Source organism: Burkholderia pseudomultivorans, from assembly GCF_001718415.1.
Lineage (GTDB): Bacteria > Pseudomonadota > Gammaproteobacteria > Burkholderiales > Burkholderiaceae > Burkholderia > Burkholderia pseudomultivorans_A.
The window spans coordinates 3,201,225-3,431,910 of record NZ_CP013378.1 but is presented as its reverse complement, the minus strand read 5'-3'; the positions used below and the strand labels follow the sequence as shown (position 1 = coordinate 3,431,910).

210 protein-coding genes, 2 tRNA genes, 1 other RNA gene and 1 pseudogene (2 of these 214 only partly in view) are annotated in these 230,686 nt (G+C 67.9%); 140 read left to right on the top strand and 74 right to left on the bottom strand.

The features are described 5' to 3' along the window. The 8 genes from WS57_RS28120 to WS57_RS37320 all read left to right on the top strand — a co-directional run. A protein-coding gene (locus WS57_RS28120; RefSeq protein ID WP_167361745.1) for an aspartyl/asparaginyl beta-hydroxylase domain-containing protein crosses the window boundary here: on the top strand, positions 1-503 show its 3' portion. It extends 16 nt beyond the left edge of the window; only the last 503 of its 519 coding nucleotides appear in the window; its start codon lies beyond the left edge, outside the window; the stop codon is at positions 501-503. Further along, entirely contained in the window at positions 500-787 is a 288-nt protein-coding gene (locus WS57_RS28115) for a hypothetical protein (RefSeq protein ID WP_069245141.1), read from the top strand. Before WS57_RS28120 ends, WS57_RS28115 begins: the two co-directional genes overlap by 4 nt. Before the next feature lie 4 nt (positions 788-791). Next, positions 792-1,823: a hypothetical protein gene (locus WS57_RS28110; protein ID WP_155774354.1), complete on the top strand. Its 1,032-nt coding sequence runs from the start codon at positions 792-794 to the stop codon at positions 1,821-1,823. An 8-nt stretch (positions 1,824-1,831) separates the two neighbouring features. Continuing rightward, positions 1,832-3,307, top strand: coding sequence for a hypothetical protein (locus WS57_RS37330; protein WP_155774353.1), 1,476 nt, complete (start codon positions 1,832-1,834; stop codon positions 3,305-3,307). Further along, positions 3,307-4,878 carry a hypothetical protein gene (locus WS57_RS28100; protein ID WP_155774352.1) on the top strand — a complete coding sequence of 524 codons (1,572 nt, stop codon included), beginning with the start codon at positions 3,307-3,309 and terminating at the stop codon, positions 4,876-4,878. Before WS57_RS37330 ends, WS57_RS28100 begins: the two co-directional genes overlap by 1 nt. Then, positions 4,875-6,218, top strand: coding sequence for a hypothetical protein (locus WS57_RS28095; protein WP_069245137.1), 1,344 nt, complete (start codon positions 4,875-4,877; stop codon positions 6,216-6,218). Before WS57_RS28100 ends, WS57_RS28095 begins: the two co-directional genes overlap by 4 nt. A gap of 126 nt (positions 6,219-6,344) precedes the next feature. After that, a complete protein-coding gene (locus tag WS57_RS37325) occupies positions 6,345-6,503 on the top strand; it encodes a hypothetical protein (RefSeq protein WP_155774351.1) in 159 nt (52 codons plus the stop codon). Positions 6,504-6,511: 8 nt separating this feature from the next. Next, positions 6,512-7,033, top strand: a complete 522-nt coding sequence (locus WS57_RS37320) for a hypothetical protein (protein ID WP_155774350.1) — start codon at positions 6,512-6,514, stop codon at positions 7,031-7,033. Here the strand turns inward: WS57_RS37320 and WS57_RS36320 are convergent. The 7 genes from WS57_RS36320 to WS57_RS28065 all read right to left on the bottom strand — a co-directional run bounded on the left by WS57_RS36320 (position 6,969) and on the right by WS57_RS28065 (position 12,435). Beyond that, on the bottom strand, positions 6,969-7,781 hold the full coding sequence (locus WS57_RS36320; protein WP_081337701.1) for a hypothetical protein: 813 nt from the start codon (positions 7,779-7,781) through the stop codon (positions 6,969-6,971). The two genes, WS57_RS37320 and WS57_RS36320, sit on opposite strands and share 65 nt — an antisense overlap. Further along, positions 7,781-8,071 (bottom strand): hypothetical protein, encoded by a 291-nt coding sequence (locus WS57_RS37315; RefSeq protein WP_155774349.1) that lies wholly within the window; start codon positions 8,069-8,071, stop codon positions 7,781-7,783. The genes WS57_RS36320 and WS57_RS37315 overlap by 1 nt, the downstream gene beginning before the upstream one ends. A 439-nt stretch (positions 8,072-8,510) precedes the next feature. After that, complete coding sequence (locus tag WS57_RS28085) at positions 8,511-8,747, bottom strand: hypothetical protein (RefSeq protein ID WP_009689837.1); 237 nt, start codon at positions 8,745-8,747, stop codon at positions 8,511-8,513. Between the two features lie 105 nt (positions 8,748-8,852). Next, entirely contained in the window at positions 8,853-9,962 is a 1,110-nt protein-coding gene (locus WS57_RS28080) for a class II histone deacetylase (protein WP_059512779.1), read from the bottom strand. 16 nt (positions 9,963-9,978) lie between these two features. Next, positions 9,979-11,187, bottom strand: a complete 1,209-nt coding sequence (locus tag WS57_RS28075; RefSeq protein WP_059512777.1) for an MFS transporter — start codon at positions 11,185-11,187, stop codon at positions 9,979-9,981. 22 nt (positions 11,188-11,209) lie between these two features. Further along, positions 11,210-12,253: a porin gene (locus tag WS57_RS28070; protein ID WP_059512775.1), complete on the bottom strand. Its 1,044-nt coding sequence runs from the start codon at positions 12,251-12,253 to the stop codon at positions 11,210-11,212. Next, entirely contained in the window at positions 12,250-12,435 is a 186-nt protein-coding gene (locus WS57_RS28065; RefSeq protein WP_009690775.1) for a hypothetical protein, read from the bottom strand. The genes WS57_RS28070 and WS57_RS28065 overlap by 4 nt, the downstream gene beginning before the upstream one ends. Positions 12,436-12,556: 121 nt before the next feature. Here WS57_RS28065 and WS57_RS28060 point away from each other — a divergent pair, with 121 nt between their 5' ends. Further along, complete coding sequence (locus WS57_RS28060; protein WP_040127584.1) at positions 12,557-13,702, top strand: helix-turn-helix transcriptional regulator; 1,146 nt, start codon at positions 12,557-12,559, stop codon at positions 13,700-13,702. A 102-nt stretch (positions 13,703-13,804) separates the two neighbouring features. Beyond that, positions 13,805-14,803, top strand: a complete 999-nt coding sequence (locus WS57_RS28055) for a 2-dehydropantoate 2-reductase (protein WP_059601992.1) — start codon at positions 13,805-13,807, stop codon at positions 14,801-14,803. 231 nt (positions 14,804-15,034) lie between these two features. Here WS57_RS28055 and WS57_RS28050 read toward each other — a convergent pair whose 3' ends face one another. Together WS57_RS28050 and WS57_RS28045 are read right to left on the bottom strand one after the other, a co-directional pair. Beyond that, positions 15,035-15,484 (bottom strand): MarR family winged helix-turn-helix transcriptional regulator, encoded by a 450-nt coding sequence (locus WS57_RS28050; RefSeq protein ID WP_009687486.1) that lies wholly within the window; start codon positions 15,482-15,484, stop codon positions 15,035-15,037. A 62-nt stretch (positions 15,485-15,546) separates the two neighbouring features. Further along, on the bottom strand, positions 15,547-16,692 hold the full coding sequence (locus WS57_RS28045; RefSeq protein WP_059481156.1) for a glycerate kinase: 1,146 nt from the start codon (positions 16,690-16,692) through the stop codon (positions 15,547-15,549). A 420-nt stretch (positions 16,693-17,112) separates the two neighbouring features. Here WS57_RS28045 and tig point away from each other — a divergent pair, with 420 nt between their 5' ends. The 9 genes from tig (at position 17,113) to WS57_RS28000 (ending at position 29,215) form a co-directional block, all read left to right on the top strand. Next, positions 17,113-18,459 (top strand): trigger factor, encoded by a 1,347-nt coding sequence (gene tig, locus WS57_RS28040; RefSeq protein ID WP_009695113.1) that lies wholly within the window; start codon positions 17,113-17,115, stop codon positions 18,457-18,459. A gap of 139 nt (positions 18,460-18,598) precedes the next feature. Beyond that, on the top strand, positions 18,599-19,252 hold the full coding sequence (gene clpP / locus WS57_RS28035; RefSeq protein ID WP_006408392.1) for an ATP-dependent Clp endopeptidase proteolytic subunit ClpP: 654 nt from the start codon (positions 18,599-18,601) through the stop codon (positions 19,250-19,252). 166 nt (positions 19,253-19,418) lie between these two features. Then, positions 19,419-20,690 carry an ATP-dependent Clp protease ATP-binding subunit ClpX gene (clpX, locus tag WS57_RS28030; protein ID WP_006489345.1) on the top strand — a complete coding sequence of 424 codons (1,272 nt, stop codon included), beginning with the start codon at positions 19,419-19,421 and terminating at the stop codon, positions 20,688-20,690. 197 nt (positions 20,691-20,887) lie between these two features. Continuing rightward, positions 20,888-23,311 (top strand): endopeptidase La, encoded by a 2,424-nt coding sequence (gene lon, locus WS57_RS28025; RefSeq protein ID WP_009695114.1) that lies wholly within the window; start codon positions 20,888-20,890, stop codon positions 23,309-23,311. Positions 23,312-23,514: 203 nt separating this feature from the next. Continuing rightward, positions 23,515-23,590 (top strand) — tRNA-Val (locus WS57_RS28020). Between the two features lie 23 nt (positions 23,591-23,613). After that, positions 23,614-23,690: transfer RNA gene (locus WS57_RS28015), tRNA-Asp, on the top strand. Positions 23,691-24,351: 661 nt separating this feature from the next. Next, entirely contained in the window at positions 24,352-25,485 is a 1,134-nt protein-coding gene (locus WS57_RS28010) for a porin (RefSeq protein ID WP_009695116.1), read from the top strand. Between the two features lie 196 nt (positions 25,486-25,681). Continuing rightward, positions 25,682-27,028, top strand: a complete 1,347-nt coding sequence (locus WS57_RS28005; RefSeq protein ID WP_069245135.1) for an MFS transporter — start codon at positions 25,682-25,684, stop codon at positions 27,026-27,028. Between the two features lie 252 nt (positions 27,029-27,280). Continuing rightward, positions 27,281-29,215 (top strand): SurA N-terminal domain-containing protein, encoded by a 1,935-nt coding sequence (locus WS57_RS28000; protein WP_069245134.1) that lies wholly within the window; start codon positions 27,281-27,283, stop codon positions 29,213-29,215. Positions 29,216-29,294: 79 nt separating this feature from the next. Here the strand turns inward: WS57_RS28000 and WS57_RS27995 are convergent, their stop codons facing one another. Next, positions 29,295-29,969 carry an arylesterase gene (locus tag WS57_RS27995; RefSeq protein WP_059477806.1) on the bottom strand — a complete coding sequence of 225 codons (675 nt, stop codon included), beginning with the start codon at positions 29,967-29,969 and terminating at the stop codon, positions 29,295-29,297. On the opposite strand from WS57_RS27995, the gene WS57_RS27990 reads away from it, so the two are divergent. Then, positions 29,968-30,669 carry an ABC transporter ATP-binding protein gene (locus WS57_RS27990; protein WP_069245133.1) on the top strand — a complete coding sequence of 234 codons (702 nt, stop codon included), beginning with the start codon at positions 29,968-29,970 and terminating at the stop codon, positions 30,667-30,669. The genes WS57_RS27995 and WS57_RS27990 overlap by 2 nt on opposite strands. Positions 30,670-30,753: 84 nt before the next feature. Here WS57_RS27990 and pgi read toward each other — a convergent pair whose 3' ends face one another. The 3 genes from pgi to WS57_RS27975 form a co-directional block, all read right to left on the bottom strand. Further along, the gene (gene pgi / locus WS57_RS27985) at positions 30,754-32,376 is read right to left on the bottom strand and encodes a glucose-6-phosphate isomerase (RefSeq protein WP_059512767.1); all 1,623 of its coding nucleotides are present in this window, start codon (positions 32,374-32,376) and stop codon (positions 30,754-30,756) included. A 111-nt stretch (positions 32,377-32,487) separates the two neighbouring features. Further along, a complete protein-coding gene (locus WS57_RS27980; RefSeq protein WP_069245132.1) occupies positions 32,488-34,032 on the bottom strand; it encodes an NAD(P)H-hydrate dehydratase in 1,545 nt (514 codons plus the stop codon). A 45-nt stretch (positions 34,033-34,077) separates the two neighbouring features. Further along, the gene (locus tag WS57_RS27975; protein WP_069245131.1) at positions 34,078-35,382 is read right to left on the bottom strand and encodes an FAD-dependent oxidoreductase; all 1,305 of its coding nucleotides are present in this window, start codon (positions 35,380-35,382) and stop codon (positions 34,078-34,080) included. A gap of 330 nt (positions 35,383-35,712) precedes the next feature. On the opposite strand from WS57_RS27975, the gene purL reads away from it, so the two are divergent. From purL to WS57_RS27960, 3 genes are all read left to right on the top strand, one after another. Then, a complete protein-coding gene (gene purL, locus WS57_RS27970) occupies positions 35,713-39,780 on the top strand; it encodes a phosphoribosylformylglycinamidine synthase (RefSeq protein ID WP_069245130.1) in 4,068 nt (1,355 codons plus the stop codon). Positions 39,781-39,785: 5 nt separating this feature from the next. Beyond that, the gene (locus tag WS57_RS27965) at positions 39,786-40,331 is read left to right on the top strand and encodes a GNAT family N-acetyltransferase (RefSeq protein ID WP_059512870.1); all 546 of its coding nucleotides are present in this window, start codon (positions 39,786-39,788) and stop codon (positions 40,329-40,331) included. 168 nt (positions 40,332-40,499) lie between these two features. Continuing rightward, positions 40,500-41,663, top strand: coding sequence for an acyltransferase family protein (locus tag WS57_RS27960; protein WP_069245129.1), 1,164 nt, complete (start codon positions 40,500-40,502; stop codon positions 41,661-41,663). A gap of 72 nt (positions 41,664-41,735) precedes the next feature. Here WS57_RS27960 and WS57_RS27955 read toward each other — a convergent pair whose 3' ends face one another. From WS57_RS27955 to WS57_RS27935, 5 genes are all read right to left on the bottom strand, one after another. Continuing rightward, positions 41,736-42,518: a peptidylprolyl isomerase gene (locus WS57_RS27955; protein ID WP_059477800.1), complete on the bottom strand. Its 783-nt coding sequence runs from the start codon at positions 42,516-42,518 to the stop codon at positions 41,736-41,738. Positions 42,519-42,527: 9 nt separating this feature from the next. Next, positions 42,528-42,845 (bottom strand): BolA family protein, encoded by a 318-nt coding sequence (locus WS57_RS27950; RefSeq protein WP_040127570.1) that lies wholly within the window; start codon positions 42,843-42,845, stop codon positions 42,528-42,530. Position 42,846: 1 nt separating this feature from the next. After that, positions 42,847-43,377 carry a septation protein A gene (locus WS57_RS27945; protein ID WP_006402253.1) on the bottom strand — a complete coding sequence of 177 codons (531 nt, stop codon included), beginning with the start codon at positions 43,375-43,377 and terminating at the stop codon, positions 42,847-42,849. A gap of 145 nt (positions 43,378-43,522) precedes the next feature. After that, on the bottom strand, positions 43,523-43,954 hold the full coding sequence (gene msrB, locus WS57_RS27940) for a peptide-methionine (R)-S-oxide reductase MsrB (protein WP_009691197.1): 432 nt from the start codon (positions 43,952-43,954) through the stop codon (positions 43,523-43,525). 37 nt (positions 43,955-43,991) lie between these two features. After that, positions 43,992-45,560: a protein adenylyltransferase SelO gene (locus WS57_RS27935; RefSeq protein WP_059477799.1), complete on the bottom strand. Its 1,569-nt coding sequence runs from the start codon at positions 45,558-45,560 to the stop codon at positions 43,992-43,994. A gap of 154 nt (positions 45,561-45,714) precedes the next feature. On the opposite strand from WS57_RS27935, the gene WS57_RS27930 reads away from it, so the two are divergent. From WS57_RS27930 to WS57_RS27905, 6 genes are all read left to right on the top strand, one after another. Continuing rightward, positions 45,715-47,358, top strand: a complete 1,644-nt coding sequence (locus WS57_RS27930; protein ID WP_069245128.1) for a 3-(methylthio)propionyl-CoA ligase — start codon at positions 45,715-45,717, stop codon at positions 47,356-47,358. A 175-nt stretch (positions 47,359-47,533) separates the two neighbouring features. Continuing rightward, positions 47,534-49,618 carry a 3-hydroxyacyl-CoA dehydrogenase NAD-binding domain-containing protein gene (locus WS57_RS27925; protein WP_069245497.1) on the top strand — a complete coding sequence of 695 codons (2,085 nt, stop codon included), beginning with the start codon at positions 47,534-47,536 and terminating at the stop codon, positions 49,616-49,618. A 45-nt stretch (positions 49,619-49,663) separates the two neighbouring features. Then, positions 49,664-50,296 carry a bifunctional nicotinamidase/pyrazinamidase gene (pncA, locus tag WS57_RS27920; protein ID WP_040127566.1) on the top strand — a complete coding sequence of 211 codons (633 nt, stop codon included), beginning with the start codon at positions 49,664-49,666 and terminating at the stop codon, positions 50,294-50,296. Between the two features lie 49 nt (positions 50,297-50,345). Next, entirely contained in the window at positions 50,346-51,524 is a 1,179-nt protein-coding gene (locus WS57_RS27915; RefSeq protein ID WP_040127565.1) for an acetyl-CoA C-acyltransferase, read from the top strand. 303 nt (positions 51,525-51,827) lie between these two features. After that, the gene (locus WS57_RS27910) at positions 51,828-53,228 is read left to right on the top strand and encodes a GGDEF domain-containing protein (protein WP_059512760.1); all 1,401 of its coding nucleotides are present in this window, start codon (positions 51,828-51,830) and stop codon (positions 53,226-53,228) included. A gap of 44 nt (positions 53,229-53,272) precedes the next feature. Further along, positions 53,273-54,532 (top strand): DUF3592 domain-containing protein, encoded by a 1,260-nt coding sequence (locus tag WS57_RS27905; protein ID WP_081061670.1) that lies wholly within the window; start codon positions 53,273-53,275, stop codon positions 54,530-54,532. 53 nt (positions 54,533-54,585) lie between these two features. Here the strand turns inward: WS57_RS27905 and WS57_RS27900 are convergent, their stop codons facing one another. Next, complete coding sequence (locus tag WS57_RS27900) at positions 54,586-55,503, bottom strand: LysR family transcriptional regulator (RefSeq protein WP_009695807.1); 918 nt, start codon at positions 55,501-55,503, stop codon at positions 54,586-54,588. A gap of 90 nt (positions 55,504-55,593) precedes the next feature. On the opposite strand from WS57_RS27900, the gene WS57_RS27895 reads away from it, so the two are divergent. After that, positions 55,594-56,607 (top strand): zinc-dependent alcohol dehydrogenase family protein, encoded by a 1,014-nt coding sequence (locus tag WS57_RS27895; RefSeq protein ID WP_208610307.1) that lies wholly within the window; start codon positions 55,594-55,596, stop codon positions 56,605-56,607. Between the two features lie 30 nt (positions 56,608-56,637). Here WS57_RS27895 and WS57_RS27890 read toward each other — a convergent pair whose 3' ends face one another. After that, positions 56,638-58,779, bottom strand: coding sequence for a hypothetical protein (locus WS57_RS27890; protein WP_069245126.1), 2,142 nt, complete (start codon positions 58,777-58,779; stop codon positions 56,638-56,640). A gap of 665 nt (positions 58,780-59,444) precedes the next feature. Between WS57_RS27890 and WS57_RS27885 the strand changes: the two genes are divergently transcribed. The 5 genes from WS57_RS27885 (at position 59,445) to WS57_RS27865 (ending at position 62,584) form a co-directional block, all read left to right on the top strand. Further along, positions 59,445-59,975: an isochorismatase family protein gene (locus WS57_RS27885; RefSeq protein WP_069245125.1), complete on the top strand. Its 531-nt coding sequence runs from the start codon at positions 59,445-59,447 to the stop codon at positions 59,973-59,975. Between the two features lie 275 nt (positions 59,976-60,250). Further along, positions 60,251-60,565, top strand: coding sequence for a Dabb family protein (locus WS57_RS27880; RefSeq protein ID WP_009695812.1), 315 nt, complete (start codon positions 60,251-60,253; stop codon positions 60,563-60,565). Further along, a complete protein-coding gene (locus WS57_RS27875) occupies positions 60,562-61,041 on the top strand; it encodes a PaaI family thioesterase (protein WP_009695813.1) in 480 nt (159 codons plus the stop codon). The genes WS57_RS27880 and WS57_RS27875 overlap by 4 nt, the downstream gene beginning before the upstream one ends. 105 nt (positions 61,042-61,146) lie before the next feature. Further along, positions 61,147-62,109 (top strand): alpha/beta hydrolase, encoded by a 963-nt coding sequence (locus WS57_RS27870; protein ID WP_059512754.1) that lies wholly within the window; start codon positions 61,147-61,149, stop codon positions 62,107-62,109. 34 nt (positions 62,110-62,143) lie between these two features. After that, entirely contained in the window at positions 62,144-62,584 is a 441-nt protein-coding gene (locus WS57_RS27865) for a GNAT family N-acetyltransferase (protein WP_059512752.1), read from the top strand. A gap of 24 nt (positions 62,585-62,608) precedes the next feature. Here WS57_RS27865 and WS57_RS27860 read toward each other — a convergent pair whose 3' ends face one another. Together WS57_RS27860 and WS57_RS27855 are read right to left on the bottom strand one after the other, a co-directional pair. After that, entirely contained in the window at positions 62,609-63,454 is an 846-nt protein-coding gene (locus WS57_RS27860; RefSeq protein ID WP_059512750.1) for an NRDE family protein, read from the bottom strand. Between the two features lie 73 nt (positions 63,455-63,527). Continuing rightward, positions 63,528-64,565, bottom strand: a complete 1,038-nt coding sequence (locus WS57_RS27855) for a YgfZ/GcvT domain-containing protein (protein WP_059512749.1) — start codon at positions 64,563-64,565, stop codon at positions 63,528-63,530. A gap of 76 nt (positions 64,566-64,641) precedes the next feature. On the opposite strand from WS57_RS27855, the gene mltG reads away from it, so the two are divergent. The 9 genes from mltG (at position 64,642) to WS57_RS27810 (ending at position 73,240) form a co-directional block, all read left to right on the top strand. Then, a complete protein-coding gene (gene mltG, locus WS57_RS27850; protein ID WP_059512747.1) occupies positions 64,642-65,661 on the top strand; it encodes an endolytic transglycosylase MltG in 1,020 nt (339 codons plus the stop codon). Then, positions 65,661-66,281: a dTMP kinase gene (gene tmk / locus WS57_RS27845; RefSeq protein WP_009693817.1), complete on the top strand. Its 621-nt coding sequence runs from the start codon at positions 65,661-65,663 to the stop codon at positions 66,279-66,281. Before mltG ends, tmk begins: the two co-directional genes overlap by 1 nt. A gap of 19 nt (positions 66,282-66,300) precedes the next feature. Then, a complete protein-coding gene (locus tag WS57_RS27840; RefSeq protein WP_060335350.1) occupies positions 66,301-67,329 on the top strand; it encodes a DNA polymerase III subunit delta' in 1,029 nt (342 codons plus the stop codon). Positions 67,330-67,415: 86 nt separating this feature from the next. Further along, a complete protein-coding gene (locus WS57_RS27835; protein WP_009689491.1) occupies positions 67,416-68,195 on the top strand; it encodes a TatD family hydrolase in 780 nt (259 codons plus the stop codon). 42 nt (positions 68,196-68,237) lie between these two features. Next, positions 68,238-68,948 carry an ankyrin repeat domain-containing protein gene (locus tag WS57_RS27830; protein WP_009689490.1) on the top strand — a complete coding sequence of 237 codons (711 nt, stop codon included), beginning with the start codon at positions 68,238-68,240 and terminating at the stop codon, positions 68,946-68,948. Between the two features lie 117 nt (positions 68,949-69,065). Next, entirely contained in the window at positions 69,066-69,422 is a 357-nt protein-coding gene (locus tag WS57_RS27825) for a Rap1a/Tai family immunity protein (protein WP_011885036.1), read from the top strand. 105 nt (positions 69,423-69,527) lie between these two features. Beyond that, entirely contained in the window at positions 69,528-70,700 is a 1,173-nt protein-coding gene (locus WS57_RS27820) for a mechanosensitive ion channel family protein (RefSeq protein ID WP_040127553.1), read from the top strand. A gap of 28 nt (positions 70,701-70,728) precedes the next feature. Next, positions 70,729-71,907 (top strand): AAA family ATPase, encoded by a 1,179-nt coding sequence (locus WS57_RS27815; protein ID WP_059601964.1) that lies wholly within the window; start codon positions 70,729-70,731, stop codon positions 71,905-71,907. A gap of 268 nt (positions 71,908-72,175) precedes the next feature. Further along, complete coding sequence (locus WS57_RS27810; protein WP_069245496.1) at positions 72,176-73,240, top strand: glycosyltransferase family 4 protein; 1,065 nt, start codon at positions 72,176-72,178, stop codon at positions 73,238-73,240. Positions 73,241-73,339: 99 nt separating this feature from the next. Here WS57_RS27810 and WS57_RS27805 read toward each other — a convergent pair whose 3' ends face one another. The 3 genes from WS57_RS27805 to WS57_RS27795 form a co-directional block, all read right to left on the bottom strand. After that, the gene (locus tag WS57_RS27805; RefSeq protein ID WP_009689483.1) at positions 73,340-73,927 is read right to left on the bottom strand and encodes a YSC84-related protein; all 588 of its coding nucleotides are present in this window, start codon (positions 73,925-73,927) and stop codon (positions 73,340-73,342) included. A gap of 242 nt (positions 73,928-74,169) precedes the next feature. Beyond that, positions 74,170-74,619, bottom strand: a complete 450-nt coding sequence (locus WS57_RS27800; protein WP_059512741.1) for a hypothetical protein — start codon at positions 74,617-74,619, stop codon at positions 74,170-74,172. A gap of 258 nt (positions 74,620-74,877) precedes the next feature. Then, complete coding sequence (locus WS57_RS27795) at positions 74,878-75,168, bottom strand: PsiF family protein (protein WP_040127549.1); 291 nt, start codon at positions 75,166-75,168, stop codon at positions 74,878-74,880. Positions 75,169-75,436: 268 nt separating this feature from the next. Here WS57_RS27795 and WS57_RS27790 point away from each other — a divergent pair, with 268 nt between their 5' ends. Continuing rightward, positions 75,437-76,459: an asparaginase gene (locus WS57_RS27790; protein ID WP_040127548.1), complete on the top strand. Its 1,023-nt coding sequence runs from the start codon at positions 75,437-75,439 to the stop codon at positions 76,457-76,459. Between the two features lie 110 nt (positions 76,460-76,569). Here the strand turns inward: WS57_RS27790 and lysM are convergent, their stop codons facing one another. The 5 genes from lysM to gcl form a co-directional block, all read right to left on the bottom strand. Continuing rightward, complete coding sequence (lysM, locus tag WS57_RS27785; protein ID WP_069245124.1) at positions 76,570-77,040, bottom strand: peptidoglycan-binding protein LysM; 471 nt, start codon at positions 77,038-77,040, stop codon at positions 76,570-76,572. An 11-nt stretch (positions 77,041-77,051) separates the two neighbouring features. After that, positions 77,052-77,177: a hypothetical protein gene (locus WS57_RS38215; RefSeq protein WP_257786277.1), complete on the bottom strand. Its 126-nt coding sequence runs from the start codon at positions 77,175-77,177 to the stop codon at positions 77,052-77,054. Positions 77,178-77,505: 328 nt separating this feature from the next. Next, on the bottom strand, positions 77,506-78,396 hold the full coding sequence (locus WS57_RS27780) for a 2-hydroxy-3-oxopropionate reductase (protein ID WP_009688288.1): 891 nt from the start codon (positions 78,394-78,396) through the stop codon (positions 77,506-77,508). A gap of 42 nt (positions 78,397-78,438) precedes the next feature. Beyond that, positions 78,439-79,248 carry a hydroxypyruvate isomerase gene (gene hyi, locus WS57_RS27775; RefSeq protein WP_009688289.1) on the bottom strand — a complete coding sequence of 270 codons (810 nt, stop codon included), beginning with the start codon at positions 79,246-79,248 and terminating at the stop codon, positions 78,439-78,441. A gap of 44 nt (positions 79,249-79,292) precedes the next feature. Next, positions 79,293-81,068, bottom strand: coding sequence for a glyoxylate carboligase (gcl, locus tag WS57_RS27770; RefSeq protein ID WP_009688290.1), 1,776 nt, complete (start codon positions 81,066-81,068; stop codon positions 79,293-79,295). A 271-nt stretch (positions 81,069-81,339) separates the two neighbouring features. Here gcl and WS57_RS27765 point away from each other — a divergent pair, with 271 nt between their 5' ends. The 11 genes from WS57_RS27765 (at position 81,340) to WS57_RS27715 (ending at position 90,266) form a co-directional block, all read left to right on the top strand. After that, on the top strand, positions 81,340-82,251 hold the full coding sequence (locus WS57_RS27765; protein WP_009688291.1) for a LysR family transcriptional regulator: 912 nt from the start codon (positions 81,340-81,342) through the stop codon (positions 82,249-82,251). 184 nt (positions 82,252-82,435) lie between these two features. Next, positions 82,436-83,077: an RNA polymerase sigma factor gene (locus tag WS57_RS27760; RefSeq protein WP_069245123.1), complete on the top strand. Its 642-nt coding sequence runs from the start codon at positions 82,436-82,438 to the stop codon at positions 83,075-83,077. After that, complete coding sequence (locus tag WS57_RS27755) at positions 83,067-83,972, top strand: anti-sigma factor family protein (RefSeq protein WP_059601962.1); 906 nt, start codon at positions 83,067-83,069, stop codon at positions 83,970-83,972. The genes WS57_RS27760 and WS57_RS27755 overlap by 11 nt, the downstream gene beginning before the upstream one ends. A 254-nt stretch (positions 83,973-84,226) precedes the next feature. Further along, entirely contained in the window at positions 84,227-84,601 is a 375-nt protein-coding gene (gene rpsF / locus WS57_RS27750) for a 30S ribosomal protein S6 (RefSeq protein WP_006402295.1), read from the top strand. A 39-nt stretch (positions 84,602-84,640) separates the two neighbouring features. Continuing rightward, positions 84,641-84,940 (top strand): primosomal replication protein N, encoded by a 300-nt coding sequence (gene priB, locus WS57_RS27745; RefSeq protein ID WP_009692552.1) that lies wholly within the window; start codon positions 84,641-84,643, stop codon positions 84,938-84,940. A gap of 2 nt (positions 84,941-84,942) precedes the next feature. Then, positions 84,943-85,218, top strand: a complete 276-nt coding sequence (rpsR, locus tag WS57_RS27740) for a 30S ribosomal protein S18 (protein WP_004193360.1) — start codon at positions 84,943-84,945, stop codon at positions 85,216-85,218. A 27-nt stretch (positions 85,219-85,245) separates the two neighbouring features. Then, entirely contained in the window at positions 85,246-85,698 is a 453-nt protein-coding gene (rplI, locus tag WS57_RS27735) for a 50S ribosomal protein L9 (protein WP_009692553.1), read from the top strand. A gap of 142 nt (positions 85,699-85,840) precedes the next feature. Then, positions 85,841-88,264, top strand: a complete 2,424-nt coding sequence (gene dnaB / locus WS57_RS27730; protein WP_059601961.1) for a replicative DNA helicase — start codon at positions 85,841-85,843, stop codon at positions 88,262-88,264. Between the two features lie 138 nt (positions 88,265-88,402). After that, complete coding sequence (locus WS57_RS27725) at positions 88,403-89,029, top strand: DUF47 domain-containing protein (RefSeq protein WP_009692555.1); 627 nt, start codon at positions 88,403-88,405, stop codon at positions 89,027-89,029. Between the two features lie 10 nt (positions 89,030-89,039). Then, positions 89,040-90,050, top strand: coding sequence for an inorganic phosphate transporter (locus WS57_RS27720; RefSeq protein WP_040127540.1), 1,011 nt, complete (start codon positions 89,040-89,042; stop codon positions 90,048-90,050). After that, entirely contained in the window at positions 90,051-90,266 is a 216-nt protein-coding gene (locus tag WS57_RS27715) for a hypothetical protein (protein ID WP_009692557.1), read from the top strand. A 90-nt stretch (positions 90,267-90,356) separates the two neighbouring features. Here the strand turns inward: WS57_RS27715 and WS57_RS27710 are convergent, their stop codons facing one another. Next, the gene (locus tag WS57_RS27710; RefSeq protein ID WP_059512733.1) at positions 90,357-91,454 is read right to left on the bottom strand and encodes a C40 family peptidase; all 1,098 of its coding nucleotides are present in this window, start codon (positions 91,452-91,454) and stop codon (positions 90,357-90,359) included. Between the two features lie 237 nt (positions 91,455-91,691). Further along, a complete protein-coding gene (locus WS57_RS27705) occupies positions 91,692-93,488 on the bottom strand; it encodes a PhoH family protein (protein WP_040127537.1) in 1,797 nt (598 codons plus the stop codon). Here WS57_RS27705 and WS57_RS38395 point away from each other — a divergent pair. Then, a pseudogene (locus WS57_RS38395) lies at positions 93,438-93,625 on the top strand (hypothetical protein); the annotation flags it as partial. The gene WS57_RS27705 and the pseudogene WS57_RS38395 sit on opposite strands and share 51 nt — an antisense overlap. Before the next feature lie 195 nt (positions 93,626-93,820). On the opposite strand, the gene WS57_RS27700 reads toward WS57_RS38395, so the two are convergent. From WS57_RS27700 to WS57_RS27660, 9 genes are all read right to left on the bottom strand, one after another. Next, positions 93,821-94,282 carry a peroxiredoxin gene (locus tag WS57_RS27700; protein WP_009694041.1) on the bottom strand — a complete coding sequence of 154 codons (462 nt, stop codon included), beginning with the start codon at positions 94,280-94,282 and terminating at the stop codon, positions 93,821-93,823. A 99-nt stretch (positions 94,283-94,381) separates the two neighbouring features. Next, complete coding sequence (locus tag WS57_RS27695) at positions 94,382-95,278, bottom strand: polysaccharide deacetylase family protein (protein WP_009694042.1); 897 nt, start codon at positions 95,276-95,278, stop codon at positions 94,382-94,384. Between the two features lie 12 nt (positions 95,279-95,290). Beyond that, complete coding sequence (locus tag WS57_RS27690; RefSeq protein WP_009694043.1) at positions 95,291-96,346, bottom strand: bifunctional UDP-4-keto-pentose/UDP-xylose synthase; 1,056 nt, start codon at positions 96,344-96,346, stop codon at positions 95,291-95,293. Further along, positions 96,343-97,290 (bottom strand): formyltransferase, encoded by a 948-nt coding sequence (locus WS57_RS27685; RefSeq protein ID WP_069245122.1) that lies wholly within the window; start codon positions 97,288-97,290, stop codon positions 96,343-96,345. Before WS57_RS27685 ends, WS57_RS27690 begins: the two co-directional genes overlap by 4 nt. Then, the gene (locus WS57_RS27680) at positions 97,287-98,309 is read right to left on the bottom strand and encodes a glycosyltransferase (protein WP_069245121.1); all 1,023 of its coding nucleotides are present in this window, start codon (positions 98,307-98,309) and stop codon (positions 97,287-97,289) included. Before WS57_RS27680 ends, WS57_RS27685 begins: the two co-directional genes overlap by 4 nt. A gap of 6 nt (positions 98,310-98,315) precedes the next feature. Further along, the gene (locus WS57_RS27675) at positions 98,316-99,467 is read right to left on the bottom strand and encodes a DegT/DnrJ/EryC1/StrS family aminotransferase (protein ID WP_069245120.1); all 1,152 of its coding nucleotides are present in this window, start codon (positions 99,465-99,467) and stop codon (positions 98,316-98,318) included. A 134-nt stretch (positions 99,468-99,601) separates the two neighbouring features. Beyond that, positions 99,602-99,973 carry an EamA family transporter gene (locus WS57_RS27670; protein ID WP_009694047.1) on the bottom strand — a complete coding sequence of 124 codons (372 nt, stop codon included), beginning with the start codon at positions 99,971-99,973 and terminating at the stop codon, positions 99,602-99,604. A gap of 14 nt (positions 99,974-99,987) precedes the next feature. After that, positions 99,988-101,664, bottom strand: coding sequence for a glycosyltransferase family 39 protein (locus WS57_RS27665; protein ID WP_069245119.1), 1,677 nt, complete (start codon positions 101,662-101,664; stop codon positions 99,988-99,990). 124 nt (positions 101,665-101,788) lie between these two features. Continuing rightward, positions 101,789-102,163 (bottom strand): Mth938-like domain-containing protein, encoded by a 375-nt coding sequence (locus tag WS57_RS27660; protein ID WP_040127533.1) that lies wholly within the window; start codon positions 102,161-102,163, stop codon positions 101,789-101,791. A 314-nt stretch (positions 102,164-102,477) separates the two neighbouring features. Between WS57_RS27660 and WS57_RS27655 the strand changes: the two genes are divergently transcribed. From WS57_RS27655 to moaE, 6 genes are all read left to right on the top strand, one after another. Next, positions 102,478-103,716, top strand: a complete 1,239-nt coding sequence (locus WS57_RS27655; RefSeq protein WP_009694053.1) for a pyridoxal phosphate-dependent aminotransferase — start codon at positions 102,478-102,480, stop codon at positions 103,714-103,716. A 53-nt stretch (positions 103,717-103,769) separates the two neighbouring features. Continuing rightward, complete coding sequence (locus tag WS57_RS27650) at positions 103,770-105,098, top strand: homoserine dehydrogenase (RefSeq protein WP_009694054.1); 1,329 nt, start codon at positions 103,770-103,772, stop codon at positions 105,096-105,098. A gap of 19 nt (positions 105,099-105,117) precedes the next feature. After that, on the top strand, positions 105,118-106,569 hold the full coding sequence (gene thrC, locus WS57_RS27645; RefSeq protein WP_040127531.1) for a threonine synthase: 1,452 nt from the start codon (positions 105,118-105,120) through the stop codon (positions 106,567-106,569). Positions 106,570-106,758: 189 nt separating this feature from the next. Beyond that, positions 106,759-108,006, top strand: a complete 1,248-nt coding sequence (gene glp, locus WS57_RS27640; RefSeq protein WP_059512727.1) for a gephyrin-like molybdotransferase Glp — start codon at positions 106,759-106,761, stop codon at positions 108,004-108,006. Between the two features lie 17 nt (positions 108,007-108,023). Then, the gene (gene moaD, locus WS57_RS27635) at positions 108,024-108,281 is read left to right on the top strand and encodes a molybdopterin converting factor subunit 1 (protein ID WP_009694689.1); all 258 of its coding nucleotides are present in this window, start codon (positions 108,024-108,026) and stop codon (positions 108,279-108,281) included. 55 nt (positions 108,282-108,336) lie between these two features. Next, positions 108,337-108,813 (top strand): molybdopterin synthase catalytic subunit MoaE, encoded by a 477-nt coding sequence (gene moaE / locus WS57_RS27630; protein WP_009694690.1) that lies wholly within the window; start codon positions 108,337-108,339, stop codon positions 108,811-108,813. 74 nt (positions 108,814-108,887) lie between these two features. On the opposite strand, the gene WS57_RS27625 is transcribed toward moaE, so the two are convergent. Then, positions 108,888-109,460 carry a group III truncated hemoglobin gene (locus WS57_RS27625; RefSeq protein WP_069245118.1) on the bottom strand — a complete coding sequence of 191 codons (573 nt, stop codon included), beginning with the start codon at positions 109,458-109,460 and terminating at the stop codon, positions 108,888-108,890. 207 nt (positions 109,461-109,667) lie between these two features. Here WS57_RS27625 and WS57_RS27620 point away from each other — a divergent pair, with 207 nt between their 5' ends. Together WS57_RS27620 and clpB are read left to right on the top strand one after the other, a co-directional pair. Further along, the gene (locus tag WS57_RS27620; RefSeq protein ID WP_059512723.1) at positions 109,668-110,174 is read left to right on the top strand and encodes an Rrf2 family transcriptional regulator; all 507 of its coding nucleotides are present in this window, start codon (positions 109,668-109,670) and stop codon (positions 110,172-110,174) included. A gap of 155 nt (positions 110,175-110,329) precedes the next feature. Beyond that, the gene (clpB, locus tag WS57_RS27615; protein ID WP_059512721.1) at positions 110,330-112,927 is read left to right on the top strand and encodes an ATP-dependent chaperone ClpB; all 2,598 of its coding nucleotides are present in this window, start codon (positions 110,330-110,332) and stop codon (positions 112,925-112,927) included. A 115-nt stretch (positions 112,928-113,042) separates the two neighbouring features. On the opposite strand, the gene WS57_RS27610 is transcribed toward clpB, so the two are convergent. Beyond that, complete coding sequence (locus WS57_RS27610; RefSeq protein WP_059477749.1) at positions 113,043-113,474, bottom strand: YidB family protein; 432 nt, start codon at positions 113,472-113,474, stop codon at positions 113,043-113,045. An 88-nt stretch (positions 113,475-113,562) separates the two neighbouring features. After that, positions 113,563-114,174 carry a ComEA family DNA-binding protein gene (locus WS57_RS27605; RefSeq protein ID WP_009694700.1) on the bottom strand — a complete coding sequence of 204 codons (612 nt, stop codon included), beginning with the start codon at positions 114,172-114,174 and terminating at the stop codon, positions 113,563-113,565. Between the two features lie 281 nt (positions 114,175-114,455). Here WS57_RS27605 and WS57_RS27600 point away from each other — a divergent pair, with 281 nt between their 5' ends. Further along, complete coding sequence (locus tag WS57_RS27600) at positions 114,456-114,917, top strand: MerR family transcriptional regulator (RefSeq protein ID WP_009694701.1); 462 nt, start codon at positions 114,456-114,458, stop codon at positions 114,915-114,917. After that, positions 114,901-115,335, top strand: coding sequence for a carboxymuconolactone decarboxylase family protein (locus WS57_RS27595; RefSeq protein ID WP_009694702.1), 435 nt, complete (start codon positions 114,901-114,903; stop codon positions 115,333-115,335). The genes WS57_RS27600 and WS57_RS27595 overlap by 17 nt, the downstream gene beginning before the upstream one ends. Positions 115,336-115,348: 13 nt before the next feature. Here the strand turns inward: WS57_RS27595 and WS57_RS27590 are convergent, their stop codons facing one another. Then, positions 115,349-117,268 (bottom strand): sigma-54-dependent Fis family transcriptional regulator, encoded by a 1,920-nt coding sequence (locus WS57_RS27590; RefSeq protein WP_059512717.1) that lies wholly within the window; start codon positions 117,266-117,268, stop codon positions 115,349-115,351. A gap of 534 nt (positions 117,269-117,802) precedes the next feature. Here WS57_RS27590 and WS57_RS27585 point away from each other — a divergent pair. The 6 genes from WS57_RS27585 (at position 117,803) to lipA (ending at position 123,908) form a co-directional block, all read left to right on the top strand. Further along, entirely contained in the window at positions 117,803-118,855 is a 1,053-nt protein-coding gene (locus WS57_RS27585) for an ATP-NAD kinase family protein (RefSeq protein ID WP_059512866.1), read from the top strand. A 40-nt stretch (positions 118,856-118,895) separates the two neighbouring features. Next, positions 118,896-119,672, top strand: a complete 777-nt coding sequence (locus WS57_RS27580) for an SDR family NAD(P)-dependent oxidoreductase (protein WP_059601953.1) — start codon at positions 118,896-118,898, stop codon at positions 119,670-119,672. 95 nt (positions 119,673-119,767) lie between these two features. Beyond that, positions 119,768-120,751 (top strand): thiamine pyrophosphate-dependent dehydrogenase E1 component subunit alpha, encoded by a 984-nt coding sequence (locus WS57_RS27575; RefSeq protein WP_009687050.1) that lies wholly within the window; start codon positions 119,768-119,770, stop codon positions 120,749-120,751. Positions 120,752-120,815: 64 nt separating this feature from the next. Beyond that, positions 120,816-121,820: an alpha-ketoacid dehydrogenase subunit beta gene (locus WS57_RS27570; protein WP_009687051.1), complete on the top strand. Its 1,005-nt coding sequence runs from the start codon at positions 120,816-120,818 to the stop codon at positions 121,818-121,820. Positions 121,821-121,824: 4 nt separating this feature from the next. Next, positions 121,825-122,940, top strand: coding sequence for an acetoin dehydrogenase dihydrolipoyllysine-residue acetyltransferase subunit (locus WS57_RS27565; RefSeq protein ID WP_069245117.1), 1,116 nt, complete (start codon positions 121,825-121,827; stop codon positions 122,938-122,940). Between the two features lie 2 nt (positions 122,941-122,942). Further along, a complete protein-coding gene (lipA, locus tag WS57_RS27560) occupies positions 122,943-123,908 on the top strand; it encodes a lipoyl synthase (RefSeq protein WP_059512713.1) in 966 nt (321 codons plus the stop codon). 15 nt (positions 123,909-123,923) lie between these two features. Here lipA and WS57_RS27555 read toward each other — a convergent pair whose 3' ends face one another. The 8 genes from WS57_RS27555 to trxA form a co-directional block, all read right to left on the bottom strand. Then, positions 123,924-125,279: an MATE family efflux transporter gene (locus tag WS57_RS27555; protein ID WP_059477740.1), complete on the bottom strand. Its 1,356-nt coding sequence runs from the start codon at positions 125,277-125,279 to the stop codon at positions 123,924-123,926. Positions 125,280-125,281: 2 nt separating this feature from the next. Then, a complete protein-coding gene (locus WS57_RS27550; protein ID WP_155625471.1) occupies positions 125,282-127,114 on the bottom strand; it encodes an ArnT family glycosyltransferase in 1,833 nt (610 codons plus the stop codon). Positions 127,115-127,241: 127 nt separating this feature from the next. Next, positions 127,242-127,505, bottom strand: a complete 264-nt coding sequence (locus WS57_RS27545) for a type B 50S ribosomal protein L31 (protein ID WP_009692690.1) — start codon at positions 127,503-127,505, stop codon at positions 127,242-127,244. A 157-nt stretch (positions 127,506-127,662) separates the two neighbouring features. Further along, positions 127,663-128,496 (bottom strand): zinc-dependent peptidase, encoded by an 834-nt coding sequence (locus WS57_RS27540; RefSeq protein WP_009692691.1) that lies wholly within the window; start codon positions 128,494-128,496, stop codon positions 127,663-127,665. A 37-nt stretch (positions 128,497-128,533) separates the two neighbouring features. Then, positions 128,534-130,090 (bottom strand): MFS transporter, encoded by a 1,557-nt coding sequence (locus WS57_RS27535; RefSeq protein WP_040127512.1) that lies wholly within the window; start codon positions 130,088-130,090, stop codon positions 128,534-128,536. Further along, a complete protein-coding gene (locus WS57_RS27530; protein WP_040127511.1) occupies positions 130,087-130,587 on the bottom strand; it encodes a MerR family transcriptional regulator in 501 nt (166 codons plus the stop codon). The genes WS57_RS27535 and WS57_RS27530 overlap by 4 nt, the downstream gene beginning before the upstream one ends. Before the next feature lie 132 nt (positions 130,588-130,719). After that, positions 130,720-131,982, bottom strand: coding sequence for a transcription termination factor Rho (rho, locus tag WS57_RS27525; RefSeq protein ID WP_006478662.1), 1,263 nt, complete (start codon positions 131,980-131,982; stop codon positions 130,720-130,722). A gap of 197 nt (positions 131,983-132,179) precedes the next feature. Continuing rightward, the gene (gene trxA / locus WS57_RS27520) at positions 132,180-132,506 is read right to left on the bottom strand and encodes a thioredoxin TrxA (protein WP_006402348.1); all 327 of its coding nucleotides are present in this window, start codon (positions 132,504-132,506) and stop codon (positions 132,180-132,182) included. Between the two features lie 389 nt (positions 132,507-132,895). Between trxA and ffs the strand changes: the two genes are divergently transcribed. The 10 genes from ffs (at position 132,896) to WS57_RS27470 (ending at position 142,561) form a co-directional block, all read left to right on the top strand. Then, positions 132,896-132,994, top strand: an RNA gene (ffs, locus tag WS57_RS27515) — signal recognition particle sRNA small type. Positions 132,995-133,203: 209 nt separating this feature from the next. Next, entirely contained in the window at positions 133,204-135,681 is a 2,478-nt protein-coding gene (locus tag WS57_RS27510; protein WP_069245116.1) for a DNA polymerase III subunit gamma/tau, read from the top strand. 94 nt (positions 135,682-135,775) lie between these two features. Continuing rightward, positions 135,776-136,102, top strand: a complete 327-nt coding sequence (locus tag WS57_RS27505; protein WP_009692958.1) for a YbaB/EbfC family nucleoid-associated protein — start codon at positions 135,776-135,778, stop codon at positions 136,100-136,102. Between the two features lie 31 nt (positions 136,103-136,133). Then, on the top strand, positions 136,134-136,730 hold the full coding sequence (gene recR, locus WS57_RS27500) for a recombination mediator RecR (RefSeq protein ID WP_009692959.1): 597 nt from the start codon (positions 136,134-136,136) through the stop codon (positions 136,728-136,730). Between the two features lie 49 nt (positions 136,731-136,779). Further along, positions 136,780-137,985: a CaiB/BaiF CoA transferase family protein gene (locus WS57_RS27495; protein ID WP_009692960.1), complete on the top strand. Its 1,206-nt coding sequence runs from the start codon at positions 136,780-136,782 to the stop codon at positions 137,983-137,985. 106 nt (positions 137,986-138,091) lie between these two features. Then, positions 138,092-138,853: a 5'/3'-nucleotidase SurE gene (surE, locus tag WS57_RS27490; RefSeq protein WP_009692961.1), complete on the top strand. Its 762-nt coding sequence runs from the start codon at positions 138,092-138,094 to the stop codon at positions 138,851-138,853. After that, on the top strand, positions 138,850-139,803 hold the full coding sequence (locus WS57_RS27485) for a protein-L-isoaspartate(D-aspartate) O-methyltransferase (RefSeq protein WP_059512864.1): 954 nt from the start codon (positions 138,850-138,852) through the stop codon (positions 139,801-139,803). The genes surE and WS57_RS27485 overlap by 4 nt, the downstream gene beginning before the upstream one ends. A gap of 5 nt (positions 139,804-139,808) precedes the next feature. Beyond that, positions 139,809-140,681, top strand: a complete 873-nt coding sequence (locus tag WS57_RS27480) for a peptidoglycan DD-metalloendopeptidase family protein (protein ID WP_059601948.1) — start codon at positions 139,809-139,811, stop codon at positions 140,679-140,681. 11 nt (positions 140,682-140,692) lie between these two features. Further along, the gene (gene rpoS, locus WS57_RS27475) at positions 140,693-141,781 is read left to right on the top strand and encodes an RNA polymerase sigma factor RpoS (RefSeq protein ID WP_040127506.1); all 1,089 of its coding nucleotides are present in this window, start codon (positions 140,693-140,695) and stop codon (positions 141,779-141,781) included. Positions 141,782-141,784: 3 nt separating this feature from the next. Next, a complete protein-coding gene (locus WS57_RS27470; protein WP_009693111.1) occupies positions 141,785-142,561 on the top strand; it encodes a 3'-5' exonuclease in 777 nt (258 codons plus the stop codon). A gap of 24 nt (positions 142,562-142,585) precedes the next feature. Here WS57_RS27470 and WS57_RS27465 read toward each other — a convergent pair whose 3' ends face one another. Continuing rightward, complete coding sequence (locus WS57_RS27465; RefSeq protein WP_059601947.1) at positions 142,586-143,440, bottom strand: endonuclease/exonuclease/phosphatase family protein; 855 nt, start codon at positions 143,438-143,440, stop codon at positions 142,586-142,588. Between the two features lie 141 nt (positions 143,441-143,581). Here WS57_RS27465 and rlmD point away from each other — a divergent pair, with 141 nt between their 5' ends. Further along, positions 143,582-144,979, top strand: a complete 1,398-nt coding sequence (gene rlmD / locus WS57_RS27460; protein WP_069245115.1) for a 23S rRNA (uracil(1939)-C(5))-methyltransferase RlmD — start codon at positions 143,582-143,584, stop codon at positions 144,977-144,979. Positions 144,980-145,050: 71 nt separating this feature from the next. On the opposite strand, the gene WS57_RS27455 is transcribed toward rlmD, so the two are convergent. Then, positions 145,051-145,749: a Bax inhibitor-1/YccA family protein gene (locus WS57_RS27455; protein WP_006399901.1), complete on the bottom strand. Its 699-nt coding sequence runs from the start codon at positions 145,747-145,749 to the stop codon at positions 145,051-145,053. A gap of 249 nt (positions 145,750-145,998) precedes the next feature. On the opposite strand from WS57_RS27455, the gene ndk reads away from it, so the two are divergent. The 17 genes from ndk (at position 145,999) to WS57_RS27365 (ending at position 164,720) form a co-directional block, all read left to right on the top strand. Continuing rightward, complete coding sequence (gene ndk, locus WS57_RS27450) at positions 145,999-146,424, top strand: nucleoside-diphosphate kinase (protein ID WP_009689290.1); 426 nt, start codon at positions 145,999-146,001, stop codon at positions 146,422-146,424. A gap of 55 nt (positions 146,425-146,479) precedes the next feature. Further along, complete coding sequence (gene rlmN, locus WS57_RS27445) at positions 146,480-147,619, top strand: 23S rRNA (adenine(2503)-C(2))-methyltransferase RlmN (protein ID WP_009689289.1); 1,140 nt, start codon at positions 146,480-146,482, stop codon at positions 147,617-147,619. Positions 147,620-147,768: 149 nt separating this feature from the next. Next, a complete protein-coding gene (locus WS57_RS27440) occupies positions 147,769-148,788 on the top strand; it encodes a helix-turn-helix domain-containing protein (RefSeq protein ID WP_059477730.1) in 1,020 nt (339 codons plus the stop codon). A 112-nt stretch (positions 148,789-148,900) separates the two neighbouring features. Beyond that, a complete protein-coding gene (ispG, locus tag WS57_RS27435; protein ID WP_059477815.1) occupies positions 148,901-150,205 on the top strand; it encodes a flavodoxin-dependent (E)-4-hydroxy-3-methylbut-2-enyl-diphosphate synthase in 1,305 nt (434 codons plus the stop codon). A 16-nt stretch (positions 150,206-150,221) separates the two neighbouring features. Beyond that, positions 150,222-151,562, top strand: a complete 1,341-nt coding sequence (gene hisS / locus WS57_RS27430; protein ID WP_009690928.1) for a histidine--tRNA ligase — start codon at positions 150,222-150,224, stop codon at positions 151,560-151,562. Between the two features lie 55 nt (positions 151,563-151,617). Beyond that, positions 151,618-152,247, top strand: coding sequence for a tetratricopeptide repeat protein (locus tag WS57_RS27425; RefSeq protein WP_040127501.1), 630 nt, complete (start codon positions 151,618-151,620; stop codon positions 152,245-152,247). Between the two features lie 41 nt (positions 152,248-152,288). Next, complete coding sequence (gene bamB / locus WS57_RS27420; RefSeq protein ID WP_069245114.1) at positions 152,289-153,434, top strand: outer membrane protein assembly factor BamB; 1,146 nt, start codon at positions 152,289-152,291, stop codon at positions 153,432-153,434. A 242-nt stretch (positions 153,435-153,676) separates the two neighbouring features. After that, positions 153,677-155,014, top strand: a complete 1,338-nt coding sequence (gene der, locus WS57_RS27410; RefSeq protein WP_052102236.1) for a ribosome biogenesis GTPase Der — start codon at positions 153,677-153,679, stop codon at positions 155,012-155,014. Between the two features lie 141 nt (positions 155,015-155,155). Then, a complete protein-coding gene (hfq, locus tag WS57_RS27405) occupies positions 155,156-155,395 on the top strand; it encodes an RNA chaperone Hfq (RefSeq protein ID WP_006399927.1) in 240 nt (79 codons plus the stop codon). A gap of 72 nt (positions 155,396-155,467) precedes the next feature. Continuing rightward, a complete protein-coding gene (gene hflX, locus WS57_RS27400; protein WP_174903510.1) occupies positions 155,468-156,643 on the top strand; it encodes a GTPase HflX in 1,176 nt (391 codons plus the stop codon). A 47-nt stretch (positions 156,644-156,690) separates the two neighbouring features. Next, positions 156,691-158,076: an FtsH protease activity modulator HflK gene (gene hflK, locus WS57_RS27395; RefSeq protein WP_059512706.1), complete on the top strand. Its 1,386-nt coding sequence runs from the start codon at positions 156,691-156,693 to the stop codon at positions 158,074-158,076. Between the two features lie 16 nt (positions 158,077-158,092). Next, entirely contained in the window at positions 158,093-158,995 is a 903-nt protein-coding gene (hflC, locus tag WS57_RS27390) for a protease modulator HflC (RefSeq protein ID WP_059512704.1), read from the top strand. 36 nt (positions 158,996-159,031) lie between these two features. Continuing rightward, positions 159,032-159,223 (top strand): DUF2065 domain-containing protein, encoded by a 192-nt coding sequence (locus tag WS57_RS27385; RefSeq protein ID WP_009687995.1) that lies wholly within the window; start codon positions 159,032-159,034, stop codon positions 159,221-159,223. A gap of 101 nt (positions 159,224-159,324) precedes the next feature. Beyond that, entirely contained in the window at positions 159,325-160,473 is a 1,149-nt protein-coding gene (locus tag WS57_RS27380; protein ID WP_009687994.1) for an ATP phosphoribosyltransferase regulatory subunit, read from the top strand. A gap of 112 nt (positions 160,474-160,585) precedes the next feature. Next, positions 160,586-161,932: an adenylosuccinate synthase gene (locus WS57_RS27375; RefSeq protein WP_040127495.1), complete on the top strand. Its 1,347-nt coding sequence runs from the start codon at positions 160,586-160,588 to the stop codon at positions 161,930-161,932. Between the two features lie 7 nt (positions 161,933-161,939). After that, positions 161,940-162,536, top strand: a complete 597-nt coding sequence (locus tag WS57_RS27370) for a phosphoribosyltransferase (protein WP_069245113.1) — start codon at positions 161,940-161,942, stop codon at positions 162,534-162,536. Positions 162,537-162,800: 264 nt separating this feature from the next. Beyond that, positions 162,801-164,720, top strand: a complete 1,920-nt coding sequence (locus WS57_RS27365) for a potassium transporter Kup (RefSeq protein WP_009687991.1) — start codon at positions 162,801-162,803, stop codon at positions 164,718-164,720. Positions 164,721-164,868: 148 nt separating this feature from the next. Here the strand turns inward: WS57_RS27365 and WS57_RS27360 are convergent, their stop codons facing one another. Beyond that, positions 164,869-167,196 (bottom strand): Tex family protein, encoded by a 2,328-nt coding sequence (locus tag WS57_RS27360; RefSeq protein ID WP_059512700.1) that lies wholly within the window; start codon positions 167,194-167,196, stop codon positions 164,869-164,871. Between the two features lie 163 nt (positions 167,197-167,359). On the opposite strand from WS57_RS27360, the gene WS57_RS27355 reads away from it, so the two are divergent. From WS57_RS27355 to WS57_RS27345, 3 genes are all read left to right on the top strand, one after another. Continuing rightward, positions 167,360-168,112 carry a hypothetical protein gene (locus WS57_RS27355; RefSeq protein WP_059601138.1) on the top strand — a complete coding sequence of 251 codons (753 nt, stop codon included), beginning with the start codon at positions 167,360-167,362 and terminating at the stop codon, positions 168,110-168,112. Between the two features lie 77 nt (positions 168,113-168,189). Next, positions 168,190-168,405 (top strand): YdcH family protein, encoded by a 216-nt coding sequence (locus tag WS57_RS27350; RefSeq protein WP_006478692.1) that lies wholly within the window; start codon positions 168,190-168,192, stop codon positions 168,403-168,405. Between the two features lie 55 nt (positions 168,406-168,460). Beyond that, on the top strand, positions 168,461-170,707 hold the full coding sequence (locus WS57_RS27345) for an ATP-dependent DNA helicase (protein ID WP_059512696.1): 2,247 nt from the start codon (positions 168,461-168,463) through the stop codon (positions 170,705-170,707). A 127-nt stretch (positions 170,708-170,834) separates the two neighbouring features. Here the strand turns inward: WS57_RS27345 and WS57_RS27340 are convergent, their stop codons facing one another. Beyond that, positions 170,835-171,659 carry an outer membrane protein assembly factor BamD gene (locus WS57_RS27340; protein WP_009687986.1) on the bottom strand — a complete coding sequence of 275 codons (825 nt, stop codon included), beginning with the start codon at positions 171,657-171,659 and terminating at the stop codon, positions 170,835-170,837. Between the two features lie 41 nt (positions 171,660-171,700). Here WS57_RS27340 and WS57_RS27335 point away from each other — a divergent pair, with 41 nt between their 5' ends. From WS57_RS27335 to WS57_RS27305, 7 genes are all read left to right on the top strand, one after another. Beyond that, on the top strand, positions 171,701-172,903 hold the full coding sequence (locus WS57_RS27335; RefSeq protein ID WP_069245112.1) for an RluA family pseudouridine synthase: 1,203 nt from the start codon (positions 171,701-171,703) through the stop codon (positions 172,901-172,903). Between the two features lie 6 nt (positions 172,904-172,909). Next, on the top strand, positions 172,910-173,743 hold the full coding sequence (gene pgeF / locus WS57_RS27330; RefSeq protein WP_069245111.1) for a peptidoglycan editing factor PgeF: 834 nt from the start codon (positions 172,910-172,912) through the stop codon (positions 173,741-173,743). Positions 173,744-174,105: 362 nt separating this feature from the next. Continuing rightward, positions 174,106-175,971 carry a class I poly(R)-hydroxyalkanoic acid synthase gene (gene phaC / locus WS57_RS27325; protein WP_059512692.1) on the top strand — a complete coding sequence of 622 codons (1,866 nt, stop codon included), beginning with the start codon at positions 174,106-174,108 and terminating at the stop codon, positions 175,969-175,971. 99 nt (positions 175,972-176,070) lie between these two features. Continuing rightward, complete coding sequence (locus WS57_RS27320; RefSeq protein WP_040127488.1) at positions 176,071-177,252, top strand: acetyl-CoA C-acetyltransferase; 1,182 nt, start codon at positions 176,071-176,073, stop codon at positions 177,250-177,252. Positions 177,253-177,366: 114 nt separating this feature from the next. Further along, positions 177,367-178,107, top strand: a complete 741-nt coding sequence (locus tag WS57_RS27315) for a 3-ketoacyl-ACP reductase (RefSeq protein ID WP_009687792.1) — start codon at positions 177,367-177,369, stop codon at positions 178,105-178,107. A gap of 118 nt (positions 178,108-178,225) precedes the next feature. Further along, a complete protein-coding gene (phaR, locus tag WS57_RS27310) occupies positions 178,226-178,792 on the top strand; it encodes a polyhydroxyalkanoate synthesis repressor PhaR (RefSeq protein ID WP_009687793.1) in 567 nt (188 codons plus the stop codon). 400 nt (positions 178,793-179,192) lie between these two features. Then, positions 179,193-180,029 (top strand): lysozyme inhibitor LprI family protein, encoded by an 837-nt coding sequence (locus WS57_RS27305; RefSeq protein ID WP_069245110.1) that lies wholly within the window; start codon positions 179,193-179,195, stop codon positions 180,027-180,029. A 66-nt stretch (positions 180,030-180,095) separates the two neighbouring features. On the opposite strand, the gene WS57_RS27300 is transcribed toward WS57_RS27305, so the two are convergent. Beyond that, a complete protein-coding gene (locus WS57_RS27300; RefSeq protein WP_009687795.1) occupies positions 180,096-180,350 on the bottom strand; it encodes a hypothetical protein in 255 nt (84 codons plus the stop codon). Between the two features lie 282 nt (positions 180,351-180,632). Between WS57_RS27300 and WS57_RS27295 the strand changes: the two genes are divergently transcribed. The 6 genes from WS57_RS27295 to WS57_RS27270 all read left to right on the top strand — a co-directional run bounded on the left by WS57_RS27295 (position 180,633) and on the right by WS57_RS27270 (position 185,909). Continuing rightward, positions 180,633-180,935 carry a type II toxin-antitoxin system HigB family toxin gene (locus tag WS57_RS27295; RefSeq protein ID WP_009687796.1) on the top strand — a complete coding sequence of 101 codons (303 nt, stop codon included), beginning with the start codon at positions 180,633-180,635 and terminating at the stop codon, positions 180,933-180,935. A 4-nt stretch (positions 180,936-180,939) separates the two neighbouring features. After that, positions 180,940-181,302 (top strand): helix-turn-helix domain-containing protein, encoded by a 363-nt coding sequence (locus tag WS57_RS27290; RefSeq protein ID WP_009687797.1) that lies wholly within the window; start codon positions 180,940-180,942, stop codon positions 181,300-181,302. Between the two features lie 415 nt (positions 181,303-181,717). Next, complete coding sequence (gene rimO, locus WS57_RS27285) at positions 181,718-183,079, top strand: 30S ribosomal protein S12 methylthiotransferase RimO (protein ID WP_040127485.1); 1,362 nt, start codon at positions 181,718-181,720, stop codon at positions 183,077-183,079. A gap of 3 nt (positions 183,080-183,082) precedes the next feature. Beyond that, entirely contained in the window at positions 183,083-184,009 is a 927-nt protein-coding gene (locus WS57_RS27280) for a sugar kinase (RefSeq protein WP_040127484.1), read from the top strand. Positions 184,010-184,059: 50 nt separating this feature from the next. After that, entirely contained in the window at positions 184,060-184,614 is a 555-nt protein-coding gene (locus WS57_RS27275; protein ID WP_059518503.1) for a hypothetical protein, read from the top strand. Positions 184,615-184,727: 113 nt separating this feature from the next. Then, complete coding sequence (locus tag WS57_RS27270) at positions 184,728-185,909, top strand: cystathionine beta-lyase (RefSeq protein ID WP_069245109.1); 1,182 nt, start codon at positions 184,728-184,730, stop codon at positions 185,907-185,909. A 75-nt stretch (positions 185,910-185,984) separates the two neighbouring features. Here the strand turns inward: WS57_RS27270 and serB are convergent, their stop codons facing one another. Together serB and WS57_RS27260 are read right to left on the bottom strand one after the other, a co-directional pair. Continuing rightward, the gene (gene serB / locus WS57_RS27265; protein ID WP_009690169.1) at positions 185,985-186,830 is read right to left on the bottom strand and encodes a phosphoserine phosphatase SerB; all 846 of its coding nucleotides are present in this window, start codon (positions 186,828-186,830) and stop codon (positions 185,985-185,987) included. Positions 186,831-187,005: 175 nt separating this feature from the next. Continuing rightward, positions 187,006-187,959, bottom strand: a complete 954-nt coding sequence (locus WS57_RS27260) for a LysR family transcriptional regulator (protein ID WP_059518501.1) — start codon at positions 187,957-187,959, stop codon at positions 187,006-187,008. Positions 187,960-188,082: 123 nt separating this feature from the next. Between WS57_RS27260 and WS57_RS27255 the strand changes: the two genes are divergently transcribed. Further along, the gene (locus WS57_RS27255; protein WP_009690167.1) at positions 188,083-189,099 is read left to right on the top strand and encodes a zinc-binding alcohol dehydrogenase family protein; all 1,017 of its coding nucleotides are present in this window, start codon (positions 188,083-188,085) and stop codon (positions 189,097-189,099) included. A 159-nt stretch (positions 189,100-189,258) separates the two neighbouring features. After that, entirely contained in the window at positions 189,259-189,810 is a 552-nt protein-coding gene (locus WS57_RS27250; protein ID WP_009690166.1) for a DUF6013 family protein, read from the top strand. Between the two features lie 62 nt (positions 189,811-189,872). On the opposite strand, the gene WS57_RS27245 is transcribed toward WS57_RS27250, so the two are convergent. Continuing rightward, complete coding sequence (locus WS57_RS27245) at positions 189,873-190,676, bottom strand: ABC transporter permease (RefSeq protein WP_069245108.1); 804 nt, start codon at positions 190,674-190,676, stop codon at positions 189,873-189,875. Beyond that, positions 190,673-191,374: an ABC transporter ATP-binding protein gene (locus WS57_RS27240; protein ID WP_040127477.1), complete on the bottom strand. Its 702-nt coding sequence runs from the start codon at positions 191,372-191,374 to the stop codon at positions 190,673-190,675. The genes WS57_RS27245 and WS57_RS27240 overlap by 4 nt, the downstream gene beginning before the upstream one ends. A 152-nt stretch (positions 191,375-191,526) precedes the next feature. On the opposite strand from WS57_RS27240, the gene WS57_RS27235 reads away from it, so the two are divergent. The 3 genes from WS57_RS27235 (at position 191,527) to WS57_RS27225 (ending at position 196,476) form a co-directional block, all read left to right on the top strand. After that, positions 191,527-193,818, top strand: coding sequence for an AsmA family protein (locus tag WS57_RS27235; protein ID WP_059518498.1), 2,292 nt, complete (start codon positions 191,527-191,529; stop codon positions 193,816-193,818). Between the two features lie 144 nt (positions 193,819-193,962). Next, on the top strand, positions 193,963-195,555 hold the full coding sequence (locus WS57_RS27230; protein ID WP_040127475.1) for an ABC-F family ATPase: 1,593 nt from the start codon (positions 193,963-193,965) through the stop codon (positions 195,553-195,555). Between the two features lie 444 nt (positions 195,556-195,999). Continuing rightward, on the top strand, positions 196,000-196,476 hold the full coding sequence (locus tag WS57_RS27225) for a DUF2501 domain-containing protein (RefSeq protein ID WP_009693072.1): 477 nt from the start codon (positions 196,000-196,002) through the stop codon (positions 196,474-196,476). Between the two features lie 99 nt (positions 196,477-196,575). On the opposite strand, the gene WS57_RS27220 is transcribed toward WS57_RS27225, so the two are convergent. After that, positions 196,576-197,622, bottom strand: a complete 1,047-nt coding sequence (locus WS57_RS27220) for a zinc-dependent alcohol dehydrogenase family protein (protein WP_059518496.1) — start codon at positions 197,620-197,622, stop codon at positions 196,576-196,578. A gap of 133 nt (positions 197,623-197,755) precedes the next feature. Here WS57_RS27220 and WS57_RS27215 point away from each other — a divergent pair, with 133 nt between their 5' ends. Continuing rightward, on the top strand, positions 197,756-198,220 hold the full coding sequence (locus WS57_RS27215) for an Lrp/AsnC family transcriptional regulator (protein WP_040127467.1): 465 nt from the start codon (positions 197,756-197,758) through the stop codon (positions 198,218-198,220). A gap of 22 nt (positions 198,221-198,242) precedes the next feature. Here the strand turns inward: WS57_RS27215 and WS57_RS27210 are convergent, their stop codons facing one another. After that, entirely contained in the window at positions 198,243-198,608 is a 366-nt protein-coding gene (locus tag WS57_RS27210; RefSeq protein ID WP_009693075.1) for a hypothetical protein, read from the bottom strand. 255 nt (positions 198,609-198,863) lie between these two features. Here WS57_RS27210 and WS57_RS27205 point away from each other — a divergent pair, with 255 nt between their 5' ends. The 3 genes from WS57_RS27205 (at position 198,864) to WS57_RS27195 (ending at position 202,320) form a co-directional block, all read left to right on the top strand. After that, complete coding sequence (locus WS57_RS27205; RefSeq protein ID WP_009693076.1) at positions 198,864-200,300, top strand: aldehyde dehydrogenase family protein; 1,437 nt, start codon at positions 198,864-198,866, stop codon at positions 200,298-200,300. Between the two features lie 123 nt (positions 200,301-200,423). After that, positions 200,424-201,614 (top strand): NAD(P)H-dependent flavin oxidoreductase, encoded by a 1,191-nt coding sequence (locus WS57_RS27200; RefSeq protein ID WP_069245107.1) that lies wholly within the window; start codon positions 200,424-200,426, stop codon positions 201,612-201,614. A gap of 64 nt (positions 201,615-201,678) precedes the next feature. Further along, complete coding sequence (locus WS57_RS27195) at positions 201,679-202,320, top strand: OmpW/AlkL family protein (protein ID WP_009693078.1); 642 nt, start codon at positions 201,679-201,681, stop codon at positions 202,318-202,320. Between the two features lie 83 nt (positions 202,321-202,403). On the opposite strand, the gene WS57_RS27190 is transcribed toward WS57_RS27195, so the two are convergent. Then, complete coding sequence (locus WS57_RS27190; protein WP_009693079.1) at positions 202,404-202,607, bottom strand: DUF1289 domain-containing protein; 204 nt, start codon at positions 202,605-202,607, stop codon at positions 202,404-202,406. Between the two features lie 354 nt (positions 202,608-202,961). Here WS57_RS27190 and WS57_RS27185 point away from each other — a divergent pair, with 354 nt between their 5' ends. From WS57_RS27185 to WS57_RS27170, 4 genes are all read left to right on the top strand, one after another. After that, positions 202,962-204,056 (top strand): polyamine ABC transporter substrate-binding protein, encoded by a 1,095-nt coding sequence (locus WS57_RS27185; RefSeq protein ID WP_040127464.1) that lies wholly within the window; start codon positions 202,962-202,964, stop codon positions 204,054-204,056. A gap of 88 nt (positions 204,057-204,144) precedes the next feature. Continuing rightward, positions 204,145-205,305 carry an ABC transporter ATP-binding protein gene (locus WS57_RS27180; RefSeq protein ID WP_040127463.1) on the top strand — a complete coding sequence of 387 codons (1,161 nt, stop codon included), beginning with the start codon at positions 204,145-204,147 and terminating at the stop codon, positions 205,303-205,305. Next, complete coding sequence (locus WS57_RS27175) at positions 205,302-206,231, top strand: ABC transporter permease subunit (protein ID WP_040127462.1); 930 nt, start codon at positions 205,302-205,304, stop codon at positions 206,229-206,231. The genes WS57_RS27180 and WS57_RS27175 overlap by 4 nt, the downstream gene beginning before the upstream one ends. After that, positions 206,228-207,049: an ABC transporter permease subunit gene (locus tag WS57_RS27170; RefSeq protein WP_040127461.1), complete on the top strand. Its 822-nt coding sequence runs from the start codon at positions 206,228-206,230 to the stop codon at positions 207,047-207,049. Before WS57_RS27175 ends, WS57_RS27170 begins: the two co-directional genes overlap by 4 nt. A 65-nt stretch (positions 207,050-207,114) precedes the next feature. Here WS57_RS27170 and WS57_RS27165 read toward each other — a convergent pair whose 3' ends face one another. The 3 genes from WS57_RS27165 to WS57_RS27155 are packed head-to-tail and all read right to left on the bottom strand — an operon-like array spanning position 207,115 to position 210,532. Continuing rightward, the gene (locus tag WS57_RS27165; RefSeq protein ID WP_059518492.1) at positions 207,115-207,921 is read right to left on the bottom strand and encodes a sulfite exporter TauE/SafE family protein; all 807 of its coding nucleotides are present in this window, start codon (positions 207,919-207,921) and stop codon (positions 207,115-207,117) included. A 28-nt stretch (positions 207,922-207,949) separates the two neighbouring features. Next, positions 207,950-209,617, bottom strand: coding sequence for a bifunctional protein tyrosine phosphatase family protein/NAD(P)/FAD-dependent oxidoreductase (locus WS57_RS27160; protein ID WP_069245106.1), 1,668 nt, complete (start codon positions 209,615-209,617; stop codon positions 207,950-207,952). A gap of 30 nt (positions 209,618-209,647) precedes the next feature. Beyond that, entirely contained in the window at positions 209,648-210,532 is an 885-nt protein-coding gene (locus tag WS57_RS27155; protein WP_009688789.1) for an MBL fold metallo-hydrolase, read from the bottom strand. A gap of 238 nt (positions 210,533-210,770) precedes the next feature. Here WS57_RS27155 and WS57_RS27150 point away from each other — a divergent pair, with 238 nt between their 5' ends. Next, positions 210,771-212,150 (top strand): sigma-54 interaction domain-containing protein, encoded by a 1,380-nt coding sequence (locus WS57_RS27150; RefSeq protein WP_069245495.1) that lies wholly within the window; start codon positions 210,771-210,773, stop codon positions 212,148-212,150. Between the two features lie 62 nt (positions 212,151-212,212). Further along, positions 212,213-212,761 carry a M949_RS01915 family surface polysaccharide biosynthesis protein gene (locus tag WS57_RS27145; protein WP_069245105.1) on the top strand — a complete coding sequence of 183 codons (549 nt, stop codon included), beginning with the start codon at positions 212,213-212,215 and terminating at the stop codon, positions 212,759-212,761. 135 nt (positions 212,762-212,896) lie between these two features. Here the strand turns inward: WS57_RS27145 and WS57_RS27140 are convergent, their stop codons facing one another. The 4 genes from WS57_RS27140 to WS57_RS27125 form a co-directional block, all read right to left on the bottom strand. Further along, complete coding sequence (locus WS57_RS27140; protein ID WP_009688787.1) at positions 212,897-213,925, bottom strand: MerR family transcriptional regulator; 1,029 nt, start codon at positions 213,923-213,925, stop codon at positions 212,897-212,899. Positions 213,926-214,060: 135 nt separating this feature from the next. Then, positions 214,061-215,614, bottom strand: coding sequence for an efflux transporter outer membrane subunit (locus WS57_RS27135; RefSeq protein ID WP_069245104.1), 1,554 nt, complete (start codon positions 215,612-215,614; stop codon positions 214,061-214,063). Positions 215,615-215,616: 2 nt separating this feature from the next. Next, a complete protein-coding gene (locus WS57_RS27130; protein ID WP_069245103.1) occupies positions 215,617-218,754 on the bottom strand; it encodes an efflux RND transporter permease subunit in 3,138 nt (1,045 codons plus the stop codon). Then, positions 218,751-219,860: an efflux RND transporter periplasmic adaptor subunit gene (locus WS57_RS27125; protein ID WP_059518480.1), complete on the bottom strand. Its 1,110-nt coding sequence runs from the start codon at positions 219,858-219,860 to the stop codon at positions 218,751-218,753. The genes WS57_RS27130 and WS57_RS27125 overlap by 4 nt, the downstream gene beginning before the upstream one ends. 192 nt (positions 219,861-220,052) lie before the next feature. Here WS57_RS27125 and WS57_RS27120 point away from each other — a divergent pair, with 192 nt between their 5' ends. Then, positions 220,053-220,673, top strand: coding sequence for a TetR/AcrR family transcriptional regulator (locus tag WS57_RS27120; RefSeq protein ID WP_009693821.1), 621 nt, complete (start codon positions 220,053-220,055; stop codon positions 220,671-220,673). A gap of 37 nt (positions 220,674-220,710) precedes the next feature. On the opposite strand, the gene WS57_RS27115 is transcribed toward WS57_RS27120, so the two are convergent. Both WS57_RS27115 and WS57_RS27110 read right to left on the bottom strand, forming a co-directional pair. Further along, a complete protein-coding gene (locus WS57_RS27115) occupies positions 220,711-222,444 on the bottom strand; it encodes a ClcB-like voltage-gated chloride channel protein (protein WP_040127453.1) in 1,734 nt (577 codons plus the stop codon). A gap of 103 nt (positions 222,445-222,547) precedes the next feature. Continuing rightward, entirely contained in the window at positions 222,548-223,615 is a 1,068-nt protein-coding gene (locus WS57_RS27110; RefSeq protein WP_069245102.1) for a YeiH family protein, read from the bottom strand. A gap of 111 nt (positions 223,616-223,726) precedes the next feature. Here WS57_RS27110 and WS57_RS27105 point away from each other — a divergent pair, with 111 nt between their 5' ends. The 7 genes from WS57_RS27105 to WS57_RS27075 form a co-directional block, all read left to right on the top strand. After that, on the top strand, positions 223,727-224,620 hold the full coding sequence (locus WS57_RS27105; protein WP_069245101.1) for a LysR family transcriptional regulator: 894 nt from the start codon (positions 223,727-223,729) through the stop codon (positions 224,618-224,620). A 172-nt stretch (positions 224,621-224,792) separates the two neighbouring features. Further along, a complete protein-coding gene (locus tag WS57_RS27100) occupies positions 224,793-225,557 on the top strand; it encodes a xylose isomerase domain-containing protein (protein ID WP_009693829.1) in 765 nt (254 codons plus the stop codon). 27 nt (positions 225,558-225,584) lie between these two features. Beyond that, positions 225,585-226,577 (top strand): sugar kinase, encoded by a 993-nt coding sequence (locus WS57_RS27095; protein ID WP_009693830.1) that lies wholly within the window; start codon positions 225,585-225,587, stop codon positions 226,575-226,577. A 137-nt stretch (positions 226,578-226,714) separates the two neighbouring features. Then, positions 226,715-227,995, top strand: coding sequence for an MFS transporter (locus WS57_RS27090; protein WP_009693831.1), 1,281 nt, complete (start codon positions 226,715-226,717; stop codon positions 227,993-227,995). Between the two features lie 4 nt (positions 227,996-227,999). After that, positions 228,000-228,965 (top strand): NAD(P)-dependent oxidoreductase, encoded by a 966-nt coding sequence (locus tag WS57_RS27085; protein WP_059518511.1) that lies wholly within the window; start codon positions 228,000-228,002, stop codon positions 228,963-228,965. 361 nt (positions 228,966-229,326) lie between these two features. Further along, a complete protein-coding gene (locus WS57_RS27080) occupies positions 229,327-230,370 on the top strand; it encodes a LacI family DNA-binding transcriptional regulator (protein ID WP_059518476.1) in 1,044 nt (347 codons plus the stop codon). Between the two features lie 54 nt (positions 230,371-230,424). Continuing rightward, positions 230,425-230,686, top strand: the 5' portion of a protein-coding gene (locus tag WS57_RS27075) for a YhfC family glutamic-type intramembrane protease (RefSeq protein ID WP_040127447.1). The gene runs 527 nt beyond the window's last position; only the first 262 of its 789 coding nucleotides appear in the window; its start codon is at positions 230,425-230,427; the stop codon falls past the right edge of the window.

The following is a 230,686-nucleotide window of genomic DNA, read 5'->3' as shown; positions in this document are numbered from 1 at the left end:
CGCGACAGCCGGGCCTGTGGAATCGACACACGTTCAGAACGGACCGAGACGGCTCGCCGCACGCCGACGTTTCCGACATCTGGCTGCGGTACAACGACGAGAAGCCGTATAAGGCAACGGGCGACTACACCGGCTTCAACGACGCACACGACGCGGTCTTCTACCCCGAATGGTATGCGTTGCCGCAGGTTCGTCCGATCGTGTTCGGCCTGATGGCGCGCGTCGAGGGCACGCGCCTAGGCGGCATCCTCATAACGAAGGTGCCGGCTGGCAGACGCATCCTGCCGCACGCGGATGATAGCTGGCATGTTCGGCACTACAACACGAAGCTGTACGTGCCGCTGCAGACGAACCCGAAGTGCTGGAATCGGGTCGAGGAAGAGCGCGTCATCATGGCCCCCGGTGAGGTCTGGTATTTCGACAACACGAAGGAGCACGAAGTGGTCAACGAAGGCGACGACGATCGGATCACGTTGATCGTGTCGATTCGGTGCGAAAAATGACCATCAAACATCACTTCACGGCTGGCGGTGTGTACGCGCGCGAGCAGACGTTACGCGCAGGCGAGGAAGTGCAGAAACACGTGCACGACTACGGCCATTTGAGCTATCTCGCGCACGGTACGGCGATGCTCGACATCGAGGGTGAGCTGAGCGTGATGCACGGGCCGTGCATGCTCGAGGTGAAGGCCGGTCGCGCACACCGCATTACCGCGCTCACGGACCTCACGTGGCTCTGCATTCACGCGGAGAGCGTGGCGGATCCGGAAACGCTGATGAAGGGGTGAGACTATGCCATTTGCTGTTGCAGGAGCTATCGCCGCCCCCATTGTCGGCGGGCTAGTGTCGGGTGGTTCATCGCCCAGCGTAAGCGGTGGCGGCCCGTCCTATTACACTCCGACCGGACTTGGCACGGCAGACCAAACGTGGCAGAGCCTGCTTTCGAATATCAGCGGTATTTATGGCGGTAACAACCTGGGTCAATATGGGTTGCAATCGCTGTACGGCGGATTGAACGCGAACAACGCTTACGGTGGTGCATACCAGACAGCAGCAAACCAGGCCGGCATCGGGTACACGAACGCCGGCAACGCGTTGACCAGCCTCGGCAATCTCGATCTGATGACGCAGGGCAACCTGCTGAACGCAGGCCAGAACGTATTCCAGATGGGACTGGACCCGCAGAATGCGCTTTACGAGCGTACGCTGAACAACGTACAACAGCAGGTCAATGCGAACAACTCGATGTATGGCCTAGGCTCGTCTGCCGCTGGCGCCGGCGTGGCAAACCAGGCGCTGTCGAACTTCAACATTGATTGGCAGAACAACCAGCTCGCGCGCGCGGCGCAGGGCCTGCAGGCCTACACTGGCGCCGCGAACACAGCCGGCAGCTACGGCCAGGCGGCCGGCAATGCATTGACGCAAGCACCACAGTACACGCTCGCCGGCGGTTCGACGCCGTACAACACCGCACAGACGATTGCTGGAATGCCCGGATCGCTGGCAAACACGTACGGTTCATTCCTGAACTCGAATATCTACGGTCCGGCCGAAGGGTTGATGAGCTCGATCATCCCGTACATGAACTATGGTGCTGGCGCGCAATCCGTGCCGTTTCAGGCGCAGTCGCAGGGTGCCGGCGCGCTCGGCAGCATGGTGTCGCAAGGCATTTCCGGCCTCGGCAATGCGATCCAGAACGCCGGCGGTTTCGGAAACTTCTTCAACGGCACCACCGGTTCGTTCGGAGGTGGCGACTTCAGCGGCGCGTTCACGTCGAACCCGTACTATTCGGGCGGCGGGAACTCGTACGGGTTCACGATGTGAGGTGAGACATGGCAGGGCTTGCGGGGCTCCCTTACTTCCTCCAGTATCAGCAGGCTGCTGAGCAGCAGGCCGCTCAACGCCAGTTGCGTATGCTGCAGCTCGCACAGTTTCAGGCGGAGCAGCAGGACCGCCAGCGGAAGCAGGCCGCGCTCGAAGCCGCCGGCAATGCGCTTCCTTCGCTGCTCACGCAACAGGGGCAGCCTGCGCAGATGCCGCCCCCGCCGCAGGCCCCGAACCCCGGACAGCCTTCCGTTCCTGCGCAACCATCGGCCGCTGCTGGCGTGCCGCTTCCTTCAGGCCCGATCCCCGGACAAGTGAATCGACCGCCGATCCCTCCCGGGGGCGTGCGCGGGGCGATGCCGCAACCCGGTGTCGCGCCGTTCCGCCCGCTGCCGAGCGCGGGCTCGCCGGCTCAGTCCACCCCGCCGCAAATTCCTGCGCCGCCGTCGAATGCCCCCGGTCCGACGCAGCAAGCGCCTGGGCCGCTCTCGCTCGAGAGCGCGGTCAAGGTATTGAAGGATCAGGGGCTATCGGGGGCTGACTTGATGGCTGGCCTCCAGCAGCTGACCCCGATCCTCGACTCGCAGGCGAAACAGCAGGCCGCGCAGATCCAGCAACAGTTCACACGTGAACTGCAGATCGCGCAGCTGCAGGAGCGTTACGACGCGCTGCGTCAGCGCGCCCAGGACAATGCGCTGAACCGCGCAGACCGCGAGCAGGCTCACGCCGATTCGATGATGATTCGCCAGGAAATGCTCGCGATGCACCGCGAGTCGCTGAACGCGCGCATGCAGGGCGACCCCAATTCGGCGCTGGGGCCGGACGATCTGAAATTCATGGCAGACCAGTATCTGGCGGGCGACCGCACGGTGCTGCAAAACCTCGGCCGCGGCGCGCAGGGTTCGAAGAACCTGGTCGCGCTGCGCAATGCCGTCCGGAAGGAAGCTCAGGCGCGCGGCATGTCCGGTGCCGATGTCGCGGCATCGGTCGCCGAGTTCGAGGGGGTGAAGTCCGGCGAGCGCGCGCTGGGTACTCGCACGGCGCAGGCCGGCATGGCGGTCAACGAGGCTGACCAGTTCGCCGACATTGCGTCGGACGCATCGCGTGCCGTACCGCGCACGCAGTTTGTGCCGGCCAACCGCGCATTGCAGGCCTATGAGACGAACACCGGCGACCCGAAGATAGTCGCGTTCGGCGCCGCGACGAACTCGCTGATCAACGCCTATGCGCGCGCGGTATCGCCGAGCGGCACGCCGACGGTCAGCGACAAGGAACACGCGCGCGAGATGCTGAACACCGCGCAGACGCCCGAGCAGTATCAGTCGGTGATTTCGATGATGAAGCGCGAGATGGCGGCAGCGCAGAAGTCGCCGGGGCAGGTCCGGAGTGAATTCCGCGAAGCAGTGACGCGCGGCAAGCCGATGGCGAATCCGCCACCCCCGTCTGGTGGTCTGCCGGCCGGCTGGTCGGTGCAGGAGCACTGATGCCCACGTTCACTTTCACCTCCCCGGACGGAAAGACCTATGACGTGCAGGGCCCTGACGGCGCTACGAAAGAGCAGGCGTTTGCAATTCTCCAACAGCGACTTGGCTCAGCTGGAGGCGCTGCATCGGCGTCGTCGCGCGGCACTGTTCCGCCTCTTGAACGTCTTCCGGGCGATACAGGCGCGCCGCCCATGACATCGAAGCACGCCGACGGCATTGCCGATCGGCTGCTCGGTCTCGGCGAGGCGGGTCTGTCGGCCGCTACCGGCGCGATCGCGGCTCCCGTGGGCGCGGCGTACGGCATCGGCAAGACGCTGACTGGCGGCAAATTCGGCACGCAACAGGGCATCCAGGAGGGCGAGAAGGCTGGCGCCGAGCTGGCGAACAAGCTGACATACCAGCCGCGCACGCAGACCGGCAGGGACGTGCTCGAGAGCCTCGGCAATTCGGGGCTCTCGCATGCGCTGCAGGGCATGCCGATCGAGTCGCCCATGATCGCACGCATTCCGGAGGCACCGACCGCCGCACGGGGCATGGGCGAAGGCGCGACCGGGGCGGCGCGCGCGGGTGCGAATGCAGTGGGCCGCGGTGCCCGGTCGGCTGCGCGGGGTGCCGTGCAAGGGTTGCCGGACATCGATCCTCAAACGATGCAGCTGGCGCGACAGGCCCATACCTTGGGTTTTCGTCTTCGTCCGGATCAGGTCTATGGGAACCGATACTTGCGCTATGCGGGAGAAATGGCCCAGGACAACCCGTTCATCGCGAGCAACCGAGACTTCAACCAGGACATGTTCAATCACCAGCTCGTCTACCTGCTGGGGGGCGAGGGAAACCGGCTTACGCGGCAGGTGTTCAACCGCGCGATGACGCGGGCCGGGGAAACGATCGGGGAGATTGCCGGCAGCCACGACGTGCCGTTCAACGAGGACCTGGTGAATCGCCTGGCCGGGCATGTTGCCGAGGCGCAGCGCTACGAGACGGGCGACGTGGAGCGCGTGGTCCGCGGCTACGTCGACGAGATCACCGACCGTTCGCAGGGTGGCGTACTGCCCGGCGAAGCGTTCCGCCGGATCAACACCCGGCTGAACACACAGATCCGCAACACACAGAACGGTGATTTGCGCAACGCGCTGTCCGGCCTGCAGGACGACCTGCAGGAATCGTTTGTCGGCCAGCTCAGCCCGGAAGATCTGGACCGCTACAACACGGCACGCCGCCAGTATGCGGTCGGTAAGACACTCGAGCCGCTCGTCGCGAAGTCGCCGACCGGCCGCATTCCCCCGGCGGCGTTGCTGGGCGCGGTGACGCGGAATCAGGCCGGTCGGTCGGCGATGGCGCGCGGCGCTGCCGGAGATCTCGGCACATTGGCCGACATCGGGCAGCGCTTCCTGAAAGAGCAGCCTTCCAGCGGGACGGCCGAGCGCACGCTCATGCAGAACCTGCTCACACATCCGGTCGGGACGATGGCGGCCGGCGGGACCGCATTGCTTACTGCCCCCGCAGCTGCAGCGTACAACCGTTTCGGTCCGGAAGTGACCGACCTGCTCATCCAACGCCCCCCGAGACCATGAGAATTCTCGCGATCGACGTCGGTTCGAACTGCCTCGACTGGCTGATGCGTTGCCAGGAGTGGGGGCATCAGGTCCTCTGGTACGACAAGCCGCGCCCGGACGGCACCGACCGCCACGCGGGCGAAGGCATCGTGCCGAAGATCCGCGACTACGACGAGCTGCGCCGCAAGTGGCTCGGCTGGGCCGACCTGATCTATACGCCCGACAACGTCAGCTATCTCGAGATGCTCGAGCCGTACCGCCGGATCGGCTACCCGATCTACGGCTGCAACCTGGCGGCGGTCGAGTGGGAACTCGACCGCGAGGCGGGGCAGAAGGTCATGGAGGAGTGCGGGATGCGCATCATCCCGGGCAAGACGTTCCACGACTACGAGGCCGCGATCGCCTACGTGAAGAAGGAGGGCAAGGCATTCGTGTCGAAGCCGTCCGGCGACGGCGAGCGCGCGATGTCCTACGTGGCCGACAGCGCCGCGGACATGGTCTACATGCTCGGTCGCTGGAACAAGATCGACAAGTACCGGTCGGCGGCGCGCAAAGACGGCTTCATCCTGCAGGAGAAGATCAGCGGGATCGAGATGGCCGTGGGCGGCTTCTTCGGTCCGGACGGGTGGTCGCGCGGCTGGGTCGAGAACTGGGAAAACAAGAAGCTGATGAACGGCGACCTCGGCGTGAACACCGGCGAGATGGGCACCACGGTGCGCGTCGTCCGGCAGTCGAAACTGGCCGACGAGGTGCTCAAGCCGGCCACTGAGCACCTGAAGCGGATCGGGTATGTCGGCTACGTCGACGTGAACTGCATGATCCCGACCGACGGGAAAGGCCCATATCCGCTCGAGTGGACGATGCGCGACGGCTGGCCGATCCGCCACAACCTGACCGCGCTGATCGAGGGCGACCCGGCGCAGTGGATGGCCGACAAGATCCAGGGCCGCGACACGCTGAAGATCCGCATGGACGAGGTATGCGTCTCGGTGCTGATGGCGCTGCCCGACTTCCCGTATTCGAAGATCACGAACAAGGAGCTGTGCGGGATCCCGATCTACGGCGCCGAGGACACGGAGCGCCTGCATTTCTCCGAGGTGATGATGGGCGTCGCGCCGCGCGAGGTGAACGGCAAGGTGGTTGACCTGCCGGGCCCGGTGACGGCCGGCGACTATGTGCTGATTGCGACGGGCACCGGTGAGACGATTACCGGCGCGCGGCGGTCGGCCTACAGCGCGATCAAGAAGGTGAAGATCCCGAACAGCCCGTTCTACCGAACCGACATCGGCGTCGGCCGGCTGAAAAAGCAACTTCCCGAACTGCAGGCCATGGGTTACGCGAAAGGGTTGGGGTACTGACATGATGAAAGACCGTTCCCGCGGGCTATGGGCGCTTACCAGAAAGAGACCGAGCATAGACTGTGGTGCGTGCGGTCGGCCTCTGTATGCGTGCTCATGTGATTTCGGTGTTATCAGGAGGACGTCATGCCGATGAAGTCGAAAGCGCAGAATCGCGCGATGCACGCCGCGGCCGAGGGCCGGTCGAAGATCGGTATCCCGAAGAAGGTCGGGAAGGAATTCGCCGAGGCGCAGCACGGCAAGTCGGTCAAGGGCTTGCCGGAACGGAAGCGGAGCAAGAAGTGAGGCGATCCATGCGCGCCGGCCTGATTTCTGAGGATTCGATTAGGACCGCATTGACGGAAGCCAAGGGGGACATCTTCTTGGCATCGTCGACACTCGACTGTACAGCTCACGAACTGGACGGTTATATCCGCGCATCTGCCGGACTTCAAGGATTCGCCGCAGCGATCGAGAAGGTCAAGGTCGATCCCGCTTATTCCCGGATGAGCAGCGAGCAGTTCGAGGCTCGTATCGCTGATCTCACGCGCGCGTACAAGGTGGTGGGCCTCGAGGAACTTCACGGTTTGGCGACGATGGACCACAAAGACAGTGCTGCCATGGCGAAGGTGAAGCTGCAGGCCGCCATTGCGCTGAGGGGCGGGGAGCAGCGCGCAGTGGGAGACCGAGAAATCGACCTGGCGTTGTCAGAGCTCAACCAGCTCTATCACCAGAACGCTCCACGGATCAAAGAGATCCGCCAGACCGTGGTCAAGCTTGAAGATGGTCGGGAAGCGACTCAACGAGTGATCGAACTTCGGCCAGATCGGCAATAGCGATTTTGCGCTTGCGGTCGAGCAGGTCCCAATCTGGCTCCTCGCTTCGGTAGACTTGCCACTTGGTCAGTGAGATGTGTCCGAGGCGAGCCATCTCCTTGACGGCGGCCTTGTGACCTTCCTCTCGGACAGCCTTCTTCAACTCTGTGCGGCCGCATCCGATCCAGTCCCATGCGGGCGATAAGCCGGGTGCGTCGGGTGGCAGCCGTGGACGCATTTCCCATTCCTCGGCGGGCGTGAAGCTCTTGCGCATGTAGGTAACACGCTGACGCGGGATGCCAGTCTTGACCTCCAACTGCTCATCGGTCATCCGCTGCCCTCGGCATGCGCTCCAAATCGCGCGCAGGTCTTCGACGCTCGGTGTGCGGAGGTCGATGCATTCGTCATGGACCCGCCAAGTGTGCGGGACCGGGATCACGGTGTACTCGGACGTATGCGCGTAAGAGCGGGTCAGCCTGCCCATAGTCATTGGGCATTCTACGAACACGAGCACGTCCGCCGGTCCGGCACGATCCGAATAAGTGTAGCGATCTAGCAACACACCGCCGTTGTCTCGCCACCTCGCCAACTGCCCGTCGCTCGCGCGATCCCACCACGCCCAGACGTAGACCGGAAGATCGGCGATCGACGCGCTTTTGAAGAACACCGGCTTGATCGTTGTGTAGCCGCGATTCACGAGTACGTGAGTAAAGTCGGCAAACGCTTTACGGATTGAACCCGCGACATCTGACGTCGAGTAGAGTTTCATCATCCGCGGCCATGGCCCATGCCACCAGAAGCGGCGCCCCGTCCGTTCCCTGCCGGGCCACGGCCACCGACATTGCCGGTGCTGCCGCCGTTGCCGCCGATGGCCTGATGGTCCTGGGTATTCCAGATGCCGCCGACACCGATTGCCGACGGTTGCGTAACGCTCGTGCAGGACACAAGCGGGAGGGCAATGATGGCGGCGATGGTTGCCATTTTTGTTGCGCGATACATACACTTCTCCTTGAGCGGTTGGGAATCGAATCGCTGCACGAAACGCAGCAACTTGCTCAAGGGGCATATGTGGGGGCATCCGCAGAAGACGAACTCACGGAATGTCAATGCCATAAAGGCACAGCGCCGTTAATGTGGTTCCGGCCTCAGCACCAGAAGTCGCACGTGCCTTGGCCAGGGACCGTGCATGAAAAAGCGCTGCCGGTCGATCGACCGCAGCGCTTTTTTCGTTGGTGACGGTTCTTTCCGGCCAGCGGGCCTGTACGGGCCGGCGAGGGCACGGCGCTGAAGGCAATCGGCACGTCACTGGCCGGCACCGCGCTGGGCCTCGTCACAGGCGGATATCAGGGCGCAGCACCCAATCCGTATGCGCGTCCCGGCCTGTGAGCGATTCGCAGCGGAAGGGCGGAACTCACCGCCGCCGGCCTGATATCAAGCTCGACAGCGAGCGCCGCGTGTCGCCAGACCGCGGCGCTTTGTCATTGAAGCTGAAGCGCACCTAATCCCAGAAACTCCGGATCGCGACCGCGACGATCACCGGCACCGAGAACACCAGCGGAATCGCGAAATACTGGGCTTCGCGATCGACGATCCAGCTGTGGATCACCCACGCCGCGCCAATCGCAAATGTCACGATGCCGGCCAGCACGGCGACGAGATTCGGGATCAGTGTCGAAGACTGACGGTGCGCTTTGTCGGCATCGGCATTGTTGTTATCGCGCGGGGACGATTTCATCGGAAGAGTGCGGCCTCGGGTCCGGTCGGGGTCAAAGACACAGGAAACCGCATCTGCGCGGATCGCGCAAGGGCCGGCGCTGGCCGGCCCCGCATCGTCGATGCGCTACAACCCGAACGACTCCGCCAGTTCGTCGAGCAGTGCGCGCTGGAACGCGACGAACCGTTCGCCCGGCTGCTGCGCGATCGCGAGATCGAGCATCGGATCGGTCACGCCGGTGCGCACGCCGGCCAGTTCCTCGACGATCGCCAGCCCGCAGAACGGCACGTAGGCCTCCGAATAGCCGCCTTCGTGCACGATCACCAGCCGCCCGCCGCAGTGACGCTGCGCGGCCTCCTTCAGCGCGCGCGTCATGAAGCGGTAGCTGTCGGTGTACAGCTGCATCCGCGCAAGCGGATCGACGGCGCTCGCATCGAGCCCGCTCGCCACCACGATCAGCTCGGGACGGAAGCGATCGAGCGCCGGCAGCACGATCCGCTCGAACGCATGCCGATACGCATCGTCGCCGCTGCCGGCCAGCAGCGGCACGTTCAGGTTCGCGCCGACGCCCGCGCCTTCGCCGCGATCGTCCGCGCCGCTGTAGCCGGGTGGGAAGCAGCGATCCTGGTGCAGCGAGATCGTCAGCGTGTCCGGATCGTCGTAGTAGATCGACTGCGTGCCGTTGCCGTGATGCACGTCCCAGTCGATCACGGCGACGCGTTCGATGCCGTGCTTCGCGCGCGCGGCTTCGATCGCGATCGGGATGTTGGCGAGCAGGCAGAAGCCCATCGGGCGGTCGCGCAGGCAGTGATGGCCGGGCGGGCGCGACAGCGAGAACGCATTGGCCGCGCGCTCGCCGACGACCGCGTCGACCGCCGCGATCGCGAGGCCGGCCGACAGGGCGGCGATTTCGTAGCTGCCCTTGCCGAACGGCGCGAGATCGCCGAGGTCGCCGCCGTTCGCGTCGCTGAGGGCGCGGAACGCATCGAGATAATGGGCCGGGTGAATGCGCAGCAGGTCGACGGCGGTCGCGGGTTCCGCGCCGCGCATGTCGAGCTGCGCGGCGAGTCCCGACGCCTGCACGAGCGACAGGAAGCGGCGTTTCGAATCGGGCGATTCCGCGTAGCCCGCGCTCGACGGCGGCTGGACCCAGCCGCCGACCGGGAAGAACAGCGCGTGCGTGCCGCCGGTATGCCAGAAGGTACGTTCATCGGTGAAGAATGCGGTGCGATTCATGGATAGGCGAGACCCGTTACGGTTGGGAGGAAACGGACGCGTGCGCGCGCCGGTCGATATGGCGCAGCGCGGCGAACGACACGATCGCGACGGCCGTCGCGGCCGCGAACAGCGCGTGCATCGTGCCGCCCGCGTCGAGCATCAGCCCGGCGAGCAGCGGGCCGGCCGCGAGGCCGGCGCCGATCACGAAATTGAGCGTCGCGACGAGGCGGCCCGACGCGTCGATCTGCGCGACGGTCGCGAGAATGAACGGCAGCACGAAGGTCCACGCGAACTTGAACGCGAAGATCGCCGCGCTGAAGCCGCCCGGATGCGGCAGCGCGGCGAGCGCGACCAGCGACGCGGCGAGCAGCGCGTAGCCGGCGGCCAGCATCGCGCGCCGTGCGAGCCGGCCGCCCGCGCACGATGCGAGCGCCGCGCCGGCGATCCCCATCACGCTCGCGATCGCCAGCACGTTGCCGGTCGACTGCGGATCGAGCCCGGCTTCGGTTGCCGCGCGGCTCGCGAAGGTCCAGACGCTGCCGATCGCGAGATAGAACGTCAGCACCGCGCCGATCGCGAGCGCGACCCATGCGGACGGAGTGTGCGTCGCGGCGCCGCGTGCGGCCTGCGCGGCTGCCGGTCGCGCGCCGAGCGACGCCGGAAAGCCGCGCGACAGCGGGGCCGCGCCCAGCGCGAGCGCCGCCAGCGCGAAGTAGAGCGCGCGCAATCCGAACGCGGCAAACACGTGCGGCAGCACGAACAGGCCGATCGCGCCGGCGATCAGCTGGCCGACGACCCACAGCCCGTACACGCGGTCGCTGTTCTCGCTGGTCGCCGCGCTCGTCATGCAGAGCACCATCAGCGAGCCGCCGCCGAGCGCGGTCGCCGCGCGTAGCGCGAGCAGCGCGCCGAAGCCCGGCATCCACAGCGCGGTGAGCAGGTTGCCCGCGCCGAACAGCGCGATCGCGCACGCCGCGACGCGGCGCGCGTCGACGCGCCCGAGCCACAGGTACGACGGCACGGTCGCGAGGCTGAACGCGCCGAGTTCGACGAAGAAGTACGTGCCGATCTGCGACGCCGACAAGCCAAGCTGCGTCGCGAGCTGGCCGGCGACCGCCGGCGCGACCAGCAACAGCAGCGGCGTGATGGCTGCGAACACGACGAGTGCGACGAGCGTGCTGCGGGCGAAGGTCGACGCGCGCGCGTCGGGCGGCAGCGCGGCATCCGGGGAAAGGGTCTTCATGATGGCGGGTCTCGCTGAGGGTTCAGAACAGGTGGTACATGCCGACCATCGCGCCGAACTGCGAGGCGCCGGCCAGCGGCGTGGGGTCGTATTCGTAGACGGTCTGCGAGCTTTGGCCGCCGTTGCGCGCGTAGCCGAGGTTCACGTACGCGACGGTGCGTTTCGACAGCGCATAGGTGGTGCTCGCGATGAACAGCGTCGGGTGACCGATCGACGGTGTGCGTGAGTCGGTGTGATAGACGCCCGCGTTCAGGCCGATGCCGTTCGAGGTCAGGTAGCGCGCACCGCCCCAGACGATCGTGCGCGCCGCATCGAGATCGCCGGTCAGGCGCTCGACGCCCGCATAGACGGTGAGCGGCAGCGCGGCGAATGCATAGCGCGCGGCGAGCGTGCCGAGTTCGCGGCGGCGCGCGGACGTGTCGTCGGCCGCCGACACGTCGCCGTGCGACTGGTGCAGCACCGCGCTGACCGACAGACCGTTGCTCGCGTACTGGCCGCCGAGTTCGAGCACGCGGCCGGCGCGCGTGTTGCCGGCGACGCCGGCCGTCGCGGCGAGCGCCTCGACGTCGAAGCCGGCCAGGGTCGGCGACTGATATTTGATCGAGTGATCGATGAAGTTCGCGGACATCGGCACGATCACGCCCTGGCCGCTGTACGACGCGTACCACAGCGGGTCGTAGAACAGCGTCTTGTCGAACAGCACGCTGAACTGGCGGCCGAGCGTGACGGTGCCGACCGGTCCGGCAACGCCGACATACGCGCCGCGGAAGAACGCATAGCCGGGCACGGTCGCGGTGCCGTCGTTGAGGTTGAGGCCCTGTTCGAGCTTGAACAGCGTGCGCCAGCCGCCGCCGAGATCCTCGCTGCCTTTCAGTCCGAGCTGCGACGGCAGGATGCCGTAGTTCTGCAACTGCACGGCCGAATGGCGTCCGTCGGCGTGCGTCAGGTACTGCACGCCGGCATCGAGCGCGCCGTACAGCGTGAGGGTCGACTGCGCGTGCGCGGCGGCCGTGCATGCGGCCAGCGCCGCGGCGGCGGCCGTGCGGGTCAAGCGGGATTTCGTCACGTGGGGTTCTCCATACCGTCCTGCATCGACGTGTCGTTGGTGTTGTCGCGACGCAGTGTCCGCAGCAGGAAAAACCGCGAACAGTCGTCCAGATGAACGCTGCGGAAAACCCGCGGTGCACGGGGCGAGCGCGCCGGCGCGTTGCCGGCAGCCGTGCTGCGCAGCAGCAACGCGTCGCGCACCGTTCAAATGGATGGGGTTGTGGCCGGTTCCGGCGCAGCGGCCCGCCAAAAAAGCCGCTCGCTATAATCGGCCGGTCTGCGTTGCGCGCATCAGCGGCCCGAACGGGCAGGGGAGCGGAAAGTGAGGATCACGACGGATATCGGGCAGGATGTCGATGCGTTGCGCGACGTGCCGGCGGCGATCGTGCTCGACGAATCCGCATGGCCGCCGCTGCCGTCCCGCCGCGCCGACTTCGACGGCGTCGCGCGCGGCGACGCATCGCGGCGCGAACTCGGCCTGATGCTGCTCGATCTGTATGCGGTGGCCGCGCAGTCCGGCATCGGCGAGTTCGAATGCCGCTTCTTTGCGCTGCTGCAGGCCCTGATTCCGTTCGATGCCGCGTGGACCGGCGTCGCGACGCATCTGCCGACCGGCCCCGTGATGCACAACAGCTTCCTGTACCGCCTGCCGCATGCGTTCTTCGGCGACTGGAAGCGCGTGCGCGATTGCGATCCGCTCGCGCATCGCACGCTGCGCGGCGCGCATGGCCGCGCGGTGCGGCTGTCGGTCGTCGAGCCGGGGCTCGATGCGCGGTTTCGCGACTGGTGCGTGAAGTACGGGCTGGCGCAGCTGATGTGCGTGTGCACGCTCGATCGCCGTTTCGGCCTGACGACCTTCATGTCGATCTATCGTCAGGGCCTGAACCGGCCGTTCAGCGACGAGGACGCGCAGCGCTTCGAGGAGGTGATTCCGCACCTGGCCGCCGCGCTGACGATCAACCGCGCGGCGCAGCTCACGCGCGAGCGCGCCGACACGCTGGCGCCCGCGGCGCGTGCGCTGTGCGACAACTTCGGCGTGCTGCATCACGCCGATCACGGCTTCGACGACGTGCTGCGGGCCGAATGGCCGGCGTGGACGGGCCCGCGCGTGCCGGAGCCGCTCGTCGCGCACCTGCGGCGCCAGTGCGCGCAGCCGTTCGTCGGCGACGCGCTGCGGATCCGCTGCGTGCCGGTCGCCGGCCTGTTCCAGCTCGAGGCACGGCCGCGCTCGCTGCTCGACCGGCTGAGCCCGCGTGAGCTGGCGGCGATCCGCTATTACGGCGCGGGACGCTCGCACAAGGAGGTCGCGCAGCAGATGGCGATCTCGCCGACGACCGTGCGTCATTACCTGCGCTGCGCGTATCGCAAGCTCGGCATGCACGACAAGAGCCAGATCGCCGGCGTGCTCGGCGCGACGGCCGACGCGGCCGACGACGAACCGGCCGCGCTCGATCGCGCGCCGGGCTGAGCGGCGCGCACGCGGCAGCGGTGCGGCTCCGCATCGGCTAATAGTTGTATCCGCAACCATTGAGCGTTATGCTCGTCAACTTCCAGGAGACGGAAGGCGATCATGAACGACACGAATTCAGGGTCGGTGCGTGCGGCGGTGGTGGGTGTCGGCGCGATCGGCGGATTGCTTGCGGCTGCGCTGTCGCGCGCCGGCATGAGCGTGAGCGCGTACGCGCGCGGTGCGACGCTCGATGCGCTGAACACGCACGGCGTGCGCGTGATCGACGAGGCGGGCGCCGCGGCGTCGGTCCCGGTGCATGCGAGCGACGACGCGGCCGCGCTCGGCGTGCAGGACTATGTGGTGATCGCGCTGAAGGCGCAGGTGCTCCCCGCGCTGGCCGCGCGCATCGCGCCGCTGGTCGGCCCCGACACGGTGATCGTCGCCGCGATGAACGGCTTGCCGTGGTGGTTTACCCACGGGCTCGCGGGGCCGCTCGCCGGCGTGCCGCTCGAAGCGGTCGATCCGGGCGGCGCGGTGTCGGCCGCGCTGCCGCCCGCGCAGGCGATCGGCTGTGTCGTGCATTTGTCGTCGAGCACCGATGCGCCGGGCATCGTGCGCCGCGGGCGCGGCAACCGGCTGATCGTCGGCGCGCCCGACGCGCGGCTCGATGCGCCCACCGCACGGTTTGCGGCGGCGCTGGCCGCGGGCGGCTTCGACGTCGAGTCGACGCCAGCGATCCGCACCGAGATCTGGGCGAAGCTGTGGGGCAACATGAACATGAATCCGCTGAGCGCGCTGACCGGCTCGACCGCCGAGCAGCTGCTCGACGATCCGTTCACGCAGGACCTCGCGCTGCGGATGATGGAGGAGGCCGCGCAGATCGGCGCGAAGCTCGGGCTGTCGACCGGGATGAGCGGTCCCGAGCGCATCGCGGTGACGCGCAAGCTCGGCGCGTTCAAGACCTCGATGCTGCAGGACTTCGAAGCGGGGCGCCCGCTCGAGATCGGCCCGATCCTCGGCGTGTTTCCGGAGCTGGGCCGCAAGCTCGGCGTGCCGACGCCGTACTGCGACGCGGTGCTGGGGCTACTGCGCCAGCGCGCGGCGAACAGCGGGTTGTAGCGAGAGAGGGAGGCGCGTATCGCGATGCGGCTGGCTCGGCGTGGAGGGATCGACCGCCGGCTCTTGCAAGGCAGGCCACTCGTTTCCTCTCCGATAAATTTCCGTGTGCCTGCCGCGACAGATCCGGCGGCCTGGCGTCATCGGCATGGCCGCGACGCAAACGTTTGAACAACGCGCCGGACCGACCGGCGCTCCGGCGCCGGAGCGAATTGGCGCAACCCGCGCGCCGGTTCAGTCGTCGCGCTCGGTCGCGTGGGCGACGACCTTCTCGAGCAGCCGCTCGAACGTCTGACGTTCGCTGTCGGACAGGCATGCGAGCAGCCCGTCGTTCCACTTGCGCACGATCGGCATGATCTTGCGGTGCAGCGCGCGGCCCTCGGCGGTCAGTGCGATCAGCACGATGCGGCCGTCTTCCTCGCTGGCGCTGCGTTCGAGCAGCCCCTGGCGCAGCAGCGCCTCGGCCGCGCGGCTTGCCTGGCTCTTGTCGAGGTTGGTGTGGCGCGCGAGATCCATGATCGAGAACGGACCGAACGCACCGACGGCGGCGATCACGCGCGCCTCGGGCAGCGAGATGTCGAGCTTGTGCCGGTACACCTCGCCGATCCCGCGGTCGGAGCGCTTCGTGAGCGCATGGAGGCGATAGGTCAGAAACTGATCGAGCCCGGCTTGTCGGCCTTTCATGTCGAATCCTGAAGATAAAGGGCGGGCCCGATTGTTCCTGTATCGCGCGCTCGGGTCAACGGTCAGTGTGCGCCGTATTTCAGGCGCGTCAACTGTTCCGCTTCGTTGGCGAGCAGATTGGCCGCATCGCGGATCGCGACGTCGAGCGTGATCGGCCCGGGCGCCGGCGAGAAGCAGCCGGAGAAATGCTCGGACAGGCGCGGCAGCGCGGCTGGATCGACCGCGCCGGACAGCAGCGACGCGGGCACGCCGGCGGCCTGCGCGTGGCGGCAGGCGATGAACGGCGCCTTGCCGTGCAGCGTCTGCACGTCCGAGCGTCCCTCGCCGGTGATCAGCCAGTCGGCGCCGGCGAGCGCCGCATCGAGCCCGATCTGCCGCGCGACGACTTCCGCGCCGGTCTCGAACTGCGCACCGAGCATGTGCAGCGCGAAGCCGAGGCCGCCCGCGGCGCCGGCGCCCGGCAGGTCGCGCGCGCGGCGGTCGAGCGCGGCCTCGAGGAGGTCGGCGAAGCGGCCGAGCGCGGCATCGAGGGTCGCGACCTGTTCGGGCGTCACGCCCTTTTGCGGACCGAACACGGCGGTCGCGCCATGCGCGCCCGTCAGCGGGTTGTCGACGTCGGACATGCCGACGAATTCCGTCTCGGCGAGCCGCGGGTCGAGTGCCGACGCGTCGACCCGCGCGATGTCGGCGAGCCGTGCCGGCACCGGCTCGACCGGCTGGCCGGCCGCGTCGAAGCATTGCAGGCCGAGGCCCGCGAGCAACCCGGCGCCGGCATCGTTGGTGCTGCTGCCGCCGAGCGCGACGAAGAAGCGTCGCACGCCTTCGTCGAGCAGCGCGCGGATCGCCTCGCCCATTCCGCGCGTGCTGCGCGCGTCGACGGGCACGCTCATCCCGACCGGGTCGGTGATGCCGACGACCTCGGCCGTCTCGACGATCGCGGTGCGCGCGTCGATCACGCCGACTGCCGCGTCGCGCGGCGCGAGCGACGCGCCGGCCACCCGCAGCGCGCGCCGCGTGCCGCCGCCGGCGAGCATCGCGTCGAGCGTGCCTTCGCCGCCGTCGGCCATCGGGCAGCAGCGCACGACGGCATCGGGCCGCGCGCGGCGAATGCCGGCGGCGATCGCGTCCGCGACCTGCTCGGCGGAAAGCGAGCCTTTGAACGAATCGGGCGCGATGACGACGACAGGCGCGGACGGGTGTTGCGGCATGGTGTCTCCGGAATGCGTGATTGGTGTGAAGAATGGGCGCCGCAGCGGCGGCGCACCTTGTCATTTGGAGCTTACAGGATGGCGCGCGCAGGTGGATATGGCGCGCGGCATAACGGCCATCCATGCGCGGCGCCGGATGCGCGTGGCGCAGAAGCGGGGCGCACGCGGGGGCGAAAAGCGGGCGGCACGGCAATCCGCACGCCCGTCGCGCCGATCTGGCGGTGCGATGAAAATTGTTTGCTAGAATAGTCGATTCTTCCGGCCAAAGCCGTGCTCCGAGCCGCTTGCGCTAGCCATCCGGCGCGTGCAGGGATGGCGTGGCGCTCCGGCGCGGCGCGTGTGTATGACACACGGGGCGCCGCAGGCAGGCACGGCAAGGAAAACCCGATTCGCTCGAATAATTTTAGGACGATTGAAGCCATGGCTAACGTTGTTGAGAACCTCGGCAAGCTTGAACGCCGCGTGACGATTTCTCTGCCGAAAGAGACGGTGCAGAAGGAAATCGACGCCCGTATCCAGAAACTCGCGAAGAACGTGCGCATGCCGGGTTTCCGCCCGGGCAAGGTGCCGCTGAAGATGGTCGCGCAGCAATACGCGGGTCAGGTCGAGGCGGAAGTGCTGAGCGACAAGATCGGCCAGGAATTCTTCACGATCAGCCGCGCGGAAAACCTGCGCGTCGCCGGCCAGCCGAGCTTCGCGCCGAAGCAGGAGCAGGCTGAGGACGCATACGCGTTCGACGCGACCTTCGAGGTCTACCCGGAAGTGAAGATCGGCGACCTGGCGACGGCTGAAGTCGAGCGCTCGACGACGACGATCGGCGACGCCGAAATCGACCGCACGCTCGACATCCTGCGCAAGCAGCGCGTGCACTACCACGCACGCGGCGAAGGCGGCGAGCACGGCGACGGCGGCGCGGACACCTCGGCGCAGAACGGCGACCGCGTGACGGTCGACTTCGTCGGCAAGATTGACGACGTCGCGTTCCAGGGCGGCACGGCCGAAGACTTCCCGTTCGTGCTCGGCGAAGGCCGCATGCTGCCGGAATTCGAAAAGGCGGCGCTGGGCCTGAAGGCCGGCGAATCGCGCACGTTCGACCTGGCGTTCCCGGAGGACTACCACGGCAAGGACGTCGCGGGCAAGACGGCACAGTTCACGGTCACGATGAAGAAGGTCGAGTGGCCGCACCTGCCGGAAATCGACGCCGAATTCGCGAAGTCGCTCGGCATCGAAGACGGCGATCTCGCGAAGATGCGCAGCGAGATCAAGGAAAACCTCGAGCGCGAAGCGAAGCGTCGTACGCAGTCGATCGTCAAGAACCAGGTGATGGACGCACTGCTGAAGATCTCCGAACTCGACGTGCCGAAGGCGCTGATCGAGCAGGACCAGCAGCGCCTCGTCGAAATGGCGCGTCAGGACCTCGCGCAGCGCGGCGTGCCGAACGCGAAGGACGCACCGATCCCGGCCGAAATGTTCACCGAGCAGGCCGAGCGCCGCGTGAAGCTGGGCCTCGTGCTGGCCGAACTGGTCAAGGCGAACAACCTCGAAGCGAAGCCGGAACAGATCCGCGCGGAAGTCGACGAGTTCGCGAAGAGCTACGAAGACCCGAAGGAAGTGGTCCGCTGGTATTATTCGAACCAGCAGCGCCTCGCCGAGATGGAAGCGTTCGTCGTTGAAAGCAACGTCGTCGATTTCGTGCTGGGCAAGGCGAAGGTGACGGACAAGGAAGTGAGCTTCGAGGCACTCGCCAGCGCATCGGCGCAAGCGTAACTGTCGCTCTTGCGGCGTGCCGGCTGTCGGAGCGACGGCCCGCACGCCGTTTTTACGTCAAGCGCACGGTTGCCATTAATATGGCGATTGAGCGGGCGGCTTCCTCCGTTCAATTTTCCATTCGAACAAGGTTCATTGAATGATCACTCGCGCTGAATTGCTGGACATGCTTGCTTCGAACGCGCCGCAGGGTTTCGAGGCGCAAGCGCTGGGGCTCGTGCCGATCGTCGTCGAAACGAGCGGCCGCGGCGAGCGTTCGTACGACATCTACTCGCGTCTCCTGAAGGAGCGCCTGGTGTTCATGGTCGGCGAAGTCAACGACCAGACGGCCAACCTCGTGGTCGCGCAACTGCTGTTCCTGGAGAGCGAGAATCCCGACAAGGACATCAGTCTCTACATCAACAGCCCGGGCGGGTCGGTGTCGGCCGGCATGGCGATCTACGACACGATGCAGTTCATCAAGCCGGACGTGTCGACGCTCTGCATGGGCCTCGCGGCCAGCATGGGCGCGTTCCTGCTCGCGTCGGGCGCGAAGGGCAAGCGCTTCGCGCTGCCGAACTCGCGCGTGATGATTCACCAGCCGCTGGGCGGCGCACGCGGCCAGGCATCCGACATCGAGATCCAGGCGCGCGAAATCCTCTACCTGAAGGAGCGGCTCAACCATCTGCTCGCGCAACATACGGGGCAGGACGTCGAGCGCATCGCGCGCGACACCGACCGTGATAACTTCATGTCGAGCGAAGACGCGAAGGCGTACGGGCTGATCGACCAGGTGTTGCTGAAGCGTCCGTGAACTTAAGTGGGGTGCCGCCCCGATTTGGGCGGCGCCTCGCGCAGAATCCGTTACGCCCCGAGCATCTGCGGCAAAGCGCATCCAGCCGGCTCCGGTCGCGTCCCAGGCGCGGTGTCCGGAGTATTCGGCGTATCATGTCATTTACCTGTCCGGAGGCTCTACATTCATGGCGGACAAAAAAGGTTCGAACAGCGAGAAGCTGTTGTATTGCTCGTTTTGCGGGAAGAGCCAGCATGAGGTGAAAAAACTCATCGCGGGCCCGTCGGTGTTCATCTGCGATGAATGCATCGACCTCTGCAACGAGATCATTCGCGACGAGGCGGCCGCCGCCGGCGTCGAGGCCAGCCTGTCCCGGTCGGATCTGCCGAGCCCGCAGGAAATTCGCGACATCCTCGATCAGTACGTGATCGGGCAGGAGCGCGCGAAGAAGATCCTCGCGGTGGCCGTGTACAACCACTACAAGCGCCTGAAGCATCTCGACAAGAAGGACGACGTCGAGCTGTCGAAGAGCAACATCCTGCTGATCGGCCCGACCGGTTCCGGCAAGACGCTGCTCGCGCAGACGCTCGCGCGGTTGCTCAACGTGCCGTTCGTGATCGCCGACGCGACGACGCTGACCGAAGCCGGCTATGTCGGCGAGGACGTCGAGAACATCATCCAGAAGCTGTTGCAGAACTGCAACTACGAGGTCGACAAGGCCCAGCGCGGGATCGTCTACATCGACGAAATCGACAAGATCAGCCGCAAGTCGGACAACCCGTCGATCACGCGCGACGTGTCGGGCGAGGGCGTCCAGCAGGCGCTGCTGAAGCTCGTCGAGGGCACGATGGCGTCGGTGCCGCCGCAGGGCGGCCGCAAGCATCCGAACCAGGATTTCATCCAGGTCGACACGACCAACATCCTGTTCATCTGCGGCGGCGCGTTCGACGGCCTCGAGAAGGTGATCACCGACCGTACCGAAAAGACGGGCATCGGCTTCGGCGCGACGGTCAAGAGCAAGCAGGAGCGCGACGCGGGCGAAGTGCTGCGCGAAACTGAACCGGAAGACCTGATCAAATTCGGTCTGATCCCCGAATTGATCGGCCGCCTGCCGGTCGTCGCGACGCTCGGCAAGCTCGACGAAGCCGCGCTGATGAAGATCCTGGTCGAGCCGAAGAACGCGCTCGTCAAGCAGTATCACAAGCTGTTCGCGATGGAGCGCGTCGAGCTGGAGATCCGGCCGGGCGCGTTGCAGGCAGTCGCCCGCAAGGCGATCCGCCGCAAGACCGGCGCGCGCGGCCTGCGTTCGATCATCGAACAGGCGCTGCTCGACGTGATGTACGAGCTGCCGACGATGAAAGGGGTCAGCAAGGTCATCATCGACGAGAATGTCATCGATGGCGACGGCAAGCCGCTGCTGATCTACGAGGACACGCCGAAGGTGGCGGGTTCGAACTGACCGGCTTGCCGACGATGTTCAGCGAAAAAGGCCGTTCATGAGACCGTGGGCGGCTTTTTTTCGTTTATCTTGTGGGTAACTCTGACTCGACACGCGGTGGTTACTTTCTTACCGAATATTTCCCGCACTTGAAGGCTTGCAATTCGTTGTGGCGGCCTCAATTACCGAACAATTGATTCCACTCATGGGGAAATGAAATGTCAGGCACCCAACTTCTCCCGCCGGAACGCATCACGCTCCCGCTGCTGCCGCTGCGGGACGTCGTCGTTTTCCCGCACATGGTGATTCCGCTCTTCGTGGGCCGGCCGAAATCGATCAAGGCCCTCGAAGCAGCGATGGAAGGCGGCAAGCACATCATGCTGGTCGCCCAGAAAACCGCGGCCAAGGACGAACCGACCGAAAAGGACATGTACGAGGTCGGTTGTATCGCCAACATCCTGCAGATGCTGAAGCTGCCGGACGGCACCGTGAAGGTGCTCGTCGAGGGGCTGCAGCGCGCCAAGGCGTTGTCGATCGAAGAGCAGGAGACGCAGTTCTCCAGCGAAGTGATGCCGCTCGAGCCCGATCATGCGGACAGCGCCGAAACGGAAGCGCTGCGTCGCGCGATCGTGTCGCAGTTCGACCAGTACGTGAAGCTGAACAAGAAGATCCCGCCGGAGATTCTCACGTCGCTGTCGGGCATCGACGAAGCGGGCCGTCTCGCCGACATGATCGCCGAGCGCCTGCCGCTGAAGCTCGACCAGAAGCAGCACATCCTCGAGATGTTCCCGGTCATCGAGCGTCTCGAGCACCTGCTCGCGCAGCTCGAAGCCGAGATCGACATCCTGCAGGTCGAAAAGCGCATCCGCGGGCGCGTGAAGCGCCAGATGGAAAAGAGCCAGCGCGAGTACTACCTGAACGAGCAGGTCAAGGCGATCCAGAAGGAACTGGGCGAAGGCGAAGAGGGCGCGGATCTCGAGGAACTCGAGAAGCGCATCAACGCCGCGCGCATGCCGAAGGAAGCCAAGAAGAAGGCCGACGCCGAGCTGAAGAAGCTGAAGCTGATGTCGCCGATGTCGGCGGAAGCGACCGTCGTGCGCAACTACATCGACACGCTGATCGGCCTGCCGTGGCGCAAGAAGAGCAAGGTCAACAACGACCTGTCGAACGCCGAGCAGGTGCTCGACGAGGATCACTACGGCCTCGAGAAGGTCAAGGAACGGATCCTCGAGTATCTCGCGGTGCAACAGCGCGTCGACAAGGTGAAGGCGCCGATCCTGTGCCTCGTCGGGCCTCCGGGCGTCGGCAAGACCTCGCTCGGCCAGTCGATCGCCCGTGCGACGAACCGCAAGTTTGTCCGGATGGCGCTCGGCGGCGTGCGTGACGAGGCCGAGATCCGCGGCCACCGCCGCACGTATATCGGCTCGATGCCGGGCAAGATCCTGCAAAGCCTCGCGAAGGTCGGCGTGCGCAATCCGCTCTTCCTGCTCGACGAAGTCGACAAGATGGGCATGGATTTCCGCGGCGATCCGTCGTCGGCGCTGCTCGAAGTGCTCGATCCGGAACAGAACCACACGTTCGCCGACCACTACATCGAAGTCGACTTCGATCTGTCGGACGTGATGTTCGTCGCGACGTCGAACTCGCTGAACATCCCGCCGCCGCTGCTCGACCGGATGGAAGTGATTCGTCTGTCGGGGTACACGGAAGACGAGAAGGTCAGCATCGCGCAGCGCTACCTGCTGCCGAAGCAGAAGAAGAACAACGGCCTGAAGGACGGCGAGATCGAGGTCACTGAACAGGCGATCCGCGACATCATCCGCTACTACACGCGCGAAGCCGGTGTGCGTTCGCTCGAGCGGGAAGTGTCGAAGATCTGCCGCAAGGTCGTGAAGATGCTGCTGCTGAAGAAGGCATCGGGCGCGATCAAGGTCGACGGCGACAACCTCGACACGTTCCTCGGCGTGCGCAAGTACGACTTCGGCCTCGCGGCGAAGGAAAACCAGGTCGGTCAGGTGACGGGCCTCGCGTGGACGGAAGTCGGCGGCGATCTGCTGACGATCGAAGCCGCAGTGATGCCGGGCAAGGGCAACGTGATCCGCACCGGTTCGCTCGGCGACGTGATGAAGGAGTCGGTCGAGGCGGCGCGTTCGGTCGTGCGTTCGCGTTCGCGGCGTCTGGGCATCAAGGACGAAGCGTTCGAGAAGCAGGACATCCACATCCACGTGCCGGAAGGCGCGACGCCGAAGGACGGTCCGTCCGCCGGCGGTGCGATGACGACGGCGCTGGTGTCGGTGCTGACCGGTATCCCGGTGCGTGCCGATGTCGCGATGACGGGTGAAATCACGCTGCGTGGCGAAGTGCTGCCGATCGGCGGGCTGAAGGAGAAGCTGCTGGCGGCGCATCGCGGCGGCATCAAGCTCGTGCTGATCCCGGAAGAGAACGTGAAGGATCTCGCCGAGATTCCGGACAACGTGAAGAACGCGATCGAGATCGTGCCGGTCCGCTGGATCGACAAGGTGCTGGAGCTCGCGCTCGAACGTTCGCCGACGCCGCTGCCGCCGGAAGAAGAGGCGAAGGCTGCGGCGCCGGTCGCCGATGCCGCGAAGGATGCCGGCTCGACGGAAGTCGTCAAGCACTGAACCCGAGCGCCGTTCTGACGGTGGTTCACGAAAACCCGCGGCATGTCCGCGGGTTTTTTTATAGGCATCGTCGGACGCGTGTGCGCAGGCGAGCGAAAAAAATCGTGCTTGGGGCTAGCCAAGTATTCGGGGATGAATTAGAATCGCAGGCTCGCTGGTTGTTGATGCGGCAACGCAGATCGCAGCCAGATCGAATCGGAAACGGGTGCTTAGCTCAGCTGGTAGAGCGGCGCCCTTACAAGGCGTAGGTCGGGGGTTCGATCCCCTCAGCACCCACCAGTTTCCCGATTCGGCAAGACCAAGGAGCGGTAGTTCAGTCGGTTAGAATACCGGCCTGTCACGCCGGGGGTCGCGGGTTCGAGTCCCGTCCGCTCCGCCAAACAAATGAAAAAGCCCGCCTTGTGCGGGCTTTTTCATTTGTGCTTCCGCGTTGCGCCCGCTTGCGGGCGCGTGACTGCGGGGCGGAGGAAGCCGCCTGCGCGGCTTCCGGCGGGGCTCGAAGGGATGCGCGTGTACGCGCATCCGCGGCCTGCAGGATGTAGGCGAGTCCCGTCCGCTCCGCCAAACAAATGAAGAAGCCCGCCTTGAGCGGGCTTTTTCATTTGTGTTTCCGCTCGCGGATGCGCGGCGCTCGTCGAAGCGCGTGAGCATAGTCAGCGTCGCCCCGATGCTTTGTTTCGGGTAACGAATTGATCTCGTGCCGACCAAACGACTCGCCCTCGACGACACCCGGGCCGCAGCAGCGTGCCGTCGTCGCCATTGGGGAACATGATCAGCGGCCTCATCCGCTGATGCCTGTCAGGTATGGATGCAGATCGCGTCGGTATTGGACGCCCGCACCGCTTTACTTTAACTTTCGATGGGTCGTGCGCGGGCGAGCTTATCCGGTCGCGCGGGACTTCATGCATCGCCTCGTCGCCCGGCAAGCCCGGCGCACGACGCGAGTCCGGACCCAATCATGCGGACAATGATTAGGTCTGCTTTTTATCTATGCGTGATGTCCGAAGAAACAGAACAATTTCAACATGGAGTGGAGACCGATGAAGCTTGCGAAGTGGATGATTGGCGGACTGGGCGTGTTGAGCGTGCCCGCGTTCGCGCAAAGCAGTGTGGCGTTGTACGGCGTCATCGATACGGGCATCGAGTATGTGACGCATGCGAATGCGGCAGGCGACAGACTGATCCGCATGCCGGGCATCACGGGCGAGGTGCCGTCGCGCTGGGGATTGCGCGGCAGCGAGGATCTCGGCGGCGGATTGAAGACGGTGTTTCAGCTCGAAAGCGGCTTCAATCCGCGCGGCGGCGACCTCGGCCAGGGCGGTCGGCTGTTCGGCCGTCAGGCATGGGTCGGGCTGCAAGGGCCGTGGGGCAAGCTGTCGTTCGGACGTCAGTACTCGATGACGTTCTGGGGGCTGACGGATTCCGACATCCTGGGCCCGGACATCTACGGCAGCGCATCGCTCGATGCGTATATTCCGAACGCCCGCAGCGACAACGCGATCGCGTACATGGGCACCTTTCGCGGCTTGACGCTCGGCGCGATGTATTCGTTCGGCCGGGATTCCGCCGGCACCGGCAATTCGCCCGGGCAGGGCACCTGCGCGGGTTCGGTGGCCGGGCATTTCACGCAGTGCCGCCAGTGGAGCGCGATGATCAAGTACGACACGCAGGCGTTCGGCGTGTCGGCCGCCTACGACGAGCAGCGCGGCGGCGCGGGCGCGGCCGCGAACTTCTTCAATGGCGTCACGCCGTTCGCGCTGACCAACGAGGGCGACAAGGATATCCGCATGCAGGTCAGCGGGTACGGAAATATCGGACCGGTCAAGCTCGGCGCCGGCTGGGTCGGACGTCATGTCGAGACGGTGTCGCCGTCGGTGCCCGATGTGCGTTCGAACCTGTTCTTCGTGGGCGCGGCGTATCAGGTCACGCCTGCCGCCGTGCTCGACGGCGAGGTCTTCCGGATCGTCAATCGCGAGCAGAACACGCGCGCGACGATGACGACGCTGCGCGGCACCTATTTCCTGTCCAAGGCCACCGCCGTCTATCTGCAGGGCTCGTATTTGTGGAACAGCGCCCAGGCCCGTTACAGCCTGAGTTCCGGCGGCGGCGGCACGACCCCGGCCGCAGGCGTCGGTCAACTCGGCGTGATGGCAGGCATCCGGCACATGTTCTGAACGCGGCGCGCGACGTGCGCGGGCTCGCGTTCTGCCGGGACGCCCGTGTACACCGACAGCAGTGAAACAGCGATCCGGCGAAGCCGGCGCAGCCCCCGCGAGCGTGGCGGGACCACACAAAAACAAGCAGCGGACAACTGGACGCGTGCCGGATCGTCGCATTCGGCACGAGACCTCAGGTTAAAAGGAGACCCCAATGCGAAATATCGACGTATGCAAACTGTCCGACGAGGCGCGGTTTGGCCGCTTTCATGCCGGCATCCTGTTCTGGTGCGCGCTGATCATCATCTTCGACGGCTATGACCTCGCGGTGGTCGGCATCGCGCTGCCCTCGATCATGGCCGAGATGAAGGTCGGTCCGACGGGCGCCGGCCTGATGGTCAGCTCGGCGCTGTTCGGGATGATGCTGGGCGCCGTGTTTCTCGGCACGATCGCCGATCGTATCGGCCGCGTGCGCGCGATCGTGATCTGCATTCTCTTGTTCAGCGTTTTCACGGCGGCGGCGGGCGTCGCCCACGAGCCGGTCACGTTCTGCATCGCGCGGTTTCTGGCCGGCCTCGGCATCGGCGGGGTGATGCCCAACGTCGTCGCGCAGATGACCGAATTCTCGCCGCGCCGGATCCGCAGCACGCTGGTTACGCTGATGTTCAGCGGCTACTCGGTCGGCGGGATGCTGGCCGCGCTGGTCGGCAAGGCGATGATTGCCCGCTACGGCTGGCAGTCGGTGTTCATCGCGGCGGGGCTGCCGGTGCTGCTCGTGCCCGCGATTCTCGCGTACATGCCCGAGTCGATGAGCTTTCTGATCCGCAAGGGGCGCACCGGTACCGTCGGGCACGTGCTGTCGCGCATCGAGCCCGGCTATCGGCCGCAGGACGGCGACAGCTTTTCGATCGCGGGTCAGGAGAAGGGCGACGCGCCGGGCATTCGAAGCCTGTTTGCCGACGGACGCGGCTTCAGCACGGTGATGCTGTGGGTCGCCTTTTTCATGTGCCTGTTCATGGTCTATGCGCTGAGTTCGTGGCTGACGAAGCTGATGGCCAGTGCGGGCTACAGCCTCGGCTCGGCATTGACCTTCGTGCTCGTGCTGAATTTCGGCGCGATGATCGGCGCGATCGGCGGCGGCTGGCTGGCCGACCGCTTCAACATGAAGCACGTGCTGGTCGCGATGTATGCACTCGCGGCCGTGTCGATCAGCCTGCTGGGCGTGAAGGTGCCCGAGCCCGTGCTGTTCGTGCTGGTCGGCCTCGCCGGCGCATCGACGATCGGCACGCAGATCGTGACCTATGCGTTCGCCGGGCAGTTCTACCCGATGGCCGCCAAATCGACCGGGATCGGCTGGGCGTCCGGCGTGGGGCGCAGCGGGGCCATTCTGGCGCCGATCGTGATCGGGTTTCTGGTCAGCCAGGCGCTGCCGCTGCAGCAGAATTTCCTGGCCATCGCGGTGCCGGGGCTGATCGCGATGGTCGCCGTCGGCCTGATGCGTCCGCTCAAGCCGGTGCACACGCAACGAAGCGTCGAAGCGGTGGAGGCCGATCCCGCGTAAGGCGGTTGTCGGGCGGGGCCGCGCGTCGATGCCGTTGCGGCGGGCGGCCCGCCTGCGAAGCGTTTCCGCCGTACCCGGGGGAAAAGGGACATATGCCCGCGAGCCGGTCCGCCACGCGCGGATCCCGGCGCGCGGACGGGGCGCCGGGTCGATCCGGCGGGGCCCGCCATCGGCGCGCCGCCCTGCCGGTTCGCCTTTTTTCCCGTCCGCTGTTGTAATATCGGGCGTTTTGTCCAATACAACCCGTCACGCATGCTCGATTTCTTCCGTAATCACCAGCGCCTGATGATGGCGCTCCTGCTCCTGATCGTATTGCCGGGGCTGGGCTTCGTCGGGATCCAAGGTTTCCGCGGCTTTTTCGACGATAGCGCGAACGTCGCGGCGGTCAACGGGCACAAGATCACGCGGGTCGAATTCGACGGCGCGTTCCGCCAGCAGATCGACCAGGCGCGCCAGGCGCTTGGCGGGCAGTTCGACATCAAGGCGTTCGATACGCCCGACCACCGCAAGCAAGTGCTCGACGGCCTGATCCAGCAACGCGTGCTGGCCGATGAAACGCAGCGGCTGCACCTGACCGCGTCCGACAACGCGGTGCGCGAAGCGCTGCTGAGCGACCCGATGATCGCGTCGCTGAAGAAGCCGGACGGCACGATCGACGTCGAGCGCTATGCGCAGCTGCTGTCTTTCCAGGGCATGACGCCCGAGCAGTACCAGGAGCGCGTACGCTACAGCCTCGCGCTGCAGCAGATCCCGGCCAGCATCGTGTCGAGCGCGTTTACGCCGAAAAGCCTCGCGCAGCACCTGTCGGAACTGGCCGCGCAGCAGCGCGAAGTGCAGGCGCTCGTGCTGAAGACGAGCGACTACGCGGCGAAGGTGCAGCCGACCGACGCACAGCTCGCCGCGTACTACGACGCGCACAAGCAGAGCTTCGCGACGCCCGAGACGGCGACGATCCAGTACCTCGTCTATTCGCCGGCCGCGGCTGCTGCCAGCGCACAGCCGACCGACGCGGACATCAAGAAGTTCTACGACGACAACCCGACGCACTTCCGCACCGAAGCGCAGGTGCGCGTGAGCCACATCTTCATCGCGGCCGCGAGCGACGCGAGCGCGGCGGACAAGGCGGCCGCGAAGGCGAAGGCCGAGCAGCTGCTGGCCGACGTGAAGGCGCATCCCGACCAGTTCGCGCAGATCGCGCAGAAGAACTCGCAGGACGCGCCGTCGGCAGCGAAGGGCGGCGACCTGGGCTTCATCACGCGCGGCTCGACGGCGGGCGGCAAGGCGTTCGACGATGCGGCGTTCGCGCTGAAGCAGGGCGACGTGAGCGGCGTCGTGCAGTCGGACCTCGGCTTCCACATCCTGAAGGCGACCGAGGTGAAGCCGTCGGCGGTCAAGCCGTTCGCGGAAGTGAAGGACGAGATCGCCGCGAGCCTGAAGCAGCAGTACGCATCGAAGGCGTTCTCGGACAACGCGGAAGGCTTCACGTCGACCGTGTATGAAAAGGCGAAGAGCCTGCAGCCGGCCGCCGACAAGTACAAGCTGACGATCCAGACCGCGACCGTCACGCCGACGCCGAACCCGCAGCTGCCGCCGACGAGCCCGCTGAACAACCCGAAGTTCCTGGCCGCGGTGTTCGCGAACGACTCGGTGAAGAACCAGAACAACACGCAGGCGATCGACGTCGGCAACAACACGCTGATCTCGGCGCGCGTGACCGACTACAAGCCGGCCACCGTGCCCGCGCTCGACGCGATCAAGGATGCGGTGCGCCAGAAGGTCGTCGCCGAGCAGGCGGCCGAACTCGCGAAGAAGGACGGCGCGGCGAAGCTCGCGGAGCTGCAGAAGTCGAAGTCGACCGAAGGCTTCGCGGCCGCGCAGAAGGTCTCGCGCACGCAATCGCAGGGCCTGACGCCGGCCGCGCTCAGCGCCGTCTACAAGGTCGATGCGAAGACGCTGCCGGCCTACGTCGGCGTCGATCTCGGCGCGGACGGCTACGCGATCTACCGCGTGAACGCGGTGGTTCCCGGTTCGGCCGTCGATCCGCAGCAGCTCGCGGGCGCGCAGCAGCAGATGGCGCAGGTCGAAGCGCAGAGCGAAGGCGAAGCGTATCTCGCCGCGCTGCGCGACCGGTCGAAGGTCAAGCTGTACGGTTCGACCGCCAGCCAGTCGAAGGACGGCGAGGACTGAACGCGCCGGGCACCGTTTCCCGCGCAACCATCGAAAAACCCCGCTCGAAGCGGGGTTTTTTCTTTCCCGCGCGTGGCGATCAGCCGCGCGGCCTGGTCAACAGCGGTTTCAGCGTCGGCCACACGTTGTCGAGCAGCACGCCCTGGGCCTGCTGCGCCGGATGGATCTGGTCGGACTGGAACATGTCGGGCTTGTTCTCGATGCCGGCCAGCAGGAACGGCACGAGCGGCACGCCGAGATCCTTCGACAGCCGCGTATAGACGGCATGGAACTTCTGCGTGTAGTCGGGCCCGTAGTTGGGCGGCACGTACATGCCGACCAGCACGACTTTCGCCTGCGCGCGCCGCGCATCGGCGACGATGTCGCGCAGGTTGCGCTCGGTCGTCGCGAGCGGCACGCCGCGCAGCGCATCGTTCGCGCCGAGCTCGACGACGACGATCGACGGCTTGAGCCGCTGCAGCACCGCGGGCAGCCGCGCGCGGCCGCCGCTCGTGGTGTCGCCGCTGACGCTCGCGTTCGCGACGCTATAATCGATCCGCTCGGCCGCGAGCCGCTGCCGCAGCAGCGCGACCCAGCCGGTGTCGCGCGGCAACCCGTATTCGGCCGACAGGCTGTCGCCGAGCACGACGATCACGGGCTGCGCCGAGGGCGCGGCCGGCGCCGGCGCGGCGCGTGCGAATCCGGTCGCGGCCAGCATGCCGCCCAGCAGCGCGGCGAGTGTCGCGCGCCTTTTCCAGCGAAGTGTCCTGTCCATGTTCAAGATTACCGATCCGATCATCGAAGTCCATGACGTGTGCAAGCGGGTCGCCGACGCGACGGGCGAGCTGACGATCCTCGACGGCATCACGCTCGCCGTACGGCCCGGCAGCAGCCTGGCGATCGTCGGCGCGTCGGGGTCGGGCAAATCGACGCTGCTCGGCCTGCTTGCGGGGTTGGACAGCGCGACGAGCGGCACGGTTCGCCTGCTCGGCCGCGCGCTCGACCAGCTCGACGAGGACGCGCGCGCCGCGCTGCGCAACGGCGCGGTCGGCTTCGTGTTCCAGTCGTTCCAGCTGGTGCCGCACCTGACCGCGCTCGAGAACGTGATGCTGCCGCTCGAACTGCAGGGCGGCGTCAGTGCGCGCGAAGCCGCCGACCGTGCGCGGACGCTGCTGGTACAGGTCGGCCTTGCCGAGCGCACCGCGCATTACCCGAAGCTGCTGTCCGGCGGCGAGCAGCAGCGCGTCGCACTGGCGCGCGCGTTCGTCACGCGCCCGGCGGTCCTGTTCGCCGACGAGCCGACCGGCAGCCTCGACGCGGCGACGGGCCACGCGGTCATCGACCTGATGTTCGAGCTGAACCGGACGCACGGCGCGACGCTCGTGCTCGTCACGCACGATCCCGAACTCGCGCGCCGCTGCGCGACCACGGTCACGCTCGACGCGGGACGCATCGTCGCGCCGCACGCGGCATAACGCCGCGCTTTCCCTATTTCCCGTGTTTCCGCGCCGGGCCTGCGCGCGCGTTGTGCCGCGCGCAGGCCGACGCGGACCGTCGCGTCAGCGCTTGAGCGCCGCGCGGGCGCGCGCGATCAGCGCGGTCGTCGACGAGTCGTGCTTGGCGGCATCGAGCGTTTCGGCCGACAGGTCGGCCTCGACGACCTTGCCGAGGATCTTGCCGAGCTCGACGCCCCACTGGTCGAACGGATTGATGTCCCACACGGTCGCCTGCACCAGCACCTTGTGCTCGTAGAGCGCGATCAGCGCGCCGAGCGTGCGCGGCGTCAGTGCGTCGACCAGCAGCGTCGTCGTCGGGCGGTTGCCGGGGAACGTCAGGTGCGGCGCCAGCGCCTCCTTGCCGGGACCGGCGACCTTGCGCGCCTCGTCGAGCGTGCGGCCGAGCATCAGCGCCTCGCTTTGCGCGAAGCAGTTCGCGAGCAGTTTCGGGTGATGGCTCGCGAGCGGGTGCTCGGGCGTCAGCACCGCGATGAAGTCGATCGGCACGATCGTCGGCCCCTGGTGCAGCATCTGGAAGAATGCGTGCTGGCCGTTGGTGCCCGGTTCGCCCCAGGTCACGGCCGAGGTCGGGTAGTCGACGAAGGTGCCGTCCAGGCGCGCGGACTTGCCGTTGCTTTCCATCTCGAGTTGCTGCAGGTACGACGGCAGGAAGTGCAGCGCCTCCGAATACGGCGCGACGAGATAGCTCTGCGAGCCGAAGAAGTTCCGGTACCAGATGCCGATCAGGCCGAGCAGCACCGGCAGGTTGCGCTCGAGCGGCGCTTCGCGGAAGTGGCGGTCCATGTCGTTCGCGCCGGCGAGCAGCTCGTCGAACTGCTCGGGGCCGACCGCGATCATGATCGACAGGCCGACCGCCGACCACAGCGAGTAGCGGCCGCCGACCCAGTCCCACATTTCGAACACGTTGTCCGCGGCGATGCCGAATTTCACGACTTCGGCCGGGTTCGCCGACACGCCGACGAAATGCTTCGCGAGCGCGTCCTCGGGGCAGCCCTTCGCGACGAACCAGTCGCGCAGCGATCGCGCGTTCGTCATCGTCTCGAGCGTCGTGAAGGTCTTCGACACGATTATCGCGAGCGTTTCCTCGGGATCGACCTGTTCGAGCACGCGCGCGAGGTCGGCGCCGTCGACGTTCGACACGAAGTGCGTCGCGATCTCGGGCGTCGCGACGTGGTGCAGCGCGTGCACGACCATCTTCGGCCCGAGGTCGGAGCCGCCGATGCCGATGTTGATCACGTGACGGATGCGCTTGCCGGTATAGCCGGTCCACGTGCCGCTGCGCACGGCGCGCGCGAAGCTCGCCATCTTCGCGCGTTCGGCGTTCACCTGCGCGTGGAACGGTGCGTTCGGGTCGGTCGCGCGCAGTGCGGTGTGCAGCGCGGCGCGGCCTTCGGTCGGATTGACGATCTCGCCGGCGAACATCGCGTCGCGGCGCGCCTCGACGCGCACATCGCGCGCGAGCTGCACGAGCAGGCGAAGCGTTTCGTCGGTGATGCGGTTCTTCGAGAAGTCGGCGGCGAGGCCGCCGCCCGCGAACGTGAAGCGTTCGGCGCGGGTCGGTGCGGGATCGTTCTCCGGGGCGAACCAGTCGCGCAGACGCGCGTGACGGATCTGTTCGAAGTGGGATTGAAGGGCAGTCCAGGCGGGGAGCGAATTCAGCGTCATGGCGGTTCGAGTGAAGCGTGAATCGTGAGGAATGCCGCGCCGGCGCATCGGGATCGGACGGCCGGCGGACGAGGGGAGCCGCCGTGCGGCGGGGCAGTCAGTATAGCGGCGTTATGTGTCGGCGCGCGGCGACGGGTAAAAAAGGCGGTTGATCAGCGTGCGCACCATCGGCGCGAGCTCGCCCGCGGCAAGCCCGGCCGGGCCGGCGCCGTTCGCGCTCAGCGTGTCGGCGGCCAGCCCGTGCAGGTAGACGCCCGCGAGCGCCGCTTCGTACGGCGCGACGCGCTGCGCAAGCAGCGCGCCGATCAGGCCGCCGAGCACGTCGCCGGTGCCGCCGGTGGCGAGCGCGGCATTGCCGGTCGGGTTGACCGTCAGGCGCCCGTCCGCCGCGGCGATCACCGTGCCCGAGCCTTTCAGCACGACGATGGCCGCATAACGCGTGGCCAGCGCCTGTGCGGCCGCGAGGCGGTCGCGCTGTACGCTCGCGGTGTCGCTGCCGAGCAGCCGGGCCGCTTCGAGCGGGTGCGGGGTCAGCACGCAGGCGCGGCCGCGTGCGCCGCGCGCGGCCACGGCGGCGGCCAGGTCGGCATGCGCGGCGACGAGGTTCAGCGCGTCGGCGTCGAGCAGCGTCGCGGCGTCGTGCGCGAGCGCGTCGCGCACGAGCGTGGCTGCCGCGTCGCGCGTGCCGAGGCCGCAGCCGGCCGCGATCGCGGTCATCGCGCCGAGCTCGAGGCGGTCGGCCGGATGCAGCATCAGTTCGGGGAACGGCGGGTCGTACGGCGGCGCGCCGGCGCCAAGGAAGCCGACGTGCACCTTGCCGGCGCCCGCGAACAGCGCGGCGCGCGCGGCGAGGATCGGCGCGCCGCACATGCCGGTGTCGCCGCCGAGCACGGCGATGCTGCCGAACGTGCCCTTGTGGGACGCGGCCGCGCGCGCCGGTAGCGCGGCCGCGAAGCGCGCGGGCGCGTTCAGCACGACGCCGGGCGCGGCGGGCGGCGCGACTTCGAGCGACGCGATCTCGACCGTGCCGGCGAGGTCGCGGCCCTCGCCCATGTAGAGGCCGGGCTTCGCGCCGATGAAGCTCAGCGTATGCGTTGCCGCGACGGCCGCGCCCGCGCCGACGATCTGCCCGGTATCACTGTTGAGGCCGCTCGGCACGTCGAGCGCGAGCACGCGGCCGCCGCGGCGGGCGTGCGCGGCGATGCGCGCGGCCTGTTCGGCGAACGCGCCGTCGAGCGCGCGGCCCAGGCCGATGCCGAACAGGCCGTCGACGACCCACGCGTAGTCGTCCAGCGACGCGGGCGGGGCGGTCGACAGCGGCACGCCGGCCGCGCGTGCGATGCCGAGCGCCCATTGCGCGTCGTCCGGCTTGACCGGCACCGGCATCCACGCCTGCGTCGCGACGCCGAGCTGCTGGAGCCGGGCGGCCGCGACGAGCGCGTCGCCGCCGTTGTTGCCGGGGCCGACCGCGAACCAGACGGGGCGCGCGTCGCGGGCGATACGCTCGGACAGCCAGCGCGCGGCGGCGTCGCCGGCACGGCTCATCAGCGTGTGCGGCGGCAGCGTGGCGGCGGCGTCGCGTTCCGCGGCGCGCAGCTCGGCCACGCGCAGCAGCGCGATCGGATCGGAGTCTGAAGAAAGGGGGGCGGCAGTCATGGCGGCGTAGAGGGGGAGGCCGCCCGGGACGCGGGCCCGGGGCGGTCAGGTCGCGAAGCGCCCGGCGCGCAGCGCGGCGAGCGTGTCGGCGGGCCAGTGCTGCAGATCGCCGCCGACGTAGTCGGTCACCACTTTAGCAGACCCGCACGCGAGCCCCCAACCGGCCGGGCCGTGGCCGAAATTGACGAATACGCGCGGATGCGGGGTCGGACCGACGACGGGCAGCCCGTCCGGCGACAGCAGCTGCGTGCCTTGCCACGACAGTGCGGCCGAGATCTTCGCGGCGCCGGGCACCCAGTCGTGGACGGCCTGGCCGAGCAGCGCGAGCGCGGCTTCCGACAGCGGTTCGGCGAGCGGCTTCGCGGTATCGGCCGCGCTTTGCAGCACGGCGCCGCCGCCGATGCGCAGCCGCTGCTGGGTGCGCGTGATCGCGATCCGCTTGATCGAATCGACGACGCTCAGGTGCGGCGCGTGCTCTTCGTACGCGACCGGCGCGGTCAGCGTATGGACCCGCATCGGGTGCAGCGGCACGCGCCAGCCGAGCCGTTCGAGCAGCGGCAGGCTGCCCGCGCCGGCCGCGACCACGATCGCGTCGGCCGACATCACGTCGACTTCATGCGCGCGCGCCGCGCGCCCGCCGCCGGCCGCCGGCGCAAGCTCGATCGCGACGCGGCCCGCATCGATGCGAAGCGCGACGACTTCCGCGCCGAAGCGGAACTGCACGCCTTGCTCGTCGAGCGTCTGCTTGACCAGCTTTGCGAACAGCGGGCAGTTGCCGGTGCGCTCGGTTTCGAGCAGCACGCCGCCGGCGAAGCCGGGTTCGGCCGGCACCGACGGTTCGAGCGCCGCGCAGGCGGCGGCGTCCAGCGTGCGGTGCGGCAGGTCGAGCGCGCGCAGCAGTTCGAGCGCGGGCTGCATCGCTTCCCAGTCGCGCGGATCGCGCACCACGTGCAGGACGCCGGTTTTCTGCTCGAATTCGAGTTCGAGGCGCGCCTCGAGGTCGGCGAGCGCGTCGCGCGACGCGTCGATCAGCGGGCGCAGCCGCGCGTACTGCGCGGCGAACGCATCGGGTTCGCGCAGCGCGCCGAGCTGCCTGACGAAACGGCGCACGCCGCCGTTGAAGCCCGGCTTGTAAACGATGCCGCTGTCGCGCGGCTGGCGCTGACGCATGAAGGTCGGCCCGAACCAGACGTCGAGCGGGCTCGGCAGCAGCGTGCCGCCGTCGCCGTAGGTCGCGCCCTGCGCGACGGTCGCATGGCGTTCGACGACGCACACGCGGTGGCCGGCTGCGCGCAGCTGGTAGGCGGTGGCGACGCCGCTGATTCCGCCGCCGATGACGATGACATCCATGGATTGCTTCGATGACGGGCGGCGCGCGCTGCCCGATGAGAATTCGCGTGACGGGCCCGCGGCCCGGTGAACCGCGAATGATAGCGCCAAAATCGCGGGAACCGGCGCCGGGCGGTTGCGCCGGCGCCGGGCGCGGCGCGGTTGCACCGCGCGATCCGGCGCGGCCGGGCCGCGGCGCGCCGGCTGGCGGGCGATGCCGCGCGGTCGCCGTCGCGGTGCGCGCGGGCTGCCGATCGGCCGGTCTTGGGCGACCGACTTCCGGGTATAATTACGGCCTTCCTTTCGCCCCACGTCGCCCAGTTGCGCGACTCATCGACGTCAGTCCAGCCCATGGCTCACTTCTCGTGTTTTCCCGGCGCTTCGGCCCTCTCCGATTTCCGTCAAACCCGTCTGCTCGACACGCTCAGGCAAATCGACGCCAACATCGTCGCGGTGCGCGGCCAGTTCCTGCACTTCGTCAATGCGGCCGAGCCGCTGTCGGCCGATGACAGCGCGCGCATCGAGGCGCTGATGCACTACGGCGCGCCGTTCGAGCCGGCGTCCGAGAAGGGCACGACCGAAACCTTCGTCGTGCTGCCGCGCTTCGGCACGGTTTCGCCGTGGGCCAGCAAGGCGACTGACATCGCGCAGCACTGCGGCCTCACGCACGTGCGCCGCATCGAGCGCGGCGTCGAATTCACGGTCACGCTGAAGTCGGGCCTGCTCGGCGGCAAGAAGGCGCTGTCCGACGAGGCGCGCGCCGCAGTCGCGGCCGCGCTGCATGACCGCATGACCGAAAGCGTGGTCGCCGCGCGCGACGACGCGAAGCACCTGTTCGACGAACTGCCGGCCAAGCCGCTCACGACCGTCGACGTGCTGGGCGCCGGGCGCGGTGCGCTCGAGCGCGCCAACGTCGAGCTCGGCCTCGCGCTTGCCGACGACGAGATCGACTATCTGGTCGATGCGTTCCGGAAGCTCGAACGCAACCCGACCGACGTCGAGCTGATGATGTTCGCGCAGGCGAACAGCGAGCACTGCCGTCACAAGATCTTCAACGCGCAGTGGACGATCGACGGCGAAGCGCAGGACATGTCGCTGTTCGCGATGATCCGCAACACCGAGAAGCTGAGCCCGCAGGGCACCATCGTCGCGTATTCGGACAACTCGTCGATCATGGTCGGCGCCGAGGCCGAGCGCTGGTTCCCGCGCGGCGGCGCGGGCGCGGCCGGTGCGCCGGGCGAGCGCTACGGCCGTCACACCGAGCTCACGCACACGCTGATGAAGGTCGAGACGCACAACCACCCGACCGCGATCTCGCCGTTCCCCGGCGCGGCGACCGGCGCGGGCGGCGAGATCCGCGACGAAGGTGCGACGGGCCGCGGTGCGCGTCCGAAGGCCGGCCTGACGGGCTTCACCGTGTCGAACCTCGACCTGCCCGGCGCGCGCCAGCCGTGGGAAAACGCGCGCGACGCCGCGCAGCCGGTCGGCGAGCGCAACCCCGACGAGCAGCACGGCCCGTACGGCCGTCCGGACCGCATCGCGTCGCCGCTGCAGATCATGATCGACGGCCCGCTCGGCGGCGCCGCGTTCAACAACGAATTCGGCCGGCCGAACCTCGGCGGCTACTTCCGCGTGTACGAGCAGAACGTCGGCGGCACCGTGCGCGGCTATCACAAGCCGATCATGATCGCGGGCGGCCTCGGCAACATCGCGGATCAACACACGCACAAGCACGACGTGCCGGCCGGCTCGCTGCTGATCCAGATCGGCGGCCCCGGCATGCGGATCGGGATGGGCGGCGGCGCCGCGAGCTCGATGGCGACCGGCGCGAACACGGCCGAGCTCGACTTCGACTCGGTGCAGCGCGGCAACCCGGAAATCGAGCGCCGCGCGCAGGAAGTGATCAACGGCTGCTGGCAGCTCGGCGCGGAAAACCCGATCCTGAGCATCCACGATGTCGGCGCGGGCGGCCTGTCGAATGCATTCCCCGAAATCGTCGACGGCGCGGGCAAGGGCGCCCGCTTCGAGCTGCGCAAGGTCGCGCTCGAGGAGTCGGGCCTGTCGCCGCGCGAAATCTGGTCGAACGAGGCGCAGGAGCGCTACGTGCTGGCGATCGCGCCGGCCGACCTGCCGCGCTTCGAGGCGATCTGCGCGCGCGAGCGCTGCCCGTTCTCGGTGGTCGGCGTCGCGACCGACGAACTCCAGCTGCAGCTGTTCGACGACCAGGCGAGCGGCGCGGATGCGTACCCGGTCGACATGCCGATGGACGTGCTGCTCGGCAAGCCGCCGCGCATGCACCGCGACGTCGCGCGCGTGACGACCGAGCGCGCGCCGGTCGACGTGACCGGCATCGCGCTGTCCGAAGTCGCGGTCGATGTGCTGAAGCACCCGACGGTCGCGAGCAAGTCGTTCCTGATCACGATCGGCGACCGCTCGGTCGGCGGCACGTCGGTGCGCGACCAGATGGTCGGCCCGTGGCAGGTGCCGGTGGCCGACTGCGCGATCACCGCGCTCGACTATGCGGGCTTCAAGGGCGAGGCGATGACGATGGCCGAGCGCACGCCGCTCGCGGTGATCGACGCGCCGGCGTCGGGCCGCATGGCCGTCGGCGAGGCGATCACCAACATCGCGAGCGCGCCGATCGCGTCGCTCGACAAGCTGAAGCTGTCGGCGAACTGGATGGCCGCGTGCGGCACGGCCGGCGAGGACGCCGCGCTGTTCGACACGGTGAAGGCGATCGGCATGGAGCTGTGCCCGGCGCTCGGCATCGGCATCCCGGTCGGCAAGGACTCGCTGTCGATGAAGACCAAGTGGGACGAGCAGGGCATCGCGAAGGAAGTGGTCGCGCCGGTGTCGCTGATCATCTCCGCGTTCGCGCCGGTCGAAGACGTGCGCCGCCACCTGACGCCGCAACTGCGCCGCGTCGCGGACGCGGGCGACAGCGTGCTGATCGCGATCGACCTCGGCCGCGGCAAGAACCGCATGGGCGGCAGCATCTTCGCGCAGGTCACGCAGCAGGTCGGCGACACGGCGCCCGACGTCGACGATCCGGAAGACCTGAAGCGCTTCTTCGCCGCGATCCAGTCGCTGAACGCGCAGGGCAAGCTGCTCGCGTATCACGACCGCTCGGACGGCGGCCTGTGGGCGACGGTGTGCGAAATGGCGTTCGCGGGCCACGCGGGCGTGTCGCTGAACGTCGACATGCTGACGCTCGACGCGAACCACGAATCGGACTACGGCGACGCGAAGGACTGGGCGAAGCAGACGAGCGGCCGTCGCGACGACCGCACGCTGCGCGCGCTGTTCTCCGAAGAACTCGGTGCGGTCGTGCAGGTGCGCGCGGCCGACCGTGACGCGGTGCTCGGCGCGCTGCGCGAATTCGGCCTGTCGACCTGCTCGCACGTGATCGGCACGGTCAACGAGCGCGACGTGATCGAGGTGTACCGCGACGCGAAGAAGATCTTCGACGCGCCGCGCGTCGAACTCCATCGCGCGTGGAGCGAGGTGAGCTGGCGCATCGCGCGCCTGCGCGACAACCCCGCCTGCGCGGATGCCGAATACGACGCGCTGCTCGACGCGGCCGATCCGGGCATCGCGCCGGTGCTGAGCTTCGATCCAGCCGACGACATCGCCGCGCCGTTCATCGCGACGGGTGCACGGCCGCGGGTGGCGATCCTGCGCGAGCAGGGCGTGAACTCGCATCTCGAGACGGCCTATGCGTTCGATCGCGCGGGCTTCGATGCGCACGACGTGCACATGAGCGACCTGCTCGCGGGCCGCGCGTCGCTCGCCGATTTCGCGGGTGCGGTCGCGTGCGGCGGCTTCTCGTACGGCGACGTGCTGGGCGCGGGCGAAGGCTGGGCGAAGACGATCCGCTTCAACGCGAACCTCGCCGACATGTTCTCGGCGTTCTTCGCGCGTCCCGACACGTTCGCGCTCGGCATCTGCAACGGTTGCCAGATGCTGTCGAGCATCGCATCGATGATCCCGGGCGCGGAAGCCTGGCCGAAGTTCACGCGCAACAAGTCGGAGCAGTTCGAGGCGCGCTTCTCGTTCGTCGAGGTGCAGTCGTCGCCGTCGATCTTCTTCGCGGGGATGGAAGGCTCGCGGATTCCGGTCGCGGTCGCGCACGGCGAAGGCTATGCGGATTTCTCGCAGCAGGGCGACATCGATCGCGTCGCGGTCGCGATGCGCTACGTCGATCACCGCGGCGAAGCGACCGAGCGCTATCCGTTCAACCCGAACGGCTCGCCGGCCGGCATCACGTCGGTGACGACGGCCGACGGCCGCTTCACGGTGCTGATGCCGCACATGGAGCGCGTGCACCGCACGGTCACGATGAGCTGGCACCCGGAAGGCTGGGGCGAAGCGAGCCCGTGGATGCGCGTGTTCCGCAACGCGCGCCGCTGGATCGGCTGATCGTCGTGTGGTTCGACCCGAACGCGCCGGTCGAGGTCGTCACGCTGCGCGACGAGCGCCCGCGTGACGCCGACGCGATCGCCCGCGTGATCGTCGCGGCGTTCGCGGCCGAACCGCAGCACGGGCAGTTCGAGCGAAGGATCGTCGATACGCTGCGCGCGGACGACGCATTGAGCGTGTCGCTCGTCGCGGAACGCGACGGGCGCGTGATCGGCCACGTCGCGTTTTCGCCGGTGTCGATCGGCGGCGAGCCGGCCGGCGCGCAGCGCTGGTACGGGCTCGCGCCGCTCGCGGTGTCGCCCGATTGCCAGCGGCGCAGCGTCGGCGCGGGGCTCGTGCGCACGGGGCTCGACGCGTTGCGCCGGCTCGGCGCGCGCGGCTGCGTGGTGCTCGGCGAGCCCGCGTACTACGCGCGTTTCGGGTTCGCGCCGTCCGGCGACATCGTGTTTCCGGGCGTGCCGCCCGGGTATTTCCTCGCTCAGTCGTTCGACGAGGCCGCGCCGCGGCCGTCGGGCGCGGTCCGTTACCACGACGTGTTCCATCCGGTGTAGCGGGTTGGCGCGCCGGTCACGCATGCACGCCGCGCTGCACCTCGCAAGCCGCTCTTCGGAGCGGTTTTTTTATGTCCGCGTCGTTCCGTTCGTTCGCCTTCGGTGACCCGGCACACGGAATCGGCCGCCCGTCGTTGCTACGCTGCTCGCTTGAACGGAGGCAACCCGATGAAACCGGACAGCAACGGCGGCAGTTCGCGCGGCGCGCACGCGCACCTGCATTCGATCCAGATCCTGCGGGCCGTCGCGGCGTTCCTGGTGGCGTTCTGGCATTTCGCGGCGGCGATGACGACCTATCATCACGCACCCGCGTGGATCAATACGCGCAATTTCGCTGCGATCGGCAACGCGGGCGTCGATCTGTTCTTCGTGATCAGCGGCTTCATCATCTTCCACACGCACCGGCACGACAGCGCAGGCGGCGCGGCAGCCGGCCGTTTCCTGCAGCGGCGGGCGCTGCGGATCTATCCGCTGTACTGGCTGTGGACCACGGCGCTCGTCGCGATGTGGGGCATGCACGCGGTCCTGAAGACACACCATCCGACGCTGCATTACCTGATCTGCTCGTACCTGCTGTGGCCCGCGCCGAACCAGGACGGCGTCTGGCGGCCGTTTCTCGAACAGGGCTGGACGCTCGGCTACGAGTTCTACTTTTACCTCGCATTCGCCGCTGCCATCGCGCTGGGGCTGCGCCGCCTGTTGCTGCCGTTTCTCGCGGGCGTGTTCCTGACGATCGGCCTGGCCAGCTATCTGCTCGACGCGCCGACCTCGGTCACGACGCTGACCTGCGCGCAGCTGATCGTCGAATTCCTGCTCGGCATCGTCGCGGCGATGGCGTATGCGCATGTTCGCGCAGGCTGGACGCGCGCCGCGACGTTGCGCACCGGCGTGCTGCTGGCCGGCGCCGGGGTGCTGGGCCTGTTCGGCGCGGCACTGGCCGGCGCGGACGGGGTCGGCAATCCGCCGATGGAACTGTTCGTCGGCCACGCGCCGCGCGCGCTGCTTTATGGCGGCCCCGCGTTCATGCTGGTGCTGGGCGCGGTGCTGATCGACAGCGTGCGGCCGGTCGGCTTGCGCGGCCTCGTGTTTCTCGGCGACGCGTCGTATTCGATCTACCTGACACACGGTTTCGTCGTGGCGGGCATTGCGACGGCGCTCAAGCACGGTGCCGGCCAGCAGATCGGCGCGGACTGGATCGTCGCGGGCGGGATCGCGCTCGCCGCGGCGCTCGGCGCCGGCGCTTACCGGCTGGTCGAGCGGCCGGTGCTGGCGTTTTTCGCGAAGGTGCTGGCGACGGGGCGGCCGAGGCGGGCAGGCGCGGTGGAGGCGTAGCGCGGCGGCGCGTGAAATGAAAAAGGCCGCTCCGAGGAGCGGCCCTGGCACCGGCGATGTTCGCCGCCGGTGTTACTGGATCTTCGCCTGCTGGCGCAGGCCTTCCTCGAACGCCTGCAGCTTCTGCTGCACGAGCTGCTGTGCGATCTGCGCCTTCACCTGGTCGAACGGCGGCGGGGCGACGTCGCGAATGTCGTCGACGCGGATGATGTGCCAGCCGAACTGCGTCTTCACCGGCTCGTCGGTCATCTGGCCCTTCTGCAGCTTCTGCGCGGCCGCCGCGAATTCCGGCACGTACGCCTTCGGGTCGGACCAGTCGAGGTCGCCGCCGTTCTTGCCCGAGCCCGGATCCTTCGAGTACTGCTTGGCCAGATCCTCGAACTTCGCGCCGGCCTTGATCTTCGCGATCAGGTCCTTCGCCTGCTGCTCGTTGTCGACGAGGATGTGGTGCAGATGATATTCGCGGTTGCCGCCGACGCCCTTCACGAGATCGTCGTAGCGCGCCTTCACTTCGGCGTCGGTCGGCTGGTTCTTCTTCAGGAAGTCCTCGATCATCGCGCGCAGCACGACGGTCTGCTGTGCGACGGCGACCTGCGCCTTCACGTCGGCCCGGTTCGGGATGCCGCGGCGAATCGCTTCCTGCATCAGGATTTCGCGGTTCACGAGTTCCTGACGCACGGCCTGCTGCAGTTGCGGGCTGTCGGTTTGGCCTTGCTGGACGAGCTGCGCGACCATCGCGTCGGCGCGCGACTTCGGGATCGGCGTGCCGTTGACGACGGCGATGTTCTGGGCGAAGGCCGGCGCGGCGGCAAACGCGGCCGCTGCGACCCACAGGCGGGGGGATTTCAGGATCATCGGGAATTCCTAATGAGACTTGATGGAAGATTCGTTGAATTCTTCGGGCGTGTAAGCCACGATCGCGAGCGCGTGAATGCCGCGCTGCATCGCATCGGCGAGCGCATCATACACCAGCCGGTGCCGCGCGACGCGCGGCTTGCCGGCGAACGCGGCCGACACGATCGTGACCGTGTAGTGGCCGCCTGCCGCGGCGCCGGCGTGGCCCGCGTGCTGCGCGCTGTCGTCGCGCACCGCGAGCGAGGCGGGCGACAGCGCGGCGGTCAGGCGCGCCTCGATCAGCGCGATGCGCGCGTCGGGCGATGCATCGAGAAAAGCGTCCGTCATGTCATTCGTCCTTCAGGTACTTCGTGAGCCACAGGCTCTGCAGGATGATGAACACCACCATCGCGCCCGTCGTGCCGAACAGCTTGAAGTTCACCCATTGCGATTCGGTGAAGTTGTGCACCACGTACAGGTTCGCCACGCCGAGCACGGCGAAGAACAGCGCCCACGCAACGTTGAGCTTGTCCCACACGGGATGCGGCAGCGTCAGCTGCTTGCCCATCATCTTCTCGATCAGGTTGTTGCCGAACGCATAGCGCGCGGCGAGCAGCCCGATCGCAAACAGCCAGTACAGCACAGTCGGTTTCCATTGAATGAATTTCTCGTCGTGCAGGACGAGGGTGGCGCCACCGAAGACGACGATCACGCCGAGGCTGACCCACAGCATCGTGTCGACCTTCCGGTGCCGGAAGGCGACCCAGGCGACCTGGGCCAGTGTCGCGGCGATCGCGACGGCGGTGGCGGTGAAGATGCCCCAGACCTTGAAGGCGGCGAAAAACAGGATGATCGGAAACAGATCGAACAGGAATTTCATGGCGCTCGCAGCTGCGTGAAAGGCCGGCCTTTCACCGTTGTAGGGACCCGCCGGGCGCCGCCGGGGCGGATCGCGGCAAGCCGCGCGGGCCGCGCCGCGAAAGGTCGCCCCGCGAGGGTCGCCTCGCCGATCCGCCCGGCGCCGCTCATTCGTTTTCGGGTCGGGACTCGAAGTTTAACGCAGCCGAATTGATGCAGTACCGCAAACCGGTCTTGTCGCGCGGGCCGTCCTCGAACACGTGGCCGAGATGCGCGCCGCAATGGTTGCAGCGGACCTCGACGCGCACCATCCCGTGCGAGCGGTCGATGCGCTCGTCGATCACCTCGCCGTTCAGCGGCTTGAAGTAGCTGGGCCAGCCGCAGCCCGAGTGGAATTTCGCGCCCGACTCGAACAGCGGCGTGCTGCAGACGACGCAGCGGTAGATGCCGGCGTCTTCGGTGTCGGTGTATTCGCCGGTGAAGGCACGCTCGGTCGCCGCATGCTGCGTGACCTCGTACTGCAGCGGCGTGAGGCGGCGGCGCAGCTCGGCGTCGTCCTTCCGGTAAGGGAAGGTCTTGTCGTCGGAATCGTGGGACATGTGGGGTTCTCCTGATCGGTCGGTCGATATGCGCGGGTTACGACGAGCAGCTCACTTCGAGCGAGCCGGCCCAGTCGGGCGGCAGCGCTGCGTACGATTCGTGCTCCGGCTGTTCGTCGAACGGGCGGCGCAGCACCTGCGCGAGCCGCTCGACTTCGGAAAAATCCTTTTCCTTCGCGCGCCGGATCGCGACTTCGGCCAGATGGTTGCGCAATACGTACTTCGGGTTCACGCGATTCATCGCGGCGGCGCGTGCGGCGTCGTCGCGCGTTTCGTCGGACAGCCGCGCGCGGTAGAGGTTCGCCCAGGCATCGAACGCCTCGCGATCGATGAACAGGTCGCGCACCGGCGCGTCGCGGCTCGCGTCGTGCTTCGACAGCTGCGCGAGGCGGCGGAACGTCAGCGTGAAGTCCGCGCGGCTCGCATGCATCGTCTCGAGCAGCTGGTTCGCGAGCGCCGCGTCGTTCTCGCGTTCGAGTTCGAGGCCGAGCTTCGCGCGCATCGCGCGTTCGAGCGCGGGGCCGAAACGCTCCGGGAATTTCGCGAGCACGGCCTGCGCGTCCTCGACCGCGCGTTCGGCGCGCGCATCGTCGTCGGCGATGCCGTGCTGCAACCCGATCAGCGGCAGCAGCGCCTGCGCGAGGCAGTAGCAGTTCCAGTGCGCGATGCGCGGCTGCATCCGGTACGCGTAGCGGCCGCTCGTGTCCGAGTGGTTGCAGATGTGGTTCGCGTCGAACGCGTCGACGAAGCCGAACGGGCCGTAGTCGATCGTCAGGCCGAGGATCGACATGTTGTCGGTGTTCATCACGCCGTGGCAGAAGCCGACGGCCTGCCATTGCGCGACGAGGTCGGCCGTGCGCAGCGTCGCGGCTTCGAGCAGCGCGAGATATGGATCGTCGGCGTCGCGGCAGTCGGGATAGAAGCGGTCGATCACGTGATCGGCGAGCTGGCGCAGCAGGTCGGGGCGATCGTTCGAGAAGAAGTGCTCGAAGTGGCCGAAGCGCACGAAGCTTTCGGACACGCGCGTGACGACGGCCGACGTCTCGATTTCCTCGCGGATCACCGGCTGGTCCGAGCCGATCACCGTCAGCGCGCGCGTGGTCGGAATGCCGAGGTGATGCATCGCTTCCGAGCAGAGGAATTCGCGGATCGACGAGCGCAGCACCGCGCGGCCGTCGCCCATGCGCGAATACGGCGTGCGCCCGCCGCCCTTCAGCTGCAGCTCGTAGCGGCGGCCGTCGGCGCCGGCCAGCTCGCCGACCGTCAGCGCGCGGCCGTCGCCGAGCTGGCCGGCCCATACGCCGAACTGGTGGCCCGAGTACACCGATGCATACGGCAGCGCGTGCGCGGGCCAGTCGCGCGTCGGATTGCCGGCGAACAGCTCGGCGAAGCCGGGCTGCGCGGCGAGCGACGCGGGCAGGCCGAGCAGCCGCGCGACTTCGTCGGAAAAGCCGACCACGTACGGCGCGGGCAGCGGCGCGGCCGGCAGGCGCGTATGAAACGCGTCGCCGAGCCGGACGAACGCGTCGTCGGCGGGCGCGCCGAGCGTGGCGGCGAGGTCGGGCAGGGTGTCAGCCGGGTCGGCTGCGCTTCGGGAAAACGACATGTTGAGCGCCTCTGGGTAAGCCGATATTGTAAGGCGGCGCCGCGCCGCCCGCATGGCGGCCCGCGCGCGCAGCGCCGGGCCCGTCCGGGCCGTCGACGGGCGCCGCCGGTTCGAGGCTGTTCACCGATTCGCGTCCTTCAGGGAGAACAAGACGATGGGTAAGCCGTTGCTGGGCCAGATGATGGACATGCCGCTGCTGGTGTCCTCGCTGATCGCGCATGCCGCGCGTCACGCGGGCGACACGGAGATCGTGTCGAAGCGCGTGGAGGGCGACCTGCACCGCTATACATATCGCGATTGCGAACGCCGCGCGAAGCAGCTCGCCCAGGCGCTCGCGCGGCTCGGCGTCGCATCCGGCGACCGCGTCGGCACGCTGGCCTGGAACGGCTACCGCCATCTCGAAGCGTATTACGCGATCGGCGGGATGGGCGCCGTGTGCCACACGATCAACCCGCGGCTGTTTCCCGAGCAGATCGCGTACATCGTCAATCACGCGGAAGACCGCTACGTGCTGTTCGACCTGAATTTCGCGCCGCTGGTCGACCAGATCGCGCCGCAGTGCCCGCAGGTGAAGGGCTGGATCGCGATGACCGATGCCGCGCACCTGCCGTCGGGCGCGACGCCGACCCTGTGCTACGAAACGCTCGTCGACGCCGAGGACGGCCGCTACGACTGGCCGCGCCTCGACGAGCAGCAGGCGTCGGGGCTTTGCTACACGTCGGGCACGACCGGCAATCCGAAGGGCGTGCTGTACTCGCATCGCTCGACGGTGCTGCATGCCTACGGCGCCGCGCTGCCCGATGCGATGAACCTGTCCGCGATGGACGCGGTGCTGCCGGTGGTGCCGATGTTCCACGTCAACGCGTGGGGGCTGCCGTATGCGGTGCCGCTGACCGGCGGCAAGCTGGTGCTGCCCGGCAAGGATCTCGACGGGAAGTCGCTCTATGAACTGATGGAGGCCGAGCGCGTGACGTTCTCCGCGGGCGTGCCGACCGTGTGGCTCGGGCTGCTGAACTACATGCGCGAGGCCGGCGTGCGCTTTTCGACGCTGAACCGCACGGTGATCGGCGGCTCCGCGTGCCCGCCCGCGATGCTGCGCACGTTCGAGGACGAATACGGCGTGCGCGTGATCCATGCGTGGGGAATGACCGAGCTGTCGCCGCTCGGCACGCTCGCGAAGCTGAACTGGGCACAGTCGCAGCGTCCGCTCGACGCGCAGCGCCGGCTGCTCGAGAAACAGGGGCGCGTGATCTGCGGCGTCGACATGCGGATCGTCGGCGAGGACGGGCGCGAGCTGCCGTGGGACGGCGTCGCGTTCGGCGAGCTGCAGGTGCGTGGGCCGTGGGTGATCGACCACTACTTCCGCAGCGACGAATCGCCGCTCGCGGACGGCTGGTTCCCGACCGGCGACGTCGCGACGATCGACCCCGACGGCTTCCTGCAGATTACCGACCGCAGCAAGGACGTGATCAAGTCGGGTGGCGAATGGATCAGCTCGATCGATATCGAGAACGTCGCGATCGCGCATCCGGGCGTCGCCGAGGCCGCGTGCATCGCGTGCGCGCACCCGAAATGGACCGAGCGCCCGCTGCTCGTCGTGGTGCCGCGCGACGGCGCGAACCTGAGCCGCGAGGCGCTGCTCGCGTTCTACGAAGGCAAGGTCGCGAAATGGTGGATTCCGGACGATGTCGTGTTCGTCGAATCGCTGCCGCACACCGCGACCGGCAAGCTGCAGAAGCTGAAGCTGCGCGAGACCTTCCGCGACTACGTGCTGCCGACCGCGGTCTGCGAGTCGTAGCGCCGGTTTGCGCTGCGCGCGGTCGCCCGATCCGGCCCCCGGATCGGGAAAAAATCAAATTGAACGACCGTGCTTTTTCGTTGTATGCTGCCTCCGTTCGATCCGGACATGCGGCCGTTCGACCGCGCACAATGAAGCGCAGCCACCCCGGCGCGCGATGCATGGAGGCAGGCAGATGGCAGTGGATTACTCGACTCGCGACGGCGTGGCCGTCATCACGCTCAACAATCCGCCCGTCAACGGGCTCGACCTGTCGACGCGGCTGGGCGTCATGGACGCGCTCGATCGCGCCGCGCAGGATCCGTCGGTCACGGCGATCGTGCTGACGGGCGCGGGCCGTGCGTTCTCGGGCGGCGCCGACATCACCGAATTCAATACGCCGAAGGCGCTGCAGGAGCCGACGCTGCATACCGTGATCCGCGCGGTGGAAGCCAGCGCGAAGCCGGTCGTCGCGGCGCTGCACAGCGTCGTGATGGGCGGCGGCCTCGAACTCGCGCTCGGCGCGCACTATCGCGTCGCGGCGCCCGGCGCGCAGGTCGCGCTGCCCGAGGTGAAGCTCGGGCTGCTGCCGGGGGCGGGCGGCACGCAGCGCCTGCCGCGCGCGGTCGGGCTCGAAACGGCCCTGAACATGATCGTGTCGGGCGCGCCGGTGCCATCGGAGCAGCTCGCGAAAAGCGGGCTGTTCGACGAGATGGTCGACGGCGAGCTGCTCGACGCGGCCGTCGCGTTCGCGCGCAAGGTCGGCGCGCAGCCGGGGCTGCATCCGCGTGTGCGCGACCGCAAGATCGTGCACGAGAATGCCGCGGGTTTCATCCAGTTCGCGCGCAATTCCGCGAAGGCCGCCGCGCCGAATTTCCCCGCGCCGCACAAGTGCATCGACGCGATCGAGGCGGGCGTGCTGAACGGTTTCGACAAGGGCAGCATCGCGGAGCGCGAGGGCTTCGTCGCGCTGATGATGACGCCGGAAAGCCGCGCGCTGCGGCACGCGTTCTTCGGCGAGCGCGCGGCGAGCAAGATTCCCGACGTGCCGGCCGATACGCCGCTGCGCGAGATCCGCCGCGTCGCGGTGATCGGCGCGGGCACGATGGGCGGCGGGATCGCGATGAACTTCGTCAACGCGGGGCTGCCCGTCACGCTGCTCGAAACGAAGCAGGACGCGCTCGACCGCGGGCTGGCGACGATCCGCAAGAACTACGACGCGCAGGTGAAGAAGGGCAAGCTCACGCAGGAGAAGCTCGATGCGCGCATGGCGCTGATTGCGCCGACGCTGTCCTACGACGACCTGAAGGACGCGGACCTGATCATCGAGGCCGTGTTCGAGGAACTCGGCGTGAAGGAGCAGGTGTTCCGCAAGCTCGATGAAGTCGCGAAGCGCGGCGCGATCCTCGCGTCGAACACGTCGACGCTCGACGTCGACAAGATCGCCGCGTTCACGAAGCGTCCGCAGGACGTGGTCGGCATGCATTTCTTCAGCCCGGCGAACGTGATGAAGCTGCTCGAAGTCGTGCGCGGCGCGCAGACCGCGAAGGACGTGCTCGCGACCGTGATGGCGGTCGCGAAGAAGATCCGCAAGACGGCGGTCGTGTCCGGCGTGTGCGACGGCTTCATCGGCAACCGGATGATCGAGCAGTACATCCGCCAGGCGCTGTTCATGCTCGAGGAAGGCGCGCTGCCCGCGCAGGTCGATCGCGCGATCGAGAAGTTCGGTTTCGCGATGGGCCCGTTCCGGATGAGCGACCTCGCGGGCAACGACATCGGCTGGGCGATCCGCAAGCGCCGCTATGTCGAGAAGCCCGACCTCCATTATTCGAAGATCGCCGACCGGCTGTGCGAGCAGGGTCGCTTCGGCCAGAAGACGGGCGCCGGCTGGTACGACTACGTGCCGGGCGACCGCAAGGCCAGGCCGTCGGCGCTGGTGGACGAAATGGTCGTCGCGTATTCGCAGGAGCGCGGCATCGAGCGGCGCAGGATCGGCGACGACGAGATCGTCGAGCGGCTCGTGTTCGCGCTCGTCAACGAAGGCGCGAAGATCCTCGAGGAGAAGATCGCGTCGAAGGCGTCCGACATCGACATGGTTTATCTGACCGGCTATGGCTTTCCGCTGTGGCGAGGCGGCCCGATGCTGTACGCCGACATGGTCGGCCTGTACAACGTCGAGCGCGCGATTCGCCGCTATGCGGCTGCGCCGAACGGCGACGCGTGGCAGCTCGCGCCGTCGATCGCCGAGCTCGCGAAGGCCGGGCGCGGGTTCAACGGCTGACGCCGGTCGCGCGATCGCGCAACCGGCCTTGCAAGGAGACACGCAATGAAACGCACCGACGACGTGCTGCTCGTGATCGACGTGCAGTACGACTTCATGCCGGGCGGCGCGCTCGCGGTGGCGGACGGCGACGCGGTCGTGCCCGTGATCAACGCGCTCGCGCGGCGCTTCGACCGGGTCGTGGTGACGCAGGACTGGCATCCGCGCGACCACGTGTCGTTCGCGGCGAACCATCCGGGGCGCGAGCCGTTCTCGACGGTCGCGCTGCCGTACGGCGAACAGGTGCTGTGGCCCGTGCACTGCGTGCAGGACACCGACGGCGCGGCGCTGCATCGCGACCTCGACATTCCGCATGCGCAACTCGTGATCCGCAAGGGCTGCGACGCGCAGGTCGACAGCTATTCCGCGTTCGTCGAAGCCGACCGCACGACGCGCACCGGGCTTGCCGGCTATCTGCGCGAGATCGGCGCGAAGCGCGTGTGGTGCTGCGGGCTCGCGACCGACTATTGCGTCGCCTGGTCGGCGCTCGACGCGCGCGCGGCGGGCTTCGAGGCCGCGGTAATCAACGATGCGTGCCGGGCGATCGACCTCAACGGGTCGCTCGCGCACGCATGGCAGCAGATGCAGGCGGCGGGCGTCGCGCATGTGACGTCCGCGGGCGCGCGCCCGACGGCGTAGCGCATTCCCGTTCGATTCAGGACATGAAGCAGGACCGAAGGAGACTCGCATGACCGAAGCCGTAATCGTTTCGACCGCACGCACGCCGCTCGCGAAATCGTGGCGCGGCGCATTCAACATGACGCATGGCGCGACGCTCGGCGGCCACGTGGTCGCGGCCGCGCTCGAACGCGCGAAGCTCGACCCGGCCCGCGCCGAGGACGTGATCATGGGCTGCGCGAATCCCGAAGGCGCGACCGGCGCCAATATCGCGCGGCAGATCGCGCTGCGCGCCGGGCTGCCGGTGACGGTGCCGGGCATGACGGTGAACCGTTTCTGCTCGTCAGGGCTGCAGACGATCGCGCTCGCCGCGCAGCGGATCATCGCGGGCGAGGGCGACGTGTATGTCGCCGGCGGCGTCGAATCGATCTCGTGCGTGCAGAACGAGATGAACCGGCACATGGTGCAGGAAGGCTGGCTGCTCGAGCACAAGCCCGAGATCTACTGGAACATGCTGCAGACCGCCGAGAACGTCGCGAAGCGCTACGGCATCTCGAAGGAGCGGCAGGACGAGTACGGCGTGGGCTCGCAGCTGAAGGCCGCGGCGGCGCAGGAGGCCGGGTTGTTCCGCGACGAGATCGTGCCGATCACCGTGCGCGCCGGCATCGCCGACAAGGCGACCGGCCGCCTGTTCACGAAGGAAGTGACGGTATCGGCCGACGAGGGCATCCGGCCCGACACGACGCTCGAAGGCGTGTCGAAGATCCGTTCGGCCGTGCCGGGCGGCGTGATCACCGCGGGCAACGCGAGCCAGTTCTCCGACGGCGCCGCCGCGTGCGTGGTGATGAACGCGGATCTCGCGCAGCGCGAAGGGCTGCAGCCGCTCGGCGTGTTCCGCGGCTTCGCGGTGGCCGGCTGCGAACCCGACGAGATGGGCATCGGCCCCGTGTTCGCGGTGCCGAAGCTGCTGAAGCGGGCCGGCCTGACGGTCGACGACATCGGTCTGTGGGAGCTGAACGAAGCGTTCGCGGTGCAGGTGCTGTACTGCCGCGACACGCTGGGGATTCCTGAGGATCGCCTGAACGTAAACGGCGGCGCGATCGCGGTCGGCCATCCCTACGGCGTGTCGGGCGCGCGCCTGACCGGCCATGCGCTGATCGAAGGCAAGCGGCGCGGCGTCAAATACGCGGTCGTCACGATGTGCATCGGCGGCGGACAGGGCGCCGCCGGGCTGTTCGAAATCGTCTGATATTTGCCGGGCGCCGGCCGCGGCTTCGCTGCGTCGAAGCCTGCGGCCGCGACGCCCGCGCGAACGGCCGGTGCGGCCGGCCATTCGAGCCGGACGGTAGGCAATCTGCATCCATTTGGCAATGCCGTTTCCCCTGACTTGTCAAACGAATTGCCGCACCTATACTTGCTCTGACGTTTGCCTTTCGGCGGGACGGCTGGCGCGCATCGTGCCGGCGCGCGACGCGTGTCCGCTCGCCGGCCACAGGCGATGCGCCGTGCGTCCCGGTGCCGGAACCACGCAGCAGATCGATCGGGGACCGAATTGAGCACGACTTATGCAGCCGGGGAGCCGCCGCGCGTCGTCAGCGCGGCCGCGCGGCTTTACGCAAAATGCCTGCTGGTCGGATTCGCGTTGCTGCCGGCCTATCTGATCGCCTATCTGTGGTTCTTCGGCGACTCGCGCCTGACATTCGAGAATCACGCCTTCCATGAAATCGCAATCGCGGCCGCGACGCTCGAGGGCGCGTTCGTCACGTACGTGACTTGGGTCTGCTACCGGTCGTCGGGCGAGCCGCTGCTGCGCTGGCTGACGCTCGGCTTCCTCGGCTTCGCGGTGATCTATGCGCTGCACGGCATGTTCACCGGGATGGCGCATCACAACATCTGGCTGTTCCTGCTGTACGGGCCCGCGTCGCGGCTCGTGATGTCGATCCTGCTGCTGATCGGCCTGATGTCGTACTCGCGCCCGTCGGACCGCATCGAGAAGCGCACGAGCGTCCGCACGTGGCTGCCGTGGGTCGTGTTTTTCGCGCTGGTCGATGTCGCGGTCGCGTACGTCGCGTATTCGCCGGTGGCGGGCGCGCTCGGCACGCGGCTGTCGATGGAGGGCGGCGCGCTGGTGTTCTCGCTGCTGAACGTCGGCGTGCTGCTCGCGCGCCGGATCCGTTCGCCGCTGATGGTGATCTACGGCGTGTCGATCATGGCGTTCGCGCTGTCGTCGCTCGCGTTCATTCTCGGCAAGCCGTGGAATCACATGTGGTGGCTCGCGCATGCGATTTTCGCGGGCGGCTTCTTCCTGCTCAGCTATGGCGTGGTGCAGGCGCTGCAGACGACCCGCTCGTTCTCCGCGATCTACAGCCAGGAAGACCTGATGAGCCGGCTGTCGGAATCGATGGCGCGCACCGAGAGCGCACTGCAGGAACTGCGCCGCACGAACCAGAAACTCGAATACATGGCCGCGACCGATCCGATGACGGGCGCGTCGAACCGGCGCCAGTTCATCGCGCAGGTCGAACGCGAGATCGTGCGCGCGGAGCGCGACGGCACGCCGTTCTGCCTGCTCGCGCTCGATCTCGACAACTTCAAGAACATCAACGATGCATACGGGCATCAGATCGGCGACGAAGTGCTGCGCGGCGTCGTGCGCCAGTGCCTCGACGCGATCCGGCCCGCGGGCGGGCTCGCGCGGGTCGGCGGCGAGGAGTTCATGGCGCTGTTGCCGGAGATGCCGCTCGAAGGCGCACGGATGACGGCCGAACGGGTGCGTTCGTCGATCGCGAGTTCGCCGTTCGGGCTCGACTTCAAGCGCGTGCAGGTGACGGTCAGCGTCGGCGTCGCGCAGTATGGCGTCGACGGGAGTACGGTCGATGCGTTGCTGCGGGCGGTCGACGAGCGGCTGTATCAGGCGAAGCGGGAGGGGCGGAATCGGGTGGTGGCGCGGTGAGGCGATCGTGACGGCGCCGGGGCGAATCGTTCGCGCGAGTGCGCGTGGCGGGCTGCGAGCGACGGTTTGCGGAGGCGAGCGCTGCGGACGGTATCATGTCGCCCGACAGAGGCATCACGGAGCGACAGCGTGGCGAGAGCCGGTTCGACAAGAAGAAAAGTGCGGGTATCGATTCGGAAAGGCGCGAATCGGCTGCGGATCGGCGGGGCACTGCTTTCGTCGTCTGCCGCGATGGCGCGCACCGACACGAATGCGCCGCCGGGCAAGAATGGCGCCGACGCGCGCTGTCGCTGCGCGTTGATTCAGGCCGGGCCGGCGGGACAATGATGCCGAAGCATGCGACCGACGTGGCGCGCGCTCATGCGCGCCGGCGCGTGAACGTGTTCCTGCTGATCGGCGTGGTACTGCTGGCGAGCGCGGCCGTCTGGATCTATACGTCGATCGCGGCCACTCACCGGATGGTGGCTGCCGAGGCCGTCGTCGTCGGCTTTTCGCACGACGGTTACGACACCGGCCACTATCGGACGGTCTATCAGTTCGTGACGGCCGATGGCGAGGTCGTGAAGGTGACCGGGCATCTCGCGTCGACGTCGCCGGGCGCGAACCGCGGTGACCAGGCCCGGCTTTACTACGATCCGGCCCATCCGGCGGACGGCGTGATATTCGCCGGGTTCTTCGAGCGTTGGTTCGGGATCCTGATCCTGACCGTCGTCGGCGTCGTATTCGCCGGGATCGGCATGCTGTTCGCACGGGACGGCCCGTCCGCGTCGTCGGGGCAGGCTCTGGCCGCCGAGGCCGAGCGTCGAGCTGCGGCCCGGTCCGAACCGCGGGCCGAAGAGATGAGCATCTGGGCCGGGCTCGCGGTCGTCGTCGGACTGCCGCTGCTGCTCGGCGGAGGCGCGTTGGGCGGCGCGGCTGCGCTCTACCTGCACAACCAGCAGCAGATTCGCGATTACGTCCACACGACCGGGCAGGTCGTCGAAATGGCCGAACGCAGGCGCAGCGGCCGGGAGGCCGGCAGCTTGTATTCGGCGATCGTCGCGTTCAGGACGGACACCGGCCGGACCGTCACCTTCGCGCAAGGCTCGTCTTCGACCGGCAACACGCTGAATACCGGCGACACCGTGCGCGTGCTCTACGACCCGCGCAATCCCGACCATGCGGTCGTGCGCAGTTTCGGCGAGCAGTGGGGCGCGATCCTGATCCTGTGTGCGATCGGCGTGCCGTTCGTCGCGGTCGCGCTCGGCTTCGGCGGGTATGCCGCGCTGGACGCCCTGCGCGACCTGATGCGCCATCGCAAGTGAACGACGACAACGCGTGACGTCGTGATGCGCCGCCGCGCGCCGAAACCGGCCGCTTACTTCGCGAGCAGCGGCGGAAGCGCCGTCAGCACCGCATCGATCGCCACGCGCAACTTGTACGGCAGAAACCGCGTCGCGGGCCACACCACGTGCATCGGCGTGCCGGCCGACGCCATGTGGTCCATCACGCGCACCAGCGCGCCCGTGCGCAGCGCATCGCGCACCAGCCATTCGGGGACGTGCACCAGCCCCGCACCGCGCATCGCGGCCGCGACCAGGCTGTCGATGTCGTCGAAACCGAGCCGATAGGGCAGCGCGGGCTGCACGACGCGACCATCCGGCTCCGTCAACGTCCACGGATTTGCGCGGCCGCCGTGCAGATAGACGATGCAGCGGTGCGCGCCGAGCTCGGCCGTGCTGCGCGGCGCGGCATGCGCGCGCAGGTATGCCGGCGACGCACAGACGACCATCGCCTGCATGCCGAGCGGGCGCGCGACCAGCGTATCGCTGTCGGGCAGCGCGCCGCTGCGGATGGCGAGGTCGACGCCTTCGTCCGCGAAGTCGACCACGCGATCGGTGAAATGTCCTTCGACCTGCAGCCGCGGATGCCTGTCCGCGAGATCGAGCAGCAGCGGCGTCAGATGATGGCGCCCGAACACGACGGGCGCACTGACGCGCAGCCGCCCGGCCGCTTCGCGACGCCCCGCTTCGAGCATGTGCTGCGCGGCGTCGAGTTCCTCCAGCGCCTGCGCGCACCGTTCGTAGAACGCCTGGCCGTCGTCGGTCAAGGCGAGCCGTCGCGTGGTGCGCACGAACAGCCGCGTGCCGAGCCGCGCCTCGAGCCGGCCGATGGCCTTGCCGACCGCCGAGCGCGTCTGTCCGAGCCGCGCGGCCGCCTGCGCGAAGCTGCCGGCGTCGACCGCGGCGACGAATGCGCTGATGCCGGCCAGCCGGTCGTGCGAGATTGGTTCCATTTTGTCTACTTTGTGTCGAGAAAACCGCGCCACATGGCGAATCGAGGAATCATTATCCTGCCGATTCCCTGTTTCGTTATCGGAGTCGCCATGTCGTCCCTCATGCAGCGCTGGCAATCGCCGGCTTTCGGTCGTCAACACCTTGAACTCGCGCGCGTGCCGGTGCCCGTGCCGGGGCCGCGCGACGTGCTGGTGCGCGTGGATGCGGTCGCGCTGAACTACCGCGACCTGCTGATCCTGCGCGACGGCATGGGGATGGTGGTGCCGTTTCCGCTGGTGCCCGGCTCGGACATGCGCGGCCAAGTCGTCGCGACCGGCGCGGACGTCGACGGCTTTGCGCCCGGCGACGCGGTGATCAGCACCTTCTTCACCGGCTGGCAGGACGGGCTGCAGCCGCGCGGCAGCGTGCCGCTCGGCGTGCCGGGCCCCGGCATGCTGTCCGAATACGTGGTGCTCGGCAAGGATTCGCTGGTGGCGGCGCCGCGCACGCTCGACGCCGCGCAGGCGAGCACGCTGACCTGCGCGGGGCTGACTGCCTGGTATGCGCTCGCGGAAGCGTCGAAGACGCGGCCCGGCGATACGGTGGTGGTGATCGGCACGGGCGGCGTCGCCTTGTTCGCGGTGCAGATCGCGCATGCGCAGGGCGCGCGCGTGATCGTCGTGTCGGGCAGCGACGCGAAGCTGGAACGCGCGAAACGGCTCGGCGCGCACGACGGGATCAACCGCACCCGCACGCCCGACTGGGCGGCCGAGGTGCGCGCGCTTACCGGCGGACGCGGCGCCGATCACGTGCTCGAACTCGCGGGCGCGGACAATTTCGGGCGTTCGCTGGCGTCGCTTGTGCAGGGCGGCCGCGTGTCGGTGATCGGCAATCTCGGCGGCGATGCGCTGACGACCTCCGTGTATCCGCTGCTGACGGGGCGTGCGACCGTGCAGGGGATCGGCGTCGCGCACCGGCGCGCGCTCGAGGACCTGGTGCGCGCGGTGGACTGGCTGAAGCTGACGCCGGTGATCGAACGCGAGTACGCGTTCGACGAACTGCCGGCCGCGCTCGATCATCTCGAGCGCGGCGCGTTCGGCAAGGTGGTGGTGCGGGTGCGCTGAGCGGCGTCACGCCGATCGACGCGCGGCGCGCTATCGCGCCGCTAGCGCGCTGTTGGCGGTCAGGCCGTCGTCCCGGATGTTCTGCGACGCCTGCCACCAGTACTTGCCGGTACGCAGTTGCGGGTCGCGGATCGCGAGATACGTGGTGCTCCACAGCTGCGCGGCGTTGGCTTCGGTCGCGTCCGCGCTGCGCGTGCCAAATGCGTCGGTCTGGTACCGGCCGTTCGCGTACGACCAGGTCCACATCTCGGACGTGCGCATGTCGCGTCCGTTCGAGATCACCTGCCAGATCGTCTGGCGCGCCTGCGTGAGCAGCGCGCGCGTCGCGTCGGACAGGTCCTGGCGGCCCAGCTGGCGATCGAGCCCGGCCACCCACATCGCCTGCTGCCACGACCAGATCACGGTGCCGTGATACGCGGAACTCGTGAACTTCGGCCACAGCGTCTGGCTCGCGTACGCGGGGTTCGCGATCAGCATCCCGACGTCGGTCACGAGCCCGGTCGGGAACGGCCGCGTGACGTCGGCGACGATGCGCTGAAGCTGGTCGTCGGGCGGCGTGCCGAACAGCAGCGCGAAGCCGCCGTCGGAATTCATCACCGGGATCGGCTGGCCCTGCTGGTCGAGCGACAGTGCGTAGAAGCTCAGCGGCGCGCCGGGCGCCGTGCCGGCCGGCACGCCGGCGCTCGGCGCATAGGCCGAGACGTCGGCCGCCGCCTGCGCGGCCGGTACGCTGACCTGGAACAACGGCGGCGCCTGCTGTTCCCAGACTGCGGCTTCGTTCGCCGTGTCGGCGAGCGCGGCGCGCTGCGCGGCATCCAGATACGGATCGAGCAGGCCGTGTGCGAGGAACGCGTTGGCCGCGCGCAGTGCGGCCGGCACCAGCACCGCGTTCACGTCGTACGGGTAGACGCCGCCTCCGAGCCCGTCGGTGCTGTCGCGCCAGTTGCCGACGATCTCGCCGGGCCGCAGATGGATCAGGTTCGCGACCGACGGCTGCTGCGCGAACGGTTTCGCGGTGCTCGCGACATGCAGCAGGTTCACGACGAGGCGGCTGCCGTTGGTCTGCCCGTCGCTGCCGCGCTGCGCCAGATACGCGGCGGCGCGTGCCTGGCCGCGCGTGTCGTCGATTAGCCACGCAGCGGCGATCGGCGCGAGCAGGTAGTCGCCGTCGATCATCTTGTAGTCGTAGGTCGGCGATGGATCGTTCGGCCGCCCGTTCTTCCGGTTGTCGACCAGCGCGAATTCGCCGATGCCTTCCTCGTGCGCGACCTTGCCGTCGTCCGACAGGCGGCCCAGCACCGACGACAGGCCGGCCTCGATCGCCGCGGGTTCGAGTACGGGCATCAGCATGCGCACCGAGATCAGCGTGTCGCGGCCGAAGTACGTGTCGTACTGCCACGAGCCGGCCAGCAGCTTGTCGTGGAAGCTCAGGAATTCGAGCACGTTCTGGCTGACCGGATCGGGGTTCACCGACGGCGCCAGCAGGTCGGCGCGCGTGATCGGCGACAGCGGCGTTTCGCCCGACAGCGCATCGACGTGCAGCTTCAGCGTGTGCGCGCCGGCCGGCGCGCGCAGTACGAGCTTGCCGCCTGCCGCCGGCGCAATGCTGCCGCCGTCGCGCAGCGTGATGCGCAGCGCATAGCCGGGCGCGCCGTCGATGCGGTCGCGCTGCCATTGCGCGCTGCTGCCTTGCAGCGTCGGCGCGGTGACGATGTCCGGCGGAATCGTCGCGCCGCCGTTGAAGTCGCGCAGGAAGCGCACGTTGCTGAGCAGGCTCTGGCGGATCGTCAGCGTGTCGGTGTCTACCGACACGTCGGCGCCGATGCCGTACAGCGGCCGGCCGTGCGTGTCGGGCGCCGACAGCGCGGAGGGCGCCGTGTCGAGGCTCCAGTTGACGGGCTGGGCGGTGTCGTCGAACCACAGGCCCGTGCCGCTGTTGCCGGCGGGGAACACGACGAGCAGGCGCGGCTTCGTCGACGAGCGCACCAGCAGATGGGCGGCGACCTTGTCCTGGCGGTAGAACGCGTTGATCTGGCCGCCGGTTTCCATGCGGAACGACAGCGCGGCCTGGTTCGACGGCGGGTTGGACGGTGCGATGTCGTCGTCGTTGCAGGCCGCGAGCAGGCCGGCGCAGACGATTCCCGCACACAGTGATTTCGCAAGGCGATGCATCTCACGTCCCTCCTGATGACTGGCGATTTTTATGAGATTTCTCGAATGAGCGGAGGCTCGGTCTGCTTCTTCCGGTGTCGCGGCATTCAGGTGAATGCGGAATTAATCCGGTGTAATGCGGGGGCGAACTCAGCGAAAAATAACCGGCGGGCGATTAAATGCCGAAATTTAAAGCAAAAGGAAGTGCCGCCCCGATGAGGCATCAACGACTGCTCTGCAGGCATCCCGGCGCAGGGCCGGTGGGTGGGCGGCGTGGAAAATGAAACGTAAGCCGCCGTAGGGGATTCTAAAGTTCTGCTAAAGTCGAAGTCAATATTGATTGGGCAGCTTTAGGATAATTCCGTTAAACCGGGTTGTAATTATTTCTGGCGCGGTCGGTAAAAGATGCAAAATAATCGGGATGAGGCTCGTCTAATCGGCTGACTGGAAAACAATCGACGCGCGTATTGTCGATTGATGTCGAACCGGAATCGAATCGTTGTGATCGTCTTTGCGACCGACGATTTCGCTGAATACACCCGGCATCGGGTGGTGCGAGCAATTGCCGTTCCTCCTACGGTTCGAGTGGCAGGCGATTCCCGCTTCGGATTCGCGCGATCGTGCCATCGGCGTCGGCGACTTTTGGTAGGCTTGGAGCCTGCCTTGGTCAATCGGGAGAATGCGCCGTGCTGCACGTGTCCGACGATTCGGTACTCGTATTGGTTGATTTTCAGGCTCGGCTGATGCCGGTGATTCACGAAGGGGCGTCCGTCGTCGCGCAGGCCGTTCGACTGGCCCGGATTGCGCAGTTGGTCGGCGTGCCGGTCGTCGGTACCGAGCAGAGCCCGCTCCAGCTCGGGAGGAACGTGCCGGACATCAAGGATCTGTGCTCGGACACCGTCGTCAAGGACCATTTCGACGCGTGTGCGGACGGTCTGGTCGATGCGCTGCCGCCCGCGCGCAACACGGTTGTCGTCGCCGGCTGCGAGGCGCACGTGTGTGTGTTGCAGACGGCGTTCGGCCTGTTGCGCGGCGGTCGCAAGGTCACGGTGGTCAGCGATGCGGTGGGATCGCGCCGGACCTTCGACCGCGACGCGGGGATCGCCCGGCTCGGCGCCGCGGGCGTGCAGATCGCGACGGTCGAGATGCTCGGATTCGAATGGCTGGGCTCGAGCCGGCATCCGCGTTTTCGCGAGGTGCTGCGCCTGATCAAGTGAATCGCGGCGGCGGTGTGCTGCCGGGTGCTTGAACCACCGCGACATCGTCGCCGAACCGGCAAGTTTGGTACGCTTGCGGCCGACGTTCGCAAACGGCACGGAGAAAAATGCGGGCATCGTCGCCGCAGCTGTGGAATGATGTCCGTTTCGATTCCTGCTTGCCGAGCGCGCCTGCGTTCGCTGTTCGCGCGAGCGAATGGCGGCGCGGCGGAACATGCATGACCGGCAGCGGTTTCAGCCGCAACGGCGGATCAACACGAACTGGAGCAACCGAAGTGATCAGACATATCGTCATGTGGAAACTGAAGGAGTCGGCAGAAGGCGCGACGCGCGCACAGAACGCGCTCCGCCTGAAGGAAAAGCTCGAAGGCTGCCGCGACATCGTGCCGGGCATCCTGCAGCTCGACGTCGGCATCGCGACGCCGGGCCTCGAAGCGACCTGCGACGTCGTGCTCGTGTCCGATTTCGCGGACCAGGCCGCGCTCGACGCGTACCAGGTGCACCCGGTTCACCAGGAAGTGAAGAAGTTCGTCGTGGCCGTGGTCGAAGGGCGCCAGTGCCTCGACTATCTCGTCGACAGCGCACGATGAGCGACGCGGCATCCGGGACGGACATCCCGTCGATCGAAAGCCCGTTCGTCGACCTGCTCGGCGTGCGGCTCGTGTCCGCGAAGGACGGCGCAAGCGAGATCGCGCTGTCGCTCGACCAGCGGCACATGAACACGTGGAGCATCGCGCACGGCGGCGTGACGATGACGCTGTCGGACATCGCGCTCGCGATGGCCGCGCGCAGCCTGACCGACGACGGCGTCGGCGTCGTCACGGTCGAGATGAAGGTGAACTTCATGCAGCCGGGGCGCGGCGAACTGCGCGCATACGGCCGCGTGATGCACCGCTCGACGACGATGGCGTATTGCGAGGGCGAGGTGCGCGACAGCGACGGCAATTTCGTCGCGAAGGCGCTCGGCACGTTCAAGTACATGCGGCGCATCGCGGTCGGCCGCGACATCAAGCGGCAACGCACGCGCACCGCGCCGGACGCACAGCCCGGCCCGAGCGACGCGTAGGCGCGCGCGTCGACGGCCCCGTGTCGATCCGAGCGGGGCCGTTTCCACCGTGGCATCATGTGGCGCTTGTCCTCTCACGGCGTCGCGCAGGCGCCGTTTTCATCGATGCCGCTGAATCCGAAGATCGCCCAGGTGCTCGACATGGTCGAGCGCGCGAAACGCCCGTCCTATCATCATCAGACGCCGCAGCAGGCACGCGCCGCATACGAACGGAGCGCGCCGATCCTCGACGTGCCGCCCGCGCCGATGCATTCGGTCGAGGCGTGCATCGTGCCGACGCGCGACGGCAGCTCGATCGGTGCGCGCCTGTACGTCCCGGTCGAGCCGAGCCTCGCCGAACCGCTGCCGGCGCTGGTGTACTACCACGGCGGCGGCTTCACGGTGGGCAGCATCGATACGCACGATGCGCTGTGCCGGATGTTCGCGCGCGACGCGCAATGCGCGGTGCTGTCGGTCGACTACCGGCTCGCGCCCGAGCACCGGTTTCCGACCGCGGTCAACGATGCCGACGACGCCTTGCGCTGGCTGCACCGCGAAGCGGCCGCGTTCGGCATCGACGCGGCGCGGCTCGCGGTCGGCGGCGACAGCGCGGGCGGCACGCTCGCGACGGTATGTGCGGTGCTCGCGCGCGACGCGGGCATCGATCTTGCGCTGCAGATGCTGATCTATCCGGGCGTGACGGGCTACCAGGACACCGAGTCGCATGCGCGGCTCGCGAACGGCTACCTGCTGTCGCAGGACACGATCCAGTGGTTTTTCTCGCAATACGTGCGCGATCCGGCGGACCGCGACGACTGGCGCTTCGCGCCGCTCGACGGCACGCGCGGCGCGCCGTCGTTCGCGGGCGTCGCGCCCGCGTGGATCGCGACGGCCGAGTACGATCCGCTGAGCGACGAGGGCGCCGCGTACGCGGACAAGCTGCGCGCGGCCGGCAATACGGTCACGCTGGTCCGCTATCCGGGCATGATTCACGAATTCTTCAAGATGGGCGGCTACGTACCCGAAGTGCGGGCCGCGCATGCCGATGCGGTGGCGGCGCTGAAGGCCGCATTCGACGACGACGCGTGACGGCGGGCGGCCGCAGCGCCGCGTGGAGGCAGCGATGACGGACGGCGTAGTGGAAACGGGTGACTGGACGACGCTGGGCGGCGATGCCGCGCGCATTCGCGACGCGGTGTTCGTGCGCGAGCAGCGCATTCCGCCCGAATGGGAACTCGACGACGACGATCCGCTGTCGTTCCATGCGGTCGCTTACCGGATCGATGCGGCGACCGGCGCGCGCCGCGCGGTCGCGACGGGCCGGCTGCTGCCGTCGGGGACGATCGGCCGCGTCGCGGTGCTGGCCGACGCGCGCGGGCAGGGCGTCGGGTCGGCCGTGCTGATCGCGCTGCTGGACGCCGCGCGGCGTCGCGGCGAGCCGCTCGTGCGGCTCTATGCGCAGGAATCGGCCGTGCCGTTCTACCTGCGGCACGGCTTCGCGGCGGCTGGCGCGCCGTTCGTCGAAGCGGGCGTGCGGCACGTCGAGATGACGCGCGCGCCGTGACGCCGCGAGCGGGCGCCGCGCGCGTCAGCGCGGCGCGCTCGCGTCGATGTCGAAGGTGAACGCGCGCTCGAACGCGCCGGGACGCACGGTGCGGTGCGAGCCGTCGTCGTCGCAGCGCTCCTTGATCTCGACCGTCAGCCGCACGCCTTCCTTCATCGTGACGCGCAGCGCGGTCGTGCCGCGCGTGCCGTATTCGGGCGTCTCGATGAACGCGGCCGACAGCGCGCGCTCGCGCTCGATCGGAATGCCGGTGTGCGGCAGCGCCTCGTCGTCGGCGACGTGCGGGTCGCGCATCAGTGCGATCAGGTCGTCGAGCGGCGGCATCGGATTGTCGGTCAGCAGCGTGCCGAGTTCCGCGCGCTTGCGCACCACTTTCGGCCAGGGCGTGTCGAGCCGTGCATTCGACAGCGCATGCACGCCGGCCGGGACCACGACGGGCGCAGCCACGCTGCTTTCGCCTTCGGCCGCGCGGTTGCAGAACCACGCGAGCTCGCGCCGCTTCCAGTCGCCGGCGAGCAGACTGAAGCCGTTGTAGACGGCCGCATGCTCGGCGAGCTGCGCGAGGTAGTCGAGCGGCGCGACGGACGGGCCGCCGAGGAAATCGGACACGAGCTTGCCGCGCGTCGGCGCACCCGCGCGGATGTCGAACGGCGCGCGATAGTTGGTCAGCGCCGCGAAGCGGCCGTCGCGCGAGACGCCGAGCCAGGTGCCGCCCGCTTCGAGGTCGCGGCCGGCCAGTACGCCCGGCACGTCCTCCCACCACGAAAGCGGCGCGCTCGTGCGGCGAAAGAACTCGTCGCGATTGGCGGCCAGCGTAAACACGGGACCGGCGGCGGCATCAGGCTGCCAGTCGAAGGCAATCAGACACATCGGGCGAATCTCTCGCAGGAAAGGTCGGGCGTCGGCCGCTTGCGGGCCGCCGCACGAACAGGTTGTCAGTGCGTCAGGCTTCGGTCGGCCATGCGTACGGCAGCGCGTCGAACGCGAGCGCCGGGCCGTCGGCCGAGCCGACGTGCACGCTGCCGCTGTCGAGCGCGGCCAGCTTGATCTCGGCGAGCGCGTCGACGCCGCCGGCGGGCGCGGCCGCCGCATTGACGATCATCCCGCACGGCTGGCCCGGATCGTCGCTGTGGAACAGCTCGACGCCGGCATGCACGGTGTCGGTGTCGCCCGCGACGTGCGCGAGCGCGGTGCGACGCTTGATCGTGCCGCGGTACTGGCTGCGCGCGACCACTTCCTGGCCCGGGTAGCAGCCCTTGCGGAAGTTGACGGCGCCGATCACGTCGAAGTTGACCATCTGCGGCACGAACTGCTCGACGGCCGGCTGCGTGATGCGCGGTTCGCCCGCGCGCACGTCGAGCCAGTCCCAGACGGCCGGCGACACGACCGGCAGCTTGCCGGCGAGCGCGGCCATGCGCGCATCGACCTCGTCGCGCGGGCCGACCCACAGATAGCGCTTGCGGCCGGCGGCGTCGGGCACGCGGATCAGCGCGCCGGCGGGGCCGTCGACCTTCACGTGCACGCCGTCCGGCAGCGCGTCGAAAATGCCCGACAATGCGTCGCGCACGTCGCCCGCGAAGCCGACCACCGCGAGCGCGTCGCTCGCGTCCGTCAGCTTCGCCTTGGCGCGCAGCACGAACATCGACAGCCGCTTCTGCACGGCGGCCTGCACGTCCTTCGACACCAGCAGGCGCACGCCGTGGCCGGCGCGCCACGCGAGGAACGACGCGAGCAGGCGGCCCTTCGGCGAGCAATAGCCGCTCAGGCGCGCGCTCGCGGCGTCGAGATGCTCGATGTCGTTGGTCAGCTGGCTGTGCAGGAACGTCGCGGCATCGTCGCCGGCCACGTCGATCACGCCGAACTGCGCAAGCGGCATGCAGGCGCCCGGCGCATCGAAATCGGCGGCGGACGGACGGGGGAATACGGGGAGCGAGGCGGATGCGGCGGCCTGGGCAGCCGGTGAAGCGAACGGTGTGCTCATGGAATGAGGGAACAGTCAACCCTGACTTTGACGAAGGCGAGCAAGTATTATATGGGTCTTACCTGAGTCACGTTCCATGTCCCTACTGAAGAAATGCGCCGCGACGGTCGCGGTGCTGGCCGTCGTTGTGGCCGCTGCCGGCGCGGGCGGCGGGTATTACTGGGCGACCCGGCCGCTGCTGCTCGGCGCCGCGTCGCTCGACGTCACGATCAAGCCGCGCAGCAGCGTCAAGAGCGTCGCGCTGCAACTGAAGCGCGGCGGCGTGCCGGTCGAGCCGTTCGGCTTCGTCGCGATGACGCGCCTGCTCGGGCTGTCGAGCCGGCTCAAGTCCGGCAACTACGAGTTCAAGACCGGCGTCACGCCTTACGACGTGCTGCAGAAGATCGCGCGCGGCGACGTCAACGAATATGTCGCCACGGTGATCGAAGGCTGGACCTTCAAGCGGATGCGCGCGGAACTCGATGCGAATCCCGACCTCGCGCACACGACGGCCGGCATGAGCGACGCCGAGCTGCTGCGCGCGATCGGCGCGTCGGACAGCGCGATCCAGCGCGGCAGCGGCGAAGGGCTGTTCTTTCCCGATACCTACCTGTTCGACAAGGGCACGAGCGACTTGAACATCTACCGGCGCGCGTACCACCTGATGCAGACGCGCCTCGACGAAGCCTGGGCCGCGCGCGCACCGGGGCTGCCGTACAAGACGCCTTACGAAGCGCTGACGATCGCGTCGATCGTCGAGAAGGAAACCGGACATGCGGCCGATCGCGCATTCGTCGCGGCGGTGTTCGCGAACCGGCTGCGCATCGGCATGCCGCTGCAGACCGATCCGTCGGTGATCTACGGGCTCGGCGACGCCTACGACGGCCGCCTGCGCAAGCGCGACCTGCAGGCGGACACTCCTTACAATACCTACACGCGACGCGGGCTGCCGCCGACGCCGATTGCGCTGCCGGGCGTCGCGTCGCTGCAGGCCGCGATCAATCCGGCCCCGACCAGCGCGCTCTATTTCGTCGCGAAGGGCGACGGCACGAGCGTGTTCTCCGATACGCTCGGCGATCACAACAAGGCCGTGGACAAGTACATACGAGGGCAATAATGGCGAGCGGTAAATTCATCACGTTCGAGGGCATCGACGGGGCGGGGAAGACCACCCACCTGCAATGGTTCTGCGAACGCCTGCAGGGCAGGCTGGCCTCGGCCGGCAAGCAGGTCGTCGTCACGCGCGAGCCGGGCGGCACGCAGCTCGGCGAGAAGCTGCGCGAGATCCTGCTGAACCAGCCGATGGACCTCGAGACCGAAGCGCTGCTGATGTTCGCCGCGCGCCGCGAGCATCTCGCGCTGGTGATCGAGCCCGCGCTCGCGCGCGGCGACTGGGTCGTGTCCGACCGCTTCACCGACGCGACCTTCGCGTACCAGGGCGGCGGCCGCGGGCTGCCGCGCGACAAGCTCGAGACGCTCGAACGCTGGGTGCAGGGCGGCTTCCAGCCCGACCTGACGGTGCTGTTCGACGTCGCGCCGCAGGTCGCGAGCGAGCGCCGCGGCGCCGCGCGCATGCCCGACAAGTTCGAAAGCGAATCCGACGCGTTCTTCACGCGCACGCGCAGCGAGTATCTGCGCCGCGCGGAAGAGGCGCCGCACCGCTTCGCGATCGTCGATGCGACGCAGTCGATTCCCGAGATCCGCCAGCAGCTCGAACGCGTGCTCGCCGCGCTGTAACCCGCAAGGAACGCATTTCATGATCTACCCGTGGCAGACCGACGACTGGAACCGACTGCAGCAGCTGCGCGCGCAATGGCCGCATGCGCTGCTGCTGCACGGCCAGGCCGGGATCGGCAAGCTGCAGTTCGCGCAGCATCTCGCACAGGGCTTCCTGTGCGAAGCGCCGCAGCCGAACGGCGCGCCGTGCGGCACCTGCGCGGCCTGCACGTGGTTCGCGCAGGGCAATCATCCGGACTACCGGATCGTGCTGCCCGAGGCGCTGGCCGGCGAAGCGCCGGGCGCCGCGGACGACGCGAAGCCGGCCGATGCCGACGAAGGCGGCAAGAAGACCCGCGCGCCGAGCAAGGAAATCAAGATCGAGCAGGTGCGTGCGCTGCTCGATTTCTGCGGCGTCGGCTCGCATCGCGGCGGCGCGCGCGTGGTCGTGCTGTATCCGGCCGAGGCGCTGAACGTCGCCGCGTCGAACGCACTGCTGAAAACGCTCGAGGAGCCGCCGCCCGGCGTCGTGTTCGTGCTCGTGTCGGCGCGCATCGACCGCCTGCTGCCGACCATCATCAGCCGCTGCCGGCAGTGGCCGATGAGCGTGCCGGCGCCCGACGCGGCCGCGGCATGGCTCGCGGCGCAAGGCGTCGACGATGCGCCTGCGCTGCTCGCCGAGGCCGGCGGCGCGCCGCTTGCCGCATTGGCGCTCGCGAGCGACGAGAACCGGCCGCTGCGCGATTTCACGCTCGGCCAGCTCGCGGCCGGCGCGGGGTGCGACCCGTTCGCGTGCGGCGAGGCGCTGCAGAAGCTGCCCGTGCCGCTGGTGCTCGGCTGGCTGCAGCGCTGGCTGTACGATCTGCTGGCGCAGCGGATGGCGGGCGCGCCGCGCTACTTCCCGACGCATGCGGCGGCGCTTGCGCGCTGTGCGCAGACGGTCGATGCGAACGCGTTCGCGCGCTTCATGAAAGCCGTCACGCGGCAGCGGACCGTCGAAAACCATCCGCTCAACGCGCGGCTCGTGTTCGAGGAATTGTTTCTCGGCTATCGGGAAATATTTGCTTGAGCGCGCATTGTTTCTCGCGCGTTGCGAAACGCTGACCGATGCGCGCCGCGACGCAGCGCGGCCGCCTTACGTATTCAGGAAACACGATGTTCGTCGACTCTCACTGCCACATCAATTTCAAGGGCCTCGCCGACCGCCTGCCGGCCGTGCTCGAGAACATGCGCGAGCATGACGTCACGCACGCGCTGTGCGTCTCGGTCGATCTCGAGACGCTGCCGGAGGTGCTGGCGATCGCGCAGGCGCACGACAACGTCTACGCGTCGGTCGGCGTGCATCCCGACCACGAGGATGCGAAGGAGCCGACGCTCGCGGAACTCGTCGAGCTGGCCGCGCATCCGAAGGTCGTCGCGATCGGCGAGACGGGCCTCGACTACTACCGGCTCGAAGGCCGCTCGATCGCCGACATGGAATGGCAGCGCGAGCGTTTCCGCACGCACATCCGCGCCGCGACCGCGACGATGAAGCCGCTGATCGTCCATACGCGCGCGTCGTCGGAGGACACGCTGCGGATCATGGCCGAGGAGCGCGCGGACGTGCCGGGCGGCGTGATGCACTGCTTCACCGAGCCGTGGCCGGTCGCCGAACAGGCGCTCGCGCAGAACTTCCACATCTCGCTGTCGGGCATCGTCACGTTCAAGAACGCGACCGACGTGCAGGACGTCGCGCGGCGCGTGCCGCTCGACCGGCTGCTGATCGAAACCGACTCGCCGTACCTCGCGCCGGTGCCGTATCGGGGCAAGCCGAATGAACCTGCGTACGTCAGCCATGTCGGACGCTTTATCGCATCCGAGCGCGGGATCGCCGTCGAGGCGCTCGCCGACGCGACGACACAGAACTTTTTCCGGCTGTTCAAGATCGCCCGTTAAGCGCGCGGCGCAGCCGACAACCCAGGGAAGGAGCCCACAACAATGACGAAGCCGACCAACTCTCTGCCGAAACGCGCACTCGTCGCCGCCGCGCTCGTCGCGAGCGGCCTGTTCGCCGCTGCCGGCGCGCATGCCGAGTCGCTGGACGCGATCGTCAAGGCGGTCAAGTTCGACGACATCGACGACATCGGCAAGCAGCTCAAGAGCGGCAAGCTCGATCCGAACACCGTCGCGCCGAACGGCGATCCGCTGCTGGTGATCGCCGCGCGCGAGAAATCCGACAAGGTCGCGGCGGCGCTCGCGACGACGCCGAACGTCGACCTCGAGAAGGAAGACAAGGCCGGCGAGAACGCGCTGATGCTCGCGTCGCTGAACGGCGACGTCGGCCTCGTCAAGCTGCTGATCGACAAGGGCGCGGAAGTCAGCAAGAAGGGCTGGGCGCCGCTGCACTACGCGGCCACCAACGGCCAGGACGCGGTCGTCAGGATCCTGCTCGACCACGACGCGTACATCGACACCGCGTCGCCGAACGGCACGACGCCGCTGATGATGGCCGCGCGCGGCAACCATGCGTCGACGGTCAACCTGCTGCTCGACCAGGGCGCCGATCCGCAGGTGAAGAACCAGCTCGGCATCACCGCGCTCGAGTTCGCGAAGCACTACAAGGCGCCGGACGCGATCGACATCCTCAGCAAGCGCACGGTGCGGATCGGTGCATCGGCACCGGCAGATGCGCAAAAGAGTGCAAAATGACGGTTTTCGGCGCGGCCGGGCGTCCCGCGTCGCCCCCGGCGGGGCGGCCAGTGGCGCCCGGCGCCGCGCCGGTCAAGGCAGTGAGCGGTCTCGGGCCGCATTGACATAAGGAACACCATGTTGCGGGCTATGTTTTGTGCCGCGGCGTTTGCCGTGCCGTTGTCGGCGGCGGCGTTCACGGGCGCGGATCTCGACCGGCTGTGCGCGAAGACGGACGTCAAGTCGCGGGCGTCGTGCGCAGCCTACATCGAAGGCGCCGCCGACGGCGTCTACAACACCATCGATGCGATCGGCGGCACGACCGGGCCGCGCGTCGGCCAGTATTTCTGCCTGCCGCCCGACATCCGCGCGCAGCAGATGACCGACGCGGTGCGCAAGTACATCGCCGAAAATCCGAAGCTGGCCGACTACAACGCGAGCACCGCGGTGTCGCTCGGTCTCGGCAAGGCGTTCCCGTGCAGGGGCGGCAACTGATCTGAAGCCGTGTCCGGGCGGGCGTGTGCCGCGCCTGTGCCGGACGTCGCCGACGCATCCAGGACGAGGCCTGCGCGCCTCATAACCGAAGCATCCCGGGCGCCGATGATTTCAATCGAGGAGTTGCAGCGCATCGCCGATGCGCCACTGCATTCATGGCTCGGCACGCTGTTCGTGTCGGTCGTCGTCGTGCTGGTCGTCACGGTCGTGCATCGTCTCGGTGCGCGCATCGTCAAGCGGATCGCGCAGCCGTATCCGCTGATGAGCGTGATCCTGCGCTACATCGACAAGCCTTCGCTCGTCGTCCTTGCGCTGCTTGCGCTCGAATTCCTGTGGCTGCAGGCCGACGACGGCATGTCGTTCGTGCGCGGAATGCGCACGGCCGCGGCGGTCGGCTCGATCGTGTCGCTGACCTGGCTGCTGGTGCGGCTCGCGGCCGGCGTCGGCGACGCGATCATCCAGGCGCATCCGATCGATACCGCCGACAACCTGCACGCGCGGCGCATCCATACGCAGGCGAAGGTGCTGGTGCGGACCGTGATGGTGCTGATCGTGATCATCGGCACCGGCGCCGCGCTGATGACGTTTCCGAACGTGCGGCAGGTGGGCGCGAGCCTGCTCGCGTCGGCCGGCGTCGCGGGGCTGGTCGCCGGTATCGCCGCGCGGCCGGTGCTCGGCAATCTGATCGCCGGGCTGCAGATCGCGCTGACGCAGCCGATCCGGCTCGACGACGTCGTCGTGATCCAGGGCGAGTGGGGCCGCATCGAGGAAATCACCGGCTCGTTCGTGTCGGTGCGGCTGTGGGACCAGCGGCGCCTCGTCGTGCCGCTGCAGTGGATCATCGAAAACCCGTTCACGAACTGGACGCGCAGCAGTTCCCAGATCATCGGCACGGTGTACCTGTCGGTCGACTACCGGACCCCGCTCGCGCCGCTGCGCGAGGAACTGGCGCGGCTCGTCCACGCGGCGCCCGAATGGGACGGCCGCGTGCAGGTGCTGCAGGTCACCGACGCTACCGAGCGCACGATGCAGTTGCGCGCGCTGGTCAGCGCGGCCGATTCGTCGCTGTGCTGGGACCTGCGCTGCCGCGTGCGGGAAGGCCTGATCGCGCACCTGCAGCGGCATTACCCGCAGTGCCTGCCGCGCAGCCGGATGGAGCTGTATCCGCACGAATCGGCGCCCGACGAACCGAATCCCGAACGGCCGCACGCGCGGCCGCCGGCCGCGAGCACGGCGGCCAATACGGCGGCCGACCCGAAGGCCGTCGACGGCCGCTGACGGCGGCCGTCTCGCTATCCCATCGCCCATGACCGCGCTGAAGACGCTTGCCGTTGCCCATTACCGCTCGCTGCGCGAGCTGACCGTGCCGCTGGCGGCGCTGAACGTCGTGACCGGGCCGAACGGCAGCGGCAAGTCGAGCGTGTACCGCGCGCTGCGGCTGCTCGCCGATACCGCGCAGGGCCGCGTGATCCCGTCGCTCGCGCGCGAGGGCGGGCTGCCTTCGACGCTGTGGGCCGGGCCCGAGCGCTTTTCCCGCGCGATGCTGGCCGGCGACGTGCCGGTGACCGGCACGGTGCGCAACGGGCCCGTCAGCCTGAAGCTCGGCTTCGCGTGCGACGACTTCGGCTACGCGATCGATCTCGGGCTGCCGGTGAAGAACGGCGCGTCGATGTTCGCGCTCGATCCGGTGATCAAGCGCGAATGCATCTGGGGCGGCCCGCTGCTGCGTCCGTCGACGCTGCTGGTCGACCGGCAGGGCGTACAGATCCGCGCGCGCGCCGCGTCCGGCGACTGGCGCACGATCCCGCAGCCGGTCGCGAGCTTCGACAGCATGATGACGGAGTTCGCGGATCCGACCGGCGCGCCGGAGATGATCGCGGTGCGCGAGCGGATCCGCTCGTGGCGCTTCTACGACCATTTCCGCACGGACGCGCAGGCGCCCGCGCGGCAATCGCAGATCGGCACGCATACGCCGGTGCTGGCCGACGACGGCGCGGACCTGGCCGCCGCGCTGCAGACGATCCGCGAGATCGGCGACGGCGCGGCGCTCGACGCGGCGATCGACGACGCGTTTCCCGGCGCCTCGGTCGAGATCGACAATCCGGGCGGGCGCGGCCGCTTCGACGTGCTGATGCGCCAGCCCGGGCTGCTGCGTCCGCTGGCGGCAGCCGAATTGTCGGACGGCACGCTGCGCTACCTGCTGCTTGCGGCGGCGCTGCTGACGCCGCGGCCGCCCGCGCTGATGGTGCTGAACGAACCGGAAACGAGCCTGCATCCCGATCTGCTGCCGGCGCTCGGCCGCCTGATCGCGCAGGCCGCGCGGCATTCGCAGGTGATCGTCGTGTCGCACGCGGCGCGGCTGATCGCGACGCTCGAGCGCGAGCCCGCCTGCGAGTCGCTGGTGCTCGACAAGCAGCTCGGCGCGACTACGCTGGTCGACGCGGACACGCGCGAGCTGCCGCCGTGGAAATGGCCGTCGCGCTGAACGGAGGCGGCCGGGGCGGTCGGCCCGAATGTATCCGGTCTGTAACAACGCCCATAAAATGCAAGACGGTCGACGTCCCGTATCGGGATCGCGAATAATGACGGGATATTCGACCGGCACTGTGCCGGTCGGCTTTGCGAGTCGGGGCCTGCCGGCCATCCTCGAACAAGCAGGGACGGCCGCGCCCGCGCCGGTCCCGCCGCCGGCCGGCCGCGGCAGATATCGGGCCGGAGCACGCGCCAAGGCGCCGACACAGGAGACGTGGACCATGAGAATTGCCCAGATCGCCCCGTTGACCGAATCCGTGCCGCCGAAGCTGTACGGCGGCACGGAGCGCGTCGTGTCCTACATCACCGAGGCGCTCGTCGATCTCGGCCATGATGTGACGCTGTTCGCGAGCGGCGATTCGACGACGCGGGCGACGCTCGAGCCGGTCTGGCCGCGTGCGCTGCGGCTCGACTCGTCGATCCGCGACCGCGTCGCGCCGCACATGCTGCTGATGGAGACGGTCGCGCGCCGCGCGAAGGACTTCGACGTGCTCCATTTCCACATGGACTACTACTCGTTCTCGGTCTTCAACCGCCAGGAAACGCCGTATCTGACCACGCTGCACGGCCGGCTCGACCTGCCCGAGCAGCAGCCGGTGTTCGACACGTTCAACACGGCGCCGGTGATCTCGATCTCGAACGCGCAGCGCCAGCCGCTGCCGCAGGCGAAATGGCTGACGACCGTCTACCACGGGCTGCCGGACACGCTCTACATGCCGCAGCCGGTCGAGCCGCGCTATCTCGCGTTCCTCGGCCGCATCTCGCCCGAGAAGCGCGTCGATACGGCGATCCGGATCGCCGCCCAGTGCGGGCTGCCGATCCGGATCGCGGCGAAGATCGACTCCGCCGACCAGGAATACTTCGATCGCGAAATCAAGCCGCTGTTCGCGCTGCCGCACGTCGAGTACATCGGCGAGATCGCCGATCACCAGAAGGCCGAATTCCTGTCCGGCGCGCATGCGCTGCTGTTTCCGATCGACTGGCCGGAGCCGTTCGGGCTGGTGATGATCGAGGCGATGTCGTGCGGCACGCCGGTGATCGCGTTCAATCGCGGCGCGGTGCCGGAAGTGATCGACGAAGGCGTGTCGGGCTTCATCGTCGAGGACGAGATCAGCGCGGTGGCCGCCGTGAACCGGCTGCACCTGTTGCCGCGCGCCCGTGTGCGGCAGCGCTTCGAGCAGCGCTTCACGTCGCGCCGGATGGCGCAGCAGTACGTCGAGGTCTACCAGTCGGTGATTCGCGCGCAGAAGCGCTCGCGCTTCAAGGTGATCGATTCGACGACCTGACGCAGGGCGCGCGCGGATAAAAAAACGGCGATGTCCGCGAGGACATCGCCGTTCGCGCATCGTCCGCGCGCGGCGCGGACGAGCGGGGACGCCGCGGCGTCAGATCTTGAGCTTCGTGACCTTCGTGCCGTTGATCGACACGTCGCCCATCAGGCCCGCGTTGGTCAGCACGATGACCTGGACCGGTGCGGTGGCCGTGGTCGTGTCGACCGCGCCGTTCGCGCCCATCTTCACGAGCGCGACCGACGCGCCGGCGCCGGCGGCCCAGCCGTCCGAGTTGCGGAATTCGTCGAGCGCTTCCTGCGTCATGAACAGGAACACGATCGCCTTCGACTGTGCGCCGGCCTGCAGGCCGACCGACAGCGACGACGTGTTGTAGTAGCCGACCGTGCTGCCGCCGACGCGCAGCGCGCCGTTGCCCGACTGGCCGCCGACGATGAAGCCGGCCTGGATCACGTCGGGGAAGACCAGCACGCCGCGCGACTTCGCGACGAGTTCGCGCGAACCCTTGACGGTCGAATACATGCGCGACAGCGTGGCATCGACGCTCGAATCGATCGCCTGACGCTTCGACGCGTTGGTCGCGGCGTTGTCGGGCTTGTCGGGGGTGGTGGTGCAACCGGTGAGCGCGAGGCTACCGACGATGAGCGCAGCGGCGGCTTTCAGCGCAAGATTCCGTTTTTGCATCGTTCTTCTCCATCGGATGATGTTCGGAGTGAGTCTCGCTCAGGGAGCGACCCCGTCGGCAGTTATATCACAGCGGGTTACAGCCGCTTTTCATTCCGACGTGAAAAAGCGTCAAATCGGTTCGCGGTGTCGCGGCGCGCCAACGGAGGCACCGGCGCGCGGGCGTCGACGCGCCGCGCGGCCCCGCGGGCGGGCGAGGAAAGCGAGCGGGGCAGGCCGTCCGATGAGGCGAACGCGTCGCGTCAGTGCGTGACCGGCGGGACGGGCGGCTTGATCGGCGGGCGCCGCAGCGCGCGGCGGATCAGCGCGATCACGACGCCGCATGCGAACAGGAACGCGGCCGGCACGACCCAGTAACCGACGAACGCATGCCACAGATAGCTCGCGAGCGTATTGCGGCGCACCATGTATTCGTCGCGCGCGGCCTGCTGGCGCGGTGCGTTGGCGGCCAGCACGTCGGCCGGGCAGCCGGCCGCGCGCGCCTCATCGGGTTCGCCGTGACACTTCGCGGCGGCGCCCGCCGCCTGCTGCGCGTCGGTGAGCTGCCAGGTGGTCAGCGCAAGCTGCAGGTCGGCCTTGTTGTAGGCCATCTCCTCGCGGATCTCGCGCACGGCGACGATCGCGACGGGCACGGCCCAGAACACGATCACGATCACCCAGCGGCGGAACCAGCGGTGTTGTCTCCATGCCATCCAAGCCTCCGTTTGACGCGGCGTGCGCGTCCGTCTCGAGGGCGGCCCGATGGCGCTTCTTGTACTTGGATGGGCCGCGTTGCAGCCATCATAGAAGAAAACGCGGCGAATTGCCGCACCATATGGGGGCGGGCGCACGGTGCGCACCGGACAATGCGGTGCGGATCGCGGCATCACGCGTCGATGCGCGTGCAACCAAAACAAAAATGCCGCGCCCGCCGAAGCGGTGCGCGGCATCCGATGCGGGAGCGCCGGGACTCAGGCGGCCGGCTGGTTGCTCAGGCAGCTCTTCATGAACGCCTTGCGGTCGTCGCCCTTCTTGTCGGCTGCCTGCGTGTTGCAGGCCTTCATTTTTTCCTGCTGGCTCATCTTCTTCGCGGGCTTCGCCGACAGGCAGTCCTTCATGAACGCCTTGCGTTCATCGCCCGTCTTGCCGGCTGCCTGCGTGTTGCAGGCCTTCATCTTGTCCTGCTGGCTGTTCGCCGCGAATGCGGGGGAAGCCAGCATGCCGCCGAGAAGCACTGCGGCTACGAGCGATTGGATTTTCATTTCGACACTCCCATGGGGTGAATTGCGTGTTATCGACGCCGTCACGACGCGCACACCGGGCGACACAGGGTAGGGTCGCATCGTGTTGCGCGTTCCGATTATGGCAAATCAATGTGAAAACACCAAAACGGCACTTCCTATAACGCCGCCGGTCGCGCGAGCGTTGACGTCGCGCGCGCCGCGGCGATCGGGATAAACCATGAGCGCGCGGCGCGGCGGTGTCGCCGAATCCGATGGATTCCGGCCGCCAACCATTACAATCGCGGCCATGAATACTCCGAACTCCGCTTCTCCTTCGTCCGCGGCGCTCCTGCCGCGCATCGTCGTGCTCGCCACCGGCGGCACGATCGCCGGCGCCGCGCCCGACGCGGCCAGCACGGCCGGCTATCAGGCCGGCGCGCTCGGCGTCAATTTCCTGCTCGAGGCGGTGCCCGCGCTTGCGTCGGTCGCGCGCGTCGACGCCGAACAGGTCGCCAGCATCGACAGCAAGGATCTCGCGCTGCCGCTGTGGAATACGTTGGCCGCGCGCGTTGCCGCGCTGAGCGCCGACCCGGCGGTCGACGGCATCGTGATCACGCACGGCACCGACACGCTCGAGGAAACCGCCTACGCGCTGCACCTGGTCGCGCGCGGCGACAAGCCCGTCGTGCTGACGGCCGCGATGCGTCCGGCGACCGCGCTGTCGTCCGACGGCCCGCTGAACCTGCTGAACGCGGTGACGGTCGCCGCCGATCCGGCCGCGCGCGGGCAGGGCGTGCTGGTCGCGTTCAACAACCGGATCCACGGCGCGCGCGATGTCGTAAAGACGAGCACCTACGCGGTCGATGCGTTCCACTCGCCGGAGCTCGGCGCGCTCGGCTGGGTGCAGGACGGCCGCGTCGAATTCGCGCGCCGCGTCACGCGTTCGCGCGATGCGCGGCTGGCGATCGCCGATGCGTGGCCGCCGGTCGACGTCGTCGCGAGCTACGCGGGCGCGACGCGCACGGCCGTCGATGCGTTCGTCGCGGCCGGCGTGCGCGGGCTCGTCGTCGCGGGCACCGGCAACGGCTCGATCCACGCGACGCTGCAGGCGGCGCTGGCCGATGCGGCGAAGGCGGGCGTTGCCGTGGTGCGCGCCTCGCGCGTCGGCTCGGGGCATGTGATGCGCAACGGCGCGGCGAACGACGATGCGCTCGGCTTCGTGAGCGCGGGGTCGCTGAGCCCGTTCAAGGCGCGCGTGCTGCTGATGCTCGCGCTCGCGAACGGCATCGTCGCGCGCGACGAACTGCAGCGCCTGTTCGACACCTGCTGACAGACTGCCGAGCGACGGCCGCCGCGCGGGCGGCCCGGCGGTCCGGCAGCGCCCATGAAAAAAGCAGGCCATCGGCCTGCTTTTTCTGTACCTCGAAACCGCGCGAATGATCAGGACTGCGGCGGAATCACGAGCTTCTGGCCCGGATAGATCCGGTCCGGGCTCGACAGCATCGGCTTGTTCGCTTCGAAGATCGCCGGATACTTGTTCGCGTCGCCGTACACTTCCTTCGCGATCGCCGACAGCGTGTCGCCCGGCTTCACGTCGTGGTACTGGACTTCCGGATCGTCAGGCTGCAGGCCGTCGTCGTTGACGCCCGCGACGCCATGCACGTTGCCGGCCGCGACCTTGACCTTGGCCTTCGTATCGAGATCGGGCACGCTGCCCGACAGCGACACGGTGCGCGACGCGCCGTCGAACGCGACGGTCAGGTTCGACGTGTCGAGACCCTGCGTGCTGATGTAGTTCTTGATTGCGTCGGCCGCGGTCTGGTTCGCGGCATTCGGATCTTCCGCCGCTTGCGCGTCGGCGTGACCGAGCAGTTTTTCACCCGCCTCTTTAATAAACGAAAGAAGACCCATCGTTGCACTCCTTAGGTGGTTGAAAAGAAAACGCGCCGTGAAGTGGCGAAAAAAACACCGCGCTGGGTGCGGCCACCGGAGGCGGGCGCAGGCGCGGCGGTTTTCTCGAAAGGCGTGGCGAAAGTGTAGGCGTTCATGGCGACGATTGCATGAAAAATCGCACGCCCGAACGTAAAGAAATGTAATACGCGAAATCCGACAGGCGGACACCCGACGACGACGTCTGACCGACCAAGGCTTCCCCGGCGCCGCCGGGTGCCGCTGCGGACCCCACCACGCCGCTCTCAGCCCAGAGCGGCGTTTTTCGCCCCGCCGCGCACGCGATAGCGATACGCGGCGGGGCGCCCCACCGTGATGCGCCGTGCGCATCGATGCGACCGGCCATGGCCCGTCGCGCTGTGTTTCCCGCGCGTCCGTCATTGCGACGGAGCGCGCGTCATGGCATCCGCGTCACGCGGCCTGCGCTCAGCCTGCGGTCTTCTCGATCTCGAAGTTCGACATGATTTCGAGCGCGCGCACGAGCGCCGAGTGATCCCATGCCTTGCCGCCGTGCGATGCGCACACGCTGAACAGCTGCTGCGCGCTCGCGGTGTGCGGCAGTGCGAGGCCGAGCTTGCGTGCGCCGTCGAGCGCGAGGTTCAGGTCCTTCTGATGCAGCTCGATGCGGAAGCCCGGATCGAACGTGCGCTTCGTCATCCGCGCGCCGTGCACCTCGAGGATGCGCGACGCCGCGAAGCCGCCCATCAGCGCCTGGCGCACGCGCTCCGGATCCGCGCCCGAGCGCGCGGCGAACAGCAGCGCTTCGCCGACGGCCTCGATGTTCAGCGCGACGATGATCTGGTTCGCGACCTTGCAGGTCTGGCCCGCGCCGTTGTCGCCGACGAGCGTGATGTTCTTGCCCATCTTCTCGAACAGCGGCTTGGCGCGCTCGAACGCCTTCTCCGGGCCGCCGACCATGATCGTCAGCGACGCTTCACGCGCGCCGACTTCGCCGCCGGACACCGGCGCGTCGAGGTAGTCGCAGCCGAGCGCGTTGATCTGCTTCGCGAATTCCTGCGTGTCGAGCGGCGAGATCGAGCTCATGTCGATCACGAGCTTGCCGGCCGTCAGGCCTTTCGCGACGCCGTCGTCGGCGAACAGCACGTTACGCACGTCGGGCGTATCCGGCACCATCGAGATGATGATGTCCGCGTTCTGCGCGACTTCGGTCGAGTTCGCGACGACCTTCGCGCTCGCGCGCAGATCGTCGGGGATCGGGAACGCGCCGTTCACGACGAGCTGGTGGTCGCCCTTGAGCAGGTTGCGCGCCATGTGCGCGCCCATGATGCCGAGGCCGATGAAACCGATGGTTGCCATGTGAAAGTCTCCTATAGGGGCGAAAACGGGGAAGGCGGGGGCTCAGGCGGCGCGGCGCGCGGAACCCGCTGCGCAGCCGGCGACGCTTTGCAGCCAGCCGAGTCCTTCCGTCGTGGTGGTGCGGGGCTTGTATTCGCAGCCGACGTAACCGCTATAGCCGAGCCGGTCGAGCAGCGCGAACAGGAACGCGTAGTTGATCTCGCCGGTGCCCGGCTCGTTGCGGCCCGGGTTGTCCGCGAGCTGCACGTGGCCGATCGACGCGAGGTTGCGTTCGATCGTCGCGGCCAGTTCGCCTTCCATGCGCTGCATGTGATAGATGTCGTACTGCAGGAACAGGTTGTCCGAGCCGACCGCGCGGATCACGTCGAGCCCTTCGGCCGAACGGTTCAGCGCGAAGCCCGGGATGTCGAAGCTGTTGCACGGCTCGACCAGCAGGCGGATGCCTTCGCGCTTGAGCGCATCGGCCGCGAAGCGCAGGTTGTCGACGATCGTCACGAAGGTCTTGTCACGCGCGGTGCTCGCCGACGGAATGCCGACGAGGCAGTTCAGCTGCGGCACCTTCAGCGCCTTCGCGTACTCGATCGCGCGGCCGACGCCTTCCTGGAATTCGCCGATGCGATCGGGCAGGCACGCGATCCCGCGCTCGCCCTGGTCCCAGTTGCCGGCCGGCAGGTTGTGCAGCACGAGGCGCAGGCGGTGCGTCTCGAGCCGTTCGGCGAGTTCCTCTTTCGCATACGGGTACGGGAACAGGAACTCGACGGCGTCGAAGCCCGCGTCCGCGGCCGCCTTGAAGCGGTCGAGGAACGGCACTTCGTTGAACAGCATGGTCAGGTTTGCAGCAAACTTCGGCATGAGCTAAGCCTCTTCGGTCGGTCAGTCAAAAAATGTCCTGCGGGTCAGTCGAGCATCGAGATCGCGGTCGGCGCGTGCTCGGCCTTCTCGGCCAGTTCCTCGAACTCGTTGATCGCATCGATCTCGGTGCCCATCGAGATGTTCGTCACGCGCTCGAGGATCACCTCGACGACCACCGGCACGCTGAACTCTTCCGCGAGCGACTGCGCCTGCTTCAGCGCGGGTTCGATCTCTTCCGGCTTGAACACGCGCAGCGCCTTGCAGCCGAGGCCTTCGGCCACCGCCACATGGTCGACGCCATAGCCGTTCAGCTCCGGCGCGTTCACGTTGTCGAACGCGAGCTGCACGCAGTAGTCCATGTCGAACGCGCGCTGCGCCTGGCGGATCAGCCCCAGGTACGAGTTGTTCACGACCACGTGCACGTACGGCAGCTTGAACTGCGCGCCGGCCGCCAGTTCCTCGATCATGAACTGGAAGTCGTAGTCGCCGGACAGCGCGACGATCGGGCGGCTCGGATCGGCCGCACGCACGCCGAGCGCGGCGGGAATCGTCCAGCCGAGCGGGCCCGCCTGGCCGCAGTTGATCCAGTTGCGCGCCTTGAACACATGCAGGAACTGCGCGGCGGCGATCTGCGACAGGCCGATCGTGCTGACGTAGCAGGTATCGCGGCCGAACACCTTGTTCATCTCTTCGTACACGCGCTGCGGCTTGACCGGCACGTTGTCGAAGTGCGTCTTGCGCTGCAGCGTGCGCTTGCGCTCCTGGCATTCGGCAACCCACGCGCTGCGGTCCTTCAGCTTGCCGGCGGCCTTCCATTCCTGCGCCACCGCGACGAACAGTTCGAGCGCGGCCTTCGCATCGGACACGATGCCGAGATCGGGGCCGAACACGCGGCCGATCTGCGTCGGCTCGATGTCGACGTGCACGAACTTGCGACCCTTCGTGTAGACGTCGACGCTGCCGGTGTGGCGGTTCGCCCAGCGGTTGCCGATGCCGAGCACGAAGTCGGAGGCGAGCATCGTCGCGTTGCCGTAGCGGTGCGACGTCTGCAGGCCGACCATGCCGGCCATCAGCGGGTGGTCGTCGGGAATCGCGCCCCACGACATCAGCGTCGGGATCACCGGCACGCCGATCGTTTCGGCGAACTGCACGAGCAGGTCCTCGGCCGCCGCGTTGAGCACGCCGCCGCCCGACACGATCAGCGGCTTGTCCGCGTCGTTGAGCATCGCGAGCGCCTTCTCGATCTGCGCGCGGGTGGCCGCCGGCTTGTAGACCGGCAGCGGTTCGTACGTGTCGATGTCGAATTCGATCTCGGCGAGCTGCACGTCGATCGGCAGGTCGACCAGCACCGGGCCCGGGCGGCCCGAGCGCATCAGGTGGAACGCCTGCTGGAACACGCGCGGCACCAGCGCCGGCTCGCGCACGGTGACGGCCCACTTGGTGACGGGCTTCGCGATCGACTCGATGTCGACGGCCTGGAAGTCTTCCTTGTAGAGACGCGCGCGCGGCGCCTGGCCCGTGATCGCGAGGATCGGAATCGAGTCGGCCGATGCCGAGTACAGGCCCGTGATCATGTCGGTGCCGGCCGGGCCGGACGTGCCGATGCACACGCCGATGTTGCCCGGCGCGGCACGCGTGAAGCCTTCGGCCATGTGCGACGCGCCTTCGACGTGGCGGGCCAGCACGTGGCTGATGCCGCCCGACTTGCGCATCGCGGAGTAGAACGGGTTGATTGCCGCGCCGGGCACGCCGAACGCGGTCTGGATGCCTTCCTTCTCGAGCACGAGCACGGCGGCGTCGACAGCTCTCATCTTGGCCATGAATGTCTCCTTGAACCTGAAATGGGGTGGATCTCGGTAATCGATCTGTTGAGGACACTTTAGGGATGCAGGAAAGGTTTGATAAGATCAGCCGAAGTCGCTTATTTCGAAACTAAAAGTATCGAATGACGGGTGGACGGGGCTTTCGCCGATGCCGGACGGCGGGCGGCGGGCCCGCGCGGCCGGGCGTGGCTGCACGCTCCGCGCGTCGTCGAAGCATCGGACCGGTACGGCTGCCTGCGCGCCGGCAACTGGTCCAACGGAGACAGGGATGGATCGTTTCAAGCAGATCGAGACGTTCGTGCGGGTGGCGGACGCGGGGAGCCTGGCGGCGGCGGCGCTCGAGGAGGGCGTGTCGCCGGTCGTGCTCGGGCGGCGCATCGACGCGCTCGAAAAGCGGCTCGGCGTGAAGCTGATGTATCGCTCGACGCGGCGGCTCGTCGTCAGCGAGGAGGGCGCGGCCTTCCTCGAACGCTGCCGCGGGCTGCTCAGCGAGTGGGACCAGGCCGAGAACGAGCTGGCCGCCGGGCGGCGGGCGGTCAGCGGGCACCTGATCGTGTCCGCGCCGGCCGCGTTCGGCCGCAAGCACGTCGCGCCGCATGCGCCGGGCTTTCTCGCCGACAAGCCCGAGATGCAGCTGTCGTTCAACCTGACCGATCGCGTCGTCGACCTGGTGCGCGAAGGCTACGACCTGTCGATCCGGATCGGCGGCGCGGTCGACCCGAACTTCGTCGCGGTGAAGCTTGCGTCGAACCGGCGCGTCGTCTGCGGCACGCCCGGATACTTTCGCCGGCACGGGCGCCCGAAATCGCTCGACGACCTGCTGCAGCACAACTGTCTCGCGTTCAACCTGCAGGGCGGGCAGAACCGCGGCTGGTATTTCCAGCGTCACGGCAAGATCGTGACGATGCGCGTGACGGGCAATCTCGACTGCAACGACGGCGAACTGCTGCATCGCTGGGTGGCCGAAGGCCTCGGGCTCGGCTGGCGCTCGACGTGGGAAATCGCCGCCCAGCTCGAAACGGGCGAACTCGAGACCGTGCTCGACGAATACGCGCTGCCCGACTACGACATTCTTGCGGTCTATCCGCAGCAGCGCTATGTGCCCGCGCGCGTGCGCTATTTCATCGACTATCTGCGCGACGCCTATGCGCGCCCCGGTTACTGGAGCAGCACGCCGTAACGCGGGCAGTGCTTGTCTGCGCCTGTCCCGGCGTGGGTATCCGGTTATTTTCCGTTTTGCATCCATGCGGCGGGAATAAACTCGACACAGCGCCGGTATAGGTCATCGAGCGCGCGCGAAGCCGGTCTGTCCGGGCATCGCGCAGCAGGGGCGCGGCTTCGGCCGCCGGGACCAGGGAGGCCATGTGGGGCAAGCCGGACAGGCGGTCGATGGGCAGTCGGAGCGCGACGCGGCGGCGCGCGGCGAGCGGTTTCGCGCGCTCGTGCTGCCGCATCTCGACGCCGCGTACAACCTTGCGCGCTGGCTGAGCGGCAGCGCCGGCGACGCCGACGACGTCGTGCAGGAGGCCTGCGTGCGCGCGCTGCGCTTCATCGATTCGTGTCGCGGCGACAACGCGCGGCCATGGCTGCTGACGATCGTGCGCCATGCCTGGTACACCGAGTGGCGGCGCCGCACCCATGCGCATGAAGTCGCGGTGCCCGAGGCGCTCGACGACGCCGACTTGCCCGACGACTGGCAGCCGGCGAGCGAGGATCCGCTCGCGCATCTGCTGCGCGGCGAGAACGTCCGGCTCGTGAACGACGCGCTCGCGAAGCTGCCCGCCGAGTACCGCGAGGTGCTGGTGCTGCGCGAGATGGAGGACCTGAGCTACCGCGAGATCGCGGCGATCGCGGACGTGCCGGTCGGCACGGTCATGTCGCGGCTCGCGCGCGGCCGGCGCCGGCTTGCCGCGCTGCTGGACGGCCCGCCAACGCCGTCAGCCGGCGCCAGGCCGGGGCGGGCGGCGGCCGGCGGAACCGCATCGGAGGCGATCGATGGACTGTAACGAAGCACGCGCGCTGCTGGATGCGGACGTCGATCGCGAGTTGTCGGCGCCTGATGCGCTGCGTGTGCAGCGGCATGTCGAAGGGTGCGACGCGTGCCGTCGCGAGCGCGCGCGGATCGTCGCGCTGGGGCGGGCCGTGCGGCAGGCGGATTATCATCGCGCGCCGGACGCGCTGCGTGCGCGCATCCTCGCGGGTTTGCCGGGGGCGGAGGGCGCGTCGGCGGGCCGCGCAGCGCAGCAGCCGGAGCCGGCGTCCCGTCCCGGGTTCGAATCTCAGCCGCAGCCGCAGCCGCGCGGCCGTCACTGGTTCTCGTGGCCGGGCGGTCGCGGCGCGTCGGCGCGCCCGGCGTCCGCGGGCCCGGGGCCGCGCGTCGGCGCGCTGCCGGGCCTCGGCTGGGGCGTCGCGCTGCTGGTCGCGCTGGCGGCCGCGGCCGGGATGGCGCTGTCCGCGCACCGCGCCGACACCGACCGCACGGTCGACGAACTCGTCGCGAGCCACGTGCGGGCGGGTCTGTCCGCGCGCGACATCGACGTGATCTCGACCGACCGGCACACGGTCAAGCCGTGGTTCAACGGGCGGCTCGACTATGCGCCGCCGGTCGAGGATCTGGCCGCGAGCGGCTTCGCGCTGGTCGGCGGCCGGCTCGACTATGTCGGGCGTCGGCGCGTCGCGGTGCTCGTGTACCGCTACCGGCAGCACGTGATCGACGTCTACGTGCGACCGGCGGGCGAGGGCCGCGGCGCGCCGTATGCGACCGTGTCGCAGGGCTACGCGCTCGACCGCTGGGACGCGGCCGGGATGACGTGGTGGGCCGTGACCGACGCGGAACCGTCCGCGCTCGCGGCGTTCCGGACGGCGCTCGACGCGCGGCTGGCGGGCACGCGCGTGGAGTGACCGCGGGCGGCGGGCCGCCCCGAAGGCTCGCCCTGTCAACACGCGCATTGCGATCCGTCCCCGATCCGCAAACGACCATGCCGGCGCGGTTTGCGGCGGCCGGAGCCCTTCAAGTCGTTGAAAACACGGCCGAATCCGGTCGCGAATCGTCGATCAGCCTTGCACGCGCCCCGTAATCGGGTTAGAATCTTCGGCTTCTCACTTGCCACACCGGTTCAGACGCCCGGGTGGCTTCAATCCACAAGGAGTGTGTAATGCGTCATTACGAAATCGTCTTCATCGTGCACCCCGATCAGAGCGAGCAAGTGCCCGCGATGATCGAGCGTTACAAGACCACGATCACGTCGCACGGTGGCCAGATCCACCGCGTCGAAGACTGGGGCCGTCGCCAGCTGGCCTACATGATCGAGAAACTCGCGAAGGCTCACTACGTCTGCATGAACATCGAGTGCGACCAGACGACGCTCGACGAACTCGAACACGCGTTCAAGTTCAACGACGCCGTGCTGCGTCACCTCATCGTCAAGATGAAGAAGGCCGAAACCGGCCCGTCGCCGATGATGAAGGAAGTTCAGCGCGAAGAAGCCAAGAAGGCGGCTGCTGCTCAGCCGACCGAAGCGCAGGCTTAAGCTCGTCTCGATTAAGCCACCAAGGAGCACGCCACTCACGTGAACAGGTTGCAATTGACGGCAAGCGTCGTCGAGCGCGCAGCGGTGCGATACACGCCCGCCGGCGTTCCGATCGCAAGCGCGACGTTGCAGCACAGCACGGAAGTCGTCGAGGCAGGCATTCCCCGTCGGGTCGACATGACGATCGAGGCGGTGGCGGCCGGCGAGGCGAGCGGCAGGCTGGAGCGATGTGAACTGGGCGTCGAAACGCTGTTCACGGGCTTCCTGGCCAGGAAAAGCCGCAACGCGCGAACCTTGGTGTTTCACATCACAGCATTGCAGGACATTGGAAAGGACTGAACATGGCCCGCCCCACTGGTAAGAAATTCGACAAGCGTCGTCAGCAACAAAACCCGCTCTTCAAGCGCAAGAAGTTCTGCCGCTTCACGGCAGCCGGCGTCGAGCAGATCGACTACAAGGACACGGAAACGCTGAAGGACTTCATCGGCGAAAACGGCAAGATCACGCCGGCTCGTCTGACGGGTACGAAGGCGCACTATCAGCGTCAGCTGGATACGGCGATCAAGCGCGCGCGTTTCCTCGCGCTGCTGCCGTACACCGATCAGCACAAGGCGTAATCAGGCGACGCAATAAGGAGAATTCGAATGCAAATCATTCTGTTGGAAAAAGTCGCCAATCTGGGCAACCTCGGCGATATCGTCAAGGTCAAGGACGGTTACGCTCGCAACTTCCTGATCCCGAACCGCAAGGCTCGCCGTGCAACGAAGGAAGCGATCGCCGAATTCGAAGTGCGCCGTGCAGAGCTCGAGAAGATCGCCGCTGAAAAGCTGGCTGCTTCGCAGGCTGTCGGCGAGAAGCTGGCTGGCCAGTCGTTCGAAATCACGCAGAAGTCGGGCGTGGACGGCCGTCTGTTCGGCTCGGTCACGAACGCAGACGTCGCCGAACTGCTGAAGAAGGCAGGCTTCGCGGTCGAGAAGCTGCAGGTTCGCATGCCGGAAGGCCCGCTGAAGATGATCGGCGAGCACAACGTCCAGGTCGCGCTGCACACGGACGTCGTCGTCGACGTCACGATCAACGTGATCGGCGACCACGCTTAAGCGTACGCACTCTTGCCGGGCGGCTCGCGCCGTCCGGGCAGGAACAGGGGCAGGCGCCCGGGCAACCGGGGCCTGCCTTTTTTATTGCCGATCGCCGGTGAGCGGTAGCGTACCGGCGTTCAATTCGCGATAATCCCAACCCATGAACGCGCCGCAAGATCCCCAACTCGATTCGCTGAAAGTCCCGCCGCACTCGGTCGAAGCCGAACAGTCGGTGCTGGGCGGCCTGTTGCTCGACAACGCGGCATGGGACCGGATTGCCGACTTCCTGTCGCAGGGCGACTTCTACCGCTACGACCACCGGATCATCTACGAGCATATCGGCCGGCTGATCGCGGCGACGCGCCCGGCCGACGTCGTGACCGTGTACGAAGCGCTGACGACGTCCGGCAAGGCCGAGGACGTCGGCGGGCTCGCCTACCTGAATGCGCTGGCCCAGAACACGCCGAGCGCCGCGAACATCCGCCGCTATGCGGAAATCGTGCGCGACCGCGCGGTGCTGCGCCGGCTCGTGTCGGTCGCCGACGAAATCTCGGCCGACGCGTTCAATCCGCAGGGCAAGGAAGTCCGCCAGCTGCTCGACGAGGCCGAGTCGAAGGTGTTCTCGATCGCCGAAGAGGGCGCGCGCGGCAACCAGGGCTTCCTCGAGATCGGACCGCTGCTCACGCAGGTCGTCGAGCGCATCGACACGCTGTACCACACCGCGAACCCGAGCGACGTCACGGGCACGCCGACGGGCTTCGTCGACCTCGACCGGATGACGTCGGGGATGCATGGCGGCGAATTGATCATCGTGGCCGGGCGGCCGTCGATGGGCAAGGCCCAGCCGCTCGACGCGCGCGTCAGGACGCTGACGGGCTGGAAGCCGATGGGCGAACTGGCGGTCGGCGACGCGCTTGCATCGGTCGACGGCGCGCCGTCGATCGTGACGGGCATCTACCCGCAGGGCGAACGCCAGGTCTATCGGGTCCGCTTTTCGGACGGGCGCTCGGCCGAATGCTGCGACGAGCACCTGTGGTGCGTACATTTCCGCGAATGGGAAAAGCCGCGCGTGCTGTCGACCGCGGAGATTCGCACGCTACTGACGCGCGAGCGCTACCGGAACCGGTTGTGGATCGACATGCCGAGCGGCGAGTTCGGTCACCGCGAGGCGTTGCCCGTCGATCCGTGGGTGCTCGGCGCGCTGCTCGGCGACGGCGCGCTCGGCGGTACGGCCGTGCGTTTCAGCGTGAAGGCCGAGGAAACCTTGAATCGGATGCGCGCGCGCGTCGACGCGTCGCTCGAGCTCGAATACGCGGGCCAGTACGACTGGCGCATCAAGCGCCGGCCGTCGACGGCCGACGAGGCCCGGCCGTCCGCCAATCCGCTCAAGGCGGCGCTCGAGCGGCTCGGGGTATGGGGCAGGACGAGCTACGACAAGTTCATCCCGCGCATTTACCTCGATGCGGACAAGGACGCGCGACTGGACCTGCTGCGCGGGCTGCTCGACACGGACGGCTGGGTCGAATCGTGGGGGACGGTGCGTTATTCGACCGCCAGTGCGCAACTGGCGAACGACGTGCGCGAACTGGCGCGCTCGCTCGGGGCGTGGTGCCAGGTCGCCGAAAAGGCGACGAGCTTCACGGTCGGCGGCGAGCGCAAGGCCGGTGCGACGGCTTACGTATGCACGATCAGCCATCCGGACCCGCAGAGCCTGTTCCTGTTCGAGGGCAAGCGCGAGCGTCTCACGGGCGGGCGCACACGCCGCAAGATGCCGGTCATCGTCGGCATCGAGCCGACGCGCCGGACGGCCACGCAGTGCATTTCGGTCTCGCATCCGTCGCGGCTGTACGTGACCGACGATTACGTCGTGACGCACAACACGGCGTTCTCGATGAACATCGGCGAATACGTCGCGGTCGAGTACGGCCTGCCGGTCGCAGTGTTCTCGATGGAAATGCCGGGCACCCAGCTCGTGATGCGGATGCTCGGCTCGATCGGCCGGCTCGACCAGCACCGGATGCGTACCGGCCGCCTGACGGACGAAGACTGGCCGAAGCTGACGCATGCGGTGCAGAAGATGAGCGAGGCGCAGCTGTTCATCGACGAAACGGGCGGCCTGAACCCGATGGAGCTGCGCTCGCGCGCGCGGCGTCTGGCGCGCCAGTGCGGCAAGCTCGGCCTGATCATCGTCGACTATCTGCAGCTGATGTCGGGCTCGTCGCAGGGCGAGAACCGGGCAACCGAAATCTCGGAAATCTCGCGTTCGCTGAAGAGTCTGGCCAAGGAACTCGACGTGCCGGTGATCGCGCTGTCGCAGCTCAACCGCGGTCTCGAGCAGCGGCCGAACAAGCGCCCGGTGATGTCGGACCTGCGTGAATCGGGCGCAATCGAACAGGATGCGGACGTGATCCTGTTCATCTACCGCGACGAAGTCTACAACCCGGACAGCCCCGACAAGGGCACGGCCGAAATCATCATCGGCAAGCAGCGTAACGGTCCGATCGGCCCCGTTCGACTCACGTTCCTGGGGCAATACACGAAGTTCGACAACTTTGCGGGGGCGCAAAACTTCTACGGCGAGTAAGGCTGGATGTAAACCCTTATTTCGCCGAGCGTTGTATCCAATCCCGGCGTGCGCATATGCGCGCGTCGCGGCGCAACCGAAAACGGTACAATATCGCCCGTTTTCGTGACAGTCGTTTGACAATTTCTCAGGAATCCCATGTTCGGTCGATTCATGCCCACCGAGGGCAAGTTCTTTGAACTCTTCAACGCGCACGCGAAGCACATCGTTTCCGGTGGCCGCGAGCTCGAACTGCTGATCGACAATCTCGCCGATGCCGAGATCCACAAGCAAAACGTGCAGTCGGCCGAGAAGGCCGCGGACAAGCTCACGCACGAAGCGATCGATCTGCTGCACAAGACCTTCATCACGCCGCTCGATCGCGACGAAATCCACAAGCTGATCACGACGATGGACGACATCCTCGACCTGATGGAGGACGTCGCGACGGCCGTGTCGCTGTACGACGTGCGTGCCGTCACGTCCGAGGCGAGCCAGCTCGCGCACATCGTCACGCAGTCGGCGCAGCACGTGCAGCAGGCCGTTGCGCTGCTGTCCGACATGAAGCAGTCCGCGCAGATCCTCAAGCAGTGCGAGGAGATCGATCGCTGGGAGTCGGAAGCCGATCGCGTGCTGCGCTCGGCGATGTCGAAGCTGTTCCGCGAGGAAGACGACGTGAAGACGCTCATCAAGCTGAAGGCGATCTACGAGCTGCTCGAAGAGATCACCGACAAATGCGAGGACGTCGCCAACATCATCGAAGGCATCGTGCTGGAAAACGCCTGAGCGGACCACGATGCATTCGATACAACTCGCCCTATGGATGGTCGCGACGCTGGTGCTCGTCGCGCTCGTATTCGACTTCATGAACGGCTTCCACGACGCGGCGAACTCGATCGCCACGGTCGTGTCCACCGGCGTGCTGAAGCCGCAGCAGGCCGTCGTGTTCGCCGCCGCGTTCAACGTCATCGCGTACTTCATCTTCCACCTGAAGGTCGCGCAGACGGTCGGCAAAGGCACCATCGACCCTGACATCGTCGACCACTACGTCGTGTTCGGCGCGCTGGTCGGCGCGATCGGCTGGAACGTGATCACCTGGTACTACGGGATCCCGTCGAGCTCGTCGCATGCGCTGATCGGCGGCCTCGTCGGCTCGGCGCTCGCGAAGTCGGGCTGGAGCTCGCTGAACCTCGACGGCCTGATGAAGACCGTCGCGTTCATCTTCATTTCGCCGCTGCTCGGCTTCATCCTCGGCTCGCTGTTCATGCTCGGCGTGTCGTGGCTGTATTTCCGCACCGCGCCCAGCAAGGTGGACCGGCGCTTCCGCCGGCTGCAGCTGCTGTCGGCCGGGCTGTACAGCCTCGGACACGGCGGCAACGATGCGCAGAAGACGATCGGCATCATCTGGATGCTGCTGATCGCGTCCGGCTATGCGTCGGCGACGTCCGATGCGCCGCCGGCATGGGTGATCGGCGCGTGCTACCTGTCGATGGGCCTCGGCACGCTGTTCGGCGGCTGGCGCATCGTGCGCACGATGGGCCAGAAGATCACGAAGCTCAAGCCGGTCGGCGGCTTCTGCGCGGAAAGCGGCGGTGCGATCACGCTGTTCATCGCGTCGTTCCTCGGCATTCCGGTCTCGACCACGCATACGATTACCGGCGCGATCGTCGGCGTCGGCGCGACGCAGAAGCTGTCGGCCGTGCGCTGGGGCGTGGCCGGCAATATCGTGTGGGCGTGGGTGCTGACGATTCCGGCCTCCGCGCTGATCGCAGCCGGCGGCTGGTGGCTCGGACACCGGATCTTCTGATTGCCGACGCGCGCAACGCTCGACGCTTCGACGCACGAAACGCCGCATGCCGAACAGGCTGCGGCGTTTTTTTTTGCGCGTGTGGAGGGGCGGTTTGCGGTGTGGGAGACGGGCTTGCGATGCTGGTCTGCGCGTGTGTCCGAGAAGTGGCGCGTGCCGTTGATGACCCGACAGGAAGCGCCGGTCGCCGGGACGATCGGCAAGCAGGCGAAATGACGATGACTAACGCCGATGCGGGAAGGGCGCCATCGTGGTCGCCGGGCTCCCGCGACATGCGCGAACCCCGGCGTGACGGGCCCGACGCCGTCAATAGCTGCCGTTCGCGAAGCGGGCGATCGGGTCGTCGGCGGTGCCGGTGCGGGCCCCGACCGGCGCGGACTGCGTCGATGCGCGCAGCACCTGCACGGCGGCCGGCTCGCTATTACGAGAAGGCGCGGCCGGCGGCTCCGCATCGAAGGCGGCGGCTTCGGCGGCGGTCAGCGCCGTCGTCGGAATCTGCGTGCCGACCTCCGGCGCGCCGGCGGCTGCCGCGTTCGACGTCGCATTCGACGTCGCGGCAATCGCATCGCCGCCCGCGGACGCCGCCTGTTGCCGCGCCGCGGACAGGCGGGCCGGCGGCGGCTCGTACGGATCGGCGGGCGCGGCTGCGGCGGTCGATACGGTGGATGCGGGCGGTGCGGCGGCAACGACTGGCGCGGGCGAGGGCGCCGACACGCGTTGCGTCGCCGCATAAGCCGGCGGCTGCGGCGCGGCAGCCGCCACGACCGGCGCGGGTGCAGGCGCCGGCACAGCTGCGGCCGCCGCCGGCGTGCGCGGCTCGTCGCGCCGCGCTTCATACGTCGGCGCATCGAACGGCGTCGGCTTCGCGCGAGGCGGCGCGACGCGGCGAATCCCGTCGAACCGCTTCGCCCAGTACGGGTTCGTCAGATAGTCGAGCCGCACGGTGCCGCCGGTCGACGGCGCATTCACGAAGCGCAGCTTGCCGACGTAGATGCCGACGTGCGAATGCGGCCGCCCGGTCGTATTGAAGAAGATCAGGTCGCCGGGCGCGATCTGGTCGGGATCGATCGACACGCCGCGGCTGCTCATGTCGGCGGTCGTGCGCGGCAGGTTCACGTCGGCCGCGCGGCCGATCACGTAGCGCACCAGCCCGCTGCAGTCGAAGCCGCTGGTCGGCGTGTTGCCGCCCCAGCGATAGGGCACGCCGACCAGGCTCATCGCCTGGATCGAGATTTCTTCCTGGCCGACGCTGTGGTCGACGAATTTCGGGAAATTGGCGGGCGGCGGGAACGCGCGCGGCGTCGTGATCGTCATGCCGGACGAGCGCGATGCCGTCTGCGGCGGCACGCTGGAGCAGGCCGCGAGCAGCGAAACGACGGCGACGGGAACCCAGATTCGAAGCATGAAAGACGGGACGGGCGCGACGCGCCCGTCATTCGTATGACAACGGATAGGCCCGATGGTAGACGCTCCGACAGGGCTTGCGCAACCATTCCTGAGAATTTACTTGAAGTTTCGCGCGTAAACCGTCGTCGTTTTCGTAACAGAGCGTTATCAGGGTTTGCGACCCCAAAATAAAACGGCGCTCCGGAAGGGAGCGCCGTCAGGCATCGGAAGCCGGCCGGCTGGCCGCGCCGTGCGTTACAGGATGTCCGACGCGTAGTCGGCGAGTCGCGAGCGTTCGCCGCGCGCGAGCGTCACGTGACCGCTGTGGCCCCAGCCCTTGAAGCGGTCGACGACATAGGTGAGGCCCGAACTGCCTTCCGTCAGATAAGGCGTGTCGATCTGCGCGATGTTGCCGAGGCACACGATCTTCGTGCCGGGGCCCGCGCGCGTGACGAGCGTCTTCATCTGCTTCGGCGTCAGGTTCTGCGCCTCGTCGATGATCAGGTACTTGTCGACGAACGTGCGGCCGCGCATGAAGTTCATGCTCTTGACCTTCAGTCGCGAGCGGATCAGCTCCTGCGTCGCCGCACGGCCCCATTCGCCGGCCGCGTCGTCGGTCTTCTGCAGCACTTCGAGGTTGTCGTCGAAGGCGCCCATCCACGGCTGCATCTTCTCTTCCTCGGTGCCCGGCAGGAAGCCGATGTCCTCGCCGACGGGCACGGTCGCGCGCGTGACGATGATCTCGTTGTAGCGCTTGTCGTCGAGCACCTGCGCGAGGCCGGCTGCGAGCGCGACGAGCGTCTTGCCGGTGCCAGCCTGGCCGAGCAGCGTGACGAAGTCGATCTCGGGGTTCATCAGCAGGTTCAGCGCGAAATTCTGCTCGCGGTTGCGCGCGGTGATGCCCCACACGTTGTTCTTGTGGTGGCTGTAGTCGCGCAGCGTCTGCAGCAGCGCGGTCTTGCCGTTCAGCTCGCGCACGATCGCATGGAACGTCGGTTCGCCGTTCTGCGGCTCGAGATAGACGAACTCGTTGACGAGCATCGACGCGACGAGCGGCCCCGTCACGCGGTAGTACGTGGTGCCCGTCTTGGTGTCCTGCCAGCTCTCCATGCCCTTCGCATGCCGGGTCCAGAAGTCCTGCGGCAGTTCGCGCACGCCGGTGTAGAGGAGGTCCTTGTCCTCGAGCACCTGGTCGTTGAAGTAGTCTTCGGCGGGCAGGCCGAGCGCGTGCGCCTTGATCCGCATGTTGATGTCTTTCGACACCAGCACGACCTGGCGGTCCGGCCGGTCGCGCTGCAGCGCGCGCACGACGCCGAGGATCTGGTTGTCGGCCTTGCCTTCGGGCAGGCCCTCGACCGGCGCGATGTCGGCGAGCTTGGTCTGGAAGTACAGGCGGCCGAGCGCCTCGCGGCTGCCGAGGCGCGCGAGCGGAATGCCGGCCGAGATCGGGCCCGCGTCGGCGACCAGTGCGTCGAGCGTGCGGCTGACCTGGCGTGCATTGCGCGCGACTTCGGACATCCCCTTCTTGTGGTTGTCGAGTTCCTCGAGCGTCATCATCGGCAGATAGACGTCGTGTTCCTCGAAACGGAACAGGCTGCTCGGGTCGTGCATCAGCACGTTGGTGTCGAGCACGAACAGCTTCTGCAGCTCGGCGTCGGCCGGTTTGCGGCTGCGCGACTTCGTCGCGGCGCCGGCATCGCGCGCGGGCGCCGCGACCGGTTTCGCGTCGGCCGGCTTGTCGCTGCGCGCGACGGGCGCGTCGGCTTCGACGGGCGCCGGCATCGGCTGCAGCAGCGCAGCGGTCTGTTTGCTCTTGCGCGTGCGCGCGGGCGCGCTCGCGGTTTCCTGGGCCGGCGCGACGGCGCGCAGCGGCGCTGCCGTGTTCGCGGCTTCGGTCATCGGTTGGGCCACGCTGGCCGGGCCATAGTCACCGGCTGTGGATGCGTCCCCTTCGGCGGATTTCTTCGCGGCTTTCGCGGGCCGCGCTTTCGCCTTGTATTCATCGGGCGGCAGCAGGCTGCCGAGCTTGCTGGGGGGAGTAGGCAAAGGCATGGTGTCCCTCGGGAGGAATCGTGTCGCATGGCGTGCGCCGCTGATCGCATCCTGCGTGACGAAAACGCATGCAGTTTGCGCGCGGTGGCGCACAGGAATTTCGTCTAGCCGGTTCGCCTAAGTGTCGATCAACTCCTTCACGGGTTGAGGGCCGGACCGAGAGCCGGCGCGCAGTCCATAAAAAAAGCCGCTGCCCCGTGGACCGGGACATGCGGCTCGGCTGATACCGTCGTGATGCGCGTCAGGTGCCGGGAAGCATCGCAACGAGCACCGGCGCAGCTACGAGAAATATGGGGCGAACTGGCATTCATTGCGGCCCAATATAACGCGCCTCAAAGCGCTTGTACAGCACTTAGCACGTCGTCCACGTGACCCGGCACCTTGATGCCGCGCCATGCCTGACGAAGCACGCCGTCGGCGTCGATCAGGAAGGTCGAGCGCTCGATGCCGCGTACTTCCTTGCCATACATTTTCTTCATCTTGATGACATCGAACAGCGCGCACAGCGCCTCGTCGGCATCGGAGATCAGCGGGAACGGCAGTTCGAGCTTTGCCTTGAAATTGTCATGCGAGCGCAGGCTGTCGCGCGATACGCCGATGACTTCCGCGCCGGCCTTCTTGAACTTCGGATAGAGATCGCGGAATTGCAGCCCTTCGGTCGTGCAGCCCGGCGTGTTGTCCTTCGGATAGAAATACAGCACGAGCTTCTTGCCGCGCAGGTCGGACAGCGAAATATCGCCGCCCGTGGCCGGTGCGGTGAAATCGGGAACTTGACGGTCAACTTCGACGGACACGTGTTTCTCCTGTTGTTATGGAAGGGCGCCGCGCGCGGCGGCGCGATTCGGAGCGCGCTGCCGCGGCGCGCCGCAGGCAGCGCGGGCTCGCGCGCGAACTCAGTCGGGCTGGACGATCAGTTCGCCGGAGCGGCCGGGGATTTCGCCCCACGTGACAGGGTACGATGGCAGCGAGTCGCGGTCCAGCGTCGCGTGGTAGTCGCCCATCGTCGCAAACGTGTGGCCCTGCGCGCGCCAGCCGGCGAGCAGTTGCTCGAACACCGGCGCGAGCTTCTGGCCTTCCAGCTCCGCATGCAGCGTGAACACCTGGTCGTGCGGATTGGTTTCGGTGAACTTGAGGATGTGCGCGGCGACGTTGTGCGTGTCGATGCCGTCGACGCCGAGCACCTCGTCGAGCGTCGGCAGCGTGGTCGGCATCTGCACGTGCGACAGCGTGCGGCCGCCGACGACGGGCAGGTACGGCGAATGGCCGCGACCATCGGACGCATAGCGCATCCCCCACGCGTCGATCTGCTCGAACGCCGCGTCGTTCATCTGCCAGCCGGCCGCGCCGTGCGTGGCGGGCGGCGCACCGAAGACCTCGACGAAGCGCGCGTGGCTCTTCTGCATTTCACGCGCGGTCCAGTCGCGGTCGCGCATGCGCACGTTGTCCTGCCAGTACACGTGATCCCAGGTATGGATCCCGCATTCGAAGCCGGCTTCGTGAATCGCGCGCATGTCGGCGAGCGCGCGGCGGCCGATGTCGGGGCCGGGCAGCAGCACGCCGTACATCAGCTGCTTCACGCCGTAGTGTTCGACCACCGACGTGCGCGACACCTTCTTCAGGAAGCCGGGCCGAAACACGCGCCGCAGCGCCCAGCCCGTGTGATCGGGGCCGAGGCTGAACAGGAAGGTTGCGCGCGCGCTGAAGCGGTCGAAGATGCGCGCGAGGTTCGGCACGCCTTCGCGCGTGCCGCGCAGCGTGTCGACGTCGATCTTGAGGACGATGCGAGCCAAGCGAGCGTCCCGTCAGCCTTGCTGCTCGACGAGTGCGCGCGCGTCGGCGACGTGGCCGCGATACGCTTCGAAGATCTTGCGCAGCGCGTCGTCGAAGGTCGACTGCGGCGCCCAGCCGAGTTCCTGCATCGTGTTGTCGATCTTCGGCACGCGGTTCTGCACGTCCTGGTAGCCGTTGCCGTAGTACGCGCCGGAGGTCGTCTCGACGAGCTGCACCTGCTTCGCCGAATCGGCGTACTCGGGGAATTCCGCGGCCAGCTCGAGCATCTTGTGGGCGAGTTCGCGCACCGAGAAATTATTCTTCGGATTCCCGATGTTGTAGATCTTGCCCGACGCGACGCCGTTCGGATTTTCGATGATCTTCATCAGCGCGCTGATGCCGTCGTCGATGTCGGTGAACGCGCGCTTCTGCGAGCCGCCGTCGACGAGGCTGATGTTCTCGCCGCGCACGATGTGGCCGAGGAACTGCGTGACCACGCGCGAGCTGCCTTCCTTCGGCGTGTAGATCGAGTCGAGGCCCGGGCCGATCCAGTTGAACGGACGGAACAGCGTGAAGTTCAGGCCTTCCATCCCGTAGCCCCAGATCACGCGGTCCATCAGCTGCTTCGAGCAGGCGTAGATCCAGCGCGGCTTGTTGATCGGGCCGTAGGTGAGCGCCGACGCGTCCGGATCGAACTGCTCGTCCGAGCACATGCCGTAGACCTCGGAGGTCGACGGGAACACGAGGTGCTTGCCGTACTTGACGGCCGAACGCACGATCGGCAGGTTCGCCTCGAAGTCGAGCTCGAACACGCGCAGCGGCTGCTGGACGTAGGTCGCGGGCGTCGCGATCGCGACCAGCGGCAGGATCACGTCGCACTTCTTCACGTGATACTCGACCCACTCCTTGTTGATCGTGATGTCGCCTTCGAAGAAATGCATCCGCTCGTGCTTGACGAGGTCGCCCAGCCGGTCGGTCTGCATGTCCATGCCGAACACTTCCCAATCGGTGGTTTCAAGAATGCGCTTGGACAGGTGGTGGCCGATGAAGCCGTTCACACCCAGGATCAGGACTTTTTTTGCTTTCATGAATGACGGGAAGAATGAATGAACTGCGCGAATTCCGCGGGCGTCACGACGGTTTCGCCGCCGTCGCGCTGCTGCCACAGCTCGAGTATGGATAGGGCGCGGCTGTCGCCGCAGACGCCGAATAGCGCATTATCGCTTACGTGCAGGCCGGGCGGCAAATCCGCGGCCGCGATCGCAGCGGCGCTGCCGGGCGCGGCGAGGCGCGCGCGCGCGACGACGAAGCGCATGCCGTCGATCTCCGTAAACGCACCCGGGTAAGGGGGCGCGACCGCGCGCACGAGGTTGTAGACCTGCGCGGCCGGTTTCGACCAGTCGATGCGGCCGTCCTCGGGCTTGCGCCCGCCGTAGTAGCTGCCGGCCGCCAGATCGTTCGGCAGATGCGGCGCTTCGCCGGCGAGCAGCGCCGGCAGCACGCGCCAGAGCGTCTGCTCGGCGGCGACCGTGACCTTGTCGAACACCTGCGCGGCGGTGTCGTCCGGCAGGATCGGCACCGCGGTCTGGCCGACGATCGCGCCCGCGTCGGGCTTGGCGGCCATCTCGTGCAGCGTCGCGCCGGTCTCGGTCTCGCCGTTCAGCACGGCCCAGTTGGTCGGCACCCGACCCCGGTATTTCGGCAGCAGCGAACCGTGCATGTTGTACGCGCCGCGCGGCGCGATCGCGAGCAGGTCCGCCGGCAGCATGTGGCGGTAGTAGAACGAGAAGATGAAATCCGGCTGCGCGGCCGATACCGCGCGGCGCAGCGCCGGATCGGCCGGGTCGGCCGGCGTGAGCACCGGGATGCCGTGCTCGGCCGCGACCGAGGCGACGCTGCCGAACCAGATGTTCTCGTTCGGGTTGTCCTCGTGCGTGACGACGAGGGCGACGTCGACGCCGCGCGCCAGCAGCACCTGCAGGCAGCGCACGCCGACGTTGTGGTACGCGAATACGACGGCGCGCGGCTTCACGATTGCGCTCCGGTGTGATGCGCGCCGACCGGCGCCGCCGGCATGCCGTCATGCTGTTCGAGCACCGCCTGGATCAGGTAGCGCGGCCGCGCGCGCACCTGCTGGTAGATGCGGCCGACGTACTCGCCGAGCAGGCCGAGCGCGAACAGGATCACGCCGAGCAGGAAGAACGTGATCGCGAACAGCGTGAACACGCCTTGCACTTCCGCGCCGACGATGAAGCGGCGCACGAGCAGCAGCACGAACAGCGCGGCCGAGCCGAGCGACAGGATCACGCCGATGAACGACAGCCATTGCAGCGGCACGACCGAGAAGCCGGTCACGAGGTCGAAGTTCAGCCGGATCAGGCTGTACAGCGAGTACTTCGATTCGCCGGCGAAACGCTCCTCGTGCGCGACCTCGATCTCGGTCGGCTTCTGCGCGAAGGTGTAGGCGAGTGCGGGGATGAACGTGTTGACCTCGCCGCACACGTTGATCGTGTCGATGATGCGGCGGCTGTAGGCGCGCAGCATGCAGCCCTGGTCGGTCATCTTGATCCGCGTGATGCGTTCGCGCAGGCGGTTCATCATCTGCGACGCCTTGCGGCGCCACAGGCTGTCCTGGCGCTGCTTGCGGATCGAGCCGACGTAGTCGTAGCCCTCGCGCATCTTCGCGATCAGCTTGCCGATTTCCTCGGGCGGGTTCTGCAGGTCGGCGTCGAGCGTGATCACGATCTCGCCGCGCGACTGTGCGAAGCCGGCGAGGATCGCCATGTGCTGCCCGTAGTTGCCGTTGAGCAGCACGACGCGCGTCGTGTCGGGACGCACGTGGAACTGGTCCGCGAGCATCGCGGCCGAGCGGTCGCGACTGCCGTCGTTGATCAGGATCACTTCGTACGACGTGCCGAGCGCGTCGAGGGCCGGGTACAGGCGCGCGAACAGCGCGGCAAGGCCGTCTTCCTCGTTGTACACGGGGATGACGATCGATACTTCCGGGCTCGCGGCGCCAGGATGGCCGGCGCGTGCTTCAAGGTGACTCATGTACGCTTACTTTCCGTATTGTTCGCAAATCTGATTGGTGGCGTCGACGACGCGACGCACGTCGTCTTCCGTCATCTGCGTGAAGAGCGGCAGCGTGACGGTCGACGCGCCGTACCGCTCGGCGTGGGGGAACATGCCCTCCGTGAAGCCGCGCGCGCGGTACAGCGTGAAAAGATGGATCGCCGGGTAGTGCACGCCCGTGCCGATCCCGCGCTCCTTCATCTGCGCCATGAACTCGGCGCGCGAGATCGACAGCCTATCGAGCGGCAGCGTGACCTGGAACATGTGCCAGTTGCAGTTCTCGAAATCGGCGACCGGCAGGCCGACGCCGAGCTTCGCGGCCGCACCGCCCTCGAACGCGGCGAAATACGCACGCACGAGCGCGCGGCGCTGCGCGGTGAAGCGCTCGAGGTGCGGCAGCTGGCCGAGGCCGACGCGCGCGGCGACGTCGGTCAGGTTGTACTTGCCGCCGAGCACGTCGCAGTCCATGCCGTCGAAGCCGCTGCGCGTGATGCCCTGCAGCCGGTATTTCTGCGCGAGCGTCGCTTCGTCGTCGTTGTTCAGCACGAGCGCGCCGCCCTCGATCGTCGTCAGGTTCTTGTTCGCGTGGAAGCTGAACGACACGATGTCGCCGATCGCGCCGATGCGCTTGCCGTTCCACGTCGAGCCGAGCGCCTGCGCGGCATCCTCGATCACGCGCAGGTTGTGCGCGCGCGCGATCGCGTAGAGGCGGTCCATGTCGACCGGCAGGCCGGCCAGATAGACGGGGATGATCGCCTTGGTGCGCGGCGTGATCGCCTGTTCGAGCTTGTCGAGATCGATGTTGCGCGTGACGGGGTCGATGTCGGCGAACACGGGCGTCGCGCCGGTCTCGAGGATCACGTTGCTGGTCGACACCCACGACGCCGGCGTCGTGATCACCTCGTCGCCGGGGCCGACGCCCGCGATGCGCAGGCCGATCTCCAGCGTGCAGGTGCCCGAGTTGAACGCGCGCACCGGGCGGCCGCCGCAGTACTCGGACAGCGCGGCCTCGAACTTCTGGCACTGCGGGCCGGTGGTGATCCAGCCCGAGCGCAGCACTTCGACGACGCCCTGGATGGTTTCCTCGTCGATCTCGGGGCGGGTGAACGGCAGAAACGGTGCGGTAGTCTGGCTCATGAACGCGTAGGCCTGTAATGGCGTGTAATAAAAGGGTCGGGCAGTCCCGTCCGAAACCGGCATTAAACACCGGTTGGCGGATTCGTACCGTGATTTTTTGTAGGCGGACGCTTAACGCCGCCGGATGCCGCGGCTCAGCTGCGCGCGAGCACGAGCACCCCGATCAGGATGATGCCGATGCCGACGAGCCGCTGGACCGACAGCACCTCGCCGAACAGGTACCAGGCCGCGAACGCGTTGACGACATAGCCGAGCGACAGCATCGGATACGCGATCGACACGTCGACCCGCGACAGCCCGACGATCCACACGACGACGCTCAGCACGTAGCAGCCGAGCCCGCCGATGATCGGCAACTGGGTCGCGATCTTCAGGCCGACCGGGATGATGTTCGCACGGCTGAATTCGAAGTGTCCAACCGCGTTGACGCCGGCTTTCAGCAGAAGTTGCGCGCAGGCGTTGAGCATCACGCCGGTAATGATGCAGACGAACGAAATCGGGTTCATGCGGAAGGCGGTCCTTACGACTGGGGTTTCTCGACGATCACGCGGCGGTTGTCGCGCGCGATCACGCGCATCGGCACGCCTTGCCTGACCAGCGTGTCGTACTGGCCGGGCGCCATGATCGCGAGCGCGTGGGTGTCCTGCTTCCAGCGCGCGACCCACTCGTCGACGGTCGGAATCCACTTGTTCGGCTCGACCGAGATGCCGAACGCGAGCTCGTCCTGGCGCTGCACCATGATCGTCGTGTGGCCGACGTAGAACGGGAACGTGTGATCGAGCATCTCGATCGAGTAGAACGGCGTGTCGGGCGGCAGTTTCGCCAGTTCCGCGCGCACGGCCGGCGCGATCAGCGCGCCCGAGCTGTAGCGGCCGAACTCGTCGTGGCCGGTGCCGCCGATCGTGCCGAACGCGAGCCAGGCCGCGCCGAACATCGTGATTGCGGCGGCGGCGCCCGCGCGGCGGTTCAGCCATGCGGCCGCGAGCGTCAGCGCGGCGGCGACCGCGAGGCCCGCGTACAGCCACACCTGGAACGCGCGATACAGCGCGTTCGGCGTGCGGGCGTCGCCCAGGCGCGCGAGGAAGATGATGCCGAACGCGGCGACGACGAAGAACACCAGATAGCCGAGCAGGTGGCGGCGGAACCGGTCGGCCGTCATCAGCGGCAGGTACGCGCCGATCATCAGCGCGAGCGCCGGCGCGACCGGCAGCACGTACGAGATCAGCTTCGAATGCGACGCGCTGAAGAACAGGAAGATGAACGCGCTCCAGATCAGCAGCACCAGCATCGGCGAGAAGCCGTTCGGCTGGCGCGGCATGCGCAGCGCGTGGCGCAGGCTCTGCCATGCGACCGACAGCCACGGCAGGAAGCCGACCAGCAGCACCGGGACGAAGTAGTAGAACGGGCCCGGACGGTTCTGTTCCGGGGTCAGGTACCGGCGGAACTGCTGGACGATGAAGAAGAAGTTGAAGAATTCGGGGTTGCGCTGCTGCACGAGCACGAACCACGGCGTCGCGATCGCGAAGAAGATCACCAGCCCGCTGACGAGATAGAGCCGCTTCCACAGCGCCCAGTCGCGCGCGATCAGCGTATAGAGCACCAGCACGGCGCCGGGCAGGATCAGCCCGACCAGGCCCTTGGACAGCACGGCGAACGCCATCGCCGCCCAGCACGTCCACATCCAGCCGCGCACCGCGGCGGGGCGCAGCCCGGGCCGCTGCGCGAGCAGCAGCGCGCAGAGCGACAGCGCCATCCAGAACGCGAGCCCCATGTCGAGCGCGTTGAAATGGCCCATCAGGTTCCAGTACGGCGAGCACGCGAGCACGACCGCGGCGAGGAAGCCGGACAGCGGGTTGAACAGCCGCGCGCCGGTGAAGCCGACCAGCAGCACGCCGCCGAAGCTCGCGAGCGCCGTGTACAGGCGCGCCTGCCATTCGCCGATACCGAACCACGCGAACGTCAGCGCGTTGAGCCAGGTCTGCAGCGGCGGCTTCTCGAAGTACTTGTAGCCGTTGTAGCGCGGCGTGATCCAGTCGCCGGTGACGAACATCTCGCGCGCCATTTCCGCGTAGCGGCCTTCGTCGCTCGGGATCAGGTGGCGCAGCCCGAGCGGCGCGAACCAGATCACGGCGAACGCGATCAGCAGGAGGACGAGCGCGATGCGATTGAGCGGTAGCCTCGACGGCGTATCGTTCATGGATTTTCAGCCTGTTGGTTGTTGTGATGGGCGCCGGCGGGTTGCGCCGGGGCGGGCGGCTTGCCGGGCGGCGACCTGCGGGGATCGTCCCGATGCGCCGGCCCGAGTTTTACCGTATCGGTGATTAACGTTCAATTAAGAGCGCGGCGGCGACTTTGCGGCCTTCGGCCATCAGGATGTTGTACGTGCGGCAGGCGGCCTGGAAATCCATCGTCTCGACGCCGATCCGCTTTGCGGCGAGCGCCGCGAGCAGCCGCGGGTGCGGAAAGCGCAGCCGCGCGCCGCTGCCGAAGATCACGAGCTCGGGCGCCGGGTCGAGCAGCATCGCGAAATGCTCGGGCGCGAGCGCGTCGAACGACGCGACCGGCCATTCCCGTACCGGTGCGCCGGGCAGCACGATGACGCTCGTTTCATGGCGTTCGAGGTTGACGTCGACATAATCGGGGCCGTAGCCGGTAACGGTGTTGAGCGCGCCGCTCGTGTCCTGGTGCAGTTTCAAATCGGTATTCCGCGGTTCCGTAAGGGGAATGTCTGGCCGGGCCGCGCGGGCCCGGGCGGCCGGCTTCGCGCGCCGTCCGGCGCCGGATGCCCGACGGCGCGGGCCCGGCACGGCCATGGTGCATTGCGAAAGTCGGCCAAAATCCGCTAAATTATAACTTTTTGGTTGCCTCCGGGCGCCACTCGCGTCGCGCGTCGCCACAAGCCGCGCCCGACCGCCCGCTTTTCCCAGTCTAGACAGCGTGCGCAGACCAGCCGCTCTCCAGTTTTTGATCCCGCCCCCGGCCGCAAGGCCAACCCAGGAACCGTGTCGTCGTGAAACCGATTCAGAAGTCGAACAAGCTGCTCAACGTCTGCTACGACATCCGTGGCCCGGTGCTCGAGCACGCGAAGCGCCTCGAGGAAGAAGGCCACCGCATCATCAAGCTGAACATCGGCAACCTCGCGCCGTTCGGCTTCGACGCGCCGGACGAGATCATCCAGGACATGATCCGCAACCTGCCCACGTCGTCCGGCTACTCGGATTCGAAGGGCGTGTTCTCGGCGCGCAAGGCCGTGATGCACTACACGCAGCAAAAGGGCGTGGTCGGCGTCGGCCTCGACGACATCTACATTGGCAACGGCGCGTCCGAGCTGATCGTGATGGCGACCCAGGCGCTGCTGAACGACGGCGACGAAGTGCTGCTGCCGGCGCCCGACTATCCGCTGTGGACGGCCGCGGTGAGCCTGTCGGGCGGCACGCCCGTGCATTACATCTGCGACGAGCAGAACGCGTGGATGCCCGATCTCGACGACATCCGCCGCAAGATCACGCCGAACACGAAGGCGATCGTCGTGATCAACCCGAACAACCCGACCGGCGCGCTTTATTCCGACGCATTGCTGCTCGAACTGCTCGAGATCGCGCGTCAGCACGGGCTGATCGTGTTCGCCGACGAGGTCTACGACAAGATCGTCTACGACGGCCTCGAGCACACGGCGATGGGCGCGCTGTCGGAGGACGTGATCACCGTCACGTTCAACAGCCTGTCGAAGAGCTATCGCTCGTGCGGCTACCGCGCGGGCTGGATGGCCGTGTCGGGCCTCGGCGGCGACAACCGCCGGCGCGCGAAGGACTACCTCGAGGGGCTCGGGATCCTGTCGTCGATGCGCCTGTGCGCGAACGTGCCCGGGCAGTTCGCGATCCAGACCGCGCTTGGCGGCTACCAGAGCATCAACGAGCTGATCGTGCCGAGCGGCCGCCTGTTCAAGCAGCGCGAGCTCGCCTACGACATGCTCACCTCGATTCCCGGCGTGACCTGCGTGAAGCCCCAGGCCGCGCTGTACATGTTCCCGCGTCTCGATCCGAAGCTTTACCCGATCCAGAACGACCAGCAGTTCATACTCGACCTGCTGCTCGAGGAGCGCGTGCTGCTCGTGCAGGGCACGGGCTTCAACTGGCCGACGCCGGACCACTTCCGCGTGGTCTTCCTGCCGAACCTCGAGGATCTCGCCGATTCGATCGAGCGGATCGCGCGCTTCCTCGACGGTTATCGCAAGCGCCACACGGCGTGAGCGGGCGGAACCGGACGGCATTCACACCTTTTCAATCATCGATCACACGCAGCATGGAACCGATCAAAGTTGGCCTGTTGGGCTTCGGCACGGTGGGCAGCGGCACCTTCACGGTGTTGCGCCGCAACCAGGAAGAAATCAAGCGACGCGCGGGGCGCGGCATCGAGGTGGCGCGCATCGCGGTGCGCAACCCGGCCAAGGCGCAGGCTGCGCTCGGCGGTGACACCGCCGGCGCGCAGATCACCGACGACTTCAACGCGGTCGTCGACGATCCGTCGATCTCGATCGTCGCCGAGATGATCGGCGGCACCGGCATCGCGCGCGAGCTCGTGCTGCGCGCGATCGCGAACGGCAAGCACGTCGTGACCGCCAACAAGGCGCTGCTCGCGGTGCACGGCACCGAGATCTTCGAGGCCGCGCGCGAGAAGGGCGTGATGGTCGCGTTCGAAGCGGCCGTCGCGGGCGGGATCCCGATCATCAAGGCGCTGCGCGAAGGGCTGACCGCCAACCGCATCCAGTACATCGCCGGCATCATCAATGGCACGACCAACTACATCCTGTCGGAAATGCGCGACCGCGGGCTCGACTTCGCGACCGCGCTGAAGGCCGCGCAGGAACTCGGCTACGCGGAAGCGGACCCGACCTTCGACATCGAGGGCGTCGACGCCGCGCACAAGGCGACGATCATGAGCGCGATCGCGTTCGGCGTGCCGGTGCAGTTCGATCGCGCATACGTCGAAGGCATCAGCAAGCTCGATGCGACTGACATCCGCTACGCGGAAGAGCTCGGCTACCGGATCAAGCTGCTTGGCATCGCGCGCCGCGCCGAAAACGGCATCGAGCTGCGCGTGCACCCGACGCTGATCCCCGAGAAGCGCCTGCTCGCGAACGTCGAAGGCGCGATGAACGCGGTCGTCGTGCACGGCGACGCGGTCGGCACGACGCTGTACTACGGCAAGGGCGCGGGCGCGGAGCCGACGGCTTCGGCGGTGGTCGCGGACCTCGTTGACGTCACGCGCCTGCACACGGCCGATCCCGAGCATCGCGTGCCGCATCTCGCGTTCCAGCCGGACAGCCTGTCGAACACGCCGATCCTGCCGATCGACGAAGTCACGAGCGGCTACTACCTGCGGCTGCGCGTCGCCGACGAAACCGGCGTGCTGGCCGACATCACGCGCATCCTCGCCGATTCGGGCATCTCGATCGACGCGCTGCTGCAGAAGGAATCGGAGCAGGTCGACGACGCGAACGGCGAGACCGACATCATCCTGATCACGCACGAGACGCTCGAGAAGAACGTCAACGCGGCGATCGCGCGCATCGAGAGCCTGTCGACGGTCGTGTCGAAGGTGACGAAGCTGCGCATGGAAGCGCTGAACTGAGCTGACGACTGAGGACGACATGAACTACATCTCCACGCGCGGCGCCGGCATCGGCGAGCGCCACACGTTCTCCGACATCCTGCTCGGCGGTCTCGCGAAGGACGGCGGGCTCTACCTGCCCGCCGACTATCCGAAGGTGTCCGCCGACGAACTCGCGCGCTGGCGCACGCTGCCGTACGCGGATCTCGCGTTCGAGATCCTGTCGAAGTTCTGCGACGACGTGCCGGCCGACGACCTGCGCGCGATCACGCGCCGCACGTACACGGCCGACGTGTACCGCAACACGCGCCACGGCGAAAACGCGGCCGACATCACGCCGCTGAAGACGCTCGGCGCCGAGCACGGCGCGCCGCTGTCGCTGCTCGAGCTGTCGAACGGCCCGACGCTCGCGTTCAAGGACATGGCGATGCAGCTGCTCGGCAACCTGTTCGAGTACACGCTGGCCAAGCACGGCGAGACGCTGAACATCCTCGGCGCGACCTCCGGCGACACCGGCAGCGCGGCCGAATACGCGATGCGCGGCAAGGCCGGCGTGCGCGTGTTCATGCTGTCGCCGCACAAGAAGATGAGCGCGTTCCAGACGGCGCAGATGTACAGCCTGCAGGATCCGAACATCTTCAATCTCGCGGTCGAAGGCGTGTTCGACGATTGCCAGGACATCGTGAAGGCCGTGTCCAACGATCACGCGTTCAAGGCGCAGCAGAAGATCGGCACGGTCAACTCGATCAACTGGGCGCGCGTCGTCGCGCAGGTCGTGTACTACTTCAAGGGCTATTTCGCGGCGACGCGCTCGAACGACGAGCGCGTGTCGTTCACGGTGCCGTCGGGCAACTTCGGCAACGTCTGCGCGGGCCATATCGCGCGGATGATGGGGCTGCCGATCGCGAAGCTGGTGGTCGCGACCAACGAGAACGACGTGCTCGACGAGTTCTTCCGCACCGGCGCGTATCGCGTGCGCAGCGCCGAGAACACCTATCACACGAGCAGCCCGAGCATGGACATCTCGAAGGCGTCGAACTTCGAGCGCTTCGTGTTCGACCTGCTCGGCCGCGACCCCGCGCGCGTGGTGCAGCTGTTCCGCGACGTCGAGGAGAAGGGCGGCTTCGATCTCGCGGCGAGCGGCGATTTCGCGCGCGTCGCCGAGTTCGGCTTCGTGTCGGGTCGCAGCAGCCATGCGGACCGTCTCGCGACGATCCGCGACGTGTTCTCGCGCTACGGCACGACGATCGACACGCATACGGCCGACGGCGTGAAGGTCGCGCGCGAGCATCTGGATGCGGGCGTGCCGATGATCGTGCTCGAGACCGCGCAGCCGATCAAGTTCGGCGAGACGATCCGCGAGGCGCTCGATCGCGAGCCGGAGCGTCCGGCCGCGTTCGACGGGCTCGAGGCGCTGCCGCAGCGCTTCGAGGTCGTGAAGGCCGACGCGCAGCAGGTGAAGGAGTTCATCGCCGCGCATACGGGCGCATGACGTGACGCCGGGCCGCGCGCCCGGCGGCGTCGGACGGCCGGAATGCCGATTCGTCGAACGGATCGGGGTTCCGGCCGTTTTGCTTGGCGTTCGCGCCGATCACGATTTCCGCATGACCGCCATATCGCGCGCCCGCGCGACGGCGTCGCTACAATGACGTATTGCCTTCCACGATCTCCGATTCCATCGATGTCGAACCCGAATCCCGCGGCGCCGCGCGCGCCGATGCTGTCGACCGCCGAGGCGCTGGCCGCGCTGCTCGACGCGGCGAAGCCGCTGGCCGGCGCTGAAACCGTGGCCACGCTCGACGCGCTCGGCCGCGCGCTGGCGGCCGACGTGAGCTCGCCGCTCGACGTGCCGCCGATGCATACGAGCGCGATGGACGGCTATGCGGTGCGTGTCGCCGACCTGCTGCACGGCGAGCGCCGCCTGCCCGTCTCGCAGCGCATCCCGGCCGGCCATCCGGCCGCGCCGCTCGCGGCCGGCACGGCCGCCCGGATCTTCACGGGCGCGACGGTGCCGCCCGGCGCCGACGCGGTCGTGATGCAGGAGCAGACCGCCATCGACGGCGACGCGGTCGAGATCCTGCATACGCCGAAGGCCGGCGAATGGATCACCGCCCAGGGCGCCGACATCCGGCAGGGCGCCGTGATCCTGCCGGCCGGCACGCGGCTCACGCCGCAGGCGCTGGGCCTTGCCGCGTCGGTCGGCTGCGCGCAGCTGCCGGTCGCGCGGCGGATCCGCGTCGCGGTGTTCTTCACCGGCGACGAGCTGACGATGCCCGGCGAGCCGCTCAAGCCCGGTGCGATCTACAACTCGAACCGCTTCACGCTGCGCGGGCTGCTGGAACGGCTCGGCTGCCACGTGACCGACTACGGGATCGTGCCCGATTCGCTCGCCGCGACGCGCGACACGCTGCGCGAAGCCGCGCGCGACCATGACGTGATCCTGACGAGCGGCGGCGTGTCAGTCGGCGACGAAGACCACGTGAAGCCGGCCGTCGAGGCCGAAGGGCGGCTCGCGCTGTGGCAGATCGCGATGAAGCCCGGCAAGCCGCTCGCCTACGGCGCGGTGCGCCGCGGCGACGCGCGCGGCGATGCGCACTTCATCGGCCTGCCCGGCAACCCCGTATCGAGTTTCGTCACCTTCCTGCTGTTCGTCCGGCCGTTCCTGCTGCGGCTGTCGGGCGTGCGCGACGTCGCGCCGCGCGCGCTGTCGCTGCGCGCCGATTTCTCGCAGCACAAGGGCGACCGGCGCAACGAATTCCTGCGCGCGCGCGTGAACGCGGCGGGCGGCCTCGACCTGTTCCCGAACCAGAGCTCGGCGGTGCTGACCTCGACGGTCTGGGGCGACGGCCTGATCGACAATCCGCCGCAGCACGCGATCAGCGCGGGCGAGACCGTGCGTTTCATTCCGTTTTCCGAACTGCTGTCCTGACGCGACGGCTTCCCGACATGAAGATTCAACTGAAATTCTTTGCAAGCGTGCGCGAGGCGCTGGGCGTGGCCGACGAGCAGGTCGACGTGCCGGACGGCGTGAACACCGTCGGCGACGTGCGGGCCTGGCTGCGTGTGCGCGGCGGCGCGTGGGCCGACACGCTCGCCGAAGGGCGCGCGCTGCGCATGGCTTGCAACCACGAGATGACCGATGCGGGCACGCGGCTCACCGAAGGCTGCGAGGTCGCGTTCTTCCCGCCGGTGACGGGCGGTTGAGCGCGACGATGCCCGGCACCCGCAGCGCCGGCGCCAGGCCGGCAGGAGGCAAGTGATGGCGACGGTACGAGTCCAGGCCGACGACTTCGATCTGAACGCCGAAGTGGCGGCGCTGCGCGCGCGCAATCCGAAGATCGGCGCCGTGGCCTGCTTCGTCGGCACGGTGCGCGACCTGAACGAAGGCGAGTCGGTCGCCGCGATGGAGCTCGAGCACTATCCGGGCATGACCGAAAAGGCGCTCGAGAAGATCGCGGCGGAGGCGGGCCGGCGCTGGCCCGGCATCGATGTCGCGATCGTGCATCGCGTCGGCAAGCTGTATCCGCTCGACCAGATCGTGCTGGTCGCGACGGTCGCGTCGCATCGCGGCGACGCGTTCGCGTCGTGCGAGTTCGTGATGGATTATCTGAAGACGGAAGCGCCGTTCTGGAAGAAGGAAACGACGCCGGAAGGCGAGCGCTGGGTCGACGCGCGCAGCACCGACGATGCGGCGCTCGCCCGCTGGGGCGTCGAATCGGGCAATGCGCCGCGCTGAGCGCGGGTGCCCGGCAGCGCGAATGCGGCCGCGGGCGATGGCCGCGCCGCTGCGGCTTTTGGCCGCACGCGGCGTCAGGCGTCCGGGTCGCTGCCGCGTCCGATGATCTTCGCCGGAAACGGCTCGCCGCGTGCGCGCGACGGCAGGCGATGCGGGGCGCCGTCCGGCGCGTCGCCGTCCGCGTCCCGTCGCGGCGCGATTGCGTCGAGCAGCGCCTGCTGCTCGGGCGGAATCCGGTAATCCCAGCCGAACCGGCTCAGTTGCAGGCTCTGCGCGATTCGCAGCGCGGGTTCCATGAAGCGGACCGCCGCGGGCGGCGTGTAGCGTGCGTCGACGGTCTTCAGGAACAGCGACAGCCAGCGGCTGAAATGGGCGGGCTCGAGCCCGTCGAGCGGCTGGTGCGCCTGCTGCACGTTGCCGCGGTAGCCTTTGGTGCCGAGCACGAGGCTCGACCAGAAGCCGACCATCTTCGGCAGATGATCGTCCCAGCGGCCGGCCAGCTTCGCGTCGAACACGGGCCCGAGCAGCGGATCCGCACGCACGCGGTCGTAGAACGCGTAGACGAGGTCGCGGATATTGGCTTCGGTCGGCTCGGCGTCGCGCGGGCGGGCCGGTGCAGTGTCGGGTGAGGCGAGTGTGGCGGTCATGGCGAAAAGGGGGCGGGCATCCGGAGCGGCGGCACGGGCGAAGCGCGCGACGCCGGCGGGATTTTGCCGCAAAATAGCGGCCACTTGCCCGTGAAAAACGTATAGATGGAATGCATCTTATTGCGTGCGCGCCTTCCAGGCAACCCGGCGCCGTGAAACAGCGCGCCACGTGTAACAGGGCATGATCAGTCACCACCGTATTCGCCGATGAGACTCACCGACTACACCGACTATTCGCTGCGCGTGATGCTGTACCTGGCCGTACACGGCGAGGGACTCGCGACGATCCAGGAGATCTCGGACGCATACGGCATCTCGAAGAATCATCTGATGAAGGTCGTGCAGCGGCTCGGCGAGCTGGGCTGGGTCGACACGGTGCGCGGCCGCAACGGCGGCCTGCGGCTGTTCCCTGCGTCGCTGCGGTTGACGGTCGGCGAGGTCGTGCGCGCGACCGAAGCCGATTTCGCGCTGGTCGGCTGCTTCGCGGCCGACGCCGGGTCGCGCGGCTGCGTGATCGAGCCGCAGTGCCGCCTCAAGGGCGTGCTGGCCGCCGCGCGCGACGCGTTCTTCGCCGAGCTCGACCGTCACACGCTTGGGGAACTGGCTGCCCCCGCGTCGTCGCTCGTGTCGCTGCTCGGCATCCGGCCGATCGCGGTCGTGCGCGCCGAGCCGGCGGAGGCCGGATCCGCCGAACCGCCGTCGAAGGCCGACTGAGCCGCCGGCCTGGCTGCCCGCCTCGTTCCGCCCCTCATTCGGGGTGCCCCGTCGCCGCCGGGCGTTTTTTTGCGCCGAATCAACCCGAATTCCGCTTGAAAGCCGCATAACCATCCTCACTTTGGTGTTAATCGAAAATTGGAGGTCTCGACTAAATGAGAATCGACAAGCTCACCACCAAGTTCCAGGAAGCACTCGCGGACGCCCAGAGCCTCGCGGCCGGCCGCGACAATCAATACATCGAACCCGTTCACGTCCTCGCGGCGCTGGTCGCGCAGCAGGACGGCTCGGCCCGCTCGCTGATGTCGCGCGCGGGCGTCCACGTGCAGGCGCTGCAAGGCGCGCTGAACGAGGCGATCTCGCGTCTGCCGCAAGTGACGGGCACCGGCGGCGACATCCAGATCGGCCGTGAACTGGCCGGCCTGCTGAACCAGGCCGACAAGGAAGCGCAGAAGCTCAACGACACGTTCATCGCGAGCGAGATGTTCCTGCTCGCGGTGTCCGACGACAAGGGCGAGGCCGGCAAGCTCGCGCGCCAGCACGGCCTCACGCGCAAGGCGCTCGAAGCCGCGATCGCCGCGGTGCGCGGCGGCTCGCAGGTGCACAGCCAGGACGCGGAAAGCCAGCGCGAGGCGCTGAAGAAGTACACGGTCGACCTGACCGAGCGCGCCCGCGCGGGCAAGCTCGACCCGGTGATCGGCCGCGACGACGAAATCCGCCGCTCGATCCAGATCCTGCAGCGCCGCACCAAGAACAATCCGGTGCTGATCGGCGAGCCGGGCGTCGGCAAGACCGCGATCGTCGAAGGGCTCGCGCAGCGGATCGTCAACGGCGAAGTGCCGGAGACGCTGAAGGGCAAGCGCGTGCTGTCGCTCGACATGGCCGCGCTGCTCGCCGGCGCGAAGTATCGCGGCGAGTTCGAGGAGCGCCTGAAGGCCGTGCTCAACGACATCGCGAAGGACGAAGGCCAGACGATCGTGTTCATCGACGAGATCCACACGATGGTCGGCGCGGGCAAGGCCGAAGGCGCGATGGATGCGGGCAACATGCTGAAGCCGGCGCTGTCGCGCGGCGAGCTGCACTGCATCGGCGCGACCACGCTCGACGAATACCGCAAGTACATCGAGAAGGATGCCGCGCTCGAGCGCCGCTTCCAGAAGGTGCTCGTCGACGAGCCGAGCGTCGAGGCGACCATCGCGATCCTGCGCGGGCTGCAGGAGAAGTACGAACTGCACCACGGCGTCGACATCACCGACCCGGCGATCGTCGCCGCGGCCGAGCTGTCGCACCGCTACATCACCGACCGTTTCCTGCCGGACAAGGCAATCGACCTGATCGACGAAGCCGCTTCGAAGATCAAGATGGAAATCGATTCGAAGCCCGAAGAAATGGACAAGCTCGACCGCCGGCTGATCCAGCTGAAGATCGAGCGCGAAGCGGTGAAGAAGGAGCAGGACGAAGCGTCGCAGAAGCGCCTGCAGCTGATCGAGGAAGAGATCGAGCGGCTCGGCCGCGAGTATGCGGACCTCGAGGAGATCTGGACCGCCGAGAAGGCCGCGGTGCAGGGCAGCGCGCAGCTCAAGGAAGAGATCGAGAAGGTGCGCGCCGACATCGCGCGGCTGCAGCGTGAAGGCAAGCTGGAGAAGGTCGCCGAACTGCAGTACGGCAAGCTGCCGCAGCTCGAGGCGCAACTGAAGCAGGTCACGCAGGCCGAAGAGCAGGAACAGCACAGCCCGACGCGGCCGCGCCTGCTGCGCACGCAGGTCGGCGCCGAGGAAATCGCGGAAGTCGTGTCGCGGGCGACCGGGATTCCGGTGTCGCGGATGATGCAGGGCGAGCGCGAGAAGCTGCTGCATATCGAGGAGAAGCTGCACGAGCGCGTGGTCGGCCAGGACGAGGCGATCAATGCGGTCGCCGACGCGATCCGCCGCTCGCGCGCGGGTCTCGCCGATCCGAACCGTCCGTACGGCTCGTTCCTGTTCCTCGGCCCGACGGGCGTCGGCAAGACCGAGCTGTGCAAGGCGCTGGCGTCGTTCCTGTTCGACTCGGAAGAGCACCTGATCCGCATCGACATGAGCGAGTTCATGGAGAAGCACAGCGTCGCGCGGCTGATCGGCGCGCCGCCGGGCTATGTCGGCTACGAGGAGGGCGGCTACCTGACGGAAGCCGTGCGCCGCAAGCCGTACAGCGTGATCCTGCTCGACGAGATCGAGAAGGCGCACCCGGACGTGTTCAACGTGCTGCTGCAGGTGCTCGACGACGGCCGCATGACGGACGGGCAGGGTCGCACGGTCGACTTCAAGAACACCGTGATCGTGATGACGTCGAACCTCGGGTCGCAGGTGATCCAGGCGATGGCGGAGTCGCCGCAGGAAGAGATCAAGGACGCGGTGTGGCTCGAGGTGAAGCAGCACTTCCGCCCCGAGTTCCTGAACCGGATCGACGACGTCGTCGTGTTCCACGCGCTCGACCGCCGCAACATCGAGTCGATCGCGAAGATCCAGCTCGCGCGCCTGCACGACCGGCTTGCGAAGCTCGACATGGCGCTCGACGTGTCGGAAGCGGCGCTCGAGCAGATCGCGAAGGTCGGCTACGATCCGCTGTTCGGCGCGCGGCCGCTGAAGCGCGCGATCCAGCAGGAGATCGAGAACCCGGTCGCGAAGCTGATCCTCGCGGGTCGCTTCGGTCCGAAGGACGTGATCCCGGTCGACGTCAACGACGGCCAGTTCGTGTTCGACCGCGTCGTGCACTGATCGCCATCGGCCCACGCCCGGTTCGCGCCGGGCGCGCAAAAACGAACACCCCGCCTCGGCGGGGTGTTTGCTTATGGGGCAGCGCGACGGCTGCCGAGCCGCGCAGGCCGCGCGCTCAGGCCTGCTTGCTGCCGCCGAACATGCCGGCCAGCTGCGACAGCGCGCCGAGCACGTTCGACGTGTCGACCTGGCCGTCGGCCGGCACTTCGCCGTTCGGCGTCGCATGGTTCACGACGTGCGGCAGCACCTGCGCGAGGATCGACGACGCCTGGCCCGGATCGATCCCGACCTTGCTCGCCAGCGCGCCGATCGCGTCCGAGCCGAGCACGTTCTGCAGCGTGTCGGGCGAGATCGGCTGGTTCTGGCCGTTGCCGACCCACGAGCCGATGATCTCGCCGGCGCCGCCGGCCTTGAACTTCTCGATCAGGCCGTTCAGCCCGCCCGGCTGGTTGTTGATGAATTCGAGCGCGGTCGCGATGAGCGCGCTTTGCGAGTTGCCGCCGGCCTGGCCGCCGATCAGACCGCCGACGATGTCGAGAAGACCCATGGTTGTTCACCTTCACTGAAAAGGGCGCCGTGACGACGGCGCCCGTTGAAAGAATGCCGCGCGCACGCCATCGTGCACGCGGCGCATGTCAGGCGCCCGACGCCGCGGCGGCGGAGGCGGCCTTGTCCTTCTTGCTCTTCTTCTTCGAACCCTTCGTCGCCTTCGTCGACGAAGCGGCGGCCGGCGCGCTCGCGCCCGCATCGACGGACGCCGCTGCGGCGGCTGCCGCCTTTTCCTTCTTCGACGCGCGCTTGCTCCTGGCCGGCTTGGTCGCCGCGTCCGGCGCGCTCGCGGCCGGCGTCGGGGCGGTGGCCGTGGTGCCGGCCGTCGCGGTCGTCGACGTCGATGCGGTGCCTGCCGACGTCGTCGTCGACGTGGTGGCCGAGGTCGTCGCGGCCGGCTTCGACAGCTTCACGCCCTTCGGCGGCGTCGAGGACCCGCCGATCGTCAGGCCGTTTTCCTCGAGGTGCCCGACCGACTTCGTGCCGAGGCCCTTCACGCGGTTGGCGAGATCGTCGGCATCCTTGAACGGGCCGTTCTTGGTGCGTTCGTCGATGATCGCCTTCGACTTCACCGGCCCGAGACCCTTCACGGATTCGAGCGCGGCCTGGTCGGCCGTGTTGACCTCGACCGCCGCGGCAAGGCCGGCGGCAAGCGACAGCGACAGCGCAACGAACAGCATCAGCAGCTTTTTCAGCATGGCAAAGGCTCCCTGGTTCCGGTTCTGGCGGATGAATGGCGGTTGCAACGGACGACCGTGCGCGGCGTGGCCGTGCGTCGCCGTTAAGCATAGGACAAATGCGTGCCCTTTTTAAGACAAGCTGTCCGAATCTTGCTGAAGGCTTGCGCCGCTGTAAAGGCCGAATGCCGCGCCGGGCGGCGATTTTGACGATTCTTTACGGTGTCCGTGCCAATCGACGCACTGGCCGTTCGACAGCGCTTGACTTAGAGTGAACTCTAACTCCTAACCTTGAGCGTGCCATGTCGATCACCGCATCCCAACCTTCCGCCGCCGGTCCGCTGACGATCGGTCAAGTCGCCGAGCTGATGGGCGTGTCGACGCATACGTTGCGGTATTACGAGCAGGCCGGCCTGCTGCGCGCGATTTCGCGCACGGCGGCCGGGCACCGGCTCTATGCGCCGGCCGATCTCGACTGGCTCGCGTTCGTGATGCGCCTGAAGGCGACCGGCATGCCGATCGCGCAGATGCAGCAGTTCGCGGCGCTGCGCGCACAAGGCGAGCCGACGCTCGCCGCGCGGCGTCGGCTGCTCGTTGCGCATCGCGATGCGGTGCGCGCGCATATCGCGGAGCTGCAGGCGAGCCTCGACGCAATCGGCGACAAGATCGCGCACTACGAGGCGCTGGAGCGTGGGACGGAACGACAGGCGAGTACTTCTCATTCACTCACGGAGCAGGACGAACATCATGGAACGACTCGTTGAAGACCGCTACGCGCGCGGCTGGGACAAGCTCAAGGAAATCGACGGCGAAGCAGGCGAGCGCGTCATCGCGGCGCTCGAGCCGATCGCGCCGGATTTCAGCCGGCTGCTGATCGAGTTCGCGTTCGGCGACATCTACAGCCGGCCGCAACTCGACCTGCGGGCGCGCGAGATCGCGACGATCGCCGCGCTGGCCGCACTCGGCAACGCGCAGCCGCAGTTGAAGGTGCATGTCGAGGCCGCGCTGAACGTCGGCTGCACGCGCGACGAGATCGTCGAGGTGTTCATGCAGATGGCCGTCTACGCAGGCATGCCGGCCGCGCTCAACGCGCTGTTCGCCGCACACGAGGTGTTCCGGCAGCGCGACGCGCAGACCGGCGCCGCTAACGCCATGCGCGACGCGCCCGCGCACACCGCATGACGCAAGCGGCGCATCACGCGCGATGCGGCGCGACGATCCGGTGCTTGGCGATGCGCCGGTACAGCGTCGCGCGCGAAATGCCGAGCGCCTGCGCGGCCGCGTCGGGCCGCCAGCGGTGTGCGGTGAGCGCCGCGACGATGCGGCCGCGTTCGTCGTCGGGCAGGGCGCCGCCGCTCGCCTCGGCGCCCAGTTGCGCCGCGAGATCGGCCGGCAGGTCGCGCCGCGTCACGCGCGCGCCGTCGCACACCGCGCACGCGTAGCGCATCACGTTGCGCAACTGCCGCACGTTGCCGGGCCACGGGTATGCGGCGAGCTGCTCGGCGAGCGTCGCGTCGAGCGTGAGCACGTGGCCGGTCGCCTGCGCTTCCTCGGCGAAGACGGCGGCGATCACGTCGCGCACGTCGGCCCGTGCGCGTAGCGGCGGCAGCTCGAAGGTCGCGCCGCTCAGCCGGTAATAGAGGTCCTCGCGGAACGTGCCGTCCGCGACCATCTGCACGAGATCGCGGTGCGTCGCGCAGATCACGTCGAGATCGACGCGCACCGGCGTGTCGCTGCCGAGCGGCACGACCTCGCCGTCGGCGAGCACGCGCAGCAGGCGCGTTTGCAGCGCGAGCGGCATGTCGCCGATTTCGTCGAGAAACAGCGTGCCGCCGTCGGCCTGCGCGATCTTGCCGCGCGCGCCATGCTTGCGCGCGCCGGTGAACGCACCGGCCGCATAGCCGAACAGTTCGCTCTCGATCAGCGCTTCCGGCAGCGCGCCGCAGTTGACGGCGACGAACGGCCGCGTGCGGCGCGCGCCGGCATCATGAATCGCGCGTGCGAATACCTCCTTGCCCGCGCCGGTTTCACCGAGCACGAGAATCGGCAGCCGTTTGCTCGCGACGCGCAGCGCCAGTTCGGCCTGCTGGGCGATCTGCGTGTCGCTGCTGCGCAGGAACGGCGTCAGCGCGCCGACCTGGCGTTCGGCGGTGCCCGGGCGGCGCGTGGCCGCCCCCGCTTCGCGGCCGGTGCGGCGCAGCGGCGCGCGTAGCCGCGCATAGAGCGGCGCGCCGGTCGCGCGCAGCCGCAGCGCGACGATCGCGTCGAGGCGCGCGGCGTCGCGCAGCGGCATCTCGGTCGCGTCGAAGATTTCGTCGATATGGCGCGGCTCGCGCAGCGCCGGCAGCGCGTCGCGCGCATGCCGGTTCGCGGCGACGATGTTGCCGCATTCGTCGAACGCGATCAGCCACTCCGGCTGCGCCTCGACATAGTGACGGTTCGGATGCCCGAACAATATCCAGTGCTGCGCGGTGCTGTGCACGAAATACCCGTCTTCGATCAGCGCCGCGCTCTGCCGCACCAGCTGGTAGACGAGGCGCTGGCTGTCGCGGCTGTCGGGCGACTGCACGGCCGACGCGTCGAGCACGCCGATCAGTTCGCCGCCCGGCGCGAAGATCGGCGCCGCGCTGCAGGTCAGCGTCGTGAACGCCGCGCGGAAATGATCGGTCTTGTGCACGGTGATCGGCGCGAGGTCGGTCAGCACGCTGGCGACGCCGCAGGTGCCTTCCTCGCTCTCCGACCAGCACGAGCCGATATGCAGCCCCGCGTGACGGAAATCGTTGCGGCGCTCGCGATCGATCCGGTAGTCGATCGTCACGCCGTGCGCGTCGGTCAGCATCACGCAGTAGTCGGCCACGCGAATCATCTCGTGCAGACGCGTCAGGCACTGGCCGGACGCGCGCAGGAACGCCTCCTCCTTGTCGCGCACCTCGCGCAGCTCGGCCGCGGTCAGCACGCGCGGCCCGATCGACGATGCCGGGTCGAGCCGGTAGCGCTCGAGCGAGCGCTGCCACGACGACACGAGACGCGTCGAATCGGCCGGCGCGGGCAGGCGTCCGGCGAGCGCGCCCAGCACGCGGTCGGCATGCTGGGCCTGGGGAACGACGTAGGGCATGGTCGGCTCCGGTCCGTACGGCGGGGAATTCGATGTTCTTGTAGCACATCCGTCGCGGCGGATCACATTGCGCCGCAGCACGCGGCACGCGTGAGACGTTCGTCTCAGCGGCGTCTCGCCCGATCTCGCATCGCTGAGACGCGCGCACGCGCGGCATCCGGTCTGCGGACGAATCGCGCTGATGCGCGCCGGCCCGCGACGCGCGCGGGTTTGCACGCGAAACGACGCGTGTCGGCGGGCGGCGGCGCGCGCGTGTCGCGATGCCGATCGCCTGAGACGTCGCAGCGGATTCGCGGCATCCGGCGCCGCTTCGACCTCGCGCAAAACGGCCGCGCACGCCCGCCGCGCCAGCACCGGCGCGGCTGTCGTCGCGCGCGCGGGCACCATGGCACGCCGCTTGCAGAGATGACGGGCAAGTCCGACGCGGTCGCGTCGGCGACGACGATCCGCAGCCCGGCGACGGCAGCGGACGAGACAGACAGGCCGGAGCAGGCGCGCGAGCGCCGCACCGGCGCACTGGATGGAGACAAGCCCGTGACGACGCCCGTTACCGTCGGCGTGATCGCAAACCCCGCATCGGGGCGCGACATCCGCCGCCTCACGACGCATGCATCGGTATTCCCGACGGCCGAGAAGGCCAACATGATCGTGCGCCTGCTGGCCGGCCTCGGCGCGATGGGCGTCGAGCGCGTGCTGACGCTGCGCGACCGCACGGGCATCGCGACGCTGCTGCTGCGCGCGATCGACACGCATCGCGCGGTCGCGCCGCACGAACGCTGGCCCGAAGTCGAATTCGTCGACCTGCCGATCACCGGCACCGTCGCCGACACGCAGGCCGGCGCCGCCTACATGCACCGCAACGAAGTCGCGCTGATCGTCGTGCTCGGCGGCGACGGCACCCATCGCGCGGTGGCCGCGCACTGCGGCGCGACGCCGCTCGTCGCGCTGTCGACCGGCACCAACAACGCCTTTCCCGAACATCGCGAGGCGACCGTCGCCGGCGTCGCCGCCGGGCTCGCGGCGACCGGCGCCGTGCCGCCCGAGGTCGCGCTGTCGCGCAACAAGCGGCTCGTCGTGCGCTGCGTGGCGGGCCCGGAAGCGGGACGCGAGGAGATTGCGCTGGTCGACGTCTGCGCCGCGCGGCAGCGCTTCGTCGGCGCGCGCGCGATCTCGGGGCCCGACGACATCGACTCGCTCTACCTGACCTTCGCCGAGCCGGACGGCATCGGCCTGTCCGCGCTCGGCGGCGCGTGGGCGCCGCTCGAGCGCAGCGCGCCGCACGGGCTCGCGATGCGCTTCGCCGGCGAAGGCAAGACGGCCGGCACGCCGCTCGTCGCGCCGATCGCGCCGGGCCGCGTCGACCGCGTCGTGATGCGCAGCTGCGAGCGGCTCGAGCCGGGCGCGTGGCAGACGATCCCGTTCGAGCAGGGCACGCTCGCGTTCGACGGCGAGCGCGAGATCGAGGTCGCGCGCGGCGACCGCTACGAGATCGCGCTCGACTGGCGCGGCCCGCTGACCATCGACGTCGGCCGCACGCTGCGCCATGCATCGTCGCGGCAACTGCTGCGCGACGCCGGGCGCGACTGAACGCGCACCGCCTTTTACATCGATCACAGGAGACATCGCCATGCCAGCCCCACTCGCAGGACAGGTCGCCATCGTCACCGGCGCCGCACGCGGCATCGGCCGCGGCATTGCACTGACACTCGCCGGCGCGGGCGCCGACATCCTGCTGGCCGACCTGCTCGACGATGCGCTCGACGCCACCGCGCGCGAGGTGCGCGCGCTCGGCCGGCGCGCAGCGGTTGCGAAGGTCGACGTCACGCAGGCCGCGCAGGTCGACGCGATGGTCGCGCAGGCGCTCGCCGAACTCGGCCGGCTCGACATCCTCGTCAACTGCGCGGGCGTGATCAGCATCCATCCGGTCGAAGCGCTGACCGAACGCGACTGGGATTTCGTGATGGACGTGAACGCGAAGGGCACGTTTCTCGGTTGCCGCGCCGCGCTGCCGCACCTGAAGGCGCAGCGCAGCGGCCGGATCATCAACGTCGCGTCGATCGCCGGCAAGGAAGGCTTTCCGAATCTCGCGCACTACAGCGCCTCGAAGTTCGCGGTCGTCGGCTTCACGAACGCGCTCGCGAAGGAACTCGCGCGCGACGGCGTGACCGTCAACGCGATCTGTCCCGGCATCGTGCGCACCTACATGTGGGACCGGCTTTCCGACGAGTGGAAGGCCGACGGCGAGTCGGTCGAGGAATCGTGGCAGCGGCATCAGCTGACGCTGATTCCGCAAGGCCGCGCGCAGACGCCCGAAGACATGGGCCGGCTCGCGCTGTTCTTCGCGACGATGGACAACGTGACGGGCCAGGCCGTGAACGTCGACGGCGGCTTCACGTTCCATTGACGGCCGCGGCGGGCCGTCGCCGAGTACATCGAGCAATCCGTCGCCACGGCGCTGCCGCGGCGGCATTCGCAGTCAGACCTACCTAGGAGACACACATGTCCGTTTCGACACAGCTCAGCAGGGACACGCTGCTGGAGGCATACCGGCTGATGCGCACGATCCGCGAATTCGAGGAGCGCCTGCACGTCGAGTTCGCGACCGGCGAGATTCCCGGCTTCGTTCACCTGTATGCGGGCGAGGAGGCGTCCGCGGTCGGCACGATGATGCATCTCGGCATCGCCGACTATGTCGCGACCACGCACCGCGGCCACGGCCACTGCATCGCGAAGGGCGTCGACGTGCACGGGATGATGGCCGAGATCTACGGCAAGAAGACCGGCGTCTGCCACGGCAAGGGCGGCTCGATGCATATCGCGGACCTGTCGATGGGGATGCTCGGCGCGAACGGCATCGTCGGTGCGGGCGGGCCGCTCGTATGCGGCGCGGCGCTCGCGGCGAAACACAAGAAGACGGGTGGCGTCGGCGTGTGTTTCTTCGGCGACGGCGCCTCGAACCAGGGCGTGATCTTCGAATCGATGAACCTCGCGTCGGTGTGGCGGCTGCCCGCGATCTTCGTCGCCGAGAACAACGGCTACGCGGAAGCGACCTCGTCGAGCTGGTCGGTCGCGACCGACAACATCGCCGATCGCGCGAACGGTTTCGGGATGCCGGGCGTGATCGTCGACGGCTTCGACTTCTTCGCGGTGCACGAGGCGCTCGGCGAGGCCGTCGAACGCGCGCGCAACGGCGGCGGCCCGACGCTCGTCGAGGTGAAGTTCACGCGCTACTTCGGCCACTTCGAAGGCGATGCGCAGACCTATCGCGCGCCGGGCGAGGTGCAGAAGCTGCGCGACGAGAAGGACTGCCTGAAGCATTTCGAGTCGCGCGTGGTGCGCGCCGAAGCGCTGACGAGCGGCGAACTGCGCGCGGTCGACGCACAGGTGAAGACGCTGATCGACGACGCGGTCGCGCAGGCGAAGGCCGCGCCGCTGCCCGACGCGGCCGACCTGCTGACCGACGTCTACGTGTCGTATCCGTGAGCGCGGCGCACCACCGCGCAACCTAACGGCCGACACGGCGAACCGAATATTCCAGGAGACAGACATGGCAAGGAAGATCACTTATTCGCAGGCGATCAACGAGGCGCTCGCGCAGGAGATGGCGCGCGACGACAGCGTGATCGTGATGGGCGAGGACAACGCAGGCGGCGCGGGCGCGCCGGGCGAGGACGACGCATGGGGCGGCGTGCTCGGCGTGACGAAGGGGCTGTTCCACAAGTTCCCGGGCCGCGTGCTCGACACACCGCTGTCGGAAGGCGGCTACATCGGCGCGGCGGTCGGCGCGGCCGCGTGCGGGATGCGGCCCGTCGCGGAACTGATGTTCATCGATTTCATGGGCGTGTGCTTCGACCAGATCTTCAACCAGGCCGCGAAATTCCGCTACATGTTCGGCGGCAAGGCGGTGACGCCGGTCGTGATCCGCGCGATGTACGGCGCGGGCCTGCGCGCGGCGGCGCAGCACTCGCAGATGCTCACGTCGCTGTTTACGCATATCCCGGGGCTGAAGGTCGTGTGCCCGTCGACGCCGTACGACGCGAAGGGTCTGCTGATCCAGTCGATCCGCGACAACGATCCGGTGATCTTCCTCGAGCACAAGCTGCTCTATACGCGTGAAGGCGACGTGCCCGAGGAGTCCTATGCAATTCCGTTCGGCGAGGCGAACGTGATGCGCGACGGCGACGACGCGACGATCGTCACCTACGGCCGGATGGTGCATCTCGCGATGGACGCGGCCGCGAAGCTCGCGAAGGACGGCATTCAGGTCGACGTGATCGACCTGCGCACGACCTCGCCGCTCGACGAGGAGACGATTCTCGAAAGCGCGGCGCGCACCGGGCGCGTGGTGGTGGTCGACGAGGCGAACCCGCGCTGCTCGATCGCGACCGACATCGCCGCGCTGGTCGCGCAGCGCGCGTTTCGGACGCTCAAGGCGCCGATCGAGCTGGTGACCGCGCCGCACACGCCCGCGCCGTTCGCGAGCGTGCTCGAAGACCTGTATATCCCGTCCGCCGATGCGATCGCGCAGGCGGTACTGAAGACGAGGAGCTGACACGATGTCGATTCACATGATCACGATGCCCAAGTGGGGGCTGTCGATGGAGCAGGGGCAGGTCAACGGCTGGCTGAAGGCCGTCGGCGAGCGCGTGACCAAGGGCGACGAGGTGCTCGACGTCGAGACCGACAAGATCTCGTCGGGCGTCGAGTGCGCGTTCGACGGCACGCTGCGCCGGCAGGTCGCGCAGGAGGGCGAGACGCTGCCGGTCGGCGCGCTGCTCGGCGTCGTCGCGGCCGCGGACGCGAGCGATGCCGACATCGACGCGGCGATCGCCGAGTTCCAGCGCGATTTCACGCCGAGCGCGGCGTCCGACGAAGCGGCGGGTCCGCAGCCGGAGAAGGCGCAGATCGGCGGCCGGACGGTGCGCTTCCTGAAGCTCGGCGACGGTACGGGCGCGCCCGCCGTGCTGATCCACGGCTTCGGCGGCGACCTGAACAACTGGCTGTTCAACCACGCGGAGCTCGCCGCGAGCCGGCCGGTATGGGCGCTCGACCTGCCCGGGCACGGCGAGTCCGGCAAGGCGGTCGAGACCGGCAGCCTCGACGAACTGGCCGACGCGGTGCTCGCGCTGCTCGACGCGAAAGGCATCGACCAGGCCCACCTGATCGGCCATTCGATGGGCGGTGCGGTCGCGATGACGGCGGCCGAGCGCGCGCCGGGCCGCGTCGCGTCGCTGACGCTGATCGCCAGCGCGGGGCTTGGCACCGAGATCAACCGCGACTATATCGACGGCTTCGTCGCCGGCAACAGCCGCAACACGCTGAAGCCGCATCTCGGTGCGCTGTTTGCGGACGGCGCGCTGGTCACGCGGCAGCTCGTCGACGATCTCGTCAAGTACAAGCGGCTCGAAGGCGTGCAGGCCGCGCTCGAGAAGATCGCGGACGCGGCCTTCGACGGCGCGACGCAGCGGCGCGTGTTCCGCGACCGGCTCGTGTCGCTTGCGCCGCGCACGCTGGTGATCTGGGGCGAGCGCGACCAGGTGATCCCCGCGCAGCACGCGCAGGGCTTGCCGGACGGCGTGCGGGCCGAGGTGATCACGGGCAGCGGCCACATGGTACAGATGGAGGCGGCCACCGAGGTGAACCGCCTGATCGCCGCGTTCCTCGGAGACTGACGATGGCTGCCGCGCTCGAACGACCCAGCCTCACCGCGCTCGGCCAGCCGGGCGCGAGAAGCCGCGACAAGCTCGCGCGCATTCCGGTGCGCGTCGAGCCTGCGGCCGGCGCGGCGCTGCCGAAGCCGCCGTGGCTGCGTGCGCGGCCGATGATGAGCGCGGCGGTCGCCGACATGGCGGCCGTGCTGCGCGACCACCGGCTGCATTCCGTCTGCGAGGAGGCGATGTGCCCGAACATCGGCGAATGCTTCGCGCAGCGCACCGCGACCTTCATGATCATGGGTGGCCTGTGCACGCGGCGCTGCCCGTTCTGCGACGTCGCGCACGGACGTCCCGAGCCGCTCGATCCCGACGAGCCGGCGCGGCTCGCCGACGCGGTCGCGGCGCTCGGGCTGCGCTACGTCGTGATCACGTCGGTCGATCGCGACGATCTGCGCGACGGCGGCGCCGCGCACTTCGCCGCCTGCATCGCCGCGGTGCGCGCGAGCACGCCGGGAATCGGCGTCGAGGTGCTGACGCCCGACTTCCGCGGCCGGGTCGCGCGCGCGCTCGATGCGTTGTCGGTCGCGTGGCCGGACGTGTTCAACCACAACATCGAGACGGTGCCGTCGCTGTATCGCGCCGCGCGTCCCGGCGCCGACTATCGCGGCTCGCTCGAACTGCTCGCGCGCGCGAAGGACGCGCATCCGTCGCTCGTGACGAAGTCGGGCCTGATGCTCGGGCTCGGCGAGCGCGACGACGAGGTGCGCGACACGCTGCGCGACCTGCGTGCGCATCGCGTCGACGTGCTGACGCTCGGCCAGTATCTCGCGCCGTCCGAGCATCATTTGCCGGTGCGGCGCTACGTGAGCCCCGACGCGTTCGACGCATGGCGCGAACAGGGGCTGGCGCTCGGTTTCAGGGAAGTCGTGGCCGGGCCGCTCGTGCGGTCGTCGTATCACGCGGCCGAGGTGCTGGAAGACGCGTAGCGGGCGGGTGGGGCGCTACGCGTGCGCGGACAGCTGCGCGCGCCCGACGTGGCGCAGGTACAGCGCGAGGCCCGCGCCCGCGAGCATCAGGCTGACGGTGTTCGCGAACCAGAAGCCGCGCGCACCGGTCAGCCAGGCCGGCGCGATCCCGCCGACGTCGAAGCCGAGCAGGTAGCCGCCGCCAAGCCCGACGCCCCACAGCGCGACCGCATAGATCACGGTCGGCACGACCGCGACCTTGTACGCGCGCAGCACGAACGCCGAGGTGATCTGCAGCGCGTCGAAGAAGTGATAGCAGGTGACGATCGCGACGAGCGGCATTGCGGCGGCCGCGACGGCCGGATTGGGCGTGTAGCCGCCGACGATCAGCGGCCGCAGCGCGAACACGATTACGCCGTACGCGGCGGCGACGCCGCATGCGAGCATCACGCCGTGGCGGCCGAGCAGGCGCGCCTCGTCGGGCCGGCCGGCGCCGAGCGCGCGTGCGACCAGCGTCGACGCGGCGACGCCGATCGACAGCGGCGTCATGTACAGCACCGCGCCGATATTGCCGGCGATCTGGTGGCCGGCAAGCGTGGTCGTGCCGAACTGCGCGATGAACAGCGCCATGCAGGTGTACGACGTGACCTCGATCAGGTACGACAGCCCCATCGGCACGCCGAGCCGGAGGATCGCCTTCTGGCGCGCCCAGACGGGCCAGCAGAAGCGCGAGAAGATCGCGAGCGGCGCGAACACGTCGAGCCTGGCGAGCAGCGTGAAGCCGATCAGCGCGAGCGCCCAGTTGATCAGCGTGCTCGCGAGCCCGCAGCCGGGGCCGCCGAGCGCCGGCACGCCGAAGCCGCCGAAGATGAACCAGACGTTGAGCGGAAACTTCAGCAGCAGCGCGCCGATCTGCAGGATCATCGCGAGCCGCGGCTTGCCGGCCGCGTTGGTCAGTGCGTTGTAGATGCGAAATACGAGGCTCGCCGGCAGGCCGTAAGAGAGGATCCTCAGATAGTCGATCGTGCGGTCGTGGAGCGCGGCGGGCGCGTGCGCGACGCGCAGCAGCGGTTCGGGAAAATGCAGCAGCAGGAAGCCCGGCGTCGCGAGCAGCAGCGCGAGCCACAGCGCCTGGCGGACTTCCTCGCCAATCTCGGCGTAGCGGCGTGCGCCGTACAGCTGGCCCGTGATCGGCTGCAGTGCGGACAGGATGCCGGTCAGGCCGATATAGACGGAGACATAGATCGACGAACCGAGCCCGAGCGCGGCGAGATCGACGGCCGAATAGCGGCCGACCATCGCGGTGTCGATCACGCCGAACGCGATGATCGCGAGCTGGCCGACCAGCACCGGCCACGCGAGGCCGACGATCCGGCGGATGTCGCCGAGCATCGTCAACCGGCCGCCTGACGGCGCGGCGGCCGGCGCTTGACCGGCGTCTTCGGACGCTCGATGCGTTCGTAGAGGCGGAAGCGCTCGTCGCGGTCGGCGACGCGGCGGCCTTCCCACACGAGGCGCCACACATACTGCGACATCGCGCTCGGCTCGCCGAAGTCCGAGCGATCCTGGCGCAGGATCACGTCGCAGTCGCCGGAGAAGTCGAAGTGCATGTCGCCGAAATACGCGAAGGTCGCGATCTGCGCGTCGCCGAGGCGCACCGGCGAGATGCATTCGTAGTCGGCCGGCAGGTGCGTCGCGATCTGCTGCGCGACGTCGCGATAGGTACGGCCGTAGTTGACGATCGGCAGCCACAGCGTCATCAGCAGCACCCACATCAGCGTGGTGCCCGCGCCCGACAGCACGACGCTGCGCCACAGCACCTTCGGCTGGCGCGACACGCGCCAGCGCGCGAGCATGAACCAGCACACCGTGACGATCACCGCGCAGACGAACGACAGCGCGTTGAAATGCGGTTCGTAGCCGGGCACGAGCCGCGCGAGGTTGCGCGCGAGCGGGTGGGGGAAGCCGGTGAGCGACGCGAGCCATACGAGCCACACGAAGGTGCCGAGGATCGTGAAGCTCAGCACGGCGAACCAGTCGATCGCATTGATCGCGCCGCGCTTGAGGGTCGGCAGCGCGAAGGTCGCGAGCACCGCGAGCGGCGGCAGCAGCAGCATGTACATGCGGTTCGACTGCTGGCTCTGCAGGATCACCAGCGCGACGAGCGGCACCACGACCGACAGCGGGATCGCGATGTGCGCGCGGCGGCGCAGGCCGGCCCAGCTCCACCACGCCCAGATCGCGAGCGGCCAGGCGGGCCACGTGAACAGCGGCAGGTTTTTCGCGGCATAGCCGAGCACCGCGGTCGGCGGCCCCGAGAAGCGCATCAGGCTGCCGTGGATCCACTGGTTGAAGAACCACGCGGCGTCGTCGGGCGCCGCGACGTGCGCGGCGAGCGGCCACAGCGCGAAGATCGCGGCCGCGAGCGGCAGGCCGACGACCGGCAGGCGCAGGTTGCGCATTTCGGGCGTGACGAGCCACAGCACGGCGGTGCCGGCCAGCAGCGCGACGACCAGCACCGGGTTGCCGGACAGCGCGACGAGGCCGATCGCGAGCCCCCACCACAGCGCGCCCTGCATCGGCTTGTCGATGCCGCGCACGATGCCGTACACGAGCATCGCGATCCACGCGAACTGCGCGAGCTGCGGCGTCGTTTCGTGCCCGCGCTCGGCGAGGCCGAAGCAGGCGACGAGGATCAGCAGCGCGCCGTCGGCGAGCGTGCGGCCGTAGTCGCGCGGCTCGGGCTCGCCGCCGAACGCGTACTTGAACGGCTGGACTTCGGCGCGCCGGCCGAGCAGGTAGGCCGCGTACCAGACGAACGCGCATGCGACGCAGAACAGCACGCCGGTGTCGACGCGCGACGCGTTGCTCGCATCGACCCACGGCGCGAGCGCGCGGATCGACAGCGCGCCGAGCCAGTAGCCGAGCGGCCCGTCGGTCGTGATGAACTTGCCGACCAGGTTCGGCAGCAGCCAGTCGTGCCAGCTGCCGGTGGCCATCGTCCACATCACGCCGAAACCCGCCGCATCCTCGTTCTTCCACGGGTCGCGGCCGAAGAGGCCGAACGCGGCATAGACGATGCAGAGCGTGAGCAGCAGCCAGCGCGGCAGCGCGCGCGTGGCGGAGGCGGTGAGACGAACGACAGGCTTCATGCAGATGAGCGATTTGTTATGAGCAGGCGGCCGGCGCGATCGCGCGCGGCCGAGCCGGTTTCGAGCATCCGGCATTGTAGACGCGCCGGCCGTTGCGCGTCAGGTGGCTGCCCGGGCGCTCGGACGGCGGCCGGGCGGGCGGCAGAGACAAAAAAGGGCAGCCGAGGCTGCCCTTTTGTGCGGTACCGGTGCGGTGCGAAGCTTACTTCGCGACCTTGCCGCTTGCGCGCGAACCGAACTTGTTCTTGAACTTCTCGACGCGGCCGGCCGTGTCCATGATCTTTTGCTGACCCGTGTAGAACGAGTGCGATTCCGACGACACTTCGATCTTGGCGAGCGGGTAGGTCTTGCCGTCGAGTTCGATGGTTTCACGCGTCTGGATCGTCGAGCGCGTGATGAACTTGAAGCCGTTCGACATGTCTTGGAAGACGACTTCGCGGTAATCCGGGTGAATGCCAGGTTTCATGATTTTCCTTGGTGAGAGCGGTAGCCAACCCGCCGCCTTGCCGTGCCGAGCCGCGCCATTCGCGCGTTTCGGCCGACGTCAAGCTCGGCGCGAGCCACTTGCCTAAGGTCGAAAAACGGCGATTATGCCAGAAAATCAGACGGTTGGCGATTAATTTTCACGCCGGCTCGAGCGCGCCGGTCCGGGCCGGGTCTTGCCGGTAATAGCGGGCAAGCAGTCTATACAGCTCCGGAAATTCGGACTCGAACGCGCGGGGCCGCACGAACAGCGCCTCGCTGCAGACGGCGAAGAACTCGGACGGATGGTCGGCCGCATACGGATCGATCAGCGAATCGCGCTCGAAGCGCGCCCACGCGCGGTCCGGTACCGCGTCGACCCGCGCGCAGAACTGGTCGTACGCGTGTTCGAACACGTCGGCCCACGCCTGCGCGTCGAGGTGCGGCGCGTGCCAGCGGCGAAACAGCGGCGGATAGCCGTCGGCCGCGCCGTTGACCATGTCGATCTTGTGCGCGAACTCGTGGATCACGACGTTGTACGCGTCGCGGCCGTCCGTCATCTGCGCGTCTTCCCACGACAGGATCACGGGGCCGCCTTCCCACGCCTCGCCGCTCGCGTCCTGCTCGACTTCGTGCACGACGCCGTCCTCGTCCTGCACGGTCTTGCGGATCACGAATTCGCCCGGATAGACGACCACGCCGACCCAGCCGTCGTACAGCGACAGGTCGAGGTTCAGCACGGGCAGGCAGGCCTGCACGGCGATCGCGACGACCATCGCGTCGGTCAGTTCGAGGCCGTGCGCGGTCGAAAACGATTTCTTCGCGATGAACAGGCTCGTCAGCTCGCGCAGCCGGGCGAGATCGTCGGGCGCGAGCGCGTCCAGGAACGGCAGGCGCTCGACGGTGTCGCGCCACAGCGCATCGGGAATCGGATGGCTGCGCAGCGCGCGGTCGCGGCGGCGATCGTCGAGCCAGCGGGTCAGTTTCGAGAGCATGAGGCGGCGTGCGGGAATGCAAAGCCTGTCTTTTAACTCAATCGATCTCTTTTTGCCATGCCGCGAACAGGCCGCCGACCAGCGCGACGCCGGCCAGGAAATAGAAACCGTCGAGCGACGCGAGGAACGACGCCTGCTGCGCGACCATTCGTGCGATCGACGCGATCGCGAGCCCGTGCGCTTCGGTCGCTGCATGGCCGGCGGCCGCATAGCCGCGCGCGAGTGCGTCGAGCGTCTGCGCGAACAGCGGGTCGAACACGTTCGCGCGCTCGACGAGCCGTGTCTGGTGCAGCGCGAGCCGGTGTTGCTCGACGATGATCACCGACGACGTCGCGAACGAGATCGTCAGCTGCCGCACGATGTTCTTCAGCCGGTAGCCGTGCGTGTACTCGTCGATCGCGAAGATCCGGAACGTCAGGTTTGCGACCGGCAGCACGATGAACAGCAACAGCAGCCCGCGCAGCAGCAGCGGCACGATCAGCGCGGCTTCGCCGACCTGCGGCGTGAGGCGCGTCATCCACAGCGCGGCGGCGATCGCGATCGCGAAACCCGGCACGATGAACCATTTCTTGTGCGTGACGTGCTTCGCGTAGCGCAGGTACGCGAACAGCGCGGTGGCCGAAATCAGCGACATCGTGCCGACCAGGCGCCCGGCGTTCTCGACCGGATAGCCGAGGCCCGATTCGAGAAAGCGCGAGGTCAGGTAGCTGAAGCCGGTCGTCTCGTAGTAATAGAACATGTAGAGCAGCAGCCCGATCTGGAACGTGCGCTCGCGAAACGCGTGCAGCCGCACGAGCGGCGTCGGGTGGTGCCACTGGTGATACGCGAACCACGCGAGCGCGCCGAGGCCGGCGGCCGTCAGGAAGATCAGCATCGGCGAGCCGCTGTAGAGCTGGTAGTGCACCTGCTGCAGCACGATCTGCAGCGCGCCCTGCGCGAGCGCGAACACGACGTACGGCCAGAAATGCCCGGAGCCGCGTTCGCCGTCGGGCGTGCGGCCCGAGTCGGGCAGCGTGAGCAGCGCGAGGATCGCAAACGCGACGCCGGCCGGCGCGCTGCACGCGAACAGCGCGCGCCATGTCGAGTGCGCGACCAGCAGCCCGCCGACGATCGGCGCGAGCGCGCTGCCGAGCAGGATCATGATCAGGAACGCGCGCGTCGCGGGCGGCCGCGCCTGCGGCTTGAAGCTGATCTGGATCAGGATCCGGCATGCGCCCATCATCGGGCCGATGAAATAGCCCTGGAAGCCGCGCGCGAACGCGAGTTCGAGCGACGTATCGGCGAGCGCGGCCGCGACCGCGCCGAGCGAGAACATCAGCATGCAGCCGGCGACGTAGCGGCGATGACCGAGTCGGTCGACCCACCATTGCTGCTGCAGGATGCCGAGCACCGCCGTGACCGCATACGCGCTCGACGACCACACGAGCTCGTCCGGCGACGCGTTGATGCCGCCCGCGATATAGCTGGCGAAGAACGAGAAGATCGCGTTGTCGAAGTAGTCGATGCCGGTGACGAGTGCGAGCGCCCAGGGGAACAGGTCCGCGCGCAGGTTCGCGCGGCTCCATGACGACGGGCGGCCCGGCACCGCGCTCATTCGCGATCCTTGCGCGTGCGCCGCGCGCCGGCTTCGGCCTGCCGCTGCGCGATCAGCGCATCGGCGTTCTCGCCGGCGAGGCGCCGTTCGACGTAGTCGATGTCGTGCTGCAGTTCCTTGCGCAGCGCGACGGCTTCCTTCAGCTCGCGCTGGACCGCCGCGATGCGTCGATCGAGCGTGCCGATCTGTTCGGCGAGACCCGCGCGGATCTCGCGCAGCGACGCGTCCGAATAGCGCCGCCGCCCGTCGCCGGTTTCCTCCAGCGGCCGCTTCAGCATCTCGGTGATGCCGTGCAGCGAGAAGCCGAGCGCGCGCAGCCGCAGGATGCGCGCGAAGCGCTCGAGATCGGCTTCGTCGTAGAGCCGGTAGCGGCCCTCGCTGCGCGATGGCGTGACGAGCCCGCGCTCCTCGTAATACTTCAGCGTGCGCGGCGTGACGCCGAGCCGCGCGGCGGCGTCGCCGACGGTCAGCAGCAAGGCGGGGGCGGGGTTCGACATCGGGCGGGATCGATTCGGTGCAGGTAACGGCTCGATTATAGATAAACGTGTACGTTCGCGTACAGGTTGACGCGAAAAAACGGCCGCCGGGCGAAACGCTCGGGCGGCCGTCGGTGGCGGGCGGAACGGCGCTTAGCCGCCGCGGCGCATCAGGTCGAAGAACTCGGAGTTGCTCTTCGTCTGGCGGATCTTGTCGAGCAGGAATTCCATCGCCTCGACTTCGTCCATGTCGTGGATGAACTTGCGCAGCACCCAGATCTTCTGAAGAATTTCGGGCTTGATCAGCATTTCCTCGCGGCGCGTGCCCGACTTGTTCAGGTTGATCGACGGGTACACGCGCTTTTCCGCGAGACGGCGCTCGAGGTGCACTTCCATGTTGCCGGTGCCCTTGAACTCTTCGTAGATCACGTCGTCCATGCGGCTGCCGGTTTCGATCAGCGCGGTGCCGATGATCGTCAGCGAACCGCCTTCCTCGATGTTGCGCGCCGCGCCGAAAAAGCGCTTCGGGCGCTGCAGCGCGTTCGCGTCCACACCGCCCGTCAGCACCTTGCCCGACGCCGGGATCACGGTGTTGTAGGCGCGGGCGAGACGCGTGATCGAGTCGAGCAGGATCACGACGTCGTGCTTCATCTCGACGAGGCGCTTGGCCTTCTCGATCACCATTTCGGCGACCTGCACGTGACGCGTGGCCGGTTCGTCGAAGGTCGACGCGATCACTTCGCCGGCGACCGAGCGCTGCATTTCGGTCACTTCTTCAGGGCGCTCGTCGATCAGCAGCACGAACAGGATCACGTCCGGGTGGTTCTGCTTGATCGCATGCGCGATGTGCTGGAGCATCACGGTCTTGCCGGACTTCGGCGATGCGACGAGCAGGCCGCGCTGGCCCTTGCCGATCGGCGCGATCATGTCGATGATGCGGCCCGTGACGTTTTCCTCGCCGCGCATTTCGCGCTCGAGCGACAGCGGCTTGTTCGGGTGCAGCGGCGTGAGGTTCTCGAACATGATCTTGTGTTTCGAGGCCTCGGGCGGCTGCCCGTTGACTTTGTCGACCTTCACCAGCGCGAAGTAGCGCTCGCCGTCCTTCGGCGTACGGACTTCGCCTTCGATCGTGTCGCCGGTGTGCAGGTTGAAGCGGCGGATCTGCGACGGGCTGATGTAGATGTCGTCGGTGCTCGCGAGGTACGACATTTCCGGCGAGCGCAGGAAGCCGAAGCCGTCCGGCAGCACTTCGAGCGTACCGTCGCCGAAGATCGTCTCTCCCGTCTTGGCGCGCTTTTTGAGAATGGCGAACATCAGCTCCTGCTTGCGCAGGCGGTTCGCGTTTTCGATCTCCAGGCCGTTGGCCATTTCGATCAGTTCGGAGACGTGCAGAGACTTGAGCTCGGATAAATGCATACGGAGAACCCGCCAGGGAGGAGAAGCGACGAAAAGAAATAAAGGGAGGAGGGCGAGCGGAAGCGCTCAGAGACTTAAATGCGTCTTGTCGACGTTTTTTGATTCTAGCATACGCCGATTCGCGCTTGAGCGGCCGATCGGCGGCTTGACGGCGGACGTGTTGTCGGTAGACAACACGTCCGCGGGACGACCGGTGATTACAGGTGGCTGTCCAGGAATGCGGTGAGCTGCGACTTCGACAGCGCGCCGACCTTCTGCGCGGCGGCCGCGCCGTTCTTGAACAGGATCAGCGTCGGGATGCCGCGCACGCCGAATTTGGCCGGCGTCGCCTGGTTGTCGTCGACGTTGATCTTCGCGATCTGCAGCTTGTCGCCGTAGTCCTTCGCGACTTCGTCGAGGATCGGGGCGATCATCTTGCACGGGCCGCACCATTCGGCCCAGAAGTCGACGAGCACGGGCTTGTCGGATTTGACGACGTCCTGTTCGAACGATGCGTCGCTGATGTGTTTGATCTGTTCGCTCATTGGGTCAATACCTCTTTCGGTTCGGGGACTGCCTGCTTCGCGCGTTGCGGCGTACCGGCCGCCGAGGGCTGCCGGCCGCTGCGGCAGGTAGCTCCGCTCTCCGGGAAAGAAGGGCGTAAGCGCTGCATACCGCGGCTCGCGGGTCGTTCGGGCGTCATATTAGCCTAAATTGCTATCTGCTGCGGGCGGCGATAGTAGCCGCTTCGCGAGTAGGGGTACGACGCGCCGTCCGGCCGGTGCATGCAACAGGTGGAGGTGAGCTCGCCAATTACAAGAGCGACAACAGCGCAGCTGCGCGCGCGAGCCGGTTTCGGCTGCCTGGAGGGTTCGGTCGCATCGACGCGAACAAACTGTCGCATTGGGTTTGAAGCGGTGATAGAATACGCCGTGACGGGCCTCCTCGCATGGTGGGCCGGTGAACCTGGTCAGGTCGGGAACGAAGCAGCCACAGCCGTTTTCCGCCAGTGCCGAGGGTTGGGCTCGTCACCTTCCATCTCGCCCCGTTCGTCGGGCGATTTTTATTTCTCCCGCTGGTTTTTCGTTTCGCTGCGCGACCGTTGGTTCGTCGACGCCGATGCGTTTCGTTTCGCGTTCGTTTCGCCGGTCGTTTTCCGGCGCGCGACGCGCGGCGTGCAATGCGGCTGCCGACGCCGTTTCGCGTGTCGGCGCGACGCAGCGTTGCTGATACAATTTCCCGATGACCTATCAAGTTCTCGCACGCAAGTGGCGTCCGAAGGATTTCGCTTCGCTCGTCGGCCAGGAGCACGTCGTCAGGGCGCTCACGCACGCGCTCGACGGCGGGCGTCTCCATCACGCCTATCTGTTTACCGGTACCCGCGGCGTCGGCAAGACGACGCTGTCGCGGATCTTCGCGAAAGCGCTCAACTGTGAAACCGGCGTCACGTCGCAGCCGTGCGGCGTCTGCCGCGCGTGCCGCGAGATCGACGAAGGCCGCTTCGTCGACTACGTCGAAATGGACGCCGCGAGCAATCGCGGCGTCGACGAAATGGCCGCGCTGCTCGAGCGCGCGGTGTACGCGCCCGTCGATGCGCGCTTCAAGGTCTACATGATCGACGAAGTGCACATGCTGACGAACCACGCGTTCAACGCGATGCTGAAGACGCTCGAGGAGCCGCCGCCGCACGTCAAGTTCATCCTCGCGACGACCGATCCGCAGAAGATCCCCGTTACCGTGCTGTCGCGCTGTCTGCAGTTCAACCTGAAGCAGATGCCGGCCGGGCATATCGTGTCGCATCTCGAACGGATCCTCGGCGAAGAGCAGATCACGTTCGAGCCGCAGGCGCTGCGCCTGCTCGCGCGCGCCGCGCAGGGCAGCATGCGCGACGCGCTGTCGCTGACCGACCAGGCGATCGCGTATTCGGCGAACGAGGTGACCGAAGCGGCGGTGTCGGGCATGCTCGGCGCGCTCGACCAGACCTACATGGTGCGCCTGCTCGACGCGCTCGCGGCCGGCAGCGGCCCGGAGATCCTCGCGATCGCCGACGAGATGTCGCTGCGCAGCCTGTCGTTTTCCACCGCGCTGCAGGATCTCGCGAGCCTGCTGCACCGGATCGCGTGGGCGCAGTTCGCGCCCGGCTCGGTGCTCGACGAATGGCCGGAGGCGGCCGATCTGCGCCGTTTCGCGGAGACGCTGAGCCCCGAGCAGGTGCAGCTGTTCTATCAGATCGCCACGGTCGGCCGCGCGGAGCTCGGCCTCGCGCCGGACGAATATGCCGGTTTCACGATGACGCTGCTGCGCATGCTCGCGTTCGAGCCGGGCGTAAGCGCCGGCAGCGCGCCGGGCGGTCAGCCGTCGGTGCCGCGGGCCGTGGCGCCGCCGCGCGCGGCGGCGGCTGCGTCGGCCGCGCCTGCGGCGAAGCCCGTGTCGGCAGCGCCGGCGTCGGCCGCCCGCCCGCAAGCTGCTGCTCCGGCTGCGCCTGTTGCACGTCCGGTAGCGATTGCGCCGGAACCGAGCGGCGACACGGCCGCTCGGCCGGCCATGAAGCCCGCGCCTGCGCCGCAAGCCGCGCCGGCTTCGCCCGCCGCGAAGGCGGCGGACGCTGGAACCATGTCGCCGTCGGACGCAAGTGCCCGAGCGGAAACGGCGACAGCCGAGGCCGATATGCCGGCTGCCGTTCGCGCCGAACCTGAACCTTCCGCCGCCGCGCAGCACGGCACCGAACCCGGCGCGCCAATCGGCGCACAGCGAAGCAGCGCGCCGGAACCGCTCGTCGCTGCACAGCAGGAGGGCGAACCTCAATCGCCCGCCGCCGCGCAGCGCAATGACGAGCCCGCACCGCCGGCCGAACCGGCGCCGCGTGCCGCGCCGGCCGAGTCCGCCGCGCGCCCGGCCGCCCGTTCGGGCGGCGCGGCCGCCGCGCTCGACGTGCTGCGCAACGCCGGGATGCGCGTGTCGTCCGATCGTTCTCGCGCGGGCGCTGCACCCAAGCCGGCGGCCCAGCCGGCCGCCGCGAAGCCGGCGCCGGCGCGTCCGGCCGTACAGGTGCCGACGCCGCGCGCCGCCGCCCGCGCGCCGCAGGCCGGCGCGGACACGCGCCACGCGCCGCCGCCGTGGGAGGACATCCCGCCGGACGATTACGTGCCGCTCAGTGCCGACGAGATGTTCGGCGGCCCGCCCGACGACGGCTTCGTGCCCGTGTTCGACAGCGGCCCCGACGACGTGCGCGTCGCGCCGGCGGAAGCGCGGCCGGCCGCACCGGTCGACACGCGTCCGCTGCCGCCCGCGATCGCGCTCGATCCGGTCGGCTTCGACGGCGAATGGCCGGCGCTCGCCGCGCGGCTGCCGCTCAAGGGCGTCGCCTATCAGCTCGCGTTCAACAGCGAGCTGACGGCCGTCGACGCCACGACGCTGAAATTGTCGGTGCCGGTCCCGCAGTACGCGGACGCGGCCCAGGTCGCGAAGCTGAAGGCCGCGCTGGCCGACGCGCTCGGCAAGCCCGTCGACGTGACGGTCGAGGTCGGGCCCGCGCGCCGCACCGCGGCGGCGCTCGACGCGGCCGCGCGCGCGGCGCGCCAGCGCGAAGCCGAGCAGGAGATTCACGGCGATCCGTTCGTCCAGCAGCTCGTGCGCGATTTCGGCGCACGCATCGTCGAAGGCTCCGTGCGTCCGCTCGCCGATCCGGCGTCGGACGGCGCGCCGCCGACGCTGCATTGAACGGATTGCGCCGGGACGGGCACAATCACGCCCCCACCCATTGGCCGGCACGCGCCGCGTGCCGGTTTTCACACGATCAAGAAGGAGTATTCCCATGTTGAAAGGCAACATCGCCGGACTGATGAAGCAAGCGCAGCAAATGCAGGAAAACATGAAGAAGATGCAGGAGCAGCTTGCGCAGATCGAAGTCGAAGGGCAGTCGGGCGCGGGCCTCGTCAAGGTGACGATGACCTGCCGCAACGAAGTGCGCCGCGTGTCGATCGACCCGAGCCTGCTCGCGGACGACAAGGACATGCTCGAGGATCTCGTCGCGGCCGCGTTCAACGACGCGGTGCGCAAGGCCGAGGCGACGTCGCAGGAAAAGATGAGCGGCATGACCTCGGGCCTGCCGCTGCCCCCGGGCTTCAAGCTGCCGTTCTGAGCGCGGCGTCCGTGCCACTTTCTGTCGCCGTATGAAACAGCCGTCCGCTCTGTCCGCGCTCGTCGAAGCGCTGCGCGCGCTGCCCGGTGTCGGGCCGAAATCCGCGCAGCGCATGGCGTACCACCTGATGCAGCACGATCGGGAGGGCGCGGAGCGGCTCGGCCGCTCGCTGCTGTTTGCAACCGAGCATCTGCAGCACTGCGAGAAGTGCAATACGTTTACCGAAGCGCAGACCTGCGAGGTCTGCAGCGACGAGGAGCGAGATCCGACGCTGCTGTGTGTCGTCGAGACGCCGGCCGACCAGATCATGCTCGAGCAGACGATGACCTATCGCGGGCTGTATTTCGTGCTGATGGGCCGGTTGAGCCCGCTCGACGGGATCGGCCCGAAGGAAATCCATTTCGACCGGCTCGTGCGGCGCGCGTCCGACGGCATCGTCAAGGAGGTCGTGCTCGCGACCAACTTCACCAACGAAGGCGAAGCCACCGCGCACTACCTCGGCCAGACGCTGAAGGCGCGCGGGCTCGCGGTCACGCGCCTCGCGCGCGGCGTGCCGGTCGGCGGCGAACTCGAATACGTCGACGCGGGCACGATCGCCCGCGCGATGCTCGATCGCCGCACGATGTAATTGCCGGCGCCGCCCGCCGGCGGCGCCGTTCCTCATGTCAGGGAGACACATGAGCACCAGCCAGGGCCCGCTCGCGGGCGTCAAAGTGCTCGAATTCGGAACGCTGATCGCGGGGCCGTTCGCGTCGCGGCTGTTCGCCGAATTCGGCGCGGAAGTGATCAAGATCGAGGATCCGAACGGCGGCGACCCGCTGCGCAAGTGGCGCAAGCTTCATCCGGAGCAGGGCGGCACGTCGCTGTGGTGGTCGGTCCAGGCGCGCAACAAGAAATCGGTCACGCTGAACCTGAAGGCCGATGCCGGCAAGACGATCGCGCGCCAGCTCGCGCGCGAGGCCGACATCGTGATCGAGAATTTCCGCCCGGGCCTGCTCGAAAAGCTCGGGCTCGGCTACGACGTCCTGTCCGCCGACAATCCGGGCCTCGTGATGGTGCGCCTGTCCGGCTACGGGCAGACGGGTCCGTACCGCGACCGGCCCGGTTTCGGCGCGATCGCCGAATCGATGGGCGGGCTGCGCCACATCACCGGCTATCCGGATCTGCCGCCGCCGCGCATCGGCATCTCGATCGGCGATTCGATCGCGGCGCTGCACGGCGTGATCGGCGGGCTGATGGCGCTTCATCACCGCAAGGTGAACGGCGGCGCAGGGCAGGTGGTCGACGTCGCGCTATACGAAGCCGTGTTCAACATGATGGAAAGCGTGGTGCCCGAGTACGGCGTGTACGGGATGGTGCGCGAGCGCACCGGCGCATCGCTGCCGGGCATCGTGCCGTCGAATACCTATGCGTGCCGCGACGGCAGCATCGTGATCGGCGGCAACAGCGATCCGATCTTCAAGCGGCTGATGAAGGCGATCGACCGCGACGATCTCGCGGACGATCCCGCGCTCGCACGCAACGACGGGCGCGTGCCGCGCACGCAGGAGATCGACGACGCGATCGCCGCGTGGCTCGCGCCGCGCACGATCGACGAAGCGCTCGAGGTGCTCAATGCGGCCGACGTGCCGGCCGGGCGCATCTACAGCGCCGCCGACATGTTCACCGATCCGCAGTTCGCCGCGCGGCAGATGATCCAGCACTTCAAGCTGGCCGACGGCACCGACATTCCGCTGCCGAACGTCACGCCGAAGCTGTCGGGCACGCCGGGCGAAACGCGCTGGCTCGGCCCCGAGCTCGGCGAGCATACGGACGAGGTGCTGCGCGGCCTCGGCTACGACGCGCAGGCGATCGCCGCGCTGCGCGAGGCGGGCGCGATCTGAGCACCGAACGCCGCCGCGCAACGCGGCGGCGCACGCTGCGCGCGCGTGCATCGGCGGCCGCCGGACTGTCGCTCGCGCGCCATCTTTCCTCGGTTACAATCGCCGGATGCGAATCCTACTCAGCAACGACGACGGCTATCTCGCCCCGGGTCTTGCCGCGCTCGACGAAGCGCTGCGGCCGCTGGCCGAACTCACGGTGATCGCGCCCGAGCAGAACTGCAGCGGCGCATCGAATTCCCTGACCTTGTCGCGGCCGCTGTCCGTGCAGCGCGCGCCCAGTACGGGTTTCTTCTACGTGAACGGCACGCCCACCGACTCGGTGCACGTCGCGCTGACCGGGATGGCCGATGCGAAGCCGGACCTCGTCGTGTCGGGAATCAACAACGGCCAGAACATGGGCGAAGACACGCTCTATTCGGGGACAGTAGCAGCGGCCACCGAAGGCATCATGTTCGGCGTGCCGGCGATCGCGTTTTCGCTGGCCGACAAGGGCTGGGCCCATCTCGCCGACGCGGCGCGCGTCGCGGCGGAAATCGTCGAGCATTACCTCGCGCATCCGCTGCCGGGCCAGCCGCTGCTGAACGTCAACATCCCGAACCTGCCGTACGACGAACTGAAGGGCTGGAAGGTAACGCGCCTCGGCAAGCGTCACCCGTCGCAGCCGGTGATTCGCCAGACCGACCCGCGCGGCGAACCGATCTACTGGATCGGCGCGGCGGGCGCGGCGCTCGATGCGAGCGAGGGCACCGATTTTCACGCGGTCGCAAACGGTTTCGTGTCGATCACGCCGCTGCAGCTCGATCTCACGCATACCCAGATGCTGCCCGCGACGCGCGAATGGGCGCGCGCCGGAGGGCGGGCTTCATGAGCGGCGAGCGCGCGAAGCGATTTCCGCTCGCGCTCGAAGATCTCAAGCGAGCGCCACGCAAGTCGGAAGGCCGGGCCGGAGAACGCGGCGCCGCGTCGAAGGCCGCCGACAAACCCGCGGTCGTGCTGAAACCGGTTGCGGCGAAGCCGGGCGCGGCGCGCGCGGCCTCGTCCGGCGCCGCCGCGAAGCCCGCGAGCGGACCGAAGCCGACCGCGATCCGGGCCGCGCTGCCGACGCCGGCCGCACCGCGGTCGGCGGCGCCGAAGCCCATGGCCGCGCCGGGCGTCGCGCCGGCCGGTGCGTTCGCGCTGACGTCGGAACGTGTGCGGGAGCGCATGGTCGAACGCTTGCGCGCGAACGGCGTGACCGATCCGCGCGTGCTGGAGGCAATGGCCGCGGTACCGCGCCACCTGTTCGTGGATCCGGGTCTCGCGACGCAGGCCTACGAGGATTCGGCGCTGCCGATCGGCCACCAGCAGACGATTTCCAAGCCGTCGGTCGTTGCGCGCATGATCGAGCTCGCGATGGCCGGCCGCCCCCTCGAGCGCGTGCTCGAAATCGGCACCGGCTGCGGCTATCAGGCCGCGGTGCTGAGTCATGTGGCGCGCGACGTGTATTCGATTGAACGCATCAAGCCGCTCTACGAGCGCGCGAAGCTGAACCTGCGGCCGCTGCGCGTGCCGAACATCCGTCTGCACTACGGCGACGGGCGTGTCGGTCTGCCGTCCGCGGCCCCGTTCGACGCGATCGTGATCGCGGCGGCGGGGCTCGACGTGCCGCAGGCGCTGCTCGAGCAGCTCGCGATCGGCGGGCGCCTGATCGCGCCGGTCGGCGCGCAGAGCGGGCAGCCCCAGGTGCTCACGCTCGTCGAGCGTGTCGCGCACGCGCAATGGCGAGAGTCCCGGCTTGATCGCGTTTTCTTTGTCCCTTTAAAATCCGGAGTGATTTGAAACCGATGAGTATGTTGCGCGCGATGCAAAACAACCGTTCCAGGGAACCGCTCACATTCGCCCAGCGCGCGATCTGTGTGGCTGCATTCTCCACGCTACTGGCCGCCTGTGCGACGCGGCTCGACAACGCGCCCGTCGTCGACCGCTCCGGTTCGCTCGGCACGACCGCCAGCGCGCAGCCCGCGGTGCCGCTCGGTCCGCCGCCTCCGGGTTTCTACCGCGTGAAGCCGGGCGACACGCTGTACCGGATCGCGCTCGAGAACGGGCAGAACTATCGCGACATCGCCGCGTGGAACAACCTGGCCAACCCGAATCAGATCGAGGTCGACCAGCTGCTGCGCGTCGCGCCGCCGGGCGGCGCCGCGATGGCGGGCGCGCCGATCGCCGGTGCCGGTGTCGCGACCGCACCGCTGAGCAGCGGCCCTGCAGCGCCTGCCGCCGGCATGGCCTCGACGGTCACGCCGCCCGCAGCAGCCTCTGCGTCGAGCGACACCGCGGCCGCGCCGAGCGGTCCCGTGACGTTCGCGTGGCCCGCGCGCGGCCCGGTGCTGAACGGTTTCGACGACGCGAAGAACAAGGGCGTCAATATCGGCGGCTCGGCCGGCGAGGCCGTGAAGGCGGCGGCGGACGGCCGTGTGGTCTACGCGGGCAACGGCCTGCGCGGCTACGGCAACCTCATTATCATCAAGCACGATGCAACTTACCTCACGGCATATGCACACAATCGCGCTTTGATGGTAAAAGAGGGGGACGCGGTCACCAAAGGGCAGAAGATCGCCGAGATGGGGAACAGCGATTCCGACCGCGTGATGCTGCATTTCGAGGTTCGCCGGCAGGGTAAGCCTGTCGATCCGCTGAAGTATTTGCCGCCTCAATAACCGAGACGACCATGCCGAAATCGAAGCGCCAAGCTCCGCAAGCCGATTCTGAGAAGATCAGTCGAGCCACGCAAGCATCGGTGGAACGGTCTGGTGCTTCGACGGACGACGAAGACGACGTCGCGGACAACGAGCGAGATTTCGAAGCGCGCGACGCCGACACGGAAGGCGGCGACGACGAGCGCGAAGGGCGCGCGGAAGCGGCGCCCGACGTCGACGATTTTCGCGCGCTGCTGCAGGCCGAACTCACGGCCGACACGATCCAGCATTACCTGAACCGCATCAGCGTGAAGCCGCTGCTGACCGTCGAGGAGGAGCAGCGCTATTCGCGCCTCGCGAAGGCCGGCGAATTCGAAGCGCGGCAGGTGATGATCGAGCGCAACCTGCGGCTCGTCGTCAGCATCGCGAAGGGCTATCTGAACCGCGGCGTGCCGCTGCTCGACCTGATCGAGGAAGGCAACCTCGGCCTGATGCACGCGATCGAGAAGTTCGACCCGACGCGCGGCTTTCGCTTCTCGACCTACGCGACGTGGTGGATCCGCCAGAGCATCGAGCGGGCGATCATGAACCAGGCCCGCACCGTGCGCCTGCCGGTGCACGTGATCCGCGAACTGAACCAGGTGCTGCGCGCGAAGCGCCACCTCGAAAAGAATTCGATGTCGACGGGCGAGGCGGCCGAGCGCCGCGAAGCCAGCATCGACGACATCGCCTATCTCACCGGCAAGACCGCCGAGGAAGTCACCGACATCCTCGCGCTGAACGAGCACACCGCATCGCTCGACGCGCCGCTCGATCTCGATCCCGCGAGCAGCCTGCTGGACCTGCTGCCCGACGACCAGAGCCAGTCGCCCGACGCCGAGGTCCAGCACCGCGAGCTCGAGACGCTCACGCGCGCGTGGCTGTCGCGGCTGTCCGACAAGCACCGGCACGTGATCGAGCGCCGCTTCGGGCTGAACCACATCGAACCGGCGACGCTCGAGGAGCTGGCCGACGAGATGGGGCTGACGCGCGAGCGCGTGCGGCAGATCCAGCAGGAAGCGCTGGTGCGCCTCAAGCGGTTCTTCGCCTCCAACGGCGTGCGCAAGGACGCCGTTCTGTAACTGATGACACCGATTCTCGTTTTTGACATCGAGACGATTCCCGATGTCGACGGCATTCGCCGTCTGGAAGATTTGCCCGCGACGCTCGACGATGCCGCGGTGGCCGAACACGCGTTCGCCGCGCGCCGCGAGAAGACCGGCAGCGATTTCCTGCCGCACCATCTGCAGCGCGTCGCGGCGATCTCGTGCGTGTTTCGCGACAACAACGGTTTTCGCGTGCGCTCGCTCGGCACGCCGCAGGACAACGAGGCGACGCTTATCCAGTCGTTCTATCGCGTGATCGAGAAGTACACGCCGCAGCTGGTGTCGTGGAACGGCGGCGGTTTCGACCTGCCGGTGCTCCATTACCGCGCGCTCGTGCACGGAATCGCCGCAACCCGCTACTGGGATCTCGGCGAGGACGACCGCGACTTCAAGTGGAACAACTACATCTCGCGCTATCACTCGCGGCATACGGACCTGATGGACCTGCTCGCGATGTATCAGGCGCGCGCGAACGCGCCGCTCGACGCGCTCGCGAAGCTGTGCGGCTTTCCGGGCAAGCTCGGGATGGACGGCAGCCAGGTATGGACCGCGTTCCAGGACGGGCGGATCGACGAGATCCGCAACTATTGCGAAACCGACGTCGTCAACACCTACTTGCTGTATTGCCGGTTCCAGCTGATGCGCGGCGGCCTGACCCCGAACGAGTACGCGGACGAGATCCTGCTCGTGAAGAATGCGCTCGCGCAGGAAGCCGCGCCGCACTGGGCTGAGTATCTGGCCGCGTTCGACGCATAACGCGGACCGGCCGCGCCGGCCCGATCAGTTCAGTTCGAGCACGACCGGCTGATGATCCGACGCGCGCACGTCGCCGTCGATCTCGCAGCGCGCGACGCGCGGCAGCAGCGTGTCGGTCACGAACAGGAAGTCGCACGCGAGCGGTCCGTCGGACCATTGCGCCGTATCGTAGACGCCGGCCGTCGGCGGCGGCGTGCGGCCCGGATGGCGTGCGATCCATGCGTCGACGAACGCCGGCGCGTCGTCGATCGGTTCGAGCAGGCGCCGGTACGCGTCGCTGCCGAATGCGCTGTTGAAATCGCCGCAGATGATTGCATCGCGCGGCTGGCCGGTCGCGCTGAACGGCCCGGTGGCGTTCTCGGCGGGCGCCGGCCGGTCCGCGTGCGCGCAGGCTTCGCGATGGCGGTCGCGCAGCGCGTCGACCTGCGCGAGCCGCTGGTGCGCGGAGTAGAACTCGAGATGGGTGGTAACCACGCGCAGCGCGCCTGACGCCGTATGCACTTCGACGTCGAGCGCGACGCGCGGCATCGACGGCGCGCTCGCGTCGGCCGGCCAGGGCAGCAGCTGGCGCAGCACGCGCCCGACCGGCAGCCGCGTCGCGATCGCATTGCCGAACTGGCGGCGCGGCGCGCCGGGTGTGGCGGGCGGCAGGTCGGCGCCGGTCGCGTCGAAGATCGTATAGCCGGGCAGCAGCGCGGCCAGCTCGGCGAACTGGTCGGCGCCGGGCCCGCCCGGCAATGCGCCGAAGCCGCGCGTGACTTCCTGCAGGCACAGCACGTCGAAGTCGGCGAGCGCGCGGGCGGCCGCGATGGTGCGGCCGAGGTCGACGACGCCGTCCGCGTCCCGACCCCATTGAATGTTCCAGTCGATCAGTCGCATGTGCGCATCTCCTGTCATGCCGTCGCGCCGGTCTTGCGTATCGGCGCCGACTCGGGTCTCATGCAAATCGGATGAGGCGGTCCTTCACCTGCAAGCTTCGTCTACAATCTCGCCTTCTTCAACGTTTGTCAGGAAAAGCTGGTGTCTGAAGCCGTCCCCACTTCTGCGCGCAAATTGAAAAGCGTGCCCGCCGAGCCCGGCGTCGCCCCGATTCTCGAGATCGAGTCGCTCGACATGGACGCGCGCGGTGTCGGCCGCGTGATGAACGAGGACGGCGAGCCGGGCAAGGTCATCTTCGTCGAGGGCGCGCTGCCCGGCGAGCGCGTGACCTATTCGAGCTACCGCCGCAAGCCGAGCTACGAGCAGGCGACGGTGGTCGACATCCTGCGTCCGAGCGTGATGCGCACGCAGCCGAAATGCGCGTTCTTCGGCACCTGCGGCGGCTGCTCGATGCAGCATCTCGACATGCGCGCGCAGGTCGCGATCAAGCAGCGCGTGCTGGAAGACAACCTGTGGCATCTCGCGAAGCTGCGCGCGGAGACGATGTACTCGCCGATCCATGGGCCGTCCTGGGGTTACCGCTACCGGGCGCGCCTGACCGTGCGCAACGTCGTGAAGAAGGGCGGCGTGCTGGTCGGTTTCCACGAGAAGAAGAGCAGCTACGTCGCCGACATGACGAGCTGCGAGGTGCTGCCGCCGCACGTATCGGCGATGCTGGTGCCGCTGCGCCGTCTCGTCGAAGGGCTGTCGATTCGCGACCGGATGCCGCAGATCGAGCTGGCGGTCGGCTCGCAGGTCACCGCGCTCGTGCTGCGCGTGCTGGAGCCGATCAACGCGGACGACGAAGCGCTGCTGCGCGCGTTCGCGGACGAGCACAAGGTGCAGTTCTGGCTGCAGCCGAAGGGGCCGGACACGGTGACGCCGTTCTATCCGCTCGACGTGCCGCTCGACTACACGCTGCCCGAGTTCGGCATCCGGATGCCGTTCAAGCCGACCGACTTCACGCAGGTCAATCACCAGATCAACCGCGTGCTGGTGGGCCGCGCGCTGCGCCTGCTCGCGCCGGCGCGCGACGATCGCGTGCTCGACCTGTTCTGCGGAATCGGCAACTTCACGCTGCCGCTCGCGCGCCTCGCACGCGAGGTGATGGGCATCGAGGGCAGCGAAGCGCTGACCACGCGCGCGCTCGCAAACGCGCGCGAGAACGGCGTGGACGGCCATACGACCTTCGCATGCCGCAACCTGTTCGAGGTGACGGCCGACGACATCCGCGCGTTCGGCGCCTTCGACAAGTTCCTGATCGATCCGCCGCGCGAGGGCGCGCTTGCGGTGTCGAAGGCGCTGGCCGAGATCGCGCAGAGCGGGGAAGGCCCGCTGCCGAAGCGGATCGTCTACGTGTCGTGCAATCCGTCGACGCTCGCGCGCGACGCAGGCCTGCTCGTGCACGAAGCCGGCTACCGGCTCAAGGGCGCCGGCGTCGTGAACATGTTCCCGAATACGTCGCACGTCGAATCGATCGCGCTGTTCGAGCGCGACTGAGCGGGGCGGGCGGCAGCGGACGTAAAAAAACCGGCCCGTGAGGGCCGGTTTTTCGTGAGGTGCCGCGAACGTCAGTTGCGGTTGCCGCCGAAGATGCCGAGCAGCGCGAGCAGGTTCGTGAACACGTTGTACAGGTCGAGATAGATCGCGAGCGTGGCGGTGATGTAGTTCGTCTCGCCGCCGTTCACGACGCGCTGGACGTCGAACAGCATGTACGCGGAGAAGATCGCGATCGCGAGCACCGACACGGTCAGCATCAGCGCCGGCAGCTGCAGGAAGATGTTCGCGACCGAGGCGAGCAGGATCACGATCACGCCCATGAACAGCCACTTTCCGAGGCCCGAGAAATCGCGCTTGCTGACCGTGGCGATCGTCGCCATCGCGGCGAAGATGATGCCGGTGCCGCCGAACGCGAGCATGATCAGCGACGGCCCGTTCGAGAAGCCGAGGATGAAGCTCAGCAGGCGCGACAGCATCAGGCCCATGAAGAACGTGAAGCCGAGCAGCACGAATACGCCGGCCGCGCTGTTCTTCGTCCGCTCGATCGCGAACATGAAGCCGAACGCGATCGCGAAGAACGCCAGCAGGCTCATCATCGGGCTGGTGGCCGCGAACAGCGAGAAGCCCGTCGCGACGCCGACCCACGCACCGAGCACGGTCGGCACCATCGACAGCGCGAGCAGCCAGTACGTGTTGCGCAGCACGCGGTTGCGAACCTCGGCGGTGGTGACGGAGCCGCCGCGGCCGAAATTGTACGGATAGTCGTTCATGGTTTCTCCTAACATTGAACGCATGGGCGTCCGGGGCCGGTTCGGCGCGTGCGGTGTGCGGCGCAGCAAACCGGAGCAGCTATGGCTAAGATACGTTCCGCGCCGCGAGGTTTCAATGGCCGGGCGGCGCAAAACATATGGATTTGGAACCTTTCATGTGTGTAAGGGTTCAATCGCAATGATACACGGGATCGTGCTACAATAGCGGATTCATTTGAACCTGTAACTTCTTAATTTTTTGGAGTTTTTATGGCAATCGAGCGCACCCTGTCGATCATCAAGCCGGATGCGGTGGCAAAGAACGTGATCGGCCAGATCTACAGCCGTTTCGAAGGCGCCGGCCTGAAGATCGTCGCATCGCGCATGGCACACCTGTCGCGTGCCGACGCCGAGAAGTTCTACGCGGTTCACGCAGCGCGTCCGTTCTTCAAGGACCTCGTCGACTTCATGATCTCGGGCCCGGTGATGATCCAGGTCCTGGAAGGCGAAGGCGCGATCCTGAAGAACCGCGACCTGATGGGCGCGACCGATCCGAAGAAGGCGGAAAAGGGCACGATCCGCGCCGACTTCGCGGACAGCATCGACGCGAACGCCGTGCACGGCTCGGACGCACCGGAAACGGCCGCGGTCGAAATCGCGTTCTTCTTCCCGGAAATGAACGTCTACTCGCGCTAAGCCCCGGCTGGCAGCAAGCAGGCAGGATTCAGCGCACGCGGCAAGGCAGCACATCATGACGAGCGAAACTTCCGTCAATCTTCTCGACTTCGATGCCGAGGGTCTTGTCGCGTACTGCGGCAGTCTCGGCGAGAAGCCGTTCCGCGCCAAGCAGTTGCAGCGCTGGATCCACCAGTACAACGCCGGCGATTTCGATGGCATGACCGATCTCGCGAAGTCCCTGAGAGAAAAGCTCAAGGGCCGCGCGACGATCTCGATGCCCGAGATCGCCAGCGATCACGTTTCCGCCGACGGCACGCGCAAGTGGCTGATCGACGTCGGAAACGGCAATGCGGTCGAAACCGTGTTCATCCCGGAGGAGACGCGCGGCACGCTGTGCGTGTCGTCGCAGGCCGGGTGCGCGGTCAACTGCCGCTTCTGCTCGACGGGCAAGCAGGGCTTCTCCCGCAACCTGTCGACGGCTGAAATCATCGGTCAGCTCCGGATGGCCGAATTTGCACTGCGTGCGTCGCTCGGTCGCGCGCCCGGCCCGAACGGCAAGGCCGAGCGGGTAGTCACCAACGTGGTGATGATGGGCATGGGCGAGCCGCTGCTGAACTACAGCGCGGTCGTGCCCGCGATGCGCCTGATGCTCGACGACAACGCGTACGGCCTGTCGCGCCGCCGCGTCACGCTGTCGACCTCCGGCGTGGTGCCGATGATGGACCGCCTCGGCGCCGAACTGCCGGTCGCGCTGGCCGTTTCGCTGCACGCGCCGAACGATGCGCTGCGCGACGAGCTGGTGCCGCTCAACAAGAAGTATCCGCTTCGCGAGCTGATGGCCGCGTGCCAGCGTTATCTGAAGGTCGCGCCGCGCGACTTCATTACTTTCGAATACTGCATGCTGGACGGCGTCAACGACACCGAAGCGCATGCGCGCGAACTGCTCGCCGTCACGCGCGACGTGCCGTGCAAGTTCAACCTGATCCCGTTCAATCCGTTCCCGGAGTCGGGTCTCATCCGCTCGAAGCCGGAACAGATCAAGCGCTTTGCGCAGATCCTGATCGACGCGGGCGTCGTCACGACCGTGCGCAAGACGCGCGGCGACGACATCGACGCCGCGTGCGGCCAGCTCGCCGGCGCAGTGAAGGACCGCACGCGCCTGGCGGAGCGAACGGGCGCAGCAGGAAAAATCATCGAGGTCCGGGCGGTCTGACGGGGATGCCCGGACTTTTTTGCGGTACAACACGCGAATAGCGATCTGTCGCGGTGCTTCGGCGCCGCACATGGCATGAACAGTTGCGGGCGCGGGCCGGTGGAGCCGGCGCGGCCCGCCAGTGAAGAAGAATCGACGCGAGGACAAGGATGAGTGAGCCGCAGCCGTCAAACGGCGCAGAGACGAATGCCGCGAAGCCGGCCCCGGCGGGACTGGAATCGCTGGTGGCGGTGGGCAGCCGGCTGGCGCAGCTTCGGGAAGCGAAGGGGTGGACGGTCGAGGACGTATCGGCGCGACTCAAGGTCGCACCGCCGAAACTGCGGGCGCTGGAGGCCGGCGACATCAGCCATCTGCCCGGCGTGACGTTCGCGCTCGGCGTCGTGCGCAGCTACGCGAAGATGCTCGGCGTCGATCCGGAGCCGTTCGCGCAGGCGCTGCGCCGCGAGCGCGGGGTGCCGGAAGTCGATCTGTCGATGCCGGCGTCGTCGGGCGCGGATCTGCCGCGCGGCCGCGTGTCGATTCCGCTCGGCGGCTCGTCGCGCCACCACCCGTGGCTGTGGGGCACCGCGATCGTCGTGATCGCGGCGATCGCGGTACTGATGTGGCACACTGGCGGCGATTCGCCGAGCTGGCTCGCGCGCTTCAAGGGCGGCGACGCGCAGCATGCGTCGGTGGCGAGCGCGCCGGCGGCGGCTTCCGCCGAACAGGCGGCCGCGAGCGGCGCGACGGCGACCCAGGCCAATGAGGTTCCGGCCCCGGCGGCAGCCTCCGCGGCGGCGCCGCAGGCAGTTGCGTCGGCCACGCCGGCGCCGGCCGCGACGACGGATGCGTCCCGGCCGGTCGTCGCGACGACGGCAACGACGACGACGGCGGCGAGTGCTGCCGGTGCGGCGCAGCCGGCGAGCGTCGCGGTCGCGGCGGGCCAGTCGATGATCGAACTGAAGGTCAGGCAGGACAGCTGGTTCAGCGTGCGCGACAAGAGCGGCAAGGAGCTGTTCTCCGGGCTGGTGCATGCCGGCGAGGCGAAGCAGGTCGCCGGTGACGGCCCGTTCAAGGTCACGATCGGCAACAAGGCGGGCCTCGACGCGATCGCGTTCGACGGAAAACCCGTCGATCCGGCAAAATATTCGGCAGCGCGGGGGAACGTGGCGCGGTTCACGTTGCCCTGACGCCAAGCGCCGTGGCGACGGCCTGTCGACGATACCGGCAGGCCGTGACGGCACGGCGCTTTTTCAATTCATGCGCCGCTTCGCGGCGCATTCCGCGTAAATGGATCTATCGATGCAATCCGAAGCTCAATCCCCACGCAGCAGTCAGATTTGTTCAACCGAGCCGGTGTTCGGCGGGCATGCGCCGCGCCGCGTGTCGCATGCGGTGGATGTCCGCTGGGGCGGGCAGCTCGTGACGATCGGCGGCGACGCTCCGGTGCGCGTGCAGTCGATGACGAATACCGACACGGCCGACGCGATCGGCACCGCGATCCAGATCAAGGATCTCGCGAACGCGGGTTCCGAACTGGTGCGCATCACGGTCAACACGCCCGAGGCCGCGGCCGCCGTGCCGGCGATCCGCGAGCAGCTCGACCGGATGGGCGTGACGGTGCCGCTCGTCGGCGATTTCCACTACAACGGCCATCTGCTGCTGCGCGACTATCCGGGCTGCGCGGAAGCGCTGTCGAAGTACCGGATCAATCCGGGCAACGTCGGCCAGGGCGCGAAGCGCGACACGCAGTTCGCGCAGATGATCGAAGCCGCGATCAAGTACGACAAGCCGGTGCGGATCGGCGTGAACTGGGGCAGCCTCGACCAGGACCTGCTCGCGCGCATGATGGACGAGAACGCCGCGCGTACGCAGCCGTGGGACGCGCAGAGCGTGATGTACGAGGCGCTGATCCAGTCGGCGATCGGGTCGGCCGAGCGCGCGGTCGAGCTGGGCCTCGGCCGCGACCGCATCGTGCTGTCGTGCAAGGTCAGCGGCGTGCAGGACCTGATCGCCGTGTACCGCGAACTCGGCCGCCGCTGCGGCTTCGCGCTGCACCTCGGCCTGACCGAGGCCGGCATGGGCTCGAAGGGCATCGTCGCGTCGACGGCGGCGCTCGGCGTGCTGCTGCAGGAAGGGATCGGCGACACGATCCGCATCTCGCTGACGCCCGAGCCGGGTGCGCCGCGCACCGGCGAGGTCGTGGTCGGCCAGGAAATCCTGCAGACGATGGGCCTGCGCTCGTTCGCGCCGATGGTGATCGCCTGCCCCGGCTGCGGCCGCACGACCAGCACGCTGTTCCAGGAACTCGCGATGCAGATCCAGACCTACCTGCGCGAGCAGATGCCGGTGTGGCGCAAGGAGTATCCGGGCGTCGAGAAGATGAACGTCGCAGTGATGGGCTGCATCGTCAACGGCCCGGGCGAATCGAAGCACGCGAACATCGGCATCAGCCTGCCGGGTTCGGGCGAGAACCCGGCCGCGCCCGTCTTCATCGACGGCGAGAAGGTCAAGACGCTGCGCGGCGAGCGGATCGCCGAGGAATTCCAGCAGATCGTCAGCGACTATGTCGCACGCAACTACGGCCGCGCAGCGGCCCTGAACTAATTCGTCCACACACACGATGACTGAACAGAAACGCAAGATCGAGAAGCTCACGGGCGTCAAGGGCATGAACGACATCCTCCCGCAGGATGCCGGCCTGTGGGAATTCTTCGAAGCCACCGTGAAATCGCTGCTGCGCGCGTACGGCTACCAGAACATCCGCACGCCGATCGTCGAGCACACGCAACTGTTTACGCGCGGCATCGGCGAAGTCACGGACATCGTCGAGAAGGAGATGTACAGCTTCACCGACGCGCTGAACGGCGAAAACCTGACGATGCGCCCGGAAAACACCGCGGCGGTCGTGCGCGCGGCGATCGAGCACAACATGCTGTACGACGGCCCGAAGCGCCTCTGGTACATCGGCCCGATGTTCCGTCACGAGCGTCCGCAGCGCGGCCGCTATCGCCAGTTCCACCAGGTCGGCGTCGAGGCGCTCGGCTTCGCGGGTCCGGATGCGGACGCCGAGATCATCATGATGTGCCAGCGCCTGTGGGACGACCTCGGCCTGACCGGCATCAAGCTCGAGATCAACTCGCTCGGCCTCGCCGAAGAGCGCGCCGCGCACCGCGTCGAGCTGATCAAGTATCTGGAGCAGTTCGTCGACGTGCTCGACGAGGATGCGAAGCGCCGCCTGTATACGAACCCGCTGCGCGTGCTCGACACGAAGAATCCGGCGCTGCAGGAAATCGCGCAGAACGCACCGAAGCTGATCGACTTCCTCGGCGACGAATCGCGCGCGCACTTCGAAGGGCTGCAGCGCCTGCTGCTGGCGAACAACATCCCGTTCAAGATCAATCCGCGTCTCGTGCGCGGCCTCGATTACTACAACCTGACCGTGTTCGAGTGGGTGACCGACAAGCTCGGCGCGCAGGGCACGGTCGCGGCCGGCGGTCGCTACGATCCGCTGATCGAGCAGCTCGGCGGCAAGCCGACGGCCGCATGCGGCTGGGCGATGGGCATCGAGCGGATTCTCGAGCTGCTGAAGGAAGAGGATCTCGCGCCCGAGCAGGAAGGCGTCGACGTGTATGTCGTGCACCAGGGCGAAGCCGCGCGCGAACAGGCGTTCATCGCGGCGGAGCGCCTGCGCGACACGGGCCTCGACGTGATCTTCCACTGCAGCGCGGACGGCGGCCCGGCGAGCTTCAAGTCGCAGATGAAGCGGGCGGACGCGAGCGGCGCCGCGTTCGCGGTGATCTTCGGCGAAGAAGAGGTCGCGAACGGCACGGTGGGCGTGAAGGCACTGCGCGGCGCGGGCGAAGAAGGGGAAAAGAACGTTCAGCAGACCGTACCGGTCGAAAGCTTGACCGAATTCCTAATCAATGCGATGGTTGCATCCGCCGAAGACGGCGACGACTGATCGCGCTGGCGTTCGCTCGACAAGAAAGGCCTGAACAGGAAGGAATCGCTCGCCGATGAGTTATCACGACGAACAAGAATCGATTGAAAGTCTCAAGGCGTGGTGGGCACGCTGGGGCAACCTCACCACGTGGATCGTGCTCGCGGCGCTCGTCGTCGCGGCCGGTTTCAACGGCTGGAACTATTGGCAGCGCCGCCAGGCCGCCGAGGCGTCCGGGCTGTACGAACAGGTCCAGAAGGCTGCCGCCGCGAACGACAAGGCGACGATGGCCCGCGCGGCCGCCGACATGGAAGACAAGTACGGCAGCACGGCGTATGCACAGATGACCGCGCTGGCGGCCGCGAAGGTGCTGTATGCGGCCGGCGACACGGCCGGCGCGAAGGCTCAGCTGCAATGGGCCGCCGATCACGCGAAGGACGACGAGTACAAGCAGATCGCGAAGCTGCGTCTGGCGTCGCTGCTGCTCGACGAAAAGGCGTACGACGCGGGGCTCGCGCTGCTGTCGGGCACGCCGGTGGATGCCTTCAAGGGCCTCGTGGCCGATCGCCGCGGCGATCTGCTGGCCGCGCAAGGCAAGACCGACGACGCGCGCGCGGCCTACAAGCTCGCGCTCGACAGCCTGTCGAAGGACGACCAGTCGGCGCGCCAGCTGGTGCAGTTCAAGCTCGACGCGCTCGGCGGCTGAACCGCGGTCCCCTCAACCTCTTAACTCTGCTTCGCTAACCGATGAATTTGCTGAAACGTTACGCTGTGCCCGTTGCCTGCGCGGCGGCTGTCCTTGCATTGGCGGCCTGCTCGTCGTCGAAGGATGCGCGCCGCGTGCCGACGCCGCTCACCGAGTTCAAGCCCGTGATGGACGTGCAACAGGTCTGGAAGGCGAGCGTCGGCAAGGGCGGACGCTACCTGTTCTCGCCGGTGGCCGTGGGCGACGCCGTCTATGCGGCGGGCGAGAACGGTTCGGTCGAGAAGATCGACGCGAAGACGGGCCAGACACTGTGGCGCACGAAGGTCGGCTCGGACCTGTCGGCCGGCGTCGGCAGCGACGGCAACCTGACTGCGGTGGGCGCGCTGAAGGGCGGCGTGTTCGTGCTCGGCCCGGACGGCAAGCAACTGTGGAAGACGACCGTGCAGGGCGAGATCTTCTCGCCGCCGCTGGTCGGCAACGGCCTCGTGATCGTGCGCACGATCGACGGCCAGGTGATCGCGTTCAACGCACAGACGGGCGAGCAGAAGTGGACCTACCGCAACCGTGCGGTGCCGCTGAACCTGCGCGTGTCGGCCGGCATGACCTTCGCGGGCGATGCGGCGGTGCTCGCCGGCTTCCCGGGCGGCGGTCTCGTCGCGATCAACCTGCAGACGGGCGAGCCGTTCTGGCAGACGCCGGTGTCGTTCCCGAAGGGCGTGACCGAGGTCGAGCGGATCAACGACGTCAGCGGGCCGCCGACGCTGGTCGGCGCGGAAACCTGCGCGGTGACGTTCCAGGGCCAGCTCGGCTGCTTCGATGCGAACTCGGGCCGGCCGCTGTGGGAAAAGCCGTTCTCGAGCCGCAGCGGCCTCGCGCAGGACGATTCGGTGGTCGCCGGCGGCGACGACTGGTCGGTCGTGACGGCGTACGACGCGACCACCGGCAACCAGCTGTGGCGCAACGAGCAGCTGAAGAGCCGCGACGTCGGCGTGCCGTATTTGCTGGGCCATGCGGTCGTGATGGGCGACTACAAGGGCTTCGTGCACTTCCTGTCGCGCGAGGACGGCAGCTTCATCGCGCGGATGAATACCGACGGCAGCGCGATCACGGCAGCGCCGGTGCTCGCGGGCAACACGCTCGTCGTGCAGACGAAGGATGGCGGCCTGTACGGCTTCCGTCCGCGCTGATACGCAACACGCGCAGCCGCGCGGCGGCGGGCTGGTCCCGCACAGCGCGGCGTGCGACATGAAGGCGGCCGGTGTTCCCGGCCGCTCGGTATTTGAAAGGCAGTTCGAGACGAAACATGACGGCGCGCACCGCGCGCCCGGCGCGCGCATCCGGCGCGGCGCGAATTCGTGATATTTTCATTCAGCGCAGCCGCCCGCAGCAGCGGGCCTCCCGCTGCTGCGCTTCACCGTAGACAACACAGATGAAACCGGTCATTGCCCTCGTTGGGCGCCCCAATGTGGGGAAATCCACGCTGTTCAACCGGCTCACGCGCTCGCGCGATGCGCTGGTGGCCGACTTGCCGGGCCTGACGCGCGATCGCCATTACGGCGAAGGGCGCGTCGGCGAGCGGCCGTATCTCGTCGTCGACACGGGCGGCTTCGAGCCCGTCGCGAAGGACGGCATCCTGCACGAGATGGCGCGCCAGACGCGCCAGGCCGTCGAGGAAGCCGACGTCGTCGTGTTCATCGTCGACGGCCGCAACGGGCTGGCGCCGCAGGACAAGACGATCGCCGACTACCTGCGCAAGACCGGCCGGCCGATCTTCCTCGTCGTCAACAAGGCCGAGGGGATGAAGTACACGGCGGTCGCGACCGACTTCTACGAACTCGGGCTCGGCGATCCGCGCGCGATCTCGGCCGCGCACGGCGACGGCGTGACCGACATGATCAACGAGGCGCTGGAGGTCGCGTACGCGGACCAGCCGGAAGAAGAGGACGACAACGACCCGTCGCGCGGCATCAAGATCGCGATCGTCGGCCGGCCGAACGTCGGCAAGTCGACGCTCGTCAACGCGCTGATCGGCGAGGACCGCGTGATCGCGTTCGACATGCCGGGCACGACGCGCGATTCGATCTACGTCGACTTCGAGCGTAACGGCAAGAAATATACGCTGATCGATACGGCGGGCCTGCGCCGCCGCGGCAAGGTGTTCGAGGCGATCGAGAAGTTCTCGGTCGTGAAGACGCTGCAGTCGATCTCCGACGCGAACGTCGTCATTCTTCTGCTGGATGCGCAGCAGGACATTTCCGACCAGGACGCGCACATCGCCGGCTTCGTCGTCGAGCAGGGCCGTGCGCTCGTGATCGGTGTGAACAAATGGGACGGGCTCGACGAGCACGCGCGCGAGCGCGCCAAAGCGGATTTGACCCGCAAGCTGAAATTCCTCGATTTCGCGAAATCGCATTTCATTTCGGCCGCGAAGAAAACCGGCATCGGCGCGCTGATGCGCTCGGTCGACGACGCCTATGCGGCGGCGATGGCGAAGCTGCCGACGCCGAAGCTCACGCGCGCGCTGATCGAGGCCGTCGAGTTCCAGCAGCCGCGCCGCCGCGGCCCGGTGCGCCCGAAGCTGCGCTACGCGCACCAGGGCGGCCAGAATCCGCCGATCATCGTGATCCACGGCAACGCGCTCGACGCGGTGACGGAAACCTACAAGCGTTACCTGGAAAACCGTTTCCGCGAAACTTTCTCCCTGACCGGGACTCCATTGCGCATAGAGTTCCGTTCGTCGAACAACCCGTACGCGGACAAGGGCTGAAGCACGCCCCGCAACGGCTCGGCCGCATGGCCGAGGCCCGGGCGGGGCAGGCAAAATCGGCTATAGTGTAGCGATTGGCGCCGGATCTCTTTTTCTTCGTCGCCAATCCAGATCAACCTGCAAAAAAAGATGGAGTACGCCATGAGCAACAAAGGGCAATTGTTACAAGACCCGTTTTTGAACGCACTGCGCAAGGAGCACGTGCCCGTTTCGATCTATCTCGTCAACGGCATCAAGCTCCAAGGGAACATCGAATCGTTCGACCAGTACGTCGTGTTGCTCCGTAATACGGTGACCCAGATGGTTTACAAGCACGCCATCTCGACGGTCGTGCCGGCGCGCCCGGTGAATTTCCACCCGGACGCGGAAGCCTCGTCCTAACCCATTGCAGCGGCCGGCATCCGGTCGCCGCGAGCGACCGATGCCAGCCGCCTTATCTTGACACCCGATAATTTGATCAACGCAGCGCTCGTCGGCATCGATTTCGGCAAGACCGATTTCGAAGCCAGTCTCGAAGAACTCAGTCTTCTCGCCTCCAGCGCGGGGGCCCATCCCGCCGTCACCCTCACCGGCCGCCGGGCCAGTCCCGATGCCGCGATGTTCATCGGCAGCGGCAAGGCCGACGAATTGCGGCTCGCCTGCGAAGCCCACGACGTCGACATCGTCATCTTCAATCACGCGCTGGCGCCGGCGCAGCAACGCAATCTGGAGCGGGCGCTTAACCGGCGGGTGGTCGATCGAACCAGCCTCATCCTCGACATTTTCGCGCAGCGCGCGCGCAGCCACGAAGGCAAGCTGCAGGTCGAACTCGCGCAACTTCAGTACTTGTCGACGCGGCTGATCCGCGCGTGGACCCACCTCGAACGGCAAAAAGGCGGTATCGGCCTGCGCGGCCCCGGTGAAACGCAGCTCGAAACCGACCGCCGGCTGATCGGCGAGCGGATCAAGATGCTGAAGTCGCGGCTCGACCGCCTGCGCCGGCAGCACAGCACGCAGCGGCGCCAGCGTGCGCGCAGCGGCACGATGTCGGTGTCGCTCGTCGGCTACACGAACGCGGGCAAGTCGACGCTGTTCAATGCGCTGACGAAAGCGCAGGCGTATGCGGCCGACCAGCTGTTCGCGACGCTCGATACGACGTCGCGGCGCGTGTACCTCGGCGACGAGGTCGGCCAGATCGTCGTGTCGGACACGGTCGGCTTCATCCGCGAGCTGCCTCACCAGCTCGTCGCGGCGTTTCGCGCGACGCTCGAGGAAACGATCCATGCGGATCTGCTGCTGCACGTGGTCGACGCGTCGAGCGCGGTCCGGCTCGAGCAGATCGAGCAGGTCAACGGCGTGCTGCACGAGATCGGCGCGGACACGATCCGGCAGGTCCTGGTGTTCAACAAGATCGACGCCGTGCCCGAGCTGGCGGCCCGCGGCGACGCGGTCGAGCGGGACGAGTATGGTAATATTTCGCGCGTCTTTTTGAGCGCGCGCACGGGTCAGGGTCTTGATGCGTTGCGTGCCGCCATCGCCGAGATCGCCTCCGCGGAACATCTTTCCGGCGCGACGTTACCCAACGACGCGCTCGACGGCGCGCCCGCTGAACCACACGAAGACCACACGATTTCCGAACACGGGCGCTAACCGGTCCCGGCCGGTTCGCCGGCGTCTAATCTGGTGAACAAACTCTGGTGAACGAATACAACGAGCGGAGTACCTGGCGGCGGATGCGCGCCTTGCTGTCGATCAACGATCCCCGCTGGGGACGCGGCGAAGGCAATGGCAACGGCAAGGACGGATCCCGTCCCCGCGCGAACGAATCGAAGCGTCCGCCCGGCGGCGACGGCGAGGGTCCGCCCGATCTCGACGAGATGTGGCGCAACTTCAACCGGCGCCTGAGCGGCCTGTTCGGCGGCAAGGGCGGCAACGGCTTCCGTCCCGACAACGGCCGCGCCGCGCGGATCGGCGTCGGCATCGTGATCGGCGTGCTGATTGCGGTCTATGCCGGCAGCGGGCTGTTCGTCGTACAGGAAGGCCAGACCGGCGTCGTGCTGCAGTTCGGCAAGCTCGACGGCACCGTCGGCCAGGGCGTGCACTGGCGTGCGCCGTATCCGTTCGCGTCGCACGAGATCGTCGACACGACGCAGGTCCGCTCGATCGAGATCGGCCGCAACAACGTCGTGCGGCTCGCGAACGTGAAGGAATCGGCGATGCTGACGCGCGACGCGGACATCGTCGACGTGCGCTTCATCGTCCAGTACCGGATCCGTTCCGCCACCGACTACCTGTTCCGCAGCGTCGATCCCGAGCGCAGCGTGTCGCAGGCCGCGCAGGCGGCGGTGCGCGCGATCGTCGGCACGCGCAGCGCGGCCGACCTGCTGAACCAGGATCGCGACGCGATGCGCGAACAGCTTGCCGCCGCGATCCAGCGCGACCTCGACCGCTACCAGTCGGGGCTCGAGGTGACGGCCGTCACGATGCAGAGCGTCGCGGCGCCCGAGCAGACGCAGGCGGCGTACGCCGAAGTGGCCAAGGCGCGCGACGAGCGCGAGGCCGCGAAGCGCGCCGCGCAGGCCTATGCGAACGACCTGCTGCCGAAGGCGCAGGGCGATGCCGCGAAGCTCATCGACGAGGCGAAGACCTACGCGGACCGTGTCGTCACGGAAGCCGAAGGCGACGCCGATCGCTTCAAGCAGGTCTATGCGCAGTATTCGAAGGCACCCGCGGTGATCCGCGAGCGGATGTATCTCCAGACGATGCAGGAAATCTACTCGAACACGACCAAGGTGTTCGTCGGCAACAAGGGCGGCAGCGTCGTGTACCTGCCGCTCGACAAGCTCGTCGAGCAGGGGCGGCAAAACGCCGCGGCATCGGCCGCCGCGGCACCGGCCGCCGCGGCACCGGCCGCCGGTGCGTCCGCGCCGGACGCCGGATCGGCGCCGGCAGCGGTGGCTGCGCCGGCATCGGGCGCGGCCGCGAGTGCCGCGTCGGCAACCGCGGCGCCGGCATCGGGCGGCGACGCGCTGCGATCGCGCGAAGGCTTTCGCAGCCGGTCGCGCGAAGACGATCTGAAGTAACGGGGGAGCGCAGAACATGAACCGAATCATTGCGCTCGTCGTCGCGATCGTGATCGTGGCCTTCGCGGCCTCCTCGACGGTGCTGACCGTCGATCCGCGCCATGCGGCCGTGCTGTCGGGCCGCGACGGCGCGCAGCCGGAACTCGCGGGCCCCGGCATCCATTTCAAGCTGCCGCCGCCGCTGCAGACGGCGACGCTGATCGACACGCGTCTGCAGTCGCTCGAGCCGGCCGATCCGTTGCAGCTCGCGACCGAGGACAAGCACGACCTGCTCGTCGCGTATGCGGTCAAGTACCGCGTCAGCGATCCGATGAAGTATTTCGCCGCCACGGGCGGCGACCCGGCGGCCGCCACCGATCGCCTGACCGGCGTGCTGAAGAGCGCGCTCGGCGACGCATTCGGCAAGCGCGCGCTCGACGATGCGCTCGGCGGCCAGCCGGCGATCGCCGATGCGGCGCGCGACGCGGCGCGCGCGAACGCGGCGGGGTTCGGCATCGACGTGGTCGACGTCCAGCTCACGCGCGTCGACCTACCGGCGGCGCAGACGGATGCCGTCTACCAGCGGATGATCGGCGCACTGCGCGACCAGGCCGCGCAGGTGCGCGCCGAGGGCGCGGCCGACGTCGAGCAGATCAAGGCCGACGCCGAGCGCGAACAGCAGGCCGTGCTGGCGAATGCGTACAAGTCCGCGCAGACGATCAAGGGCGAGGGCGACGCGAAGGCCGCGACGATCGCCGCCGATGCGTTCGGCAAGGATCCGCAGTTCTACCAGTTCTATGCGAGCCTGCAGGCGTACCGGAACACGTTCAAGCGCAACGACGTCATCGTCGTCGACCCCGACAGCGAGTTCTTCCGCTTCATGCGCAGCCCGACGGGCGGCGCCGCCGCGCCGGCGGCACCCGCTTCCCGCAAACACTGACCTTGGGGTGCCGCGTCGAGCGGCGCCGTCGCTCGCATGGACCTGGCTGGCTCGTTGTTGCTCGCAGTAGCGCTGATGCTGATCATCGAGGGGGCGTTCCCCTTCGTGTTTCCTGTCGCCTGGCGCGACACGTTTCGTAGAATAGCGGAGCGGCCGCCGCATCATATCCGGATCGGCGGGCTGATCGTCATGGCGCTCGGGCTCGTGCTGCTGCTGCTCGCCACCTGATCCCGGACGGCGCACCCGCCGTCCGTCCCGCCCGATTCCGATTGCCGATTCATCTTGCGGCGCGCGTGGCGCGCGCCGTTTCATGTCGTAGGACCGTACCGATGTCGACCTGGTTACTTCCCGAGAATATCGCCGACGTATTGCCGTCGGAAGCGCGCAAGATCGAGGAGCTGCGCCGCAGGCTGCTCGACCGCTTCCGGTCGTATGGCTACGAGATGGTGATGCCGCCGCTGCTCGAGTATCTCGAGTCGCTGCTGACGAGCGGCGGCGCCGATCTGCGCCTGCGCACCTTCAAGCTGGTCGACCAGCTGTCGGGGCGCACGCTCGGCCTGCGCGCGGACATCACGCCGCAGGTCGCGCGCATCGACGCGCACCTGCTGAACCGTCAGGGCGTGACGCGCCTCTGCTATGCGGGCCACGTGATGCATACGCGTCCGCGCGGCCTGCATGCGACGCGCGAACAGATCCAGATCGGCGCGGAAATCTATGGCCATGCGGGGCTCGAAGCCGATCTCGAGATCCAGCAGCTGATGCTCGACGCGCTGCATCTCGCGGGCCTGTCGCGCATCCGTCTCGACCTGTGCCACGCGGGCGTGCTCGCGGCGCTGCTCGCGCGCGATGCGCAGGCCGCGGCGCGCGGCGAGGCGCTGTACGACGCGCTGTCGGGCAAGGATGTGCCGCTCCTGAACGAACTGACCGACGATCTCGGCGCCGACACGCGCGCCGCGCTGCGCGCGCTGCCGCACCTGTACGGCGATGCGAGCGTGCTCGACGAGGCGCGCTCGCGGCTGCCGGTGCTGCCGGAGATCACGCGCGCGCTGGACGATCTCGCGCAGCTCGCGGCGCAGGCGAAGGGCGCCGAGGTCGCGATCGACCTGGCGGACCTGCGCGGCTACGCGTACCACAGCGGTGCGATGTTTACCGCCTACATCGACGGCGTGCCGAACGCGATCGCGCGCGGCGGCCGTTACGACCATGTCGGCCAGGCATACGGCCGGGCGCGCCCGGCGACGGGCTTCTCGCTCGACCTGCGCGAGCTTGCGCGGATTTCGCCGGTCGAGGCGCGCGGTACCGCGATCCTCGCGCCGTGGGCGCAGGACGATGCGCTGCAGGCCGCCGTCGCCGCGCTGCGCGATGCGGGCGAGGTCGTGATCCAGGCGCTGCCGGGCCACGACCACGTGCTCGACGAGTTCGCCTGCGACCGTTCGCTCGTCGAGCGCAACGGCGCATGGGTGGTCGAGCCCCGTTAAACAGGGGTTCGCGGGCCGCGTTCGACGTGCATATCGTTGACGCGAAACGGAAAAATTCGGAATCGTCCGCGAACCTAGGTAGAATACGTTTTTAACCAGCTAACGAATCAACATGTCTGCCAGCGCAGTGAATGTGACTCCCGGGCGCAACGTCGTCGTCGTGGGGACTCAATGGGGTGATGAAGGCAAGGGCAAGATCGTCGACTGGCTGACGGACCACGCTCAAGGCGTCGTGCGTTTCCAGGGCGGCCACAACGCCGGTCACACCCTCATCATCGGCGGCAAGAAGACGATCTTGCGCCTCATTCCGTCGGGCATCATGCGTGAAGGCGTCGCGTGCTTCATCGGCAACGGCGTCGTACTGTCCCCCGAAGCACTGTTCAAGGAAATCGGCGAGCTCGAAGAAGCCGGCGTGAACGTGCGCGATCGTCTGTTCATCTCCGAAGCCACGACGCTGATCCTGCCGTACCACATCGCGATCGACCAGGCGCGCGAAGCGCGCAAGGGCGCCGGCAAGATCGGCACGACCGGCCGCGGCATCGGCCCGGCGTACGAAGACAAGGTCGGCCGTCGCGCGCTGCGCGTGCAGGACCTGTTCGACGCGAAGACCTTCGCCGACCGCCTGCGCGAAAACCTCGATTTCCACAACTTCGTGCTGACCCAGTACCTGGGCGGCGCGGCCGTCGACTTCCAGGCCACGCTCGACACGATGCTCGGCTATGCCGATCGCCTGAAGCCGATGGTGGCCGACGTGTCGCGCCGTCTGTACGACGCGAACAATGCGGGCCAGAACCTGCTGTTCGAAGGCGCGCAGGGCACGCTGCTCGACATCGACCACGGCACCTATCCGTTCGTCACGTCGAGCAACTGCGTCGCCGGGGCGGCGTCCGCCGGCGCCGGCGTCGGTCCGCAGAAGCTCAACTACATCCTCGGCATCACCAAGGCGTACTGCACGCGCGTCGGCTCGGGTCCGTTCCCGAGCGAACTGTACGATGCGGACAACCCGAAGCGTCAGGACCAGGTCGGCGTCACGCTCGCGAACGTCGGCAAGGAATTCGGCTCGGTCACCGGCCGTCCGCGCCGCACCGGCTGGCTCGACGCCGCTGCGCTGCGCCGCTCGATCCAGATCAACGGCGTGTCGGGCCTGTGCATGACGAAGCTGGACGTGCTCGACGGCCTCGAAGAGGTCAAGCTGTGCGTCGGCTACAAGATCGACGGCAAGGACGTGGACATCCTGCCGCGCGGCGCGGCCGACGTGGCCCGTTGCGAGCCCGTCTACGAAACCTTCGCGGGCTGGAAGGAAAGCACCGTCGGCATCAAGGCGTGGGACGCGCTGCCGGCCAATGCGCAGGCTTACCTGGCACGCGTCCAGGAAGTGGCCGGCGTGCCGATCGACATGGTGTCGACGGGTCCGGACCGCGACGAAACGATCCTGCTTCGCCATCCGTTCAAGGTGTAATTTCCAGATGACGCAGCAACATACGATGACGGCCGCCGATCTGATGACTGATCCGCGCAACGACGACAAGAACCTGTGGGTCGGCTGGGATGAATATCACCGGCTGATCGAACTGCTCGCGCTGCAGGTGCACGAGTCGGGCTGGAAGTTCGACCAGATCCTGTGTCTCGCGCGCGGCGGCCTGCGCGTCGGCGACCAGCTCTCGCGCATCTACGACGTGCCGCTCGCGATCCTCGCGACGAGCTCGTACCGGGAAGCCGCCGGCCGCGAGCAGGGCGAACTCGATATCGCGCAGTACATCACGATGACACGCGGCAATCTCGCGGGCAACGTGCTGCTGGTCGACGATCTCGTCGATTCCGGCGTCACGCTCGCATGCGTGCAGGAGCATCTGAAGGAGCGTTATCCGGCCGTCACGGCGGTGCGCTCGGCCGTGCTCTGGTACAAGGGGTGCTCGAAGGTCAAGCCCGACTACCACACGCAGTTCCTGCCGACGAATCCGTGGATTCATCAGCCGTTCGAGGAGTGGGACACGGTGCGCCCGCACAACCTCGAGGCGTGGATCAAGCGCGGTCGCGCGCAGCGCGACGGTTCGGGCGCATAAGCGCCTCGTATCGTCGACGAAAGCCTTGCACGGCGCCGCTTGCGGCGCCGTTTTCATTGGCGGGCGGCGCCGGCGGCGGGGCGGCCCGGTAGGCAGGCGGCACGGCCCCGGCTATGATGGCAGGCCTGCCACAGCTCGCGTCGCATTGCATCCGCGGCATGGGTCACGTGGCTTCGCGGCAACAGCGCAGGACGGCTTTTCGTGGGTGCGCGAGTAGAATAGCGCTCGTTTTGTCCGAATCCGGACCCGATTATTACGCTTCATATGAACGATACGATCCACCCGACCGACGCAGCAGCCCACGCGCCGCATTCGGCGCATCAACACTCGCTGCGGGCGCTCGCGATAGCGGCCATCGGCGTGGTGTTCGGCGACATCGGGACGAGCCCGCTGTATTCGCTCAAGGAGGCGTTCAGCCCCGCGCACGGCATTCCGCTGACCGAATCCTCGATTCTCGGGGTGATCTCGCTGCTGTTCTGGGCCATCATCCTGGTGGTCGGTGTCAAATACCTGCTGTTCGTGATGCGCGCCGACAACAACGGCGAGGGCGGCGTGCTCGCGCTGATGGCGCTGTCGCTGCGGCCGCTCAATTCGAAGGGGCGCGTGGCGGGCGCGCTGATGGCGCTCGGGATCTTCGGCGCGTGCATGTTCTACGGCGACGCGGTGATCACGCCGGCGATCTCGGTGATGTCGGCGGTCGAAGGGCTCGAGATCGCCGCGCCGCAACTGACCCATCTCGTGCTGCCGATCACGATCGTGATCCTGATCGCGCTGTTCTGGATCCAGCGCCACGGCACCGCGACGGTCGGCAAGCTGTTCGGCCCGATCATGGTGCTGTGGTTCGTCGCGATCGCGGCGCTCGGTGTGTATCACATCGTGCGCGTGCCGGGCATCATCGCGGCGATCAACCCGTATTACGCCGCGTCGTTCATGGCCGATCACCTGCTGCAGGCCTACGTCGTGCTCGGCTCGGTCGTGCTGGTGCTGACCGGCGCCGAAGCGCTCTACGCGGACATGGGTCACTTCGGCGCAAAGCCGATCCGCATCGCCGCGTACGGGCTCGTGATGCCGTCGCTGGTGCTGAACTACTTCGGGCAGGGCGCGCTGCTGATCCAGAACCCGAAGGCGATCGAAAACCCGTTCTTCCTGCTGGCGCCGGAATGGGCGCTGCTGCCGCTCGTGATCCTGTCGACGGTCGCCACCGTGATCGCGTCGCAGGCGGTGATCTCGGGCGCGTATTCGCTGACCTCGCAGGCGATCCAGCTCGGCTACGTGCCGCGCATGAAAGTGCTGCACACGTCCGAACTGGCGATCGGCCAGATCTACGTGCCGGTCGTGAACTGGCTGCTGCTGTTCGTGATCCTCTGCATCGTGATCGGTTTCAAGAGCTCCGACAATCTCGCGGCCGCATACGGCATCGCGGTGACGGCGACGATGGTGATCACGACGGTGCTCGCATGCGTCGTGATGGTGAAGGTGTGGAACTGGAACCGGCTGCTGGTCGGCGCGATCATTGCCGTCTTCCTGACGATCGATCTCGGCTTTTTCGGCGCGAACCTGCTGAAGGTCGCGCAGGGCGGCTGGCTGCCGCTCGGCATCGGCGCGCTGCTGTTCTTCCTGCTGATGACCTGGTACAAGGGGCGGCACATCGTCAAGGAGCGCACCGCGGCCGACGGTATTCCGCTGGAGCCGTTCCTGCAGGGGCTGCTCGCGCATCCGCCGCACCGCGTGTCGGGCACCGCGATCTACCTGACCGGCAACGACAAGCTCGTGCCCGTCAGCCTGCTGCACAACCTGAAGCACAACAAGGTGCTGCACGAGCGTACGCTGTTCATGACCTTCGTCACGCGCGACATTCCGTACGTGCGCGACGACAAGCGCCTGAGCGCGCGCGATGCGGGCGGCGGCCTGTATATCGTGAAGGCCGAATACGGCTTCAACGAGACGCCGGACGTGAAGGCGGTGCTCGAGGAGTTCGGCCGCACGCACGACATGACCTTCGAGCTGATGGACACGTCGTTCTTCCTCGCGCGCGAAACGGTCGTGCCGACGCAGCTGCCCGGCATGTCGATCTGGCGCGAGCGCGTGTTCGCGTGGATGCACCAGAACGCCGCGAAGCCGACCGATTTCTTTGCGATTCCGGCGAACCGCGTCGTCGAGCTCGGCACGAAGATCGAGATCTAGGCGCCGCCGCAGGCCGGGTTGACGTGCCGGCCTGCGCGTCGCGTCGCGCTCGGCGGTTTCGTCCTTTCCCGCCTTTCCTGGTCCTGTCGCCACAGTAAAAAAGCCCGCCGGATGGCGGGCTTTGCTATTGGAGGCGACCCTCGCCGGCTCAGCGCTGCTTGAGCTTCGCGAACGCCGCGGCCATCGCGCCGGCCGGTTCCGGCTCGCGCGAACGCGTCGGGCGGGCTGCGCCGCGCCCCGCGTTGCCGCGATCCTGACCGCCGCGCGCCGACAATGCGCCGGGCGCCGCGTCGTCGTCGAGGCGCATCGTCAGCGAAATGCGCTGGCGCTTCACGTCGACGTCGAGCACCTTGACCTTGACGACCTGGCCGGCCTTCACGACTTCGTGCGGATCCTTGATGAACTTCGTCGACATCGCGGACACGTGCACGAGGCCGTCCTGGTGGACGCCGACATCGACGAATGCGCCGAATGCGGCGACGTTCGTCACGACGCCTTCCAGCGTCATGCCCGGCACCAGATCCGACACCTTCTCGACGCCTTCGCGGAACGTCGCGGTCTTGAATTCGGGGCGCGGATCGCGGCCCGGCTTTTCCAGTTCGGACAGGATGTCGCGCACGGTCGGCAGGCCGAAGCGCTCGTCGACGAATTCGCTCGGCGACAGGCCCGACAGCGCGTCGCGATTGCCGAGCACGTCGTCGATGCGCTTGCTGATCCTGGCCAGCATCCGCTCGACGACCGGATAGGCTTCAGGGTGCACCGACGAGCGGTCGAGCGGATTTTCGCCGCCGTTGATGCGCAGGAAGCCGGCCGCCTGTTCGAAGGTCTTGTCGCCGAGGCGGGGCACCTTGCGCAGGTGCTCGCGCGACGGGAACGGGCCGTTCGCATCGCGGTAGTCGACGATGTTGCGCGCGAGCGTCGCGTTCAGCCCCGACACGCGCGCGAGCAGCGCGGCGGACGCGGTGTTCGCGTCGACGCCGACCGCGTTCACGCAGTCCTCGACGACCGCATCGAGCGAGCGGGCCAGTTCGCGCTGGTTCACGTCGTGCTGGTACTGGCCGACGCCGATCGCCTTCGGCTCGATCTTCACGAGCTCGGCGAGCGGATCCTGCAGGCGGCGCGCGATCGACACGGCGCCGCGCAGCGACACGTCCATGTCGGGGAATTCCTTCGCCGCGAGTTCGGACGCCGAATAGACCGACGCGCCGGCTTCCGACACGACGATCTTCTGCAGACGCAGTTCGGGATGCTTCGCGATCAGCTCGCTCGCGAGCTTGTCGGTCTCGCGCGACGCGGTGCCGTTGCCGATGCTGATCAGCTCGGCCTGCGTCTGCGCGGCGAGGCGCGCGAGCTTCGCGATCGAGCCGTCCCAGTCGCGGCGCGGCTCGTGCGGGTAGATCGTGTCGGTCGCGAGCACCTTGCCGGTGCGGTCGACGACCGCGACCTTCACGCCCGTGCGCAGGCCGGGGTCGAGACCGATCACGGCCTTCGGGCCGGCCGGGGCCGCGAGCAGCAGGTCCTTCAGGTTGCGCGCGAACACGCGGATCGCTTCGGCTTCGGCCGTTTCGCGCAGCTGCGTGAGCAGTTCGTTCTCGATATGCGGCTGCACCTTCACGCGCCAGCACCAGCGGCATACGTCGGACAGCCACTTGTCGGCCGGGCGATTCTGGTTCGCGATGCCGAAATGGCGCGCGATCATCGCTTCGCCCGGATGCGGCACCTGCGTGTCGAGTTCTTCGCCGAGGCCGAGCTTGATCGTCAGCACGCCGGCGTTGCGGGCGCGGAACAGCGCGAGCGCGCGGTGCGACGGCACGGTTTTCAACGTTTCCGCGTAATCGTAGTAGTCGCGGAACTTCTCGCCTTCCTCGTTTTCCTTGCCCTCGACGACCGTCGACGACACGACGCCCTGATTGCTCAGGTAGTCGCGCAGCTTGCCCAGCAGCTCGGCCGTCTCGCCGAACTGCTCGGACAGGATGTCGCGCGCGCCGTCGAGCGCGGCCTTCACGTCGGCGACGCCCTTGTCGGCGTCGACGTACGCGGCGGCCTCGACCTGCGGGTCGAGCAGCGGGTTCGCGAGCAGCGCCTGCGCGAGCGGCTCGAGGCCGGCTTCGCGCGCGATCTGTGCGCGCGTGCGGCGCTTCGGCTTGTACGGCAGATAAAGGTCTTCGAGCACCTGTTTGCTGTCGGCCGCGTCGATCGCGGCGCGCAGCTCGTCGGTCAGCTTGCCCTGTTCGTCGATGCTCGACAGGATCGCCGCGCGGCGATCCTCGAGTTCGCGCAGATACAGGAGGCGTTCTTCGAGCTGGCGCAGTTGTGTGTCGTCCAGGTTGCCGGTGACTTCCTTGCGATACCGGGCAATGAACGGAACGGTCGAGCCTTCGTCGAGGAGTTGCACCGCTGCCGCGACCTGGCGCGGCTGGACGGACAGTTCGGTGGCGATGCGCTGTACGATCTTGAGTGCTACGGTTTCCGTCATGTCGTTGATGAGCTTCTGCCTGCTGAAATCGCGGCGCGGGCCGGCACGCCCGGCGCGGCGGGCTGCTTGGCGGGCCCGCCGGACCTGATGCCGCGGGTGGGTGAAGCGGGGCATTTTGCCATAAATGGCGGAGCGTCCAGCCGGCGGTGATAGAATTTGACACATGTCCCGCAGCTTTCCTACGACGTTGCCAACTTCCCGCTTTTCTCTCGTCGCGCTCGGCGCAGCGCTTGCCGCGGCTTTGTCCGTCGGGCCGTCCGGCGCGTACGCGCAGGCTTCGGCCGTCACCGCCCCGGACGCCGTCGCGTCGGCCCCCGGCGCGGCCGGCCCCGCGCAGGATTTTGACGCCCGTCAAAAAGTGCTCAATCAACGCTCCGCGGAAAACGATTATCGTTATGCCGTGGCCGAGCATGATTGCTACAGCAAGTTTTTCGTCAATCACTGTCTCGGCAAGGCGCGCGACCGGATGCGCGAGGAGCGGGCGAGCATCCAGCAGGAGCAGCTCGCGCTCGACGACGAGCAGCGCGCGGTGCGCGCGCAGCAGCGCGACCAGCAGATCGCGCTGAAGCAGGCGCAGAACGCGGCGGAAGCGCCGCAGCGCGCGGCGACCGACGCGGCGAATGCGGCGGCGTTCCGCGAAAAGCAGGAGCAGAATGCACTGAAGCAGGCGCAGCGCGGCGCGGAAGGTCCGCAGCGCGCGGCGAACAAGCAGGCGTACGACCAGAAGCAGGCCGATTTCCAGCGCAAGCTCGACCAGGCGCACCAGCAGGCGGCGCAGAAGGCGCAGGAGCGGGCGGACAACGCCGCGCGCTACGAGCAGAAGCAGAAGGAGGCCGCGCAGCACAAGGCCGACGTCGAGCGGCGTCAGCAGGAAGCGGCCCAAAAGGCCAAACAGCAGCAACAGCAGGGGCAGTAACGTGTTGGATTGATCCGGAATCAGTCTCGTGCGCGTCGGCACGCCAGTCGGCGCGCCGCTTCGATGAGGAGGCAGGTATGCAAAACCGTCACACGGAACAGCAGCAGGAATTGCACAACCGTTTGGCTGCATTGCAGGAGCAGCACCAGCAGCTCGCTCGGGAGATCGAGCTGAAGGAAGGGCACTCCGACATCGACGACATCACGCTGCACCGGCTGAAGAAGGAAAAGCTGGCGGCCAAGGACAAAATCATTTTGCTGCAATCGCAGCTCGAACCGGATAAGCGCGCCTGAGCGCGGCCTGGCAAGCGCCGGCGCCGCCCGGGCGCAGGACACAGGAACGCTTGCCTTGAATTCACCGCTTGAAGCCACCCCCGATGCCCGGCGTGACGCGTCGTCCGCCGGGCGCGTTCGTGCGCCCGAAGGCACCTTCGAGCTGAGCCGCAAGCGCGTCGACGAACTCGACACGATCTTCGGCGAAGGCGGGTTGCTCGCGCGCACGCTCGACGGCTATCGGCCCCGGACGTCGCAGATCGAGATGGCGCGCGCCGTCGCGTCCGCGATGGAGGCGTCCGCGCGCCGGATGCCGGAACCCGAGATCTTCGAAACCCGCAAGCGGCCCGCGCGCCGCCTCGGCGAAGGCGACAAAACCGCCGAACCGGGCGCGGCGCCCGTCGCGGCCGCCGAGCCCGACGCCGACGCGGGCGACAACACGCTGATCGTCGAGGCCGGTACGGGTACCGGCAAGACCTACGCGTATCTGGTGCCCGCGATGCTGTGGGGCGGCAAGGTGATCGTGTCGACCGGCACCAAGCACCTGCAGGACCAGCTGTTCCTGCGCGACATCCCCACGGTTCGCAATGCGCTCGCGGTGCCCGTGACGGTCGCGATGCTCAAGGGGCGCGCGAACTATCTGTGCCATTACTACCTGCAGCGCACGGCCGACAACGGTCGCCTGCCGTCGCGGCAGGACACGGCCTATCTGCAGGAAATCATCCGCTTCGCGAAGATCACCAAGAGCGGCGACAAGGCCGAGCTGGCCAGCGTGCCGGAAACGGCGCCTGTATGGTCGATGGTCACGTCCACGCGCGACAACTGCCTCGGCCAGGAATGCCCGCATTACAAGGAGTGCTTCGTGATGCAGGCGCGGCGCGAGGCGCAGCAGGCCGACGTCGTGGTCGTCAACCATCACCTGTTCTTCGCGGACATCATGCTGCGCGATACCGGGATGGCCGAGCTGCTGCCGAATGCGAACACGGTGATCTTCGACGAAGCGCATCAGTTGCCGGAGACGGCGACGCTGTTCTTCGGCGAGACGCTGTCGACGACGCAGATCCTCGAACTGGCCCGCGACACGGTGGCCGAGGGCTTGAGCCACGCGCGCGATGCGGTCGAATGGGTGAAGCTCGGCGGCGAGCTCGAACGTGCGGCGCGCGACCTGCGTCTCGCGTTCGCGAATGACCAGATCGTGCGCATGTCGCTCGCGCAGCTCGGCGACGATCACCCGATGTTCGGTGCGCTCGATGCACTCGAGGCGGCGCTGGACGCACTCGCGTCGGCACTGGCGAGCCAGGCCGAGCGTGCGGAATCGCTCGGTGCGTGCCTGCGGCGCGCGCGCGAACTGCAGGATCTGCTGGCGGGCTGGGTTGCGCCCGGCGCGGCCGAAGCGGCTGCGCAAGCCGATGCGTCGGCCGCCGACGGTGCGGCTGCCGACGGCGATCCGAACGAGAAGGTGCGCTGGGTCGAGGTGTTTGCACATACGGTCCAGCTGCACGAAACGCCGCTGTCGGTCGCGCCGATCTTCGCAAAGCAGCGCGCGGGCGTGCCGCGCGCATGGATCTTCACGTCGGCGACCCTGTCGGTGCGCGGCGACTTCACGCACTACGCGGCGCAGATGGGCCTCAGCTCGCGGCGCTCGATGACGCTCGCCAGCCCGTTCGACTACCCGTCGCAGGGGCTGCTGTACGTGCCGCGCAACCTGCCGCAGCCGTCTTCGCCGGCATTTACCGATGCGGTGTTCGATGCCGCGCTGCCGGCGATCGAGGCGTCGGGCGGCGGCGTGTTCATGCTGTGCACGACGCTGCGCGCGGTCGACCGCATCGCGTCGAAGCTGCGCGACGTGATCGAGGCGCGCGGCTGGAACACGCCGCTTCTCGTGCAGGGCGATGCGAGCCGTACCGAACTGCTCGACCGCTTCCGCGCGTATGGCAACGCGATCCTGGTCGGCAGCCAGAGCTTCTGGGAAGGCGTCGACGTGCGTGGCGACGCGCTGTCGCTCGTCGTGATCGACAAGCTGCCGTTTGCGCCGCCCGACGATCCGGTGCTGGCCGCGCGGCTCGATGCACTCACGAAGAAGGGGCTGAGCCCGTTTGCCGTGCATCAGCTGCCGCAGGCCGTGATCACGCTGAAGCAGGGCGCGGGGCGGCTGATCCGCGCGGAAACCGATCGCGGCGTGCTGATGATCTGTGACACGCGGCTCGTCGACAAGCCTTACGGGCGCCGCATCTGGCAAAGCCTGCCGCCGTTCAAGCGCACGCGCGAGATCGCGGTCGTGCAGGACTTCTTCGACGAGCATCGCGCCGGCAACCGCGCGTGACGGCGCGCGGCGACTACCGCGCTGTCTGTCGCTGGCGGCGGTCGATGCGACGGCAACCGATGGCAATAAAAAACCCGGCTCAGGCCGGGTTTTTTATTGGTGCGGCAGCCGCCGCAGGCAGCGTCGTTCAGAACTGCCACCACGACTTCTTCGTGCCGGGGCGTGCATGGCCCGTGATGTACGGGCTGTCCGGGAACGTGCCCGCGAGCACGCGCTTGGTGTCTTCGGCGAGTTGCGGCTGGTTCAGCTTGCCGTACGACAGGATCATGATGTGCAGCGCATCCTCGATCGCCGGGGCGCCCTTGTAATCCTTGATCGCGAGCTGCGCGCGGTTGATCGCCGCGACATATGCGCCGCGCCGGTAGTAGTAGTCGGCCGCATGCACCTCGTGCGACGCGAGCGCGTTGACGATGTAGCGCATCCGCGCCGCGGCGTCGGGCGCGTATTTGCTCTTCGGATAGCGATCGACGACGACCTTGAACGCATCGTACGATTCGCGCAGCGCCTGCGGATCGCGCTCGCTCATGTCCTGGCCGGAGAAGCGGCCGAACAGCCCGAGATCGTCGTTGAAGTGGATCATCCCTTTCAGGTAGTACGCGTACGGGATGTCGGGGTGATCCGGGTGGAGCTGGATGAAGCGGTCGACGGCCTGGTCGGCGGCGGCCGTTTCGTTGTCCTTCCAGTTGCAGTACGCGACGTTGATCTGCGCCTGCTGCGCGAAATGACCGAACGGGTCGCGGCCCTGCAGCGCTTCGAAATATTTCGCGCACTTGCCCCAGTCGCCGCCGGACAGTGCGTCCTGGGCCTCTGAGTATAATTTGTTGTTCGACCAGGTAGCCGTCTCGTCCTGCTTCTGCGGCAAGCCGTGGCAGCCGGCGATGAGGGCCGCGGCCGCTACCGCCGCAGCCCGGGCGGCGACGGTTCTGGCCGTGCGTTTGGTCGAATTCATCATGCTCGCATGTCCTAGCTTCAAGTCTCGGTGACCCAGTCTAAATGACCCGTTCAAGTTCGCAGAATGCCCCGCAGGGCAAGCCAAATCGCGAAGATTATAGCCCAAGCGATCGGCCCGCCGACGTTGCCTCCGGGGATTCCCTCGACGACGATCTGACCGGCGACGCGTTGCAGCCGTCCGGCGTGCCGCCGGCGGCGGGCGACGATGCGCCGCGCATCGTCGAAGTACCCGCGTCGCTCGCCGGCGAACGACTCGACAAGGCGCTTGCCCAGTTGTTCCCCGAATTCTCCCGCAGCCGGCTGCAGAGCTGGATCGATGCGCAGCGCGTGCGCATCGACGGCGCACCGGCGAAGATCCGTCAGCCGGTGCCGCTCGGCGCGACGATCGAGCTGGTGCCCGATCTGCTCCCCGAACAGCTTGCGTTCACGCCGGAGCCGGTGCCGCTCGACGTCGTCTACGAGGACGACGCGCTCGTCGTCATCAACAAGCCGGCCGGCCTCGTCGTGCATCCGGCCGCCGGCAACTGGAGCGGCACGATCCTCAACGGGCTGCTGCATCGCTACGGCGACGCGGCGGCCGGCCTGCCGCGCGCGGGGATCGTCCACCGCCTCGACAAGGAAACGTCGGGCCTGATGGTGGTCGCGCGCACGCTCGCCGCGCAGACCGATCTCGTGCGCCAGCTGCAGGCGCGCACGGTCAAGCGCCGCTATTTCGCGCTCGTGTGGGGCATGATGCCCGAGGACGGCACGATTGACGCGCCGATCGGCCGCGATCCGCGCGAACGCACGCGCATGGCGGTCGTCACCGGCGCATCCGGCAAGCCTGCGCGCACGCATTTCCGCACGGTTGACACATGCGTGTGGCAACGTCAGCCCGTGTCCGCGATCCAGTGCGATCTCGAAACCGGTCGCACGCACCAGATCCGCGTGCATTGCTCGCATGTCGGGCATCCGCTGCTGGGCGACCCGGTCTACGGCCGTGCACGCGGCAAGCGCTCGGTCGCGGCGCTGCCGAACGGTTTCGCGCGCCAGGCGCTGCATGCGTGGCGGCTGGGCCTGATCCATCCGGTCACGGGCAAGGCGATGCAGTGGCGCTGCCCGTTGCCGGACGACATGAACGCGCTCGTCGAGGCGCTCGGCTTCGGGCAGAACGACGAGGATTTCGACGACGACGGTGGCTATGACGATGATTTTGGCGGCGATTACCACGACGATGGGTCGTACGCGGACGACGAGGAGGATTGAGTGCCGATGACCAACCCGCTGACCTGGCAGGATTGCGTGCAGCCCGACTGGCAGGTGTCGCCGCGCGTGCGCGCCTTGATCACGACGCGCAACGGCGGCGTCAGCGAGGGCCCTTACGGGCGCTGGCGCGACGGCGCAGTGTTGCCGGGCGGGATGAATCTCGGCCTGCATACGGGCGACGACCCGGCGCATGTCGCCGAGAACCGTGCGCGACTGCTCGCGCTGGCCGGCCAGCCGGATGCGGCGTGGCTCGAGCAGGTCCACGGCGCGCAGATCGTGCGTGCGGACGAAGTCATTGCGGCCGCGCCCGCTGCCGCAGCGCCGGTACGGGCCGACGCGAGCGTTACCGACCGCGCGGGCGCCGTCTGCGTCGTGATGGTCGCCGATTGCCTGCCGGTGCTGCTCTGCGATGCGCAGGGGCGCGCGGTGGGCGCGGCGCACGCGGGTTGGCGCGGGCTCGCGGCCGGCATCGTCGAGCAGACCGCGGCACGCGTCGCGACGCTCGCAGGCGGCGATGCGAGCGAACTGCATGCTTTCCTCGGGCCGGCAATCGGCCCGCGGGCCTTCGAGGTCGGCGCGGACGTGCGCGACGCATTTCTCGACACGGCCCCGCAGTCGGAGCATGATGAAACCCGGCGCGCGTTCGTCGCGCTCGACGGCGCGCCCGGCAAGTTCCTCGCCGACCTGTATGCACTCGCGCGTCTGCGCCTGGCGCGTGCCGGCGTCGCGCACGTGAGCGGCGGGACCGCCTGCACGGTCGCCGAACGCGAACGGTACTACTCGTACCGACGCGATCGCGTCACGGGCCGCATGGCCGCGGCGATCTGGCTGGCCGATTGACCGCGTCGCGCATGCGGATGCATTTTGCTGCGTTGCGAAATCGGGTTATCTCGATATTGATGCGACACGGCGGCGCCGCATGCGCGACCGAATGAAAAATCGCGGAGTCAAGTCAATCAAAATGTTTTATGTTTCTCCGAAAGCCTTGTCCCGCCTGTTGCGCGTGGATTATCTCCGGGCTGAAATGTTCAGCGGTTTGATGTGGCGCTTCACATGGGGAAAACGATAATGATAAAAATACCGCACTGCGGCAGAATCTGGAGACGCCTCTCCAGGACATGACGGCCCGGCTCGCAGCCGGCATGCCGCGCAGCGAGCAGGATTTCACGATTGACGCTCAGGAATCACCGGTAAGGCAGGTAATGACAGCATCGAAAAATTCGTCGACGTCCGCTCAGGCGGGCACTTCCGCGGGCAGCGCGGGATTCGGTCCGGCAGCCCAGCCGATGCAGCAGATGTTCGAGGCGTGGGTGAACGCGTGGCGCGGTTTTGCGGATCCGGCGCGCGCCGCGACCGCATCGGCCGCGGTGAATCCGTTCGCGACATTCCAGTTCCCGACTTCGTTCCCGTTCCAGATGCCGTCGATGCCCGATTTCGGCGGCGCCGCGTCGCCGTTCGCGGGGCTGAAGCTGCCGGCTGCCGCGATCCCGCCCGAGCGGCTTCAGAAACTGCAGGCCGACTATGCGCGCGACTGCATGACGCTGATGCAGCAGGCCGTCGCCGCGAAGCTGGAGTCGCCCGAGCTGAAGGACCGCCGCTTCAGCGGCGACGCGTGGAAGGCGTCGCCCGCGCATGCGTTCGCGGCCGCGTGGTATCTGCTCAATGCGCGCTATCTGCAGGAACTGGCCGACGCGCTCGAGACCGATCCGAAGACGCGCGAGCGCATCCGTTTCACGGTCCAGCAATGGACGGCTGCCGCCGCGCCGAGCAACTTCCTCGCGCTCAATCCCGATGCGCAGAAATCGATTCTCGAGACGCAGGGCGAAAGCCTGCGGCAGGGGATGATGAACCTGCTCGGCGACATGCAGCGCGGAAAGATTTCGCAGACCGATGAATCGCAGTTCGTGGTCGGCAAGAACCTCGGGTGTACCGAAGGCTCGGTCGTCTACGAGAACGACCTGATCCAGCTGATCCAGTACGCGCCGAAGACGGACCAGGTGTTCGAGCGGCCGCTGCTGATCGTGCCGCCGTGCATCAACAAGTTCTACATCCTCGACCTGCAGCCCGAGAATTCGCTGGTCGCGCACGCGCTGTCGAACGGCCATCAGGTGTTCCTCGTGTCGTGGCGCAACGCCGATGCGTCGGTCGCGCACAAGACGTGGGACGACTACATGAACGAAGGGCTGCTCGCGGCGATCGACGCCGTGCAGCAGATCAGCGGTCGCGAGCAGATCAACACGCTCGGCTTCTGCGTCGGCGGCACGATGCTCGCCACCGCGCTCGCGGTGCTGGCCGCCCGCGGTGAACATCCGGCCGCATCGATGACGCTGCTGACCGCGATGCTCGACTTCACCGATACGGGCATCCTCGACGTGTTCGTCGACGAGGCGCACGTGCAGATGCGCGAGCAGACGATCGGCGGCAAGAACGGCGCGCCGCCGGGGCTGATGCGCGGCGTCGAGTTCGCGAACACGTTCTCGTTCCTGCGCCCGAACGATCTCGTGTGGAACTACGTCGTCGACAACTACCTGAAGGGCCGCACGCCGGCGCCGTTCGACCTGCTGTACTGGAACAGCGATTCGACGAGCCTGCCCGGGCCGATGTACGCGTGGTACCTGCGCAATACCTATCTCGAGAACAAGCTGCGCGAGCCGGGCGCGCTGACCGTATGCGGCGAGCCGGTCGACCTGTCGCGGATCGACGTGCCGACCTTCATCTACGGGTCGCGCGAGGATCACATCGTGCCGTGGCAGACGGCCTATGCGTCGACGTCGATCCTGACGGGGCCGCTGAAGTTCGTGCTCGGCGCGTCCGGGCATATCGCCGGCGTGATCAACCCGCCGGCCAAGAAGAAGCGCAGCTATTGGGTCGACGACGGCGACCTGCCGGCCGACGCGGACGACTGGTTCGCCGGTGCGACCGAGCATCCGGGCAGCTGGTGGACGACCTGGGTCGAATGGCTCGACCAGTACGGCGGCCGCAAGGTCGCGCCGCCTGCCGAACCGGGCTCCGCGCAGTTCCCGGTGATCGAGCCGGCGCCGGGCCGCTACGTATTGCAGCGCGATTGACGAAAGCTGGACGACGGCGCACGCTGTCCGGTGCGCCGCGGTTTTTTTAACAGGGCTGGTAGCGATGCGCCGTGTCGCGCGGGCCTGGAGGAAAGGGAAATGACGGACGTAGTGATCGTATCGGCCGCGCGGACCGCGGTCGGCAAATTCGGCGGTTCGCTGGCGAAGATCGCGGCACCGGAGCTGGGCGCGACGGTGGTTCGCGCGGTGCTGGAGCGTGCGGGCGTGAAGCCCGAGCAGGTGAGCGAAGTGATCCTGGGCCAGGTGCTGACGGCGGGCTCGGGCCAGAATCCGGCGCGCCAGTCGCTGATCAAGGCCGGGCTGCCGAGCGCGGTGCCGGGGATGACGATCAACAAGGTGTGCGGCTCGGGCCTGAAGGCGGTGATGCTGGCGGCCAACGCGATCGTCGCGGGCGACGCGGACATCGTGATCGCGGGCGGCCAGGAGAACATGAGCGCGGCGCCGCACGTGCTGCCGGGCTCGCGCGACGGCTTCCGGATGGGCGACGCGAAGCTGGTCGACACGATGATCGTCGACGGGCTGTGGGATGTGTACAACCAGTACCACATGGGGATCACGGCGGAGAACGTCGCGAAGGAATACGGGATCACGCGCGAAGAGCAGGACGCGTTCGCGGCGCTGTCGCAGAACAAGGCCGAGGCCGCGCAAAAGGCGGGCCGCTTCGACGACGAGATCGTGCCGGTGTCGATCCCGCAGCGCAAGGGCGAGCCGCTGCAGTTCAAGACGGACGAGTTCGTGCGTCACGGCGTGACGGCGGAGTCGCTCGCGGGCCTGAAGCCGGCGTTCGCGAAGGACGGCACGGTGACGGCGGCCAACGCGTCGGGGATCAACGACGGCGCGGCGGCGGTGCTGGTGATGTCGGCCAGGCGCGCCGAGGCGCTGGGGCTGACGCCGCTCGCGCGGATCAAGGCCTACGCGAACGCGGGCGTCGATCCGAGCGTGATGGGCATGGGTCCGGTGCCGGCATCGCGCCGCTGCCTGGAGCGTGCGGGCTGGACGCCGGGCGACCTGGACCTGATGGAGATCAACGAGGCGTTCGCGGCGCAGGCGCTGGCGGTGCACAAGCAGATGGGCTGGGACACGTCGAAGGTGAACGTGAACGGCGGGGCGATCGCGATCGGCCATCCGATCGGCGCGTCGGGCTGCCGGATCCTGGTGACGCTGCTGCACGAGATGGTCAAGCGCGATGCGAAGCGCGGGCTGGCGTCGCTGTGCATCGGCGGCGGGATGGGCGTCGCGCTCGCGGTCGAGCGTCCGTAAGCGGCTGTCCGGCCAACCGTATCCCGGCGCCGGCCGGTTGCAGCACCGGCCGGCGTCGCGTGAAGTCAGAGGGGGCTTCGGCAACTCTCGAAACCAAAAAATGGAGTGAGATTTATGTCTCAGCGAATTGCTTACGTAACGGGCGGGATGGGCGGCATCGGCACCAGCATTTGCCAGCGCCTGTCGAAAGACGGCTTCAAGGTGGTGGCAGGCTGCGGCCCGAACTCGCCGCGTCGCGTGAAGTGGCTCGAGGACCAGAAGGCGCTCGGCTACGATTTCATCGCGTCGGAAGGCAACGTCGGCGACTGGGACTCGACCAAGGCGGCGTTCGACAAGGTCAAGGCCGAAGTCGGCGAAATCGACGTGCTGGTCAACAACGCGGGCATCACGCGCGACGTCGTGTTCCGCAAGATGACGCATGAAGACTGGACTGCCGTCATCGATACCAACCTGACGAGCCTGTTCAACGTGACGAAACAGGTGATCGACGGGATGGTCGAGCGTGGCTGGGGCCGCATCATCAACATCTCGTCGGTGAACGGTCAGAAGGGGCAATTCGGCCAGACCAACTACTCGACCGCGAAGGCCGGTATCCACGGCTTCACGATGTCGCTCGCGCAGGAAGTCGCGACGAAGGGCGTGACGGTCAACACCGTGTCGCCGGGCTACATCGGCACCGACATGGTGAAGGCGATCCGTCCGGACGTGCTCGAGAAGATCGTCGCGACGATCCCGGTGCGCCGCCTCGGCGGGCCGGACGAAATCGGCTCGATCGTCGCGTGGCTCGCGTCGAACGATTCCGGCTTCGCGACGGGTGCCGACTTCTCGCTGAACGGCGGCCTGCACATGGGCTGAACCCCCGGGCGGCGCGGGCCGGACAGCCGCGCGGCCCGGTGTTTCCGAAGCGCCCCGCCACCCGGTTTCGGGAGGCGGGGATTCGTCACTTGCGCTACGCTGCACTCAAAGGCGTTACATGACTACTACAAAGAAGACGGCCGAACGGCTCATCAAGAAGTATCCGAACCGCCGGCTCTACGATACCGAGACGAGCACGTACATCACGCTTACCGACGTGAAGCAACTCGTGCTGGACCAGGAGGATTTCAAGGTCGTCGATGCGAAATCCAATGAAGACCTGACGCGCAGCATCCTGCTGCAGATCATTCTCGAAGAGGAAAGCGGCGGCGTGCCGATGTTCTCGTCGTCGATGCTGTCGCAGATCATCCGCTTCTACGGCCATGCGATGCAGGGCATGATGGGTACGTACCTGGAAAAGAACATCCAGGCGTTCATCGACATCCAGCACAAGCTCGCGGATCAGTCGAAGAACCTGTACGACAACAACGCGATGAACCCGGAGATCTGGTCGCAGTTCATGAACATGCAGGCGCCGATGATGCAAGGGATGATGACCAGCTACATCGAGCAGTCGAAGAACATGTTCGTGCAGATGCAGGAGCAGATGCAGAACCAGGCGAAGTCGATGTTCAGCACGTTCCCGTTCAAGCAGCCGGGCGCGTCGGAACCCGAGAAGAAGTAGCGATTTCGCGGTGCCGGCCGCGGCGGCGCGCACCGTCGGATGGCCGGCGTCGTGAGGCGAGGCGGCGCGAGAGGCGGCCGGTCGCGTGCCCGGGCGCGACGACGCGTGCGGCGACCGCCCGCCGGAAGCCATCGTCGACGGCCGTCCATGGCCGTCGACGCCGAATGCCCGCGCCCGCAACCGCGCAGGGCTGACCGTTGTCCGGTCATCGATCGATATCCCATTCGCATCAGAACGCAGGCCCGCGCGTGCCATGTCCGATGGCGCGCGGCCGTTTCGGCGATAATGCCTGCGCCGCGGGCCCGGCGTTGCCGCGTGGCGGCACCCCTGAATTGAAAAGAGGTGCGACGCCGGGTTCGAGCGGCGCGGCCGAACAATAACGAACCGACTGAGAGCAAGCATGCGAGGGATTCGATTGGCGTCGATGGTGGGGCTGGCCGGGCGGGCAGCGATGTTCGTGCTGGGTATCGGTGTCGCCGGGCCGGGTTTTGCGATGGACTGCGCGAAGGCCACGCAGGCGATCGAAAAGCGCATCTGCGGCAATGCCGGATTGCGGGCAGCCGATACGCGGATGAATGCCGCCTATGCGGACGTGCTGAAGATTGCGCCGGACGCCGCCGTTCACGACATGCTGGTGCGCAGCCAGCGCCGCTGGCTCGCGGCGCGCAACAATCGTCTCGACGCCGATTACGAAGGCCGTCCGCTGGCTGTCGCCGAAGTGCGCAAGATGATCGATCAGCGGACCGCCGAACTGGCCGATCGCTCCGACAAAGGATTGATCGCGCGCGCCCAGGCCGAGCGCCGGTGGCTGGCGAAATATACCGGCGGCCCGCTGACGGGCTTCGACGCGAGCTGCGATTTCATTCCGCTCGACGCCAGCGGCTCCCATGTTTCGTATGCGTGCTTCGGCGCGGTGCACGTGCAGCATCGCGCACGCGTCTGCAGCCAGAGCGAGGACTGGGCGACCGGTGCGGTCTACCAGTATCGCGCGGTCAGTGCGGCCGATGGCGGGAAGGTGCGCCCGGTTGCGTTCTGCGAGGCGCAGGCGCATGCGCAGGCGTGCGATAACGGAGGGGCACGGTCGGGTTGGACGCGTGCGGAGGCGTCCGATGCGGACAGCCATGCCCCCACGCCGGCGGCCGGCTTGCCGCAGCTCGATGCGGAAATGTGGCCGATCGGCGACGGGGACGATGCGGTGTGGTTCGAGCGGTGCCTGACGGCGGCGACGTTTCCGTGAGCGCGGGACGGTTGCCAGGCTGCTTTGGCGAGGCGCTTTAGGACGGTGTCACGGAGGAGCGGTGAATCACGATTCCGGGTCGAAGCCGTGATCGTCATCCGCAGGCGGCAGGTCGAGCACGAGCTTGACCGCGCTGTAGTTGGCCTTGAGCGAGAACACGCGGCCGATTACCAGAAACGTCTGCTGCGAATGTTCGAGCTCGACGAAATCGCCGGGTTGCGGCACGTGGGCGCCCTGGTCGTATGAAAAGCTCGTGCTGGTCTGCTCGTCGATGGCTTCTGCTGCCTGGTCGGTGAATTCGATCGTGATGTGGGTGGTCATGCGAACCCCGGAGTGGTGGGTTGAAGGGATCAAAGGCCTCGATTTTCTCATTAGTTCGGCGGTGGTACGGGGTTTCGGCGGTGCGGCGGCATGTAAATCGGGGTCGTAGCATGGGCAGATGGCTCGCCGCGAGGGATCTTCGATATTCGATCCATGCCCACTTGTCGGTTCGATATGACGGAGCCGCCAACGATGGGATCGCCTGCCGACTGCTTCTGACTCGGAGAAGCCAGATTCCACGCGGTGTTGCTGGAGTCCCAAATTGGGACTAAAATGCGTGGCATGCGAATCGTTGCCAAAAGAACCCTCCTGACCTTCATCGAGCGCCACGCGCAATCCGAGCAGCCGCTGCTCGCGTGGCACGCCGAAGCGTCGAAGGCGGTCTGGAAGACCCCGCAGGACATCAAGAACCAGTACGCCAGCGCGAGCTTCGTCGGCAAGAACCGCGTGGTGTTCAATATCAAGGGCAACGACTTCCGATTGATCGTCGCAGTGGCGTACCAGATCGGCGTGGTGTACGTGAAGTTTGTCGGCACGCACGCGGAATACGACAAAGTGGACGCCGCGACCGTGGAAATGGAGTAACGATATGGACATTCAACCGATTCGAACCGAGGCAGATTACGACGCCGCCCTGAAGGCGGTGTCTGCACTCGTCGACGCCGATCCGGCGCCCGGTACGCTGGACGGAGATCGGCTTGAAATTCTCGCGATCCTCGTCGAGAAGTACGAGGCCGAGCATTTCCCGATGTCGGCGCCGACGCCGATCGAAGCTATCCGGTTTCGAATGGAGCAGGCTGGCCTGACGGTGCCCGACATGCAGCCGTATATCGGGAACAGCAACCGCGTGTACGAGGTGCTGTCCGGCCGGCGTGCGTTGAGCCTCAACATGATCCGCAAACTGCATGACGGGCTGCATATTCCGGCTGACGTGCTGATAGGGCGCGCTTGAGCGATGCCGCGAAGTGGCGCGGGAAGATAAGCCTCTCTTGGAAGCGACGCGAAGAGATTGTTACCAAGCAGAGCGGGGGCGAGCGTCCCCCTGTCATCTCGGGCAGGACGAGATGAAACCGCCGAAGGCAGATCCGCTCGGGTGGCGCGCAATGGACCTTGAAGGCCGCGCTGGCCCCCCTCGACTACCGGCACGGACGTGGTCGGCCCGTTCGATCCCCGACCACGCGGAGGAATGCCTGAGCGCCCTTTTCCCCAAGTAAAAGGGACGCATCCAGTTTCCGCTAGTGGCCCGCTACCCCCCGGGCCACCTATTCAAGCCATCGGTCTATGCCGCCCCGTGGCCGCTTATTTTGGCTCGCCAAACCTAAATGGCTGTAAACTCACGCTTTTGCCGCCACGCCCCCACATTCCAGATGTCCCAGTCCCCCAAAGTAGGCTTCGTCAGCCTTGGCTGCCCCAAGGCCCTCGTCGACTCCGAACAGATCATCACGCAACTGCGTGCCGAAGGCTATGAAATCTCCGGCACCTACGACGGCGCCGACCTCGTCGTCGTCAACACCTGCGGCTTCATCGACGAAGCCGTGCAGGAAAGCCTCGACGCGATCGGCGAGGCGCTGACCGAGAACGGCAAGGTGATCGTCACCGGCTGCCTCGGCGCGAAAGCGAGCGCAAGCGGCGCGAACCTCATCGAGGAAGTCCATCCGAAGGTGCTCGCCGTCACCGGCCCGCATGCGGTCGGCGAAGTGATGCAGGCCGTGCATTCGCATCTGCCGAAGCCGCACGACCCGTTCGTCGATCTCGTCCCGGCGGCCGGCATCAAGCTCACGCCGCGTCACTACGCATACCTGAAGATTTCCGAAGGCTGCAACCATCGCTGCACGTTCTGCATCATCCCGTCGATGCGCGGCGACCTCGTGTCGCGTCCGGTCGCCGAAGTGATGCTCGAGGCCGAGAACCTGTTCAAGTCGGGCGTGAAGGAACTGCTCGTGATCTCGCAGGACACCAGCGCGTACGGCGTCGACGTGAAGTACCGCACGGGCTTCTGGAACGGCAAGCCGATCAAGACGCGCATGACCGACCTGGTCGCCGCGCTCGGCGAACTCGCCGCGCAGTACGGCGCGTGGGTGCGCCTGCACTACGTGTATCCGTATCCGAGCGTCGATGAAGTCATTCCGCTGATGGCCGAAGGTCCGTTCAAGGGCCACGTGCTGCCGTATCTCGACGTGCCGTTCCAGCACGCGCATCCGGAAGTGCTGAAGCGCATGAAGCGCCCGGCGAACGCGGAGAAGGTGCTCGAGCGCGTGCAGAAGTGGCGCGAGATCTGCCCGGACCTGACGATCCGCAGCACGTTCATCGCGGGCTTCCCCGGCGAGACGGAAGAACAGTTCGAAACGCTGCTCGACTTCATCCGCGAGGCGGAACTCGATCGCGTCGGCTGCTTCGCGTATTCGCCGGTCGAAGGCGCGAGCGCGAACGAGCTCGACGGCGCGCTGCCCGATGACGTCCGTGAAGAACGCCGCGCGCGTTTCATGGAAGTCGCCGAGGAAGTGTCCGCGAAGCGGATGGAACGCAAGGTCGGCAAGACCGTCAAGGTGCTGATCGACGAGGTCAGCGCCGAAGGCGGGATCGGCCGCACGGCGGCGGATGCGCCCGAGATCGACGGCGTCGTGTACGTCGAGCCGGCGACGAAGGCGTCCAAGCGCTACAAGGTCGGCGATTTCGTGTCCGTGAAGATCACGGGCGCCGACGGCCACGATCTGTGGGGCGAGGTCTAAGCGATGGCCGCTGCATTTCCGGAGATCCTCGCGCTCGGCGAGGCGATGATCGAATTCAACCAGTCGCAGCCGGGGCGCGCGGAGTTCCTGCAGGGCTTCGGCGGCGACACGTCGAACTTCTGCATCGCCGCGTCGCGTCAGGGCGCGTCGACGGGCTTCGTGTCGGCGGTCGGCGACGATCCGTTCGGCCGCCTGCTGGCCGATCTGTGGCGCGCCGAAGGCGTCGACACGACCTTCGTCCGGATCGATCGCACGGCGCCGACCGGCGTGTATTTCGTCACGCACGGCGCTGACGGTCACCAGTTCGACTATCTGCGCGCGGGCTCGGCCGCGAGCCGCTATGCGGCGGCCGATCTGCCGCTCGATGCGCTGGCGGCCGCGAAGGCCGTGCATCTGTCGGGCATCAGCCTCGCGATCAGCACGAGCGCGTGCGACGCCGCCTTCGCGGCGATCGACCACGCGCGCAGTCGCGGCGCGAAGGTCAGCTTCGACACGAACCTGCGCCTGAAGCTGTGGCCGCTGCCGCGCGCCCGCGCGGTGATGCGCGAGGCGCTGCGCCAGACCGACATCTGCCTGCCGAGCTGGGATGACGTCACCGCGCTCACCGGCGCGGACGACCGCGACGCGATCGTCGACGCGATGCTCGAACATGGGCCGCAGGTCGTCGCGCTGAAGCTCGGCAAGGAAGGTGCGTATGTCGCGACGCCGCACGAGCGGCGCGTCGTGCCGGGCTTCGCGGTCGAGGCCGTCGACGCGACGGGTGCGGGCGACTGCTTCGGTGGCGCATTCGTCGCGCGGCTCGTCGCCGGCGACGATCCGTTCGCGGCCGCGCGCTACGCGAACGCGGCGGCGGCGCTGTCGACGACGGGCTACGGCGCGGTCGCGCCGATTCCGCGCAGCGACGCGGTCGCGCGCCTGATGCAGGGTTGACGCGCATCGCTGCGATTGACGAGCGAATCTGAAGCAAGGAGCAATACAACGTGGGTCGATTTCCGCAATGGCAACGGGCATGCGTTGTCGCATGCGCACTGGCGGCGGGCGTCGCGATGAACGCGGCGGTCGCGGCGGTCGCGGCGCCCGCGGCTGCGCCGGACGCGCAGCAGCAGGACGACACGGCGCCCGCGCGGCCGCTGCGACCGAATCCCGAATTCGCGCGCCTGCCGCGCTACGAAGGCACGCTCGGCGACCGGCCGATCGTCGTGCATCTCGGCCCGAAGACGGACGAGGAGGGCGTGCACGGCGAGTACCAGTTCGCGGACACCGGCGAGGTGATCCTGCTCGCGGGCGACCGCGACGGCGACACGCTCGAAATCGAGGAGTCGAACGACGGCACCAACATCACGGGCGTGTGGATCGGCCGCTTCGATGCGACGGGCGACCTGAAGGCCGACCGGATGAACTCGGACGAATCGGATCCGCAGCCTGTCGTGCTCCATCCGGCGCCGGCGAAGCGCGCGGCGCTGCAGGTGCGTGACGGCCGCGTGCAGGAGATCGAAACGGTGGGCGGCATCATGAATCTGCGCACCGACGACTGAGCCCGTGCTGGCTCGGTGCGCGTGGCGCGCATTGTACCGGGCCAAACGCGCCGGTTTTGGCTAATCTACCGGCATATTCCGCAACCGTACGGCCGTTTGCCCGGCTTTCCGTCATGACTGCATCCACTCCCAAGCGCACGCTGCAAACCCGTATCGTTCAACCCGACGACGTCATTCCGGAAGGCTTCCGTTCGTTCGTGCCGCCGGTCGCGCGTGCGTCGACGGTCGTGTTTCCCGACCTGGCGACGATGCGCCGGCTCGACTGGCGCAACGACAACCAGTGGCGCTACGGGCTGCATGCGACGCCGACTTCGCTCGCGCTCGCGCAGCGGCTCGCCGACATCGAGGGCGGCACGCACGCGCTGCTGCAGCCGTCGGGCCTCGCGGCGATCATGAACGTCTACTTCGGGACCGTGAAAGCCGGCGACGACGTGCTGATTCCGCATAACGTGTACGGTCCGAACGCCGATTTCGGCAACTGGCTCGCGAAGGATTTCGGCGTCGCCGCGCGCTTCTACGATCCGCTCGTCGGCGCCGGCATCGCGGACCTGATCCAGCCGAACACGCGCCTGATCTGGATCGAGGCGCCCGGCTCGGTGACGATGGAAGTGCCCGACGTGCGCGCGATCACGGCGGCCGCGCAGGCGCGCGGGATCGTCACCGCGATCGACAACACCTATTCGGCAGGCCTCGCGTTCAAGCCGTTCGAGCACGGCGTGGACATCTCGGTGCAGGCGCTGACCAAGTACCAGTCGGGCGGCAGCGACTTGCTGATGGGCGCGACGATCACCGCGAACGCGGAACTGCACGCGCGGCTGAAGCTTGCGCGGATGCGCTGCGGCGTCGGCGTGTCGGTCGACGACTGCTCGCTCGTGCTGCGCAGCCTGCCGAGCATGCAGGTGCGCTTCGACGCACACAGCCGCAGCGCGCTGGCGCTCGCGCAGTGGCTGAAGGCGCGGCCCGAGATCGCGACCGTGCTGCATCCGCAATTGCCGGATTGTCCGGGGCACGAAGCGTTCAAGCGCGACTTCACGGGCGCCGGCGGCTTGTTCTCGGTGGTGTTCGACGCGCGTTACAGCGCGGAGCAGGTCGATCGCTTCGTCGAGGCGCTGGAGCTGTTCGCGATCGGCTGGAGTTGGGGCGGCGCATGCAGCCTCGCGATGCCTTACGACGTCGCGTCGATGCGTCCGGACTGGCCGCATCGCGGCACGCTGGTGCGGTTCTACGTCGGTCTCGAGGACGAAGCCGACCTGCGCGCGGACATCGAGCGCGCGATGCAGGCGACGCTCGGCTGATCCGTTCTGCCGAAAAACCGGACGCCGGCGCGATGCACCATCGCGCCGGCGTTTTTCTTGGTGCGCTTCGGCGCGTCAGAACAACCGCAGCAGACCGTCGAGCCCGACGTGATCGAACGCGACCGTCGCCGCGTTGCGCACGACCGGCTTCGCATGGAACGCGACCGACAGGCCGGCTTCGGCCATCATCTTCAGGTCGTTCGACCCGTCGCCCATCGCGATCGCGCGATCCGGCGCGATGCCGAGCGATGCGCACGTATCGCGCAGCATGCGCGCCTTCACGTCGGCGTTGACGATTTCGCCGAGCACCTTGCCGGTCAGCTTGCCGTCGACAATCTCGAGCGTGTTCGCGTGCGCGTAGTCGAGGCCGAGACGCGCCTTCAGGCGCTCGGTGAAGAACGTGAAGCCGCCCGACACCAGCAGCGTCTTGAGGCCGGCCGCCTTCACGCCGGCGAGCATCGTCTCGGCGCCCGGCGACAGTTGCAGCCGTTCGTCGTAGACGCGCTCGAGCGCGGCTGCATCGAGCCCGGCGAGCAATGCGACGCGGCGCGTGAGGCTTTCGTTGAAGTCGCGGATCTCGCCGCGCATCGACGCTTCGGTGATCGCGGCAACCTGCTCCTTGAGCCCGCAGAAATCGGCGATCTCGTCGATGCATTCGATCGTGATCAGCGTCGAATCCATGTCCATCACGACGAGCCCGAAGTCGCCGAGCGTGCGGCCGGCTTCGACGAACGCGAAGTCGAGCGCGTGCGTGCCGCAATACGCATCGATGTCGGGGCGCTGCGCGGGGCTGACGTCTTCGATGCGCAGCGCGTGGTCGCCGGTCTGCACGATGCGGGTGCCGCGCGACAGCGCGAGCAGCGGTTTGCGATGCGCGTCCGACAGCGGCGCGAGGCTCTGGATGACGAGGTTCTGGGTCATGACGGGATGGTTGGAAGCGAATGAAACGCATGCGCGGCCGTCGAGCGGCCGCCGGCGGACGCGGGCCCGTCCGGGATCGGCCGGGCGCGTCGCGAACGCGACATTGTAGCCGTTTGGCCGCGCGCCGCGCGCCGCGTTCCGCTCGCCGCTGCGGACCGCGCGCGAGGCCGCCGCGCTACCGCGCGTCTTCCCGGTCCCAGTACGGCGGATCGCCGAAATGTTCGGCCAGGAACGCGATGAACGCGAGCGTCTTCAACGGCACGTGCGCGCGGCTCGGGTAGACGGCCCAGATCGCGACGTCGTCGGCGAACGGGTAGTCGTCGAGCACGGTCACGAGCGCGCCGCTCGCGAGCAAGGGGCCGACGTCCCAGGTCGACTTGATCGCGATGCCGAAGCCGTCGACCAGCGCCTCGCGAATCGCCTCGCCGTTGCTCGCGACGAGCCGTCCGCCGACCCGTACGGTCAGCGGCCCCTGCGGCGTTGCGAACGACCAGTCGCGCTGGTCGCCGAGGATCACGCACTCGTGTTGCTCCAGATCGACTGGATGACGCGGCGTGCCGCGCTCGGCGAGATAGGCGGGCGAGCAGCACAGCACGCGGCGGTTCACGGCGAGCTTGCGCGCGACCAGCGTCGAATCCTTCAGCGCGCCGAGCCGGATCGCGACGTCGTAGCCTTCGTCGACCAGGTCGACGAGCTCGTCGGACAGCCGCAGGTCGAGCGAGACGGACGGATAGCGGCGCAGGAACGCGGGGATCACGGGCGCGACGTGCTGGCGGCCGAACGACGACGACATCGACACCTTGAGCCGCCCGTACGGTTCGCTGCGGCCGTGGCCGACCGATGCGCGGGCGGCATCGGCGGCCGACAGCAGCGCGGCGGCGCGGGCCATGAAAACTTCACCGTCCTGCGTGAGACTGATGCGGCGCGTCGTGCGATGCAGCAACCGCGCGCCGAGCTGGCGCTCGAGCTGTGCGATGCGCGCGCTGGCGACCGCGGCCGACACGCCGAACTCGCGCCCGGCGGCCGTCACGTTGGCAAGCAGCGCCGCGCGCACGAACAAGCCGACGTCGAGCAGGTCGAGCGGCTTGTCGGGCGCCGGGATCGGGGTGGACGGCGGGTCTGACGTCATTATTTGGAAAATCCTGAAAATGTTTCAGGAAATATAGCGGTTTTCTCGAAAGATCGCGCGGCCTACGATGGCAGTCATGGGGCCGCGCCGCGGCCCGCCGATTTCCGATCAAGGAGCTTCGAGATGAAAGCCGTTGGACTGACCCGCTATTTGCCGATCGACGACCCGCAGGCGTTGCTCGACGTGGAACTGCCGCAGCCCGTGCCGGGCCCGCGCGACCTGCTCGTGAAGGTCGAGGCGATTGCCGTGAATCCGGTCGACACCAAGGTGCGCGCGCCGAAGCCGCAGGTCGAGGACGCGCCGCGCGTGCTCGGCTGGGACGCGGCCGGCACCGTTGTGGCGGTTGGCGCGGACGTCACGCTGTTCCGGCCCGGCGACGAGGTGTTCTACGCGGGCAGCATCACGCGGCCCGGTGCGAACAGCGAGTTCCATACGGTCGACGAGCGGATCGCCGCGCTGAAGCCGCGCACGCTCGATTTCGCCGCATCGGCCGCGCTGCCGCTGACCGCGCTGACGGCCTGGGAGGCGTTGTTCGACCGGCTGGGCGTATCGCCGCAGGGCGCGGACGCCGGCAAGTCGGTGCTGATCATCGGCGGTGCGGGCGGCGTCGGTTCGATCGCGATCCAGCTCGCGAAGACGCTCGGCAAGCTGCACGTGATTGCGACCGCGTCGCGGCCCGCATCGGCCGACTGGGTGCGCTCGCTCGGCGCGGACCAGATCGTCGACCATTTCGGCGATCTGCCGGCGCAGTTGCGCGAAGCCGGTCATCCGAACGTCGACTACGTGCTGATCTTCAACGACACGGACCGCCATTTCCCGGCGGCGGCCGAGGTGATCCGGCCGCAGGGCGGGATCTGCACGATCGTCGAGAACGCGAAGCCGGTGCCGGTCGAACTGCTGAAGGCGAAGAGCGCCGCGTTTCACTGGGAATTCATGTTCACGCGCGCGATGTTCGAGACGCCGGACATGATCGAGCAGCACCGGATCCTCGGCGAGGTCGCACGGCTCGTCGACGGCGGCACGCTGCGCACGACGCTCGGCGAGCAGCTCGGCACGATCAACGCCGCGAACCTGCGACGCGCGCATCAGCAGCTCGAAGCGGGACGTGCGATCGGCAAGCTGGTGCTGAGCGGTTTCTGAACCGGCGTCGCGCGTACGGACCCATCGCCGCGAACGCAAGCGGGGTAACACCCGATGCGTTCGCGACGCATCGGGTGCCGCTTGGCGGTAGACTGGCAACGCATCATGCATCGATAACCGCGCGGCACGCGCGTGCCGCCGTATACCAAGGAGGTCAGCATGAGCCAACGCAGCTTGTCAGTCGCCGCATCGTGGTCGTTCGTGTTTGCGGCGGCATGCGTCAGCGCGAGCGTGTTCGCCGCGCCGCCGGTCAAGGGCAGCCTGAAGGGCGGCGGCACCGGGCAGCTCGACTACACCGTCAAGGTCGACTCGAAGACCTTCGGCAATACGCAGGAAACCCGCAAGATCCGCTCCGGCGAAACGGACGACTTCAACTGGAAGTCGGTGCCGCCGGGCGGCGCGGTCGCGATGCCCGACGGCTGCCCGAACGCCGACAACCTGCCGCGCGACGCGAACGGCGCGATGGTGCGCCAGACGCAGGTCCGGCTCGCGCCGTCGGTCGATGCGAAGGGCATGGCGAACGTGCAGATGAGCTTCCAGGCAGCCGCGCCGAAGGGCACGCGGACCGTGACGGCCGGCGGCAAGTCGCTGCAATGCCCGGAAGTGGTGTCGGTGAGCCAGGTGAAGTGGCTGTCGCTGTCGACCAACGGGGGCTCGAAGTCGGTCACGCTGAGCGACGGCACCAAGGTCACGCTGTCGATCAAGCACTGAGCGCCGTCGCGCGCGGCCCGGCCTGATGCCGGTTGCGCGCACAACGTGCGTACCGCCGCCCGTCAGGTCGCGCGCTCCTCGAGCCGCGATGCGAGAAAGCGGTGGTCGGCCGAGAACAGCCGGCGATAGGTCATCAGCACCGCGCCGACCGTGCCGAGTGCCGACGCCGCGGCGATCAGGAACATGATCACGATCTGGTAGCGCACTGCCTGCAGCGGCGACTGGCCGGCCAGCACCTGGCCGGTCATCATCCCCGGCAGGCTGACGACGCCGACCACGGCCATCTGGTTCAGCGTCGGCAGCATCCCCGCGCGCACGGCCTGGCGCGCCGCATCCTGCGCGGCTTCCCAGCGCGTCGCGCCGAGCGCGAGCGCGGTTTCGACCCGGTCGCGGCGCGCAGTCAGCTCCTCCATCATCCGCTCGACGCCGAGCGACACGCCCGTCAGCGTATTGCCGAGGATCATCCCGAGGATCGGGATCGCATATTGCGGCGCGTACCACGGATGGATGCGGATCACGACGAACAGGCCGATCGCCGCGACGAACCAGCTGCTGCACCAGATCGACGCGATGCTGTCGACGCGCTGGCCGCGATACGTGTGCTTGCCGCGTCCCGCGCCGGCGAAGCCCGCGATCAGCGTCATCAACGCGGTGAGCGGCAGCACGACATACCAGTGAGGATGACCGAATACCCAGCCGAGCACGTAGCCGATCGCGAGCAGCTGGACCACGGTGCGCACGGCGGCGAGGCCGAGCTTGTGGCCGAGCCCGAGCGACAGCGCCGCCGAAATCGCGCCGTTGATCGCGACCAGCGCCGCGGCGATGCCGACGTCGACGAGGCTCAGGTCCTGCAGCGCCGGGCTCATCGGGCGGCCTCCGTCGGATGGGCCGCGCGCAGCACGCCGGCCTGCATGATCATCCGCGTCGTGCCGATTCGCGCCGCCTGGGCCGGGTCGTGCGAGATCCACATGTAGGCGCGCGCATCGGGCGCCGCGTCGAACCATGCGCCGACCAGTGCCTCGATCGCGCGCGTCGAGTCGGGGTCGAGCGCGGAGGTCGGCTCGTCGAGCAGCAGCACGTCGGGATCGAGCTGCAGCACGCGCAGCAGCGCGGCGATCTGCGCTTCGCCGCCCGACAGTTCGCTCGCGCGCTTGTCGAGGAAATCGGCGCCGCGGCCCGCGCGTGCGGCGAGCGCTTCGGCGCGTGCACGATCGAACGCGACGTCGCGATAGATCGCGAGCGAATACGGGTAGCGCAGCTGCGTTTCGACGCTGCCGTCCATCTGCGCGGGTCGCTGGCGGACATAGGCGACGCTGCGCCGGTAGCGCGGGATCGCGCTGCGCCGGATGCGCGCGCCGCGCCACAGGATGTGGCCGCCGTCAAGCGGGTCGAGCAGCGCGAGCGCGCGCAGCAGCACGCTCTTGCCGGACCCCGACGGCCCCGTGACGGCGATTCTCGATCCCGCCGCGAGGCTGAAATCGGTCGGCGCGAGCAGGGTCTTGCCGCTGGTCGCGTCGCGCCGCGTGATGTGCTGCGCGTCGATGAGGCCGGTGGGGACGGTCATGTCACAAATGAAAAAAAGCGTTAATGTGCCGGAGCAGTGTCGGCGCGTGCGTCATAATACCTATTGAAAAGCTCGCGCGGGTGTCGTGCGCCGTCTGTCCACGTAGCGGCCCGGCATCGCGCGGCTACTTGCAGAACAACAACGGAACCGCCATGACGCTTACCCGGGCCATCGGCAAATCGGCTGCATGGATCGTCGGCATCGTCGCGGTCTTGATCGCGGCGGCCGGCGTCTTTCTTTTCACGTTCGACTGGAACCGCGCGAAGCCGTGGGTCAACGAACAGGTGAGCGCCGCGCTCGGCCGCCCGTTCGCAATCAACGGCGACATCAAGGTCGGCTGGCGCCGGCCCGACGGCGAGACCGGCTGGCGCGCGTGGGTGCCCTGGCCGAGTTTCTCCGCGACGCAAATCGAGATCGGCAACCCCGACTGGGCGAAGTCGCCGAAGTTCGCGACGCTCGATGCCGCGCACTTCGATCTCGCGATCCTGCCGCTGCTCGCGCACGAGATCGTCATTCCATCCATCGACGTCGTCAATCCCGCGATCGATCTCGAGCGGCTCGCCGACGGCCGCAATACCTGGACATTCCAGTTCAAGCAATCATCGCAGCCTTCGACGTGGAAGGTGCGGCTCGACAGCTTCGGCTTCGCGAAAGGGACCGTCGTGTATCGCGATGCGATCACGAAGGCGGACCTGACGGTCGCAATCGATACGCTCGGCCAGCCCATCCCGCTCGGCGACGTGCTCAAGGAACAGGAGCAGACGTCGCGCGCGGCGTCCGCGCAGCGCGTCGGCAAACGCGGTGCCGCGCAGTTGAGCGCGAAGGCGAATGCCGAGGCCGCGTCGAGCGCGTCGGCGGCGCAGGCGGCGAGCGGCGCGTCGTCGGCGGTGGTGGCTGCCGCCGCTTCGGCGGCTTCGGCTGCGTCCGCGTCGAAGGCTGCGCCCGCATCGAAAACGGCTGCCGCATCCGGCGCAAGCGGCGCTGCCGCGCCTGCCGCGAAACCGGCCGGCCCCACGTACGCCTTCGGGCTGAAGGTCGACGGCCGCTACAAGAACGTGCCGATCAACGGCACGGGCAAGATCGGCGGCGTGCTCGCGGTCCAGAACGCGACGCAGCCGTTCCCGCTGCAGGCCGACGTGAAGGCCGGCGATACGCGCCTCGCGATCGTCGGCACGCTGACCGATCCGATGCATCTCGCGGCGCTCGACCTGCGGCTGTGGCTGCAGGGCACGTCGATGTCGCACCTCTATGCGCTGACCGGCATCACGCTGCCCGACACGCCGCCTTACGCAACCGAAGGGCGTCTGATCGGCAACTTCAAGCCGCATGCGAGCACGTTCCGCTACGAGAACTTCAACGGGCGCGTCGGCGGCAGCGATCTCGGCGGCACGCTCACCTACGCGCAGCGTCAGCCGCGGCCCAAGCTGTCCGGCGAACTCGTGTCGAACCTGCTGCAGTTCTCCGACCTCGCGCCCGTGATCGGCGCGGATACGGCCGCGAGCAAGGCCAAGCGCGGCGACACGACGCATCAGCCGCCGGGCCGCGTGCTGCCGGTCGAGACGTTCCGTACCGACCGCTGGCGCGCGCTCGACGCGGATGTGAAGTTTACGGGCCGCAAGCTGATCAAGAGCGCGAACCTGCCGGTCACCAACCTGTATACGCACATCGTGATGCAGGACGGCGTGCTGTCGCTCGAACCGCTGCAGTTCGGCGTCGCGGGCGGCACGCTCGCGACGACCGCGCATCTCGACGGCAGCGGCGCGCCGCTGAAGGGGCGCTTCACGGTGGCCGCACGGCACCTGAAGCTCAAGCAGCTGTTCCCGACGCAGAAGGTCATGCAGTCGGCGCTCGGCGAGATCAACGGCGACGCGTCGCTGTCGGCGACCGGCAACTCGCCCGCCGCGCTCGCGGCGACCTCGAACGGCGAAGTGAAGGCGCTCGTGACCGACGGCCGCATCAGCCGCCTGCTGATGGAGGCCGCGGGGCTGAATGTCGCGAACGTCGTCTACGAGAAGCTGTTCGGCAACAACGACGTGAAGATCAATTGCGCAGCGATCGACTTCGTCGCGACCAACGGCATCCTCGATCCGAAGGTGTTCGCGCTCGATACCGACGACGCGCTGATCAACGTCGACGGCCCGATCAGCCTGCGCGACGAAACGCTGAACCTGAAGATCCACCCGCATACGAAGGGCTTCCGGATCTTCTCGCTGCGCTCGCCGCTGTATGCGAAGGGCACGTTCAAGAACCCGGACGTCGGCGTCGATGCGGGCGCGCTGGCGCTGCGCGCGGGCGCGATGGTCGGGCTCGGGCTGATCAACCCGTTCGCGGCGCTGATTCCGCTGATCGCGCCGAGCAATAACAAGGACGTGCCGTGCTCGACGCTGTTCGGGCAGATGAACGCCAAGGCGGCGCAGCGGGCGGCGGCGAAAGCCGGCAAGTGAGGCGGCGGACGGGGCGCGCGGGCGCGGCCGGATGCCGCGCGCGGCAGGCAAATTGGCGGGGCCGGAACGGTGCGGTCGGCAGTTTCTCCGACACCTGCTAAAATACACGGTTTTCCGTCGATTTCTCTCTTAACGGGACCTGCCGTGCTTTCTACTGCCAACATCACGATGCAATTCGGGCCGAAGCCCTTGTTCGAGAATATCTCGGTCAAATTCGGCGAGGGCAACCGCTATGGTCTGATCGGCGCGAACGGCTGCGGCAAGTCGACGTTCATGAAGATCCTCGGCGGCGACCTCGAGCCGAGCGCCGGCAACGTCGCGCTCGAGCCGAACGTGCGCCTCGGCAAGCTGCGCCAGGACCAGTTCGCGTATGAGGACGTGCGCGTGCTCGACGTCGTGATGATGGGCCACACCGAGATGTGGGCCGCGATGACCGAGCGTGATGCGATCTACGCGAACCCGGAAGCCACCGACGACGACTACATGCACGCGGCCGAGCTCGAAGGCAAGTTCGCCGAATACGGCGGCTACGACGCCGAGGCGCGCGCGGGCGCGCTGCTGCTCGGCATCGGCATCGAGGAGAAGTTCCACAACGGCCCGATGCGCGACGTCGCGCCGGGCTGGAAGCTGCGCGTGCTGCTTGCGCAGGCGCTGTTCTCGAAGCCGGACGTGCTGCTGCTCGACGAACCGACCAACAACCTCGACATCAACTCGATCCGTTGGCTCGAGCACACGCTCAACGAGTACAACTCGACGATGATCATCATCTCGCACGATCGTCACTTCCTGAACTCGGTGTGCACGCACATGGCCGACATGGACTACGGCACGCTGAAGGTCTGGCCGGGCAACTACGACGACTACATGCTGGCGTCGGCACAGGCGCGCGAGCGCCAGGCCGCCGCGAATGCGCGTGCGAAGGAACGCGTGGCCGAACTGCAGGACTTCGTGCGCCGCTTCTCGGCGAACAAGTCTAAGGCGCGCCAGGCGACGAGCCGTGCGAAGCAGATCGACAAGATCAAGATCGAGGAATTCAAGCCTTCGTCGCGCCAGAACCCGTTCATCCGCTTCGAGTTCGAGAAGAAGCTGCACAACATCGCGGTGGTCGCGGAAGACATCACGAAGAAGTACGACCGCACGATCTTCCAGAACTTCAACCTGTCGGTGCAGCCGGGCGAGCGCATCGCGATCATCGGCGAGAACGGCGCGGGCAAGACGACGCTGCTGCGTGCACTGCTCGGCAATCTCGCGCTCGATCACGGGACGGTGAAGTGGTCGGAGAACGCGAACGTCGGCTACATGCCGCAGGACACCTACGAGGAATTCCCGAACGACATCACGCTGATGGACTGGATCGACCAGTACCGTCAGGACGGCGACGACGAGACGATGGTGCGCGGCACGCTCGGCCGCCTGCTGTTCTCGGCGGACGACATCCGCAAGTCGGTGAAGGTGCTGTCGGGCGGCGAGAAGGGCCGCATGATCTGGGGCAAGCTGATGCTCGGCCGCCACAACGTGCTGCTGATGGACGAGCCGACCAACCACATGGACATGGAGTCGATCGAGTCGCTGCAGATCGCGCTCGAGAAGTTCGAGGGCACGCTGATCTTCGTGTCGCACGACCGCGAGTTCGTGAGCGGGCTGGCGAACCGCATCATCGAGGTGAAGACGGACGGCACGCTGAACGACTTCGGCGGGAATTACGAGGACTTCCTGGCGAGTCAGGGGCAGGATTGATGCGCTGAGTCTGTGCCAGGACCGTCGTTCAGCGTTCTGGAGTGTCTCGCAGCATGGCCCGCTAGGGGCATCTGAACGGAACGCGTAAGGCGAGACCGCCGCAAACACGAATGGCCCACATCGGCAGATTGCCGGTGTGGGCCTTCTTGCTTTGGTGGTCGGACACTCGCGCGTACGCGCTGGAAATGCTTCGGATCGCACATCGCCATTCGACCAACTCGCTCCGCGCCGGACATCGCCCGAGCCCGGCGGCCGGCGTATGCGACAAGGACAATGCACGCACCGGATGCCGCCCCCCGTCCCACGTCAACCATTGTCAAATTCCCGCGGAATCACGATGTCTGACATTTCAAATCGCGTACAGGGGCTGTCATGCCCGGATCGATTGCGTATCCTTGAATGCGCTTTACCGCACTCACGCAGTCACAACCCGGGAGGCTTTACATGAATGCACGTCTATACCGCGCGACCGTTGCCGGCGCGCTGATCGGATTGCTCGCACCGTTTTCCGTGGCCCACGCGCAGCTCGGCGACGTACTGAAGCAGGTCGGCGGCGGCGGCGATTCGGGCGGCAGCGCCGGCGGTGCGCTCGGCAATCTCGGCGGTCTTGGCGGTGCACTGGGTGGCGGCGGCGCGTCGCTGATGCCGGGCAGCACCGGCAATGTCGCGGGCGTGCTGCAGTTCTGCATCCAGAACAACTATCTCGGCGGCGCATCCGGCAGCGCATCGTCGGTGAAGGACGCGCTGCTCGGCAAGCTCGGCGGCAATGCCTCGTCCGACAGCGGCTACACCAGCGGCTCCAGCGGGATTCTGGACGCCGGCAATGGCAACAAGCTCGATCTGAGTGGTGGCGGCCTGAAGCAGCAGGTCACGAAGCAGATCTGCGACAAGGTGTTGTCGCAGGCGAAATCGCTGCTGTAAGCCGCACGCAGACAACGTTCGTGCGCGCCGAGTCGTCGCGTGCGAACGCAGAGGGCAACGCGATGCCGGACGGCGCTGTCGCGCACCGGGCACGCGCCGTCAGCCTGAAAAATCCGTCACGACCGTCACCCCGGCGCCTTCGAAGCGGTTCATGTTCATCAGCGCGTCGATCGACTGGCCGAGGCTGATTTCCTTGCCGATCAACCGGCTTGGTGCGAGCTTGCCGGCGTGCACCATCTCGAGCATTGCGTCGTATCGGTGCGCCTGCATTCCGTGGCTGCCGAGGATCTCCAGTTCGTATGCGATCACCTTGCTCATCGGCACGGCCGGCGTCGCATGCTCGCCGAGCATGAGCCCGACCTGCACGTGCCTGCCGCGGCGGCGCAGATTGCCGATCGAGTTGAAGCAGGTGGTCGGATGGCCGAGCGCATCGAGCGACACATGCGCGCCGCCGCGCGTGATGTCCTTCACCGCGTCGACCACGTCCGCGACCTGCGATGCATTGACGGTCGCCGCCGCGCCGAGCGATCGTGCGAGCGCGAGCGCCGGTTCCGAAATGTCGATTGCGACGACGTTCGCGCCGATCGCGTTCGCGATCATGATCGCCGACAGGCCCACGCCGCCGCAGCCGTGCACCGCGACCCACTGGCCGGCCGACGTGCGGCCCTGGTCGACCACCGCGCGGAACGACGTCACGAAGCGGCAGCCGAGGCTCGCCGCGGTCGCGAAATCGAGCGCATCGGGCAGCCGTACGAGGTTCAGGTCCGCGTGGTGGATGCCGACGTACTGGGCGAACGAGCCCCAGTGCGTGAAACCCGGCTGGAACTGCCGCTCGCACACTTGCTGGTTGCCCGAATGGCATTCCGCGCAGTGGCCGCAGCCGGCGACGAACGGCACCGTGACGCGGTCGCCGGCTTTCCAGCGCGTGACAGCCGCGCCCGCCGCGACGACGACGCCGGCAAGCTCGTGCCCCGGCACGTGCGGCAGCACGATGTCCGGATCGTGCCCCATCCAGCCGTGCCAGTCGCTGCGGCATACTCCGGTCGCCTTGACTTCGATCACGACGCCGTCGGGCGCCGGCGCCGGATCGTCGACGTTCATCAGCCGCGGGGCCGCGCCGAACGCTTCATAAACGACTGCTTTCACTATCTCCTCCTGTATCGAACGATGCTTTCAATATAGCCGGGCCGGCCCGGATTTATCTTTCGTTTTTCGATTGAGAACCGGATCCTTTTGAGATAGCCTTGCGACCATCGCGCGATGGCTGCAAGGAGCTTTCATGGAACAACTGGACAGGATCGATCGCGGCATGCTCGACATGCTCCAGCAGGACGGGCGCGTGTCGAATGCGCGGCTTGCCGAAGCGTTTTCGCTGAGCGAGACGTCGTGCTGGCGACGGCTGCGGCGTCTGGAGGAGGCGGGGCTGATCGAGGGCTATCACGCGCGGCTCGATCGCAGAAAGCTCGGGCTCGGCGTGATGGCGTTCGTGCAGATCGTCTGCACGCAGCACAGCGAGGCCGTGACGGCGGAGTTCGAACGCCTGATCCAGGCGAGCCCGAACGTGCTTGCGTGCGACAACACGACCGGCGAAGCGGATTTCCTGCTGCAGGTGGTCGCGGCCGATCTCGACGACTACAGCCACTTCGTCGAGCGCGTGCTGCGCAAACTGCCGGGCGTGCTGAGCATTCGCTCGAATTTGTCGCTGCGGCAGCTGAAGTCGACGCAGCGGCTGCCGATCGCGTGACGCCGCGCACCGGTGCGTGCGCTCAGTCGGCCAGCCGTTTGTCCGCGAGCGCCTTGCAGCAGTCGTCGTACACCCACTGCACCAGTTTCGCGCGGTAGTCGAGATCGTCGGTGTCGACGATTTCCTCGACCGCGTCGCGCGCCCACGTCGCATCGACGAAGCTCGCGTGGCGCTTCGCGATGTCCTGCGCGAGCGCAGCCAGCTTCGCGATCGCGAGCCAGTCGGCCTGCCGTTGATGACGGTCGAGCCAGCGGTGCGCGGCCTGCACCTGGAACGTCGCGTCGGGCCAGGATTCGTTGAGGTAAAACGCGCCGAGATTGCCGCAGGTGAGCCAGCAAAGCAGCTCCAGGCGGTCGTGCGAGCCGAGGGTATGGGGTGCGTCGGTCATGGCAGCGCTCACGAAAGGCGTCGATGCCGGGCGGCGCAGCCGCGGAAGCCGGCATCGATAGTAAAAACATAGCACGATGCGGACCATGCGGCGCACCCGGAATGGTGCGGATGTGGCGCCGACGCGCCGGAATCGTCCCGGCATCGCCCGCCACCCCCGCCCGGCAAGCGTTCCATCGTATGCAACGGGCCGCCGACATCGCGTCGCCGCATCGCACTCGTTAGAATGTTCGTTTTCCGGGAGACAGGAACGACGATGAAAATCTACGACCAGTTCTATATCGACGGCGCATGGCGTAAACCGGCCGGCACCGGCACGATCGACGTGATCGACTCGGGCACCGAGGCCGTGATCGGCCGGATTCCGGAAGGCCAGCCGTCCGACGCGCAGGCGGCAATCCGCGCCGCGCGGGCCGCCTTCGACGCGTGGGCCGCGACGCCGGCCGCGACGCGCGCAGGCTATCTGCGCCGGATCGCCGAGCATCTGCAGGCGCGCAGCGAGGAACTCGCGCAGTCGATCACCGGCGAGGTCGGGATGCCGATCAAGCTGTCGCGCGCGATCCAGGTCGGCGGCCCGATCTACAACTGGAACGCGTACGCGAAGCTGGCCGAGTCGTTCGAATTCGAGGCGCAGGTCGGCAACTCGCTGGTCGTGCGCGAGCCGGTCGGCGTCGTCGCGGCAATCACGCCGTGGAACTATCCGCTCAACCAGATCACGCTGAAGGTCGCGCCGGCGCTCGCGGCCGGTTGCACCGTCGTGCTGAAGCCGACCGAGATCGCGCCGCTCAATGCGTTCATGCTCGCCGAAGCGATTCACGAAGCGGGGCTGCCGGCCGGCGTGTTCAACCTGGTGTGCGGCTATGGCCCGGTCGTCGGCGAGGTGCTCGCCAGCGATCCCGACGTCGACATGGTGTCGTTCACCGGTTCGACGCGCGCGGGCAAGCGCGTGGCCGAGCTGGCGGCCGCCGGCGTGAAGCGTGTCGCGCTCGAACTGGGCGGCAAGTCGGCGTCGGTGATTCTCGACGATGCGGATTTCGCGGCGGCGGTGAAGGGTACGGTCAACGCGTGCTACCTGAACGCGGGCCAGACCTGCTCGGCGCATACGCGCATGCTCGTGCCGGAAGCGCGCTACGAGGAAGCGCGCGAACTCGCGAAGGCCGCGGCCGAAGCCTACGTGCCGGGCGATCCACGCCAGGAGACGACGCGTCTCGGCGCGCTCGCGTCGGCGGTGCAGCAGCAGCGCGTGCAGTCGTACATCCAGCGCGGGATCGACGACGGCGCGGAACTCGTGACGGGCGGCACGGGCCTGCCGGACGGCATCGACAAGGGCTTCTTCGTGAAGCCGACCGTGTTCGGCCGCGTCGATCCGAAATCGACGATTGCGCAGGAAGAAATCTTCGGGCCGGTGCTGTCGATCATCACGTACCGTGACGAGGACGATGCCGTGCGCATCGCCAACGACTCCCCGTACGGGCTCGGCGGCGCGGTGTGGGCCGGCAGCGACGAGCGTGCGATGCGGGTCGCGCGCCGCATCCGCACCGGGCAGGTCGACATCAACGGCGGCACCTGGAACATGGCCGCGCCGTTCGGCGGCTACAAGCAGTCAGGCTACGGCCGCGAAAATGGCGCGTACGGGCTCGAAGAGTATCTCGAGTACAAGTCGATGCAGCTGAAGCCCGCGAAGCCGGCCTGACGGCGTCGGGCTTCACGATGCGGAAACGGCACGCTCGCGTGCCGTTTTTTTGTTGACGGCCGTCAAGGTGCGCATCGGTGGATCGTCGATCATCGCGGTTCCGATGTTCCGACGAGGTTTCAGATGACCGTACGCACTTCCTTCCCGCCGCTCACGATTCGCGGCCGCACCTTGCTGCCCGTCGTGCAGGGCGGCATGGGCGTCGGCATTTCCGCGCATCGCCTGGCCGGTAGCGTCGCCCGCGAAAACGCGGTCGGCACGATCGCGAGCATCGACCTGCGCCATCACCATGCGGACCTGCTCGCGCGCTGTCGCGCGCAACCCGACCGCGCGACGCTCGAAGCCGCGAACCTCGAAGCGCTGGCGCGCGAGATCCGTCTCGCGAAGACGTACGGCGAAGGGCGCGGGATGATCGCGGTGAACGTGATGAAGGCCGTCAGCGCGCATGCGGACTACGTACGCGTCGCATGCGACCACGGCGCGGACGCGATCGTGATGGGCGCGGGCCTGCCGCTCGACCTGCCCGATCTCACGCAGGGCTGCGACATCGCGCTGATTCCGATCCTGTCGGACAGTCGCGGAATTGCGCTGGTGCTGAAGAAATGGATGAAGAAGGGGCGGCTGCCCGATGCGATCGTGATCGAGCATCCTGCGCATGCAGGCGGCCATCTCGGCGTCACCCAGCTCGCCGACATGCACGACGAACGCTTCGACTTCGCGCGCGTGCTCGACGAGACCGCGCAGGTCCTTGCATCGCTCGGGCTCGCGCGCGAGGCGATTCCGCTGATCGTGGCGGGCGGAATCAACAGTCACGACGCGGTGCGAGCGGCGCTCGCGGCCGGCGCGAACGGCGTGCAGGTCGGTACGCCGTTCGCGGTGACCGAGGAGGGCGACGCACATCCGAATTTCAAGCGCGTGCTGGCCGATGCGGCGCCCGACGACATCGTCGAGTTCGTCAGCGTGACGGGGCTGCCCGCGCGCGCGGTGAAGACGCCGTGGCTCGACCGCTATCTGCGCAACGAGACGCGCATTCGCAACAAGCTCGGCGCGCTGAAGCAGCGCTGCCCGACCGCGCTCGAATGCCTGAGCGTGTGCGGGCTGCGCGACGGCATCGAGAAGTTCGGCCACTTCTGCATCGACACGCGGCTCGCGGCCGCGCTGCGCGGCGACGTCGCGAACGGCCTGTTCTTCCGCGGCCGCGAAGCGCTGCCGTTCGGCCGCGCGATCCGCAGCGTGCGCGATCTGCTCGACCTGCTGCTGACGGGCGGTGCGCCGGAGCCTGCGGCAAACCGTCCCACGTTTACGCTGGCTTGACGGATATCAAGATCGCCTAAAGACCCTACAGCGAGAATGGAACCATTCTTTGGGGGTCCGTACCATGCATAAAACGATTCGAAACTGTGTCACCGCCGCGGCCGTCGCGGCCAGCCTCGCCGCGATGCCGTCGCTGTCGCACGCAGCGTCGCCGGGCGAGGGGATCAACCAGGGCGACGTCCTGGTCCGGCTGCGCGCGATCAGCATCCAGCCGAACGAGCGCGGCAGCGACACGCTGGGTGCGATCAATGTCGGCGTGAACAATGCGATCGTGCCCGAGCTCGACCTGACGTACATGATCCGCGACTACCTCGGCGTCGAGCTGATCCTCGGCACGTCGCGGCACCAGCTGACGTCGAGCCTCGGCAATCTCGGCGGCGTGGGCGTGCTGCCGCCGACGCTGCTGCTGCAGTACCACTTCAATCACGCGGGCAAGGTGCGGCCGTACGTCGGTGCGGGCCTGAACTACACGTACTTCTACAACAACGGGCTCAACGTCGGCGGCGAGGGCGTGTCGATCAACAAGAGCAGCTTCGGGCCGGCGCTGCAGTTCGGCGTGGACGTGCAGGTGACCAAGAAGGTGTTCATGAACTTCGACGTCAAGAAGATCTGGATGAGCACCGATGCGACGCTCGGCGACAAGGGCATCGGCACGCTGCACATCGATCCGCTGATCGTCGGCGTGGGCGTCGGGATGAAGTTCTAGATCCGCGCGCGAAAGAAAAGGAACAGAGTTGGGGTTGGCGGCATGGCAGTCGGCATGCCGCTCTTTTTTTGTGCGGCGGTTTTTTACAGATTGTCGTACTGGAAGCGCATCGCGGTGCCTTCGCGCTTGATGCGTTCCCACACCGCGCGCTTTTCGTCGTCGCTCATGAACACCCAGTTCGACACTTCGGCGGCCGTGCGGCCGCAGCCCTTGCAGACTTCGTCGAACAGGGTCGAGCACACGCCGATGCAGGGGCTGTCGGGCAGGTCGTGGAGATTGGAGGCCATCGGCAGGGTTGGGGCAGAGAGTCGTCAGCGCGCCATTTTAATGCATCGCGGCGAGCGGGGAGGGAACGGGCGCCCGTCCGACCCGCGCGGGGCCGTTTCGCCGACGCACGATTTTCCCGGTGGACAGCCGTCGATTACCCGATAGAATTTCCCCCGGAATGCCCCGCCGCACGGGCGGCCGTACCGGCCGGCGGCGGGAATCTGTTCCGTTTGCGCGACACCGGCATGATTTTTTTGTGACGGAACGCGAATGATGGTAGTTTTCGGGGTTTTCGAGGGGCGGAGCGACCAGACGCGCCGCCATGACGAGGCAGACGGCAGCCGGACAACGCGTCCGGCCGAAGGGAGAACGGGATGAAAGCAAAGGTAGTCGGCCGGTTCGCAGCGCTCGCGCTGTGCGTGGGCGCATCGGCGGCAGCGGCGAAGGATACGCAGCTCAATGTCTACAACTGGTCGGACTACATTGCGAAGGACACGATCCCGAACTTCGAGAAGCAAACCGGCGTCAAGGTCCGCTACGACAACTACGACAGCGACGACACGCTGCAGGCGAAGCTGCTGACGGGCAGCTCGGGCTACGACATCGTCGTGCCGACCAGCAACTACGCGGGCAAGCAGATCGCCGCCGGCATCTTCACGCCGCTCGACAAGTCGAAGCTGCCGAACCTCAAGTACCTCGATCCGCAACTGATGGCGCTCGTCGCCGGCGCGGACCCGGGCAACAAGTACTCGGTGCCCTGGGCGTACGGCACGACCGGCCTCGCGTACAACCTGACCAAGGCGCAGCAGGCGCTCGGCAAGGTGCCGCTCGACAACTGGGACATCCTGTTCAAGCCGGAAAACCTCGCGAAGCTGAAGACCTGCGGCGTGTCGGTGCTCGACGCGCCGGACCAGATGTTCGCGGCGGCGCTGCACTACATCGGCAAGGATCCGATGAGCACGAACCCGGCCGACTACAAGGCCGCGATGGACGTGCTGAAGAAGATCCGTCCGTACATCACGCAGTTCAACTCGTCGGGCTACATCAACGACCTGGTCGGCGGCGACATCTGCTTCGCGTTCGGCTGGTCGGGCGACGTCGTGATCGCGAAGCATCGCGCGATCGAGGCGAAGAAGCCGTACAAGATCGAGTACTACATCCCGAAGGGTGGTGCGCCCGTATGGTTCGACGTGATGGCGATTCCGAAGGACGCGAAGAACAAGGACGCCGCGCTGCAGTGGATCAACTACATCGAGGATCCGAAGGTGCATGCGGCGATCACGAACGCCGTGTACTACCCGAGCGCGAATACCGAGGCACGCAAGTACGTGCGGCCCGATGTCGCGAACGACCCGGCCGTCTACCCGCCGGCCGACGTCGTGAAGACCCTGTTCCTGCTCAAGCCGCTGCCGCCCGAGATCCAGCGTCTGCAGACGCGTCTGTGGACCGAGCTGAAGTCGGGCCGCTGACGCGAGCCGCAGTGAAGCCGGCAGTCATGAAGCCCCTGGTGTCCCCGGGGGCTTTGTTCGTTCAAACGCAGGAGAGAAGCAGCACATCATGAATAGCCAGTCGAGTCCGCCGGCCACGGGCGCGCGGTCCATCGTTGCCTCGTCGAGCGCGGACGCGCGCGCCGAGCGCTTTGTCCAGATCATCGACGTCGTCAAGAAATTCGGCGACACCGAAGCGGTGCGCAGCGTCAACCTGAACGTGCGCCAGGGCGAGCTGTTCGCTCTGCTCGGCAGTTCGGGGTGCGGCAAGTCCACGCTGCTGCGGATGCTGGCCGGTCTCGAGACGGTCACGTCGGGCAAGATCCTGATCGACGGCGAGGATCTCGCGCAGATGCCGCCGTACAAGCGGCCCGTGAACATGATGTTCCAGTCGTACGCGCTGTTTCCGCACATGTCGGTCGAGTCGAACGTCGCGTTCGGCCTCAAGCAGGAAGGCACGCCGAAGGCCGAGATCAAGGAGCGCGTCGCCGCGGCGCTGGAGCTCGTGCAGATGGGCAAGTACGCGAAGCGCAAGCCGCACCAGCTGTCGGGCGGCCAGCAGCAGCGCGTCGCGCTCGCGCGCTCGCTGGTCAAGCGTCCGAAGCTGCTGCTGCTCGACGAGCCGATGTCCGCGCTCGACAAGCAGATCCGCCAGCGCACGCAGATCGAGCTCGTCAATATCCTGAACAAGGTCGGCGTCACCTGCATCATGGTCACGCACGACCAGGAAGAGGCGATGACGATGGCGAACCGGCTCGCGGTGATGAGCGAAGGGCAGATCGTGCAGATCGGCGCGCCGAACGAAGTCTACGAATATCCGAACAGCCGCTTCTCGGCCGAGTTCATCGGCTCGACGAACCTGTTCGACGGCGTGACCGTCGAGGACGAGCCCGATCACGTCTACATCGAGTCGCCGGAGCTGCCGAGCCGGCTCTACGTGAGTCACGGGATCTCGGGCCCGCTCGGAATGCCGGTCACGGTGTCGGTGCGCCCCGAGCGGATCGCGCTCACGCGCAAGCCGCCCGAAGGCGCGTTCAACTGGGCGCGCGGCACGATCACCAACGTCGCGTACATGGGCGGCTATTCGCTGTATCACGTGAAGCTCGACGCGGGCAAGACGGTGGTCGCGAACGTGTCGAGCCTCGCGATTTCCGAGCTCGACACGCCGGCGCTCGGCGACGAGATCTACGTGCGCTGGAGCGCGACGGCCGGCGTGGTGCTGACCTCATGAGCGCGCTCAAGTCCCTGCTCGCGTGGCCGGTGCGGCGCTTCAACCTGACGGGCGGCACGGCGGTGGTCGCCGGGCCGTTCACGTGGCTCGTGCTGTTCTTCCTCGTGCCGTTCGTGCTGGTCGTGAAGATCAGCTTCGCGGAGCTGCAGCTCGGCATCCCGCCGTATACGGAACTCGCGTCGTACGCGGACGGCGTCGTGCACATCGCGCTGAACCTGTCGCACTACGCGTTCCTGCTGACGGACAGCCTGTATTTCGCGACCTACGTGAACTCGGTGTGGGTGGCCGCGGTCACGACGCTGCTGTGCCTGCTGATCGGCTATCCGATGGCGTACTACATCGCGCGCTCGAATCCGGCGACCCGCAACCTGCTGATGATGGGCGTGATGCTGCCGTTCTGGACGTCGTTCCTGATCCGCGTGTATGCATGGATCGGGATCCTGAAGAACAACGGCCTGCTGAACAACTTCCTGATGTGGATCGGCCTGACCCATACGCCGATCGAGCTGTACCGCACGAACTACGCGGTGTACATCGGGATGGTGTATTCGTACCTGCCGTTCCTCGTGATGCCGCTGTACGCGCACCTGGTGAAGATGGACCTGCGCCTGCTCGAAGCCGCGTACGACCTCGGCGCGAAGCCGTGGAAGGCGTTCGTGCAGATCACGCTGCCGCTGTCGAAGAACGGCATCATTGCGGGCTGCCTGCTGGTGTTCATTCCGGCGGTCGGCGAGTACGTGATTCCGGAGCTGCTCGGCGGCGCGAACACGCTGATGATCGGGCGCGTGATGTGGAATGAGTTCTTCAACAACGCAGACTGGCCGATGGCGTCGGCCGTGACCTGCGCGATGGTGCTGCTGCTGCTCGTGCCGATGGCGATGTTCCAGCACTTCCAGGCGAAGGAGCAGGAGGGCCGCCGTCGATGAAGCCGAATCGTTACCTGCAGTTCGCGGCGCTGTTCGCCGGCTTCGCATTCCTGTACATCCCGATCATCAGCCTGATCGTCTATTCGTTCAACGAGTCGAAGCTCGTCACCGTGTGGTCGGGGTTCTCGTTCCGCTGGTACGCGGCGCTCGTGCAGGACGACGAGCTGCTGACGGCCGCGTGGCTGTCGCTGAAGATCGGCGTGCTGACGGCGTTCGCGTCGGTGATCATCGGCACCTGGGCCGGCTTCGTGCTCGCGCGGATGGGGCGCTTTCGCGGCTTCGCGCTGTTCAGCGGGATGATCAACGCGCCGCTGGTGATTCCCGAAGTGATCCAGGGGATCTCGCTGCTGCTGCTGTTCATCGAGCTGGCGAAGTGGATCGGCTGGCCGGCCGAGCGCGGCATCTTCACGATCTGGCTCGGCCACGTGATGCTGTGCATTTCGTACGTCGCGATCATCGTGCAGTCGCGCGTGCGCGAGCTCAATCCGTCGCTCGAAGAGGCCGCGCTCGATCTCGGCGCGACGCCGCTGAAGGTGTTCTTCACGATCACGCTGCCGCTGATCTCGCAGGCGCTGATCGCGGGCTGGCTGCTGTCGTTCACGCTGTCGATCGACGATCTGGTGCTGTCGGCGTTCCTGTCGGGCCCCGGCTCGACGACGCTGCCGCTCGTCGTGTTCTCGCGCGTGCGCCTCGGGCTGAACCCGGAGATGAACGCGCTCGCGACGCTGTTCATCATCGCGGTGACGGCCGGCGTCGTGATCGCGAACTTCGTGATGCTGCGCCAGGAGCGCAAGCGGATGGCGGCGTTCGCGACCTGACGCGCGCGTAGTCGCGAAAGTGCAAACGCCCGGTGCCGACGATCAGTCGGGCCGGGCGTTTTCGCTCACGCACCGAACACAGCCTTCACAAGCAAGCCGAGCGCCACACACACCAGCACGGCCGCGAACCCGGCCTGCACGTGCCGCGCGGCCAGACGCCGCGACGCGCCGCGGCCGGCGGCCATCCCGAGCGCGGTCGCGACCGTGAACCACAGCGTGACGTCGAGCGGCGCGCGCGTGCCGGACGCGAGCGTCGCGAACACGCCGCCGGTGCCTACCAGCGCGATCACCATCAGCGACGTCGCGACGATCCCGTGCATCGACACGTTCGTGAACTTGCGCAGCATCGGCACGATCACGAACCCGCCGCCGACGCCGAGCAACCCTGTCATCAGGCCCGTCATCGCACCGGTCGACGCGAGCGCGACCCCGACCGGCCAGGACCACACGAGCCGGCCCGTATCGGGATTCACGCGGCCGACGCACAGCGGCGACGCCTCCGCGCCGCCGGGGGCGGGGCGCAGCGCCTGCCGCAGCAGGCGTGCGGCGACGACGAGCATCGTCAGCGCGAACAGCGCGAGCAGCACATGCTGCGGCAGCACGTGCGCGAGCCGCACGCCGAGCGTCGTGAGCGGCACGCCGGCCACGGCCATCAGCAGCGCCGCGCGGTAGCGCACCAGTCCGCGGCGAAAGCCTTCGAGCGCGCCGAGCGCGGCGCTGCCCGCGACCGCGACGAGCGCGACGGGCGTCGCCTGCTGCATCGGCCAGCTCATGCCGACGACGAGCGCGGGCACCGCGAGGATGCCGCCGCCCGCGCCGGTGAGGCCGAGCACGGCGCCGACGAAGCCGCCGAGTACCAGGGAAATCAGCATGACGTGATCCGGTCGAACGCAACGGCGCTCAGTGCGCGATCGCGGGTTTCGCGAGCCATTCGTGGCCCTTGAGCATCGCCTTCCAGTAAAGCGGCGGCAGGATGCGTTCCTTGAGCAGCCATGCGAGCCGCGACGGACGCTTGCCGTCGATCAGCCACGCGGGGAAAGTGGGCGCGACCTTGCCGCCGTACAGGAATTCGGCGAGCACGATCTTGCCGCGCTCGACGGTCAGCGGGCACGAACCGTAGCCGTCGTACACGGCGTCGCCGCGCGCGCGACCGAGCGACGCGAGCACGTTGTGCGCGACGACCGGCGCCTGCTTGCGCGCGGCCGCCGCCGTCTTCGCATTGGTCGTGCTGGTCGCGTCGCCGAGCGCGAAGATGTCAGCAAAGCGCCGGTGCCGCAGCGTCGCCGGATCGACGTCGATCCAGCCGGCCGCATCGGCGAGCGGGCTCGCGCGCACGAAGTCGGGCGCCTTTTGCGGCGGCACGACGTGGATCATGTCGAAGTTGCGCACCACCGTTTCCGTGCCGCCTTCGGGCAGCGTACGCACGAACGTCGCGCGCCGCGCGGGCCCGTCGATCGCGACGAGGTTGTGGCCGAACGACAGCCCGATGTCGTAGCGCTTCACGTACTCCATCAGCGCGGGCACGTAATCCGCGACGCCGAACAGTACGGCGCCGGCGTTCAGGAACTCGACGTTCGCCGCGTCGAGCCGGCCGGCGCGGCGCCAGTGGTCGCACGACAGGTACATCGCCTTCTGCGGCGCGCCCGCGCATTTGATCGGCATCGGCGGTTGCGTAAACAGCGCGTTGCCGCCGCGGAACGCACGCACGAGTTCCCACGTGTAGGGCGCGAGGTCGTAGCGGTAGTTCGACGTGACGCCGTTGCGGCCGAGCGTGTCGGCGAGGCCGTCGATCGCGTGCCAGTCGAGCTTGAGCCCCGGGCACACGACGAGCTTCCGGTAGCCGATGCGACGGCAGCCGTCGAGCACCACCGCATGCGCGTCGGGTTCGAAAGCCGCGACGGCCGCGCGAATGCGATGCACGCCGCGCGGCAGCACGGCGGCCATGTCGCGCGCGGTCGTCTCGGGCCGGAACACGCCCGCGCCGACCATCGTCCAGCCCGGCTGGTAGTAGTGGACGTCGGCCGGATCGATCACCGCGATATCGAGCGAAGCATCGCGCGCGAGCAGGCTCGATGCGACCGCGACGCCGGCCGCGCCGGCGCCGACGATCACGACGTCGTGCCGCGCTTCGACATCCGGCGCCGCGCGCCGGCCGCCCTGCGCGAGACGCGACGCGAGCGCGCTGAGGTCATAGCCGGCCGCGGCAGCTGTCGCGACGATGTCGTTGAGCGGGCGCAGGCCCGCCTGCGCGAGCGCCCACAGCGTGGCCGAGCGCGTGCCGGTCCGGCAGTAGGCGAGCACGGGGCCGTCGAGCGACGCGACGAGTGCGTCGAACTGCGCGGCCTGGTCGTCGGTGACCTTGCCAGTGTCGACGGGCAGGTAGTGGACTTCGATGCCGAGCGGCGCGGCGGCCGCGCGGATCTCGGCGACGGTCGGCTGGTCGGCGCCTTCGCCGTCGGGACGGTTGCAGACAATGGCGCGCACGCCTGCCGCGTGAAGCGCGGGCAAGTCCGCCGCCTTGATCTGCGGCGAGACCGACAGCGTATCGGTCAGCTTGTGGATGGACATGTCGGGGTTCTCCGGTGGGGGCGGCGGCGCTCAGATCGCGTCGAGCGGGATCTTCAGGTAGCGCACGCCATTGTTTTCGGGCTCGGGCAGATGGCCGGCGCGCATGTTCACCTGCACGGACGGCAGCATCAGCACCGGCATGTCGAGCGTCGCATCGCGCGCGGTGCGCATCGCGACGAAATCGTCCTCCGTCACACCGTCCTTCACGTGCACGTTCGCGCGCCGCTGCTCGGCGACGGTCGTCACGTACTGCACGTCGCGGCCGCCCGGCTGGTAGTCGTGGCACAGGTAGAGACGCGTGTCGGGCGGCAGCGCCAGCACGCGCGCGATCGAGCGGTACAGCGTGCGCGCGTCGCCGCCGGGGAAGTCGCAGCGGGCGGTGCCGTAGTCGGGCATGAACAGCGTGTCGCCGACGAAGGCCGCGCGCTGCGTCGCGTCGTCGACGCAGTAGGTCATGCAGGCGGGCGTGTGGCCCGGCGTGTGCAGCGCGCGGATCGTCAGCGCGCCGAGCGCGAGCGTGTCGCCGTCGTCGAGCAGCCGGTCGAACTGGCTGCCGTCCCGCGCGAAGCCGGGGCCGGCGTTGAACAGTCCGCCGAATACCTGCTGGACGCGCAGCACCTGCGCGCCGATCGCGATCCGGCCGCCGACGTGTTCCTTCAGATAGGGCGCGGCGGAAAGGTGGTCGGCATGCACGTGCGTCTCGAGCAGCCAGTGCACGTCGGCACCGAGCTCGGCGACGCGCGCGATCAGCCGGTCGGCGCTCGCGGTGTGCGTGCGGCCGGACTTCGGATCGTAGTCGAGCACGCTGTCGATCAGCGCGCATGCGCGGCTTTCGGTCTCGAGCAGCAGATAGCTGACGGTATGGGTCGCCGGGTCGAAAAAGCCTTCGACCGACAGGGCGGGGGTATGGGTCACGGGAAAGTCCTCGATCGGGTTCTGCATCGGCAATCGGGGACATGCGCTTCAAGAAGCGTGCCAGCACGTTGCGCGACGTCGGCGGGTCGCGCCAGGGAGTTGATTTGACTCGGGTTTTCGGTGAAAACGCGGCGGCGCGCAGGCGTGGATGGCCGCGCACCGTGCGCGTGGACTGCCACATCTGGCAGTGTCATGGCAGAATTGGCAGTCCATCTGGCAGATCGTCGCCGAACCGCTCATGAACCCGCACGCCACCATCCCGATCGTTGCCGCGCCGCCGCGCGAACTCGCGCCCGACGTGCGCGCGCTCGTCGCCTATCTCGAACAGGATCCGCAGCCGATGATCGTCGTCGATCCCGACTACCGCATCCTCGCCGCGAACGATGCGTACCGGCGCCAGTTCGGCGTGGCGGGCGTCGAGCATGTGGGCCGGCACTGCTTCCAGGTCTCCCACCACTACGACGTGCCGTGCGACCAGGCCGGCGAGCATTGCCCGATGAAGCAGGCGCGCGAGTCGCGCGGCCTGAACCGCGTGCTGCACATCCATCACACGCCGCGCGGCCCCGAGCACGTCGACGTCGAGCTGCGGCCGATCTTCGATGCGCACGGCGCCGTGATCGCCTATGTCGAGCGGCTGACGACGGTGCGCAGCGCGTCCGCGCAGCCGAGCGCGGAAGGGCTGGTCGGCGGCTCGGAGCCGTTCAACGCGGCACTCGAGGCGCTGCAGCGCGTCGCGCCGTCGATGCTGCCGGTGCTGCTGCTCGGCGAATCGGGTACCGGCAAGGAGTTGTTCGCGCGCGCATTACACGAAGCGAGCGACCGCGCGCTGGGGCCGTTCGTCGTCGTCGATTGTTCGGGCATTGCCGAGACGCTGTTCGAAAGCGAACTGTTCGGCTACGAGAAGGGGGCGTTCACGGGCGCGAACCAGCGCAAGCCGGGCCTCGTCGAAACCGCACAGGGCGGCACGCTGTTTCTCGACGAGATCGGCGACGTGCCGCTGCCGATGCAGGTGAAGCTGCTGCGGCTGATCGAGTCGGGCACGTTCCGGCGCGTCGGCGGCGTCGAGGCGCTGCGCGCGGATTTCCGGCTGGTCGCGGCGACGCACAAGCCGCTGCGCGAGATGATCGACGACGGCCGGTTCCGCCAGGACCTCTACTACCGGATCAGCGCGTTTCCGATTGCGCTGCCGCCGCTCCGCGAACGGCGCGGCGACGTCGCGCTGCTCGCGGAATCGATCCTGCGGCGCATCGCGAACGCGCGCGCCGGCACGGGCGAGGCGGCGCGCCGGTTCGTGCTGACCGTGCGTGCGCGTGCATGCCTCGATGCGTACCCGTGGCCGGGCAATATCCGCGAGCTGCGCAACGTGCTCGAACGCGCGTGCCTGTTCGCGGACGACGGCGCGATCCGCATCGAGCATCTGCCGGCCGAACTCGTCGCGATGTCGGCGGCGCAGCCGGATCGCGCCGTCGCGCCGAGCGCGCTGACCGATGCTGAACTGGTGCGCCTCGCAGGCGAGTTCACCGGCACGCGCAAGGCGCTGGCCGAACGCACGGGGCTCAGCGAGCGCACGCTGTACCGGCGCCTGAAGGCGCTCGGGTTGGGTACGCGCGGCGCTTGAGCGAGGCTGGCCTTGCCGCGCATCGGCACGGATAATGGCGCGTCCCGTCCGAGGCCGTTTCCATGAAAAAACAGTGTGCCGTCGCGAGCCGCTGGCTCGTATTCGCCGTCGCCGTGTGGCTCCATCCGGCGCAGGCCGCCGACTACACGTGGACCGATGCGGCCGGCACGCACGCGGTCGCATTCACGACGACCGAGGTGGCGACGGGCGACGACGAGGACGGCAGGCGCCTCAAGGTGTTCGGAACGACGAACGGACAGGCGGAGTGGACCGTCAACGACGCCGTGACGGCGTGCCCGGTCGAGGTGATTCTGGATCCCGTGCCCGCGTCGATCGAAATGCGCGACCTGCTGGGCAATGGCCGCAAGCAGTTCCTGTTTGCGTACAGGATCGGCTGCCGGGGCGACGTCAGCGCCGACCAGGTCAAGTATTTCCTGATCGACGCCGGTCGCAAGTACGTGTTGCGCGGCCAGGAAACGGTCACGCTGAGAGGCAAGGTGATCGACGGCGGCGCGCCGCCGGTGCCGAGCGCGGACCTGAAGGCGCAGCCGGCGTTTCTCGGCTACATGATGAAGCGCTGGCGTGCCCTCAGCGTGCGTGCGTATCAGTGATCCGTCGAGCGGGCCTGCCGCTCGTCGCGCGCGCTGCACGACCGCGATCGCGGCGGGTGTCGGTCGAACCCGGACGGCCCGACCGACGCGGGCGGCGCCGTGCCGCCCGCGGATCACTGCCTGGCGCGTCGCTGATCAGCGCGCCGGTGCAAGCTGCGCCATCGCCTCACGAATGAAGCCGAGCAGCGTGTCGTCGACCCACGCGTTCTTTGCCAGCGCCGGCTCGTTCGCCATCGCCGCGCGGAATTTCGCGTGCGTGGCCGGATCGTCGCCCGCATAGCCGCGGAACAGCTCGAGCCAGCGCTGCGCGAGCGCGCGGCCTTGCGGCGAATCGGGCGTGACGCCCGCATCGATCGCGTCGCGCACGTCGCCCATCAGTTGCGGCCATTCCATCGCGCGTTCGCCGTAGTGCGCCCGCATGAAGCGGATCTCGTCCGGCGCCAGGTACTTTTCGAACACCTGCATCTTCGTTTCGGCGACGGCCTTCAGCACGTAGTCGCGCAATACGGTCGAAATGCCGATCTGCGACTGCATCGCCGGTTCGCGCTCATGCATCAGATTCAGTTTCGCGAGCAGCCGCGGATCGTTGTTCGTGTCGCGCACGAGCAGCGTCATCCAGCGGTCGGCCAGCGTGCGGACGCGCTCGTCCTCGGGCGGCACGCCCGCGTCATACAGCGCGCGCACGTCGGCCACGAGCGCGATCCACTCCGGGTCGCCGGTCTGGCTCTTGCGGTACATCGGCATGCTTGCCAGTTCTGCTTCGGAAAAATATTTGTCGTACACGGTCATCAACTCCAGTGTGGTGAGCCAATCGGCCAGCTCCGGCTCGGTGCCTGCGGCGAGCTGCGCGTGCAGGCCGACGAGTCGTTCGCGCAGCTGCGTCGTCTGCGCAAGCTGACGGTCGAGCGACGCGATCTGCCTGGCGACGAGATCGACGAGCGGCGCGTCGGGCTGGTTCAGGTAATCGCCGATTTCGGTCAACGACAGTCCGAAGCGACGCAGGGCCTGGATCTGGTGGAGCCGGGCGATGTCGTCGCGGTCGTACAGCCGGTAGCCGTTGTCGGCGCGCGCCGAAGGGGTCAGCAGGCCGATCGCGTGATAGTGATGAAGCGTGCGGACGGTCAGCCCGCTGCGTTTCGCCAGTTCTCCCACTTTCAGTCGCATTCGTTCCTCCGTTTGGTGCGCACACTGGAGTCTGGAACGTTACGCTACGTGAGGGTCAAGCGGAAGATCGAAGGGCGCGCGCGGTGTCCCGCGCGCGCCCGATCGAAGCGGCGGCTGGTGGCGGCTGACCGCTGTTTATTGCGGCGCAGGCGCGGCGTCCGGCGCGGCGGCGCGCGCTTCGTTGCCGGTGGCAGCGGTCGAACCGTCACCGGCCGGACCGGCCTTGTCGACCGGCGGCGTGCCCATTGCCTGATACAGCCGGGCGGTATCCGCGAAGCGCGCGCCGGTCGCGCGGATCTCGTCGAGCCGCGCGTTGCGGTACTGCAGCTCGCTTGCGCGCGCGGCCGACGGCGGCAGCGCGCCGAGCCGCACGCGGGCGGTCGCATCGTCGTATGCGCCGCGCGCGGACCATGCCGCGCGGGACATCGCGTCGAGCGCCTCGGCGTCGTGCTCGAGCGCAGCCAGCGAATCGGCGACGTTCTGGAACGCGGCGAGCACGGTCTGCCGGTACTGGTCGACGGCCGCCTCGTAGGTCGCCTTCGCCGCGCGGCGCTGCGCGAGCAGCGCGCCGCCGTGGAAGATCGGCTGGCTCAGCGACGCGCCGACGTTCCAGATCGCGCCGGCGCCCGACAGCATCGTCGGCCAGCTGAAACCGCCTTTGCCCATCGCGGCCGACAGCGACAGCTGCGGGAACAGCTGCGCGGTCGCGACGCCCACTTCGGCTGCGGCCGCCTTCAGCCCTGCATCGGCCGCCTGGATGTCGGGGCGGCTTTGCAGCAGATCCGACGGCACGACGACGGGCACCTGTTCCGGCAGGTGCAGATCGGCGAGCGCGAGATCTGCCGGCGGGCGGTCGGGCGTGCGGCCGACCAGCACCGCGAGCGCATGGCGCGCGGTGTCGCGCTGCTGGCGCAGCGCGGGCAGGCTGGCGGCGAACGTGTCGGCGCTTTGTCGCGCATTCAGCGCATCGCTGCGCGACGCCGCGCCGAGCGCATGGCGGCGTTCGGCGTCGTGCGCCTGGTCGTTGGCCAGTGCGACGAGCCGTTCGGTCGTGTCGATCTGCGCATTGAGCACCGCGACCGTGATCGACGCGGTGACGATGTTCGCCGCGAGCGCGCGCCGCGCGGATTCGAGCTGGAACGCGCTGACGTCGACGCGCTTGGCGAGCGCGCGGTTCGCGAAGCGTGCGGCGCCGAACAGGTCGATCGTGTAGCTCGCCTGCAGCTGGCCGACGAACGTGTCGTACAGCAGCGTCGGCGCGCCGAGCGCGGGAATCGGCACGCCGAGCGCGCGCTGGCGCGCGGCCTGGCCGCCTGCGTCGATCGACGGCAGCAGCGAGCTGCCGACCTGCGCGCGCAGCTGCTCGCGCGCGGCATCGAGCGAGTGCGACGCGGCGCCGAGCGTCGGGCTGTTGCGCAGCCCTTCGTCGACGAGCGCGTTCAGCGCGTCGGAGCGGTACTGCTTCCACCAGTCCGGCACCGGCTGCGCGCCGACCTCGAATTGCTGCGCGACGCCTTGCGCGGCGACGGTTTGCTGGACTTGCGGCGCGGCGCCGTAGTGTGCGGGCGACGGCATCGCCGGCGGCTCGCCGCTCGGCGCGAACCACGCGCAGCCGGCGAGCGGGCCGGCGAGACTCGCGATGGCGAGCGTGCGTGCGGCGCGGATTTTCAGGTTCATCGGCAAGGTCATGGTCAGGCTCCCGACGACGCGGCCGGCGGCGTGCCGCCGTCGTGCGGATCGCGCTCGTCGCTCTTCACGCGGAACCACGCCGCGTACAGCGCGGGCAGGTAGAACAGCGTCAGCACGGTCGCGCTCGTGATGCCGCCCATCAGCGCGGTCGCCATCGGCCCGAAGAAGTTCGAGCGCAGCAGCGGGATCAGCGCGAGCACGGCGGCCGCGGCCGTCAGCGTGATCGGGCGGAAGCGCCGCACGGTGGCGCCGACGATCGCGTCGAAGCGTCCGTGGCCGACCGCGATGTCCTGCTCGATCTGGTCGACCAGAATCACCGAGTTGCGCATGATGATCCCGAACATCGCGATCACGCCGAGCATCGCGACGAAGCCGAACGGCTGGCCGAACAGCAGCAGCGTCGCGACCACGCCGATCAGTCCGAGCGGCGCGGTCAGCACGACCATCAGCACGCGCGAGAAGCTTTGCAGCTGGATCATCAGCAGCGTGAACACGGCGATCGCCATCAGCGGCATCTGCGCGTTGATCGAGGTCTGCGCCTTCGCGCTTTCCTCGACCGAGCCGCCGATCTCGACCCGGTAGCCGACCGGCAGCTGCGCGCGCAGTGCGTTCAGCTTGCCGTCGATCGCATGCGTGACGTCGATGCCCTGCGCGCCGGCGCGCACGTCGGACTGCACGGTGATGGTCGGCTGGCGGTCGCGCTCCCACACGACGCCGTATTCGAGCGTCGGCGTGAAGCGGCCGAGCGAGCCGAGCGGCACCGCGCCGTTCGGCGTCGGCAGCGCGAGGCCGGCGAGCTTCGCGGGATCGACGCGATCGGCCTGCGGCGCGCGCAAGTCGACCGCGATCAGCTTGTCGCGCTCGCGATACTGCGTGACGGTCGTGCCGGACAGCGTCATCGCGAGGAAGCTCGACACGTCCTGCGACGTGACGTTCAGCTCGCGCGCCTTCTTCTGGTCGAGCTCGAAGCGCACCGAGCGCTCGGCCGGCTCGTCCCAGTCGAACTGCACGTTGACCGCGCGCGCGTCGCCGCGCATCGTCGCCGCGACCTTCTCGGCGATCGAGCGGACCGTCGCGATATCGTCGCCGCTCACGCGGAACTGCACGGGATAGCCGACCGGCGGGCCGTTCTCGAGTCGCGACAGCCGCCAGCGCACGGCCGGGAACCGGTCGCGCAGCGTGGTTTCGAGCCAGCTCGCGAGCTTCTCGCGATCCTCGACCGATTTCGCGGTGATCACGAACTGCGCGAAGTTGGGCAACTGCAGCTGCTGGTCGAGCGGCAGGTAGAAGCGCGGCGCGCCGCTGCCGACGAAGTTCACCGAATGATCGATCTCGGGCCGCTTGTCGAGCACCTTTTCGAGGCGTTCGGTCTCGCGCAGCGTTGCCGCGAACGACGCGCCTTCGGGCAGCCGCAGGTCGACCAGCAGCTCCGGGCGGTCGGAGCTCGGAAAGAACTGCTGCGGCACGAGCGAGAAGCCCAGCAGCGACACGACGAACAGGGCGCCCGTGATCAGCAGCACCACGAAGCGCCGCTCGATGCACCAGCGGATCCAGCCGCGCAGCCGCGTATAGAAGCGCGTGTCGTAGATGTCGTGCTCGTGATCGTCCGGCAGGTGCGCTTCGTGCGCGTGCTTCTTGCGCTCGGGCAGCAGGTGATAGCCGAGCAGCGGGATCAGCACGACCGCCGCGAACCACGATGCGATCAGCGCGATCGCCGAGACTTCGAAGATCGAGCGCGTGTATTCGCCGGTGCTCGACTTCGCGAGCGCGATCGGCAGGAAGCCCGACACGGTGACGAGCGTGCCGGTCAGCATCGGGAACGCGGTGCTCGTGTACGCGAACGCGGCGGCGCGCGCGCGGTTGTAGCCCTGTTCGAGCTTCACGGCCATCATCTCGACCGCGATGATCGCGTCGTCGACCAGCAGCCCGAGCGCGAGCACCAGTGTGCCGAGCGACACCTTGTGCAACCCGATGTCGAACAGGTACATGAACAGCGCGGTCACCGCGAGCACGACCGGGATCGAGATCACGACCACCATCCCGGTGCGCAGGCCGAGCGACACGAGGCTCACGATCAGCACGATCGCGACCGCTTCGGCGACGGCTTCGAGGAAGTCGTCGACCGAGTGCGACACCGCGTGCGGCATGCTCGACACTTCGGTGAGCTTGAGCCCGGCCGGCAGCCGCGCCTGCAGATCCTTCGACTCCGCATCGAGCGCCTTGCCGAGCCGGATCACGTCGCCGCCCGGCTGCATCGTCACGCCGATGCCGAGCACGGCCTTGCCGTTCGCACGCATCTGCGTGACGGGCGGGTCGTCGTAGCCGCGCTTCACGGTCGCCAGATCGCCGAGCCGGAAGGTGCGGCCGTTGATGCGGATCAGCGTGTCGGCGATCGCGGCGACGTTGTCGAACTGGCCGCTCGGGCGCACGAACACGCGATCGTCGGCGGTCGTCAGCGTGCCGGCCGACGCGACGTCGTTCTGCGCGTTGATCGCCTGTCCGAGCTGCTGCGGCGAGATGCCGAGGCGCGTGAGCTGGGCGTTGTTCACCTCGATGAAGATGCGCTGGTCGGGGTCGCCGAAATAGTCGACCTTCGCGACGCCCGGTACGCGCAGCAGCACGGTGCGCAACTGGTCCGCGTAGTCGTGCAGCTGCGCGGGCGAGAAGCCGTCGCCTTCGAGCGTCCAGATGTTGGTGTAGACGTCGCCGAACTCGTCGTTGAAGAACGGGCCCTGTACGCCCGGCGGCAGCGTGTAGCCGATGTCGCCGACCTTCTTGCGGATCTGGTACCAGGTTTCGGGCACGTCCTTCACGGGCGCCGAATCCTTCATCGTGAAGAAGATCAGCGATTCGCCGGGGCGCGAATAGCTGCGCAGGAAGTCGATGGCGGGCGTTTCCTGCAGCTTGCGGCCGATCCGGTCGGTGACCTGTTCCTGGACCTGCCGCGCGGTCGCGCCGGGCCAGAAGGTGCGGATCACCATCACGCGGAACGTGAACGGCGGGTCTTCGGACTGCGCGAGTCGCGTGTACGCGAGGATGCCCGCGAGCGTCGCCAGTGCGATCAGGTAGACGACCAGCGCCTGATGGCGCAGCGCCCACGCGGACAGGTTGAAGCGGCCTTCTTCGTGAGACGGACTCATGAAGCGAAGTCCTCCGGATGCAGCGGCGCGACCGGATGCACCTTCTCGCCGGCGCTGACCGTATGCACGCCTTGCAGCACCACGCGCTCGCCCGGCTGCAGCCCGTGCGACACGGTGACCGTGCGTTCGTTGAAGCGCGCGACATCGACGCGGCGCAGCTCCAGCGTGTCGTCCTTCGCGCGCACGACCCACACGGCCGGATGCGGGCCGTCGTGGAACAGCGCGGTCGCGGGCAGCGTGATCGGCTGCGCGTCGCCGTCGGCCGGTGCGCCGTCGAACGCGACGTTCGCGGTCATGCCGAGGCGGATCGCCGGATCGGGCGCGGCGAGCGTGAGCTTCACGCGGTAGGTGCGGCTTTGCGGATCGGCGGCCGGCGCGATTTCGCGCACCTTCGCGGCGAACGGGCGGCCCGGCAGCGACGGCAGCGTGACGGTGGCCGTGCGGCCGGGGGCGAGCGATGCGAGCGCGCCTTCGGGCACGTCGCTGACCACGTCGACGTCGCCGGCCCACGCGAGCTGATAGACGGCCTGGCCGGCCGACACGTTCTGGCCGGTATCGGCCTGCTCGGCCGTGATGGTGCCGGCGTGATCGGCGACGAGCGTCGCGTAGCGGAGCTGGTTCTTCGCGAGCGCGAGCTGCTGCTGCGCCTGCTCGCGCTGCGCGAGCGCCGACGTGTAGCTGTTCTCGGTCTGTTCGAGCTGCGCGGTCGCGATCAGGTTTTCGCGGGCCTGCGCGCGGTCGCGGTCGAGCTGCTGCTTCGCGAACGCAAGGCTGTGCGTCGCCGCGTCCAGTTGCGCCTGCGCGCTCGCGGCGTTCTTCTCGACATCGGACGGATCGAGCAGCGCGACGACCTGGCCGGCCTTGACCGTATCGCCGAGCCGCACCTTGCGCTCGACGATCTTGCCGGCGATGCGGAACGACAGCGGCGTCGCATAGCGCGGCTGGATTTCGCCGGGAAGCGTGCGCACGGCCGCGGCGCCGTCGGCGTGCGCGGGCAGCGCGACGACCGGGCGCGGCGCAGGCGGCGCGGCTTCCTTCGGGTGACAGGCGGTGAGGACGAGCGCGGCGCCGATCAGCAGCGCGGCGCGGGAACCGGAGCGATTCACGAAACCCCCAGGTGAGAGAGAAGAGCGGAGCGAGGCCGGCAGGTGCGGTACGCACTTGCCCCGAGCGGCGCCGGCACGGGCGCGCACGGACAGCCGGACAACATGATTCGGAAACTGTGGCGAATTCTAATACACACCTGTATCCGAATGCAAAGATGAATCCGAAAGGGAAAGGGTGCTAGACTGCGCGCCATGAAACCACAGCGCTTGACCCGCGAGCAGAGCAGAGACCAGACGCGCGAACGTCTGCTCAGTGCCGCGCATCGGATTTTTATGAAGAAAGGCTATGTCGCCGCGAGTGTCGAGGACATCGCGGCGGCGGCCGGCTATACGCGCGGCGCGTTCTATTCGAATTTCCGCAGCAAGTCCGAACTGCTGCTGGAACTGCTCGAGCGCGACCATGCATCGGTGCAGGCCGATTTCCAGGCGATCTTCGACGAAGGCGGCCCGCGCGAGCAGATGGAGTCGATGGCGCTCGCCTATTACCGGACGCTGTTTCGCGACGACGAATATTCGTTGCTGTGGGTCGAGGCGAAGCTGCAGGCCGCGCGCGACGCGAAGTTCCGCGTGCGCTTCAACCAGTTCCTGCACGCCAAGCGCGTGCAGATGGCCGAGTTCATCCGGCGTTTCGCCGAGCGCGCGGGCACGCCGCTGCTGCTGCCGGCCGAGACGCTCGCGTTCGGGCTGATGTGTCTGTGCGACGGCGTGCAGTCGTATTACACGGCCGATCCGCAGCACGTGTCGGCGGAGGCGGCCGAAGCGGTGCTCGCGGGCTTCTTCGCGCGGGTCGTGCTCGGGCGTTCGCCGGACTGACCCGGATCGACGAGACGGCTCGCCGGCGCGATGCCGGTCAGCGCTCGCCGGTCATCCGCCGGTACGCGTCGAGCAGCGACGTCTTGTAGACGACGCCGGCGAGCGTCGGCTCCGCCTCGCTCTCGATCACGGGCAGCCGTTCGCCCTGGAACGCCATGAAGCGTTCCAGGGCGGTCGCGAGCGGCATGTCCGGCGTGAGCAGCGGAAACGGCGTGTGCGCGTAGTGCGCGGCCGTCTTGTCGGTCGTGTCGCGCTTGTCGAGCAGGTCGGACGTGATGTCCTTCAGCGCCACCGCGCCTCGGAAGCGCCCCGCGTCGTCGGTCACGTACAGGTACTTCACCGGATATTCGAGAAACACGCGCGTCATGTCGGCGACGCTCGCGGTGAGCGGCACGACCGTCTGCGCCGGCTGGATCAGCTCGCGCATCTGCGTGGTGCGTAGCCGCAGCCGTTCCGCCGCGTCCTGGTGATGGCGCAGCGTGATCTCGTACATCGAGGTCGTGCCGGTCGCACGCGCGACGAAATACGCGAACACGCACGACACCAGCAGCGGCAGCACGACCTGGTAGCTCAGCGTCATCTCGAAGATCATCAGGATCGCCATCAGCGGCGCCTGGGTCGCGCCGGCCATGAACGCACCCATCCCGACGATCGCATAGGCGAAGTACGCGGACGTGTGTCCCGGCCACAGCGCATTCATCGCGAGCCCGAACAGCGAGCCGAACACCGCGCCGACGAACAGCGTCGGCGTGAACACGCCGCCGATCGCGCCCGAGCCGGCGGTCGCGGCGGTCGCGATGACCTTGAACGCCAGCACCGCGACGAGCGCCTGCCAGGTCCACGGCGAATGCAGGATATGGTTCACGACGCTGTAGCCGTTGCCCCACACGTCCGGAATCCACACCGAGATCACGCCGACCACCAGGCCGCCGAGCGCGAGCCGCACCGGCAGCGGCACGGGCAGCCGCCGGAACTGGTTCTTCGACGCGTCGAGCAGGTGCAGGAACTGCGGCGCGAGCACGCCGCACAGCGCGCCGAGCACGACGAACAGCAGCACTTCGGGGCCGGTGACGGCCGGGAACACCGGCATTTCGTACGGCGGCCGGTAGCCGGCGAATTCGCGCATCACGATGTTCGCGACGACCGACGCAACGACCATCGGCCCGAAGCTCTCCATCGCGATGGTGCCGAGCACGATCTCGGAGACGAAGAACGCGCCGGCGATCGGCGCGTTGTACGCGGACGTGATGCCGGCCGCGGCCCCGCACGCGACGAGCAGGCGCAGCCGCGGCGGGTCGAAGTGCGCGAAGCGGCCGACCAGCGACGACGCGAGCGCGGCAAGTTGCACCATCGGGCCTTCGCGGCCGATCGAGCCGCCGCTGCCGATCGTCAGCAGCGACGACACGCTGCGCCACAGGCTCTGGCGCACCGGCACGATGCCGTTGCCGAGCGCGACGGCTTCCATGTAGTCGGTCTTGCCGGACGGCTTGTCGCCGCGCGTCGCGAGCAGCAGCACGCAGCCGGCGAGGAAGCCGCCGGCGGCCGGCAGCCAGAAGCGCACGTACCACGGCAGGCTTTTCGCCATCTGCACGAAGCTGCCGCTGTGTCCGGAGATCAGGTGCTGCATCAGGTCGATGCCTTCGCGAAACGCCATGGTCGCGAAAGCGCCGCCGACGCCGACGATCGCCGACCAGATCAGCATCGTATGGGCGTCCGACAGGCGGAGCAGCGTTCGGGCGCGGGTGCGCAGCTTCAGCAGGAACGAGAGCACGGCTGCAAAGGGGCGATGGAAAACGACGCGAAGCATAGCACTGCGCCGCGCCCGCGGGAGATCCCCGTCGGGCGCGGCGCTCGGGGCGGCGCGGACGTGCGGCTCAGCCAAGCCAGTGCTGCACGGCCCAGGTGATCGCGTAGCCGCCGGCGATCAGCCATACGTACAGGATCAGCCCGGTCATCAGCGCGCGCGGGCCGGCGGCGCGGATCTGCGCGACGCGCGTCTCGATGCCGAGCGCGGTCATCGCCATCGTCAGCGCGAAGGTGTCGAGCACGTTCAGCGTGTGCGTGACATCGGCCGGCAACACGTTCAGCGAGTTGACGATCACGAAGGCCAGGAAGCCGAGCGCAAACCAGGGCACCGCGACCTTGCGCTTGCCTTGTGCGCCGCCGGCCGCCATTTGCGCCGAGCGGGCGAGCCACCAGCCGAGCACGAGCAGCACGGGCACGAGCAGCATCACGCGCGTCATCTTGACGATCGTCGCGATATGCGCGACCTGCGGGCTGATGTCGCTCGCCGCGCCGACCACCTGCGCGACCTCGTGGATCGTGCCGCCGAAGAACAGCCCGAGGCCGGCCGGATCGAGGTTCAGCAGCCCGGCGTGATACGCGATCGGGTACAGGAACATCGACAGCGTGCCGAACAGCACGACGCTGCCGACCGCCATCGCACTCTGGTGCGGCTTCGACTGCAGCGTCGACTCGAAGGCGAGCACGGCGGCCGCGCCGCAGATCGCGCTGCCGGCCGCGGTCAGCAGCGCGGCGTCGCGGTCGAGCTTCATCAGCTTCATGCCGGCCCAGGTACCGATCGCGAGCGTGCTGACGACCACCAGCACCGAGACGGTCAGGCCCGGCAGGCCGACTTGCGCGATCTCCTGCAGGCTCACGCGCAGCCCGAAGAACGCGACCGCGATGCGCAGCAGCTTGCGCGCGGAGAAATTGACGCCGGCCGCCCAGTTCGCCGGCATGCCGTCGCGCAGCGCGTTGCCGTACAGCGCGCCCGCGACGATCCCGACGATCAGCGGCGACAGGCCGAGCCCCGCGATCGCGGGCAGCTGCGACAGGCTCGTGACGGCCGCCGCGAACAGCGCGACGAACAGCACGCCGTTCAACTGGCCGCGCATCGACGGCGCGGCGTGGCTGAGATGGGGAGTCGGAGCAGTGGACATGAAGGCACCGTGAGGAGCGTGTTGCGATGCTGTAATCCTAATTTCGTTATATCGATATGAAAAATTGTGATTTGTGACGTAAACTATCCGGAAAGCCGATAATTTATCCACATGACCCCGGATCAACTGATAACGTTCGCCGCCGTCGCCGAGCACCTGAACATCAGCCATGCCGCCGTCGCGCTGCACCTGTCGCAGCCGGCCGTGTCCGGCCAGCTGCGGCTGCTGCAGGACGAATTCGGCGAGCCGTTGTACCAGCGCGACGGCCGCGGCATTCGGCTGACGCCGGTCGGCGAGCAGCTCGCGCAGTATGCGAAGGCGCAGCGCGACACGTTCGCGCAGGCGCGCGCGTTTCGCGACGCGGTGCGCGGCCTCGAGGCCGGCACGCTGCGGATCGGCGCGAGCACGACGCCGGCGAGCTACCTGCTGCCGTACCTGATCGCCGCGTTCCAGCCGCGCGCGCCGCGCGTGGCGATCCAGACGATGAGCGGCAACACGGCCGACGTGGTCGCCGCGCTGCCGTCGCTTGACATCGCGATGATCGAAGGGCCGCCCGGCGAAGCGCTGCCGCCCGGCACGGCCGTGCATGCGTGGCGCGAGGACGAGATCGTCGCGATCGTGCCGGCCGCGCATCCGCTTGCGGCGCCCGAGCATGCTTCGGGCGTCACGCTCGCGGCGCTCGCTGCGCACCCGCTGGTGTTGCGCGAGGAGGGCTCGGCCGTGCGGCAGCTCGTCGAGCGCGCGTTCGCGCAGCAGACGGCGCCGATGCGCGTCGCGTTCGAGATCGCCGGCGTCGAGGCCGTGAAGGAGGCCGTGCGCGCCGGCATGGGCGTCGGGTTCGTGTCCGCGATGTCGCTGCGCCACGAGGATGCGGCGCTCGTGTCGCGCTCGCTCGCGCCCGCGCCGCTCACGCGTCATTTCTCGATCCTCGTGCCGCACGGCGGCGCGCCGTCGCGGGTCGCCGCGCAGTTCCTCGAAATGAGCCTCGCGCAGGACGCCGCGTAGGGCGCCGCCGTGCGCTCCGGGCACGCGCGATGCGGCGCATCGACCGCGCATCGGTGGCCGGCGCCATGCCAGCGGCTCCTAGGGATTTCCTCTATGGCGTGTGCCTGACACGAAGCGCACCATCCGTCTCAAGCAAATGGAACCGGTTCCATTCCGGGAATAAAAGGGCAACATGGCAGACATCGTGATCGTGGCGAGCGCATTCGGGATGGACCGCGTGCGCCAGGCGAGCCACAGCGCATTCGTCGCGGACGTCGCGGCAGCCGGCGCGGCCGGCTTCGAGATCCGGCGCGAGCTGTTCGCCTCGGACGACGAGGCGGCGCCCGCTGCGCTGGCCGCACTCGGCGCGCAACTGGCCGAACGCGGGCTGTGGTCGGTCTATTCGACGCCGGCCTCGCTGTATACGGAGTCGGGCGCGCTCGACTCGGACGCGCTGCGCGATACGCTTGTCGAAGCCGACGCGCTCGGCGCGCGCTTCGTGAAATTCCAGCTCGGCGGGTTCGCCGGCGACGCGCATGCGGCCGACCTCGTCGCGCTGTCGCGCGGCGCGCGTGCCCGCGTGGTGGTCGAGAACGGCCAGTTGCCGGTCGGCGGCGCATTCGCGCAGTTCCGCGGCCTGTTCGACGCGCTGGCTGCGTCCGGCACGCCCGATGCGCTCGGCATGACGTTCGACATCGGCAACTGGCAGTGGCCGGGCGAAGCGCCGCTCGACTGCGCACAGGCGCTCGCGCCGCATGTGGAATACATTCATTGCAAGGCCGTCGAAGGCGAGGGCGCGCGCCGCTTCGCGGTGGCGCCGGCGCCGCACGATCCGCTCGTGACCGGCGTGCTCGCGGCGCTGCCGCGGCAGGTGCCGCGCGGCATCGAGTTCCCGTTCGATGCGGCGGACCTGGCGGGCGATGCGCGCCGGCGCGTCGCATGGCTCGCGAGCGCGTGACGCAGGACAGATACGGAGGATTCAACGATGCAAGCAGCACTCGATGTCGTCACCTACGGCGAAGCGATGGCGATGTTCGTCGCGACGGAGCCCGGCCATCTGGCGCACGCCGCGCAGTTCACGAAGCGGATCGCCGGCGCCGACCTGAACGTCGCGATCGGCCTGTCCCGGCTCGGTTTCAAGGTCGGCTGGATGAGCCGCGTCGGTCGCGACTCGTTCGGCGGCTACGTGCTCGACACGCTCGCGCGTGAAGGCATCGACGCGTCGTGCGTGACGGTCGATCCGCGCTACCCGACCGGTTTCCAGCTGAAGTCGCGCAACGACGACGGCAGCGACCCGACCGTCGAATATTTCCGCAAGGGCTCGGCCGCGAGCCACCTGTCGTGCGACGACTATGTGGCCGACTACGTGCTCGGCGCGCGCCATCTGCACCTGACCGGCGTCGCGCCGGCGATCTCGGCGACGTCCTGCGAACTCGCGTTCAAGCTGGCGCGCGAGATGCGCGCGGCCGGCAAGTCGATCTCGTTCGACCCGAACCTGCGTCCGACGCTGTGGCCGTCGGCCGAGGTCATGGCGAACACGCTGAACGCGCTGGCGGCGCTCGCCGACTGGGTGCTGCCCGGCCTCGCCGAAGGGCGGCAGCTGACCGGCTGCGAGTCCCCGGCCGACATCGCGGGCTTCTACCTTGCGCAGGGCGCGCGCGGCGTCGTGATCAAGCTCGGCGCCGAAGGTGCGTACTATCGGACGGCCGACGGCCGCGAAGGCACGGTGGCGGGCGAACGCGTCGACAATGTCGTCGACACGGTCGGCGCCGGCGACGGTTTCGCGGTCGGCGTGGTGAGCGCGCTGCTGGAAGGCCGCGCGATCGAGCAGGCCGTGACGCGCGGCAACCGGATCGGCGCGCTCGCAATCCAGGTGATCGGCGATTCGGAAGGGCTGCCGACCCGTGCGGCGCTCGACCGGCTCGAAAGCGCCGGCCAGCGCGCCGAGCGCATCGAGGAAACCGCCGCCGCGCACTGAGCGGCCGGCATGGCAGGGCCCGCGGTTCCGGTTTTCGGTTTCGGGCGCGGGCAACAGGCGATACGGAACGCATGAAGCAATCACACCCGGTCGACGCAGCTGAAGCATGCGCTCCGATCGACAAAGGAGACATTCTGATGGCAAGCAATCTCGCACCCCGCCGCTGGTGGACGATCATGCCGATCGTCTTCATCACCTACAGCCTCGCCTATCTCGACCGCGCGAACTACGGGTTCGCGTCGGCGGCCGGCATCAACCAGGATCTCGGGATCGGCAAGGGCCTGTCGTCGCTGATCGGCGCGCTGTTCTTCCTCGGCTACTTCTTCTTCCAGATTCCCGGCGCGATCTATGCGGAGCGCCGCAGCGTGAAGAAGCTCGTGTTCGTCAGCCTCGTGCTGTGGGGCGGCTGCGCGGCGCTCACGGGCATCGTCAGCAACATCCCGTCGCTGATGGCGATCCGCTTCGTGCTCGGCGTGGTCGAGGCGGCCGTGATGCCGGCGATGCTGATCTACATCAGCAACTGGTTCACGAAGAGCGAGCGTTCGCGCGCCAACACGTTCCTGATCCTCGGCAATCCCGTCACCGTGCTGTGGATGTCGGTCGTGTCCGGCTATCTGGTGCACGAATTCGGCTGGCGCGAGATGTTCATCGCCGAAGGCGTGCCGGCGGTGATCTGGGCCGTGTGCTGGTGGTTCCTCGTGCAGGACAAGCCCGCGCAGTCGCCGTGGCTCACCGCGCAGGAAAAGCGCGACCTGGAGACCACGCTCGCGGCCGAGCAGGCGGCGATCAAGCCGGTGCGCAACTACGGCGAGGCGTTCCGCTCGCCGGCCGTGATCAAGCTGTGCGCGCAGTATTTCTGCTGGAGCATTGGCGTGTACGGCTTCGTGCTGTGGCTGCCGTCGATCGTCAAGAACGGGTCCGAACTCGGGATGGTCGCGACCGGCTGGCTGTCCGCGCTGCCGTATCTCGCGGCGACGATCGCGATGGTCGCCGCGTCGTGGGCGTCGGACAAGGTCGGCTCGCGCCGCGGTTTCGTATGGCCGTTCCTGCTGATCGGCGCAGCCGCATTCGCAGCCTCGTTCGCGCTCGGTTCGTCGCATTTCTGGATCTCGTACGCGCTGCTGGTCGTCGCGGGCGCCGCGATGTATGCGCCGTACGGCCCATTCTTCGCGATCGTGCCGGAACTGCTGCCGAAGAACGTCGCGGGCGGCGCGATGGCGCTGATCAACAGCATGGGCGCGCTCGGTTCGTTCGTCGGCTCGTATTTCGTCGGTTACTTGAACGGCGCGACCGGCTCGCCCGTCGCCTCCTATGCCTTCATGAGCGCCGCGCTGGTCGTCGCGGTGATCCTCACGCTGTCCGTCAAACCCCAGGCGCGCGATGCGCATCCGCTCGCCGCGCCGCTGCAAGGAAAATGAAACGATGAAGCCTCGTATCGTCGCGTACAAGCCGCTGCCCGATGACGTTCTCGCCTATCTGCGCGAGCATGCGGACGTCGTGCCGGCCGACGGCGCCGACGCGCTCGCCGATGCGCTCGGCAACGCCGACGGCGCGATCGGCGCGAGCCTGAAGGTCACGCCGCAGATGCTCGACCGCGCGCCGCGGCTGCGAGCGTGGTCGACGATCTCGGTCGGCTACGACAACTTCGACGTCGCGGACCTCACGCGGCGGGGCATCGTGCTCGCGCATACGCCGGACGTGCTGACCGAGTCGACCGCCGATACCGTGTTTTCGCTGATCCTCGCGTCCGCGCGCCGCGTGGTCGAGCTGGCCGAGTGGGTCAAGGCCGGCCACTGGCATCGCAGCATCGGCCCCGACCTGTACGGCACCGACGTGCAGGGCAAGACGCTCGGCATCGTCGGGCTCGGGCGGATCGGCGGCGCGGTCGCGCGCCGCGCGGCGCTCGGTTTCCGGATGCAGGTGCTGTACACGAACCGCTCGGCGCACGCCGAAGCCGAGACGCAGTACGGCGCCCGGCGCGTGACGCTCGACGAGTTGCTCGCGCAGTCGGACTTCGTGTGCCTGCAGGTGCCGCTGTCGCCCGATACGCGTCACCTGATCGGCGCGCCCGAATTCGCGAAGATGAAGCGCGGCGCGATCCTGATCAACGCGTCGCGCGGGCCCGTGGTCGACGAGGCCGCGCTGATCGAAGCGCTGCGTGACGGCACGATCCGCGGCGCGGGGCTCGATGTGTTCGAGAAGGAACCGCTGCCGGCCGATTCGCCGCTGCTGCGGATGAGCAATGTCGTCGCGCTGCCGCATATCGGCTCGGCGACGCACGAGACGCGTCACGCGATGGCGCGCTGCGCGGCCGAAAACCTGGTCGGCGCGCTGGCCGGCACGCTGCGTACGAATCTCGTCAATCCCGACGTGCTCGCACGGCGCTGACGCGCAGCAGGCGGGCGGGCGCCGCGCCGGGGAGGCCGGGGCCGTTAGAGTCGACGGTCTTGGTGCCGAAGGGCAGGCTGCGTTATGATCGCCCGCTCGTCGCAGCAACGTTCCGGCACGGCGGCCGGCGGCGTCCGGCGACCGGGCCCGCATCAGGCCGCAGGGCGGTCGGGCGTCCGGGCACGGGACGGAGCGGGCGCGCAAGCGCCGACAGCCTTGCAGGCGGCCGGAGCCACGCGCTGATACGCCGGCTCCGGTCGAGACCCGATCGACAGAGGAGTCAGCCAGTGGCTTTCGTATCCAACAACAAAGGTCCGTCTGCTCACGAAGCGGCGCGGATCGTACGTCGCGAGGCTCGACAGTGACCGATTCGCAACCTTCCACGCAGCGTCCGGCGACGATCAGCGACGTCGCGCGCGAGGCCGGCACGGGCAAGACCAGCGTTTCGCGCTATCTGAACGGCGAGACCCACGTGCTGTCCGCCGATCTGCGCCAGCGGATCGAGGCGGCGATCGCGCGGCTCAACTACCGGCCCAACCAGATGGCGCGCGGCCTGAAGCGCGGCCGCAACCGGCTGCTCGGCATGCTGGTGGCCGACCTGACCAATCCGTATACCGTCGAGGTGCTGCAGGGCGTCGAGGCCGCGTGCCACGCGCTCGGCTACATGCCGCTGATCTGCCACGCGGCGAACGAAGTCGAGATGGAGCGCCGCTTCCTGCAGCTGCTCACGACCTACCGCGTCGAAGGCTTGATCGTCAACGCGCTCGGCGCCGAAGAGGACGTGCTGCGCCCGCTGCGCGGCGGCGGCATTCCGGCCGTGCTGGTCGACCGCACGGTCGAGGGCTTCGAGGCCGACCTGATCGGGCTCGACAACACCGACGCGATCGAGGCGGCGCTCGCGCACCTGATCGAGCGCGGTTTCGACGCGATCCATTTCGTCGTGCAGCCGTTCGAGCACGTCAGCTCGCGGCGCGTGCGCGAGGCCGCGTTCCGCGCGACGCTGGCCGCGCGCGGGCGGCCGGTGCCGGCGACGATCGTGCTCGACCTGAATGCGCCGGACGCGGCCGACGCGGCGCTCGCCGAAATCGACGCCCGCATCGACGAGGCCGCGAGACGCGGCGTGCGCGCGGCGCTGTTCGCCGCCAACGCGCCGGTCGCGCTGGCGATCGCGCGCCACCTGCGCGCGCGTTTCGGCGCCGCGTGGCAAGCCAGCGCGGCGCTGCTGTCGATCGACGATCCGGAATGGGCCGAGCTGATCGGCATCACGACGATCCGTCAGCCGACCTACGAGATCGGCTACAAGGCCGTCGAATTCGTGCACGAGCGCATCGACGGCGCGGCCGGCGACGTGCGCGTCGCGATGCTGCCGGGCGAGCTGATTGCGCGCGCGTCGACCGCAAGCTGAGTATCATTCGGGGCACGCGGCGCGTCAGGTGCGCCGCCCCGAACAAGGAAATTCATGACTGTCGCTCCCGTCACGCTGGCGGCGCTGATTGCCGCCACGCTGATCATCGCGCTGCTGCCGCTCGTCCTCTTCCGTTATCTGCGCAAGCCGCTTGCGCTCGATCGCCGCGACACGATCGTCGGCGTCGCCGTCTTCACGCTGTTCGCGATGATCGTCGAACGCGCCTTCCACGGGCTCGTGCTGAGCCAGACGCCCGCCGGCGGCTGGCTCACGCAGCCGCTCGCGTTCGTCGCGTACAGCGCGCTCGCGACGGCCG

Coding starts and splice junctions, on each gene's coding strand:
- WS57_RS28115 (WP_069245141.1), top strand. CDS start 500: ATGACCATCAAACATCACTTCACGGCTGGCGGTGTGTACGCGCGCGAG.
- WS57_RS28110 (WP_155774354.1), top strand. CDS start 792: ATGCCATTTGCTGTTGCAGGAGCTATCGCCGCCCCCATTGTCGGCGGG.
- WS57_RS37330 (WP_155774353.1), top strand. CDS start 1,832: ATGGCAGGGCTTGCGGGGCTCCCTTACTTCCTCCAGTATCAGCAGGCT.
- WS57_RS28100 (WP_155774352.1), top strand. CDS start 3,307: ATGCCCACGTTCACTTTCACCTCCCCGGACGGAAAGACCTATGACGTG.
- WS57_RS28095 (WP_069245137.1), top strand. CDS start 4,875: ATGAGAATTCTCGCGATCGACGTCGGTTCGAACTGCCTCGACTGGCTG.
- WS57_RS37325 (WP_155774351.1), top strand. CDS start 6,345: ATGCCGATGAAGTCGAAAGCGCAGAATCGCGCGATGCACGCCGCGGCC.
- WS57_RS37320 (WP_155774350.1), top strand. CDS start 6,512: ATGCGCGCCGGCCTGATTTCTGAGGATTCGATTAGGACCGCATTGACG.
- WS57_RS36320 (WP_081337701.1), bottom strand. CDS start 7,781: ATGAAACTCTACTCGACGTCAGATGTCGCGGGTTCAATCCGTAAAGCG.
- WS57_RS28085 (WP_009689837.1), bottom strand. CDS start 8,747: ATGAAATCGTCCCCGCGCGATAACAACAATGCCGATGCCGACAAAGCG.
- WS57_RS28080 (WP_059512779.1), bottom strand. CDS start 9,962: ATGAATCGCACCGCATTCTTCACCGATGAACGTACCTTCTGGCATACC.
- WS57_RS28075 (WP_059512777.1), bottom strand. CDS start 11,187: ATGAAGACCCTTTCCCCGGATGCCGCGCTGCCGCCCGACGCGCGCGCG.
- WS57_RS28055 (WP_059601992.1), top strand. CDS start 13,805: ATGAACGACACGAATTCAGGGTCGGTGCGTGCGGCGGTGGTGGGTGTC.
- WS57_RS28050 (WP_009687486.1), bottom strand. CDS start 15,484: ATGAAAGGCCGACAAGCCGGGCTCGATCAGTTTCTGACCTATCGCCTC.
- WS57_RS28045 (WP_059481156.1), bottom strand. CDS start 16,692: ATGCCGCAACACCCGTCCGCGCCTGTCGTCGTCATCGCGCCCGATTCG.
- tig (WP_009695113.1), top strand. CDS start 17,113: ATGGCTAACGTTGTTGAGAACCTCGGCAAGCTTGAACGCCGCGTGACG.
- clpP (WP_006408392.1), top strand. CDS start 18,599: ATGATCACTCGCGCTGAATTGCTGGACATGCTTGCTTCGAACGCGCCG.
- clpX (WP_006489345.1), top strand. CDS start 19,419: ATGGCGGACAAAAAAGGTTCGAACAGCGAGAAGCTGTTGTATTGCTCG.
- lon (WP_009695114.1), top strand. CDS start 20,888: ATGTCAGGCACCCAACTTCTCCCGCCGGAACGCATCACGCTCCCGCTG.
- WS57_RS28010 (WP_009695116.1), top strand. CDS start 24,352: ATGAAGCTTGCGAAGTGGATGATTGGCGGACTGGGCGTGTTGAGCGTG.
- WS57_RS28005 (WP_069245135.1), top strand. CDS start 25,682: ATGCGAAATATCGACGTATGCAAACTGTCCGACGAGGCGCGGTTTGGC.
- WS57_RS28000 (WP_069245134.1), top strand. CDS start 27,281: ATGCTCGATTTCTTCCGTAATCACCAGCGCCTGATGATGGCGCTCCTG.
- WS57_RS27990 (WP_069245133.1), top strand. CDS start 29,968: ATGTTCAAGATTACCGATCCGATCATCGAAGTCCATGACGTGTGCAAG.
- WS57_RS27995 (WP_059477806.1), bottom strand. CDS start 29,969: ATGGACAGGACACTTCGCTGGAAAAGGCGCGCGACACTCGCCGCGCTG.
- pgi (WP_059512767.1), bottom strand. CDS start 32,376: ATGACGCTGAATTCGCTCCCCGCCTGGACTGCCCTTCAATCCCACTTC.
- WS57_RS27980 (WP_069245132.1), bottom strand. CDS start 34,032: ATGACTGCCGCCCCCCTTTCTTCAGACTCCGATCCGATCGCGCTGCTG.
- WS57_RS27975 (WP_069245131.1), bottom strand. CDS start 35,382: ATGGATGTCATCGTCATCGGCGGCGGAATCAGCGGCGTCGCCACCGCC.
- purL (WP_069245130.1), top strand. CDS start 35,713: ATGGCTCACTTCTCGTGTTTTCCCGGCGCTTCGGCCCTCTCCGATTTC.
- WS57_RS27960 (WP_069245129.1), top strand. CDS start 40,500: ATGAAACCGGACAGCAACGGCGGCAGTTCGCGCGGCGCGCACGCGCAC.
- WS57_RS27955 (WP_059477800.1), bottom strand. CDS start 42,518: ATGATCCTGAAATCCCCCCGCCTGTGGGTCGCAGCGGCCGCGTTTGCC.
- WS57_RS27950 (WP_040127570.1), bottom strand. CDS start 42,845: ATGACGGACGCTTTTCTCGATGCATCGCCCGACGCGCGCATCGCGCTG.
- WS57_RS27945 (WP_006402253.1), bottom strand. CDS start 43,377: ATGAAATTCCTGTTCGATCTGTTTCCGATCATCCTGTTTTTCGCCGCC.
- msrB (WP_009691197.1), bottom strand. CDS start 43,954: ATGTCCCACGATTCCGACGACAAGACCTTCCCTTACCGGAAGGACGAC.
- WS57_RS27935 (WP_059477799.1), bottom strand. CDS start 45,560: ATGTCGTTTTCCCGAAGCGCAGCCGACCCGGCTGACACCCTGCCCGAC.
- WS57_RS27930 (WP_069245128.1), top strand. CDS start 45,715: ATGGGTAAGCCGTTGCTGGGCCAGATGATGGACATGCCGCTGCTGGTG.
- WS57_RS27925 (WP_069245497.1), top strand. CDS start 47,534: ATGGCAGTGGATTACTCGACTCGCGACGGCGTGGCCGTCATCACGCTC.
- pncA (WP_040127566.1), top strand. CDS start 49,664: ATGAAACGCACCGACGACGTGCTGCTCGTGATCGACGTGCAGTACGAC.
- WS57_RS27915 (WP_040127565.1), top strand. CDS start 50,346: ATGACCGAAGCCGTAATCGTTTCGACCGCACGCACGCCGCTCGCGAAA.
- WS57_RS27900 (WP_009695807.1), bottom strand. CDS start 55,503: ATGGAACCAATCTCGCACGACCGGCTGGCCGGCATCAGCGCATTCGTC.
- WS57_RS27895 (WP_208610307.1), top strand. CDS start 55,594: ATGTCGTCCCTCATGCAGCGCTGGCAATCGCCGGCTTTCGGTCGTCAA.
- WS57_RS27890 (WP_069245126.1), bottom strand. CDS start 58,779: ATGCATCGCCTTGCGAAATCACTGTGTGCGGGAATCGTCTGCGCCGGC.
- WS57_RS27875 (WP_009695813.1), top strand. CDS start 60,562: ATGAGCGACGCGGCATCCGGGACGGACATCCCGTCGATCGAAAGCCCG.
- WS57_RS27870 (WP_059512754.1), top strand. CDS start 61,147: ATGCCGCTGAATCCGAAGATCGCCCAGGTGCTCGACATGGTCGAGCGC.
- WS57_RS27865 (WP_059512752.1), top strand. CDS start 62,144: ATGACGGACGGCGTAGTGGAAACGGGTGACTGGACGACGCTGGGCGGC.
- WS57_RS27860 (WP_059512750.1), bottom strand. CDS start 63,454: ATGTGTCTGATTGCCTTCGACTGGCAGCCTGATGCCGCCGCCGGTCCC.
- WS57_RS27855 (WP_059512749.1), bottom strand. CDS start 64,565: ATGAGCACACCGTTCGCTTCACCGGCTGCCCAGGCCGCCGCATCCGCC.
- mltG (WP_059512747.1), top strand. CDS start 64,642: ATGTCCCTACTGAAGAAATGCGCCGCGACGGTCGCGGTGCTGGCCGTC.
- tmk (WP_009693817.1), top strand. CDS start 65,661: ATGGCGAGCGGTAAATTCATCACGTTCGAGGGCATCGACGGGGCGGGG.
- WS57_RS27840 (WP_060335350.1), top strand. CDS start 66,301: ATGATCTACCCGTGGCAGACCGACGACTGGAACCGACTGCAGCAGCTG.
- WS57_RS27835 (WP_009689491.1), top strand. CDS start 67,416: ATGTTCGTCGACTCTCACTGCCACATCAATTTCAAGGGCCTCGCCGAC.
- WS57_RS27830 (WP_009689490.1), top strand. CDS start 68,238: ATGACGAAGCCGACCAACTCTCTGCCGAAACGCGCACTCGTCGCCGCC.
- WS57_RS27825 (WP_011885036.1), top strand. CDS start 69,066: ATGTTGCGGGCTATGTTTTGTGCCGCGGCGTTTGCCGTGCCGTTGTCG.
- WS57_RS27820 (WP_040127553.1), top strand. CDS start 69,528: ATGATTTCAATCGAGGAGTTGCAGCGCATCGCCGATGCGCCACTGCAT.
- WS57_RS27815 (WP_059601964.1), top strand. CDS start 70,729: ATGACCGCGCTGAAGACGCTTGCCGTTGCCCATTACCGCTCGCTGCGC.
- WS57_RS27810 (WP_069245496.1), top strand. CDS start 72,176: ATGAGAATTGCCCAGATCGCCCCGTTGACCGAATCCGTGCCGCCGAAG.
- WS57_RS27805 (WP_009689483.1), bottom strand. CDS start 73,927: ATGCAAAAACGGAATCTTGCGCTGAAAGCCGCCGCTGCGCTCATCGTC.
- WS57_RS27800 (WP_059512741.1), bottom strand. CDS start 74,619: ATGGCATGGAGACAACACCGCTGGTTCCGCCGCTGGGTGATCGTGATC.
- WS57_RS27795 (WP_040127549.1), bottom strand. CDS start 75,168: ATGAAAATCCAATCGCTCGTAGCCGCAGTGCTTCTCGGCGGCATGCTG.
- WS57_RS27790 (WP_040127548.1), top strand. CDS start 75,437: ATGAATACTCCGAACTCCGCTTCTCCTTCGTCCGCGGCGCTCCTGCCG.
- lysM (WP_069245124.1), bottom strand. CDS start 77,040: ATGGGTCTTCTTTCGTTTATTAAAGAGGCGGGTGAAAAACTGCTCGGT.
- WS57_RS38215 (WP_257786277.1), bottom strand. CDS start 77,177: ATGAACGCCTACACTTTCGCCACGCCTTTCGAGAAAACCGCCGCGCCT.
- WS57_RS27780 (WP_009688288.1), bottom strand. CDS start 78,396: ATGGCAACCATCGGTTTCATCGGCCTCGGCATCATGGGCGCGCACATG.
- hyi (WP_009688289.1), bottom strand. CDS start 79,248: ATGCCGAAGTTTGCTGCAAACCTGACCATGCTGTTCAACGAAGTGCCG.
- gcl (WP_009688290.1), bottom strand. CDS start 81,068: ATGGCCAAGATGAGAGCTGTCGACGCCGCCGTGCTCGTGCTCGAGAAG.
- WS57_RS27765 (WP_009688291.1), top strand. CDS start 81,340: ATGGATCGTTTCAAGCAGATCGAGACGTTCGTGCGGGTGGCGGACGCG.
- WS57_RS27755 (WP_059601962.1), top strand. CDS start 83,067: ATGGACTGTAACGAAGCACGCGCGCTGCTGGATGCGGACGTCGATCGC.
- rpsF (WP_006402295.1), top strand. CDS start 84,227: ATGCGTCATTACGAAATCGTCTTCATCGTGCACCCCGATCAGAGCGAG.
- rpsR (WP_004193360.1), top strand. CDS start 84,943: ATGGCCCGCCCCACTGGTAAGAAATTCGACAAGCGTCGTCAGCAACAA.
- rplI (WP_009692553.1), top strand. CDS start 85,246: ATGCAAATCATTCTGTTGGAAAAAGTCGCCAATCTGGGCAACCTCGGC.
- dnaB (WP_059601961.1), top strand. CDS start 85,841: ATGAACGCGCCGCAAGATCCCCAACTCGATTCGCTGAAAGTCCCGCCG.
- WS57_RS27725 (WP_009692555.1), top strand. CDS start 88,403: ATGTTCGGTCGATTCATGCCCACCGAGGGCAAGTTCTTTGAACTCTTC.
- WS57_RS27720 (WP_040127540.1), top strand. CDS start 89,040: ATGCATTCGATACAACTCGCCCTATGGATGGTCGCGACGCTGGTGCTC.
- WS57_RS27710 (WP_059512733.1), bottom strand. CDS start 91,454: ATGCTTCGAATCTGGGTTCCCGTCGCCGTCGTTTCGCTGCTCGCGGCC.
- WS57_RS27705 (WP_040127537.1), bottom strand. CDS start 93,488: ATGCCTTTGCCTACTCCCCCCAGCAAGCTCGGCAGCCTGCTGCCGCCC.
- WS57_RS27690 (WP_009694043.1), bottom strand. CDS start 96,346: ATGAAAGCAAAAAAAGTCCTGATCCTGGGTGTGAACGGCTTCATCGGC.
- WS57_RS27680 (WP_069245121.1), bottom strand. CDS start 98,309: ATGAGTCACCTTGAAGCACGCGCCGGCCATCCTGGCGCCGCGAGCCCG.
- WS57_RS27675 (WP_069245120.1), bottom strand. CDS start 99,467: ATGAGCCAGACTACCGCACCGTTTCTGCCGTTCACCCGCCCCGAGATC.
- WS57_RS27670 (WP_009694047.1), bottom strand. CDS start 99,973: ATGAACCCGATTTCGTTCGTCTGCATCATTACCGGCGTGATGCTCAAC.
- WS57_RS27665 (WP_069245119.1), bottom strand. CDS start 101,664: ATGAACGATACGCCGTCGAGGCTACCGCTCAATCGCATCGCGCTCGTC.
- WS57_RS27650 (WP_009694054.1), top strand. CDS start 103,770: ATGGAACCGATCAAAGTTGGCCTGTTGGGCTTCGGCACGGTGGGCAGC.
- thrC (WP_040127531.1), top strand. CDS start 105,118: ATGAACTACATCTCCACGCGCGGCGCCGGCATCGGCGAGCGCCACACG.
- glp (WP_059512727.1), top strand. CDS start 106,759: ATGTCGAACCCGAATCCCGCGGCGCCGCGCGCGCCGATGCTGTCGACC.
- moaD (WP_009694689.1), top strand. CDS start 108,024: ATGAAGATTCAACTGAAATTCTTTGCAAGCGTGCGCGAGGCGCTGGGC.
- moaE (WP_009694690.1), top strand. CDS start 108,337: ATGGCGACGGTACGAGTCCAGGCCGACGACTTCGATCTGAACGCCGAA.
- WS57_RS27625 (WP_069245118.1), bottom strand. CDS start 109,460: ATGACCGCCACACTCGCCTCACCCGACACTGCACCGGCCCGCCCGCGC.
- WS57_RS27620 (WP_059512723.1), top strand. CDS start 109,668: ATGAGACTCACCGACTACACCGACTATTCGCTGCGCGTGATGCTGTAC.
- clpB (WP_059512721.1), top strand. CDS start 110,330: ATGAGAATCGACAAGCTCACCACCAAGTTCCAGGAAGCACTCGCGGAC.
- WS57_RS27610 (WP_059477749.1), bottom strand. CDS start 113,474: ATGGGTCTTCTCGACATCGTCGGCGGTCTGATCGGCGGCCAGGCCGGC.
- WS57_RS27605 (WP_009694700.1), bottom strand. CDS start 114,174: ATGCTGAAAAAGCTGCTGATGCTGTTCGTTGCGCTGTCGCTGTCGCTT.
- WS57_RS27600 (WP_009694701.1), top strand. CDS start 114,456: ATGTCGATCACCGCATCCCAACCTTCCGCCGCCGGTCCGCTGACGATC.
- WS57_RS27595 (WP_009694702.1), top strand. CDS start 114,901: ATGGAACGACTCGTTGAAGACCGCTACGCGCGCGGCTGGGACAAGCTC.
- WS57_RS27590 (WP_059512717.1), bottom strand. CDS start 117,268: ATGCCCTACGTCGTTCCCCAGGCCCAGCATGCCGACCGCGTGCTGGGC.
- WS57_RS27580 (WP_059601953.1), top strand. CDS start 118,896: ATGCCAGCCCCACTCGCAGGACAGGTCGCCATCGTCACCGGCGCCGCA.
- WS57_RS27575 (WP_009687050.1), top strand. CDS start 119,768: ATGTCCGTTTCGACACAGCTCAGCAGGGACACGCTGCTGGAGGCATAC.
- WS57_RS27570 (WP_009687051.1), top strand. CDS start 120,816: ATGGCAAGGAAGATCACTTATTCGCAGGCGATCAACGAGGCGCTCGCG.
- WS57_RS27565 (WP_069245117.1), top strand. CDS start 121,825: ATGTCGATTCACATGATCACGATGCCCAAGTGGGGGCTGTCGATGGAG.
- lipA (WP_059512713.1), top strand. CDS start 122,943: ATGGCTGCCGCGCTCGAACGACCCAGCCTCACCGCGCTCGGCCAGCCG.
- WS57_RS27555 (WP_059477740.1), bottom strand. CDS start 125,279: ATGCTCGGCGACATCCGCCGGATCGTCGGCCTCGCGTGGCCGGTGCTG.
- WS57_RS27550 (WP_155625471.1), bottom strand. CDS start 127,114: ATGCCGGATGCTCGAAACCGGCTCGGCCGCGCGCGATCGCGCCGGCCG.
- WS57_RS27545 (WP_009692690.1), bottom strand. CDS start 127,505: ATGAAACCTGGCATTCACCCGGATTACCGCGAAGTCGTCTTCCAAGAC.
- WS57_RS27540 (WP_009692691.1), bottom strand. CDS start 128,496: ATGCTCTCGAAACTGACCCGCTGGCTCGACGATCGCCGCCGCGACCGC.
- WS57_RS27535 (WP_040127512.1), bottom strand. CDS start 130,090: ATGAGCGCGGTGCCGGGCCGCCCGTCGTCATGGAGCCGCGCGAACCTG.
- WS57_RS27530 (WP_040127511.1), bottom strand. CDS start 130,587: ATGTCGAACCCCGCCCCCGCCTTGCTGCTGACCGTCGGCGACGCCGCC.
- rho (WP_006478662.1), bottom strand. CDS start 131,982: ATGCATTTATCCGAGCTCAAGTCTCTGCACGTCTCCGAACTGATCGAA.
- trxA (WP_006402348.1), bottom strand. CDS start 132,506: ATGAGCGAACAGATCAAACACATCAGCGACGCATCGTTCGAACAGGAC.
- WS57_RS27510 (WP_069245116.1), top strand. CDS start 133,204: ATGACCTATCAAGTTCTCGCACGCAAGTGGCGTCCGAAGGATTTCGCT.
- WS57_RS27505 (WP_009692958.1), top strand. CDS start 135,776: ATGTTGAAAGGCAACATCGCCGGACTGATGAAGCAAGCGCAGCAAATG.
- recR (WP_009692959.1), top strand. CDS start 136,134: ATGAAACAGCCGTCCGCTCTGTCCGCGCTCGTCGAAGCGCTGCGCGCG.
- WS57_RS27495 (WP_009692960.1), top strand. CDS start 136,780: ATGAGCACCAGCCAGGGCCCGCTCGCGGGCGTCAAAGTGCTCGAATTC.
- surE (WP_009692961.1), top strand. CDS start 138,092: ATGCGAATCCTACTCAGCAACGACGACGGCTATCTCGCCCCGGGTCTT.
- WS57_RS27485 (WP_059512864.1), top strand. CDS start 138,850: ATGAGCGGCGAGCGCGCGAAGCGATTTCCGCTCGCGCTCGAAGATCTC.
- WS57_RS27480 (WP_059601948.1), top strand. CDS start 139,809: ATGAGTATGTTGCGCGCGATGCAAAACAACCGTTCCAGGGAACCGCTC.
- rpoS (WP_040127506.1), top strand. CDS start 140,693: ATGCCGAAATCGAAGCGCCAAGCTCCGCAAGCCGATTCTGAGAAGATC.
- WS57_RS27470 (WP_009693111.1), top strand. CDS start 141,785: ATGACACCGATTCTCGTTTTTGACATCGAGACGATTCCCGATGTCGAC.
- WS57_RS27465 (WP_059601947.1), bottom strand. CDS start 143,440: ATGCGACTGATCGACTGGAACATTCAATGGGGTCGGGACGCGGACGGC.
- WS57_RS27455 (WP_006399901.1), bottom strand. CDS start 145,749: ATGAACGACTATCCGTACAATTTCGGCCGCGGCGGCTCCGTCACCACC.
- ndk (WP_009689290.1), top strand. CDS start 145,999: ATGGCAATCGAGCGCACCCTGTCGATCATCAAGCCGGATGCGGTGGCA.
- rlmN (WP_009689289.1), top strand. CDS start 146,480: ATGACGAGCGAAACTTCCGTCAATCTTCTCGACTTCGATGCCGAGGGT.
- WS57_RS27440 (WP_059477730.1), top strand. CDS start 147,769: ATGAGTGAGCCGCAGCCGTCAAACGGCGCAGAGACGAATGCCGCGAAG.
- ispG (WP_059477815.1), top strand. CDS start 148,901: ATGCAATCCGAAGCTCAATCCCCACGCAGCAGTCAGATTTGTTCAACC.
- hisS (WP_009690928.1), top strand. CDS start 150,222: ATGACTGAACAGAAACGCAAGATCGAGAAGCTCACGGGCGTCAAGGGC.
- WS57_RS27425 (WP_040127501.1), top strand. CDS start 151,618: ATGAGTTATCACGACGAACAAGAATCGATTGAAAGTCTCAAGGCGTGG.
- bamB (WP_069245114.1), top strand. CDS start 152,289: ATGAATTTGCTGAAACGTTACGCTGTGCCCGTTGCCTGCGCGGCGGCT.
- der (WP_052102236.1), top strand. CDS start 153,677: ATGAAACCGGTCATTGCCCTCGTTGGGCGCCCCAATGTGGGGAAATCC.
- hfq (WP_006399927.1), top strand. CDS start 155,156: ATGAGCAACAAAGGGCAATTGTTACAAGACCCGTTTTTGAACGCACTG.
- hflC (WP_059512704.1), top strand. CDS start 158,093: ATGAACCGAATCATTGCGCTCGTCGTCGCGATCGTGATCGTGGCCTTC.
- WS57_RS27385 (WP_009687995.1), top strand. CDS start 159,032: ATGGACCTGGCTGGCTCGTTGTTGCTCGCAGTAGCGCTGATGCTGATC.
- WS57_RS27380 (WP_009687994.1), top strand. CDS start 159,325: ATGTCGACCTGGTTACTTCCCGAGAATATCGCCGACGTATTGCCGTCG.
- WS57_RS27375 (WP_040127495.1), top strand. CDS start 160,586: ATGTCTGCCAGCGCAGTGAATGTGACTCCCGGGCGCAACGTCGTCGTC.
- WS57_RS27370 (WP_069245113.1), top strand. CDS start 161,940: ATGACGCAGCAACATACGATGACGGCCGCCGATCTGATGACTGATCCG.
- WS57_RS27365 (WP_009687991.1), top strand. CDS start 162,801: ATGAACGATACGATCCACCCGACCGACGCAGCAGCCCACGCGCCGCAT.
- WS57_RS27360 (WP_059512700.1), bottom strand. CDS start 167,196: ATGACGGAAACCGTAGCACTCAAGATCGTACAGCGCATCGCCACCGAA.
- WS57_RS27355 (WP_059601138.1), top strand. CDS start 167,360: ATGTCCCGCAGCTTTCCTACGACGTTGCCAACTTCCCGCTTTTCTCTC.
- WS57_RS27350 (WP_006478692.1), top strand. CDS start 168,190: ATGCAAAACCGTCACACGGAACAGCAGCAGGAATTGCACAACCGTTTG.
- WS57_RS27340 (WP_009687986.1), bottom strand. CDS start 171,659: ATGATGAATTCGACCAAACGCACGGCCAGAACCGTCGCCGCCCGGGCT.
- WS57_RS27335 (WP_069245112.1), top strand. CDS start 171,701: ATGACCCGTTCAAGTTCGCAGAATGCCCCGCAGGGCAAGCCAAATCGC.
- pgeF (WP_069245111.1), top strand. CDS start 172,910: ATGACCAACCCGCTGACCTGGCAGGATTGCGTGCAGCCCGACTGGCAG.
- phaC (WP_059512692.1), top strand. CDS start 174,106: ATGACAGCATCGAAAAATTCGTCGACGTCCGCTCAGGCGGGCACTTCC.
- WS57_RS27320 (WP_040127488.1), top strand. CDS start 176,071: ATGACGGACGTAGTGATCGTATCGGCCGCGCGGACCGCGGTCGGCAAA.
- WS57_RS27315 (WP_009687792.1), top strand. CDS start 177,367: ATGTCTCAGCGAATTGCTTACGTAACGGGCGGGATGGGCGGCATCGGC.
- phaR (WP_009687793.1), top strand. CDS start 178,226: ATGACTACTACAAAGAAGACGGCCGAACGGCTCATCAAGAAGTATCCG.
- WS57_RS27305 (WP_069245110.1), top strand. CDS start 179,193: ATGCGAGGGATTCGATTGGCGTCGATGGTGGGGCTGGCCGGGCGGGCA.
- WS57_RS27300 (WP_009687795.1), bottom strand. CDS start 180,350: ATGACCACCCACATCACGATCGAATTCACCGACCAGGCAGCAGAAGCC.
- WS57_RS27295 (WP_009687796.1), top strand. CDS start 180,633: ATGCGAATCGTTGCCAAAAGAACCCTCCTGACCTTCATCGAGCGCCAC.
- WS57_RS27290 (WP_009687797.1), top strand. CDS start 180,940: ATGGACATTCAACCGATTCGAACCGAGGCAGATTACGACGCCGCCCTG.
- rimO (WP_040127485.1), top strand. CDS start 181,718: ATGTCCCAGTCCCCCAAAGTAGGCTTCGTCAGCCTTGGCTGCCCCAAG.
- WS57_RS27280 (WP_040127484.1), top strand. CDS start 183,083: ATGGCCGCTGCATTTCCGGAGATCCTCGCGCTCGGCGAGGCGATGATC.
- WS57_RS27270 (WP_069245109.1), top strand. CDS start 184,728: ATGACTGCATCCACTCCCAAGCGCACGCTGCAAACCCGTATCGTTCAA.
- serB (WP_009690169.1), bottom strand. CDS start 186,830: ATGACCCAGAACCTCGTCATCCAGAGCCTCGCGCCGCTGTCGGACGCG.
- WS57_RS27260 (WP_059518501.1), bottom strand. CDS start 187,959: ATGACGTCAGACCCGCCGTCCACCCCGATCCCGGCGCCCGACAAGCCG.
- WS57_RS27255 (WP_009690167.1), top strand. CDS start 188,083: ATGAAAGCCGTTGGACTGACCCGCTATTTGCCGATCGACGACCCGCAG.
- WS57_RS27250 (WP_009690166.1), top strand. CDS start 189,259: ATGAGCCAACGCAGCTTGTCAGTCGCCGCATCGTGGTCGTTCGTGTTT.
- WS57_RS27245 (WP_069245108.1), bottom strand. CDS start 190,676: ATGAGCCCGGCGCTGCAGGACCTGAGCCTCGTCGACGTCGGCATCGCC.
- WS57_RS27240 (WP_040127477.1), bottom strand. CDS start 191,374: ATGACCGTCCCCACCGGCCTCATCGACGCGCAGCACATCACGCGGCGC.
- WS57_RS27235 (WP_059518498.1), top strand. CDS start 191,527: ATGACGCTTACCCGGGCCATCGGCAAATCGGCTGCATGGATCGTCGGC.
- WS57_RS27225 (WP_009693072.1), top strand. CDS start 196,000: ATGAATGCACGTCTATACCGCGCGACCGTTGCCGGCGCGCTGATCGGA.
- WS57_RS27215 (WP_040127467.1), top strand. CDS start 197,756: ATGGAACAACTGGACAGGATCGATCGCGGCATGCTCGACATGCTCCAG.
- WS57_RS27210 (WP_009693075.1), bottom strand. CDS start 198,608: ATGACCGACGCACCCCATACCCTCGGCTCGCACGACCGCCTGGAGCTG.
- WS57_RS27205 (WP_009693076.1), top strand. CDS start 198,864: ATGAAAATCTACGACCAGTTCTATATCGACGGCGCATGGCGTAAACCG.
- WS57_RS27200 (WP_069245107.1), top strand. CDS start 200,424: ATGACCGTACGCACTTCCTTCCCGCCGCTCACGATTCGCGGCCGCACC.
- WS57_RS27195 (WP_009693078.1), top strand. CDS start 201,679: ATGCATAAAACGATTCGAAACTGTGTCACCGCCGCGGCCGTCGCGGCC.
- WS57_RS27190 (WP_009693079.1), bottom strand. CDS start 202,607: ATGGCCTCCAATCTCCACGACCTGCCCGACAGCCCCTGCATCGGCGTG.
- WS57_RS27185 (WP_040127464.1), top strand. CDS start 202,962: ATGAAAGCAAAGGTAGTCGGCCGGTTCGCAGCGCTCGCGCTGTGCGTG.
- WS57_RS27180 (WP_040127463.1), top strand. CDS start 204,145: ATGAATAGCCAGTCGAGTCCGCCGGCCACGGGCGCGCGGTCCATCGTT.
- WS57_RS27175 (WP_040127462.1), top strand. CDS start 205,302: ATGAGCGCGCTCAAGTCCCTGCTCGCGTGGCCGGTGCGGCGCTTCAAC.
- WS57_RS27170 (WP_040127461.1), top strand. CDS start 206,228: ATGAAGCCGAATCGTTACCTGCAGTTCGCGGCGCTGTTCGCCGGCTTC.
- WS57_RS27165 (WP_059518492.1), bottom strand. CDS start 207,921: ATGCTGATTTCCCTGGTACTCGGCGGCTTCGTCGGCGCCGTGCTCGGC.
- WS57_RS27160 (WP_069245106.1), bottom strand. CDS start 209,617: ATGTCCATCCACAAGCTGACCGATACGCTGTCGGTCTCGCCGCAGATC.
- WS57_RS27150 (WP_069245495.1), top strand. CDS start 210,771: ATGAACCCGCACGCCACCATCCCGATCGTTGCCGCGCCGCCGCGCGAA.
- WS57_RS27145 (WP_069245105.1), top strand. CDS start 212,213: ATGAAAAAACAGTGTGCCGTCGCGAGCCGCTGGCTCGTATTCGCCGTC.
- WS57_RS27140 (WP_009688787.1), bottom strand. CDS start 213,925: ATGCGACTGAAAGTGGGAGAACTGGCGAAACGCAGCGGGCTGACCGTC.
- WS57_RS27135 (WP_069245104.1), bottom strand. CDS start 215,614: ATGACCTTGCCGATGAACCTGAAAATCCGCGCCGCACGCACGCTCGCC.
- WS57_RS27130 (WP_069245103.1), bottom strand. CDS start 218,754: ATGAGTCCGTCTCACGAAGAAGGCCGCTTCAACCTGTCCGCGTGGGCG.
- WS57_RS27120 (WP_009693821.1), top strand. CDS start 220,053: ATGAAACCACAGCGCTTGACCCGCGAGCAGAGCAGAGACCAGACGCGC.
- WS57_RS27110 (WP_069245102.1), bottom strand. CDS start 223,615: ATGTCCACTGCTCCGACTCCCCATCTCAGCCACGCCGCGCCGTCGATG.
- WS57_RS27105 (WP_069245101.1), top strand. CDS start 223,727: ATGACCCCGGATCAACTGATAACGTTCGCCGCCGTCGCCGAGCACCTG.
- WS57_RS27100 (WP_009693829.1), top strand. CDS start 224,793: ATGGCAGACATCGTGATCGTGGCGAGCGCATTCGGGATGGACCGCGTG.
- WS57_RS27095 (WP_009693830.1), top strand. CDS start 225,585: ATGCAAGCAGCACTCGATGTCGTCACCTACGGCGAAGCGATGGCGATG.
- WS57_RS27090 (WP_009693831.1), top strand. CDS start 226,715: ATGGCAAGCAATCTCGCACCCCGCCGCTGGTGGACGATCATGCCGATC.
- WS57_RS27085 (WP_059518511.1), top strand. CDS start 228,000: ATGAAGCCTCGTATCGTCGCGTACAAGCCGCTGCCCGATGACGTTCTC.